The organism is Allobosea sp. 67-29 (assembly GCF_001898115.1).
Taxonomy (GTDB): Bacteria; Pseudomonadota; Alphaproteobacteria; order Rhizobiales; family Beijerinckiaceae; genus Allobosea.
In genome coordinates, this window is the sequence record NZ_MKSQ01000029.1 from 1 (window position 1) to 161,824 (window position 161,824).

At 67.6% G+C, this 161,824-nt stretch carries 162 protein-coding genes, 1 other RNA gene and 3 pseudogenes; 74 read left to right on the plus strand and 92 right to left on the minus strand.

The features are described from left to right. The 3 genes and pseudogenes from BGO20_RS22755 to phoB form a co-directional block, all read left to right on the plus strand. Positions 1–177 (plus strand): annotated as a pseudogene (locus tag BGO20_RS22755) (phosphate ABC transporter ATP-binding protein); the annotation flags it as partial. Positions 178–207: 30 nt separating this feature from the next. Continuing rightward, positions 208–927: a phosphate signaling complex protein PhoU gene (phoU, locus tag BGO20_RS22760; RefSeq protein ID WP_291664208.1), complete on the plus strand. Its 720-nt coding sequence runs from the start codon at positions 208–210 to the stop codon at positions 925–927. Between the two features lie 11 nt (positions 928–938). Next, positions 939–1,637 (plus strand): phosphate regulon transcriptional regulator PhoB, encoded by a 699-nt coding sequence (phoB, locus tag BGO20_RS22765; protein ID WP_291664209.1) that lies wholly within the window; start codon positions 939–941, stop codon positions 1,635–1,637. Positions 1,638–1,642: 5 nt separating this feature from the next. Here phoB and BGO20_RS22770 read toward each other — a convergent pair whose 3' ends face one another. The 3 genes from BGO20_RS22770 to BGO20_RS22780 are packed head-to-tail and all read right to left on the minus strand — an operon-like array spanning position 1,643 to position 3,292. Beyond that, entirely contained in the window at positions 1,643–1,924 is a 282-nt protein-coding gene (locus BGO20_RS22770; RefSeq protein ID WP_291664210.1) for a DUF3175 domain-containing protein, read from the minus strand. 16 nt (positions 1,925–1,940) lie between these two features. After that, positions 1,941–2,327 carry a SpoIIAA family protein gene (locus BGO20_RS22775; protein ID WP_291664211.1) on the minus strand — a complete coding sequence of 129 codons (387 nt, stop codon included), beginning with the start codon at positions 2,325–2,327 and terminating at the stop codon, positions 1,941–1,943. Between the two features lie 53 nt (positions 2,328–2,380). Continuing rightward, positions 2,381–3,292: a LysR family transcriptional regulator gene (locus BGO20_RS22780; RefSeq protein WP_291664212.1), complete on the minus strand. Its 912-nt coding sequence runs from the start codon at positions 3,290–3,292 to the stop codon at positions 2,381–2,383. A gap of 94 nt (positions 3,293–3,386) precedes the next feature. Between BGO20_RS22780 and argH the strand changes: the two genes are divergently transcribed. From argH to mdh, 7 genes are all read left to right on the plus strand, one after another. Then, positions 3,387–4,802, plus strand: coding sequence for an argininosuccinate lyase (gene argH / locus BGO20_RS22785; protein WP_291664213.1), 1,416 nt, complete (start codon positions 3,387–3,389; stop codon positions 4,800–4,802). Then, entirely contained in the window at positions 4,799–5,695 is an 897-nt protein-coding gene (locus BGO20_RS22790) for an amino acid ABC transporter permease (protein ID WP_291664214.1), read from the plus strand. The genes argH and BGO20_RS22790 overlap by 4 nt, the downstream gene beginning before the upstream one ends. Further along, the gene (locus BGO20_RS22795) at positions 5,692–6,486 is read left to right on the plus strand and encodes an amino acid ABC transporter ATP-binding protein (RefSeq protein ID WP_291664215.1); all 795 of its coding nucleotides are present in this window, start codon (positions 5,692–5,694) and stop codon (positions 6,484–6,486) included. The genes BGO20_RS22790 and BGO20_RS22795 overlap by 4 nt, the downstream gene beginning before the upstream one ends. A 37-nt stretch (positions 6,487–6,523) precedes the next feature. Beyond that, the gene (locus tag BGO20_RS22800; protein ID WP_291664216.1) at positions 6,524–7,354 is read left to right on the plus strand and encodes an ABC transporter substrate-binding protein; all 831 of its coding nucleotides are present in this window, start codon (positions 6,524–6,526) and stop codon (positions 7,352–7,354) included. Positions 7,355–7,527: 173 nt separating this feature from the next. Further along, positions 7,528–8,706 (plus strand): cell division protein ZapE, encoded by a 1,179-nt coding sequence (zapE, locus tag BGO20_RS22805; protein ID WP_291664217.1) that lies wholly within the window; start codon positions 7,528–7,530, stop codon positions 8,704–8,706. Positions 8,707–8,709: 3 nt separating this feature from the next. Continuing rightward, positions 8,710–9,309 carry a TetR family transcriptional regulator gene (locus BGO20_RS22810; protein WP_291664218.1) on the plus strand — a complete coding sequence of 200 codons (600 nt, stop codon included), beginning with the start codon at positions 8,710–8,712 and terminating at the stop codon, positions 9,307–9,309. A gap of 328 nt (positions 9,310–9,637) precedes the next feature. Next, positions 9,638–10,603 carry a malate dehydrogenase gene (gene mdh, locus BGO20_RS22815; RefSeq protein WP_291664219.1) on the plus strand — a complete coding sequence of 322 codons (966 nt, stop codon included), beginning with the start codon at positions 9,638–9,640 and terminating at the stop codon, positions 10,601–10,603. A 57-nt stretch (positions 10,604–10,660) separates the two neighbouring features. Here mdh and BGO20_RS22820 read toward each other — a convergent pair whose 3' ends face one another. Further along, on the minus strand, positions 10,661–11,299 hold the full coding sequence (locus tag BGO20_RS22820; protein WP_291664220.1) for a 2OG-Fe(II) oxygenase family protein: 639 nt from the start codon (positions 11,297–11,299) through the stop codon (positions 10,661–10,663). Positions 11,300–11,475: 176 nt separating this feature from the next. On the opposite strand from BGO20_RS22820, the gene sucC reads away from it, so the two are divergent. The 6 genes from sucC to lpdA all read left to right on the plus strand — a co-directional run bounded on the left by sucC (position 11,476) and on the right by lpdA (position 20,233). Next, complete coding sequence (gene sucC, locus BGO20_RS22825; protein WP_291664221.1) at positions 11,476–12,672, plus strand: ADP-forming succinate--CoA ligase subunit beta; 1,197 nt, start codon at positions 11,476–11,478, stop codon at positions 12,670–12,672. A 9-nt stretch (positions 12,673–12,681) separates the two neighbouring features. Next, positions 12,682–13,566: a succinate--CoA ligase subunit alpha gene (sucD, locus tag BGO20_RS22830; RefSeq protein ID WP_291664222.1), complete on the plus strand. Its 885-nt coding sequence runs from the start codon at positions 12,682–12,684 to the stop codon at positions 13,564–13,566. Positions 13,567–13,719: 153 nt separating this feature from the next. After that, the gene (locus BGO20_RS22835; protein WP_291664223.1) at positions 13,720–16,677 is read left to right on the plus strand and encodes a 2-oxoglutarate dehydrogenase E1 component; all 2,958 of its coding nucleotides are present in this window, start codon (positions 13,720–13,722) and stop codon (positions 16,675–16,677) included. A 124-nt stretch (positions 16,678–16,801) separates the two neighbouring features. Next, a complete protein-coding gene (gene odhB / locus BGO20_RS22840; RefSeq protein WP_291664224.1) occupies positions 16,802–18,028 on the plus strand; it encodes a 2-oxoglutarate dehydrogenase complex dihydrolipoyllysine-residue succinyltransferase in 1,227 nt (408 codons plus the stop codon). Positions 18,029–18,047: 19 nt separating this feature from the next. Next, complete coding sequence (locus BGO20_RS22845; RefSeq protein ID WP_291664225.1) at positions 18,048–18,791, plus strand: SDR family oxidoreductase; 744 nt, start codon at positions 18,048–18,050, stop codon at positions 18,789–18,791. Between the two features lie 38 nt (positions 18,792–18,829). Continuing rightward, positions 18,830–20,233: a dihydrolipoyl dehydrogenase gene (gene lpdA, locus BGO20_RS22850; protein WP_291664226.1), complete on the plus strand. Its 1,404-nt coding sequence runs from the start codon at positions 18,830–18,832 to the stop codon at positions 20,231–20,233. Between the two features lie 85 nt (positions 20,234–20,318). Here the strand turns inward: lpdA and folD are convergent, their stop codons facing one another. Then, on the minus strand, positions 20,319–21,179 hold the full coding sequence (gene folD, locus BGO20_RS22855; RefSeq protein WP_291664227.1) for a bifunctional methylenetetrahydrofolate dehydrogenase/methenyltetrahydrofolate cyclohydrolase FolD: 861 nt from the start codon (positions 21,177–21,179) through the stop codon (positions 20,319–20,321). A gap of 192 nt (positions 21,180–21,371) precedes the next feature. Here folD and BGO20_RS22860 point away from each other — a divergent pair, with 192 nt between their 5' ends. From BGO20_RS22860 to BGO20_RS22880, 5 genes are all read left to right on the plus strand, one after another. After that, a complete protein-coding gene (locus BGO20_RS22860) occupies positions 21,372–22,694 on the plus strand; it encodes a cytosine deaminase (RefSeq protein ID WP_291664228.1) in 1,323 nt (440 codons plus the stop codon). Further along, complete coding sequence (locus BGO20_RS22865) at positions 22,691–24,115, plus strand: FAD-binding oxidoreductase (protein WP_291664229.1); 1,425 nt, start codon at positions 22,691–22,693, stop codon at positions 24,113–24,115. Before BGO20_RS22860 ends, BGO20_RS22865 begins: the two co-directional genes overlap by 4 nt. Positions 24,116–24,120: 5 nt before the next feature. Continuing rightward, positions 24,121–24,702: an NAD(P)H-dependent oxidoreductase gene (locus tag BGO20_RS22870; RefSeq protein ID WP_291664230.1), complete on the plus strand. Its 582-nt coding sequence runs from the start codon at positions 24,121–24,123 to the stop codon at positions 24,700–24,702. A 103-nt stretch (positions 24,703–24,805) separates the two neighbouring features. Continuing rightward, entirely contained in the window at positions 24,806–25,288 is a 483-nt protein-coding gene (locus BGO20_RS22875; RefSeq protein ID WP_089174105.1) for a MarR family winged helix-turn-helix transcriptional regulator, read from the plus strand. A gap of 94 nt (positions 25,289–25,382) precedes the next feature. Beyond that, complete coding sequence (locus tag BGO20_RS22880; protein WP_291664231.1) at positions 25,383–26,309, plus strand: DMT family transporter; 927 nt, start codon at positions 25,383–25,385, stop codon at positions 26,307–26,309. Positions 26,310–26,488: 179 nt separating this feature from the next. Here BGO20_RS22880 and BGO20_RS22885 read toward each other — a convergent pair whose 3' ends face one another. The 3 genes from BGO20_RS22885 to BGO20_RS22895 all read right to left on the minus strand — a co-directional run bounded on the left by BGO20_RS22885 (position 26,489) and on the right by BGO20_RS22895 (position 30,368). Then, positions 26,489–28,453: a potassium transporter Kup gene (locus tag BGO20_RS22885; RefSeq protein WP_291664232.1), complete on the minus strand. Its 1,965-nt coding sequence runs from the start codon at positions 28,451–28,453 to the stop codon at positions 26,489–26,491. A 78-nt stretch (positions 28,454–28,531) separates the two neighbouring features. Further along, positions 28,532–29,806 (minus strand): flavodoxin-dependent (E)-4-hydroxy-3-methylbut-2-enyl-diphosphate synthase, encoded by a 1,275-nt coding sequence (gene ispG, locus BGO20_RS22890; RefSeq protein WP_291664233.1) that lies wholly within the window; start codon positions 29,804–29,806, stop codon positions 28,532–28,534. A 13-nt stretch (positions 29,807–29,819) separates the two neighbouring features. Continuing rightward, positions 29,820–30,368 carry a Fur family transcriptional regulator gene (locus BGO20_RS22895; protein WP_291664234.1) on the minus strand — a complete coding sequence of 183 codons (549 nt, stop codon included), beginning with the start codon at positions 30,366–30,368 and terminating at the stop codon, positions 29,820–29,822. Between the two features lie 113 nt (positions 30,369–30,481). Here BGO20_RS22895 and BGO20_RS22900 point away from each other — a divergent pair, with 113 nt between their 5' ends. From BGO20_RS22900 to BGO20_RS22910, 3 genes are all read left to right on the plus strand, one after another. Further along, a complete protein-coding gene (locus BGO20_RS22900; protein WP_291664235.1) occupies positions 30,482–31,267 on the plus strand; it encodes a 3-hydroxybutyrate dehydrogenase in 786 nt (261 codons plus the stop codon). Then, positions 31,264–32,337 (plus strand): patatin-like phospholipase family protein, encoded by a 1,074-nt coding sequence (locus BGO20_RS22905; protein ID WP_291664236.1) that lies wholly within the window; start codon positions 31,264–31,266, stop codon positions 32,335–32,337. The genes BGO20_RS22900 and BGO20_RS22905 overlap by 4 nt, the downstream gene beginning before the upstream one ends. A gap of 145 nt (positions 32,338–32,482) precedes the next feature. Next, positions 32,483–32,899, plus strand: a complete 417-nt coding sequence (locus BGO20_RS22910; protein WP_291664237.1) for a DUF3830 family protein — start codon at positions 32,483–32,485, stop codon at positions 32,897–32,899. Positions 32,900–32,939: 40 nt separating this feature from the next. Here the strand turns inward: BGO20_RS22910 and BGO20_RS22915 are convergent, their stop codons facing one another. The 3 genes from BGO20_RS22915 to BGO20_RS22925 all read right to left on the minus strand — a co-directional run bounded on the left by BGO20_RS22915 (position 32,940) and on the right by BGO20_RS22925 (position 35,642). Further along, a complete protein-coding gene (locus BGO20_RS22915) occupies positions 32,940–34,823 on the minus strand; it encodes a cation:proton antiporter domain-containing protein (RefSeq protein ID WP_291664238.1) in 1,884 nt (627 codons plus the stop codon). Between the two features lie 149 nt (positions 34,824–34,972). Then, on the minus strand, positions 34,973–35,293 hold the full coding sequence (locus BGO20_RS22920) for a polyhydroxyalkanoic acid system family protein (RefSeq protein WP_291664239.1): 321 nt from the start codon (positions 35,291–35,293) through the stop codon (positions 34,973–34,975). 139 nt (positions 35,294–35,432) lie between these two features. Further along, positions 35,433–35,642: a hypothetical protein gene (locus BGO20_RS22925; protein WP_291664240.1), complete on the minus strand. Its 210-nt coding sequence runs from the start codon at positions 35,640–35,642 to the stop codon at positions 35,433–35,435. A 189-nt stretch (positions 35,643–35,831) separates the two neighbouring features. Between BGO20_RS22925 and BGO20_RS22930 the strand changes: the two genes are divergently transcribed. After that, on the plus strand, positions 35,832–36,512 hold the full coding sequence (locus BGO20_RS22930) for a hypothetical protein (protein WP_291664241.1): 681 nt from the start codon (positions 35,832–35,834) through the stop codon (positions 36,510–36,512). An 84-nt stretch (positions 36,513–36,596) separates the two neighbouring features. On the opposite strand, the gene BGO20_RS22935 is transcribed toward BGO20_RS22930, so the two are convergent. Further along, complete coding sequence (locus tag BGO20_RS22935) at positions 36,597–36,899, minus strand: hypothetical protein (RefSeq protein ID WP_291664242.1); 303 nt, start codon at positions 36,897–36,899, stop codon at positions 36,597–36,599. Between the two features lie 272 nt (positions 36,900–37,171). Here BGO20_RS22935 and BGO20_RS22940 point away from each other — a divergent pair, with 272 nt between their 5' ends. Further along, positions 37,172–37,492 (plus strand): DUF4156 domain-containing protein, encoded by a 321-nt coding sequence (locus BGO20_RS22940; protein ID WP_465246071.1) that lies wholly within the window; start codon positions 37,172–37,174, stop codon positions 37,490–37,492. 119 nt (positions 37,493–37,611) lie between these two features. Here BGO20_RS22940 and iolB read toward each other — a convergent pair whose 3' ends face one another. The 8 genes from iolB to BGO20_RS22980 form a co-directional block, all read right to left on the minus strand. Further along, positions 37,612–38,409, minus strand: a complete 798-nt coding sequence (gene iolB, locus BGO20_RS22945; RefSeq protein ID WP_291664243.1) for a 5-deoxy-glucuronate isomerase — start codon at positions 38,407–38,409, stop codon at positions 37,612–37,614. A gap of 24 nt (positions 38,410–38,433) precedes the next feature. Continuing rightward, positions 38,434–39,318 (minus strand): myo-inosose-2 dehydratase, encoded by an 885-nt coding sequence (gene iolE / locus BGO20_RS22950; protein ID WP_291664244.1) that lies wholly within the window; start codon positions 39,316–39,318, stop codon positions 38,434–38,436. Between the two features lie 31 nt (positions 39,319–39,349). Continuing rightward, entirely contained in the window at positions 39,350–41,200 is a 1,851-nt protein-coding gene (iolD, locus tag BGO20_RS22955; RefSeq protein WP_291664245.1) for a 3D-(3,5/4)-trihydroxycyclohexane-1,2-dione acylhydrolase (decyclizing), read from the minus strand. Positions 41,201–41,221: 21 nt separating this feature from the next. Continuing rightward, complete coding sequence (locus BGO20_RS22960) at positions 41,222–43,156, minus strand: bifunctional 5-dehydro-2-deoxygluconokinase/5-dehydro-2-deoxyphosphogluconate aldolase (protein ID WP_291664246.1); 1,935 nt, start codon at positions 43,154–43,156, stop codon at positions 41,222–41,224. Positions 43,157–43,274: 118 nt separating this feature from the next. Beyond that, the gene (locus BGO20_RS22965; protein WP_291664247.1) at positions 43,275–44,144 is read right to left on the minus strand and encodes a MurR/RpiR family transcriptional regulator; all 870 of its coding nucleotides are present in this window, start codon (positions 44,142–44,144) and stop codon (positions 43,275–43,277) included. 99 nt (positions 44,145–44,243) lie between these two features. After that, positions 44,244–45,047, minus strand: a complete 804-nt coding sequence (locus tag BGO20_RS22970; RefSeq protein WP_291664248.1) for an SDR family NAD(P)-dependent oxidoreductase — start codon at positions 45,045–45,047, stop codon at positions 44,244–44,246. A 240-nt stretch (positions 45,048–45,287) separates the two neighbouring features. Beyond that, positions 45,288–46,307, minus strand: coding sequence for a TRAP transporter substrate-binding protein (locus BGO20_RS22975; protein WP_291664249.1), 1,020 nt, complete (start codon positions 46,305–46,307; stop codon positions 45,288–45,290). Positions 46,308–46,350: 43 nt separating this feature from the next. Further along, positions 46,351–48,219, minus strand: coding sequence for a TRAP transporter large permease (locus tag BGO20_RS22980; RefSeq protein WP_291664250.1), 1,869 nt, complete (start codon positions 48,217–48,219; stop codon positions 46,351–46,353). 254 nt (positions 48,220–48,473) lie between these two features. On the opposite strand from BGO20_RS22980, the gene BGO20_RS22985 reads away from it, so the two are divergent. Genes BGO20_RS22985 through BGO20_RS22995 form a run of 3 tightly spaced genes read left to right on the plus strand, consistent with a single transcriptional unit; the run spans position 48,474 to position 51,816 of the window. Next, positions 48,474–49,337: an IclR family transcriptional regulator gene (locus tag BGO20_RS22985; RefSeq protein WP_291664251.1), complete on the plus strand. Its 864-nt coding sequence runs from the start codon at positions 48,474–48,476 to the stop codon at positions 49,335–49,337. Then, positions 49,334–50,968, plus strand: coding sequence for an acyl-CoA synthetase (locus BGO20_RS22990; RefSeq protein WP_291664252.1), 1,635 nt, complete (start codon positions 49,334–49,336; stop codon positions 50,966–50,968). Before BGO20_RS22985 ends, BGO20_RS22990 begins: the two co-directional genes overlap by 4 nt. Beyond that, positions 50,965–51,816: a PCC domain-containing protein gene (locus BGO20_RS22995; RefSeq protein WP_291664253.1), complete on the plus strand. Its 852-nt coding sequence runs from the start codon at positions 50,965–50,967 to the stop codon at positions 51,814–51,816. Before BGO20_RS22990 ends, BGO20_RS22995 begins: the two co-directional genes overlap by 4 nt. Before the next feature lie 203 nt (positions 51,817–52,019). Here the strand turns inward: BGO20_RS22995 and BGO20_RS23000 are convergent, their stop codons facing one another. Continuing rightward, a complete protein-coding gene (locus BGO20_RS23000) occupies positions 52,020–53,645 on the minus strand; it encodes an acyl-CoA synthetase (protein ID WP_291664254.1) in 1,626 nt (541 codons plus the stop codon). A 152-nt stretch (positions 53,646–53,797) separates the two neighbouring features. Between BGO20_RS23000 and BGO20_RS23005 the strand changes: the two genes are divergently transcribed. The 5 genes and pseudogenes from BGO20_RS23005 (at position 53,798) to BGO20_RS23025 (ending at position 58,013) form a co-directional block, all read left to right on the plus strand. Continuing rightward, positions 53,798–54,070: an AbrB/MazE/SpoVT family DNA-binding domain-containing protein gene (locus tag BGO20_RS23005; protein WP_291664255.1), complete on the plus strand. Its 273-nt coding sequence runs from the start codon at positions 53,798–53,800 to the stop codon at positions 54,068–54,070. Continuing rightward, positions 54,067–54,462, plus strand: a complete 396-nt coding sequence (locus tag BGO20_RS23010; RefSeq protein WP_291664256.1) for a type II toxin-antitoxin system death-on-curing family toxin — start codon at positions 54,067–54,069, stop codon at positions 54,460–54,462. The genes BGO20_RS23005 and BGO20_RS23010 overlap by 4 nt, the downstream gene beginning before the upstream one ends. Continuing rightward, the gene (locus BGO20_RS23015; protein WP_291664257.1) at positions 54,459–55,355 is read left to right on the plus strand and encodes a beta-keto acid cleavage family enzyme; all 897 of its coding nucleotides are present in this window, start codon (positions 54,459–54,461) and stop codon (positions 55,353–55,355) included. The genes BGO20_RS23010 and BGO20_RS23015 overlap by 4 nt, the downstream gene beginning before the upstream one ends. Further along, the gene (gene pepT / locus BGO20_RS23020; RefSeq protein ID WP_291664258.1) at positions 55,352–56,581 is read left to right on the plus strand and encodes a peptidase T; all 1,230 of its coding nucleotides are present in this window, start codon (positions 55,352–55,354) and stop codon (positions 56,579–56,581) included. The genes BGO20_RS23015 and pepT overlap by 4 nt, the downstream gene beginning before the upstream one ends. Before the next feature lie 75 nt (positions 56,582–56,656). Continuing rightward, positions 56,657–58,013: pseudogene (locus tag BGO20_RS23025) on the plus strand (ABC1 kinase family protein). 46 nt (positions 58,014–58,059) lie between these two features. Here BGO20_RS23025 and BGO20_RS23030 read toward each other — a convergent pair. Next, positions 58,060–59,487, minus strand: a complete 1,428-nt coding sequence (locus BGO20_RS23030) for a YfcC family protein (protein WP_291664259.1) — start codon at positions 59,485–59,487, stop codon at positions 58,060–58,062. 282 nt (positions 59,488–59,769) lie between these two features. Between BGO20_RS23030 and BGO20_RS23035 the strand changes: the two genes are divergently transcribed. Then, on the plus strand, positions 59,770–60,054 hold the full coding sequence (locus BGO20_RS23035; protein WP_291664260.1) for an aa3-type cytochrome c oxidase subunit IV: 285 nt from the start codon (positions 59,770–59,772) through the stop codon (positions 60,052–60,054). Between the two features lie 106 nt (positions 60,055–60,160). On the opposite strand, the gene BGO20_RS23040 is transcribed toward BGO20_RS23035, so the two are convergent. The 5 genes from BGO20_RS23040 to BGO20_RS23060 all read right to left on the minus strand — a co-directional run bounded on the left by BGO20_RS23040 (position 60,161) and on the right by BGO20_RS23060 (position 63,584). Beyond that, positions 60,161–61,015, minus strand: coding sequence for a tetratricopeptide repeat protein (locus tag BGO20_RS23040; RefSeq protein WP_291664261.1), 855 nt, complete (start codon positions 61,013–61,015; stop codon positions 60,161–60,163). A gap of 259 nt (positions 61,016–61,274) precedes the next feature. After that, a complete protein-coding gene (gene rpsU / locus BGO20_RS23045) occupies positions 61,275–61,508 on the minus strand; it encodes a 30S ribosomal protein S21 (protein ID WP_089174137.1) in 234 nt (77 codons plus the stop codon). A 165-nt stretch (positions 61,509–61,673) separates the two neighbouring features. After that, complete coding sequence (locus BGO20_RS23050; RefSeq protein WP_291664262.1) at positions 61,674–62,774, minus strand: 5-(carboxyamino)imidazole ribonucleotide synthase; 1,101 nt, start codon at positions 62,772–62,774, stop codon at positions 61,674–61,676. Next, the gene (gene purE / locus BGO20_RS23055; protein WP_291664263.1) at positions 62,771–63,271 is read right to left on the minus strand and encodes a 5-(carboxyamino)imidazole ribonucleotide mutase; all 501 of its coding nucleotides are present in this window, start codon (positions 63,269–63,271) and stop codon (positions 62,771–62,773) included. Before purE ends, BGO20_RS23050 begins: the two co-directional genes overlap by 4 nt. 94 nt (positions 63,272–63,365) lie before the next feature. Beyond that, on the minus strand, positions 63,366–63,584 hold the full coding sequence (locus tag BGO20_RS23060; RefSeq protein WP_055728071.1) for a YdcH family protein: 219 nt from the start codon (positions 63,582–63,584) through the stop codon (positions 63,366–63,368). 228 nt (positions 63,585–63,812) lie between these two features. Between BGO20_RS23060 and BGO20_RS23065 the strand changes: the two genes are divergently transcribed. The 3 genes from BGO20_RS23065 (at position 63,813) to BGO20_RS23075 (ending at position 65,051) form a co-directional block, all read left to right on the plus strand. Then, positions 63,813–64,001, plus strand: a complete 189-nt coding sequence (locus BGO20_RS23065; protein ID WP_291664264.1) for a YdcH family protein — start codon at positions 63,813–63,815, stop codon at positions 63,999–64,001. A 154-nt stretch (positions 64,002–64,155) separates the two neighbouring features. After that, positions 64,156–64,416: a GlsB/YeaQ/YmgE family stress response membrane protein gene (locus BGO20_RS23070; RefSeq protein WP_291664265.1), complete on the plus strand. Its 261-nt coding sequence runs from the start codon at positions 64,156–64,158 to the stop codon at positions 64,414–64,416. Between the two features lie 164 nt (positions 64,417–64,580). Continuing rightward, positions 64,581–65,051, plus strand: a complete 471-nt coding sequence (locus BGO20_RS23075; protein WP_291664361.1) for a YidB family protein — start codon at positions 64,581–64,583, stop codon at positions 65,049–65,051. Between the two features lie 35 nt (positions 65,052–65,086). Here BGO20_RS23075 and BGO20_RS23080 read toward each other — a convergent pair whose 3' ends face one another. Next, positions 65,087–66,715 (minus strand): acyl-CoA synthetase, encoded by a 1,629-nt coding sequence (locus BGO20_RS23080; RefSeq protein WP_291664266.1) that lies wholly within the window; start codon positions 66,713–66,715, stop codon positions 65,087–65,089. 97 nt (positions 66,716–66,812) lie between these two features. Next, positions 66,813–67,577: a sulfite exporter TauE/SafE family protein gene (locus BGO20_RS23085; RefSeq protein ID WP_291664267.1), complete on the minus strand. Its 765-nt coding sequence runs from the start codon at positions 67,575–67,577 to the stop codon at positions 66,813–66,815. 161 nt (positions 67,578–67,738) lie between these two features. Between BGO20_RS23085 and BGO20_RS23090 the strand changes: the two genes are divergently transcribed. Beyond that, positions 67,739–69,673 (plus strand): propionyl-CoA synthetase, encoded by a 1,935-nt coding sequence (locus BGO20_RS23090; protein WP_291664268.1) that lies wholly within the window; start codon positions 67,739–67,741, stop codon positions 69,671–69,673. Positions 69,674–69,795: 122 nt separating this feature from the next. Here the strand turns inward: BGO20_RS23090 and BGO20_RS23095 are convergent, their stop codons facing one another. Together BGO20_RS23095 and BGO20_RS23100 are read right to left on the minus strand one after the other, a co-directional pair. Continuing rightward, positions 69,796–70,524: a DUF1013 domain-containing protein gene (locus BGO20_RS23095; RefSeq protein ID WP_291664269.1), complete on the minus strand. Its 729-nt coding sequence runs from the start codon at positions 70,522–70,524 to the stop codon at positions 69,796–69,798. A 185-nt stretch (positions 70,525–70,709) separates the two neighbouring features. Beyond that, positions 70,710–71,708: an NAD(P)H-quinone oxidoreductase gene (locus BGO20_RS23100; protein WP_291664270.1), complete on the minus strand. Its 999-nt coding sequence runs from the start codon at positions 71,706–71,708 to the stop codon at positions 70,710–70,712. Between the two features lie 92 nt (positions 71,709–71,800). On the opposite strand from BGO20_RS23100, the gene BGO20_RS23105 reads away from it, so the two are divergent. Beyond that, the gene (locus tag BGO20_RS23105; protein WP_291664271.1) at positions 71,801–72,001 is read left to right on the plus strand and encodes a DUF1192 domain-containing protein; all 201 of its coding nucleotides are present in this window, start codon (positions 71,801–71,803) and stop codon (positions 71,999–72,001) included. Positions 72,002–72,352: 351 nt separating this feature from the next. Beyond that, entirely contained in the window at positions 72,353–72,883 is a 531-nt protein-coding gene (rcdA, locus tag BGO20_RS23110; protein ID WP_291664272.1) for a protease adaptor protein RcdA, read from the plus strand. Between the two features lie 191 nt (positions 72,884–73,074). On the opposite strand, the gene rpmE is transcribed toward rcdA, so the two are convergent. Beyond that, positions 73,075–73,311: a 50S ribosomal protein L31 gene (gene rpmE, locus BGO20_RS23115; RefSeq protein WP_291664273.1), complete on the minus strand. Its 237-nt coding sequence runs from the start codon at positions 73,309–73,311 to the stop codon at positions 73,075–73,077. A gap of 160 nt (positions 73,312–73,471) precedes the next feature. On the opposite strand from rpmE, the gene BGO20_RS23120 reads away from it, so the two are divergent. Continuing rightward, positions 73,472–75,358, plus strand: coding sequence for an ABC transporter transmembrane domain-containing protein (locus BGO20_RS23120; protein WP_291664274.1), 1,887 nt, complete (start codon positions 73,472–73,474; stop codon positions 75,356–75,358). 74 nt (positions 75,359–75,432) lie between these two features. Here BGO20_RS23120 and BGO20_RS23125 read toward each other — a convergent pair whose 3' ends face one another. The 12 genes from BGO20_RS23125 to tkt all read right to left on the minus strand — a co-directional run bounded on the left by BGO20_RS23125 (position 75,433) and on the right by tkt (position 87,782). Continuing rightward, the gene (locus BGO20_RS23125) at positions 75,433–75,741 is read right to left on the minus strand and encodes a c-type cytochrome (protein ID WP_291664275.1); all 309 of its coding nucleotides are present in this window, start codon (positions 75,739–75,741) and stop codon (positions 75,433–75,435) included. A gap of 4 nt (positions 75,742–75,745) precedes the next feature. After that, positions 75,746–76,765 carry a peptidoglycan -binding protein gene (locus tag BGO20_RS23130; protein ID WP_291664276.1) on the minus strand — a complete coding sequence of 340 codons (1,020 nt, stop codon included), beginning with the start codon at positions 76,763–76,765 and terminating at the stop codon, positions 75,746–75,748. 37 nt (positions 76,766–76,802) lie between these two features. Continuing rightward, positions 76,803–77,810, minus strand: coding sequence for a flagellar motor protein MotA (locus tag BGO20_RS23135; protein ID WP_291664277.1), 1,008 nt, complete (start codon positions 77,808–77,810; stop codon positions 76,803–76,805). An 84-nt stretch (positions 77,811–77,894) separates the two neighbouring features. Continuing rightward, positions 77,895–78,686, minus strand: a complete 792-nt coding sequence (locus BGO20_RS23140) for an inositol monophosphatase family protein (protein ID WP_291664278.1) — start codon at positions 78,684–78,686, stop codon at positions 77,895–77,897. A gap of 86 nt (positions 78,687–78,772) precedes the next feature. Beyond that, the gene (locus tag BGO20_RS23145; protein ID WP_291664279.1) at positions 78,773–79,696 is read right to left on the minus strand and encodes a tetratricopeptide repeat protein; all 924 of its coding nucleotides are present in this window, start codon (positions 79,694–79,696) and stop codon (positions 78,773–78,775) included. Beyond that, positions 79,693–80,346 (minus strand): thiamine phosphate synthase, encoded by a 654-nt coding sequence (locus BGO20_RS23150; RefSeq protein ID WP_291664280.1) that lies wholly within the window; start codon positions 80,344–80,346, stop codon positions 79,693–79,695. Before BGO20_RS23150 ends, BGO20_RS23145 begins: the two co-directional genes overlap by 4 nt. Next, positions 80,343–81,494, minus strand: coding sequence for a benzoate/H(+) symporter BenE family transporter (locus tag BGO20_RS23155; RefSeq protein WP_291664281.1), 1,152 nt, complete (start codon positions 81,492–81,494; stop codon positions 80,343–80,345). The genes BGO20_RS23150 and BGO20_RS23155 overlap by 4 nt, the downstream gene beginning before the upstream one ends. A 173-nt stretch (positions 81,495–81,667) precedes the next feature. Next, positions 81,668–82,750 carry a class II fructose-bisphosphate aldolase gene (fba, locus tag BGO20_RS23160; RefSeq protein ID WP_291664282.1) on the minus strand — a complete coding sequence of 361 codons (1,083 nt, stop codon included), beginning with the start codon at positions 82,748–82,750 and terminating at the stop codon, positions 81,668–81,670. Positions 82,751–82,892: 142 nt separating this feature from the next. Next, positions 82,893–84,086, minus strand: coding sequence for a phosphoglycerate kinase (locus BGO20_RS23165; RefSeq protein ID WP_291664283.1), 1,194 nt, complete (start codon positions 84,084–84,086; stop codon positions 82,893–82,895). Then, on the minus strand, positions 84,083–84,586 hold the full coding sequence (locus BGO20_RS23170) for a hypothetical protein (protein ID WP_291664284.1): 504 nt from the start codon (positions 84,584–84,586) through the stop codon (positions 84,083–84,085). The genes BGO20_RS23165 and BGO20_RS23170 overlap by 4 nt, the downstream gene beginning before the upstream one ends. Positions 84,587–84,654: 68 nt before the next feature. Beyond that, positions 84,655–85,665 carry a type I glyceraldehyde-3-phosphate dehydrogenase gene (gene gap, locus BGO20_RS23175; protein WP_291664285.1) on the minus strand — a complete coding sequence of 337 codons (1,011 nt, stop codon included), beginning with the start codon at positions 85,663–85,665 and terminating at the stop codon, positions 84,655–84,657. A gap of 119 nt (positions 85,666–85,784) precedes the next feature. Next, positions 85,785–87,782, minus strand: a complete 1,998-nt coding sequence (gene tkt, locus BGO20_RS23180) for a transketolase (protein WP_291664286.1) — start codon at positions 87,780–87,782, stop codon at positions 85,785–85,787. 331 nt (positions 87,783–88,113) lie between these two features. On the opposite strand from tkt, the gene BGO20_RS23185 reads away from it, so the two are divergent. After that, complete coding sequence (locus BGO20_RS23185) at positions 88,114–88,428, plus strand: DUF4164 family protein (protein WP_291667061.1); 315 nt, start codon at positions 88,114–88,116, stop codon at positions 88,426–88,428. 37 nt (positions 88,429–88,465) lie between these two features. Beyond that, positions 88,466–88,834, plus strand: coding sequence for a cell division protein ZapA (locus tag BGO20_RS23190; protein WP_291664288.1), 369 nt, complete (start codon positions 88,466–88,468; stop codon positions 88,832–88,834). A 99-nt stretch (positions 88,835–88,933) separates the two neighbouring features. Here the strand turns inward: BGO20_RS23190 and pal are convergent, their stop codons facing one another. Next, positions 88,934–89,449 carry a peptidoglycan-associated lipoprotein Pal gene (gene pal / locus BGO20_RS23195; RefSeq protein WP_291664289.1) on the minus strand — a complete coding sequence of 172 codons (516 nt, stop codon included), beginning with the start codon at positions 89,447–89,449 and terminating at the stop codon, positions 88,934–88,936. A gap of 319 nt (positions 89,450–89,768) precedes the next feature. On the opposite strand from pal, the gene BGO20_RS23200 reads away from it, so the two are divergent. The 4 genes from BGO20_RS23200 to BGO20_RS23215 all read left to right on the plus strand — a co-directional run bounded on the left by BGO20_RS23200 (position 89,769) and on the right by BGO20_RS23215 (position 91,726). Continuing rightward, a complete protein-coding gene (locus tag BGO20_RS23200; RefSeq protein WP_291664290.1) occupies positions 89,769–90,092 on the plus strand; it encodes an ArsR/SmtB family transcription factor in 324 nt (107 codons plus the stop codon). Continuing rightward, entirely contained in the window at positions 90,089–90,508 is a 420-nt protein-coding gene (locus BGO20_RS23205) for an SRPBCC family protein (protein ID WP_291664291.1), read from the plus strand. The genes BGO20_RS23200 and BGO20_RS23205 overlap by 4 nt, the downstream gene beginning before the upstream one ends. A 42-nt stretch (positions 90,509–90,550) precedes the next feature. Next, on the plus strand, positions 90,551–90,781 hold the full coding sequence (locus tag BGO20_RS23210; RefSeq protein WP_291664292.1) for a hypothetical protein: 231 nt from the start codon (positions 90,551–90,553) through the stop codon (positions 90,779–90,781). Positions 90,782–90,925: 144 nt separating this feature from the next. Continuing rightward, a complete protein-coding gene (locus BGO20_RS23215) occupies positions 90,926–91,726 on the plus strand; it encodes an aldolase (protein ID WP_291664293.1) in 801 nt (266 codons plus the stop codon). Positions 91,727–91,765: 39 nt separating this feature from the next. Here BGO20_RS23215 and tolB read toward each other — a convergent pair whose 3' ends face one another. From tolB to BGO20_RS23240, 5 genes are all read right to left on the minus strand, one after another. After that, complete coding sequence (gene tolB / locus BGO20_RS23220) at positions 91,766–93,043, minus strand: Tol-Pal system beta propeller repeat protein TolB (RefSeq protein WP_291664362.1); 1,278 nt, start codon at positions 93,041–93,043, stop codon at positions 91,766–91,768. A 65-nt stretch (positions 93,044–93,108) separates the two neighbouring features. Then, positions 93,109–94,314, minus strand: a complete 1,206-nt coding sequence (gene tolA / locus BGO20_RS23225) for a cell envelope integrity protein TolA (RefSeq protein WP_291664294.1) — start codon at positions 94,312–94,314, stop codon at positions 93,109–93,111. A gap of 29 nt (positions 94,315–94,343) precedes the next feature. Next, positions 94,344–94,706 (minus strand): ExbD/TolR family protein, encoded by a 363-nt coding sequence (locus BGO20_RS23230; protein WP_299858909.1) that lies wholly within the window; start codon positions 94,704–94,706, stop codon positions 94,344–94,346. A gap of 76 nt (positions 94,707–94,782) precedes the next feature. After that, positions 94,783–95,493 carry a protein TolQ gene (gene tolQ, locus BGO20_RS23235; protein ID WP_291664296.1) on the minus strand — a complete coding sequence of 237 codons (711 nt, stop codon included), beginning with the start codon at positions 95,491–95,493 and terminating at the stop codon, positions 94,783–94,785. A 321-nt stretch (positions 95,494–95,814) separates the two neighbouring features. Further along, on the minus strand, positions 95,815–96,729 hold the full coding sequence (locus BGO20_RS23240; protein ID WP_291664297.1) for a LysR family transcriptional regulator: 915 nt from the start codon (positions 96,727–96,729) through the stop codon (positions 95,815–95,817). 212 nt (positions 96,730–96,941) lie between these two features. On the opposite strand from BGO20_RS23240, the gene BGO20_RS23245 reads away from it, so the two are divergent. Continuing rightward, positions 96,942–97,871, plus strand: a complete 930-nt coding sequence (locus BGO20_RS23245; RefSeq protein WP_291664298.1) for an AEC family transporter — start codon at positions 96,942–96,944, stop codon at positions 97,869–97,871. Between the two features lie 100 nt (positions 97,872–97,971). Here the strand turns inward: BGO20_RS23245 and BGO20_RS23250 are convergent, their stop codons facing one another. The 3 genes from BGO20_RS23250 to ybgC all read right to left on the minus strand — a co-directional run bounded on the left by BGO20_RS23250 (position 97,972) and on the right by ybgC (position 99,639). Continuing rightward, complete coding sequence (locus tag BGO20_RS23250) at positions 97,972–98,430, minus strand: DUF2852 domain-containing protein (protein WP_291664299.1); 459 nt, start codon at positions 98,428–98,430, stop codon at positions 97,972–97,974. A gap of 91 nt (positions 98,431–98,521) precedes the next feature. Further along, entirely contained in the window at positions 98,522–99,181 is a 660-nt protein-coding gene (locus BGO20_RS23255) for a TetR/AcrR family transcriptional regulator (protein WP_291664300.1), read from the minus strand. 53 nt (positions 99,182–99,234) lie between these two features. Then, positions 99,235–99,639 carry a tol-pal system-associated acyl-CoA thioesterase gene (gene ybgC / locus BGO20_RS23260; RefSeq protein ID WP_291664301.1) on the minus strand — a complete coding sequence of 135 codons (405 nt, stop codon included), beginning with the start codon at positions 99,637–99,639 and terminating at the stop codon, positions 99,235–99,237. A 104-nt stretch (positions 99,640–99,743) separates the two neighbouring features. Here ybgC and BGO20_RS23265 point away from each other — a divergent pair, with 104 nt between their 5' ends. Beyond that, the gene (locus BGO20_RS23265) at positions 99,744–100,253 is read left to right on the plus strand and encodes a hypothetical protein (protein WP_291664302.1); all 510 of its coding nucleotides are present in this window, start codon (positions 99,744–99,746) and stop codon (positions 100,251–100,253) included. A 40-nt stretch (positions 100,254–100,293) separates the two neighbouring features. On the opposite strand, the gene BGO20_RS23270 is transcribed toward BGO20_RS23265, so the two are convergent. The 5 genes from BGO20_RS23270 to ruvC are packed head-to-tail and all read right to left on the minus strand — an operon-like array spanning position 100,294 to position 103,534. Then, positions 100,294–100,839 carry a DUF3828 domain-containing protein gene (locus tag BGO20_RS23270; RefSeq protein WP_291664303.1) on the minus strand — a complete coding sequence of 182 codons (546 nt, stop codon included), beginning with the start codon at positions 100,837–100,839 and terminating at the stop codon, positions 100,294–100,296. Further along, positions 100,836–101,861 (minus strand): Holliday junction branch migration DNA helicase RuvB, encoded by a 1,026-nt coding sequence (gene ruvB / locus BGO20_RS23275; RefSeq protein ID WP_291664363.1) that lies wholly within the window; start codon positions 101,859–101,861, stop codon positions 100,836–100,838. The genes BGO20_RS23270 and ruvB overlap by 4 nt, the downstream gene beginning before the upstream one ends. A gap of 23 nt (positions 101,862–101,884) precedes the next feature. Further along, entirely contained in the window at positions 101,885–102,382 is a 498-nt protein-coding gene (locus BGO20_RS23280) for a GNAT family N-acetyltransferase (RefSeq protein ID WP_291664304.1), read from the minus strand. Beyond that, the gene (ruvA, locus tag BGO20_RS23285; RefSeq protein WP_291664305.1) at positions 102,379–102,996 is read right to left on the minus strand and encodes a Holliday junction branch migration protein RuvA; all 618 of its coding nucleotides are present in this window, start codon (positions 102,994–102,996) and stop codon (positions 102,379–102,381) included. Before ruvA ends, BGO20_RS23280 begins: the two co-directional genes overlap by 4 nt. A gap of 22 nt (positions 102,997–103,018) precedes the next feature. Then, complete coding sequence (ruvC, locus tag BGO20_RS23290; protein WP_291664306.1) at positions 103,019–103,534, minus strand: crossover junction endodeoxyribonuclease RuvC; 516 nt, start codon at positions 103,532–103,534, stop codon at positions 103,019–103,021. A 117-nt stretch (positions 103,535–103,651) separates the two neighbouring features. On the opposite strand from ruvC, the gene BGO20_RS23295 reads away from it, so the two are divergent. Next, positions 103,652–104,473 carry a sulfite exporter TauE/SafE family protein gene (locus BGO20_RS23295; RefSeq protein ID WP_291664307.1) on the plus strand — a complete coding sequence of 274 codons (822 nt, stop codon included), beginning with the start codon at positions 103,652–103,654 and terminating at the stop codon, positions 104,471–104,473. 55 nt (positions 104,474–104,528) lie between these two features. On the opposite strand, the gene BGO20_RS23300 is transcribed toward BGO20_RS23295, so the two are convergent. Continuing rightward, positions 104,529–105,275, minus strand: a complete 747-nt coding sequence (locus tag BGO20_RS23300) for a YebC/PmpR family DNA-binding transcriptional regulator (RefSeq protein ID WP_291664308.1) — start codon at positions 105,273–105,275, stop codon at positions 104,529–104,531. Positions 105,276–105,488: 213 nt separating this feature from the next. On the opposite strand from BGO20_RS23300, the gene BGO20_RS23305 reads away from it, so the two are divergent. Next, positions 105,489–106,844 (plus strand): globin-coupled sensor protein, encoded by a 1,356-nt coding sequence (locus BGO20_RS23305; protein ID WP_291664309.1) that lies wholly within the window; start codon positions 105,489–105,491, stop codon positions 106,842–106,844. Between the two features lie 6 nt (positions 106,845–106,850). On the opposite strand, the gene BGO20_RS23310 is transcribed toward BGO20_RS23305, so the two are convergent. From BGO20_RS23310 to ssrS, 3 genes are all read right to left on the minus strand, one after another. Then, positions 106,851–107,672, minus strand: coding sequence for a TIGR00282 family metallophosphoesterase (locus BGO20_RS23310; protein WP_291664310.1), 822 nt, complete (start codon positions 107,670–107,672; stop codon positions 106,851–106,853). Between the two features lie 54 nt (positions 107,673–107,726). Then, positions 107,727–108,314 carry a 5-formyltetrahydrofolate cyclo-ligase gene (locus BGO20_RS23315; protein ID WP_291664311.1) on the minus strand — a complete coding sequence of 196 codons (588 nt, stop codon included), beginning with the start codon at positions 108,312–108,314 and terminating at the stop codon, positions 107,727–107,729. A 6-nt stretch (positions 108,315–108,320) separates the two neighbouring features. Then, positions 108,321–108,478, minus strand: a non-coding RNA gene (gene ssrS / locus BGO20_RS23320) — 6S RNA. 166 nt (positions 108,479–108,644) lie between these two features. Between ssrS and ybgF the strand changes: the two genes are divergently transcribed. The 4 genes from ybgF (at position 108,645) to glmM (ending at position 114,193) form a co-directional block, all read left to right on the plus strand. Beyond that, a complete protein-coding gene (gene ybgF / locus BGO20_RS23325; protein ID WP_291664312.1) occupies positions 108,645–109,577 on the plus strand; it encodes a tol-pal system protein YbgF in 933 nt (310 codons plus the stop codon). Between the two features lie 29 nt (positions 109,578–109,606). After that, on the plus strand, positions 109,607–110,629 hold the full coding sequence (gene tilS, locus BGO20_RS23330; protein ID WP_291664313.1) for a tRNA lysidine(34) synthetase TilS: 1,023 nt from the start codon (positions 109,607–109,609) through the stop codon (positions 110,627–110,629). A gap of 124 nt (positions 110,630–110,753) precedes the next feature. Then, positions 110,754–112,679, plus strand: a complete 1,926-nt coding sequence (ftsH, locus tag BGO20_RS23335) for an ATP-dependent zinc metalloprotease FtsH (RefSeq protein WP_291664314.1) — start codon at positions 110,754–110,756, stop codon at positions 112,677–112,679. A 170-nt stretch (positions 112,680–112,849) separates the two neighbouring features. Further along, positions 112,850–114,193: a phosphoglucosamine mutase gene (gene glmM, locus BGO20_RS23340; protein WP_291664315.1), complete on the plus strand. Its 1,344-nt coding sequence runs from the start codon at positions 112,850–112,852 to the stop codon at positions 114,191–114,193. A gap of 33 nt (positions 114,194–114,226) precedes the next feature. Here glmM and BGO20_RS23345 read toward each other — a convergent pair whose 3' ends face one another. Beyond that, on the minus strand, positions 114,227–114,994 hold the full coding sequence (locus BGO20_RS23345) for an SDR family NAD(P)-dependent oxidoreductase (protein WP_291664316.1): 768 nt from the start codon (positions 114,992–114,994) through the stop codon (positions 114,227–114,229). A 133-nt stretch (positions 114,995–115,127) separates the two neighbouring features. On the opposite strand from BGO20_RS23345, the gene BGO20_RS23350 reads away from it, so the two are divergent. Then, entirely contained in the window at positions 115,128–116,165 is a 1,038-nt protein-coding gene (locus BGO20_RS23350) for an L-idonate 5-dehydrogenase (protein WP_291664317.1), read from the plus strand. Positions 116,166–116,273: 108 nt separating this feature from the next. On the opposite strand, the gene BGO20_RS23355 is transcribed toward BGO20_RS23350, so the two are convergent. Beyond that, entirely contained in the window at positions 116,274–117,947 is a 1,674-nt protein-coding gene (locus tag BGO20_RS23355; RefSeq protein ID WP_291664318.1) for a formate--tetrahydrofolate ligase, read from the minus strand. A gap of 285 nt (positions 117,948–118,232) precedes the next feature. Between BGO20_RS23355 and BGO20_RS23360 the strand changes: the two genes are divergently transcribed. After that, a complete protein-coding gene (locus BGO20_RS23360) occupies positions 118,233–119,717 on the plus strand; it encodes a sensor histidine kinase (protein ID WP_291664319.1) in 1,485 nt (494 codons plus the stop codon). Positions 119,718–119,732: 15 nt separating this feature from the next. On the opposite strand, the gene BGO20_RS23365 is transcribed toward BGO20_RS23360, so the two are convergent. Then, positions 119,733–120,419, minus strand: a complete 687-nt coding sequence (locus BGO20_RS23365) for a glutathione S-transferase family protein (protein ID WP_291664320.1) — start codon at positions 120,417–120,419, stop codon at positions 119,733–119,735. Beyond that, positions 120,416–121,186 (minus strand): haloacid dehalogenase type II, encoded by a 771-nt coding sequence (locus tag BGO20_RS23370; RefSeq protein WP_291664321.1) that lies wholly within the window; start codon positions 121,184–121,186, stop codon positions 120,416–120,418. Before BGO20_RS23370 ends, BGO20_RS23365 begins: the two co-directional genes overlap by 4 nt. 116 nt (positions 121,187–121,302) lie before the next feature. On the opposite strand from BGO20_RS23370, the gene gpmI reads away from it, so the two are divergent. After that, entirely contained in the window at positions 121,303–122,817 is a 1,515-nt protein-coding gene (gene gpmI / locus BGO20_RS23375; protein ID WP_291664364.1) for a 2,3-bisphosphoglycerate-independent phosphoglycerate mutase, read from the plus strand. A 72-nt stretch (positions 122,818–122,889) separates the two neighbouring features. Here gpmI and BGO20_RS23380 read toward each other — a convergent pair whose 3' ends face one another. The 8 genes from BGO20_RS23380 to BGO20_RS23415 all read right to left on the minus strand — a co-directional run bounded on the left by BGO20_RS23380 (position 122,890) and on the right by BGO20_RS23415 (position 129,700). Then, positions 122,890–123,750 carry an outer membrane protein gene (locus BGO20_RS23380; protein ID WP_291664322.1) on the minus strand — a complete coding sequence of 287 codons (861 nt, stop codon included), beginning with the start codon at positions 123,748–123,750 and terminating at the stop codon, positions 122,890–122,892. Between the two features lie 99 nt (positions 123,751–123,849). Then, entirely contained in the window at positions 123,850–124,296 is a 447-nt protein-coding gene (locus BGO20_RS23385; protein ID WP_291664323.1) for a low affinity iron permease family protein, read from the minus strand. A gap of 72 nt (positions 124,297–124,368) precedes the next feature. Beyond that, entirely contained in the window at positions 124,369–125,205 is an 837-nt protein-coding gene (fghA, locus tag BGO20_RS23390; RefSeq protein WP_291664324.1) for an S-formylglutathione hydrolase, read from the minus strand. A 210-nt stretch (positions 125,206–125,415) separates the two neighbouring features. After that, on the minus strand, positions 125,416–126,528 hold the full coding sequence (locus BGO20_RS23395) for an S-(hydroxymethyl)glutathione dehydrogenase/class III alcohol dehydrogenase (protein ID WP_291664325.1): 1,113 nt from the start codon (positions 126,526–126,528) through the stop codon (positions 125,416–125,418). A gap of 25 nt (positions 126,529–126,553) precedes the next feature. Further along, a complete protein-coding gene (locus tag BGO20_RS23400) occupies positions 126,554–126,838 on the minus strand; it encodes a metal-sensing transcriptional repressor (protein WP_291664326.1) in 285 nt (94 codons plus the stop codon). 139 nt (positions 126,839–126,977) lie between these two features. Next, positions 126,978–127,892, minus strand: a complete 915-nt coding sequence (locus tag BGO20_RS23405; protein WP_291664327.1) for a hypothetical protein — start codon at positions 127,890–127,892, stop codon at positions 126,978–126,980. A 192-nt stretch (positions 127,893–128,084) separates the two neighbouring features. Continuing rightward, positions 128,085–128,648: an NUDIX hydrolase gene (locus tag BGO20_RS23410; protein WP_291664328.1), complete on the minus strand. Its 564-nt coding sequence runs from the start codon at positions 128,646–128,648 to the stop codon at positions 128,085–128,087. A gap of 17 nt (positions 128,649–128,665) precedes the next feature. Further along, positions 128,666–129,700 (minus strand): DUF3616 domain-containing protein, encoded by a 1,035-nt coding sequence (locus tag BGO20_RS23415; RefSeq protein ID WP_291664329.1) that lies wholly within the window; start codon positions 129,698–129,700, stop codon positions 128,666–128,668. A 264-nt stretch (positions 129,701–129,964) separates the two neighbouring features. On the opposite strand from BGO20_RS23415, the gene BGO20_RS23420 reads away from it, so the two are divergent. Then, the gene (locus BGO20_RS23420) at positions 129,965–130,132 is read left to right on the plus strand and encodes a hypothetical protein (protein WP_291664330.1); all 168 of its coding nucleotides are present in this window, start codon (positions 129,965–129,967) and stop codon (positions 130,130–130,132) included. 65 nt (positions 130,133–130,197) lie between these two features. Here the strand turns inward: BGO20_RS23420 and aceB are convergent, their stop codons facing one another. Beyond that, a complete protein-coding gene (aceB, locus tag BGO20_RS23425) occupies positions 130,198–131,805 on the minus strand; it encodes a malate synthase A (protein WP_291664331.1) in 1,608 nt (535 codons plus the stop codon). Positions 131,806–132,173: 368 nt separating this feature from the next. Between aceB and BGO20_RS23430 the strand changes: the two genes are divergently transcribed. Next, on the plus strand, positions 132,174–133,397 hold the full coding sequence (locus BGO20_RS23430; protein ID WP_291664365.1) for a VWA domain-containing protein: 1,224 nt from the start codon (positions 132,174–132,176) through the stop codon (positions 133,395–133,397). On the opposite strand, the gene BGO20_RS23435 is transcribed toward BGO20_RS23430, so the two are convergent. From BGO20_RS23435 to ygfZ, 3 genes are read right to left on the minus strand one after another with little or no spacing between them, the layout of a single operon-like run. Then, complete coding sequence (locus BGO20_RS23435; protein WP_465246072.1) at positions 133,372–134,025, minus strand: YfbR-like 5'-deoxynucleotidase; 654 nt, start codon at positions 134,023–134,025, stop codon at positions 133,372–133,374. The genes BGO20_RS23430 and BGO20_RS23435 overlap by 26 nt on opposite strands. Next, positions 133,986–134,630 (minus strand): DNA-3-methyladenine glycosylase I, encoded by a 645-nt coding sequence (locus BGO20_RS23440; RefSeq protein WP_291664332.1) that lies wholly within the window; start codon positions 134,628–134,630, stop codon positions 133,986–133,988. The genes BGO20_RS23435 and BGO20_RS23440 overlap by 40 nt, the downstream gene beginning before the upstream one ends. After that, entirely contained in the window at positions 134,627–135,526 is a 900-nt protein-coding gene (ygfZ, locus tag BGO20_RS23445; RefSeq protein WP_291664333.1) for a CAF17-like 4Fe-4S cluster assembly/insertion protein YgfZ, read from the minus strand. The genes BGO20_RS23440 and ygfZ overlap by 4 nt, the downstream gene beginning before the upstream one ends. 150 nt (positions 135,527–135,676) lie before the next feature. Between ygfZ and BGO20_RS23450 the strand changes: the two genes are divergently transcribed. From BGO20_RS23450 to BGO20_RS23465, 4 genes are all read left to right on the plus strand, one after another. Next, positions 135,677–137,017, plus strand: coding sequence for a dihydroorotase (locus BGO20_RS23450; RefSeq protein ID WP_291664334.1), 1,341 nt, complete (start codon positions 135,677–135,679; stop codon positions 137,015–137,017). Between the two features lie 182 nt (positions 137,018–137,199). After that, complete coding sequence (locus tag BGO20_RS23455) at positions 137,200–137,622, plus strand: YciI family protein (RefSeq protein ID WP_291664335.1); 423 nt, start codon at positions 137,200–137,202, stop codon at positions 137,620–137,622. An 83-nt stretch (positions 137,623–137,705) separates the two neighbouring features. After that, complete coding sequence (locus BGO20_RS23460; RefSeq protein WP_291664336.1) at positions 137,706–138,131, plus strand: YciI family protein; 426 nt, start codon at positions 137,706–137,708, stop codon at positions 138,129–138,131. 60 nt (positions 138,132–138,191) lie between these two features. Continuing rightward, complete coding sequence (locus tag BGO20_RS23465) at positions 138,192–139,463, plus strand: RNA polymerase sigma factor (RefSeq protein WP_291664337.1); 1,272 nt, start codon at positions 138,192–138,194, stop codon at positions 139,461–139,463. Here BGO20_RS23465 and BGO20_RS23470 read toward each other — a convergent pair. The 5 genes from BGO20_RS23470 to pdxH all read right to left on the minus strand — a co-directional run bounded on the left by BGO20_RS23470 (position 139,460) and on the right by pdxH (position 142,243). Continuing rightward, the gene (locus BGO20_RS23470) at positions 139,460–139,729 is read right to left on the minus strand and encodes a hypothetical protein (RefSeq protein ID WP_440143708.1); all 270 of its coding nucleotides are present in this window, start codon (positions 139,727–139,729) and stop codon (positions 139,460–139,462) included. The genes BGO20_RS23465 and BGO20_RS23470 overlap by 4 nt on opposite strands. A 181-nt stretch (positions 139,730–139,910) precedes the next feature. Continuing rightward, the gene (locus tag BGO20_RS23475) at positions 139,911–140,351 is read right to left on the minus strand and encodes a TIGR02301 family protein (RefSeq protein ID WP_291664338.1); all 441 of its coding nucleotides are present in this window, start codon (positions 140,349–140,351) and stop codon (positions 139,911–139,913) included. Then, complete coding sequence (locus BGO20_RS23480) at positions 140,348–140,827, minus strand: NUDIX hydrolase (protein ID WP_291664339.1); 480 nt, start codon at positions 140,825–140,827, stop codon at positions 140,348–140,350. Before BGO20_RS23480 ends, BGO20_RS23475 begins: the two co-directional genes overlap by 4 nt. Before the next feature lie 13 nt (positions 140,828–140,840). After that, on the minus strand, positions 140,841–141,563 hold the full coding sequence (locus BGO20_RS23485; protein ID WP_291664367.1) for an SDR family NAD(P)-dependent oxidoreductase: 723 nt from the start codon (positions 141,561–141,563) through the stop codon (positions 140,841–140,843). A gap of 65 nt (positions 141,564–141,628) precedes the next feature. Next, a complete protein-coding gene (pdxH, locus tag BGO20_RS23490) occupies positions 141,629–142,243 on the minus strand; it encodes a pyridoxamine 5'-phosphate oxidase (RefSeq protein ID WP_291664340.1) in 615 nt (204 codons plus the stop codon). Between the two features lie 124 nt (positions 142,244–142,367). Here pdxH and BGO20_RS23495 point away from each other — a divergent pair, with 124 nt between their 5' ends. From BGO20_RS23495 to fabI, 3 genes are all read left to right on the plus strand, one after another. Beyond that, complete coding sequence (locus tag BGO20_RS23495) at positions 142,368–142,829, plus strand: RT0821/Lpp0805 family surface protein (protein WP_291664341.1); 462 nt, start codon at positions 142,368–142,370, stop codon at positions 142,827–142,829. A gap of 133 nt (positions 142,830–142,962) precedes the next feature. After that, positions 142,963–143,877, plus strand: a complete 915-nt coding sequence (locus BGO20_RS23500) for a DnaJ C-terminal domain-containing protein (protein WP_291664342.1) — start codon at positions 142,963–142,965, stop codon at positions 143,875–143,877. Between the two features lie 150 nt (positions 143,878–144,027). Continuing rightward, positions 144,028–144,867, plus strand: a complete 840-nt coding sequence (fabI, locus tag BGO20_RS23505; RefSeq protein WP_291664343.1) for an enoyl-ACP reductase FabI — start codon at positions 144,028–144,030, stop codon at positions 144,865–144,867. An 18-nt stretch (positions 144,868–144,885) separates the two neighbouring features. Here the strand turns inward: fabI and folK are convergent, their stop codons facing one another. From folK to folP, 3 genes are read right to left on the minus strand one after another with little or no spacing between them, the layout of a single operon-like run. Further along, positions 144,886–145,401: a 2-amino-4-hydroxy-6-hydroxymethyldihydropteridine diphosphokinase gene (gene folK, locus BGO20_RS23510; RefSeq protein WP_291664344.1), complete on the minus strand. Its 516-nt coding sequence runs from the start codon at positions 145,399–145,401 to the stop codon at positions 144,886–144,888. Then, on the minus strand, positions 145,391–145,765 hold the full coding sequence (gene folB, locus BGO20_RS23515; protein WP_291664345.1) for a dihydroneopterin aldolase: 375 nt from the start codon (positions 145,763–145,765) through the stop codon (positions 145,391–145,393). Before folB ends, folK begins: the two co-directional genes overlap by 11 nt. Further along, positions 145,762–146,604 carry a dihydropteroate synthase gene (gene folP, locus BGO20_RS23520; protein WP_291664346.1) on the minus strand — a complete coding sequence of 281 codons (843 nt, stop codon included), beginning with the start codon at positions 146,602–146,604 and terminating at the stop codon, positions 145,762–145,764. The genes folB and folP overlap by 4 nt, the downstream gene beginning before the upstream one ends. 153 nt (positions 146,605–146,757) lie before the next feature. On the opposite strand from folP, the gene BGO20_RS23525 reads away from it, so the two are divergent. The 3 genes from BGO20_RS23525 (at position 146,758) to aroC (ending at position 152,926) form a co-directional block, all read left to right on the plus strand. Next, complete coding sequence (locus BGO20_RS23525; RefSeq protein WP_291664347.1) at positions 146,758–147,354, plus strand: histidine phosphatase family protein; 597 nt, start codon at positions 146,758–146,760, stop codon at positions 147,352–147,354. Between the two features lie 366 nt (positions 147,355–147,720). Then, on the plus strand, positions 147,721–151,734 hold the full coding sequence (locus BGO20_RS23530; RefSeq protein WP_291664348.1) for a Pls/PosA family non-ribosomal peptide synthetase: 4,014 nt from the start codon (positions 147,721–147,723) through the stop codon (positions 151,732–151,734). A 73-nt stretch (positions 151,735–151,807) separates the two neighbouring features. Beyond that, on the plus strand, positions 151,808–152,926 hold the full coding sequence (gene aroC / locus BGO20_RS23535) for a chorismate synthase (RefSeq protein ID WP_291664349.1): 1,119 nt from the start codon (positions 151,808–151,810) through the stop codon (positions 152,924–152,926). On the opposite strand, the gene BGO20_RS23540 is transcribed toward aroC, so the two are convergent. Next, a complete protein-coding gene (locus BGO20_RS23540) occupies positions 152,917–153,573 on the minus strand; it encodes a TetR/AcrR family transcriptional regulator (RefSeq protein WP_291664350.1) in 657 nt (218 codons plus the stop codon). The two genes, aroC and BGO20_RS23540, sit on opposite strands and share 10 nt — an antisense overlap. 66 nt (positions 153,574–153,639) lie before the next feature. On the opposite strand from BGO20_RS23540, the gene BGO20_RS23545 reads away from it, so the two are divergent. Both BGO20_RS23545 and ribB read left to right on the plus strand, forming a co-directional pair. Continuing rightward, the gene (locus BGO20_RS23545; RefSeq protein ID WP_291664351.1) at positions 153,640–154,854 is read left to right on the plus strand and encodes a serine hydrolase domain-containing protein; all 1,215 of its coding nucleotides are present in this window, start codon (positions 153,640–153,642) and stop codon (positions 154,852–154,854) included. A gap of 69 nt (positions 154,855–154,923) precedes the next feature. After that, positions 154,924–156,204 (plus strand): 3,4-dihydroxy-2-butanone-4-phosphate synthase, encoded by a 1,281-nt coding sequence (gene ribB, locus BGO20_RS23550; RefSeq protein ID WP_291664368.1) that lies wholly within the window; start codon positions 154,924–154,926, stop codon positions 156,202–156,204. Between the two features lie 8 nt (positions 156,205–156,212). Here ribB and BGO20_RS23555 read toward each other — a convergent pair whose 3' ends face one another. Then, entirely contained in the window at positions 156,213–157,142 is a 930-nt protein-coding gene (locus tag BGO20_RS23555; RefSeq protein WP_291664352.1) for a histone deacetylase family protein, read from the minus strand. Between the two features lie 226 nt (positions 157,143–157,368). Between BGO20_RS23555 and BGO20_RS23560 the strand changes: the two genes are divergently transcribed. After that, a complete protein-coding gene (locus tag BGO20_RS23560; protein ID WP_291664353.1) occupies positions 157,369–157,965 on the plus strand; it encodes a L,D-transpeptidase in 597 nt (198 codons plus the stop codon). Between the two features lie 154 nt (positions 157,966–158,119). Here BGO20_RS23560 and BGO20_RS23565 read toward each other — a convergent pair whose 3' ends face one another. The 4 genes and pseudogenes from BGO20_RS23565 to BGO20_RS23580 form a co-directional block, all read right to left on the minus strand. After that, positions 158,120–158,329, minus strand: a complete 210-nt coding sequence (locus BGO20_RS23565) for a hypothetical protein (protein ID WP_291664354.1) — start codon at positions 158,327–158,329, stop codon at positions 158,120–158,122. Between the two features lie 203 nt (positions 158,330–158,532). Beyond that, positions 158,533–159,912: an aspartate aminotransferase family protein gene (locus tag BGO20_RS23570; RefSeq protein WP_291664355.1), complete on the minus strand. Its 1,380-nt coding sequence runs from the start codon at positions 159,910–159,912 to the stop codon at positions 158,533–158,535. Positions 159,913–160,137: 225 nt separating this feature from the next. Then, positions 160,138–161,598 (minus strand): amidase, encoded by a 1,461-nt coding sequence (locus BGO20_RS23575; RefSeq protein WP_291664356.1) that lies wholly within the window; start codon positions 161,596–161,598, stop codon positions 160,138–160,140. 7 nt (positions 161,599–161,605) lie between these two features. Next, a pseudogene (locus BGO20_RS23580) lies at positions 161,606–161,824 on the minus strand (MarR family transcriptional regulator); the annotation flags it as partial.

The window sequence follows — 161,824 nt, forward strand, 5'->3', positions numbered from 1 at the left end:
AAGAGCGACTTCACCATCGCCATCGTCACGCACAACATGCAGCAGGCGGCGCGCATCTCGCAGTACACCGCCTTCATGTATCTCGGCGAGGTCATCGAGTTCGCGCCGACCAACACCATCTTCATGAACCCGGCCAAGAAGCAGACGCAGGACTACGTCACCGGCCGGTTCGGCTGAACAGCGGGCCCCGGGCTTAAGGACAACGCCATGACCGACCACATCGTCCGCTCCTACGACGCCGATCTCGAAGGCCTTCGCCGCAGCCTCGCCGAAATGGGCGGCATGGCCGAGCGCATGCTCGGCGACTCGACCGTGGCGCTGGTGCGCCGCGACACCACGCTGGCCCAGAAGATCATCACCGCCGACCAGCGCCTCGACAACCTCCAGCGCGAGGTCGAGGAAAAGGCGGTGCTGACCATCGCCCGGCGCCAGCCGCTGGCCAACGATCTGCGCGAGCTGATCTCGGCGATCCGCATCGCGGCCGATATCGAGCGCGTCGGCGACCTCGCCAAGAACATCGCCAAGCGCGCTGTCGCCATCTCCGGGCAGTTCCAGCCGCCGCATCGCGCGGTCGTCGGGCTGGAGCACATCAGCCGCCTGGTGCAGGCGCAGCTCAAGGATGTGCTCGACGCCTATGCCGCCGGCAACGAGCAGCAGGCGCTCGAGGTCTGGCGCCGCGACGACGAGATCGACGCGCTCTACACCTCGCTGTTCCGCGAACTCCTGACCTACATGATGGAGGATCCGCGCAACATCACCTACTGCACGCACCTGCTGTTCTGCGCCAAGAACATCGAGCGCATCGGCGACCACACCACCAATATCGCCGAGACGATCCATTATCTCATCACGGGCGATTCGCTCGACGTGAACCGGCCCAAGCTCGATACGACCAATATCGAGGTCGAGGCCGTGACCGGTTCCTGAGACAGGCAATCATGGCCGCACGCATCCTGATCGTCGAAGACGAAGAGCCGTTGACTCTGCTGCTGCGCTACAACCTCGAGGCCGAGGGCTTCGAGGTCGACAGCGTGTCGCGCGGCGACGATGCGGAGCTGCACCTGCGCGACCACACGCCCGACCTCGTTCTGCTCGACTGGATGCTGCCGGGCCTGTCGGGCATCGAGCTCTGCCGGCGGCTGCGCTCGCGCCGCGACACCGAGCGCGTGCCGATCATCATGCTGACGGCGCGCGGCGAAGAGACCGAGCGGGTCCGCGGCCTCGCCACCGGCGCCGATGACTACGTCGTCAAACCCTTCTCGCTGCCGGAGCTGACGGCTCGCATCCAGGCGCTTCTGCGCCGGGCGAAGCCTGGCCATGTCGCCGGGCTGCTCTCGGCGGGCGATCTCGAACTCGACCGCACGACGCGCCGGGTGCGCCGCGCCGGCAGCGAACTGCATCTGGGACCGACGGAGTTCCGGCTACTGGAATTCCTGATGCAGGCGCCGGGCCGGGTCTATTCCCGCGCCCAGCTCCTCGATGCGGTCTGGGGCCGCGACGTCTATATCGACGAGCGCACCGTCGACGTGCATGTCGGGCGCCTGCGCAAGGCGATCACGCCGGCCAACGCCAAGGATCCGCTGCGGACCGTGCGCGGCGCCGGCTACGCCTTCGACGAGACATTCGCACGCAGCTGACGCGGTCAGGCGCGGTGAAAGAGCCGCCGGAGGCTGTGCTTGGCCGCTTCCAGCGTTCGTCGCCGCGCCTCCGGCAGGTTGCGGCCGGCCCGGTTGATGTAGAAGGTCAGCATCGACATCGCCGAGCGGTAGGAGTTCGACTTGCGGCGTCTGCTGCGTTCCGCCGAGCGCTTCAGCGAGCGCGCGATGCGGCGCGGGTCGTCCTGCGTGAAGACGTCGCCTTCGAGGTCCAGTGCGTCGCTCCTGCGGGTGACTTCGCCTGACCATTTGCGTTTCGCGTCGGGCATCGGCGCCTCCATGCCGTCAGGCGTTGGGCCCGCCTTCGATATCGGCCGCCCAGGCGAGGGCGGCCTCGCGTTCCGCCGGCGGGAAGGTGCGGATCTCGACGAAGGGGACGACCGGCGCGAAGAGTCGGGCCGTGCGATCGAGCCAGCCCTCGCCGACGACGATCGCCTCCTTCGGGAAGCGCCTGAGTTCCCATAGCTTGCCAAGGCCATGGCGTGCATCGGCCCAGGCGGCGGCGAAGGTCATCTCGTCGAAGGCCGTCAGGTCGGCGAAGATCGACACCTTCTCGTGGCGGCTCAGCCGCGCGTCGAGCTCGGCCGCGACGGACTCGACATCGGCCGTCTCGACCCTGCCGCCGAGCGCTATGGCCAGGACATGGTCGGGCGCGGGAAGAACGGTGATCATGGCAGCACCTCCTATATGGACCCAACGCATGGCAGGCGCCGAAGTTGCGGCGATCACGCCGTGCGGTTGGCGGTATCGAAGGCCGCCGCCTCCGTCTTCAGCCAGGCGATGAATTCATCCAGGCCCGGACGAGGCGGCAGGTCCAGGCGTCGCGTCAGCCAGCAGCCGGTGACGCTGGTGAAGCCGATCTCCAGTGGGTTGACCAACGCACCCGAGGCGAGCTCCTCGGCGACGTAGCAGCGCGGTGCCAGTGCGACACCAAGGCCGGCCACGGCGGCCCGAATGATCACCGAATAATAGCCGTAGCGCACGGTATGGGCCGGCACCGCGCCGCGCAGGTCATGCGCCTCGGTGAACTCGGCCCAGAAGGCCGGCATCTGGAAATGCTGCAGCAGGGTCATCTTCTGGATGTCGGCGGCGCGGCGGAAGCCGCCCATCCGCTCCAGCAGCTCCGGCGCCGCGACCAGGGCTACGTCGCGGCCGAAGAGGTAATGCGCCTCCCGGCCCGGCCAGGGCGGCGTGCCGTGGTTGATCTCGATGTCCGGCTCCTCCGTCTCGCTCTCGCTGACGTAGTTGGTGAACTGGACGTCGACCCCGGGATGCGCCTCGGCGAAGAGGTGGAAGCGCTCGATCAGCCAGCGTTCGCCGGCGATGGCGACCATGTGCAGGCGGATCGGCCTGGCGATGGCGGCGCGTTCGGCTAGGCGCATCGCCCCGCGCTCCATCTGCTCGAGCGCGGCCTCGGCATAGGGGAGGTAGATCGCGCCGGCTTCCGTCAGCTTCAAGCCGAGAGGGTGACGCTCGAACAGCGGGACGCCGAGATGGTGCTCGAGCGAGAGAATCTGCTTGGATACCGCGCTCTGGGTCAGATTGACCGCTCCCGCGGCGCGGGCGGTCGAGCCCAGCCTGGCCACGGTGACGAAGGCGCGCATGGCCGTCGAGGAGGGAGGAAGCCGCGAAGCCATGGGTATTCCAATTCGGACTATCTGGCCGGAGATCGTTTCGTTTGCTGGCTGGCCGGTCAAGAGGCCATTCTTACCTTCGGGGAGGACGACCCGGATGAACCAGACGACCCGCCTGTGGGGCGGCCGCTTCCGCAAGCCGCCGGATCCGCGATTGATGAAGCTTTCCAGCGCGGCCGGCGAGCATGCCCGGCTGGTGCCGCAGGATGTCGCCGGCGGCAAGGCCCATGCGGCTGCGCTCGCGCAGGCCGGCCTGCTGACCAGCGAGGAGCGCGACGTCATCCTGACGGCGCTGGACGGCATCGCCCGCGACGCCCAGGCGGGGACGATCGCGCCCACGCAGGCTGACGAGGACGTCCATACCTTCATCGAGCGTGTGTTGACCGAGCGCATCGGCCAGACCGGAGCCAAGCTCAGGGCCGGGCGCTCGCGCAACGACCAGGCTGCCAACAATCTCAAGCTCTATCTGCGGCAGAAGTCGCGCTCGATCGGCGCGATGCTGGCAGAGCTGCTCACCGCGATCGCCGGCCAGGCCGAGCAGCATGCGGCGTCCGTCTGCCCGGGTTTCACCCATCTGCAGAACGCCCAGCCGGCCACTTTCGGCCACTGGCTGATGGCGCATGGCCAGGTGCTGCTGCGCGACGCCTCGCGTCTGCAGGACTGGGAGAGGCGTTCCGGCCAGTCGCCGCTCGGCGCTGCGGCCTTCGCCGGCTCGGCGATCACACTTGACCCGGCCGCGAGCGCGGCGGCGCTCGGCTACGAGGCGCCGTTCGAGAACTCCGTCGATGCGGTCGCGGCGCGCGACCATGTCGCCGAATTCCTCTTCGTCGCGGCACTGATGCTGGCCGACCTGTCGCGGCTGGCGGAGGAGGTGACGCTGTGGACCTCGCGCCAGTTCGGCTGGGTGACGCTCGACGACGGCTTCGCCACCGGCTCCTCGATCATGCCGCAGAAGAAGAACCCCGACATCGCGGAAATCTCGCGCGGGCGGGCCTCGCGTCTCGCCGGCGACGTGGTGACGATGCTGGGGGCGTTGAAGGGGCTGCCGCTCTCCTACAACCGCGACCTTGCGGAGGACAAGCGCGCGGCCTTCGACGCCGTCGACGTGCTGGAAGAGGTCCTGCCCGCCTTCGCCGGGCTGATCGCCAGCATGGAGGTCCATCCCGCGCCGATGCGGGCGCAGGCGGGCCTCGGCTTCACCCTGGCGACGGAAGTTGCCGACTACCTCGCGCGGCGGGGCGTGCCTTTCGCCGAGGCGCATGAGATCACCGGCGCGCTGGTGCGCTATTGCGAGGAAATGGGGCGGGAGCTGGAGTCGCTCGACGCTGTCGATCTCAGGGCGGTCGATCCGCGGCTCGACGCCGGCGTGCTCGATTGCCTGACGCTCGACGCCGCCGTCGCCGCGCGCAGCGGCCATGGCGGCACCGCGCCGGAGCGGGTGCGCGAGCAGATCGCGCGCTTCCGGACCGCGCTGGCGGGCCTCGACGGCTGGACGCAGGAGAGGGGCCGATGAGCGACACCACCTCGCCGATCGCGAGCCGCGAACTCGCCGCCATCGCGCAGCTCAGGATCGTGCCGCGGCGCTTCTACGGCCGCTGGGTCGCGGCGGCGGCGATCATCGCCATCCTCGCCTGGCTGGTCATGGCCTTCGTCCAGGGTGACATCGCCTGGCCGGTGGTCGGGCAGTTCTTCACGGCCCCGGCGATCCTCGCAGGCCTCGGCAACACGCTGGTCATGACGGTCTGCGCCATGGCGCTCGGCATCGTGCTCGGCGTCATCTTCGCGATCATGTACATGTCGCCGAACCCGGTGCTGCGCAGCGTGGCGCTGTTCTACATCTGGTTCTTCCGCGGCACGCCGCTGCTGCTGCAGCTCCTGATCTGGTTCAACCTGGCGCTGGTCTTCCCGACCATCGGCATCCCCGGCCTGTTCTCGTGGCGCACCATCGACGTGATCGGGCCGTTCATGGCGACCTTGCTGGGGCTCGGCATGAACCAGGGCGCCTATACCGCGGAGGTGGTGCGCGGCGGCATCCTCTCGGTCGATACAGGCCAGACCGAAGCGGCCAAGGCGATCGGCATGACCCGGCTGACGACGCTGCGGCGGATCGTGCTGCCGCAGGCGATGCGCGTCATAATCCCGCCCGTCGGCAACGAGGTGATCAGCATGGTCAAGCTGACCTCGGTCGCCAGCGTGATCCAGTTCTCGGAAATCCTGCGCAACGCGCAGACGATCTATTATGCCAATGCCCGGGTCATCGAACTGCTGATCGTCGCCGCGGGCTGGTATCTCATCGTGGTCACGCTGCTGCAGATCGGGCAGTATTTTCTCGAGCGCCACTTCTCGAAGGGGCGCGGCGAGCGACGGGCGCAACGGGCCGCGACGACCGAGGAGGAGCCGGCATGAGCGCGGTGCAGAGCCAGGCTGGCAACGACAGCGCCATCGTCACCATCGCCCATGTCAGCAAGTTCTTCGGACCCTTCCAGGCGCTGAAGGACGTCTCGCTTTCGATCCAGCCCGGCATGGTCCAGTGCATCATCGGGCCTTCGGGTTCGGGCAAGTCGACGCTGCTGCGCTGCATCAACCAGCTCGAGAAGATCGACAAGGGCGCGATCCGGGTCGACGGCGAGCTGATCGGCTACCGCCGCGCGGGCGAGGAGCTGCACGAGCTGACTGACACCGAGATCGCACGCCAGCGGCTCGTCACCGGCATGGTCTTCCAGCGCTTCAACCTGTTCAACCACATGACGGCGCTGCAGAACATCATCGAGGGTCCGCTCACGGTCCTGAAGCAGCCGCGCAAGCAGATCGTCGCGGAGGCAATGGCGCTGCTCGAGCGCGTCGGCCTGGCCGACAAGCGCGATTCCTATCCCAGCGAATTGTCGGGCGGACAGCAGCAGCGCATCGCCATAGCACGCGCTCTGGCGATGAAGCCCAAGCTGATGCTGTTCGACGAGCCGACCTCGGCGCTCGACCCCGAGCTCGTCGGCGAGGTGCTCAACGTCATGCGCGACCTCGCCGCCACCGGCATGACGATGATCGTGGTCACGCATGAGCTCGGCTTCGCGCGCGAGGTCGCCAACGACGTCGTGTTCATGGACAGGGGCGAGATCGTCGAGCAAGGTCCGCCGCAAACCATCCTCGTCGCGCCGAAGCAGGCGCGCACCCGCGAGTTCATCGCCGCCGTGCTCAAGTGAGCGGCGCGATGCCGGCTTCAACCACAGGGAGAGACCCATGCTTCGTTTGACATTGACGGCGGCGCTGCTCGCCGCGACCGCTCTGGCCGCGCAGGCGCAGACGGTGCCGGACCGGATCAAGAGCGCCGGCAAGCTCGTCATCGCGACCCAGCCGAACTATCCGCCGATCGCCTCGAAGGACCCGGCGACCAACCAGCTCACCGGCTTCGACATCGAGCTGGGCGAGGCGATCGCCAAGGAGCTCGGCCTCAAGGCGGAGTGGCAGGAGACCGCCTTCGCCCAGATGCTGCCCTCGATCCAGACCGGGCGCGTCGACATGGCGATGGCCGGCATGAGCGACCTTCCGGCCCGGCGCGAGCAGGTCGATTTCGTCGACTACATGGAGTCCGGCGCGCAGTTCTACACCGTCACGGCCTTCAAGGACTCGATCAAGACGCCCGAGGATCTCTGCGGCAAGAGCGTCGGCGCGAGCCGCTCGACCAACTGGCCCAAGCAGATCGGCGAATGGAGCGAGGCCAACTGCGTCGCCAAGGGCAAACCGGCGATCACCGCGGTCGGCACCGAAGGCTCGGTCGACGCCCGCACGCAGCTCAAGACGCAGCGCCTGCAGGGCGGCGTGCAGGGCAGCGAGACGATGAGCTACTTCCAGAAGCTCGAGCCCAACACCTATATCCCGCTCGGCAAGCCGTTCACGACGACGCTGGTCGGCATCCCCTTCGCGAAGACGGCGGAAGGCACGCAGCTGCGCGACGCGGTGAAGGCGGCGCTGGACAAGCTGCAGGCCAACGGCAGCTATGATGCGCTGATCAAGAAATACGGCCTCAACGACAATCCGCTGAAGCCGATCTCGGTCAATCAGGGCAAGTAAGCCCTTCATGGCGCGGCTTCCGACGGGAAGCCGACGACCGTGCGTCGCCCTCGTCCCGGCCGGTTCGTCCGCGCCGGGATGATGCATTCCGGACGGCCGCGCGGGCTTGCGATGCCGGCCGGGCTGCCGTAACCCGGAAGCTCCTTTCTGCGAGCCGCCCCGCCACCGCCGCCATGCCAGCCTCGATCACCGACCGCTACGCCGCCCTCGTCGAGGCGGGCGCCATCGAGCGCGATCCGGCCCAGGTCGCAGTGGTGAAGAAGCTCGAGGCGCTGACCGCGACCCTCGCCGCGCGGCGGCTCGCACGCAAGGGCAGCGCGCTCGGCTGGCTCTTCGGCAAGAAGCCGGAGACGAGCGAGGCGCCGAAGGGCCTCTACATCTGGGGCTCCGTCGGCCGCGGCAAGACCATGCTGATGGACATGTTCTTCGAGGCCGCGCCGGTGAAGCGCAAGCTCCGGGTGCATTTCCACGAATTCCTGGCCGAGGTGCATGGCCGCATCAACGCCTATCGCCGCAAGATCAAGGCGGGCGAGGTCAAGGACGGGGACCCGATCGCGCCGGTCGCGGCCGAACTGGCGCACGAGGCCTATCTGCTCTGTTTCGACGAGTTCACCGTGACCGACATCGCCGACGCGATGATCCTCGGGCGGCTGTTCACGGCGCTGTTCGCCGCCGGCGTCGTCGTGGTGGCGACCTCCAATGTCGAGCCCTCGCGGCTCTATGAGGGCGGGCTCAACCGGGCGCTGTTCCTGCCCTTCATCCAGCTGCTGCAGACCAAGGTCGAGGTGCTGAAGCTCGATTCCCGCACCGATTTCCGGCTTGAGAAGCTCGGCGGCGCGCCGGTCTATCATGTCCCGGCCGATGAGAAGGCGAGGGCTGCGCTCGATGCCGCCTTCAAGGCCCTTTCCGGCGTGGCGCAGGGGCCGCGCGCGGCGCTCACGGTGCAGGGGCACGAGCTCGTGCTGCCGCAGGCGGCCGGCGGCGTGGCGCGTGCGAGCTTCGCCGATCTCTGCGCCCAGGCCTACGGCGCCTCGGACTACATCGCGCTGGCGCAGCGTTTCCACACGCTCGTGCTCGACGGCATCCCGATCCTGGATTTCGACCGGCGCAACGAGGCCAAGCGCTTCATCATCCTGATCGACACCCTTTACGAACACCATGTGAAGCTCGTCGCCTCGGCTGCGGGCGAGCCGCAGGAACTCTATCGCGCGAGCAAGGGGCGCGAGGCCTTCGAATTCGACCGCACGGTCTCGCGCCTGATCGAGATGCGCTCGGAGGAATATCTGGCGATGCCGCATGGCCGCCCGGATTCGACGGCGAGCGGCGACACGACGGGGCTGGTGGAGACCTGAGCGATGCCCCAGCGCGAACCGAGCGAGACACGGATTCTCACGGTCGCGGGCGAGCATCTGCGCCGGTTCGGGTTGAAGCGCTTCACCGTCGTCGCCGTGGCGGAAGAGGCCGGCATGACCCATGCCAATGTCTACCGCTACTTCCCCTCGCGCGTGGCGCTCGTCGACGCGGTGGTCGATGTCTGGCTCAAGGCGACGGAACGCAAGCTCGCCGACATCGCGGACGGGCCCGACCCCGCCGATGACAAGCTGGAGCGCCTGATCCTCGGTCTCGCCAAGGCCAATCGCGACCTGCTGGGCGAGGACCCGCATCTCTTCGCCGCGCTTTCGCTCGCCGTCGCCAAGCGCCATGCCGTCAGCCGGCGCAACCGGACGCGGGTCAGGGCGCTGTTCGAGCGCGTCGTCGACGAGGGAATCGCCACCGGCGTTTTCGAGCCGCGCGACCGCGACCGCGCGATCGCCTTCGTGATCGACGCCACGCACCGCTTCATCCACCCGGCCTCGCTGGCGCTGGAGGCAGACGTGCCCCAGGCCTCGGTCGACACACGGCTCTCGACCCTGATCCGGGTGATCCTGCGCGTGCTCGGCAGCGGCATCGTGTGAAAAATCCGGTGACCAATTACAATATCTGTAAATTGTAATTGTGCGATTTTGACGAGATGACGATGCGCAGGGCCGGCGTGCGTCTTTGCAAGTCATTGAAAAACCAGAGTCGGGTGGATTTGACTCCGGCGCCGTAGCGGGGTTGCCCCGTAAAAGCCGCTTTTTGGGCAAGGGTTGCGGCAAAAGGCCGGTTTGGGCCAAAGGAACCCACGGTTTGGCCGGGCTGCCGGCCTTTCGTCGCGCCACGATATCGTGGCCAAGGCATTCAGATGATCGAAGCCGGCGATGGCCGGTGTCGAGCGAAGCGCCAGAAGAGAAGGACTAGGCTATGGCCCGCAAGAAGATTGCCCTCATCGGTTCCGGCCAGATCGGCGGCACGCTCGCCCACCTCGCCGGCCTGAAGGAACTCGGGGACGTCGTCCTCTTCGACATCGCCGAGGGCATCCCGCAGGGCAAGGGCCTGGACATCGCCGAGTCCTCGCCGGTCGACGGCTTCGACGCCGGCTACAAGGGCACGAACTCCTACGAGGACATCAAGGGCGCCGACGTCATCATCGTCACCGCCGGCGTGCCGCGTAAGCCCGGCATGAGCCGCGACGACCTGATCGGCATCAACCTGAAGGTGATGAAGTCGGTCGGCGAGGGCATCAAGCAGTACGCCCCGAAGGCCTTCGTGATCTGCATCACCAACCCGCTCGACGCCATGGTCTGGGCGCTGCAGAAGTTCTCCGGCCTGAAGCCCAACATGATCTGCGGCATGGCCGGCGTGCTCGACTCGGCGCGCTTCCGCTACTTCCTGGCGGAGGAGTTCAACGTCTCGGTCAAGGACGTCTCGGCCTTCGTGCTCGGCGGCCATGGCGACGACATGGTGCCGCTGGTCCGCTATTCGGGCGTCGCCGGCATCCCGCTGCCGGACCTCGTCAAGATGAAGTGGACCACGCAGGAGAAGCTGGACGCCATCGTCGAGCGCACCCGCAAGGGCGGCGGCGAGATCGTCAACCTGCTCAAGACCGGCTCGGCCTTCTATGCGCCTGCCGCTTCGGCGATCGCGATGGCCGAGAGCTACCTCAAGGACCAGAAGCGCGTGCTGCCGGCGGCCGCCGCGCTCAAGGGCCAGTACGGTGTCAAGGACATGTTCGTCGGCGTGCCGGTCGTGATCGGCGCCAAGGGCGTCGAGCGCGTCGTCAAGATCCGCCTCAACGGCGCCGAGAAGGAGATGCTGGCGAAGTCGGTGGCTTCGGTGCAGGGCCTGATCGACGCCTGCAAGAGCATCGACTCGTCGCTGGCCAACTGAGCGATGCGCCTGGCACAGGCATATTCCGGGATGGCGTTCGGGGGGCGGCCAGGCCCGTCACCCGAACCGCAGCACCTTCTTGAAGAAGTGGGAGAGGCTGCCGCGGCTTTTCTTGCGGTCGACGTCGGCCTGGCTCCTCAGCCAGGTCATCTGGACGACGCGCCGCTCGCCGACGAAGGACGTATGCCCGTGCCAGGAGTTGTCGGCGCGGCGGAAGGCGAACAGCGAACCGGTGACGGGGCTGATCTCCTCGGCCATGGCCTCGAAGTCGGTGCCGTTGCGCAGGACGCGCAGGCGGCCGGCCTGAGAGTCCTGCCAAGCGTCGTTGAGGTAGACCAGCAGCGTCGCGATCTTCGCTTCACTGTCGGTATGGATGCGTCCGTCCTTGGCGGCGGAGAGCTTGCGGATGGTGATCATCTTCGGCTTGTCGACGAGGTCGATGTCGAGCTTGCCGGAAACGATCTCGGAGATTTCGCGGCCCTTCATCTCCTCGAGCAGGCTGGCGAAGGCGCCGTGCCGTTCGACATCCTCCTCCGGGAAGAAGCCGGTCTCGCGGATGTCGGGAAAGTCGCGACGCAACCCGCCGACCGCATCCGGCAGGATGACGTGGCTGGCGACCAGGTAATTGTAAGGCTCTCGTTCGGTTCGCGCGTTGCGGACGGAATCGATGTCGATGCAGGAGTACGCCGTGGGCATAGCCAAGCCCTCCCATCAGATGTTTCATCTGATTGTTCATTTTTATCATCGAAATCGGCTGCCGCACAATCGGCCGGCGGATCTCCCCGCGAAGAACCGTTTCACCTTTTGACCACATGGGGTGCCGTGCCCGGTTCCGGCCCCTTCTTCCCCAAAGCCCAGTCAGGAGCTACCGGATGAACATCCACGAATACCAGGGCAAAGCCATCCTCAAGGAATTCGGCGCGCCCGTTTCGGCCGGTTTTCCGGCTCTGTCGGTGGCCGAGGCGGTCGAGGCCGCCAGGAAGCTGCCGGGGCCGCTCTACGTCGTGAAGTCGCAGATCCACGCCGGCGGGCGCGGCAAGGGCAAGTTCAAGGAACTCGGCCCCGACGCCAAGGGCGGCGTGCGCCTCGCCAAGTCGGTCGAGGAGGTCGAGGCCTTCGCCAAGGAGATGCTCGGCAACACGCTCGTCACCGTGCAGACCGGCCCGGCCGGCAAGCAGGTCAACCGCCTCTATATCGAGGACGGCTCGGACATCGAGAAGGAGTTCTACCTCTCGGCGCTGGTCGACCGCGAGACCTCGCGCATCGCCTTCGTCGTCTCGACCGAGGGCGGCATGGACATCGAGGCCGTCGCCCATGACACGCCCGAGAAGATCAAGACGTTCTCGGTCGATCCCGCGACCGGCATCATGCCGCATCACGGCCGCACGGTCGCCCAGGCGCTGGGCCTGACCGGCGACCTCGCCAAGCAGGCCGAGAAGGTTCTGGCGCAGATCTACAACGCCTTCGTCGCCAAGGACATGGCGATGCTCGAGATCAACCCGCTGATCGTGACCACGCAGGGTCAGATCAAGTGCCTCGACGCCAAGGTCAATTTCGACTCCAACTCGCTCTACCGCCATCCGGACGTCGTCGCGCTGCGCGACGAGACCGAGGAGGACCCGAAGGAGATCGAGGCCTCGAAATACGACCTCGCCTATATCGCGCTCGACGGCACGATCGGCTGCATGGTCAATGGCGCCGGCCTCGCCATGGCGACGCTCGACATCATCCAGCTCTACGGCGAAAGCCCGGCCAACTTCCTCGATGTCGGCGGCGGCGCTTCCGAGGAGAAGGTCACCGCGGCGTTCAAGATCATCACCGCAGACCCGAAGGTGAAGGGCATCCTCGTCAACATCTTCGGCGGCATCATGAAGTGCGACGTCATCGCCCGCGGCGTGATCGCGGCGGTGAAGGCGGTCGGCCTCAAGGTTCCGCTGGTGGTGCGCCTCGAGGGCACCAATGTCGAGGAAGGCAAGCAGATCATCCGCGAGTCCGGCCTCAACGTCATTCCCGCCGACGACCTCGACGATGCGGCGCAGAAGATCGTCGCCGCGGTCAAGAAGGCCTGAGGAGCAGACATGTCCATCCTGATCGACAAGAACACCAAGGTCATCTGCCAGGGCTTCACCGGCAAGAACGGCACCTTCCACTCCGAGCAGGCGATCGCCTACGGCACGCAGATGGTCGGCGGCACTTCGCCGGGTAAGGGCGGCGCGGTCCATCTGGGCCTGCCCGTCTTCGACACGGTCGCCGAAGCCAGGGATAAGACCGGCGCCACCGCTTCGGTCGTCTATGTGCCGCCCCCGGGCGCCGCTGACGCGATCTGCGAGGCGATCGACGCCGAGATCCCGCTGGTGATCTGCATCACCGAGGGCATTCCGGTGCTCGACATGGTCAAGGTCAAGCGCTCGCTCTCCGGCTCCAAGACGCGCCTGATCGGGCCCAACTGCCCGGGCGTCGTCACGGCCGGCGAGTCGAAGATCGGCATCATGCCGGCCAATATCTTCAAGCCCGGCTCGGTCGGCATCGTCTCGCGCTCCGGCACGCTGACCTATGAGGCGGTGTTCCAGACCACCCGCGAGGGCCTCGGCCAGACCACGGCCGTCGGCATCGGCGGCGACCCGGTCAAGGGCACCGAGTTCATCGACATGCTCGAGATGTTCCTGGCGGATCCGAAGACCGAGTCGATCGTCATGATCGGCGAGATCGGCGGCTCGGCCGAGGAGGACGCGGCGCAGTTCATCAAGGACGAGGCGAAGCGCGGCCGCAAGAAGCCGATGGTCGGCTTCATCGCCGGCCGCACGGCCCCTCCCGGCCGCCGCATGGGCCATGCCGGCGCGATCATCTCGGGCGGCAAGGGCGGCGCCGAGGACAAGATCGCGGCGATGGAAGCGGCCGGCATCAAGGTTTCGCCCTCGCCGGCGCGCCTTGGAAAGACCTTGGTCGAGGTCTTGAAGGGCTGAGGCGGCGAACGACGGGAGCGGCCCCGGGCGCAGGCCCGAGGCACGCTCGCCTGACGACGATGCCCGGAGGCAGGCTCCGGGCATGACGAGTTGAGTAGGAGGTCCGGGCAGGGGTCCGGGCTATCGCAAGCGGCGAAGGAAGGCAGGAGCATCATGGCTCGCCAGGACATCAACGAGGCTCTCGCGCAGACCGGTTTCCTCTATGGCGGCAACGCGGCCTATATCGAGGACCTCTACGCGCGCTACGAGGCCGACCCGAAGTCGGTCGACGAGCAGTGGCAGACCTTCTTCGGCGCCCTGAAGGACGACCGGCAGTCGGTACTGCAGAACGCCAAGGGAGCGTCCTGGAAGAAGCCGAACTGGCCGCTGCCCGCCAGCGGCGAGCTGGTCTCGGCGCTCGACGGCAACTGGGCGCAGGTCGAGAAGGCCGTTTCCGACAAGCTCGGCGCCAAGGCCAAGGCCGCCGGTACCGCGCTTTCCGCCGCCGACGTGCAGCAGGCGACCCGGGATTCGGTGCGCGCCATCATGCTGATCCGCGCCTATCGCATGCGCGGCCATCTCTATGCCAAGCTCGACCCGCTGGGCATCGAGACGCGCACCGACGACGACGAATTGTCGCCGGCCGCCTTCGGCTTCGGCGAAGCCGATCTCGACCGCAAGATCTTCATCGACAACGTGCTCGGCATGGAGTTCGCCACCGTCCGCGAGATGGTCTCCATCCTGCAACGGACCTATTGCGGCACGGTCGGCATCGAGTTCATGCACATCTCGGACCCCGAGCAGAAGTCCTGGCTGCAGGAGCGCATCGAGGGGCCGGACAAGGAGATCGCCTTCACCCGCGAGGGCAAGCGCGCCATCCTGAACAAGCTGGTCGAGGCGGAGGGCTTCGAGAAGTTCCTCGACCTGAAGTTCACCGGCACCAAGCGCTTCGGCCTCGACGGCGGCGAGGCGCTCGTCCCGGCGCTGGAGCAGATCATCAAGCGCGGCGGCGCGCTCGGCGTGCGCGACATCGTCTTCGGCATGGCCCATCGCGGCCGCCTGAACGTGCTGACCCAGGTTCTGGGCAAGCCGCACCGCGCCCTGTTCCACGAGTTCAAGGGCGGGTCCTTCGCCCCCGACGACGTCGAGGGCTCGGGCGACGTGAAGTACCATCTCGGCGCCTCGTCGGACCGCGAGTTCGACGGCAACAACGTCCATATCTCGCTGACCGCCAACCCGTCGCATCTCGAGATCGTCGATCCCGTCGTGCTCGGCAAGGTGCGCGCCAAGCAGGACCAGTTCGGCGACATCGTCGAGCGCTCGAAGGTGCTGCCGCTGCTGATCCACGGCGACGCGGCCTTCGCCGGCCAGGGCGTGGTGGCGGAATGCCTCGGCCTCTCCGGCCTCAAGGGCCACCGCACCGGCGGCTCGGTGCATTTCATCATCAACAACCAGATCGGCTTCACCACCTATCCGCGCTATTCGCGCTCCTCGCCGTATCCGTCCGACGTGGCGAAGATGGTGGAGGCCCCGGTCTTCCACGTGAACGGCGACGATCCGGAAGCGGTGGTCTTCGCCGCCAAGGTGGCGATCGAGTTCCGGCAGAAGTTCCACAAGCCGGTCGTGATCGACATGTTCTGCTATCGCCGCTTCGGCCATAACGAGGGCGACGAGCCGGGCTTCACCCAGCCGCTGATGTACCGCAAGATCCGCGGCCACAAGTCGACGCTGGAGCTCTACGGCGCCAAGCTCGAGGCCGAGGGCGTGATCGCCGCCGGCGAGCTCGACGAGATGCGCGCCGCCTGGAAGGCCAAGCTCGAGGTCGAGTTCGACGCCGGGCAGAGCTTCAAGCCGAACAAGGCCGACTGGCTCGACGGCCGCTGGGCCGGGATGAAGGCGATCCGCGCCGACGAGGACGATCCGCGCCGCGGCGCCACCGGCGTGCCGGCGGCGACGCTCAAGGAGATCACCGAGAAGATCACCGCCGTGCCGGCCGGCTTCAACGTGCACAAGACGATCCAGCGCTTCCTCGACAACCGCCGCAAGGCGGTCGAGGCCGGCGAGGGCATCGACTGGGCGACCGCCGAGGCCCTGGCCTTCGGCTCGCTGCTGCTCGACGGCAACCCGGTCCGCCTTTCGGGCCAGGATTGCGAGCGCGGCACCTTCTCGCAGCGCCATTCGGTGCTGATCGACCAGGAGACTGAAGCGCGCCACACCTCGCTCAACCATATCAGCGAGGGCCAGTCCCGCTACGAGGTCATCAACTCGATGCTCTCCGAGGAGGCGGTGCTCGGCTTCGAATACGGCTATTCGCTGTCGGAGCCCAACGCGCTGACCTGCTGGGAAGCCCAGTTCGGCGACTTCGCCAACGGCGCGCAGGTGGTGTTCGACCAGTTCATCTCCTCGGGTGAGCGCAAGTGGCTGCGCATGTCGGGGCTCGTCTGCCTGCTGCCACATGGCTATGAGGGCCAGGGGCCGGAGCACTCCTCCGCCCGCCTCGAGCGCTTCCTGCAGATGTGCGCCGAGGACAACATGCAGGTGGCGAACTGCTCGACGCCGGCGAGCTACTTCCACATCCTGCGCCGGCAGCTGAAGCGCGACTTCCGCAAGCCGCTGATCCTGATGACGCCGAAGTCGCTCCTGCGCCACAAGCGCTGCGTCTCCGACCTCGGCGAGCTGGCCGAGGGCTCGACCTTCCACCGCGTGCTGGCGGATGATGCCGAGCGCGGCAAGTCGACCACCAAGCTGGTCAAGGACTCGAAGATCCGCCGTGTCGTGCTCTGCTCGGGCAAGGTCTATTACGATCTGCTCGACGAGCGCGAGAAGCGCGGCATCGACGATGTCTACCTGATGCGCGTCGAGCAGCTCTATCCGTTCCCGCTGAAGACGCTGGCGCAGGAGCTGGCGCGCTTCAAGGGCGCCGACGTGGTCTGGTGCCAGGAGGAGCCGAAGAACATGGGTTCCTGGACGTTCGTCGAACCCTATCTCGAATGGGTGCTGGGTCATGCTGGCTCGAAGTCGAAGCGGCCGCGCTATGTCGGCCGGCCCGCTTCGGCGGCAACCGCGACCGGCCTGATGTCCAAGCACGCGGCGCAGCTCAACGCCTTCCTCGACGAGGCCTTCGCGGCCTGACCATCTTCCGGCGGCGCCGTTCGGCGCTGCCGGCTCCCCATGCCGCATCGGTGCCCGGAAGGCCTCCCGGTTTTCTGCCCGATGCTCAACCGACCGCCAGAGAACGAGACAACAGAGGCCTGACATGGCGACCGAAATCCGCGTACCCACCCTCGGCGAATCCGTTTCCGAGGCCACGATCGGCAAGTGGTTCAAGAAGCCGGGCGAGGCCGTGAAAGCCGACGAGCCTCTCGTCGAGCTCGAGACCGACAAGGTGACGCTGGAGGTCAACGCGCCGGCCGCCGGCGTGCTCGGCGAGATCGTCGCCAAGGAAGGCGAGACGGTCGGCGTCAACGCGCTGCTCGGCTCGATCGCCGAAGGCGGCGCTGCCGCCGCTGCGCCCGCTCCCAAGAAGGAAGAGAAGGCTGCCGCGGCTCCGGCTCCTGCCGAGGCGCCGAAGGCGGCTGCGACCAAGGCGGCGGATTCCGGCCCGGCCGTGGCGCGGCTGGCCGCTGAGAGCGGCGTCGATCCGTCGAGCGTCCCGGCCTCCGGCAAGGACGGCCGCGTGACCAAGGGCGACATGCTGGCCGCGATCGCGACGGGCGGTGCGGCTGCTCCCGCCACGGCTCCCGCTCCGGTTCAGGTCCGCGCCCCCTCGGCGCCGGACGACGCATCGCGCGAAGAGCGCGTCAAGATGACGAAGCTGCGCCAGACGATCGCGCGCCGCCTGAAGGAGGCGCAGTCCTCGGCCGCGATGCTGACGACCTTCAACGAGGTCGACATGACAAACGTCATGGCGCTGCGCAACCAGTACAAGGATGCGTTCGAGAAGAAGCACGGCGTCAAGCTCGGCTTCATGGGCTTCTTCGTGAAGGCCTGCGTACAGGCGCTGAAGGAAATCCCGGCCGTCAACGCCGAGATCGACGGCACCGACATCATCTACAAGAACTACTACCACATCGGCGTCGCGGTCGGCACCGATAAGGGCCTGGTGGTTCCGGTGGTGCGCGATGCCGACGAACTTTCCATCGCCGGGGTCGAGAAGAAGATCGGCGAGTTCGGCCGCAAGGCCCGCGACGGCAAGCTCTCGATCGAAGAGATGCAGGGCGGCACCTTCACCATCTCGAACGGCGGCGTCTACGGCTCGCTGATGTCGACCCCGATCCTGAACGCGCCGCAATCGGCGATCCTGGGCATGCACAAGATCCAGGAGCGCCCGATGGCGATCGGCGGCAAGGTCGAGATCCGGCCGATGATGTATCTGGCGGTCAGCTACGACCATCGCATCATCGACGGCAAGGAGGCCGTGACCTTCCTCGTCCGCATCAAGGAGGGGCTGGAGGATCCGGCGCGCCTGGTCCTCGACCTCTGAGCCGTTGAAGGAGGACGTCGTGGCGGGCGTTGCGATCGTCACCGGCGGCAGCCGGGGTATCGGCCGGGCGGCCGCGATCCTGCTGGCGGAGCGCGGCTACGACGTCGTGGTGAACTACCAGTCCAACGCGCAGGCCGCGGCCGAGACGGTCGCGGCCGTCGAGGCGCGGGGCCGGCGCGGCCTGGCCGTCCAGGGGGATGTCGGCAGCGAGGCCGACGTCCTGGCGATCTTCGCCGCGGCCGACAGGCTCGGCCGCCTGACGGCGCTCGTCAACAACGCAGGCGTCGTCGACCGGCCGCAACGCATCGACGAGATCAGCGTCGAAAGGCTGGAGCGGATGTTCCGCATCAACCTCACCGGCAGCTTCCTGTGCGCCCGCGAGGCGGTGAAGCGCATGTCGACGCGCCATGGCGGGCAGGGTGGCGGCATCGTCAACCTGTCCTCTGCCGCGGCGGTGCTGACGGCGGCTGGCCAGTATGTCGATTATGCCGCCTCGAAGGCGGGCATCGATATCTTCACGCTCGGCCTCGCCCGCGAGGTGGCGGCCGAAGGCATCCGCGTGAACGCGGTCAGGCCGGGCATCATCGACACCGAGATCCACGCCAGCGGCGGCCTGCCGGACCGCGTCGCGCAGATGCGCGACCAGCTTCCGATGAAGCGCGAGGGCACGGCGCATGAGGTGGCGCTGGCGATCGCCTGGCTTCTCTCCGACGAAGCCTCCTACACCAATGGCAGCGTCCTGAACGTGACCGGAGGCCGCTGACGGCCACGCCGGACCCCACAACCCGAAAGGAAACCATCATGGCTGCGGCCTACGATCTCGTCGTCATCGGAACCGGCCCCGGCGGCTATGTCTGCGCCATCCGCGCCGCCCAGCTCGGCCTCAAGGTCGCCGTGGTCGAGAAGCGCAAGACCCATGGCGGCACCTGCCTGAACGTGGGCTGCATTCCGTCCAAGGCGCTGCTGCACGCCTCCGAGATGTTCGAGGAGGCCGGCCACACCTTCGACAAGCTCGGCATCGTCGTCGGCACGCCGAAGCTCGATCTCAAGGCGATGATGGCGCACAAGCAGGAGACGATCGACGCCAACGTCAACGGCGTCGCCTTCCTGTTCAAGAAGAACAAGATCGACGCCTTCCATGGCACGGCCTCGATTCCCGCCGCCGGCAAGGTCGTCGTCACCGGCGAGGACGGCAAGACGCAGGAGATCGAGGCGAAGAACATCGTCATCGCGACGGGCTCGGAATCGGCACCGCTGCCGGGCGTCGAGATCGACGAGAAGACCGTCGTGACCTCGACCGGCGCGCTCGAGATCGGCTCCGTGCCAAAGGAGCTCGTCGTCGTCGGCGCCGGGGTGATCGGCCTCGAGATCGGCTCGGTCTGGGCGCGGCTCGGCGCGAAGGTCACCGTGGTCGAGTTCCTCGACCGCATCCTGCCCGGCATGGACGGCGAGGTCGCCAAGCAGTTCCAGCGCATCCTGGAGAAGCAGGGCTTCAGCTTCCAGCTCGGTTCCAAGGTCACCAAGGTCGAGACGGCTAAGAAGGGCGCGACCGTCACCGTCGAGCCGGCGGCTGGGGGCGAGGCCAAGACTCTCAACGCCGATATCGTGCTGGTCGCGATCGGCCGCCGCCCGAACACGGACGGCCTCGGTCTCGACAAGGCCGGCGTCGCCACCGAGCGCGGCCGCGTCGTCATCGACGACCATTTCAAGACTAGTGTCGCCGGCATCTACGCCATCGGCGACGTGGTGCGCGGGCCGATGCTGGCGCACAAGGCCGAGGATGAGGGCGTCGCGGTTGCCGAGATCATCGCCGGCAAGGCCGGCCATGTGAACTATGACGCCATTCCCGGCATCGTCTACACCGCGCCGGAAGTCGCCGCGATCGGCAAGACCGAGGAGGAGCTGAAGGCGGCCGGCGTCGAATACAAGGTCGGCAAGTTCCCCTTCACCGCGAACGGCCGCGCCCGCGCGATCCGCCACACCGACGGCTTCGTGAAGTTCCTGGCCGACGCCAAGACCGACCGCGTGCTCGGCTGCCACATCATCGGCCCGCATGCCGGCGACCTGATCGCGGAAGTGACGGTGCTGATGGAGTTCGGCGGCTCGGCCGAGGACCTCGCCCGCACCTGCCATGCGCATCCGACGCTGGCCGAGGCGGTGAAGGAAGCCGCGCTCGCCGTCGACAAGCGCCCGATCCATATGTGATCGAGCTTGCTGACCGGGCTCCGAGCTCGGCCCGGATGTCCCTGATTTCGAAGGAGCTGCAGCCTTGCAGCTCCTTTTTCGTTGATTATCCCCGCCGGGCGTGGAAGGCCGTCAGCGTGTTCTTGAGCAGGCAGGCGATGGTCATCGGGCCGACGCCGCCGGGGACAGGGGTGATCGCGCCAGCGACCTTCACGGCCTCCGCGAAATCGACGTCGCCGGTCAACTTGCCGTCGGGCAGGCGGTTGATGCCGACATCGATCACCGTCGCGCCAGGCTTGATCCAGTCGCCCTTGACCATGCGCGGCCGGCCGACGGCGGCGACAACGATGTCGGCGCGGCGCACGACGCCGGGCAGATCGCGCGTGCGCGAATGGGCGATGGTGACGGTGCAGTCGGCCTGGAGCAGGAGCTGAGCGACCGGGCGGCCGACCAGTTCCGAGCGGCCGATCACCACGGCATCGAGGCCGGAGAGCGAAGGCAGCGCCTGCTTCAGCAGCAGCATGCAGCCGAGCGGCGTGCAGGGCACCAGCCCGTTCTTGCCGCCGGCGAGCAGGCCGGCATTGATCGGGTGCAAGCCGTCGACGTCCTTGGCGGGATCGATGGCATCGATGATACGGCCGGTGTCGATATGCTTCGGCAGCGGCAGCTGCACCAGGATGCCGTCGACGCTGTCGTCGGCGTTGAGCTCGGCCAGCTTGGCGAGGAGCTGCACCTCCGTCGTCTCGGCCGGCAGCCGGTGGGCGGCCGAGTTCATGCCGACTTCGACCGCGAGCTTCTCCTTGGAGGCGACATAGACCTTGCTCGCCGGATCCTCGCCGACGAGGACGACATGCAGGCCGGGCACGAGCCCGCGAGCCGCCTTGATCGCCGCGACCTCGCGGCCGATCTCGGCCCTGAGCGCCGCCGCGGTGGCCTTGCCGTCGATGATGCGGGCTTCGCCGGTCATGGGTCCGACCTCGTTCTTGCTGATGACGCCGCCCTCATGCGCGATCCGGCCGGCCCGGACAAGTCCGAATGCGACGCCCGCATGACCGCTGGCGCCATCGGCGGGGGAGGACCCGCCCGCGCGGCTTGCGGGCCTCGGGACCGCCCGGTATCGACGGAGCGAGGGGTGGCCTGGCAGGAAGGGAACGGACACGTGACGACCGGTTTCGCTCGCTTGCCCGATGCGCCCGCCTTCCGTCTCGCCGATCTGCGCGTTCCCGCCTGCCTGATCGACGGCGATATCGCGGCCGATCGCAACGGGCTGGCGCGCATCGATCTCACCATCGCGGATGGCCGGATCGAAACGATCGCGCCGATCGGCGTCATGGCTGCCGGAGCGGGACCGACACTCGATCTCGACGGTGGCATCGCGCTGCCGCGGCTGGTCGACTGCCACACCCATCTCGACAAGGGCCATATCTGGCCACGCAGCCCCAATCCGGACGGTACTTTTCCCGGCGCGCTGAAGACCGTCGGGGCCGATCGCGAGGCGAACTGGTCGGCTGAAGATGTGCGGGCTCGAATGGATTTCTCCCTGCGTACCGCCTTTGCCCATGGTACCGCGGCGATACGGACTCATCTCGACTCGCTGGGCAAGCAGATCGGGATTTCCTGGCCGGTCTATGCCGAGCTGCGCTCCGAATGGGCCGGGCGCATCGCGCTTCAGGCTTCGCCGCTGTTCGGGGCCGATGCTGCGCTCGATCCATCGCATATGCAGGCGATCGTCGCTGCTGTGAAGGCTCATGGCGACGGCCTGCTCGGCTGCGTCACCTACATGATCCCGGAGCTCGACCGGGCTCTCGACATTCTCTTCCGGGCGGCGATCGAGAACGGCTTCGACCTCGATTTCCATGTCGACGAGACCAACGACCCTGCGGCACGCTCGCTGGAGCACATCGCGGATGCGGCTCTGCGCCATCGCTTTGAGGGCAGAATCCTCTGCGGACATTGCTGTTCGCTCGCCCTGCAGGCGCCGGAGGACGAGGCGCGGATCATCGCCAAGGTGCGCGAGGCAGGCATCGCCGTGGTCTCGCTGCCGCTGTGCAACATGTACCTGCAAGACCGGCAGCAAGGCCGCACGCCGCGCTGGCGCGGCGTCGCGGCGCTGCATGAACTGAAGGCCGCCGGCGTGCCGGTGATGATCGCCTCCGACAATACGCGCGATCCGTTCTACGCTTATGGCGACCTCGATCTCGTCGAGGTGCTGCGCGAGGGCACGCGCATTCTCCAGCTCGACCATTCCGGGCTCGATTGGGCCAACGCGGTGGCCCGGACGCCGGCGCAGGCGATGGGTGTCAAGGCCGGCGTCATCGCGGTGGCCGCGCCGGCCGATCTCATCCTGACGCGGGCGCGCGGCTGGACCGAACTCTTCTCCCGGCCGCAGGCCGATCGCACGGTGCTGGTTTCGGGGCGGGCGGTCGACCGGACCTTGCCGGACTATCGCGAACTCGACCATCTGATGGGCCAAGCATCATGACGACCCGCTACGACATCGCCGCGCTGAAGACCCGTCTCGTGGGCATCCGCACGGAGGAGAACCCCGCGCTGGTGAAGCAGAAGAGCCGCGACTTTTTCTGGTATTCGCCGGTGCTCAAGCGCCAGCTCGACCATGTCGTCGCCGATATCGTGATCTCGCCGGTGAGCGAGACGGAGGTGGTTCAGGTGCTCGCCGCCTGCCACGAGCTCGGCATTCCCGTGACGCCACGCGGCACTGGCACCGGCAATTACGGTCAGGCCATGCCGTTGTCAGGCGGCGTGCTGCTCGACCTCTCGGGCTTCAACAAGGTCAAGGAGATCGCTGCCGGCCGTTATGTCGCCGAGCCCGGCGCGATCATGGCCCGGATCGACGACGAGACGCGCGCGCATTCGCGGCAGGAATTGCGTCTGCACCCCTCGACCTACCAGACGGCCTCGATCGGCGGCTTCATCGCCGGCGGTTCGGGCGGCGTCGGCTCGATCAAATGGGGTGGCCTGCGCGACTGGGGCAACATCATCCGGCTCAAGGTCGCGACGATGGAGGCAAACCCGCGCATCCTCGAATTCTCCGACGAGGATTTGCACAAGGTCGCCCATGCCTATGGCACCAACGGCATCATCACCGAGGTCGAGATGCCGCTCGGCCCGGCCTATGACTGGGTCGACGTCATCGTTGGCTTCGAGAATCTGCGCGCCGCGACCGAGTTCGCCAATGCGGTCGGCGAGCAGGACGGGCTCGCGCTCAAGAACCTCTGCGTCGTCGCTGCGCCCGCGCCGCATGACTACTTCCTGCGCCACCGCAAGTTCCTGCCGCGCGACAGCCATCTCGTCATCGTCATGGCCGCAGATTTCGCGGTCGACGCGCTCTGCGCCTATGCGCGGCGCTTCAAGGGCGCGGAGCTGCTGCTGCGCACCGACAAGCTCTCGCCGGAGGACGCCAAGGGCCTGCCGCCGGCCTACGAGCTCGGCTGGAACCACACGACGCTCAGGGCTTTGCGCGTCGACCCGGCGATCACCTATCTGCAGGTGCTCTATCCCTTCCCCAACCAGGTCGATCTGGTGGACAAGATCCATGCCCGCTTCGGCGACGAGGTGACCTGCCATCTCGAATTCGTGCGCTTCGACGGCAAGATCACCTGTTTCGGCCTGCCGCTGGTGCGCTTCACCACGGAGGAGCGGCTGGAGGAGATCATGACGATCCACGAGGAGATGGGCGCGCCGATCTTCAATCCGCATCGCTACACGCTGGAGGAGGGCGGCATGAAGCAGACCGACGAGACGCAGCTCGCCTTCAAGCGCGAGGCCGACCCGCAGGGTCTGCTCAACCCCGGCAAGATGATCGCCTGGGAGGATCCGAGCTACGATTACCGCTCCGGCAAGACCTTCCTGTTCCGCAGTCTCGCCGAAGCCGGCGTCGGCTAAACACCATGCGGGTCCTTGTCCTTTATGCTCATCCTGTGCCGGAAAGCTTCGGCGCCGCCGTCCATGCGACGGTGATCGCCAGCCTGAAGGCGGCAGGGCACGAGGTCGACGATTGCGATCTCTATGCCGAGGGCTTCGACCCGTTGCTGAGCCGGGAGGAAAGGCGCGGTTATCACGATACGGCCAGCAACACATTGCCGGTTGCCGGCTATGTCGAGCGTGTGAAGCGCGCCGAAGCGCTGGTGCTGTGCTTCCCGGTCTGGAATTTCGGCTACCCGGCCATGCTGAAGGGGTTTTTCGACCGCGTCTTCCTGCCCGGCGTCTCCTTCGATCTCGCCGGCGGCAAGGTCACGCCGGCGCTCGGCAACATCCGCAAGCTCGCTGCCGTGACGACTTACGGGGCCTCGCGCTGGACCGCTTTCCTGATGGGAGATCCGCCGCGACGGCTGGTTCGCCGGGCGCTGCGCGCGGTCTGCCATCCCCTGGCGCGGACGCTTTATCTGGCGCATTACGACATGAACCGCGCGACGCCGGAGAGCCGTGCCGCTTTCCTGCAAAAAGTCGCGGCCAAAGTCGCAGTCTTTTAGGACCGACATCGCATTGTCATCTGTCTGTCATGTTCGCAGGCGAATAGGCAGCCGGCGAAGCGTCTTCCTTATCCGCGCAAGGATTCGCCCGAAGGACGGCCCCATGACCAAGGCTCTCGAGAAAAGTGTCGGTCGCGCCCTGCTGGTCACGGCAAGGCTCCATCGCTCGCGGATGGGCGAACGGTTGAACGGGCTCGGCCTCTTCCCCGGCCAGGAACAGGCGCTGAAGGCGCTCCAGCCCGCCCCGATGACGATGGGCGAGCTCGCCTCGCTGCTCCGGGTCAAGCCGCCGACCGTCTCCAAGACCATCGGCAGACTCTCGTTGCAGGGGCTGGTGACCCGCGAAGGCGGCAACCGTGACGGCCGGCTGGTCCAGGTCGCGCTGACCGAGGCCGGGCAGAAGACCGCGGCGGAGCTCGATGCGGTCTGGAACGATGTCGAGGAGGAACTGCTCGACAAGCTCGACGGCAAGGAACGCAAGCAGTTGCGGAAGCTGCTGCGCAAGGCTGCCAAGGGGCTCTCCAAAGCCGGCGCCGACCATGACGACCCGGAGATCGACGGCGAAGAGGCCGATAGCGACGCCTGATTGACGCATGGAACGCATGCGTCTCCGTGCTGGCAGGGCCGGTCAAATCGGTTAAATCTGCTCGCATCATTCGCTCAGAGCATAGCGAGGCGGCTTGCCTGCGCCTTCCCCTTCTCTCGACGAGGCGCGCCGCGCGCGGCTGACGGCCATCGGGCTGATGTGCGCGGCCGTGCTCTGTTTCGCCCTGCTCGACACCAACGCCAAATGGCTCGGCCTCAACGGCATGGATCCGCTGATGGTGAGCTTCGGGCGCTACGGCGTCAGCGTGCTGCTGGTCTCCTTCCTGATCAATCCCTGGAGCCATCCCGGCGTCCTGAGGACGAAGCGGCCCTGGCTGCAGTTCTTCCGCTCGCTGATGCTGCTCGGCTCGACCGTGCTGAACTTCTTCGCCCTGCGCTATCTCCAGTTGGCCGAGACGATCTCGATCATGTTCGCGGGGCCGTTCCTGGTCGCACTCGCCTCCGGCCCGCTGCTGGGCGAGTGGCCGGGGCCGCGCCGCCTGGTCGCGATCGGCATCGGCTTCCTGGGCGTGCTGGTGGTGACGCGTCCCGGCATCGGCGGGATGCACCCGGCGGCGCTGCTCTCGGTGCTCGGCTGCTTCTGCTACGCCTTCTACGTGCTCTCGACGCGGATGCTGGCCGGGTCCGATTCCTCCGAGACAACGATGGTCTATTCGGGGCTCGCCGGCACGCTCGCGCTGCTGCCCGTCTTGCCTTTCGTCTGGTCGGCGCCACAGAACCCCGTTGCCTGGGCGTCGCTGTTCGCCACCGGGTTCTTCGGCGCGGTCGGCCACTGGATGCTGATCCTGGCGCACCGGCTGGCGCCGGCGACGGTGCTGGCGCCGTTCATGTACTCCCAGCTCGCCTGGATGGTGCTGATGGGCTGGCTCGTCTTCGGGCAGTGGCCCGACCGCTGGACCCTGGCCGGCGGCGGCATCGTCATCGCCTCCGGCCTGTATCTGCTCTATCGCGAGCGGGTGCGGCATGTGCCGGAAGAGGCGAGCTCGGTGCGGCTGGACTGAGAGATTCCTCGCCAGGTCTACCGCGGCGGCCGACTGACGGCGCTGTTCTGCGCTTCCGGTGCTCACATACGGCAGTACGCTCCGCTCCGGTTCTCGAAAAACTCCGCCATTCGGCTGACCACAGCGACTTGGCGAGCAGTCTCCGACGCGAGCTCATTCGCGACAACGATCGGAGTCTCTCAGACCGTGACCTGCGTTCCCACCTCGACGACGCGGCCGGTCGGGATCTGGAAGAAGTTGGTCGCGTCGGTCGCGCTCTTGGTCAGGCTGATGAACAGGTTGTCCTGCCAGACCGGCATGCCCGACTGCGGCGAAGGCTTGATCGAGCGGCGCGACAGGAAGAACGAGGTCGACATGATGTCAAACTTGAAGCCCTGCTTGCGCAGCATGGCGAGCCCCTTCGGCACGTTCGGGCTTTCCATGTAGCCATAGACGAGGTCGACCCGCCAGAAATCGTCGGTGATGCGGGAGAGGCGCACGCGCTCCTCCTCGGCAACGCGTGGCGTGTCGGCGGAGCGCACGGTCAGGATGACATTGCGCTCGTGCAGGACCTTGTTGTGCTTGAGGTTGTGCAGCAGCGAGGCCGGCGCCGTCTCCGGATCGCTGGTGAGGAAGACCGCCATGCCCTTGACGCGCGCGGGCGGGCTCTTGGAGAGCATCGCGACGAGCTCGAGCAGCGGCACGTCGGTCTTGCGGGTCTTGTCGAACAGGATCTTGGTGCCGCGCATCCAGGTCCACATCACCAGCACCAGCGCCATGGCCAAAAGCACCGGCACATAGCCGCCATGGAACAGCTTCAGCATGTTGGCCGAGAAGAAGGCGAGGTCGACCGCCAGGAACGGCAGGATGATCGCGACCGTGGCGGGCAGGCCCCAGCCCCAGTGGCGGCGGATCACGATCGCGGCGAGCAGCGAGGACACCACCATCGTGCCGAAGACCGAGATGCCGTAGGCGTGGGACAGGCTCGACGAATTGCGGAACGACCAGACCAGGATCAGCACGACGACGAGCAGCATGTGATTGACGCGCGGCACATAGATCTGGCCCGAGGTCTGCTCCGAGGTGTGGCGGATGTCCATGCGCGGCAGCAGGCCGAGCTGGATGGCCTGGCGCGTCAACGAGAAGGCGCCGGTGATCACGGCCTGGCTCGCGATGATGGTGGCGACCGTCGCGAGGATGACGAAGGGCAGCAGGAAGCCTTGCGGCGCGAGCTTGTAGAACGGGTTGTCGATGGCGCTCGGGTCAGACAGGATCAGCGCGCCCTGGCCGAGATAGTTGAGCCACAACGCCGGGAAGACGACATAGAGCCAGGCGCCGCGAATGGGGCCGCGGCCGAAATGGCCCATGTCGCCATAGAGCGCCTCGGCCCCGGTCACGGCGAGGCAGACCGAGCCGAGAACCGCCAGCGAGACGCCGGCATGATCATGGAAGAAGAGCAGGGCGTAATAGGGGTTGATCGAGCGGAAGACGCTGAGATCGTCGGCGATGTGGTAGATGCCGAGCCCAGCCAGCGTCGCGAACCAGATGAGCATGATCGGGCCGAAAAAGGCCGCGACCTTCTGCGTGCCGTGGCTCTGGACGAGGAAGAGACCGATCAGGATCGCCGAGGCGAGCCAGAGGATGTAGTCGTCGAGCACCGGGGTGACGAGCTTGACGCCCTCGACCGCCGAGAGGACGGAGATGGCCGGCGTGATGACCGTGTCGCCATAGAACAGCCCGGCGCCGATCATGCCGAGCAGCAGGGCGAGGCGGCTGCGATTGCGGCCGAGCGCGCGCTGGGCCAGGGCGACGAGCGTCAGGATGCCGCCTTCGCCGTTATTGTCGGCCCGCATCAAGAGAACGACATATTTCAGCGTCACCACGATGACGAGCGACCAGAGAATCAGCGAGAGGACGCCGATGACCACGGTCGGAGGCACAGAGGCGTTCTCGACGCCACCCGTCGCGGCGAGGATGGTCTCGCGCAGCGCGTAGAGCGGGCTCGTGCCGATGTCGCCATAGACGACGCCGAGCGCGCCGAGCGCCAGCGCGGCGAAGCCATGCTTGCCGTGGCCGTGCCCGCCGGCGCTGCCGTTGCCGTCGTCCAGACCGAAACGCGAATCTTCCGGCCTGACGGTCGAAAGACCCGTTTGTTCATGCCCCATTCGGGATCTCCGCGCGTGCTGCAGTGCAGCGCAAGGCCGGGGCCTCTAGCATAATGCGGACGACAGGCAAAGGGATGGTCAACTCGCCGCGCCGCGCCCGGCGCCGAAGCGGCGCGTCACATACTCGGCTACCATGCCCTTGAACTCCTCCGCGATTCCGGCGCCCCGCAGGGTCGCGACCTTCTTGCCGTCGACGAAGACGGGGGCCGTCGGGGCCTCGCCCGTGCCCGGCAGCGAGATGCCGATATCGGCATGCTTCGACTCGCCGGGACCGTTCACGATGCAGCCCATCACTGCGACGTTGAGCGTCTCGACGCCGGGATAGACTGTCTTCCATTCGGGCATGGAGCTGGAAATCCAGCTCTGGATATCCCGGGCCAGCTCCTGGAAAACGGTCGAGGTAGTGCGGCCGCAGCCGGGGCAGGCGGCGACGAGCGGCACGAAGGCGCGGAAGCCCATGGTCTGGAGCAGTTCCTGCGCCGTCTTGACCTCGAGCGTGCGGTCGCCGCCTGGCTCGGGGGTCAGCGAGAAGCGGATGGTGTCGCCGATGCCTTCCTGCAGGAGGATGCCGAGCGCGGCCGAGGAGGCGACGATGCCCTTCGAGCCCATGCCGGCCTCGGTCAGGCCGAGATGGATGGCGTAGTTCGCGCGGCTCGCCAGCATGCGGTAGACCGTGATCAGGTCCTGCACGCCGGAGACCTTGGCGGAGAGGATGATGTATTCGCGGCCGAGGCCGAGCTCCTCGGCGCGCTCGGCCGAGAGCAGGGCGGACTGGACCATGGCCTCCCGCATGATGGCGCGGGCGTCGAGCGGCCGGGCTGAGCGGGCGTTCTCGTCCATCAGCGCCGTCAGCAGCTCCTGGTCGAGCGAGCCCCAGTTGGCGCCGATACGCACCGGTTTGCCGTGCTTGATCGCCATCTCGACGATCTGGGCGAACTGCTTGTCCTTCTTGTCCTTGAAGCCGACATTGCCGGGGTTGATCCGGTACTTGGCCAGCGCCTCGGCGCAGGCCGGATGGTCGGCGAGCAGCTTGTGGCCGATATAGTGGAAGTCGCCGACCAGCGGCACGTCGATGCCGATGCGATCGAGGCGCTCACGGATCTTCGGCACCGCAGCGGCCGCCTCGTCGCGGTCGACGGTGATGCGGACGAGCTCGGAGCCCTGGCGGGCGAGCGCTGCGACCTGCGCGACCGTCGCGGCAATGTCGGCGGTGTCCGTGTTGGTCATCGACTGGACGACGATGGGCGCGCCGCCGCCGACGGTGACATGGCCGACCTTGACCGGGACGGTGAGCTGGCGCGCCAGCGGGCCGGCATGCTCGGGGGTGAGGCTGGAGAAGGCGCGCTCGTTCATGCGGATTGCTCTATCACGGAGCGACGCCGCGGCAATGCTCGCAGCGGCCGACGATCTCGACCATCTGGTGCGACGGCGCGAATTGCCGCGTCTCGGCGATCGCCGATACCGCTTTCTTCATCGCGGGCGAGGAATCCTCGTCGACGCCGCCGCAGACCTCGCAGATCAGGAAGGCGACGACCTCGTCGGCGCCATGGCCGTGCAGGCAGGCGACATAGGCGTTGCGCGACGACAGGCGGTGGACGAAGCCCTGCTCGACGAGGAAGTCGAGCGCCCGGTAGATCGAGATCGGCGCGAGCCGGCGCCCGCCCGCCGGTGAAATGCGGTCCGCGAGGTCATAGGCTCCCACGGGCCGATGATCGGCATGAAGCGCCTCCAGCGCCTTGCGCCGGATCGGCGTGAGGCGCAGGCCGCGCTCGCGGCAGATCCGCTCGGCGCGGGCAAGGGCCTGCGCCGCCTGCGCGCGATGATCCGTCGCATGGCGGCAGGGACCCTCGCCATGTCCGTGCGACGTATGGTCATGGTCGCCGTGATGGTGCGCGTTCGGCTGCATTTTCGTCATGTTGCGTTGCGAAGACTCATCGGGCAACGTGCGGCGATATCCTGTCGGTGCATTGCCTTGTTCGGACCCGAACCTAAGCATTTTCTCCCCGATTGTCAGGAGCCTTGACGCTCATGTTTCTCAAAGACCGTACCGCCGCCATAACCGGCTCGACCTCCGGCATCGGCCTCGCCTACGCCCGCGCACTGGCCAAGGAAGGCGCCAACCTCGTCATCAACGGCATCATGGCGCCGGCCGATGCCGAGAAGCTGCGCGCCGATCTCGAGCAGGAATTCGGGGTCAAGGTCGTGTTCTCGCCGGCCGACATGACCAAGCCCGCCGAGATCGCCGGCTTCATCGCCGAGGGCGAGAAGGCCTTCGGCGCCATCGACATCCTGATCAACAACGCCGGTATCCAGTTCGTCTCGCCGATCGACGAGTTCCCGATCGAGAAATGGGACCAGATCATCGCGATCAACCTGTCCTCCGCCTTCCACACCATCCGCGCGGCGCTGCCGAAGATGAAGGAGAAGGGCTGGGGCCGCATCATCAACACCGCATCCGCCCATGCCTTCGTCGCATCGCCGTTCAAGAGCGCCTACGTCGCCGCCAAGCACGGCATCGCAGGCCTGACCAAGACGGTGGCGCTGGAAGTCGCGACCAAGGGCATCACCGTCAACGCCATCGCGCCGGGCTATGTCTGGACGCCGCTGGTCGAGAAGCAGATTCCCGACACGATGAAGGCGCGCGGCCTGACCCGCGATCAGGTCATCAACGACGTGCTCCTCGACGCACAGCCGACCAAGGAGTTCGTCACGGTGGAGCAGGTCGCAGCGCTCGCCGTCTTCCTCTGCACCGACGGGGCGAAGTCGATCACCGGCGCGACGCTGCCGATGGATGGCGGCTGGACCGCGGCGTGAGCGGCCGCCAGAGCCGCCGCCCCGAGCCGGTCAGGGGGCTGGCGGGGCCGAAGGCGGAAAAGACGATCTCGCTCGCACTCCAGGGCGGGGGCGCTCACGGCGCCTTCACCTGGGGCGTGCTCGACGTCATCCTCGAGGACGGGCGCCTCGGCATCGAGGCGCTGACCGGCACCAGCGCCGGGGCGATGAATGCCGTCGTGGTCGCGGAGGGCTGGATCGACGGCGGGGCCGACGGCGCGCGCGCCAAGCTCGAGGCGTTCTGGCGCGCGATCAGCGTCGACGGCAAGTATGGCGGCTCGGAGCGCTCGCTGATCGACACGATGCTCGGCGCCTGGGGCAACACCAACGGCACGCCCCCGGGCATGCTCTTCTTCGAGATGTTCTCGAAGGTGGCGAGCCCCTACGACGTCAACCCGCTCAACATCAACCCGCTGCGCGGCGTCGTGGCCGACCTGATCGATTTCGCGAAGGTCCGGGCGCATGACGCGGTCAAGCTCTTCATCGCCGCCACGAACGTGCGGACGGGCAAGATCGCGGTGTTCGAGCGCAAGGACCTGACCGCCGACCACGTGATGGCGTCGGCCTGCCTGCCGATGGTGTTCCAGGCGGTCGAGATCGATGGCGAGGCTTATTGGGACGGCGGGTACATGGGCAATCCCGCCCTGTTTCCGCTGTTCTACGAGGCCCATTGCGACGATATCCTGCTCGTGCAGATCAACCCGATCCAGCGGCGGGAACTGCCGACCAAGGCACGCGAGATCCAGGACCGGCTGAACGAGATCACCTTCAACGCCTCGCTGCTGCGCGAATTGCGCGCCATCGATTTCGTCAACCGCCTGGTCGACGACGGTAAGCTGAAGCGCGAGGACTACAAGCGCGTGTTGATGCACCGCATCGATGGCGGGCCGCCGCTGGCCGAGCTGACCTCGTCTTCGCGCATGAACGCGGAATGGGATTTCCTGCTGCGGCTCAGGGATATGGGCCGCACCGCGGCGAAGCGCTGGCTGAAGCGCAACTACGACGCCATCGGCAAGACGGCGACGCTCGACCTGAAGGACGCGATAACCTGAGAGCTGCGGCGGGCGGGAACCATGGCCCGCCGCCGATTCTTCCCGTTTCAGCTTCGCACTTGTTCCGGCGGCGCCGCTTGCGCCAAGCTGGCGCGCGATGCATCACCGCGACCTCAGGCTTCCTTTTCAGAAAGACGATCATCCCATGCAGAAACTGGTCATCACCGCCGGCCCGTACAGCTTCGAGGGGAAGTTCGAGTTCGAGGCGGCTCCGAAGACCTGCGCCGCCTTCCTCCGGCACATGCCGTTCGTCAGCAAGATCGTCCATGTCCGCTGGAGCGGCGAGGGTGTCTGGATGCCGCTCGGCGACCTCGATTTCGGCGTCGGCTACGAGAACAACACCGCCTACCCGGCGCCTGGCCACATCATCCTCTATCCGGGCGGGGTCAGCGAGACCGAGATTCTGCTCGCCTATGGCGGCGTGCAGTTCGCCAGCAAGGCCGGCGTGCTCTCGGGCAATCACTTCATCACGCTCACCTCCGGGCTCGAGAACCTCTACACGCTGGGTCGCAAGACCCTGTGGGAAGGGGCTCAGGACATCCGCTTCGAGCTGGTCGGCTGATCGATCCCGGACTGGGCGCAAGGGCGGCTCGCCCGCGCCGCTATGCGGCTGTCGGGGTGTCAGCCGCCGGCGGCGGTTGCGTCCGAGGCTGCGTTTCGTCGGCGGTCTGCGTGCTCGGCCCCGGCCCGGATTGCGGCTCCGGCGCCTTCGCCGGCTCGCCGCCGGCTTCCGGCTGCGGCCTTGCGCCGAGCCCGCCGCAGAGCGACAGCATCGCCCGGGCGATCTCGGCCTCGCCCATGATCGTCAGCGTGGCTCCGCATCTGCTCAGGTGCTCGACCTCCGCGTCCGAATGGGCGCGGGCGACGATCGGCAGGGCCGGGTTCTCGGCGCGGGCCTGCTCGCAGACCTGGCCGGCCTCGAAGCTGCCGGGAATGGCGACGAAAAGCCGTGTCGCGCGGCCGACTGCGGCCGCGGCAAGCACTTCCGGATCGGCCGCGTTGCCAATGAGAAGCTCGGCGCCGTCGCGCTTCGCGGTCTCGACCGCTTCGGGGTTGTCCTCGATCACCAGCAATTTCGCGCCTTGCGCCAGCAGGCCGGCGCCGAGCAGGCTGCCCACGCGGCCATAGCCGACCACGACGATGTGGTTCGACAGGGTCGTCGCCTGGATATCGCGCTCCGGCTCGCCATGCGGCGGGGCGGCCGCTTCCGTGGCGACGGGTGCGGCTGCCGGCGCTTCGACCGTCGCGGCTCGCTCCGGCTTCGACCTGGTGGCGGCGGCGTCAGCCGGCTTGAGGCGTTCGGCGAGCGCGAACATCACGGGGTTGAACAGGATCGAGAGGATGGCGCCGGCCAGGATCAGGTCGCGCCCCTGAGCCGGGAGGATGCCCAGGCTCACACCCAGCCCGGCGAGGATGAAGGAGAACTCGCCGATCTGGGCCAGCGAGGCCGAGATGGTGAGCGCGACCGTGTTCGAGCGGCCGAAGGCTCGCACGATCAGCCAGGCGGCGACGGACTTGCCGATCAGGATGATGGCGAGCGTGCCGATGAGCGCGCCCGGCGCCCGCACCAGGATGCCCGGGTCGAACAGCATGCCCACGGAGACGAAGAACAGCACGGCGAAGGCGTCCCGCAGCGGCAAGGTCTCCTCGGCAGCGCGCTGCGAGAGCGGCGACTCCGAAAGGATCATGCCGGCGAAGAAGGCGCCGAGCGCGAAGGACACGCCGAACAGCGTCGCCGAGAGGAAGGCGACGCCGAGGGCGACCGCCAGCACCGCAAGGCGAAACAGCTCGCGCGAGCCGGTATGGGCGACCCAGTGCAGGGCCCAGGGAATGATCCGGCGCCCGACGATCAGCATGAAGGCGATGAAGGCGGCCACCTTGGCGACGGTGATGCCGAGGACACCCCAGAGCCCGAGGTCGAACTGCGCGGCGAGCGGGGAGGCGGCGCCGGGCTGGCCGCCGGAGATCGCGCTGGCGACGGCCGGGATCGCGACCAGGGCCAGCACCATGGCGAGATCCTCGACGATGAGCCAGCCGACGGCGATCTTGCCCTTGTCCGTCTGCACGAGCCGCCGTTCCTGCAGAGCGCGCAGCAGCACGACTGTGCTGGCCACCGACAGCGCGAGGCCGAAGACGATACCGGCAATCCAGCTCCAGCCCAGCAGCAGGGCGAGGCCGAGGCCAAGCCCCGTCGCGACCGCGATCTGGACGATGGCGCCGGGCACGGCGATGGCTTTGACCGACAGGAGTTCCTTGAGGGAGAAGTGCAGCCCGACGCCGAACATGAGCAGGATGACGCCGATCTCGGCCAGTTCATTGGCGAGATTCTGGTCGCCGACGAAACCCGGGGTGAAGGGGCCGGCGGCGACACCTGCGAGAAGATAGCCCACCAGCGGGGATATGCGCAGTTTCTGGGCGATGGCCCCGAAGATGAAAGCAAGGCCGAGGCCCGCGACGATGATGGCGATCAGCGGGCCGTGATGCATGGGTCTCCCGAAATCCGAGCGCTAAAAATCAAGCTGGTGGAATGGTTTGCAGGATGGGGGTTCGCCGCGGCGTTTTCAACCGAAAGGCGTAGATCTTTTGTGCAGGGGGCGCCGATTTTTCGCTCCCGGCCCGGCGGCGTGCCTGTGGGTCAGGGTTTCGGCTTCTCCAGCAGGACCTGGCCCTGCTTCTCGACGCCGACCTTCAGCTTCTCGGCGAAGACGGCGAGCATCCAGGGCAGCGTGACCTCGACGCGTACCAGCGCATCCTCGACATCGACCCGCCCACGCACGGTGTGGCCCAGTGCCGCGACGCCGAAATGCAGGCTGTCGCCCTCCCAGCGCTCCTCCACGAGCTGCATGCGGACCATTCCGAGCCGATCGCGGATGCGGTCGATGCCGCCGCGCAGACGGGCGAGCGCGGCATCGCGCCCGAGGTCGTGGGAAATGGTGATCGAGACAGGCTTGGCCATGGCGTTCCGCAGACGGGAGGGGCTTCGGGATTGCTGCCTGCCACATGGCAACGGCGCCGGAGGATTTCCAGCGCCGTTGCAAGGATCGGTCAGTTCGACGAAGCGCGCCTGCAAGAGGGACGCGGCCGAGGAGTGCGGATCAGCTCCGCTCGCTCAGCCGGCGCTGGCCGGTCTCGGTGACCCGCCAGATCGCGCCGTCGGATTCGACGAGGCCGCGATCCTTCAGCGCGTGAAGCATCGTCTCGTCGAAGATGAAATGCTGGGTTTCCTCCTCGATGCTCTCGAGCGCGATCCATTCGGGATCGGAGAGGATCGAGGGATGCGCGATCTGGAGGTGCTGAACCTGCATAAGCGTCTCCTTCTCGTTTGATGCCCCTGTTGATGCAGACCTCGCATCCAATCTTGTCGCGGTGATGGCCGAAACATTCCGCATCGATGACAAGGCGTTTCGGGCGGCCATTTTCGGGTGGCGATGGGAACCCGCGCCGCGATCGCCGGTTCACTGGCCAGGACCCTGTTCAGAAACGGAGTATCCCCGATGGCGATCAGCAACAGCTTCCCGCCCGACGTGCCAACGGATGCCGAAGAGGCGCGCGAGGAGGTCGGAGCGACGGTGCGCAGCCTGCGCGCCAAGGCGAGCGACATGGCCGACAAGGCCAGCGAGGCCGTGAAGGACCAGTATGCCCGCGCGAAAGAGGCCGTGAGCGAGGCCGACCCCCTCGAAACCGCGCGCCAGGGCGGACAGGCCGTCGCCAATGCCGTCGAACGGCATCCGCTCGCGGCCTTCGGTCTCGGCGCGATCAGCGTCGGCCTGATCGCCTGGGCGGCCATGCGCAGCAGCGCGCCCGCGTCGCGGTGGGAGCGGTACCAGCCCGATTACGGGCGCTGGCGCAGCTGGCTTCAGGACTATGGCTCGAGCGCTGCGGACACCGGCGACCGCGCGATGCGGGCCGGCAGTAAGTGGCTGCGCAGCCATCGCGGCGATGCCGAGGAGTATGCCGACCGCGCCAGCGACTATGCAGCCAACTACGCCGCACGGGCCCGCGACTATGCCGATCTCGGCGGGCGCATGCTGGTCAAGCGGGCCGAGCGCGAGCCGGTGGCAGCGCTGATCGGCGCGGGCATCGCCGTCTATCTCATCGGCTCGCTGCTGAGCGCCTCGTCGGGCCGCGCCGAGAATGCTTCGACGCCGTCCCGCCGCCGCACCGGCAAGCGCTGAGGCGGGGAACAAAAAAGCCCTGCGGCAGGCCGCAGGGCTGTTCTTGTCGAGAGGAAGGCCGCTTGCAAGAGAGCGGCGTTCAGCTCACCACCAGTAGCGGCGCGGGCCGTAATAGCCGTAGCCACGATAGTAGTGGCGGTCGGCGCTGGCGGCGATGGCGCCGCCGATGACACCGGCTGCCACTCCGGCGGCGACGGCGGAGCCGGCCTCGTTCGAGGCGCGACGGTTCTCGACATAGTTGGCCGAGCGGCACTGCTGATAAGCGCGGGTGCCGGGGCGGAAGCCCTGCGACTCGCACGTGACTTCGGCGTCGGCCATCGACTCCTGGGCGGTCTGGCAACCGGCGAGAAGAGCGGCCATGGCCCCTACGATCAGAATGCTACGCATATTCGTTCCTTTGCAGCCTCCCATTGGCCTGCCGGGACTTAAGAGCAGCCGTGTGGGCAGGTCAAGAATGAGTGTCGGGTTTGAGTTAAGTTCGCACGGCTGATTTACGGCAATTGTGTCGAGTCGCGGATCGCTGCAGACATTCGCAAGGTCTTAGCGCCGGGAGACTTGGCATTCCGGCCGACAATGCGTTTCCCGAATGACGCCGGGGTTGCTTTTGTGCGAAAGCGGCGGATCATGTGTTCGACACTTCCGCGAGAGACCGCCCGGCCGTGACGATGAAGCCGCGTTTCCTGATCCTCCTCCCCGCGCTCCTGCTCGGCGCCTGCGCCTACCAGACCTCGCGCAGCAGCGTCGTTGTGGTGACCAATACCCAGGGCGTCGTCGAGAACTGCCAGAAGCTCGGCGAGATCGACGGCGCCTCCGGATTCGGAGCGATCGTGCCGACGGACAAGAATCGCGAGATGGCACTGTCGCGGCTCAAGATCCGTGGCGCGGAGATGGGCGGCACGCATGTCTTCTCCGATATCGCCGACATCAAATGGGCCGGCGGCAAGACCACCGGCACCGTCTACAAGTGCAATCCGGGCTAGATCGCCGGACACGCGAGCACTCCCCTGGCTCGTTCGCGCGCGAGAGTCGCGCCGACCGATGGAGCCGGTAAAGCAGCGTCCGGGCATCCTTCGTTCGAAGGAGCGGCGGAGTCGCTTGCTCAGCTCTTCAACAGCCACTCGTGCTCGGCGGCATTGTGGAACTTCCAGGTCCGCTTCGGACCGGCCATGACATTGAGATAATAGAGATCGTAGCCGTGGCAGGTGGCGCAGGGGTGATAGCCCTTGGGAACCAGCACGACGTCGCCGTCCTCGATCGCCATCGCCTCGTCCAGGCTGCGGTCATCGGTGTAGACGCGCTGGAAGCCAAAACCCTGCGGCGGATTGAGACGGTGATAATAGGTCTCTTCCAGATGGGATTCGCGCGGCAGGTCGTCCCGGTCGTGCTTGTGCGGGGGGTAGCTCGAGGTGTTGCCGGCCGGGGTGATGACCTCAACGACGAGCAACGAATCCGCGGGCTCGTTCTCCGGCAGGATATTGGTGACGTGGCGGGTGTTGGAGCCCTTGCCGCGGATCTCCTGGCCGAGATCGTCCGGGCTGATGACCCGGACGGGCAGGCCGCCCTTGAGGCCGGGGGCCGTGCAGACCGCGAGTTCGAGATCGGTCGTCGCGGTGACCGACCAGTCCGAATCCTGCGGGACGTAGACTGACCAGGGCTTGCCCTCGAAGGGGCTCATGCGCTGGCCGAGTTCGCCGAGATCCGTGCCGGCGGCGGCTGCCTTGCCCTTGCCGGTGACGAAGACGAGGCAGGTCTCGCGGTCGCCGGTCCTGGCCGAGACGGTCTCGCCCGGCTTCAGCCGATGCAGGTCGAAGCCAACATAGGTCCAGCCGGCGCTTTCCGGCGTGACATGGGTGACGCGGCCGCTCGTGCCCTGCTGCTTGACCTTGAGATGGGACATCGGCTGTTTCCTACCCGTTGGCGATCAAGCGAGCCCGGCTTCCTTGATGAAGCGAGTGAGATTGGCGTGGCCGAGCCTTGCATAGGTCGCGGGCTCGGCCTTCTTCGGGTCCTGCTCTGCCTCGACCACGATCCAGCCGGAATAGCCCTGCAACTCCCGGAGCACGCGGACATAGTCGATCAGGCCGTCGCCCGGCACGGTGTAGACGCCGGCGAGCACGGATTCGAGGAAGGACCAGTCCTCGCGGTTCGAGCGCCACATCACGGCCTCGCGGATGTCCTTGCAGTGGACATGGTGGATGCGGGCCTTCCAGTGCCGGGCGATGCGGGCGGGATCGCCGCCGCCCCAGGTGGCATGGCCGGTATCGAGAAGCAGGCCCACGGCCGGGCCGGTGACACCCATGAAGCGGTCGATCTCTGCCTCGGTCTGCACCACCGTGCCCATATGGTGGTGGTAGACGAGCTGCAGGCCGTATTCCGCCTTCACCGCCTCGGCAAAATGAGTGTAGCGCGTGCCGAATTCGTCCCAGCGGTTCTTCGGCAGCACCGGCCGGGCCGAGAGCGGTTTGGTGATGTCGGAGTGGATCGCATTCGAGGTCTCGGCGGCGATCAGAACCGAGCAGCCCATGTCGCGCAGCAGCGTCGCATGCGCCTTCACGGCCTCCATCTCGGCGGCGACGTCGCGGACGAGCAGTTCCGTCGAATACCAGCCCGAGACCAGGGCATGGCCATGAGCGTCTAGGATCGGCTTCAGCTTGCCCGCCTCGCGCGGGAACTTGTTGCCGAGCTCCATACCGGTGAAGCCGGCTTCGCGGGCCTCCTTCAGGCAGGTTTCGAGCGGAATGTCGCCGCCGATCTCCAGCATGTCGTCATTCGACCAGCCGATGGGGTTCGCGCCGATGCGGATCATGTGTCGGGTCTTTCTCACCTATGGGAACGGCTTAGTTGCCGATGGTCTGACGCTTGCGTCGTTCGTCGTAATCGGCCCGCGCCGTGCGAACCTGCTCGCGCTCGCTGACTTCGGGCACCGCGACATCCCACCAGGCGCCGCCGGCGCCGGTCGAGATCAGCGGGTCGGTGTCGATGACGACGACGGTCGTGCGCGTGTTGGCCTTTGTCTGCGCCAGCGCAGCTTCAAGCTCCGCGATCGAGGCGGCCTTCGTCGCGATCGCGCCCATGCTGGCGGCGTGCTGGACGAAGTCGATCTCCGGCAGGGTCTCGTGCCGGGTGTCCTTGAGCAGGTTGTTGAAACTCTGGCCGCCGGTCGCGTTCTGCAGGCGGTTGATGCAGCCGAAGCCGCGATTGTCGAGCAGGACGATGGTGAGCTTGAGGCCCAGCATCACCGAGGTCGCGATCTCGGAATTCAGCATCAGGTAGGAGCCGTCGCCGACCATGACGACGACCTCCTTGTCCGGCCGCGCCATCTTGGCGCCGAGGCCGCCGGCGATCTCGTAGCCCATGCAGGAGAAGCCGTATTCGGCGTGGTAGGAGCCCGGCGCTCCAGCCTGCCACAGTTTGTGCAATTCGCCGGGCAGGCCGCCGGCGGCATGGAGCAGGATGACGTCCGAACCCAGCGCGCGCTGGACCGCGCCGATGACCTGCGCATCCGAGGGCAGGGCGGCGTTTGTCGCGGCGGTTGCCTTGCCGGCTTCCTTCTGCCAGTCGGCCTTGCCGGCCTTGGCATTGTCGGTCCAGCTCTCCGGCGCCTTCCAATTGCCGATGGCCTCGGTCAGTTCGGCCAGACCCTCGCGGGCATCGGCGACAACCGGCAAGGCGCGGTGCTTGCCGGCGTCGAAGGGCTGCACGTTGAGGCCGATGACGGTCTTCCGGGAAGCGCCGAAAAGCGCCCAGGAGCCGGTGGTGAAATCCTGCAGGCGGGTGCCGACGGCCAGGATGAGATCGGCTTCGGCGGCGAGCCGGTTGGCGGCTTCCGTGCCGGTGACGCCGACTGCGGCCATGTTGAGTGCGTCGTCGTCGGGCAGGGCGGATTTGCCGCCCTGCGTCTCGCAGACGGGAATGCCGGTCGCAGCCGAGAAGCGTGCGAGTTCGTCGCTGGCGCCGGAATAGAGCACGCCGCCGCCGGCGACGATCAACGGCTTCTTTGCCGCCTTCAATGCCTCGGCAGCAGCCTTGAGTTCGTCACGGTCGGAGCGGGGACGGCGCGGCGTCCAGATGCGTTCTGCGAAGAAGCTCTCGGGATAGTCATAGGCCTCGGCCTGCACGTCCTGGCAGAGCGCGAGCGTGACCGGGCCGCATTCGGCCGGGTCGGTCAGCACCTGCATCGCGCGGGTCAGCGCCGGGATGATCTGCTCGGGCCGGGTGATGCGGTCGAAATAGCGCGAGACGGGCTTGAAGCAGTCATTCGCGGAGACCGTACCATCGCCGAAAGCTTCGACCTGCTGGAGGACGGGGTCGGGGATGCGATTGGCGAAAACATCGCCCGGCAGCAGCAGCACCGGCAGGCGGTTGACATGGGCGAGCGCCGCGGCGGTGACGAGATTGGTCGCGCCGGGCCCGATCGAGGTCGTCGCGGCCATGAAGCGGCGGCGCATGTTCGCCTTGGCATAGGCGATGGCGGCATGAGCCATGGCCTGCTCGTTATGGGCGCGGAAGGTCGGCAGGCGCTCGCGCTCATGCCAGAGCGCTTCGCCGAGGCCCGCGACATTGCCATGGCCGAAGATCGCCCAGACGCCGCCGAAGATCGGCAGGCGCTGCCCGTCGATCTCGGTCATCTGCGCAGCGAGATAGCGCGTCAGCGCCTGCGCCATGGTGAGGCGGATCGTGCGGGTCATGATGGTCTCCAGGCCGGAAAGCTATGCCGCCTTCCGGCCGCGCGTGGCAAGCCAGAGGCCGGTCAGTGCTTCGAAGCGCCTGGCCATGTCGGCGATCGCCGTCTCGTCGTCGAGCTTGCCGGCAAGCCAGCCTTCGGCCGCGCTCATGAAGATGGTGCGGCCGACGGCGAAGCCCTTGACGATCGGCGAGCCGGCTGTCGCGGCAAATCCGGCCTCCAGTTCCTCGGCCGGGGCATCGAGCCCGAGCAGCAGCACGCCGCGGCACCAGGGATCGTGCTTGGCGATGGTGTTCTCGATCGCGGCCCAGGCGGCGGGGGAGGATTGCGGCTCCAGCTTCCACCAGTCGGGCTTGATGCCGAGCACGTAGATCTCTTCGAGAGCACGTGAGATCGTGTCGGCGCCGAGCGGTCCGTTCTTGCCGGCGATGATCTCGATCAGCAACTCGCGGCCGACCTTGCGCGCCGCCTCGAACAGGCCGCGCAGCTTCTCCTGCTGCTCGCGCTTCAATTCTTCCGGATCGTCGGGGTGGTAGAAGCAGAGCGCCTTGATGCAGTGATCGACCGGCCATTCCGGCAGCAGCGAGCCGATATCCTGGCTCGTTTCGAAGCGCAGCGGGCGCGAGCCCGGCAATTCGACCGGGCGGCCGAGCCAGGCGAAGGGATGGCGGGCGAATTCGAACATCGCCTCGCGGCCATGCTTCTCGTCGAGCAGCATGCCGTATCCCGGGCGGCCATCGGCGACGCGGGCGGCGGCCTTCACCGCCAGCACCTTGAACTCGCGGATGCGGGCGGGATCGGCGCCGGTCTTTGCGGCGAGTTCTTCCAGTTGCGAGCGATGATCGCAGGCCAGCGCCATCAGCGAAGGCACGTCGCGGCGGCGCGTCGTCGCCCAGTGGATGTGGTTGATCTCCGCATCCTTGCGCAGGGCGCGGTGCGGGCTGCCGTTCTTGAGGAAGAACTGCAGTTCCTCGAAGGTCGGGCTTTCCGGCGAACAGAGCAGGCGCGAGACGGCGAAGGCGCCGCAGGCATTGGCCCAGGTCGCGGCGGTCTGCAGGCTCTCGCCGCCGAGCCAGCCGCGCAGGAAGCCGGACATGAAGGCGTCGCCGGCGCCTAGGACGTTATAGACCTCGATCGGAAAGCCCTTGCCGACGATGCCATCCTCGAGATCGTCGGGAATCGCGCCCTCATAGACGATGCAGCCCATCGGGCCGCGCTTGAGCACGATGGTGGCCGGCGTCAGCGCGCGGATCGTCTTCAGCGCCGGCAGCAATTCGCTCTCGCCCGAGGCGATCAGGACCTCTTCCTCGGTGCCGATGATCAGGTCGCAGCCGGGCAGGACCGTCTTCATCCGCTCGGAGACGGCCTGCGAGGCGATATAGCGGTTGTCGCCGGCATCATGCCCGGCGAGGCCCCAGAGATTGGGGCGGTAGTCGATATCGAGCACGACCTTGCCGCCGTTGCCGCGCATCAGCTTCATCGCCTTGCGCTGCGCGGCTTCCGGGCCGGGGCGGGCGAAATGGGTGCCGGTGACGACGACGGCGCGGGCCTTGGCGATGAAGGCGGGGTCGATATCGCCTTCCTCCAGCGCCATGTCGGCGCAGTTCTCGCGGTAGAATAGCAGCGGGAAGGACTTGTCGCTCTCGACCGAGAGGATAGCGAGCGCGGTCAGGCGCTCGGGATCGGTCTTGAGCCCGTCGAGGTTCACGCCCTCGCGGGCAAGCTGCTCGCGCAGGAAGCGGCCGAACTGCTCGTGGCCGACGCGGGTCAGCAGGGCCGAGCGCAGGCCGAGCCGGGCCGTGCCGATCGCGATATTGGCCGGGCAGCCGCCGACCGACTTGGCGAAGGAGGTGACATCCTCCAGCCGCGAGCCGATCTGCTGGCCGTAGAGATCGACCGAGGCCCGGCCGATGGTGATGACGTCGAGCGCCTGCGTCGATCCGCTCAGCGGTCCCGTCATGTGATCCTCCCGGCTGCGATATGCTTCAGGCCGATCGGGCCTGCTTGCCGGCATGAAATGATAATTCCATTATTTCGTCAACGCGGAATATATATTCCTGAGCCTGCAATCGCCCGGCTCAGCTGCGGGTACGCCGCTTGCCGCGGCTGCCGCCGGCCCGGCGGGCTTCCCCGATACCGACGGCCAGGGCCATCGCCAGCGCCATCGTCGACGACAGCGTCCGGAACCCGCCGTAATCGGCCTCGGCGACCTCGAACCAGAGCTTGGCGACCGCGGCGAGCGGCGAGAAGGCGCTGTCGGTGATGGCCACGAGCGGCACGCCGCGCTCGGCGAGGCCGCGGGCGTCCTCGACGGTCGCCGGCGCGTAGGGCGAGAAGCTGACGACCAGCACGGCGTCCTTCGGCGTGGCGAAGGCGATCATCTCCGGGTCGAGCCCGGCTGCGGATTCGATCAGCTGGTAGCGGACCCCGAGCTTGCCGAGCGCGTAGGCGAGATAGCTCGCCACAGGATAGGAGCGGCGGCGCGCGAGGATGTAGAGCGTCTCGGCACCGGCCAGCATCTCGATGGCGCGGTCGAGCGTGGCTTCGTCAAGACTGCGGCTCATCACGTCGAGGGACTTGCGCGAGGCGGTGAGGAAGCCGTCGAGGATGCGATGGTTGCTGCCGGCGCCGCCCTCGTCGGCCCGCAAGGTGTTGAGCCGTTCCTCATAGCTCGAATTGCGCTCGCGCAACCGTTCGCGGAAGACCACCTGCAAGCTGGTGAAGCCGTCGAAGCCGAGGTGCTGGGCGAAGCGGATCAGAGTCGAAGGCTGCACGCCGGCGGAGACTGCGATGCTGGCGGCGGTGCCGAAGGCGATCTCGTCGGGATTGTCGAGCGCATAGGCCGCGATCTGGGCGATACGCTTGGGCAGGCTTTCGCGCTGGCCGAGGATGAGCGCACGCAGGCCATCGAAATCGCGCGGCAGGTCTGCGGTCGCCGTCTCGCTCATCCGAAGCCCGTTCCCGTTGCGGATTCCCGTTACCGGTTCTTTCTGGCAGCGAAGCCGGAATGGAGCAAGCGTTCCAGCAGGGGAACGAACGCTCGGTGCTCAGCCGAGCGGCGCCGTCGCGCAGCTCTGGCCGCCATCGACCGGCAGGCAGATTCCGGTGATGAACTTGGCCTCGTCGGAGGCGAGGAAGACGGCCGCGTTGGCGATGTCCCAGGCGGTACCCATCTGGCCCATCGGCACCAGCGCGTTGCGGGCGGCCACCATCTCCTCGACCGAGGCGTACTGCGTCGAGATCTGCTTGTAGATCAGCGGCGTGTCGATCAGGCCCGGCATGATGCAATTGGCGCGGATGCCCTGCCTTGCATATTGCATCGCGAGCGCGACCGTCGCCTGGTTCACCGCCGCCTTGGTGGCGTAATAGGCGAAGTACGGGTAGCCGGTCCAGCGGATGGCGGCGAGCGAGGAGATGTTGACGATGGCGCCGCCGCCGCCCTTCAGCATCGCGGGGATCGCCGCCTTGGCGCAGCGATAGACCGAGCCGAGATTGAGCTGAAGCGAGGCTTCGAACTGTTGTTCCGACAGCTCGACCGGCCCGCCCATGTGGGTGACGCCGACATTGTTGTGGAGGATGTCGAGCTGGCCGAAATGCCTCGCCGTCTCGGCAACGCAGGTCTCGACCGAAGCGAGATTCGTGACGTCGGCGGCAAGAGCCAGCGCCGCTCCGCCTTCGCCGGCGATGATCGCGGCGGTCTCCTCGGCAGCCTCGCGGTTGAGGTCGATGCAGGCGACGCCGGCCCCCTCGCGGGCATAGGCGACCGCGGCGGCCTTGCCGTTGCCCCAGCCGGGGCCGGACGAGCCGGCGCCGAAGACGATGGCGATCTTGCCCTTCAGCCGGTCGGCCATGGTGTTCAGTCTCTCGATGAGGGAAGTAGGCGCGGGGAACCCCTCTCCCGTAAGGAGAGGGGCAGGGGTTAGGTGTAGGCCCCTGGACCAGTAGCGCTTGCCCTCACCACAGCGGCGGTCAGGTCACGGCTAAAGTGTCCAACGGCCTACCCCTCCACCCTGCCCTCTCCCTCCGGGAGAGGGTTCCCCGTACATTTTATGGTCGCGCGCAACGCTGAATGACGCCGACGCTGGCGCCGATCAGCTCAGCGAGCTGCCGACGGCCTTCTCCAGGATGCCCCAGGCCTCGTCGCCGTACTTCTTCTTCCACTCGGCGTAGAAACCGGCCTTGCGCAGGGCATCGCGGAAGGCGTCGGCCTTGGTCTCGTTGATGACCATGCCCTTCGACTGAAGCTCGCCCTGCAGGCCGGCGTTCAGCTTGGCGACATCGGCGCGCTCGAGCAGGGCTGCCGCGTTGATGTTCTTGGCGACGATGGCGCGCAGGTCTTCCGGCAGCTTCTCCCAGGCGCGGCGGTTGGCCAGGAACCAGAATCCGTCCCACATGTGGTTGGTCAGCGAGAGGTATTTCTGCACCTCGAAGAGCTTGGCGGTCGAGATGATCGCGAGCGGGTTCTCCTGGCCGTCGACGATCTTGGTCTGCAGCGCGGTGTAGACCTCGGCGAAGTTGATCGAGGCGGGAGCCGACTGGAAGGCGGTGAACATCGAGGTCCAGAGCGGCGAGACCGGCACGCGGATCTTGAAGCCCTTCAGATCCTCCGGCGTGTTGACCGGGCCCTTGGACGAGGTGATCTGGCGGAAGCCGTTGTCCCAGATCTTGTCCATGACGACGAGATTGGCCTTGTTGATCTGGCCGCGGACATAGGTGCCGAGCTCGCCGTCCATCGCCTTCCAGACGGCATCGTAGTTCGGGAAGGCGAAGCCGATGCCCGAGACCGAGGCGTTGGCGACTAGCGTCGACAGGATCAGCGGCGAGAGCGTGAAGAACTCGACGCCGCCCGAGCGGACCTGGCTCAGCATGTCCGTATCGGAGCCGAGCTGGTTGTTCGGGAAGATCTGGATGTCGACCCGGCCCTTGGTCTCTTCCTTGATCTTGGCCATCGCCTCGGTGGCGCGCATGTTCATCGGGTGCGCGACTGGCAGGTTGTTGGCGTATTTGTAGGTGAACTCGGCGCTCTGGGCATTGGCGCGGCCGATATGGAAGGTGCCGATGGCGGAGGCGGCGGCCGTCGCCTTGAGCAGAGTGCGGCGCGAGATGGTCATGGGCGTTTTCTCCTGAGGATTGTGCGGTTTCTTGTTGTGAGCTTCACAGCACCCAGGTCGAGAGACCGGGCACGAGGGCGATGACGGCGAGGCCGACGAGCAGGGCGACGAGATAGGGCCAGATCGCGCCCATCGCGTCGTCGGGCGAGACGTTGCCGATCTTGCAGGCGATGTAGAAGCCGATGCCGATCGGCGGCGTCATCAGGCCGATATTCATCGCGGTGACGACGACCATCGAATAGTGAATGTCGTTGATGCCGAGATTTTTCGCGATCGGGAACATCAGCGGCGCCAGCAGGACGATCGCCGGCAGGCCCTCGAGCACGCAGCCGAGGATCATGAAGACGACGATGGTCACCGCCATGAAGCTGAGCCAGCCGCCGGGCAGATGGGCCATGAAGCTGGCGAGGTCGCGGGCAAAGCCCGTCTGGGTCAGGGCCCAGGCCATGGCGAGCGCCGTGCCGAGGATCATCAGGATCGCGCCGGAGAGCGCGGCCGTCTCGACCAGCATCCGGTAGAATCGGCCAAGGCCGATGCCGCCATAGAGCACGATGCCGATGATCAGCGCGTAGAGCACGGCGATGGTCGAGACCTCGGTCGCCGTGGCGACGCCGCCGCCGACCGCAGCGCGGATGATGAAGGGCAGGACGAGGGCGGGGCCGGCGATCAGTGCCGCCTTGCCGATGACGCGCAGAGGGGTGCGGCGCACATCCTTCATGTCCTCGGCCATCGCCTTCCAGCGGGCGAGGCCGGCGAGCGCCAGGAGCAGCACGCCGGCGATGACGAAGCCGGCATTGAACAGCCCGGCGATCGAGACGCCGGCGACGGAGCCGAGCACGATCAGCACGATCGAGGGCGGCACGGTGTCGGCCATCGCCGCGCCTGTCGAAAGCAGCGCGATCAGGTCCTTGGGCTTGTAGCCGCGGCGCTTCATCTCCGGAAAGAGCGCGGGCGCAACCGTCGCCATGTCCGAAACCTTGGAGCCGGAGATGCCCGAGACCAGGAACAGCGAGCCGAGCAGGACATAGGACATGCCGGCGCGAACATGGCCGAGCATAGAGGCGAGGAAGTCGACGATCGCCTTGCCCATGCCGGTGGCGTCGAGGATGCAGCCGAGCAGCACGAAGATCGGCACGGAGAGCAGGATGAGGCTCGACATGCCCTCGTCCATGCGGCCCACCATCACGATCACCGGGACGCTGGTCGAGAAGGCGAGAAAGCAGAGCGTGCCGAGCCCGAAGCAGAAGGCGATTGGCACGCCGGCGACAAGGCAGAGCGCGACCACGCCGATCAGGAAGATCAGGATGTTGTAGTAACCGAGCCCCTTCAGGGTCGGCCCGAGCAGCCAGAAGGCGAGGCCGGCACCGCCCACGAGCAAGCCCGCCAAAGCGAGATCGGAAAGGCGCGCCGTCTTGAAGAGATAGCGCAGCGTGAGCAGCCCCATCAGCACGATGCCGACGGCGATGGCCGAGACCCGCCAGCTGTTGGGGATGTTGAGCGCGGCCGAGGTGACGTAGCTCTCCTCGACCGCGTATTCGATCGCCGGGTCGATCATCGAGGCGAGAAAGGCGGCGACGGCGACGAGCGCGAGCGTTTCGACGAAGCCGCGCAGCCGCTCGGGCATCATCGCGACAAAGAGCGTCAGCCGCAGATGCTCGTTGCGGTCGATGGCGATGGCCGAGCCAAGCATCGCGAGCCAGATGAACGAGATCGAGGCGGCCTCGTCGACCCAGACGAAGGGCAGCGAGAAGACATAGCGCGAGGTGACACCGAGCAGCAGCACGCAGATGATGAAGGCGACGAGCGCGGCGGCGACGAACTCGACCGGGCGCATGATCGGCGAGCCCGGGCGCGCGCCCTCGTTCTCGCTCAGGTTCTCGGGGATCGTCAGCGTATCGACGACGTCGACCATGCCGCGACCTCAGATGCGGATAGCCGGGCGCGTCGCGCCCGCTGCGCAGATTGCCTCGGGGGCCATCGTTTCGTCCTCCCTCCGCGCCGATCTTGCCATGCCGTCAGCGTCGATTGTGGTCCACACTGTGAATAGTCGCGCAGTGGAACGCCGTGGAGATTACACGAGAGGAGCGGCATTGCAATCCGCAAAGCGGACATCTACGGTTAGACGATAAGAACAAGGTCCATATTATGGACTGTCGGGAGGAGCGCTTGCCGCACCAGAGTGCCGCGTTGGGCGCCGGATTGTCCGGCTCGCAAAGTGTCGACCGCGCGCTCGGTCTGCTCTCGCTGATCGGGCGGGAGCCGGCCGAGGGCCTGCCGCTCGGCGAGATCGTGGCCGGCAGCGGGCTGAACAAGCCTACGACGCGGCGCCTGCTGATGGCGCTGATGCGGGCGGGACTGGTCGAGCAGGAGCCGCAGACGCGGCGCTACTGCCTGGGCGAGGAGGCCTTCGTGCTCGGCGTGCTGGCCGCGCGCCGGCATGGCCTGCTCGAGATGGCGATGGACAGCCTGCGCCGGCTGGCGCGGGAGACACAGGATACGAGCTTCCTGACCGTCCGGCGCGAAACCTACGCGATCTGCCTGCATCGGGAGGAGGGGACCTATCCGGTCAGGACGCATGCGCTGCAGGGCGGGGACCAGCACCCGCTCGGTGTCGGAGCCGGTTCGCTCGCGATCCTGGCGGCGCTTCCGGACGGGGATGTGGACCGCATTGTCGCGGCCAACGAGGCCGCGCTGCTGGCGCGCTATCCGGGCTTCGCGCCCGAGGCGATCCGGGCCGATATCGTCGCGACGCGGGAGCGCGGCGTCTCGCTCAACCCCGGCCGGCTGGTCGCCAGCTCATGGGGGATCGGGCGGGCGTTCCGCTATCCGGATGGGCGCGTTGCCGGCGCCCTGTCGATCGCCGCGATCGACAGCCGCATGACGCCCGCCCGGCAATCCGAGCTGGCCGCCTTGCTGACGCGGGAAGCCGTCCGAATGGAGGCGCTGCTGGCGCCGATGTTCCTATCGAAACGGGGCGAAAAGCCCATGGCGGCCAAGCCGCAGCCGATCGAGACAGGGAGAGCCCGATGAGCTCCGTAACCGCAGCCCCGGTCGGGGGCGTCGTGCCGATGTCGCGCCGGGTGATGAACCTCGCCCATATCGTGACGCAGAATGCCAGGCGTCTGCCGGCGCATCCCGCCTTCATCCAGGGCGATCTGCGGCATGACTGGAAAGGGTTCGACGCGCAGGTCTCGGCGCTGGCGGCGGGCCTCAAGGCGCGCGGCATCGGCAAGGGCGACCGCCTGCTCGTCCATTCCAAGAACTGCGACGCGATGTTCGTCTCGATGTTCGCGACCTTCCGGCTCGGCGCCGTCTGGGTCCCGACGAATTTTCGGCTGCTGCCGGACGAGGTCGCCTATCTCGCCACGGCTTCCGGCGCCAAGGGCTTCCTCTGTCATGGCGACTTCCCGGAGCATGCGGCGGCGGTCGCGGCTACGAGCCCGGCGCCGGAGTTCACCTGGCGGATCGGGGAGGGCGCGTTCGGCGAGGACGAGGTCGGCGCCGTGATCGCACGCCATCGCGGCGAGCGCATCGAGAACGCCGCGGTCGAGCATGACGATCCCTGCTGGTTCTTCTTCACCTCCGGCACGACCGGGCGCTCCAAGGCCGCGGTGCTGACCCATGGCCAGATGGGCTTCGTGATCACCAACCATCTCTGCGACCTCGTGCCGAACTCGACCGAGAAGGACGCGTCGCTGGTGGTCGCGCCGCTTTCGCATGGCGCGGGCGTGCACCAGTTGATGATCTCGGCGCGCGGGGCGACCTCGATCCTGCTGCCGACCGAGCGCTTCGACATCGACGAGGCCTACCGGCTGATCGAGCGCTACCGCGTCAGCAACATCTTCACCGTGCCGACGATCCTGAAGATGCTGGTCGAGCATCCGGCCGTGGACCAGCATGATCATTCCAGCCTGCGCTACATCATCTATGCGGGCGCGCCGATGTATCGCGAGGACCAGAAGGCGGCGCTGAACAAGCTCGGCAAGGTGATCGTGCAGTATTTCGGGCTCGGCGAGGTCACCGGCAACATCACCGTGCTGCCGCCGGCCCTGCACGAGGCCGAGGACGGCCCGAATGCGCGGATCGGCACCTGCGGCTTCGAGCGCACCGGCATGCAGGTGCAGATCCAGGACGATGACGGCAAGGAGGTCGAGCCGGGCGTTCAGGGCGAGATCTGCGTGATCGGGCCGGCCGTCTTCGCCGGCTATTACGACAACCCGGAGGCTAATGCGAAATCCTTCCGCAATGGCTGGTTCCGCACCGGCGATCTCGGCCATATGGACGCGCAGGGCTTCGTCTACATCACCGGGCGGGCCTCGGACATGTACATCTCCGGCGGCTCCAACATCTATCCGCGCGAGATCGAGGAGAAGATCCTGACCCATCCGGCGATCGCCGAAGTCGCCGTGCTCGGCGTGCCCGACCCGGTCTGGGGTGAGATCGGCATCGCTGTCTGCGTCAACCGGCCCGGCCAGAACGCTACGGAAGGCGAGATCGCGGATTTCCTCGGGCCGAAGATCGCCCGCTACAAGATGCCGAAGCGCTTCCTGTTCTGGGATGCCTTGCCGAAATCGGGCTATGGCAAGGTGCCGAAGCGCCTCGTCAAGGACGAGCTGGAGAAGCGTGGCGAGCTCGATTTCCTGAAAGGAAAGGCGTCGTGAGGCGCATCCAGCAGCCCGGCACCGGCACGCCCGAGCGCATCCAATGGGTGGAATGCGGCGGGCGCGCCTTCTCGCTGACGCTGCCGGCCGGTGTGTCTTTGTTGGAGGCGGTGAGGAACGGTTTTGCGGCCGCGGGTTTCGCCTCGGGCGTGGTGAAGCTCGACGGGGTGAAGCTCTCGCCCTTCGCCTATGTGATGCCGGCTTTGTCGAAGACGCCCGAGCATGCCGCCTTCTACAGCGAGACCTTCCAGCCGGAGGGCGGGGCGCGGGTCGAGGTCGGCGCGATGACCTTCGGCCAGCGCGATGGCGCGCCGTTCTTCCATGCCCATGCGCTCTGGGTTGAGGGCGACGGCAAGCACAGCGGCGGACACATCCTGCCGGACGAGACGACGGTCGCCGAGACGATCAGGCTGCAGGCGGTCGGACTCGATGGTGCGGCTTTCACGGCCGAGCCCGATAGCGAGACGCATTTCAAGCTGTTCGGACCGGTCGCGGCGGCATCAGGCGGCGCCGGAGAAGGGCGGTTCTTCGCGTTGCGGGTGAAGCCGAATGTCGATTTTTGCGGAGCTCTGGAAGCTTTCTGTGCCGAGCACGACATCCGCGAGGCGGTCATCCATGGCGGGGTCGGTTCGACCATCGGGGCGCGGTTCGTCGATGGCGGCGTGGTCGAGAATTTCGCGACCGAGGTCGCGATCACCGAGGGGCGGATCGCGGCTGGTACTGGCGGATTTGAGGCGACGATCGATGTCGCGCTGGTCGACTATAGCGGCGCGTTGGCGAGTGGGCGGCTGGTCCGCGGCGACAACCCAGTGCTGATGACCTTCGAGCTGGTGCTGGAGGTGCGCTGACGCTGTTCCAGAAAGCGCGGGGAACCCTCTCGCACAGGGAGAGGGCAGGGTTAGGGGTTGGCCGTTCACCGCATTTTCTGTGAAGTGGTCGCTGTGCAGCGGTGAGGTAGAGTTTAGTTGGTCCAACGGCCGACACCTCACCCCTACCCCTCTCCTTACAGGAGAGGGGATCCCGCACTCTTCCACCGCCGTTGTCCTCCTTTTCAATCACCCCGCTGCTTCGCGGTCTCCCGGTTGCGCAGATCCTTGCGCATGATCTTGCCGGTCGCAGTCAGCGGCAGTTCCGTCACGAATTCGACCTCGCGCGGATATTGATAGGCGGCCAGCCGATCGCGCACGAAGGCCTGGATCTCTGTCGCAAGCTCCGCTGTCGGTGTCACGTCGGGCTTCGGCAGCACGAAGGCCTTGACGATCTCGGTGCGGACGGGATCGGGCACGCCGACGACCGCGACCATCAGCACGGCGGGATGGCGGATGATGCAATCCTCGATATCGCCCGGACCGATGCGATACGAGCCGGACGAGATAATGTCGTCGTCGCGGCCCTGGAACCAGAAATAGCCGTCATCGTCGCGCGCGCCGCTATCGCCGGTGACGAGCCAGTCGCCGATGAACTTCGCCGCCGTGGCCTCGGGCTGGTTCCAGTATTCCAGCATCATCACGGGATCGGGCCTGCTGACCGCGATCAGCCCCTGCTCGCCATCAGGCAGTTCACGGCCTTCCGGCGAGATCACCGCGACGCGGTGGCCGGGCACGGCGCGGCCCATCGAACCGGGCTTCACGGGATAGAGGCTCGCGCAGTTGGCGACGAGCAGGTTCGCCTCGGTCTGCCCGTAGAACTCGTTGACCGGGAAGCCGAAGGTTTCGCGGCTCCAGTCGAGCATGTCGGCGCCGAGCGTCTCGCCGCCCGTGCCGATCGAGCGCATCGCGTAGCCGAAGCGCCGGGGATCGCGGACCTGCCGCATCAGCTTCAACGCTGTCGGCGGCAGGAAGGCGTTGCGGACGTTGTGCCTGTTCATCAGAGCGAAGGCGGCCTCGGGATCGAATTTGCGGGCGCGGGATGCCAGCACCGGCACGCCGCAATAGAGGCTGGGCAGGAGCACATCGAGCAGGCCGCCGATCCAGGCCCAATCGGCCGGGGTCCAGAACAGGTCGCCCGGCTGCGGGAAGAATTCCTGCGGCAATTGCACGCCCGGCAGATGGCCGAGCAGGACGCGATGGGCATGCAGCGCGCCCTTCGGCTTACCCGTCGTGCCGGAGGTATAGATAATCACGGCCGGATCGTCGGCGCGCGTATCGGCGGCGGTGAAGCGGTCCGAGGCCTTCGCCATCTCTGCCTCGAAATCGAGATGGCCGGCGCCGCCGACGACGAAGATCTTGCGCAGTTTCGGCAGGGCGTCGCGGATCGCTTCGACCTTGCCGATATTCTCGGCGTCGGTGACGAGCACGCTGGCGCCGCTATGGCCGAGCCGGTGCTCCAGCGCCTCGGGGCCGAACAGGATGAAGAGCGGCAGCGCGATGGCGCCCAGCTTGTAGGCGCCGAGATGGGCGATCGCGGTCTGCGGCGATTGCGGCAGCAGGATGCCGACGCGTTCGCCCGGACCGATGCCGTGAGCGCTCAACAGGTTGGCGAAGCGGTTCGAGGCGCGGGATAGCTCGTCGAAGGAGATCGTCGCGACCTTGCCGCCGTCCTCCTCGAAGATCAGCGCCGTTTTGCCCGAACCGTCGGCATGGGCGTCCGAGCAGGCTGTGCCGATATTGAAGCGCTCGGGAATGCGCCAGGCGAAGCGGCGCAGCGTGTCGTCATAGGTAGTGCCGCGTTCGAGCATGTCGTGATCCACGTGCAGGGCCTGCGACACTAGACCCGCCATCACGGGTGGCTGGCAAGGCGGCGGTTGCGGTCTTTCGTGATAACTTTTGTTATAACAGAAACCGTGTTATACGGCTCGCACAACGCGATTGCCTTCGAAAGGATTCCGCCATGAACAAGCAGAACCTTCCCGCGACCGAGCGCGGCAGCGAGAACGCCAACGTGCTGCAGATCCGCAAGATCGGCAATTCGCTTGGGGTGATCCTGCCGCGGGATGTTCTCGCGCAGCTCAAGCTCGCCGAGGGCGACAAGGTCCATCTGGTCGAGCAGGCGGGGGGCGGCTTTCGCTTCGTCAAGCAGAGGCCGGATTTCGACAAGGCGATGGAAGCGGCGCGGCGCGGGATGAAGATCTATCATAACGCGCTGGCGGAACTCGCGAAGTGACCGAGCCGAGCTGGCTGTCGGACGAGATCATCATCGCGATCCACGACGAGCAGCTCGCCATTCATGGCGGAGGGGTCGGATTGCGCGATCAGGGGATGCTGGCTTCCGCGCTCGAGCGTCCGGTCAACAAGTGGTCCTATGAAAACGCCGGGCTGCCCGAACTCGCAGCGGCCTATGCGTTCGGGCTGGCGAAGAACCACCCCTTCATCGACGGCAACAAGCGAACCGCGCTGCTGGCGCTCTATACCTTCCTCTATATCAACGGCGTCGACTTCATCGTGCCGGAAGCCGATGCCGCCGCCGCCATCCTCGCGCTTGCGGCCGGCGAGGTCGACGAGGACGGGCTGACGCGCTGGATACGCGACAACTGGCCGAAGGATATGCCTGCATGACCAAACCGATCTGGGTCGAGGCGGCGATCAACGGCCCTTGGGGGCGGGAGCGCCAGCCCGGCATTCCGATCAGCATTCCCGATATCGTCGCTGATGGAATCGCCGCCGTGGAGGCGGGCGCCGCGATCGTGCATCTGCATGTCTACGACATGACGACCGGGCGTCAGCGGGACGACTGGGAGCTCTATGCGCAGGCGATCGAGGGCATCCGGGCCAGGGTCGATGCCATCGTCTATCCGACGATCCCGATCCTCGGCTCGGGCTATGCCGGCGACATGATCGGGTCGGGCCGCTACACCCATCTCGAGGAGCTGGCGAAGCGCGGGCTCGCCGAATGGGGCGTGCTGGATCCCGGCTCCTGCAACTGGACGACCTTCGCCGGCATCCCGCAGGGCGAGGCCGGTTTCATCTACCAGAATCCCGGCGAGCATATCCGCGAGGGGATGGAGGTGGCGCAGCGCCACAGGGTCCACCCGAGCTATGCGATCTATGAGCCCGGGTTCACGCGGCTCGGCGCGGCGCTGGCCAAGGCCTATCTCGGCATGCCGATGCCGATCTACCGGCTGATGTTCTCGGAGGCCTTCGCCTGGGGCTTTCCGCCGCGCGAATGGGCGCTGGAGGCCCATCTCAAGCTGCTGGCGGAGGACGCGCCGGATGCGCCGGTGATGATCGCCGGGCTCGGCGTCGATCTCCGCGACCTCATCGGCCCGGCCGTGGCGCGGGGCGTCCATGTCCGCGGCGGGCTGGAGGATGCGCCCTTCGGCTGCGACAAGACGAATCGAGACCTGATCGCGGACACTGTCCGCCTGGTCGAGGCGGCGGGCGGACAGCCCGCCAGCGCGGCCGAGGTGCGGGATTGGCTGGCGCGACAGGGGAAGGGAGAGGCGCTGTGAGCTTGCGCGACAAACTGCTCGAACGGTTCCTGCGCTATGTCGCGATCGAGAGCCAGAGCGACATGAAGGCGACGAGCCTGCCGAGCACGCCGGGCCAGCAGGTTCTGGCGGCGCTGCTCGCGGAGGAGCTGCGCGCGCTCGGGCTGGAGAATGTCGTCATCGACGACCATGCCACGGTGACGGCGCTGAAGCGCGGCACCAAGCCCGGCGCGCCGCGCATCGGCTTCATCGCCCATCTCGATACGGTCGATGTCGGCCTGTCGCCGGTGGTCAAGGCGCAGGTGCTGCGGTTCGCGGGCGAAGATCTCTGCCTCAATGCGGAGAAGGACATCTGGCTGCGCGTCGCTGAGCATCCGGAGATCGCCCGCTACAAAGGCAACGAGATCGTCTTCAGCGACGGCACCAGCGTGCTCGGCGCGGACAACAAGGCCGCGGTCGCGATCGTCATGACGCTTTTGGCTGAATTGCGCCACGAGGACGAACATGGCGACATCCTCGTCGCCTTCGTGCCTGACGAGGAGATCGGCCTGCGCGGCGCCAAGGCGCTCGATCTCGCCCGGTTCGACTGCGATTTCGCCTATACGATCGACAGCTGCGAGGTCGGCGAGGTCGTCTGGGAGAATTTCAACGCCGCCATGGCCGAGATCGTCTTCACCGGCGTCACCGCCCATCCGATGTCGGCGAAGGGCGTGCTGGTGAACCCGATCCTGATGGCGCAGGACTACATGGCCGCCTTCGATCGGTCGCAGACGCCGGAGAACACGGCCGGCCGCGAGGGCTATACCTGGTTCGTCGAGCTTACCGCCAATGCAGCCGAGGCGGTGCTCAGGGCCAATATCCGCGATTTCGACAAGGCGTCCTTCGAAGCGCGCAAACGCCGGATCGGCGAGGTCGCGGCGGAGATCGCCCGGCGCTATCCGACCGGGCGCGTGAAGTCCGAGGTGACTGACGTCTACGGCAATATCGCCGACAGCCTCGGCGAGGATCGGCGTTCCGTCGATCTGCTGATGGCGGCGCTGTCCGAATTGCAGATCGCGCCGAAGCGGATCCCGATGCGCGGCGGCACGGACGGCGCGGCGCTCTCGGCGCGCGGGCTGCCGACGCCGAATTTCTTCACCGGCGCGCATAATTTCCACTCGCGCTTCGAGTTCCTGCCGCTGCCGGCTTTCGAAACCTCCTATGAGGTTGCCCGGCGCATCTGCCTGCTGGCGGGGCAGTCGGCTTAGCGCGGCTTGTCGCATTGGCGACGGGCGAGCGGGCGCCTACATGACAGGGTCAGGAACAGCGAAAGCACGATCCGCATGTCCGAACGCGACGCCGAAGCCAACCGATTCTCCGCCCGCGCGGCGCGCTATGCCCGCGTCGGCGCCAATGTCGGCGGGGTCGCGGCCCGGATGGCGGGGGCGCGGCTCTTTGGCATGGAGGGGCGGGACGCCTCCAATGCCGAGGCGCTGGCCAGGGCGCTCGGCGGGCTGAAAGGCCCGATCATGAAGGTGGCGCAACTCGTCGCCACCATCCCCGACGTCGTGCCGCCGGAATACGCCGCCGAACTGCAGAAGCTGCAATCGCAGGCGCCGCCGATGGGCGCCGCCTTCGTCAAGCGCCGGATGATGGCGGAGCTCGGCACCAGCTGGCGCGAGCGCTTCGGCGAATTCGACCTGAAGCCGGCGGCTGCGGCCTCGCTCGGGCAGGTGCATCGCGCGACGACGCTGGGTGGCGCGCCGCTGGCCTGCAAGCTGCAATATCCCGACATGGAATCGGCGGTGGAAGCCGATATCGCCCAGCTCGAGGTGCTCTTCTCGCTGCACCGGCGCATGGGCGCGGTGATCGACACGACCGAGATCGCCAAGGAAATCGGCGCGCGCGTTCGCGAGGAGCTCGACTACCGGCGCGAGGCCAAGCATGCAGCGCTCTACCAGGCGATCCTGTCGGATACGCCGGAGGTACGCGTGCCGGCGCTGGAGCCGGCCCTGTCGACCCGGCGGCTCCTGACGATGCATTGGCTGGAGGGCAGCCCGATCCTCTCGCACAAGCAGGATGGGCAGGCGGTGCGCGACCGCATCTCGACCGCGATGTTCAAGGCGTGGTGGCGCCCGTTCAGCCATCACGGCGTCATCCACGGCGATCCGCATCTCGGGAACTACACGGTGTTCTCGGAAGGGGGCGAGCCGCAGGGCATCAACCTGCTCGACTATGGCTGCATCCGCATCTTCCCGGAGAGCTTCGTCGGCGGCGTGGTCGATCTCTACAAGGGCCTGCGCGACGGCGAGGAAGCCCGCGTCGTCCATGCCTACGAGACCTGGGGCTTCAAGGGGCTGACCAAGGACCTGGTCGATACCCTCAACATCTGGGCGCGCTTCATCTACGGGCCGCTCTTGGAGGACCGGGTCAGGCGCATCGCCGAGGATGTGAGCCCGGCCGAATACGGCCGCAAGCAGGCTTTCCAGGTGCATCAGGCGCTGAAGGCACGCGGGCCGGTGACGGTGCCGCGCGAGTTCGTGTTCATGGACCGCGCCGCGATCGGGCTCGGCGGCGTCTTCCTGCATCTCGACGCCGAACTGAATTTCCACCGGTTGTTCGAGGCGGAGATCGAGGGATTCTCGGTCGAGGGGCGTCGCGAAGCGGCAGGCGAAGGCCTTGGCCGGCGCGGGGCTTTAGCCCGCGCCGGCTGGCTGTGCTCATCGGCCGCGGAGAAGGCCGAGCCTCAGAGCGGCCCCCAGTGGATCCAGACGCCGACGATCAGCGAAGCCACCGAGATCACGAACCAGGCGCCGACCAGCGGCAGAACGAAGCGCACCCAGCGGCCATAGGCGATACCGGAGGTGGCGAGCACCGCCATCAGCACGCCCGAGGTCGGGTTGATGCAGTTCATGATGCCCTCGCCGAGCAGCACCGACTGGACCGTGACCTGACGGGTCAGGTGCAGCGCGTCGCCGAGCGGCGCGAAGATCGGGATCAGCGCGGCCGATTCGCCCGAGCCCGAGGAGATCGCGACATGCATCGCGGCGGCGCTGACGAACATGCCGACGGCGGCGACCATCGGCGAGAGCGGCTCGAGGAAGCTCGACAGCGTGTTGACGATCGGGTCGAGAATCTTGCCGTCGGCGAGCACGATCGAGATCGCGCGGGCGAGGCCGACGATGAAGGCGCCTGGCACCAGCTTGCCGCTGCCGCGCAGGAACTCGTCGGCGATCTCGCTCGGGCCCATCCGGCAGATCAGCCCGCCGCCGATGGCGATGATCAGGAACATCGCCGTCATTTCCGGCTCGCCCCATTTCCAGCGCAGCGTGCCGACGATGAAGACGACGAGCGAGACCGCGGCGAGCGCGAGCGCCAGCCACTGCGCACCCGACATCGCGCTCTGCGAGGCGGCGGCCTTCTCCGAGACGGCGCGCTGCTCCTGCGTCATCGTCGCGCCGATGTTCCGGGCGCGGCAGCGGCGGGCGTAGAAGGCGAGAAACAGGATCGTCGCCAGCAGGAAGCACAAGCCGACGACGGCGCGCAGCTCCATGCCGGAGAACAGCGGCAATTCGGCGAGGCGCTGCGACAGGCCGGTGGTGAGCGGGCTCAGCACCGCCGAATTGAAGCCGGAATAGGCGCCAAGATAGATCAGCCCGACGCCGAACTCGACCGGCAGGTTCATCGAGCTCGCGATCAGCAGCCCGAGCGGCACGAAGGCGACGACGGAGTTCGCGACGATGCCGAGCGTGCCGAGCAGCGAGAAGATGGCACAGACGATGACGATCACCGTCAGATCGCCGGAGCGCGAGGCGCCGCTCAGCCGGTGCAGCGCGCCGGCGACGGTGCCCGTCTTCTCCAGCACAGCGAGCGTGCCGCCGGTGAACAGGATCAGGAAGATGATCGAGGCCGAATTGACCACGCCGGTCGCGATCGCGGTGAAGATGCGGCCGGGCAGGACGCCGTGCTGCGGAACGGCGTGGAGGCTGCCAGGAACGACGAAGTTCACGCCGTCCTTCAGGACACGCTGGAACTCACCGGCAGGGATGATCCAGGTCGCGATCGCGGCGACGACGAGGATGCAGAACAGCAGGACGTAAGGGCTCGTCGGCTTTTTCCCGGGGGGCGTGCGGGCCGCGGCCGCGGATTGCGTCTGGATCTCTGCAACTGTCATGATGATGTCCTGCGCGCGGGCGGCTCTCCGGGAAGCGGCCGGGGCTGCTTGCCGCTGTCGCGCGTCGTGCTGTTGTCGATGTCGGATGCCGCGACGATGGCGGCGGTAGGGGCCAAGCCCGCTGGCGCCGAGGGGTAGACCTCGCAGGCATCGGTTTCAACGTTGCGAGGCTCATGGCCGGGGTGCAGCCCCGGCAGGGCGACGAATGGCGCCTCTCCGTTGCCGACCTCGCGCGCCTGCGCTACACGGCATTCGGAACCCGCTTCACGTCAGGATCAGACCATGGCCGACCACGCCCATCACGCCGATGTCCCTCCGATGGATTATCCCGAGCATGAGCGCACCTATACCGGCTTCGTGCACATGGCCGAGGTCGGCACGGCGGTCTGCCTGGCGATCGTAGGTGCGCTCGCGGTCGGCGGCGTGAAGCACGCCTGGGGCACTGCGCTGGTCGGCACGCTGCTGGCGGTGATCACGGCTGGGGTCGGCATCGCCTCCGAGAAGATTTCGTGGCGCGCCCCTGTAGCGGTGCTGGTGCTGATGCTGCTGGCGCTGCTGCTCTACTGATCCGCAGGCCGAAGGCCGCGCCGCGGCGCAGCCGACCGGGACAGCCAAAGAAAAGGCCGGCGTGAGCCGGCCTTTTTTGTGGTTCGCAGCGAAGAAGCGCGAGGCGTCAGCTCCTGAAGAAGCCGCCCCCGCCGCCGCTGACGCGGGACTGCCCGGCACGCGCCTGGGCGTTGTTGCCGTCGAGGCCGAGCGCGCGCTGATAGGATTGCTGGGCCTCGGATTTCTGGCCGAGCTTCTCCTGGGCGAAGCCGCGGCCGGCCCAGGCTTCGGCGTTGCGGTTGTCGACGTTCAGCGCCGCGGTGAAGTCCTCCAACGCCGCATCGTACTTGCCGAGGGCATTCAGGCTCTGGCCGCGCGCGATGTAGGGCGGGGCGGTATAGGGATTGCGGTCGATGACCGAGTCGAAATCTGTGACGGCCTGCTGGTTCAGCCCCTGCTTCTGGTAGACGAGGCCGCGCGCATGGAAGGCCTCGGCTGATTCCGGATTGAGCCGGATAGCCGCGTTGAGGTCAGCAAGCGCCTGCGGAAGGTTGTTCTGCTGGCGCTCCAGATTGGCGCGCGCGATATAGGCTGGCGCGTAGTTGGGGTTCGCGGTGGTGGCCTTGTTGAAATCGGCCATGGCGGCATCGTTGCGGCCTGTCTGGCGCAGCGCGAGGCCGCGATTGGTGTAGGCCGAGGCGAGGTTGGGGTCGAGCTGGACCGCCTTGGTGAAATCGCCGATCGCATCGGAGAAACGGCCGATTCGGGCATAGGCGGCGCCGCGGGTGTTGTAGGCGCCCGGATCGTTCGGGTTGCGGCTGATGACCTCGCTCAGCGAGCCGATGTTCACGCTCGCATCGGCGCCGGCGCTTGTGTCGAGCACGGCGACGGAGGGCTGGGAGGACAGGCCGGACATGCTGTCGCATCCCGCCAGTGCCAGCGCCATGCCGGCTGCCGCCAGCCAGTAACTGCCTCGGATCATGCTTCGCCTCATTGATCTGGGCCTCGTCGGTCCTGTGTTTCACCTGCCGCGGTGCCGCCCTCTGGAGGCAGCCGAGTGCGCCAAACTCGCCGCGGTGCGATCGCGTTCCCCGGCCGAGCGCTGCAGCGACCCGAGAAGACGCCCGAAACCCGCCAAAACTTGGTTAACGCCGCTGGAAAACAAGAACGCCCGGAGCGGACTCCAGGCGCCTGTCATTCTCGGACCCGTCAAGGGCCGCAGGGTCGCGGCCCGGCGAGGATCAGGGGCGCTTCGGCTTGGCCGGGGCGGGCAGCAGGCCTTCGCGCTGCAGCTTCTTGCGGACGAGCTTGCGGGCACGGCGGACGGCCTCGGCCTTCTCGCGCGCCTTCTTCTCGGAGGGCTTCTCGTAATGGCCGCGGAGCTTCATTTCGCGGAAAATGCCCTCGCGCTGCATCTTCTTCTTGAGAGCGCGGAGAGCCTGATCGACATTGTTGTCGCGAACGAGAACCTGCACGTGAGTGTCCGTCTTTAACGAGTTGATCCAATAATTCGGGCCGGCGACGCCTAAGCGGATCGCACGAAGGTCCGTGCCGATAACAGAATTCAGTTCGGCTGTCCACGGCACGGTATCGCGAAAATGCAGGTGCCGCGCGCTTTTCGGCGGGGCCGACGCGGGTGCTCAGCTGCGATCGGTCCATACGCGCGTGACATGCCCCATCTTGCGACCCGGGCGGGCATCGCGCTTGCCGTAGAGATGCAGGTGCGCGCCAGGCTCGCCGAGGATCTCGCGCCAGCGCAAGGCGGCCTCGCCGATCAGATTCTCCATCTCGATCCGGCCGCGCGAGCCGGGCGAGCCCAGCGGAAAGCCGCAGACGGCCCGAACGTGCTGGTGGAACTGCGAGGTTTCCGCGCCCTCGCTGGTCCAGTGGCCGGAATTGTGGACGCGGGGGGCGATCTCGTTGACGACCACGCGTTCGGCAGCGCCGTCCCCGAGCACGAACATCTCGACCGCGAAGACACCGACATAGCCCAGCGCCTCGCCGATCCGACGGGCGGCATCGATCGCCGTCGCCGCGGCGCCGCGCCCGAGATTCGCCGGTATGCGGGTGAAGGCCAGGATATGATCGCGGTGCTCGTTCTCGCAGACGTCGAAGGCGGCGAAGGCGCCGTCGAGCCCGCGGGCGGCGACGACCGAGACCTCGCGCTCGAACGGCACGTAGCCTTCGAGGATCGCCGGGAAACGGCCGATCGCCTCGTAGGCATCCGCGAGATCCGTGCCGGGGGCGATCTTGATCTGGCCCTTGCCGTCATAGCCGAAGCGGCGGGTCTTGAGGATCGAGGGTCTGCCGAGCGCCGCGACGGCGGCTTCGAGGTCAGCGAGCGAATCGACGGCGCGGAAGGGGGCGACGGCGAGACCCAGGCCGTCGACGAAGCTTTTTTCGCTGAGGCGGTCCTGCGTCACGGCGAGCGCCCGGGCTCCCGGATGCAGCGGTGCGCGCTGGCCGAGGAAGGCGGCGGTCGCCGCCGGCACGTTCTCGAACTCGTAGGTCACGACGTCGACGCCATCGGCGAAGCGCGCCAGCGCCGCTTCGTCCTCATATTCGGCCACCGTGTGGCGCGCGGCGACATCGAAGGCCGGGCTGTCCGGCTCGGGGGCGAAGACATGGCAGCGGATGCCGAGGTCGGCCGCGGCGAGGGCGAGCATGCGGGCGAGCTGGCCGCCGCCGAGAATGCCGAGGACGGCGCCGGGAGCGAGGCCGGTCGGGACGGGCACGCTCATGCTTCGTCCCGGTTCGGACGTTCGGCGATGCCGGCGCTCTGGCGGGCGCGGTACGCGTCGAGGCGCTCGGCCAGCGCCTGATCGGACAAGGCCAGCACGGCGGCCGCGAGCAGGGCGGCGTTGACGGCGCCTGCCCGCCCGATGGCGAGGGTGCCGACCGGGATGCCGGCCGGCATCTGCACGATCGAGAGCAGGCTGTCCTGCCCGGAGAGCGCCTTCGATTCGACGGGGACGCCGAAGACCGGCAGCGGCGTCAGCGAGGCGGTCATGCCCGGCAGGTGGGCGGCCCCGCCGGCGCCGGCGATCACCACCTTGAAGCCCTCGGCCCTGGCGCCCCTGGCGAAGGCGAAGAGCCGCTCCGGCGTGCGGTGGGCCGAGACGATGCGGGCGTCGTAGCGGACGGCCAGCGCGTCGAGCGCCTCGGCGGCGTGGCGCATCGTCGCCCAGTCGGACTGGCTGCCCATGATGATGGCGACGGGGGGGCTGGTCTCGGCCATGGATGCGCTCAGGGCTCCGCTGGGGGAAGCGCGCGATCTAGACCGCCCAATGCCCGATAAGCAAGGGCGAATCGGGGCGACGACGCGGCCGCGCTCAGGCGATGATGTCAGGAGTCAACGCATCTTCGATCTGGGCGATGCGGTCCTTCAGGTAGAGCTTGCGCTTCTTCAGCCGCTGCACCTGGATCTGGTTGATCGAGCCGACCCGCTCGAGCGCGTCGATGGCGCTGTCGAGATCGCGATGCTCCTCGCGCAGCCGCGCGAGCTCCGCGGTGAAGGTCTCGACCTCTTCCGGGCTGAGCTCGAATCCCATGGCCATCTCATCATCGCCGTACTTCGGCGCGACTATGCCTTTGCCGCGGCGCGCACCGCAAGAGAGAGCGTGGGCGCACGCGGCCATGGGAGCCTTCCATTCACGGCTTCCCGAGCATCGCACGGGCAGGATCACAGAATCTCATGAATGCCGTGTGACAGCGCGGGGAAGACGTGAAGCCGGCTTTCTGTCAGATTGAGGTGTCAACCGCTCATCAGGAGGATCCAGATGTCGTTGCAAACCCGTCTTGCCGAACTCGAGCGCAAGCATCGCCAACTCGAAGATGCGCTGGCTCAGGCCATGGCGAGCCCTTCTTCAAGCGATCTCAGCCTCGCCGAGCTGAAGCGGAAGAAGTTGCAACTGAAGGATGAGATCGAGCGAGTCCGGCAGACCATGCCGGCGCCGACCTTGCACTGAGACGAGACGAGCGCCGACCCGTGGCGCAGCATTGGATGCGGTATCGAGCCGGCCCCGAAGGGCCGGCTCTTTTTGTTCGGCGCCGGCCTGGGGTCATGGAACATTTGCGCGGCCATGCCGTTGTTGCGGGGCGCTTCAGCACGGGAGGGCGAACATGGGCATCATCTGGACGATCATCATCGGCTTCATCGCAGGGGTCATCGCCAAGTTCATCACGCCAGGGTCGAACGAGCCGTCCGGCTTCGTCCTGACGACGATCCTCGGCATCATCGGCGCCTTCGTGGCGACCTATCTCGGGCAATCGCTCGGGTGGTACGGACCCGGTCAGGGCGCAGGGCTGATCGGCGCGGTCGTCGGCGCGGTCATCGTGCTGCTGGTCTGGGCGATGATCAGCGGGCGTCGCAGCTCCGTCTGACGCGGGCGCACGTTGGCGATTTCCGACGCGATGGCCCCGGCATCGGGCCGTCGCATTTTTGACATGCGAACCGGTGTTGATTTCGTCCCAGCGGCATGTGGGCCGTCCACGAAAAAGGAGTGCCTGTCGTGAGCAACAATGACAACAGCAGCGGCTTTCCGTCGATGACCGCCCTGCTCGGCCTGCTCGCCGTCGCCGGCTATCAGCACCGCGACCAGATCGCGGACTGGTTCCGCAACAACCTCGGCGGTGGGCAGGGTGCGCCGGACGCCGGCCAGCCCGCGGCCGTCCCCGCCCAGCAGCAGCAGGCCGGAGGCGGGCTCCTCGGAAGCCTCGGCGGCCTGCTCGGCGCCGGCGGGGCGGGAGCGATCCTGAACAGCGGCCTCGGCGAGCTGGTGGACCGCTTCAACCAGTCGGGCCAGGGCGACAAGGCCAATTCCTGGGTGGGGAGCGGCCCCAATCAGGATGTCGCGCCCGGCGAACTGGAACAGGCACTCGGCCCCGAGGTTCTGGACGCCATCGCGCGCCAGACGGGGCTGTCCCGCGAGGACCTGCTGGCGCGGCTCTCCAAGGTGTTGCCCGATGCCGTCGACCGCTACACGCCGGGCGGCAACCTCAGCAGCGCGCGGGGCTGACCGCCTTCGCGGGTCGCTGTCCTCGATGGCACGAGCTAGAGAGCCCGCGCCATCTCGCGCAGGCGGAACTTCTGGATCTTGCCGGTCGAGGTCTTGGGAATCTCGGTGAAGATCACGGTTCGCGGGCATTTGAACGACGCCAGATGCTCCTTGCACCAGGCGATGAGCTCGGCCTCCGTCGCGGCCTTGCCGGGTTTCAGCTCGACGAAGGCGCAGGGCGTCTCGCCCCATTTCTCGTCCGGCCGCGCGACCACGGCGGCGGCCTGCACGGCCTGGTGCTTGTAGAGCGCGTCCTCGACCTCGATGGACGAGATGTTCTCGCCGCCGGAGATGATGATGTCCTTCGAGCGGTCCTTGAGCTGGATATAGCCGTCCGGATAACGCACGCCGAGGTCGCCGGTGTGGAACCAGCCGCCGGCGAAGGCAGCGCCCGTCGATTTCGGGTTCCTGAGATAGCCCTTCATCACGACATTGCCGCGCATCATCACCTCGCCGAGCGTCTGCCCATCGTTGGGAACGGGCTGCATCGTCTCGGGGTCGAGCACGTCGAGCCCCTCGAGCGCCGGGTAACGCACGCCCTGGCGCGCTTTCCTGGCAGCCTGCTCCGCAGGGGGGAGCGCGTCCCAGTCGTCGTTCCATTCATTGACCACGGCGGGGCCGTAGCATTCGGTCAGGCCATAGAGATGGGTGACCTCGAAGCCGGCCTGCTTCATCCCGGCGAGCACGGCTTCCGGAGGCGGGGCTGCGGCGGTGAAGAAGGAGACGGTCTGCGGGAATTCGCGACGCTCCCCGGCAGGGGCATTGAGGAGCGTCGACATCACGATCGGCGCGCCGCAGAGATGGGTGACGCCATGGTCGGCGAGCGCGTCGTACATCGCCTTGGCCCGGACCTGTCTCAGGCAGACATGGGTGCCGGCGACGATCGAGATCGTCCAGGGGAAGCACCAGCCGTTGCAGTGGAACATCGGCAGCGTCCAGAGATAGACCGGATGACGGCCGAGATGGCCGGTGATGACGTTGGAGGTGGCGAGCAGGTTCGCGCCGCGGTGGTGATAGACCACGCCCTTGGGATCGCCGGTGGTGCCGGAGGTATAGTTCAGCGCGATCGCGTCCCATTCGTCACCGGGCATCTGCCAGTCAAAGCCGGGATCGCCGCTCGCGACGAAGTCCTCGTACTCGATCGTGCCCAGCCGCTCGCCGGGCCCGTCATAGACCGGGTCGTCATAGTCGATCACCAGCGGCTTCGCCTTGCAAAGCGCTAGCGCCTCCGTGATCGTCTTCGAGAACTCCCGGTCGGTGATCAGCACCTTGGCGTCGCCATGGTCGAGCGAGAAGGCGATGATCGCGGCGTCGAGGCGCGTGTTCAGCGTGTTCAGGACTGCGCCGGCCATCGGCACGCCATAGTGGCATTCGAGCATTGCCGGGGTGTTCGGCAGCATCGCGGCGACGGTGTCGTTCTTGCCGATGCCATGCTTCGCCAATGCCGAGGCGAGGCGGCGGGCGCGGGCATAGAACTCGGCATAGGAGCGCCGCAGCGGGCCGTGGACGATCGCGGTGTGGTTCGGAAAGACGGCCGCGGCGCGCTCGAGGAAAGGCAGCGGTGTCAGCGGCTGATGGTTGGCCGGGTTGCGATCGAGGTCGGTATCGTAAGCCGAGCGGGTCATGGCTGCGCCTTCTGCCGGAACTCAGCGCAGCCTTAGCGGCCGGCGCCTCCGGCGGTAATCCATCCTTTTTTCCGATGCGGCGCAATCGCGCGGGGGCTCAGCCGAGGATGTGCAACCCGTGCAGGCCGTCGAGTACGAGCTTCGCCCCGACCAGCAGGAGCAACCAGTAGATATAGGTATAGAAGCGCTCGGCCGGGACGCGCCGGACGAGCCAGACGCCGGCGAAGGTCGCCGCGACGGCGACCGGCAGCAGCGCGGCGGAGGCGGTCAGGTTCTGGATGCTGAACTGGCCGAGCGCGACATAGGGGATGACCTTCACCAGGTTCATCGCGGCGAAGAAGATCGCGCCGGTGCCGACGAAGACGGCCGGCGGCAGCTTTTGCGGCATGACGTAGATCTGGAAGGGCGGTCCGCCGGCATGGGCGATCATGCTGGTGAAGCCGCAGACGACCCCCCAGACGCTGCCCGCGCCCCAGCGGGCCTTGGTGGCGACGGTCGCGCTCCTGTTGCCGCCCAGCATGCGGCGCAGCGCAAAGCCGATCGAGATGATGCCGACGGCAAGCCCGACCGCGGCATCCGAGACCTTCGCGGCCAGGAGGTAGCCCGCCAGCACGCCGACGAATGCGCCGGGCGCCAGCGTCGCGAGGTTGCGAAGGTCGAATTCGCGGCGATAGGACCAGACCGTCACCACATCCTGGGAGATGAGGAGCGGCAGCATGATCGCGGCCGCCGTCACCGGCGAGACGACCAGCGCCATCAACGGCAGCGAGAGCAGGCCCAGGCCCGCGAAGCCGCCCTTCGACAGCCCCATCAGGATGACGGCCGGCACCATGGCGGCGAAGAAGGCGGTGTCGAAGGTCATCGAGGACGGATCCTGCGAGCAGGGCGATGGGCGAAAGTCTGAGACGGCGATGCTTGCGCCAGGCGGGCGGAATGCGCAGGGTTCCCGGCAAAACCGCCACGCGAAACCGCCGGCCCGCCCGCGAGGCTTAGGGCGAAACCCGGCGAAGAGGAACACTTCCGATGAATGTCCCGCATGCGGCCTCCGCGCGCCCATCCTCGGCCTATCGCGAAACCTATGCGCGCTGGCAGGCCGATCCGGACGCCTACTGGCTCGATATCGCGAAGGGCATCGACTGGATCCGGCCGCCGGAGCGGGCCTTCGATCCGAAGGCCGGCGTCTATGGCCGCTGGTTCCCGGACGCGACCTGCAACACCTGCTTCAATGCGCTCGACCGGCATGTTCGCGACGGGCGCGGCGACCAGGTCGCGCTGATCTATGACAGCCCGGTCACGGGGGCGAAGGCGCGCTATACCTACGCCCAAATGCTCGACGAAGTCGCGACGCTGGCGGCCGTGCTGCAGGAGCTCGGCGTCGGCAAGGGCGATCGCGTCATCATCTACATGCCGATGGTGCCGGAGGCGGTCTTCGCCATGCTGGCCTGCGCGCGCATCGGCGCGGTGCATTCGGTGGTGTTCGGCGGCTTCGCGGCGAAGGAACTGGCGACCCGCATCGACGATGCCGAGCCGAAGGTGGTTCTGACCGCCACCTGCGGCATCGAGCCGACCCGCGTGGTCGAGTACAAGCCGCTGCTCGACGGCGCGATCGAGATGGCGAGGCACAAGCCCGAGACCTGCGTCGTGCTGCAGCGGCCGCAGGCCGAGGCCTCGATGCACGCCACGCGCGACAGGAACTGGCGCACGCTGGTGGCCGCCGCGAAGGCGGCCGGGCGCAGGGCGGATTGCGTCGAGGTCGCCGCGACCGATCCCCTCTACGTCCTCTATACCTCCGGCACGACGGGGCGCCCGAAAGGCGTGGTCCGCGACCATGGCGGGCACATGGTCGTGCTGAAAGCGACGATGGACCAGCTCTTCGGCGTCGGTCCCGGCGAGGTGATGTTCACCGCCTCCGACATCGGCTGGGTCGTCGGCCACAGCTATATCGTCTATGCGCCGCTGATCCAGGGCGCGACCAGCGTGCTCTATGAGGGCAAGCCGGTCGGCACGCCCGATCCGGGGGCGTTCTGGCGCGTCATCGCCGAGCATGGCGTCAAGGTGCTGTTCACGGCGCCGACCGCGTTCCGGGCGATCCGGAAGGAGGATCCCGAGGGCAGCCATCTCGCCGGCCACGATCTCTCGCGCTTCAAGGCCCTGTTCCTGGCCGGCGAGCGGGCCGATCCCGAAACCCTGAAATGGGCCGAAGCCCTGCTCGAGGTGCCGGTGATCGACCATTGGTGGCAGACCGAGAGCGGCTCGCCGATCGTCGGCAACCCGCTTGGCCTCGGGCTGCTGCCGATCAAGCACGGCTCGCCGACGGTGCCGCTGCCGGGGTGGGACGTGCAGTGCCTCGACGAGGGCGGGCAGCCGGTCGAGCCCGGCAAGATGGGCGCGATCGTTCTGAAGCTGCCGCTGCCACCCGGCGCGCTGCCGACGCTGTGGCAGGATGATGCGCGCTTCGAGGAAGCCTATCTCGCGACCTATCCGGGCTACTACAACACCTCGGATGCCGGCTTCATCGACGAGGACGGCTACGTCTTTATCATGGGCCGCACCGACGACATCATCAACGTCGCCGGGCATCGGCTCTCGACCGGCGGGATGGAAGAGGTTCTCGCCGCCCATCCGGCCGTGGCGGAGTGCGCGGTCGTCGGCATCCGGGACGCACTCAAGGGCGAACAGCCCTGCGGCTTCGTGGTGCTGAAGGCCGGCGTCAGCCAGCCGCCCGAGCAGGTCGAGCGCGAGCTCGTCGCACTGGTGCGCGATCGCATCGGACCGGTAGCCGCCTTCAAGCTGGCGGTGACGGTCGCGCGGCTGCCGAAGACGCGCTCCGGCAAGATCCTCCGGGCGACGATGAAGAAGATCGCCGACGGCGAGGACTACGCGATGCCGGCGACTATCGAGGACGCCGGCGTGCTGGGCGAGATCGGCAATGCGCTGAAGGGCAGGGGGATCGGGTAGCGCACCCTGCCTGTCCGGTCATGCCCGCCCTGTGGCGAGCATCCAGGTCCCGAGCAGGACCTTCGACCGGCGAAGACGCCGGAGAGGCGGGACGAGCCCGACGGTGACGATCCGAGCCGGGCTCAGCCCTCGTCGTCCTCGTCGGCCGGGCGCTTGAGCTGCTTCAGCTTGGCGAAGACGGAATCGACGTCGATCGCCGGCTCTTCCTCGCGCTTCGGCCGGCTCATGTCGGCGAAGGGCTGGGTCTCGCTGTGAGCGGGCGCCGGAGCGGTGGTCTCTTCCGCGGGAAGCAGGGTCGAACCAGCTTCGGCCAGAGCGGCCGGACGGTCCTTGGCGGCGCGGGCGACTTCGAAATCCAGGTCGATCTGCGAGCACAGGCCGAGGCTGACGGGGTCGATCGGCGTGAGCTGCTGGGCGTTCCAGTGGGTCCGGTCGCGGATCTGCGCGATGGTCGACTTGGTCGTGCCGATCAGGCGGATGATCTGCGCGTCCTTGAGCTCGGGATGGTTGCGCAGCAGCCAGAGGATCGCGTTCGGGCGGTCCTGGCGCTTGGAGACCGGGGTATAGCGCGGCCCCTTGGTGCGCTTGATCTCCGGAACCTTCACCTTGCGCTCGGCAAGGCGCAGGTGATGGTTCGGGTTGTTGGCGGCGCGCTCCAGCTCCTCACGGGTGAGCTGGCCCGAGGTGATCGGGTCGAGGCCCTTGATGCCGGCCGCCACCTCGCCATCGGCGATGCCGCGCACTTCGAGCGGGTGCAGCTTGCAGAACTCTGCGATCTGCTCGAAGGTCAGCGAGGTGTTCTCGACCAGCCAGACTGCGGTGGCCTTGGGCATCAGCGGGGTTTGTGACACGGGCGTCTCCTGAAATGCCCCGGCGCCTTCGCAAGGCTCGGCAGGGCTTCGATCGCGGACAATAGCTCTCATGCGCCGACCGGCCTCCCCGGCCGGCCATCCAAATCATCGACGATGAGCAGGATGGCGCGCCTTATAGGCGAGGGCGAGGCGGGTGTCCACGAAAAGCGTGAGGCCTGGACGGTCTAGACCGTCAGCACGATCTTGCCGATATGGCTGCTCGACTCCATCAGCCGGTGGGCCTCGGCTGCCTCCGCCAGCGGGAAGGTCGCGTTGATCAGCGGCTTGCAGCGCCCGGCCTCGAGCAGCGGCCAGACCCTTGCCTGCAGTTCCGCGGCGATGGCCGCCTTTTCCGCGACGGTGCGGGGGCGCAGCGTCGAGCCGGTGTGGACGAGGCGCTTCAGCATCAGCCGGCTGAAATTGACCGTCGCCTTGGGGCCGTTGAGGAAGGCGATCTGGACGATGCGGCCCTGGTCAGCGGCGGTCTCGTAATTGCGGTCGATATAGTCGCCTCCGACCATGTCGAGGATCAGGTCGACGCCCTTTCCATCCGTGGCCGCCTTCGCCGCCGCGACGAAGTCATCCGTGCGGTAGTTGATGGCATGGTCGGCGCCGAGGTCGCGGCAGGCCCGACATTTCTCATCCGAGCCGGCCGTGGCCAGCACGGTCGCGCCGAAAGCCTTGGCGAGCTGGATCGCGGTGGTGCCGATGCCGGAAGAGCCGCCATGAACCAGAAAGCTCTCGCCGGCCTGCAGCCGTCCGCGCTGGAAGACGTTGGTCCAGACGGTGAAGAAGGTCTCGGGGATGGCACCGGCCTCGGTCAGCGAAAGCCCGGCCGGCGCGGGCAAGGCATTGCTTTCGTGCACCACGGCATATTCGGCGTAGCCGCCCCCGGCGACGAGGCCGCAGACCCTGTCCCCCAGCGCGAAGCGGCCGGCGCCATCGCCTCGCGCAACCACGGTGCCGGCGATCTCGAGGCCGGGAATGTCCGAGGCGCCGGGCGGCGGGTTGTAGCCTCCCTGCCGCTGCAGCACGTCGGGCCGGTTGACCCCGGCGGCCGCGACCGCGACCAGGATCTCGCCCGCACCGGGTTGCGGCACCGGGCGAGTCTGCGGCTTCAGCACCTCCGGCCCGCCGGGAGTGGCGATGCCGATCGCGATCATCGTCTGGGGAATGTCGGTCATGATCTCTCCTGCGAGATGTTGCGGCGCAGCTTGGCTAGGCCGGTCGGAGATGTTTAGCCTGCCGCGCCGTGTTTGATGAGAGCGAGGCTGCGATGTCGCTATTCCCGGAGGATGACCGCCCGAAGCCGAAGACCGTCCACGAGATCGGGCAGGATCTGTCGATGCTGTCGCTGGAGGAGATCGAGGTACGGATCGCCGCGCTGAAGGCCGAGATCGAACGGCTCGTCGAGGCGCGGGCGGGAAAGAGTGCCTCGCGCGCCGCAGCAGATGCCTTTTTTCGGCGGCCGGCCTGAAAAGACGCGTGCGAGCGCGCCCCCGTTAAGAGGTCGTTAAAGATTCCAAAGTATGAATCTGACCATCCAGTTTGTCTGGATGTCGAGTGGCTCCTGCCTACTCTGTTTGACGCCTCCCTGTTGACCTTCACGAGCCGCCTTTGGCGGCTCTTTTTTTGTTCCGGGCTTCATGCCTCGGGAGAGAGCGTCGGCAGGCCGCCTTGTTCTCGCCACAGGGTTCGTAGCTCCGTTAAGGTTAACGACATGCTACCGGCGCCCGACATCGTTAACGGCGCTATCCTTGCGACGTCGGAGGCATAGTCAGCGTGGCGTTCCAGACGCGCACGCGATTGTGCCGATGGGAGACACCGCATGAACGATGCCCAGTTGCTCGAGCCGCCGTCGCAGGAGGGAGCCATCTCCTTCGCCCGCGGCTTCGTTCGCTCGGAGGCCTTCATGACGCTGTTCCGCGAAGGGATGGGGCTGGTCGAGGAGACGGCCGGATATCTCGACGGCGAGGGCCGCAAGGAATCGGCGGCGCTGCCCCGCGAGGTCGCGCTGACCTACGCCACGGAGAGCATGCGCCTGACGACGCGGCTGATGCAGATCGCTTCCTGGCTGCTGGTCCAGCGCGCCGTGGCCGAAGGGGAGATGACAGCCGAGCAGGCGCGCGCCGAGCATAGCAAGGTCAAGATCGGCGACCCGATGATCCCGCCGGCCGAGCACATCGTCGCCCGGCTGCCTGAGCGACTGCGCCGGCTGATGGAGCATTCGCAGCGGCTGCAGGCCCGCATCCGCCATCTCGAGGAGCAGATGTCGGGCAGCGCGCCGCTGCCGGCTAAGGCGAACCCGGTGCAGGACCAGCTTGCCAGCCTGCAGGCCCGGCTGGGATTGCGGAGCTAAGGCAGGGTCCGGGCCATCATGGCCGGGCCTGCCCCGAGCATCGCAGGCCGGAAAGGCGCGCTTTCAGGGCGCGCTTCTCGGATCTGCCCTTCGCTCCGCCCGCGCGTGACGGTGGCACCGAAACAAAAAACCCGGCCGCGAGGCCGGGTTCTTCGTTTCTCGGGAGGAAGCGGCCTGGCGGCCGCCTCGACTCACTTCTTGCCGATCGCACCCAGGCCGCCGAAGCGCGAGTTGAAGCGCGAGACGCGGCCGCCGCGGTCCAGCATATGCTGCGTGCCGCCGGTCCAGGCCGGATGGGTCTTGGGGTCGATGTCGAGGTTCAGCGTGTCGCCTTCCTTGCCGTAGGTCGAACGCGTCAGGTACTCGGTGCCATCGGTCATGACGACCTTGATGGTGTGGTAGTCGGGGTGGATGCCGGTCTTGGCCATGGCGAAATCCTCGAAACTCGAAAAAACGGGCGCATCGACAAGCAGGCGAGCCTGCCCGGCCCGTCGAAAGAATTCGGATGAGCCTGTCGTGAAGTCGCGTGCACATATCGCAGACGCGGGCGCAGCGCAAGTTCGGCTCGCAGCGGAGGTGCCTGCGGCGATGCGGCATTTGCCAAGCCTCGCCCGATCGGCTTTCACCGCTGCCGAAGATTGCTATCCTTCCAAAGACGCGCCTGCAGCGGCGCGGTCGCAGCAGGAGTTCCAGCGCGTGGCCGAAACCGAGGACAAAACCAGCAAGGCACGGCCCGATCTCCGTTCGCTCGCCACCTTCTGGCCGTATGCCCGGGCGCAGAAGCGGCGGATCGCCGCGGCGCTGGTCGCGCTCGTCGTCGCCTCCCTGTCGACGCTGGTGCTGCCGGTCGCGGTCCGTCGCGTGATCGATGTCGGCTTCGCGGGCGGCGAGCGGCAGCTTGCGAACAGCTATTTCATCCTGCTGATCGGGGTGGTCGCAGTGCTGGCGCTGGCAAGCTCGGCGCGGTTCTACCTGGTGATGACGGTCGGCGAGCGCATCGTGGCCTCGCTGCGCGCGGACGTCTTCCGGCACCTCACGCGGCTCGAGCCTGCCTTCTTCGATTCCAGCAAGGCAGGCGACCTGGTGTCGCGCCTCACTGCCGATACCACGCAGATCAAGTCGACCTTCGCCTCGACCGCCTCCATCGCGCTGCGCAATGCGATTATGGCATTGGGCGCTCTGGGCCTGATGGTGGCGACGAGCCCGCGGCTCTCCGCCATCGTCATCGGCGTGATCCCGCTGATCGTCATTCCGCTCGTGATGTCGGGCCGCTCGGTCAGGCGGCGGGCGCGGGCTGCCCAGGACCGCCTCGCCGAGGCTTCCGCCTTCGCCGCGGAGGCGGTCGGCGCCATCCGCACCATGCAGTCCTTCGGTGCCGCTCCGCAGACGGCTGCGCGGTTCGAGGCGGCGTCCGACGAGGCCTATGGCGCCTCACGGGAGGCGACGGCCTCGCGGGCGCTGCTTTCGGGCGTGGCGATCTTCCTCGTCTCGGCCAGCGTCGTCTGGGTGCTGTGGACGGGGGCGACGGAGGTCTTCGACGGCCGCATGACCGGTGGGCGGCTGTCGCAGTTCATCCTCTATGCGGTGCTGGCGGCAAGCTCGCTCGGCCAGCTCTCGGAGGTCTACGGCGATATCAGCGCCGCGGCCGGCGCCTCGGGCCGGCTTGGCGAAATCCTGGCGCTGAGGCCCGCCATCGCCGCCCCGCCGCATCCGAAGCCGATGCCGCAGCCTTCGCTGGGAGAGCTTGCTTTCGAGGACGTCTCCTTCAGCTATCCCGGGCGCGAGACCTCGGCGTTGCATCATCTGAGCTTCGCCGTCCGGCCCGGCGAGCGGATCGCCCTGGTCGGTCCCTCGGGAGCGGGCAAGAGCACCGTGCTGCAGCTGGCGCTACGCTTCTACGATCCGCAGGGCGGGCGGGTGATGGTCGATGGCGTCGCCGGGCCGGAGGCCGATCCGGCGGCGTGGCGGGAGCGCTTCGCGCTGGTGCCGCAGGAGCCGACGGTCTTCGGTGTCTCGGTTCGGGACAACATCGCCTATGGCCGGCCCGAGGCGACGCAGGCGGAGGTCGAGGACGCCGCGCGGCTTGCGGCGGCCGACACGTTCATCCGAGAGCTGCCGCAAGGCTACGACACCATCGTCGGAGAGCGCGGCGTCACGCTTTCCGGCGGCCAGCGCCAGCGGCTCGCCATCGCGCGCGCCGTGCTGAAGGACGCGCCGATCCTGTTGCTCGACGAGGCGACGAGCGCGCTCGATTCCGAAAGCGAGCGGGCGGTGCAGGACGCGCTCGACCGGCTGATGCAGGGGCGCACCACGCTGGTCGTCGCGCACCGGCTGGCGACCATCCTCTCTGCCGACCGCATCCTGGTCATGGAGGAGGGGCGCATCGTCGAGCAGGGGACCCATGCCGAGCTCAAGGCGCGCGGCGGGCTCTATGCGCGGCTGGCGGCGCTGCAGTTCGGGCTGGAAGCGGCGTAGGGCCTCGTCGGGGCCGCGACGTCGTTCGCAAGCGAAGCGCCGATCCAAGCGTGGCGGCGCCCGTTTCCGTCGCCTCAGCGCGGCGGCAGCGCGGCGTAGTAGGCGGCGAGCGCCGCGATCTCCTGCACCGACATCGCGCGCGCCATGTAGCGCATTTCCTTATGCTGGCGCTTGCCGGAGCGGAACGCCATCATCTGGTTGAAGAGGTAGCGCTCGTTCTGCCCGGCGAGGTGCGGCACCTCGGTATCGCGCGCAATGCCGTCGAGACCGTGGCAGGCGCCGCATTGCTCCACGCTGCTGCCGCGCGGCTCGGCCAGCGCCGGCTGCGTCGCGGCCAGCGCCCAGGCAGCGAGCAGAGGCGCGACGGCCAGCCGGCGAACCATGGCGTCAGCGCTCCGTGATCTTGAATTCGATGCGCCGGTTGCGCCGGTGCGCCTCGTCGGTGTTGGCGACGTCGAGCGGCTGGTATTCGCCGAAGCCCGTCGCGGCGACGCGGTCGGTCGGCAGGCCGCGCGAGATCAGGTATTCGACGACGGCGATCGCACGGGCCGAGGAGAGATACCAGTTCGATGGGAACTGCGCGGTCTTGATCGGGCGGTTGTCGGTGTGACCGTCGACGCGCAGGATCCAGGGCAGGTCCGGCGGCATTTCCTTGGCGAGATCGAGCAGGACGGTGGCGAACTTGTCGAGCTCGGCCTGGCCCTCGGGCTTCAGCACCGCCTGGCCGGCATCGAAGAAGATCTCGGACTGGAAGACGAAACGGTCACCGACCGTGCGAATGTCGGGCCGCGTGCCGAGCACCTGGCGCAGGCGCCCGAAGAAGTCGGAGCGGTAGCGCGCCAATTCCTGCACCCGCTGCGCCAGCGCGACGTTGAGGCGCGAGCCGAGATCGGCGATGCGGGCCTGGGACTCCTTGTCCTTGGCTTCGGAGGCGGCCAGCGCCTCCTCGAGCGCCGCGAGCTGCCGGCGCATCGCGGTGATCTGCTGGTTGACCAGGTCGACGGTCGCCTGGGCGCGCGCCGAAAGCTGCTTCTCGCTCTCCAGCGCCTTCTGCGTCTCGGCGAGCTGGGCGCCGGCATTGCCGCTTTGCTGGCCGTCGAGCAGGCCCTGAAGCCTGCTGCGCTCGCCCTGGGACTGGGCGAGCGTCGACTGCATGAGCTGCAGGCTTTCCTGCGCCTGCCGGTTGGAGGAGCGCTCCAGCGCGAGCAGGTCGGTCAGTTCCGAGATCTGCCTGTTCAGCCGTTCCAGCGCGGTATCCTTGCCGGTGATCTCCTGCGACAGGAAGAACTGGCCGAGCACGAAGACCGTCAGCAGGAAGACGATGCCGATCAGCATCGTCGAGAGCGCGTCGACGAAGCCGGGCCAGAAATTCACGTCCTCGCGGCGGTGGGCGCGGGAAAGGGCCATCGTCAGGTTCCTGCCGTCGGGGGCCTGCGGTCGGGCATCATGGCTCGGTGATCTGGTCGGCGGTGAGGCGCTCGATCAGTCGCTTCAACTCCTTCTCGCGGGAGGCCTGAGCCTCGACCCAGTCGCGGATCATCTGCTGCTCGGCCCGCATGTGCTGGACGAGACCCTGGATGCCCTCGGCGAGATTGGCCAGCGCCTGGGTCGCGGCGCGGTTGTTGGCGGTGCCGTCGACCATCGCCGCGCTCAGCGCGTCGAACCGCTCCGAGAGAGGGTTTCCGCCGGGCTGCAGCGGTGCCAGCCCGGGCAGGGCGGTGCGGCTGCCGAGCCAGCTTTCGACCTCGTTGCGGAAGCGGCGCTGCGCCTGCGCGACCTGCAGGTCGAGAAAGCCGAGAATCAGGGAGCCGGCGATGCCGAAGAGCGAGGACGAGAAGGACAGGCCCATGCCGGCGAGCGGCGCCGAGAGCCCGGCCTTGAGATCGTCGAACAGCACGCCGGCTTCCGCCCCGGTGCGCAGCGAGTTGATGACCCCGCCGACGGAGCCGACCGTTTCGAGCAGCCCCCAGAAGGTGCCGAGCAGGCCGAGGAAGACGAGCAGCCCGGCGAGGTAGCGCAGCACCTCGCGGCCGTCGTCGAGCCTGACCGCGATCGATTCGACGATCGTGCTGGCCTGGGACGGCGCCAGCGTGCCCTCATCGAGCGCCGGCAGGACCGAGCCGAGCGGCGCGATCACCTCGCCCCGGCGGATGTCGGCATGGCGCGGCGCGGCGGCCAGCCGGGTCGCGGCGCGCGCCTCGCTGGAGAGGCGCCAGAGCTCGCGCAGGGCGACGAGCACGCCGACGAGCAAAGCACCGGCGATGAGCCCGTTCAGCCCGGGATTGGTCATGAAGGCCTTGATCAGGCCCTGCTGCAGGATGAAGCCGAGGAAGCCGATCAGCGCCAGGAAGACCAGCGCGCGGACGACATAGCGGAGAGGCCGGGAGAAGCGGGTGTCCTCTCGCGGGGGGGCGGCCGCGATCTCGTCGGCCGCCAGATCCTCATTCGCCATGCTTCGTCTTCCGTTCGCCTCGGATCGCGCCGCAGACTGTCGCCTTCCCGAAGGCCGGGATCAAGGGCGAATGCGCGGGGCCGCTTATGCGGCCGCCGTCTTCAGCGCCGCGCGCAGGGCCTGCTCGCAAGCCTCGTTGCCGCAGATCACGTCCTTCGCGCCGGTGACGGGCTTGCCGTCGAGCGTGCCGAAGGTGCCGCCGGCTTCGCGGATCAGCACGCTGCCGGCGGCGAAGTCCCAGGTGTTGAGCCCGCGCTCCCAATAGCCGTCGAGGCGGCCGGCGGCGACATAGGCGATGTCGAGCGCGGCCGAGCCCATGCGGCGGACATTGGCGAAGCGCGGCATCACCGCGGCGAGCTCGCGCAGGAACAGGCCGTGCCCGCCCTTGCCGATATGGGGAATGCCGGTGCCGACCAGCATCTCGGCCGGCTCGCGGCGGCCGGAGACGCGCAGGCGCCGGTTGTTGACATAGGCGCCCTTGCCCTTCTCCGCCATGAACATCTCGTCCTTGGCGGCGTCGTAGACCACGCCGGCGATGAACTGGTTGTCGCGCTCCAGGGCGAGCGAGATGTTCCAGTGCGGAATGCCGCGCAGGAAGTTGTGGGTGCCGTCGAGCGGGTCGATATGCCAGCGGTTGCTCTCGTCGGTGCCGTGGACGACGCCGCTCTCCTCCATGACGAAGCCGTAGCCGGGGCGGGCCTTCTCCAGCGACTCGCGCAGGATCTGCTCGGCCTTGTGATCGGCCTTGGAGACGAAGTCGCCGGGCCCCTTGGCGAGGACCTGCAGGTTTTCGACCTCGCCGAAGTCGCGCTTCAGCGAGCGGGACGCCTTCATCACGGCGTCGGTCATCACGGTCATCAGCGGGGAGCGGATCATTCTTACCTCTTGCGCGCCCGCGGGCGCGGTGAGCCTGCGGCGGCGGAGCGCGCGGCGAAAATAGCGAGCCGTCACTTGCGCGGCTCTTAGGGCGCCGTCAAGACGAAGCTGTTGATGCGGGAGGCCGCCATGCGGGCGGCGCGGGCTTTCTGCTCGGGGTTGAGCCGGTCGAACAGCTCGTCCAGCGCCGCGTCCTTCAAGCCCTGGGAGCGTGCGGCGAGGTGCCAGGCGGCGGCCTCGATCGTATCCGGCGCGATGCCAAGGCCGAACTGGTAGAGCTTGGCGAGACGGTTCTGCGCGATGGCGTTGCCCTGATAGGCAGCGCGCAGGAACAGCTTTCCGGCGGCGACCTCGTCCTTCGCCACGCCGGTGCCGTTGAACAGCATGATCGCGTACTCGACTTCGGCCGGGACATTGCCGGCCGCCGCGGCCTTCCCCATCCAGCGCGCGGCCGCCTCGTCCGATTGCGGCATGCCGCGCCCCTGCTTGGCAAGGACGCCCAGCGCCTGCATGGCATCGGCGATCTGCGCCCTGGCAGCGATCTCCAGACAGGCGACGGCGCGCCTGTCATCGGCCTCCTTGCCGGTCGCGAGCAAGGCGAGCGCGAGATTGTAGTTGGCCAGCGGATGGCCGGCCGCGGCGGCCTTCTCCAGCAATTGCCCGGCCCGGACCGCGTCGGGCTTGCCGCTGCTCGGATCGAGGAGTTCGGTCGCCAGCGCGAAGGTGGCGTTGACGTCGCCGCGCGCATCCGCCTGCTCGTACCATTCGGTCGCGGCCTTCTGATCGGGCGCCACGCCCAGGCCCTGGCGATAGATCTCGCCGAGCAGGGTCATCGCTGCCGCGTCGCCGTGGTCCGCCTCCACGCGCTTCAGCGCCTCGACCTGGGCACGCTTGTAATGTCCCGCCTGATAGGCGCCGTAGGCGAGGTCCTCGAAGGTCTGCGCGGCGCCCGCCGGCAGGGCCGGGAGGAGCAACGCTGCCAGCAGGGCGCCGCGGCGCAGCCCCCTCATCGCGCCGCCTTCCGCGCCGCGCAGGCCGACATGGCCGCGTTCGCCGTCTCGACGAGGGTGCGGATGTCCTGCCCCTCGGCAAAGGCCCAGGGCCCGAGCGCGACGAATTCGGCGCCGGTTTCGACCAGCGGCTCGATCGCCTCGGCGTTCGGCGCATAGGCGACGCAGGGCGTCTCGAAGATCTCGGCCCACCAGCCGGCCCGCTCGATGACGGCCGGCAGGGGCGGCATGCTGCCGTCCGCCCGCGGCTCGCCGAACATCACGTAGTCGACGCCGGCTTCGCCGACATCCATCGCGTCATGCCGGGCCTTGAGGCCGCCGGCGCCGATGATCCGTTCGCTCTTCAGGCTGGAGCGGGCCTCCGCGACCGCCTGCGGGCCGCCGGTGAGGTGAACGCCGTCGGCGCCGCCACGGCTGGCGACCAATGCGTTGTCCTCGACGATGAGGGCGACGTTGTTGCCCTGAACGGGGCCGGCGAGGCGCTTCACGCGCTCGATCCGGCTGCGGTCGTCGCCGGGCGCGAGCCTGATCAGGATCGCCGCGACGTCGCCGCCAGCCATCGCCTGCATCAGGCGAAAGGCCATGGCATCGGCGTCATCGACCGGCGGGGTGACGAGCATCAGGCGGGTGGGGGAGGAGTGCGTGGTCATGATCGGCTGCGCAAACGGCCCGCAGCGAAGTCCAATGTCAAGACCGCAAGCCCGGCAATCAGGCTCCAGAAGGCCGAGCCGATGCCGAAAAGGGAAAGACTCGAGGCGGCGACCGCGAAGGCGACGGCCGCGGCGAGCTCCCGGTCGGAGGACATGGCCTGTCCGAGCGCGCCCGTGAAGGAGCCCGCGAGGCCGAGGCCCGCGACCGCCACGATCAGCGCCTTCGGCAGCGCCAGCAGCAGCGCGATGAGCAGGCCGGTGCAACCGGCGACGACGAGATAGGCGAAGCCGTAGATCACGCCGGCCTTCCAGCGCTGGCCGGGATCGGGATGGGTGTCGGGGCCGGTGCAGATCGAGGCGCTGATCGCCGCCAGATTGGACATGTGTGCGCCGAACGGAGCGGTGAGCAGGGAAACCAGGCCGGTGGCGAACAGGGCCGGCGCGGTCGGAGGGTTGTAGCCGGCAGCGCGCAGCACGGCGAAGCCGGGAAGGTTCTGTGCCGCCATGGTCACGAGGTAGAGGGGAATGCCGATGCCGAACATGGCGCCAATATCGAAGCGGGGCGTGACGATTTCGAGGCCGGTCAGCGCGAGCGGCCCGACGGGCCAATGGGCAAGTCCGCCGGCGAAGCTGATGGCGATGCCGGCGATCAGCACCGCCACTACTCCGAGAAACGGGTTGAGGAGCCGGGCCAGGAAGAAGATCGCCAGCAGGGGCAGCACCAGCAACGGTGACAGCCGCATCTCGTCGAAGACGGCGACGACGAAGCGGAAGATCACGCCCGCCAGCATTGCCGAGGCGATCGGCATCGGGATGCGCTCGATCAGCCGGCCGAGCGGGCGGAAGGCGGCGGTCAGCATCATCAGCAGGGCCGCGAGGAGGAAGGCGCCGACCGCCTGGGCCATGTCGAAGCCGCTGGCGGCGGCGATCAGGGCGGCGCCGGGCGTCGACCAGGCGCAGATCATCGGCATGCGATAGCGCCAGGACAGCCAGATGCTCGGCAGTGCGGTGCCGATCGCCAGCGCCGCGACCCAGGACACGGTCTGGCCCGGCGTGGCACCCAGCGCCTGTGCGGCCTGGAGAATGACGGCGACCGAGGCGGCGAAACCGACGAAGACCGCGACCAGGGCGGAGAAGACAATCGACATGGCGTTCCGCAGGTGATCGCAGGCGGGAGGGCCCCGCCGTTGAATCAGAAATCGCGCCGCTCGGAAAGACCGCCAGATGCATTTCCGAGCGGTGCGGCGCAGGGAGGGTAGCTCCAGAAAACAAAACGCCCGGCGCGGAGCCGGGCGTTCCATCGCAGACCTCCGCGGTGCGGTCAGGCGGCTTTCCTGGCGCCGAAGGTCGGGTCGAGCTCGCCCTTGGCGTAGCGCTTGGCCATCTCGGCCAGCGTGATGACGCGCTTGATCTTCGAAGCCTGACCGGCGGTGTTGAACTCCTCGAGACGCTGCTTGCAGAGCTTCGTCATCGCTTCCATGGCGGGCTTCAGATACTTGCGCGGATCGAACTCGCCGGGGTTCTCGGACAGGATCTTGCGGATCTGGCCGGTCATCGCCATGCGGTTGTCGGTGTCGATGTTGATCTTGCGCACGCCGTGCTTGATGCCGCGCTGGATCTCCTCGACCGGCACGCCCCAGGTCTGGGGCATCTTGCCGCCGTACTGGTTGATGACGTCTTGGAGGTCCTGCGGAACGCTGGACGAGCCGTGCATGACGAGGTGCGTGTTCGGCAGCAGCTTGTGGATCGCCTCGATGACATGCATCGCCAGGATCGCGCCGTCGGGCTTGCGGGTGAACTTGTAGGCGCCGTGCGAGGTCCCCATGGCGATGGCGAGCGCATCGACCTTGGTCTCGGCGACGAACTTCACGGCTTCATCGGGATTGGTCAGGAGCTGGTCGTGGGAGAGCTTGCCCTCGAAGCCGTGTCCGTCCTCCTTCTCGCCCTCGCCGGATTCGAGCGAGCCGAGCACGCCGAGCTCGCCCTCGACCGAGATGCCGCCGAGATGGGCCATGTCGGTGACGGTCCTGGTCACGCCGACATTGTAGTCCCAGTCGCCCGGCGTCTTGCCGTCGGCCTTGAGCGAACCGTCCATCATCACCGAGGTGAAGCCGGCCTGGATTGCGGTCATGCAGGTCGCCGGCTCGTTGCCGTGGTCGAGATGCACGCAGACCGGGATATGCGGATAGATCTCGGTGACGGCGTCCATCATGTGCTTGAGCATGATGTCGTTGGCGTAGGAGCGCGCGCCGCGCGAGGCCTGGATGATGACAGGGGCGTCGGTGGCGTCGGCCGCCGCCATGATCGCCAGCGCCTGCTCCATGTTGTTGATGTTGAAGGCGGGCACGCCGTAGTCGTTCTCGGCGGCATGGTCGAGCAACTGGCGAAGCGTGATACGGGCCACGATGGCACTCCCCTTTGGCAAAGCGTTCTGTCGGAGGATGTAGTGTGGAAGCGCCGCCTGCGCAAAGCCAAAGCGGCGAAAACCTTAAAATGCAAACGGCCGCCCCGTTGCCGGGACGGACGATGATAAACGCCTGGGAAGGCTATGCGTTCCGCAGGGCCTCGACGCCGGGAAGGGGCTTGCCTTCCATCCATTCGAGGAAGGCGCCGCCGGCCGTCGAGACATAGGTGAGATCGTCGGCGACGCCGGCATGGTTCATGGCCGAGACCGTGTCGCCGCCACCCGCCACAGCCACCAGTTCGCCTGCCTTGACGCGCTTCGCCGCCGCCTTGGCGACGGCGACCGTCGCGGTGTCGAAGGGCGGCAGTTCGAAGGCGCCGAAGGGGCCGTTCCAGACCAGAGTCCTGACCTTGTCGAGCCGCAGCACGACCTCGGCGATCGAGAGCGGGCCGGCATCGAGGATCATCTCGTCGGCCTCGACGCCGTCGATCGGCACGACGCGATAGCTCGGATGGGCCTTGAATTCGCGCGCGACCAGCGCATCGACGGGCAGCAGGATCTCGCAGCCGGCGGCCTTGGCCTTCTCCTCGATTTCGCGGGCGGTGCCGACGAGGTCATGCTCGCAGAGCGACTTGCCGACATCGACGCCACGCGCGGCGAGGAAGGTGTTGGCCATGCCGCCGCCGATGACGAGGACATCGACCTTCCTGACGAGGTTGCCGAGCAGGTCGAGCTTGGTCGAGACCTTGGCGCCGCCGACGATGGCCATCACCGGCCGGGCGGGATTATCGAGGCCGGCGGAGAGCGCTTCCAGCTCCGCCTGCATGGTGCGGCCGGCATAGGCCGGCAGGACATGGGCGAGGCCTTCGGTCGAAGCATGGGCGCGGTGGGCAGCCGAGAAGGCGTCGTTGACATAGATGTCGCCATTGGCGGCGAGCGCCTTGACGAATTCGGGATCGTTCTTCTCGTCGCCGGCGTGGAAGCGGGTGTTCTCGAGCAGCAGTACGTCGCCGTTCTTGGCCGCCGCGACGGCCTTGGCGACATCCTCGCCGATGCAGTCCTCGACGAAGGTCACCGGGCGTTCGAGCGCGTGCGCCAGCGCCGGCACGACCTGTTTCAGGCTGTTCTTGTCGTCGCGCCCCTTGGGACGACCGAAATGCGCGAGCAGCACAACCTTGCCGCCCTTGTCGGCGATCTCGCGGATCGTCGGCAGGATGCGGTCGATGCGGGTGGTGTCGCTGACCTTGCCGTCCTCCATCGGGACGTTGAGGTCGACGCGGACAAGGACGCGCTTGCCGGCGACGTCGGCGTCGTCGAGGGGACGGAAGGCGCTCATCGGACCAGCAGACTCCCGAACAGGCCCGGCACGCCGAAGCGCAGCACGAGGACCGTGAGGGCGACGGTGAGGATCGCGGTGACGATCGCGGTCATGAACAGGGTGCCGGCGCGCGGCGTCGCGTCGACGCGGCTGCGCAGAGCGGCAACCTCGCCGCGGATCGAGGCGAAGTCCATGGTGCCGGCGGCGGCGTCGACCTTGTGGGCACTGCGCTCCAGAGAGGCCTCCGCGCGCGTCAGAACCGCTTCGTAGCGGGCGAATTTTTCCTCGATGCGCGCAGCCTTCTCCTCGATGCGGGAGAGCTGGTCGAGCTTGCGCGGGTCCGAAGCCGAGGGGGCCTGTCCGGCCGCCGGAGCCGGCGAGGCTGCGGCCGGTGCGGGTGCCGGCGTTGCCGGAGCAGGGGCCGGCGCGACGGGGGCCGGGGCGGAGGCGGGGGGCGTCGTCACGGCGGGCGCCTCGGCAGGGGCCGGGGGCGTGACGGTCGGCTCGATCTTGGCCATGGGCTCTCCGTAGCGTGTTCGGAAACGGACGAGGCCGCGCCGGAGCGCAGCCTCGCTTCAGAGTTCGATCAGAGCAGGGCGCCCATGGCGACAGCGGTGTCGCTCATGCGGTTCGAGAAGCCCCACTCGTTGTCGTACCAGGACAGGATACGGACGAACTTGTCGTCCATCACTTTCGTCTGGTCGAGAGCGAAGGTCGAGGAATTGGCGTTGTGGTTGAAGTCGATCGAGACGTTCGGCTGATCGGTGACGCCGAGGATGCCCTTCAGCGGGCCGCGCTTGCTGGCCTTGATGATGGCGTCGTTGATCTTCTCGACCGAGGTCTTGCGCTTGGCCATGAACTTGAAGTCGACCACCGAGACGTTCGGCGTGGGCACGCGGATCGAGGTGCCGTCGAGTCGGCCCTTGAGCTCGGGGATGACGAGGCCGATCGCCTTGGCGGCGCCGGTCGAGGTCGGGATCATCGACATCGCCGCTGCCCGCGCCCGGTAGAGGTCCTTGTGCATCGTGTCCAGGGTCGGCTGGTCGCCGGTATAGGCGTGGATCGTGGTCATGAAGCCCTTGTCGATGCCGACGGCGTCATGGAGCACGCGGACGACCGGCGCGAGGCAATTGGTCGTGCAGGAGGCGTTCGAGACGACCAGATGGTCCTTTGTCAGCTCGTGCTGGTTGACGCCGAAGACGACCGTGAGGTCGGCACCGTCGCAGGGGGCGGAGACCAGCACGCGCTTGGCGCCGGCGGCCAGATGCGCCGAGGCCTTCTCCCTGGTCGTGAAGATGCCGGTGCATTCCAGCGCGATATCGACGCCCAGCGCCTTGTGCGGCAGATCCTTGGGATCGCGTACGGCGGTGACCTTGATCGGGCCGCGGCCGACATCGATCGTGTCGCCGGAGACCGTCACCGTGCCGGGGAAGCGGCCGTGGACGCTGTCGAAGCGGAAGAGGTGCGCGTTGGTCTCGACCGGGCCGAGATCGTTGATCGCCACGACCTCGATGTCCTTGCGCTTCGACTCGATGATCGCGCGCAGCACGTTGCGCCCGATGCGGCCGAAGCCGTTGATCGCCACCTTCACCGTCATGTCTTCCTCTCCTTAGCCGTGCGTCCGGCCTGAGCCGTCGCTATCCACGCGGGCAATTCGGCCAAAGCATGGCCGAACGCAAGACTTGTCTCGGGGATTTCGGCCCGGAGGCCCGAGAATCAGCCGTTATGCTTCTTCATCGCAGCGTCGGCGATCGCCTCCGCGGTGATGCCGAAATGCTTGTAGACGTCCTTGTAGGGGCCGCTGGCGCCGAAGGAGTGCATGCCGATGAAGGTGCCGTCATGGCCGATCACGGCATCCCAGCCGAAGCGGACGCCGGCTTCGACCGCGATCTTGATCGGAGCGGAGCCGATGATCGCGGCCTGGGTGGCCTCGTCCTGTTCGAGGAAGAGCTCGAGCGAGGGCACGGAGACGACGCGGGCGCGCACGCCCTTCTCGGCAAGCAGCTTGCGCGCCGCAACCGCAAGTTCGACCTCGGAGCCCGAAGCGAAGAGCGAGACCTGGGCCTTGCCGCCTTCGGCCGCGAGCAATTCATAGGCGCCGGTGGTCGAGCGGTTCTTGGCGGAGGCATCAGTGCGCAGCTGGGGCAGGTTCTGGCGCGAGAGGGCGAGAACGGTCGGTCCGTCGGTCCGTTCCAGCGCGGCCTGCCAGGCCTCGGCGGTCTCGATCGTGTCGGCCGGGCGGAAAACGCGCATGTTCGGCATGGCGCGCAAGCTGGCGATCTGCTCGACCGGCTGGTGGGTCGGGCCGTCCTCGCCGAGGCCGATCGAGTCATGGGTCATGACATAGACGACCGGCAGGCTCATCAGGGCGGCGAGACGCATCGAGGGGCGGGCATAGTCGGCGAAGACCAGGAAGGTGCCGCCGCCGGTGCGGAAGCCGCCATGCAGCGTGATGCCGTTCATCGCGGCGGCCATGCCATGCTCGCGGATGCCGTAGCGGACATAGCGGCCCTTCGGGGTCTTTGGGGTGAAGTCCTCGGCGGCTTTTGTCCGGGTGTTGTTCGACGGCGTCAGGTCGGCCGAGCCCATCACCAGCTCCGGCATGATCGGCGTGATGACTTCGAGCGCCAGTTCCGAGGCCTTGCGGGTGGCCACGGCCTGCGGCGCGGCGATCAAGGCCTTCTTGTGGGCGAGGATCGCCTTGTCGAGCTTGGCCGGGACGACGTGGCCGAGGCGGCGGTCGAACTCGCCGCGCTTGCGTTCGGAGAGGGTGGCGAAGCGACCGTTCCAGTCCTGGTGCGCGGCGGCGCCGGCCCTGCCGGCCTCGCGCCAGCTCTTGAGCACATCGGCGGGGACCTCGAAGGCGCCGCCGGTAATGCCCAGGTTCTTCTTGGCTGCGGCGAGTTCCTCGGCGCCGAGCGCCTCGCCATGGGCTTTGGAGGTACCCTGCTTCTTCGGGGCGCCGAAGCCGATCACGGTCTTGCAAGCGATCATGGTCGGCTTGCTCGACTTCTGGGCGCGGCGGATCGCGGCCTCGATCGCGTCGGGATCATGGCCGTCGACGCGCTCGGAGCGCCAGCCGCAGGCCTTGAAGCGGGCGACCTGGTCGACATTGTCGGTGATGGTCAGCGGGCCGTCGATCGAGATGCCGTTGTCGTCCCAGAGCACGATCAGCTTGTTCAGCTTCTGGTGGCCGGCAAGGGCGATCGCCTCCTGGCTGATGCCTTCCATCAGGTCGCCGTCGGAGGCGAGCACATAGGTGTGGTGGTCGACGACCTTCTTGCCGAACTCGGCGGCGAGCATGCGCTCGGCCATCGCCATGCCGACGGCGGTCGCGAAGCCCTGGCCGAGCGGGCCGGTGGTGGTCTCGACGCCGGGGGTCTCGAAATTCTCGGGGTGGCCGGGGGTCTTGGAGCCGAGCTGACGGAACTTCTCGAGATCGGCAAGCTCCATGCCGGGCACACCGGTGAGATAGAGCAGGGCGTAGAGCAGCATCGAGCCATGGCCGGCGGAGAGCACGAAGCGGTCGCGGTCCGGCCAGCGCGGATCGGCGGCGTCATACTTCATCACGCGGGTGAACAGCACGGTCGCGACGTCGGCGGCGCCCATCGGCAGGCCGGGATGACCGGACTTGGCCTTCTCGACGCCGTCCATCGCCAGGCCGCGGATGGCGTTGGCGAGCTTGTCGTGCTGGGCGCGGTCGATGCTGGTCATGGTGATCTCGTGGCTCCGTCTGGCGGGCGGGACGGACCGGTTCCCGTCCGGGGCGATGCGGGCGGGCCGTCCGACAAAGGCAGTCGCAGAAGACTTCGAAAGGACGGCTGGATTAGGCCCGGCTCTGGACCCGAGTCAATTCTCGCAGGCTCGTTTCGTCGCGCAAAACGGCCCTGCGGCCGGCGTTTGCGCAAGCATCGCTTCAGCGCATGTGGACAAACCCTTGGCAATCGTCGGTTTCAGGAGCGGCCGGATTCCCGCTTCCCGCGCTTCTGCTGTAAATTCGGGCACGAATCGTGTGAGCCGGCTTCGATCTGAAGGGAGAGCGATGGTGGCGAGCCTGATGCTGGACAATGCGCTGGCCCGCCTCGACACGGCGCTGGGACAGCTGGAGGCGGCGGCACGGCGCAGGGTCGAGGCCGAGCGCGGCCGGGCCAATCTCGAGACCGAACTGGCGCTGATGCAGGACGACCGGGCACGGCTTGCGGCCGAGCTCGACGGAACGATGGCGCGGCTCGGCCATGTCGAGACGGCGGCTGGCGACGTGGACCAGCGGCTGACGCGGGCGATGAACGTGATCAGCGCGGTCATCGCGCGCGTGCAGGCGCAGCAGCCGCCCGAGGTCGCGGCCGAAGACGAGGAGTGACGCCTCCGCCGGCGCCGGGTTTTGAAAGGGAAGGGCAATGCCGCAAGTCAACGTCACGATCGCCGGCAAGGCCTATCGCATGGCCTGCGGAGAGGGCGAGGAAGCCCATCTGGAAGAACTCGCACGCCTCTACGACGAGAAGATCGGCGAGATGCGGCAGGCTTTCGGCGAGATCGGCGACATGCGTCTGCATGTCATGGCGGCGTTGATGGTCGCCGACGAGGTCTCGGAGCTGAAGCGACGCGTCGCCCGGCTGGAGAACGAGCTTGCGGCGACGCAGGGCGATGCCGGGGCGGCCGACCAGCGGCTCAGCGAGATCGAGGACCGGGCGGCGGAGGCGCTCGTCGCGGCAGCCGAGCGGATCGAGGGCGTGGCGCGCAGCCTGATCCCGGCCCCGGTGGGGTGAGCGCCGGCGCAGCGCCGTCCTCGGGAAAGAGTTGATCCAGACATGAAAAGGCCCCGGACGGTGACGTCCGGGGCCTGATGCTTACCGGCCTTCCGCCGATCAGACGCCGCCGCCGGCGCCGTCGAGCACCGTCACGGCGCGGCGGTTCTGCGACCAGCAGGAGATGTCGTTGCACACGGCGACCGGCCGCTCCTTGCCATAGGAGATGGTGCGGATGCGGTTGGCCTGGATGCCGCGCGAGGCGAGGTAGTCGCGCACGGTCTGGGCGCGGCGGGCGCCGAGCGAATAGTTGTACTCGCGGGTGCCGCGCTCGTCGGCGTGACCCTCGACGACGAAGGTGTAGCGCGGATAGCGCTGCAGCCACTGGGCCTGCTTGTCGAGCGTCGCGGTCGCGGTCGGGGTGAGATCGGTCGAGTCGGTCTCGAAGAAGACGCGGTCGCCGACATTGACGACGAAGTCCTGTGCGCTGCCCGGCGTGGCGGCACCGCCGGCGCCGAAGCCGGAGCCGTTGGCGTCCGCGCTCTGGTTGTTGGCGCAGGCGCCGAGCGCGAGCGTGGCCGCGATGGCGGCGGCGAAGCGGACGGTACGGCCGCCGGCGAGGAGGGTGGTCAACATGGCTGAACTCCGGGCGATCTGAATCTGCTGTGTTTTCTCGGCGCCTGCTTCAGGGAGGGCCTCGCACTTGCCCCCATCAATGAAGCGTCAACCTAAACGAGACCTTGCCAGAACAAGGCGAAGTGGCGGCATTGCGGCATATGGTTAACCAAATATGGCGATGCGCTTTTTCAAGTCTTGGTTGTGGCGTCGGAGACACAGCAGGCGCGAGGACCGGCCCGCCGCAGCTCTGCCCAACCCAGCCATCGCGGTCGTCCTTGACGAACTCATAGCCAGGTAGTTATGGATTGATTCATAGCCGATGAGTTATGGATCTGAGATGCCGGATACGACCGAGGCCCTGTTCAGGACGCTTGCCGACCCGACCCGGCGCGGCCTCTTCGAGTGCCTGTGCGACCGGGGAGAACAGACCGTCGCGGCGCTGACGGCGCGCGCCGGCGTGTCGCAACCCGCGGTCTCGAAGCACCTTGCCGTGCTGAAGCAGGCGGGGCTGGTGCGGGACCGTCACCAGGGGCGCCAGACGCATTACAGCGCTCGGCCCGGCGCGCTTGCGCCTCTCGTCGACTGGACCAGCCGGATGGCCGGGTACTGGGAAGGCCGTTTCGACGATCTCGAAGACCTGCTGAAAAGGATGGATCAATGACTGAAACGCGCTCCGTCGTCGTCGAGCGAGAGATGCCGCATCCGCCGGAGAAGATCTGGCGAGCCCTCACCCAGCCCCATCTGATCGCCGAATGGCTGATGAAGAACGATTTCGCTCCGATCGTGGGGCACCGGTTCAAGCTGAACGGGGACTGGGGCGGCGTGCTCGATTGCGAGGTTCTCACGATCGAGCCGAACAGGTCGCTGTCCTATTCGTGGAATTTCGAGCATGAGGACGCGGCCTATGCCCTCCGGAGCGTGGTGACCTTCACCCTCACCCCGTCGCCAGGCGGTTCGCATCTGCGCGTGGAGCAGGTCGGCTTCCGGCCCGAGCAGAAGCAGGCCTTCGGCGGAGCCAGAGCGGGCTGGCAGCAATTCCTGGCGAAGCTCGACGAGGTGGTGGCGCGCGAGGGCTGAAACCCACGGCGCTACGGCAATTGCATTGGAAAGGAAGATTCCATGGCTTGGAATGCCTGGATCCGGCAGGGCCATCGCTGGCTGTCGATCGTCTTCACGGCCACCGTCATCGCGAATTTCATCGCCATGGCCCGCGGCGAACCGCCCGCCTGGGTGGTCTATGCGCCGCTGCCTCCGCTCTTCCTGCTGCTGTTCAGCGGGCTCTACATGTTCATCTTGCCCTATACGGGCAGGCGGCGGGCGGCGGCAGAAGCCGGGAGCCTCCCGCGGTAAGCGGCAGACGTTGTGATGCGCAAGAAATGCGTGAGGGGGATGCGCAATTGCAGCGCATCTTTCGTTGCCTCCGGCTTATCGTGACGGTTGCCCGGCGGCCCGGGGCTTGCTTCGGTCCGTCGCCTGCCCTGACTGGAGACCGCGATGGCCCATTCCCTCAAGCCCGGCGTTTCGAGCGCGGCACCTGCCCCCGGTCCCAACCAGCCCGATCTCGACTCCGAGATCGTCTGGGAAGCGCGCCGCGACCTTGCCGCGACCTTCCGGATGGCGGCGCGCTACGGCTTCGAGGAGGGGATCTGCAATCACTTTTCGGCGCTGGTGCCGGGCTATGACGACCTGTTCATCGTCAATCCCTATGGCTGGGCCTTCCGGGAGCTGACGGCGTCGAGGCTGCTGATCTGCGACTTCCACGGCAACGTCGTCTCGGGCGAGGGGCAGCCGGAGGCCACCGCCTTCTATATCCACGCGCGGATCCACAGGAACCTGCCGCGCGCGAAGGTCGCCTTCCACACCCACATGCCCTATGCGACGGCGCTGTCGATGACCGAGGGCGAGCCGCTGATCTTCGCCGGGCAGACGGCGCTGAAATTCTATGGCCGCACCGCGGTCGACCGCGATTACAACGGCCTCGCGCTCGACGAACGCGAGGGCGACCGCATCGCCGCGGCGGTCGGCGAGGCCGACATCGTCTTCATGAAGCACCACGGCGTGATGGTGCTCGGGCCGACCATCGCCGAGGCCTGGGACGACCTCTACTATCTGGAGCGCGCCTGCGAGGTGCAGGCGCTGGCGCTCTCGACGGGGCGCGAGGTTCTGCCGGTCAAGCCCGAGATCGCCGAGGCTGCCTATCGCCAGATGCGTGAGGGCGACGCGGAATCGGCCCGGCTGCACCTGGCGTCGATCCGACGCCAGCTCGACGCCGAGGAGCCGGCCTATCGCGATTGAGCGCCCGGTCCGGCGGGAAGGAAGCGGCCCGCCGGGGCTTCAGCGCGCCGCGCCGCTCAGCAGCGGCGACCAGGTCGGGTCGGAGGCGTAGGCGGGGGTCGGCACCGGCACCTCGACGCGGCCGGTGATGTCGACCATGTAGAGCTTGCCGCCGGTCTCGCCGCCGGGGTCGCGGAAGAACATCAGGTACTGGCCGTTCGGCGCCCAGTTCGGCGCCTCGTTGTGGAAGCCTTCCGTCAAGATGCGCTCCCCCGAGCCGTCCGGGCGCATGACGCCGATGGCGAAGCCGTTCGGGCTCTGGCGGGTGAAGGCGATCAGGTCGCCGCGCGGCGACCAGCTCGGCTGCGAGTAGCGGCCCTGACCGAAGGAGATGCGCTGGCCCTCGCCGCCCCCGGCGCCCATCACATAGAGCTGCTGCGAGCCGCCGCGGTCGCTCTCGAACACGATCCGCGAACCGTCCGGCGCGTAGGAGGGCGAGGTGTCGATTGCCGCCGTCGAGGTCAGGCGCTGGGTGGTGCGCGAGCCGATGTCGATGGCGTAGAGGTTCGCGTTGCCGCCCTGCTGCAGCGACAGCACGATGCGCTGGCCGTTGGGCGCGAAGCGCGGGCTCGAGGTCATGTCCGGGAAATTGCCGACGATCTGGCGCTGGCCGGTCTCGATGTTGAGCACCTGCACACGCGGCTGCTCGCCGTGGCGCTGGGACATGAAGGTCACGTCCTGTCCTACCGGCGAATAGCGCGGCGTCACCACCGAGACATCGCCATTGGTCAGGTAGCGGACATTGGCGCCGTCCTGGTCCATGATGGCGAGGCGCTTGCGCCGGTTCTCCTTGGTGCCGGATTCGTCGACGAAGACGACGCGGGTGTCGAAGAAGCCGCCGAGCCCGGTGATCTTGGAGAAGATCGCGTCAGAGATGATATGCCCGACGCGGCGGCTGTTGCTCGGATCGGTGAAATACTGCTGGCCGTCGGTCTGCGTGCCGGTGGCGACATCCCACAGCCGGAACTCGGCGCGGATGCGCCCGGCCTCGCGGGCGACGCGGCCGGTCACCAGCGCCTGCACGCCGGCCGCCTGCCAGGCCTGGAACTGCGGCGCGGCATCGAAGGGCGGGTTCTTCTCAGGGAAGCGGCTCTTGTCCACGGGCAGGAAATAGCCGCAGCGCTTCAGGTTGTTGGTGATGACGCCCGAGACGAGCACGCCGCCGTCGCCGCCGAAATCCGCGATCGCGATCGGCATCGGCTGGAAGGTGCCGCCGCTGAGGTTGATGACAAGCTCGGCCTTCGCAGCCGCCGGCACGAGCAGGCTGGCGCCGGCCATGGCGAGGAGGCCGCGCCGCGTCGGCCCGGCGGAGAGGAAGGGGAGGGGGTTGCGGTCGATCAGGGTCACAGCACGTCCCTTGCGTCGAAATTGACGACGACATCGCGCCAGTCGTCATAATAGGCGGCGAATTGAGCCGGAATGCGCAAAGGCGCGCAGCGGCGGGTGGCGGTCAGCGCCGAATCGGCGGCGACCCGGAAAAGCGGATCGGCGGAGGAGTTGATCACGCCGGGCTGCGCGGCAAGCGAGCCGTCCGTATTCAGCTTCATGCGCACCGAGGGCACGATGTTGGTGTTGCCATGCGCATTCGCGAGCGCGATCGGCACGTTCCAGCACTTCAGGAGCTGGTCCTGGATGATGCCGATGAGCTGGGCGCGCAGCGAGGGGCTGAGCTTCTGCGAGGAGCCGGTCCGGGTGCCGAGCGAGGCGGTGCGGTTGATCTGCGGCGCGGAGGCACCGGTCGATTGGGCCTTTTCCTTCGATTGCAGCAGGCGCTCGATGTCGCTGGCGTTGAAGTTCTTGGCGATCTGCGCCTCCTTCTTCGCCTTGGCCTCGGCCTCCTGCTTCGCCTTCGCCTCGGCGGCGAGCTTCGCCTTCTGATCGGCTTCAGCCTTGGCCTTGGCGATAGCCTCGGCCTTCTCCTTCGCGGCCTTTTCGGCCTCCGCCTTGGCGAGCGCCTCGGCCTTGGCCTTGGCTTCGGCCGCCTTCTTCGCCTGCGCGTCCGCCTCGGCCTTCGCCTTGGCGGCGGCCTTGGCCTCTTCCTCGGCCTGCTTCGCCTTGGAGGCGAGCTCGGCCTCGGCGGCGAGCTTGGCGAGTTCCTCGCGCTTCTGCTCGGCTTCGCGGGCGGCTGCGGCCTCGCTCTTCTGCGGGGGCTGCTTGGCCGGCTCCGGTGGCTTCACCTCGGGCTTCGGCTGCTCGACCGGGCGAGCCGGCGGCGTCGGAGCCGAGGCGTTGTCCTCGGCCGTCTTCAGCTCGGGCGGGCGGGATGGCGGCGCCGGGTTGTCGGCCTTGGCGTCGCCGGCCTCCTTGTGCTCGACCGTATCGGACTGGCGCTCGGCGCGCGGCGTCGGCTTGTCCTGCACCTTCGGGGCATTGCGCTCGCCGCGGGTGACCTGGTTCAGAGCACTGGGGTCGACGAGCTCGACGGCGATCGCCTCCTGATGGTCCGGCAGCGGCGACGGCGACGAGAACGCAACCAGCCCGATGACAAGCGCCATCACATGGCCGAGCGCCGACACCAGCATGCCAGGTTCGGAGGTCGAAAGCTTCACGCCCTTACGTACCCTTGCTTCCACCGTCCTCAGCGGGCGGCTGGTTCCGTCACCAGCGCAACCCGCTTGAAGCCGGCGGCGGTGATGGTGGACATGACCGACGCGACGCGGCCGTAGTCGACCACCCTGTCAGCGCGGACATAGATGCGTTCGTCGAAGCCCTGCTTGGCGAGGCTCTGCAGCTTGGAGACCAGGTCGGGCTCCAGCGTCGGCTCGTCCTGCAGGAAGATCTGGCCCTTGCCATCGATGGCGATCGTCACCGGCTTCTGGTCGACATTGATCGGCTTGGCGCCGGTCTGCGGCAGATCGAGCGGCACGCCGGTTGCGATCAGCGGCGCGGCGACCATGAAGATGATGAGCAACACCAGCATGACGTCGATGAACGGCGTCATGTTGATCTCGGCGATGGCGCCCGGCGGCCTCCGCCCTGCGCCCCTGCGGCTGCGGACATTCCCATCGCTCAGGCCCTCACGCCGCCATGCGCTCGTCGATCTGCCGCGACAGGATCGCGGAGAATTCGTCGGCGAAGGCTTCGAGCCGCCCCTGCGCCTTGGCGACCTCGGCCTGCAGCTTGTTGTAGGCCATCAGGGCGGGGATCGCAGCGAAAAGGCCGATGGCCGTGGCGAACAGCGCTTCCGCGATGCCGGGCGCGACCACGGCGAGCGAGGAGTTCTTCGAGACCGCGATCGCGGTGAACGAGGTCATGATGCCCCAGACCGTGCCGAACAGGCCGATGAAGGGAGCGGCGGAGGCGATGGTCGACAGGACGAGGAGCTTCGATTCGAGCCGCTCGGTCTCGCGCTGGATGGTGACGTCCAGCACCTTGTCGATGCGCTGGGAGAGGCTGGCGACGGAGCGGCCGCCATTCTCGAAGGAGCGCTTCCACTCGCGCATCGCCGCGACGAACACCGCCGCCATGTCGTTGACCGGACGGCTGGCGAGATCGCGATAGAGTTCCTCCAGCGAGCGGCCCGACCAGAACACCTCCTCGAAGGAGTCCATGTCCTTGCGCGTGCGCCGGTAGAGCAGAGTCTTGTCGATGATGATCGACCAGCACCAGACCGAGGCGCCGAGCAGGCCGAGCATGACCAGCTTGACGACGATATGGGCGTGCCAGAACAGCGTCCAGAACGACATGTCGATCTGTGGCGCGGCCTGCGCGACGTCGGCGGGGTTCATCCTGTCATCCTTCCAACCCAGGCGGTGCGACCAGCGGTCCGGCAACGAGCCGCAGCCCTGATCCAAGCCCCGCCGCTCGCGTCGCGGGAGACCCACGCCGCCGCCCGTTCTGCGATCCGGGGAAATGCCGTAACCTGTCTTTCGCGCGCGAATCCGGCGAAAGATGGGCCGAAACGGGGTTTCCCACGAAACGCATGCTCCGCTTGGAGTTAAGCCCTCGGCAAGGTTAATGTCGGGTATACGCGGCGAGATGACGCAACGACGACCGCGCGGTTCTCGCCGACGATCGGACCGGGCGAGGGCTTTTCCTGCCGTGCCTGGCTAGCGCCGTGGCACGCCCGCGCTCGTCTTCAGTCGGGCGCGCGTCGCCTGCTCGGCTGCGATCAGGGCCTGTGCCAGAGCGGCCGCCAGCCTTTCGGTCCGGCGGTCCTGCCGTTCGAGAAGGACGATGCGGCGCGTCAGTTGCGGCTCCCCGAACGGCAGGCACGGCAGAGCAAGGCCGAGCCGCGCCTCTTCCGAAAGCGGGGCGATCGCGACGCCGAGCCCCTTCTCGACCATGCGCAGGATGACCTCCTGGCTGTCCAGGATCATTTCCTCCCTGACGGTCAGTCGTTGCCGGCGCAGCTCGCGGTCGATGACCCGGCCCGCCCAGGCGCGGCTGTCGAACCTGATGAAGGGCAGGCCGGTCAGCAGCTCCCGTTGGTCCTTGCGCTCGTTTCCTTTCGGGGCGATCAGCCAGAAGCGGTCCCGATAGAGCGGTGTCCAGACCAGGCCGGGAGGATGAGGGCGGACCGGCTCGGTCGTGACCGCGGCGTCGATCTCTCCGGCCGCGACCTGCGCCGCCAGCTCGGCCGACATGCCGGCAACGAGGTGGACCCGGAGGCGCGGATGCGCGCGCTTCAGGGTCGTCAGGGCATCGGGCAGGGCGCCCGCCAGCGCGGTCTGGATCGCGCCTATCTTGAGGCGGCCGGCGAGCGACTGCTCGTCTCCCAACGCCTCGGGAATCCGGTCGAGGAGGGCCAGAACCTCCTCCGACTTGGCGAGGACGATCTTGCCGGCTTCCGTCAGGACCGGCAGCCGCCGCGAGCGGTCGAACAGTCGCACGCCGAATTCGTCCTCCAGCGATTTGACCTGCAGGCTGACGGCCGACTGCGTCAGCCCGACAGCGGCACCGGCGCGCGCGAAGGAGCCATGGCGCGCGATCGCCTGCAGGGTTCGGAGAGCGCGGAGCGACATGAGAAGATGCTTGCGCGCGGACTGCGTGCCAATCAACAAGTTTTCCTCATTGATTGGAACAGAATTCAGAATTTTGACTGACGATTGCAAGCTGGTAGGCAGCATCCGGTTTCGCAGCGCGAGTTCGACATGCCCGTCTCACCGAATGCAGAGCCCGTCGCGAGAGGCGACCGGCTTCCGCTTCCTGCGGAGCCGGTTCGGGAGCGATCCCGATGACGATGCCGGTGCTGATGGCGCTGCTGCCCGTCATCATTCTCATCGGCCTCGGCATGGCGCTGCGGCAGCGCCGCTTCCTGGCCGAGAGCTTCTGGCCCCAGGCCGAACGGCTGGGGTACTACGTGCTGCTGCCCAGCCTGTTCGTCCACGGGCTCGCGATGGCCCATCTCGAGGCGTTGCCGGTGCGCGACCTCGCCGTGACGCTGATCCTTTCGACTCTGGCCGTCGCGGCGCTGGTCATGGCGCTGCGGCCGCTGCTGGGGCTCGACGGCCCGGCCTTCACATCGGTTTTCCAGGGCAGCGTGCGCTTCAACAACTATGTCGGGGTGACGCTGGCCGCCGGGCTGTTCGGCACGCAGGGCATTGCGCTGGCCGCGATCTGCAACGCTGCGATCGTGCCGACGGTCAACGTGCTGTGCGTCCTCGTCTTCGCCCGGCACGGCTCCGCCCGGCTCGATGGTCGCGGCATCCTGAAACAGCTCGTCAGCAATCCGCTGGTCGTGGCATCGCTGGGAGGTATCGCCTTCCAGCTCGCGGGCTTGCGTATTCCGCCGGGCCTCGACTCCGCGATGCGGTCGCTCGGCGGCGCGTCGTTGCCGCTCGGCCTGCTCTGCGTCGGCGCCGCGCTCGACTTCGGCACGGCACGCCGATGGGCCGGCCCCGTCGCTTCCTCGTCGCTGATGAAGTTTCTGGCGATGCCGGCCGCGACCGTCCTCGTCGCGCTGGCGACGGGGCTCAATGGCCAGGCCCTGACCACGGCCCTGCTGTTCCAGGCCCTGCCGACGGCCTCCTCCGCCTACATCATGGCGCGGCAGCTCGGCGGCGACGCGCCGCTGATGGCCGGGATCACGGCGATCCAGACGGTGCTGGCGATCGTGGCGATTCCGCTGGTTCTGATCGGGCTGACCGGCTGGCTCGGAGCCTGATGGGGCCGTTCGCCGGGACGGAGACATAAAAAAAGACGCCCCAGCCTTTCGACCGGGGCGCTTCGAGCCATCGCGTCGCGGGTTGCGGCGCGCCGCCAGATCAGGCCGCGTCGGGCTGAGCGGGCGTATTGGCCGGCGGGTTGTTGCGGCGTTCGTTCATGAACTGATCGAATTCGGCCTTGTCTCGGGCCATGCGCAGGCGGCCGAGGAAATCGTGGAACTCGCGCTGCTCCTCCTCGAGCCGGCGCAGCGTCTCGCTGCGGTACTCGTCGAAGGCGCGGTTGCCGCTCGAAGGCTCGCGACCCCAGCCGCCGAACCCGCCGCCGAAGCCGCGGCCGTCACGGCCGGCCATGCGCTCGCGCATGCGGTCCATCTTGTCCTGAAGACGGCTCATCCGATGCTCGTAGCGGTCCCTTGCGTATCCACAGCCCATGCGTCCACTCCAGAAAAGAAAGGCCAGGGTCGCCAGACCCAGAGGCCAGAACACGATGAAGCCGAGAACCGCGAAGGCGATCCAGGCTCCCTTTCCATATTCGTCAAGCTTCTCGACGATCGGCATTGCTCCCTCACTGACCAGCGTGAATGTAAATCACATTTACATAGATGCGCGCGACCCCGGGATTTGTCAAGGATCGGCCTTGGCGATTTCGTCAACCGGCTTGCGGCGCGGCGGTTTCCGGGCCGATCCCGAGGCCCTGCAGGTAGATCAGCATGCCCGCCTCGAGCAGTTCGGCGGCCGACATCGGCAAGGGCCGGCGCCCGCCATCGGCGCGGCCGAACAGCGCGGCGATGCCGTGCGACATCGCCCAGATATGCAGTGCCATCATCAGAGCGGGCGGGCGCTTGCCCTGCGGCAGCCTGGCGATCAGCGCCTCCGCCGCCTGCCGCAGATTGGCGAAGGCGCGATCGGCCGCGGCGCGCAATTCGGGGCTGGCATCGAGCGGGACGCCGGCCTCGAACATGGCGGAATAATAGGCTGGCTCGTCATGGGCGAAGGCGAGATAGGCGCGGCCGAGCCGGTGGAAGGCCGTCTCGGGATCGGGGCGACCCTGGTCCCAGGCCCGCGACAGGGCTGCCTCGAAGGTCTGGAACCCGCGTGCCGCGACATCGGCGAGCAACTCGTCCCGGTCGCGGAAGTGGCGATAAGGCGCAGCCGGGCTGACGCCAGCCATGCGCGCGGCCTCGGCGAAGGTGAAGCCGTTCGGCCCCTTCTCGCCGATCAGCCCAAGCGCCGCCTTCACCAGCTCCTCCTTGAGGTTGCCGTGGTGATAGCCGCGGGGCGTTTCGGGGCGGTCGCGCTTCCAGCTCATGTTAACAGCGCTAACATGGCGCCGCGGCCGGCGTCGATGCCGATGTGCATGCCTCAGACATCGAGCATCAGCCGCTTGCGCAGGCCGTCGGGAATGCGGCGCGCCCGGCCGCCGCCGACGCAGGCGACCCTGACCGCGGCGGTGATCAGGACCTCCTCGCCGCGCAGCACGCGCTGCTCCAGGTCCATGGTGGCACCGCGCGCCTCGGTGCAGCGGGTCTCGACCGTGAGCAGGTCATCCATCACGGCGGGCTTGAGGAAGTCGATCGTCATCTTGCGCACGGCAAAGCCCAGCGCCGTGTCGCCGTCGAAGAGCTCGCGCTGCTCGACGCCGAGCGCGCGGATGAGTTCGGTGCGCCCGCGCTCCATGAAGCGCAGATAGGAGGCGTGATAGACGACGCCGGAGAAATCCGTGTCTTCATAATAGACGCGAACGGTGATCTGATGCGGGCTGGTCATGGCGGCCGGCATATAGGCGAGAACCCATTCCGGCAAATCGCCGCGGGAACAAAACGCCGCCGGATGCATCCTGGAGAGGTGGACAGCAGCAGGAGGAAACGGCGATGTCGCTATCGGCCAAGGCACTCGAACGGCTTCTCGACAAAGGCGAGTTCGATCTCGTCGCCCGCACGCGGCGCGGCAGGCTCGGCCGCGAAAGCGACGGCGATCTGCGCGACCTCGCCGGCACGCTGCGCGAAAAGCGCAACCGCGCCCGCGACATCGCCCGCCAGCAGCGGCGCGAGTTTCGCGGCAAGGCGCCGCCGCAGGGCACGCGGCCGGCCTCGGACAATCATGGCACCAAGGCCAAGGCCGATGCGCTGACGGTGGCGCTGAAGCGCGTCGGCGCCGAGCAGACGCGGCGGTCCGAAAAGCTGCGCGCGCCGAGCCAGCGCAGCCTGGCGCGCAAGGCACTGGCGCTGAAGCAGCGCCAGCAGCAGGGCGCGCGCCCCGCCAGCCGCACGGCCGGCAAGGGCATGCGCTCGGTCGAGAATGCGAAGGCGGCAAAGTCCGGCGCGCTGAAGGATGCGGGCGCCCGCCCGGCGATGATGCGCGCCAAGATCGCGCGGCAGTAGGAGCCCGGCGCCAGGATCGACCCGCGGTCCTGCAAGATGCTCAGCGCTTGCAGGGCTTGCCCATGAAGGAGCCGCAGTCATAGGGCTGCGACAGGGCCTCCCGGATCGAATAGCGCTGGCCTTCGAAGCTGTTGACGATGTCGTCGATGCGCCAGCCGCCGTTCTCGCGGAGCATCTGGAACTGGACGGCGACGGGCTTTCCGAAGCTGCGGAAATTCGCCACCACCGTCGCCTTGCCGGCGGCGACGGGTATCGTGTCGAAGCTCAGCTTCTTGATTTCGCCGTCCTGCCCGTTGAGGAAGGGGTCGGCGCCGATCTGGCCCATGTCGCCGCTCTCCTCCTGATAGAGGTCGTCGCGGGCGAAGAGCGCGGCCAGGCTCCTGCTCATCAGCTTGTCGCGATGCGGTGGGCGCCAGGCCGGCGGCGGGGCTTTGCCCTTGGCGGCGAGCGTCTTGATCGTGATCGCATAGGCGTCTTCGACGGGGCCGCGGGGCACGTCGTCGCCGGCGCGCGCCGAGACCGCCATGCAGGCGAAGAGACTCGTCAACGCAAGCGCGAGCGCAAGATTTCGCAGGAGCTGCTTCACGCTTCGTCCTCGTCGCTTCCGAACAATCCGAACTGAGCCGTCTCCCGCGAGGGCTCGGGCATGCCGAGATGGCGGAAGGCATGGGGTGTCAGCAGGCGCCCGCGCGGGGTGCGCTGGATGAAGCCCTGCTGCAGCAGGAAGGGCTCGATGATCTCCTCGATCGCGTCGCGCGGCTCGGAGAGCGAGGCGGCGATGGTCTCGATCCCGACCGGGCCGCCGCCGAAATTGACCGCGACCGTGGTGAGATAGCGCCGGTCCATCTGGTCGAGGCCGATGGCGTCGACATCGAGCAGCGAGAGGGCCTTGTCGGCGACCTTGCGGGTGACGATCGGGTCGCCGTCGACGATGGCGAAATCGCGCACGCGGCGCAGCAGGCGCCCGGCGATGCGCGGCGTTCCGCGCGAGCGCTTGGCGATCTCGTTGGCGCCGTCGTCCGACATCGGTACGCCGAGCACGCGGGCGCCGCGGGCGACGATGCCCTGCAACTCCTCGACCGTGTAGAACTGCAGCCGGATCGGAATGCCGAAGCGGTCCCGCAGCGGCGTGGTCAAGAGGCCGGCGCGGGTGGTGGCGCCGACGAGCGTGAACTTCGGGAGGTCGATCTTGACCGAACGCGCCGCCGGCCCCTCGCCGATGATCAGGTCGAGCTGGTAGTCCTCCATCGCCGGGTAGAGGATCTCCTCGACCGCCGGGTTGAGGCGATGGATCTCGTCGATGAAGAGGACGTCGCGCTCTTCGAGATTGGTGAGCTGCGCGGCGAGGTCGCCGGCCTTGGCGATGACCGGGCCCGAGGTCGAGCGGAAATTGACGCCGAGCTCGCGCGCGACGATCTGCGCCAGTGTCGTCTTGCCGAGACCGGGCGGGCCGACGAAGAGCACATGGTCGAGCGCGTCGCCACGGCTTTTGGCAGCGTTGATGAAAACTTGAAGATTCGCGCGCGCGGCCGCCTGGCCGGTGAAGTCGGCGAGCGAAAGCGGACGCAGCGAGGCTTCGCCGTCGTCGTCGCGGCGTTCGGCGGTCATCAATCCGGAGCGCTTCGGATCGCTCACAGCGCGATCTCCAGCTCGATGGCGTCGTGGATTGGAATGTCCTTGTATCCCGTCTTGATGATGCTCGGCACCACCGAGCGATAGGCGTCGATCGCCTCGAGATAAAGTCCCGAGAGGCGGAAGCCACGGCGCTGGTAGAAGATCAGGCCCGGCATGTTGTCGTTGGTCAGCATCGCCTTGAGGCGCACCGCGCCGGCGGAGCGCGCCGCGGCGATCACCGCATCGAGCATGCGGATCGCGACACCTTCGCCCGGACGCAGCGAATGCAGCGCGCAGAGATAAGCCGTCTCGCTGCGGATGGTCCAGCTCGCCAGCGCCGCCGTGCGGCCGCCCGGCTCGTAGAGGCCGAGCGCATCGATCTCCGCCACGTCGTAGACGTGAAGGTCGATCATCATGCGGTGGGAGCCCCAGCTCGCCATCATGATCTTGAGAAGTTCGCCCTTGTCGGTGACGACGCGAAGTTCGAGATCGTCCGGATCGATCCCCGGGCTCACTTCGCCAGTTCCTTCAGTCCGAGCTTGATGAGCTGGGCCGTCCCGGCGCCGTCGCCCGCGGCCTTGGCCGCGGCCGCGACCGCCGCGACGGCCTGCGCCTGCGGATAGCCGAGATTGGCGAGTGCCGATACGGCGTCGGCGACCGGCTGCGGCAACGTCCTGTCCTCCAGCGCGCCGGAGAGCTGGGCGAGGCTCGGATCGACATGGCCGAAGGCCGGCGCCTTGTCCTTCAGCTCGGCGCAGAGGCGCTGGGCGAGCTTGGGGCCGACGCCGGGGGCGCGCGCGATCGCCGCCTTGTCGTTGGTGGCGATCGCGGTGGCGAGGCCGCCCGGGTCGAGCGTCGAGAGAATGGCGAGCGCGACCTTGGCGCCGACGCCCTGGACGACCTGCATCAACCGGAACCAGTCGCGCTCCGTATCGGACATGAAGCCGTAGAGGCGGATCGCATCCTCGCGGACATGGGTCTCGATCGAGAGTACCGCGGCCTCGCCGGGCTTCGGCAGGCGCTGCAGCGTGCGCGCCGAGCATTGCACGACATAGCCGACGCCCTGCACGTCGATGATGACGTGGTCCTCGCCATAGGAGTCGATCAGGCCCTTGAGCTTGCCGATCATCGTGCCTGTTCCCCGCCCTTGTTCAGCCGGCCGCGCGCATCTGTGCGACCAGCGCCTTCATGCCGCGATGCTGGGCGTGGCAGATCGCGACCGCGAGCGCGTCCGCGGCGTCGGCGGAACTGGTCTCGGCCTTCGGCAGCAGCACGCGGATCATCGCCTGGACCTGCTTCTTGTCGGCATGGCCGACGCCGACCACGGTCTTCTTGACAAGATTGGCGGCATATTCCGCGACATCGAGCCCGGCGAGCGCCGGCACGACCAGCGCGATGCCCCGCGCCTGGCCGAGCTTCAGCGCCGATTGCGGATCGCGGTTGATGAAGGTCTCCTCGACGGCGGCCTCATGCGGGCGATGGGTCGCGAGCACCTTGTTCAGCCCTTCGTGCAATTGCCGCAGGCGCTGGCCGAGCGGCAGCGCACCGTCGCTCTCGACGCAGCCGCAAGCGACGAAGGAAAGCTTGCTGCCTTCCGAGACGACGACGCCCCAGCCGGTCTTGCGGAGGCCGGGATCGATGCCGAGGATGCGAATCGCGGGTGCCATGGAGCGCCAGCCTAGACCATGTTTCGGGTTTGTCCCCGCCCGGAACGAGGGCCTGGATGAATTCTCCTCATCGATCGGATCAGAAACGACGATTTCTCTCGCTGGCCGTGCTGGGCCATGGTGCGATCCGCCCTTCTCCCGCTCTCCCGTCTTGCCGTGATGCTGCCCTACCAGGACTTCTTCTTTCCTTCCCTGACCGGCGACGGCCTCGCGGTTCTCTTCGGCGCGACGCTGCTCGGCGGGCTGGTGCGAGGCTTCACCGGCTTCGGCTTCGCGATGGTGTTCATGCCGCTCGCATCGATCGTGCTCGGCCCGGTCGCGGCGCTGGGGCTGATCTGGTTCATCGACCTGCCAGTGGCGCTGCCGGTCGCGGCGCGGAGCGCCAAGCATGCCGAATGGCGCGAGATCGTGCCGTTGCTGGCCACCGCGACCCTGGCTCTCCCGATCGGCGTCTCGCTGCTGACCTGGCTCGACCGCGACACGATGCGCTGGGTGCTAGCGCTGCTCGTGCTCACGGCCGTAGGGCTGATGGCCTCGGGCTGGCGCTATCACGGCCGGCCGACGGTCTCGCTGTCGCTCGGCGTCGGCGCGCTCTCCGGGCTGTGCAACGGCATGGCCTCGATCGGCGGTATGCCGCTGGCGGTCTTCTGGCTCGGCGCGCAGCGCAACGACCGGCACAAGACGCGCGCCAATCTGCAAACCTATTTCGGCATCTCGACCTTCATCAGCGGCGCCGTGCTCTGGTGGAAGGGCATCCTCACCCTGCAGTCGGTCGTGAGCGCGATACCGCTCTTCGCGATCTACGTCGTCGCATTCTGGATCGGCTCGCACGGCTTCCGACTGGCTTCGGAGACGAGCTTCCGGCGCGGCGCCTACCTGCTGATCTTCCTGAGCGCGCTGATCAGTCTGCCGCTGCTGGACGGCCTGCTCGGCCGTTAGAAAGTGAAAAAGGGGGCGTCGCGGTGCCGCCCCCTGGACCTGGCGCCGGGGCGGTTCAGGCGCCGAGCTTGGCCATGATCTCGTCGGCGATCTCGAAATTCGCGAAGACGTTCTGGACGTCGTCGTCGTTGTCGAGCGCCTCCATCAGCCGCATCATCGAGGCGGCCTTCTCCTCGTCGAGCGGGGCCGAAGTCGTCGGACGCCAGACGGGCTTGGCCGAAGCCGGCGCGCCGAGCGTGGCTTCGAGCGCTTTCGAGACCTCGTTCAGGCTGTCGAAGGCACACAGGATGGTGTGGCCGTTCTCGTCCGAGATCACGTCGTCGGCGCCGGCCTCGATCGCCGCTTCCATCACCTTGTCTGGGTCGCCGGCCTCAGTCGGATAGGTGACCTCGCCGACGCGGTTGAACATGAAGGAAACCGAGTTGCTCTCGCCCAGCGCGCCGCCCGACTTGGTGAAATAGGAGCGCACGGCAGAGGCGGTGCGGTTGCGGTTGTCGGTCAGGGCCTCGACGATGACGGCGGCGCCGCCCGGGCCGTAGCCCTCATAGCGGACCTCGTCATAGTTGTCGCCTTCGCCGCCGGCCGCCTTGTTGATGGCGCGCTGGATATTGTCCTTCGGCATGTTCTCGGCGCGCGCGGCGAGCACGGCCATGCGCAGGCGCGGGTTCATGTTCGGGTCGGGCATGCCCATCTTGGCGGCGACGGTGATTTCGCGGGCCAGTTTCGAGAACAGCTTGGAGCGCACCGCATCCTGCTTGCCCTTGCGGTGCATGATGTTCTTGAACTGGGAATGGCCGGCCATGACGTCGCGCTGCCTTCTGCGAATGATCCGTAACATGCCGGGGCCGGGCGGCGATCCTGCCCGGAATTCCGGCGAAGCGGCCTTATAGGCGTCGGCTTTGCCCGCAGGCAAGCGTCGCCCGGCGCGGCTTGGCCCGGCATTAGGCAATTCTTTACCACGCCAAGGCAGCGTCGAACGTCGCGAACTTCGTACTCCGCTATCCCGAGTGATAACTTGACCACCAGAACGATCGCCGGGCAGGAGCAGCGTTTTCGCGCGTTCCAGATTTCCGAGCGCGACCTCGCGCTGCTGGCGCCGCAGGCCATGTTCGTGCGCGAGCGGCTGCCCTCGCTCCTGCCGCAGCTTCACGAGCAGTTCGCGCCCTGGCCGGAAATCGCCCAGGCGCTGCGGCAGCCGCAGGTGCACGAGCGACGGCTGGCGCATTGGATCCGTCTCGCCTCGGGCGATCTGGGCGAGGGCTTCATGGAGTCGGCGCGCAGCCTGGCCACCGCCTTCCACGACCATGGCGTACCGATCTATGCGGTGGTGATCTGCCACGCGATCGTCGTGAATGCGCTGATCGCCGAGCTCGGCCTCGATCAGCGCCGGCTGACGAGCGTGGCCGGCCGCTGGCGCAGAGGCCGCCTCGACGACGGCATCGTCACGCGCGCAGCGTTGTCGAAGGCGGCCCAGCTCGATCTCGAGCTCATTCTCGAGACTTATGCGCTCGTCCAGGAGGACAGCCGCAACGCCACGCGCCGGCAGATCGAAGCGTTCGAGGGAACCGTCCGCGACGTGGTGAGCGCCGTCGGCGCGGGCGCGGTGAAGGTGGAGAGCCTTGCCACGACGATGGACGTCATTGTCGGCGAGACCAGTGCTCAGGCCTTCGTGGCAGTGCGAAGCGCCGACGACGCCTCGAGGAATGTCGGCAATGTCGCCGCGGCCACCAACGAACTGTCGATCTCGCTCGACCACGTGGCGGCCGAGGTGACGCGGGCCTCGGAACTGGCCCATCAGGCCAACGCGGCCGTGCAGCAGACCGACGCCGTTGTTCAGAGCCTGTCACGCTCGGCCGACACCATCGGCTCCGTCGTCGAGTTGATCCAGATGATCGCGAGCCAGACCAATCTGCTCGCGCTCAATGCGACGATCGAGGCCGCGCGTGCCGGGGAGGCCGGACGCGGTTTCGCCGTCGTCGCGACCGAGGTGAAGCAACTATCGGCCCGTACGGCGCAAGCCACAGGCGAGATCGCCGCCCAGGTTCCGGCGATGCAGGCGGCGACCCGCGAGGCCGTCTCGGCGCTCGAGCGCATCGTCGGTTTCGTCAGCCAGGTCAACGGGATCGCAGGGGCCGTCGCCGCCAGCATCGACGAGCAGCGCGCCGCCACACAGGAGATTGCCCGCAGCGCGAACCAGGCGGCGGTCGATACCCAGGCGAATGCCGAGGCGATCGGTCAGCTCAGCTCGCGGGCGCAGGGCGCGGGAGACGCGGTATCCGAGGTGCTCGGCGTCGCCGGGGCGTTGTCCCGGCACGCCGCCAGCATGAGCGAGGCCTTCGAGACGCTGTCCCGGCAATCGCGCCAGGCCTGATCCGCTTCAGGCCGCCCAGCCGGGCAGCGCCTCGCTCAGATGCGGGCCGACGCGGACGGCCCAGACCGCTCTCGCGAGGCCTGTCGCATCGTCGATCTCGACGGCGACGCCCGAGAGCGTGCCCTCTCCGGTCGCCGGTTCCAGCCTCGCGCCAGGCACCTTCTGCAGGAAGCGGCGCACCGGCTCGTCCTTCTGCATGCCGAGCACGGAGTCGTAGTCGCCGCACATGCCGGCATCGGACTGGTAGGCCGTGCCGCCAGGAAGGATGCGCGTGTCCGAGGTCGGCGCGTGAGTATGCGTGCCCACGACCAGGCTGGCGCGGCCGTCGAGGAAATAGGCCATGGCCTGCTTCTCGCTCGTCGCCTCGGCATGGACATCGACGAGGACGGCATCGGCGACTTCGCCGAGCGGGCAGGCCGAGAGCTCGCGCTCGACCGCGGCGAAGGGGTCGTCGAGCGGGTCCATGAACAGCCGGCCCATGACGTTGACGACGAGGACGCGGGCGCCGTTGCGGGCCTCGATCACGGCCGCGCCGCGGCCGGGCGTGCCCGGCGGATAATTCGCCGGGCGGATCAGCCGGTCCTGCCGGGTGATGAAGACGAGGGCCTCGCGCTGGTCCCAGGAATGGTTGCCGAGCGTGACGACATCGGCGCCGGCGGCGAGGATCTCGTCGCAGATCGCCTCGGTGATGCCGAAGCCGCCGGCCGAGTTCTCGCCGTTGATGACGACGCAGTCGAGCTTCCAGGCCTCGCGCAGGGCAGGCAGGCGCTCCTGAACCGCTATCCGGCCGGGGCGGCCGACGATGTCACCGAGAAACAGAAGACGCATGAGCTGACCCGAAAACCGCGAAGGCTTTCTCCCTCGCGCGAAGGCGCTCGGGAATCAACCGCGGCGAATGGCTTCGCGCTCGGTCACGATCCAGTCGAGGCGCCGGTCATGCGGCTCGTCCGGCACCGCATCGATCTCCTGGGCGGCATAGCCGATGCCGATGCTGATCGTCGGGCCAAGCTCGGTCAGCGCCCGGTCGTAATAGCCCTTGCCGTAGCCGATCCGGTAGCCGCGCCGGTCGAAGGCGGCGAGCGGCACGAGCAGGATCGCAGGCCTCACCTCCGGCTCGCTCGGCGCCGGGACGAGCGTGCCGAAGCCGCCCGGAACGATCGGGTCATAGGGCGCCCAGCGGCGGAAGATCATGCGCTTGTCGACGATCGCGGGCAGGCAGAGGAGCAGGCCGCGGTCGTGAAGGGCTTCGAGGATCGGGCGGGGATCGGCCTCCGAGCGCATCGGCCAATAGGCCGAGACCGGGCCGGTGCTCGCTTTCCAGATTGGAAGGGCGAGCGCATTGGCAGCGATCTCCGCGTCCCATTCCAGCCGGTTGTCGAGATCCAGCGCGTCGCGACGGGAAAGCGCCTCGGCGCGGAGGATCGCCTTGCGCGGGGAGGGCGTGACCTGCGTGTCGGACGTCGTCGTCATAAGGGCTGCGGAGCCACCTCGGCCGTGGAGTTTTGAATCCCGGGACACCTACTAAAGTAGGTGGGCGCCGTGTGTCCGGTTCCGATGGATCCGGTCAGGGACAGCTCCCTAGGGAGTCGTATGGGCCCGGGGAATGCTGTCTCTCACGCACTAGGCAGCCCCGCTTCGCCAATGTAGGCAAGCCGCCGGCAAAGCGCCAGAGGGGTTTCGCCCGCGTCCCTCGGATTTCGCAGCCGGCGCATGAGATCGTTCATATTTTGGCCGCGGTGCGCCGGTGTTATAAGCGCGTGCGCGACCATGTCAGCTTCAGTCGAGGACCGCTTGCTTCAGATGCCCGGCTTTTCCCTTGCCCGCCTTCTCGCTCGCCCGGCCTGGCCCGCGCTCGCGCTCGCCGCGGGGCTGAGCGGCGCCACCGCCCCGGCCTTCGCGCAGGATGCCGCCGACCTGCTGGTGCGCACGACCCGGCTCGAAAACCAGATGCGGCAAATGGCCGGGCAGATCGAGCAGTTGCAGTTCGAGAACAAGCGGTTGACCGAGCAGCTCAGCCGATTCCAGCAGGACGTCGATTTCCGGCTGAACGAAAAAGGCGGCGGCGGGCGGCCGTCCGCGGGGTCCGCGCCGCCGGCCACTCCGCCCGCGGGCGGCACACCGCAACGGCAACGCCGCGGCGATGCCTTCGATCCGAGCACGCAGCAAGGCGCCGCCGGGGCCCCCCAGCCGCTCGGCGGCGGCATTTCCGGCATCATCGAGGATGAATACGCCAACGGCCCGGCGAGCGGGCAGCCTCTCGACCTGCAGGGTGTCGGACGTCCGGTTCAGCAGGGTGCGGTCGCGGGTGGCCCGCGTGGGCAAAGCGTTGCGGCCGCGAGTGGCCCGGCGACCGCCAAGGAAGCCTATGATTCCGCCTATGCGGCGCTCAAGCGCCGGGCCTACGAACAGGCCGAAATGGGCTTCCGGCAATTTCTGCAGAGCTATCCGCGGGACCGGCTGGCGGTGGACGCCACCTATTGGCTGGGCGAGAGCTACATGCAACGCCAGCGCTATCGCGAGGCCGCCGAGCAGTTCCTGAAGATTTCGAAGGAGACGCCGCGTGCGGCGAAGGCGCCCGACAGCCTGCTCCGGCTCGGTATGGCCCTGAGCGGGCTCGGCGCCAAGGAGCAGGCGTGCGCGACCTATGCCAAGGTCGGAGTCGACTATCCGCAGGCGTCCAGCGCACTGCGCAATGCCGTCGCGCGGGAGCGGCGCCGTTCCGGCTGCGCTTGAGCGCGGTTTCCTCTCGCGAGCCAGCGGTGATGCCGGTCTCGCCGGCGGAGGCCGGCGCCTGCTTCGGCGATCTGGCCTCGGAGGCCGGGCTGCTCGTGGCTGTCTCGGGCGGACCGGATTCGGTTGCGCTGCTGGCCCTGCTGGCGGATTGGGCCAGGGGACCGGGCCGGCCCGTGCTGCGCGCTGCTACGGTCGATCATGGATTGCGGGCCGAGGCGGCTGCCGAGGCGGAGGAGGTCGCGGCACTCTGCGCCGGGCTCGGCGTGGCGCATGAAACGCTTCGATGGCTTTCCAGCAAGCCCGCCAGCGGCATTCAGGACGCGGCGCGGCGTGCCCGCTACGACCTGCTCACGGCCGCCGCGCTTCGTCACGGCTGTACGGCGATCGTCACGGCCCATACGCTCGACGACCAAGCCGAAACCCTGTTGATGCGGCTTGCCCATGGCTCTGGCCCGGGCGGGCTCGCCGGCATGCAGCCGCGCAGCCGTCGCGGGGCGGTCGATCTCGTCAGGCCTTTGCTGGGCATCGAAAAGGCGCGGCTCGTCGCCACCGCCGAGCGGCGCGGGCTGCCCTTCACGCGCGATCCGAGCAATGCCGATCCGCGCTTCGAGCGCGTGCGCTGGCGCAGCTTGCTGCCGCTGCTGGCGGAGGAGGGGCTCGGTCCGGCGCGGCTCGGCCTCTTCGCGGCGCGCATGGCGCGGCAGGAGGAGGCCCTGTCGCAGCGGGCGGCAGAGGTGCTGAGCCAGCGTCGCTGCTGCTCTCAAGATGCGGACGAACTGCGGCTCGATTTCCGGCGGCTGGCGGAAGAGCCGGAGGAGATCGTCCTGCGCGTGCTCGCGCTCGCCCTGTCGGACGTCGCGCCGGCCGGGGACGGCTATGGCCGGCTGGAGCGGCTGGAGGCCTGCGGCGCAAGCCTGCTCGAGGCGCTGCGGGGCGGCTCGACCAGCCGGAGAACGCTCGCGGGCTGCGTGCTCTCGCTCGGCGCAAACGGGGTGCTCGTCCTGCGGCGCGAAGGGCCGCGCCGGCGCGGCGTTCACCCTGCGACATCATAATCCCGCGACGGCACGCGTTTCGCTTGCGTTTCCCTTGGCAAGGAGGCGCGCCGCACCTAAATTGCTTGTTGAATGAAATCCAGGCCTCATCCGGTTGGTCCCGGCAGGCCCGATCGGACTGGTGATGAATCCGAACTTCCGCAATTTCGCCCTCTGGGTGGTGATCTTCCTGCTGGTCCTGGCGCTAGTGACGCTGTTCCAGAGCCCGAGCCAGCGCTCGAGCACCAATGAAATCCCCTACAGCCAGCTGATCAACGAGGCTGATTCCGGGAAGATCTCCAGCGTCGTGGTCTCGGGGCAGGAGATTTCCGGGAGCTTCTCGGATGGTCGCAACTTCGTGACCTATGCGCCCTATGGCGATCCTGGCCTGCTGAAGACGCTGGCGCAGAAGGGCGTGACGGTCTCGGCTCGCGCTCCTTCGGAAGGCACGCCCTGGTTCATGGCGCTGCTGGTCAACTCGCTGCCCTTCGTCATCTTCATCGGCCTGTGGATCTTCATGTCCCGCCAGATGCAGAACGGCGCCGGCCGGGCGATGGGCTTCGGCAAGTCCAAAGCCAAGCTCCTGACCGAGGCCCATGGCCGCGTCACCTTCGAGGATGTCGCCGGCATCGACGAGGCCAAGGAGGACCTGCAGGAGATCGTCGAGTTCCTGCGCGATCCGCAGAAATTCCAGCGGTTGGGCGGGCGCATCCCGCGCGGCGTGCTGCTCGTCGGCCCGCCCGGCACGGGTAAGACCCTGACGGCGCGCGCCGTCGCGGGCGAGGCCAATGTGCCGTTCTTCACGATCTCGGGCTCGGACTTCGTCGAGATGTTCGTCGGCGTCGGCGCCAGCCGCGTGCGCGACATGTTCGAGCAGGCCAAGAAGAACGCGCCCTGCATCATCTTCATCGACGAGATCGACGCGGTCGGCCGCCATCGCGGTGCCGGCTTGGGCGGCGGCAATGACGAGCGCGAGCAGACGCTTAACCAGCTCCTCGTCGAGATGGACGGCTTCGAGCCGAACGAGGGCGTGATCATCATCGCCGCGACCAATCGCCCGGACGTGCTCGATCCCGCGCTGCTGCGCCCGGGCCGCTTCGACCGCCAGATCGTCGTTCCGAACCCGGATGTCGCCGGCCGCGAGAAGATCCTGCGCGTCCATGTCCGCAAGGTGCCGATGGCGCCGGATGTCGACCTCAAGATCCTGGCGCGCGGTACACCCGGCTTCTCCGGCGCCGACCTGATGAACCTCGTCAACGAGGCGGCGCTGCTCGCAGCCCGTCGCGGCAAGCGCATGGTCACCCATGCCGAGTTCGAGGACGCCAAGGACAAGGTCATGATGGGCGCCGAGCGCAAGTCGATGGCCATGTCCGAGGAGGAGAAGAAGCTCACCGCCTATCACGAGGCGGGCCATGCGATCGTTGGCCTCTATGTCCCGGCGGGCGTGCCGGTCCACAAGGCGACGATCATCCCGCGCGGCCGTGCGCTGGGCATGGTGAAGTTCCTGCCGGAAGGCGATCGCTACTCGATGAAATACAAGGAGTTCACCTCGCAGCTCGCGGTCGCCATGGGCGGGCGCGTGGCGGAGGAGATCACTTTCGGCAAGGAGAACATCACCTCCGGCGCGACGGGCGACATTCAGCAGGCGACCAAGATGGCCAAGGCCATGGTCACCCAGATGGGCTATTCGGACGAACTCGGCATGGTCGCCTATGGCGACAATCAGGAAGAGGTCTTCCTGGGCATGTCGATGGGCCGCAGCCAGTCGCTCTCCGAATCGACCGCGCAGAAGATCGACGCCGAGGTGAAGCGCCTCGTCGACGAAGGCTATCGCGACGCCAAGGAGATCCTGACGAAGCATCACGACGAATTCGTGCAGGTGGCCGAGGCGCTGCTCGAGTTCGAGACGCTGACCGGCGAGGAAATCCGCGACCTGATCGCCGGCAAGCGCCCCTCGCGGGATCTCGACGACACGCCGCATGCCCCGCGCGGCTCGGCCGTGCCGAGCGCCGGAAAGGGCCGCAAGCGCGGCGAGCCGGATGCCGGCATGGAGCCGCAACCTCAGGTCTGAGGCCGATTGCATGAACCGAAAAGGGCGGCTCCGGGCCGCCCTTTTTTGTGCGCCGCTTCTTGTGCGCATCGGGATGTCACGCTCCGTCACAATTTGTGAGAAGGCGGAAAGGTTTTTTGGCTATAGAAACGCGCGAAATCAGGCGCTGATCGCCTTCGGATCGGAACGACATGGCACGCAAGTACTTTGGAACGGACGGCATTCGCGGGCGGGCGAACGGCGTCATCACGCCGGACCTCGCCCTGAAGGTCGGCCAGGCCACGGGCCTCGCCTTCCATCGCGGCGACCATCGTCACCGCGTCGTGATCGGCAAGGATACCCGGCTTTCCGGCTACATGATCGAATACGCCATGGTCGCGGGTTTCACCGCGGTCGGCATGGACGTCATGCTGCTCGGCCCGATGCCGACGCCGGCGGTGGCGATGCTGACCCGCTCGATGCGGGCCGATCTCGGGGTGATGATCTCGGCTTCGCACAATCCCTACGAGGACAATGGCATCAAGCTGTTCGGGCCCGACGGCTACAAGCTCAACGACGAGGTCGAGCACGAGATCGAAACGTTGATCGACGCGGATCTCGGGCCGCGCCTGTCGGGCTCCGCGCGGCTCGGCCGGGCCAAGCGCATCGACAGCGCCGATGCCCGCTATGTCGAGTTCGCCAAGCGCACGCTGCCGCGCAATCTGAGCCTGGAGGGTCTGCGCATCGTGCTCGATTGCGCCAACGGCGCGGCCTACAAGGTGGCTCCGCAGGCGCTATGGGAACTGGGCGCCGAGGTGATCACCATCGGCGTGGAGCCGGACGGCTTCAACATCAACCGCGAGATCGGCTCGACCCATCCTTCGACCCTGGTCGAGAAGGTCAGGGAATTGCGCGCCGATGTCGGCATCGCGCTCGACGGCGACGCCGACCGCGTCCTGGTGGTGGACGAGCACGGCCAGATCGTCGATGGAGACCAGCTGATGGCGGTGATCGCGCGCTCCTGGCTGGAAGACGGCCGCCTCTCGGCACCGGGCATCGTCGCGACGGTGATGTCAAATCTCGGTCTGGAGCGCTATCTGGCCGGCCTCGGCCTCTCGCTCGCGCGCACGGCGGTGGGTGACCGTTACGTGCTCGAACATATGCGCAGCCATGGCTTCAACCTGGGCGGAGAGCAGTCCGGCCACATCATCCTGTCGGATTTCGGCACGACGGGCGACGGACTGGTTGCGGCGCTGCAATTGCTGGCGGTGGTGAAGCGGATGGACCGGCCGGTCTCGGAAGTCTGCCACTGCTTCGAGCCGCTGCCGCAGATCCTCAAGAACGTGCGCTACAAGACGGGCAAGCCGCTGGAGGAGCAGGCCGTGATGAGTGCGATCGAGGCGGCGAAGCAGCTTCTCGGCGAGAGCGGCCGGCTCGTCATCCGCCCCTCGGGGACCGAACCCGTCATCCGCGTGATGGCCGAGGGCGACGACCGGGATCTGGTCGAGCGCGTCGTCGACGACGTCGTCGAGGCGGTGACGAAGGTCGCGGCCTGATCAAAGGCGCCCGGGGGCAGGCACTGCCGCCCTTCAGACCACCGCGGTCAGCCCGCCATCGACCATCAGCAGATGACCGTTGACGTAATCGCTCGCCGCCGAAGACAGGAAGATCGCTGCGCCGACCAGTTCCTTCGTCTCGCCCCAGCGCCCGGCCGGGGTGCGGCTGCAGACCCAGCTCGTGAAGGCCTCGTCCGCGAGCAGGGCCTTGTTGATCTCGGTGGTGAAATAGCCGGGCCCTATGGCGTTGGCCTGGATGTTGTGCTTGCCGAGCTCGGCGGCCAGCCCCCGCGTCATCATCTTCACCGCGCCCTTCGAGGCCGTATAGGGAATGATGGTGGCCCGGCCGAGCTCGCTCATCACCGAGCCGATGCTGATGATCTTGCCGCGCTTGCGCGGCACCATCCGCTTCGTGACCGCCTGGGTGACGTAGAACACCGAGTGCAGATTGGTGTTCATCACCTCGTGCCAGCCCTCGACCGGGAATTCGGTGATCGGCGCGCGCTTCTGCATCCCGGCGTTGTTGACGAGGATGTCGATGGGCCCCGTGCCGGCCTCGATCGCCGCGACGCCGGCCTCGACCGCCTTCTGGTCGGTGACGTCGAAGGCCGCGATCGAGGCCTTGCGGCCGGCGGCGGCCAGGGCCTTGTGCGCTCGCTCGAGCTTGCTCCGGTCGCGGCCGTTCAATACGACATGAGCGCCGGCTTCGGAGAGGCCTTCAGCCAGTGCGAGCCCGATGCCCTGGCCGGAGCCGGTGACCAGTGCGACCTTGCCTTCCAGGCTGAACAGCGACAGCGACATGGCGTATCCTCATTAAAGGCCGGGGTGCGGCGTTGGTTTTGTTTGCGCCGGGAGCACAGCTTTCGGTAAGCAGCTTTCAAACGATTAGACAACGGCGCGGCCTGCTTGTCCCGCGCCAATCCGGAGAAACGTCATGCGCGCCGTCGTGATCCATGCCGAGAAGGACCTGCGGGTCGAACAGACCACGGCTCCGGAGCTGGGCCCGCATGACGTGCGGGTCCGAATGGAAGCCGGCGGCATCTGCGGCTCCGATCTGCATTATTATCTGCATGGCGGCTTCGGCACGATCCGCGTGCGCGAGCCGATGATCCTCGGCCATGAGATCGCCGGCAGGGTCGAGGCGGTCGGCGGCGAGGTCTCGCGGGTCAGGCCGGGCGATCGCGTCGCGGTCAATCCGAGCCGGGCCTGCGGCCATTGCCGCTATTGCCAGATGGGTTTGCAGCAGCACTGCACCGACATGCTGTTCTACGGCTCGGCGATGCGCTTTCCGCATGTGCAGGGCGGCTTCCGCGACGTGCTCGTCGTCGAGGAGCGGCAGGCCGTGAAGGTGGCTCCCGGCGTCACGGCGGCGCAGGCCGCCTTCGCCGAGCCGCTCTCGGTCTGCCTTCATGCGGCCAAGCGCGCCGGACCGCTGCTCGGCAAGCGTGTGCTGGTGACGGGAGCGGGTCCGATCGGCGCGCTCACCATCGTCGCGGCAAAGGCTGCCGGCGCTTCGGAGATCGTGGCGACGGACGTGGTCGACGGGCCGCTGCCGGTGGCGCTCAAGATGGGCGCGACGGCGGCGATCAACGTCGCCGCCGAGCCTGATCGGCTGAAGGAGGAATACGGAGCGGAGAAGGGCGCCTTCGACGTGATGTTCGAGGCGTCGGGCAACCAGCACGCGCTGACCGGCGCCTTCGACGTCGTGCGCTCGGGCGGCACCATCGTGCAGATCGGGGTCGGCGGTCAGTTTACCTTGCCGATGAACGTCGTCGTCGCCAAGGAATTCGACCTGCGCGGCTCCTTCCGCTTCCACGAGGAATTCGGCTGGGCGGTGGCGATGATCGGTTCCGGCTCGATCGACCTCTCGCCGCTGCTGACGGCGACGATCCCGGTCGAGCGAGCCGTCGAGGCCTTCGACCTCGCCGCGGACAAGGCGAAGGCGATCAAGGTCCAGCTCGACTTCGCGTGAAGGCGGGGCCGTTATTCTCCGCGAAGCGGCGCTTCGACCGGAGATGCCCTTGCCGGTCAGGGTTCTTCCCGGGGCGCGATGCTCGGGCCATGCCCGAGCAGACGGGCGTCAGAACAGCCCCTCGATATGGCCTTTCGCGTCGATATGGATGCGTTCGGCGGCTGGTTCGCGCGGGAGGCCGGGCATGGTCATGATATCCCCGCAGATGGCTACGACGAAGCCCGCGCCGGCCGAAAGCCGCAATTCCCGCAAGGGAACGGTGTGGCCGGAGGGGGCGCCGCGGAGCGTCGGATCGGCCGAGAAGGAATACTGGGTCTTGGCCACGCAGACCGGCAGGTCGCGGAAGCCGGCCGCCTCCAGCTCGGCGAAGCGCGCCGCGAGCCTGGCGTCGACGCTGACGCCACTGGCGCCGTAGATCTCGCGCGCCACGGTGTCGAGCTTCTCGCGCAGCGGCATGCTGTCGGGATAGAGCGGGGCGAAATCGGCCTCGCCCTCGTCGGCCAGCGCGGCGACCTTGCGGGCCAGTTCCTCGGTGCCGGCACCGCCTTCGGCCCAATGCCGGCAGATCACCGCCTCGACGCCGAGATGGTTGCGGCAGAAGTTGCGGATCAGCTCGTGCTCGGCGGCCGTGTCGGTGGCGAAATGGTTGATCGCGACGATCGGCGGTACGCCGAACTTGCGGATATTCTCGACATGGCGGGCGAGGTTGGCCATGCCCGCTTCCAGCGCCTTCAGGTTTTCCTGGCCGAGGGCGTCCTTGGCGACGCCGCCATGCATCTTCAGCGCACGGACGGTGGCGACGACGACGGCGACCGAGGGCTCGAGGCCGGCCTTGCGGCATTTGATGTCGAAGAACTTCTCCGCGCCGAGATCCGCGCCGAAGCCCGCCTCCGTGACGACATAGTCGCCGAGCTTCAGCGCGGCGCGGGTTGCGATCACCGAATTGCAGCCATGGGCGATATTGGCGAACGGCCCGCCATGGACGAAGGCGGGCGTGCCCTCCAGCGTCTGCACCAGGTTCGGCATCAGCGCGTCCTTGAGCAGCACGCTCATCGCGCCGGTCGCCTTGAGATCGGCCGCGGTGATCAGGCGCTTGTCGCGGGTGCGGCCGACGACGATGCGGCCGAGGCGCTCCTCCAGATCGGCGGAATCACGGGCCAGGCAGAAGATCGCCATCACCTCCGAGGCGACGGTGATGTCGAAGCCGTCCTCGCGCGGGAAGCCGTTGCCGTTGCCGCCGAGCGAGGAGACGATCGAACGCAAGGCGCGGTCGTTCATGTCGAGCACGCGGCGCCAGCTGATCGTGCGGGTATCGAAGCCGAGCCCGTTGCCCCAATAGACATGGTTGTCGACCATCGCGGCCAGCAGGTTGTGCGCGCTGGTGATGGCATGGAAGTCGCCGGTGAAATGCAGGTTGATCTGCTCCATCGGAACGACCTGCGCGTGGCCGCCGCCGGCCGCTCCGCCCTTCATCCCGAAGCTCGGGCCGAGGGAGGGCTCACGCAAGGCGATCATCGCGCGCTTGCCGATCCGCGACAGGCCGTCGCCGAGGCCGACCGTCGTCGTGGTCTTGCCTTCTCCAGCCGGCGTCGGGCTGATCGCGGTGACCAGGATCAGCTTGCCGTCCGGCTTGTCGTGGAAGCCGGGGATCGCGCCCGTATCGACCTTGGCGATGAACTTGCCGTAGGGGTGGAGCGCTTCGACCGGAATGCCGGCGCGCTCGGCAATGGCGGCAACGGGCTGAAGCGTCGCGGCGCGCGCGATCTCGATATCGGTCGGCATCCGTCCTCTCGGAAACTGTGCGGCCATCGCGCCTCCCGGGGCGAAGCCGCCGCGACACTGGCCCGAACCGCGCGCCGCGCCAAGCGCTTTTCCGGCCGGCCCCTGGATGATGCACAGGCGCCCATGTCTTTTGACATGCGCCCGGCCGCACCTGCCTGTTACCGGTGACAGGAGCGGCAGCCCGTCCGACGGACGATGCCGCTTGCTGTCCATGGCTGGAGCCGGATACGAAGAGCGCGGCGTGCGATCGGCCCTTCGATGATCGGCCGGCATTGGGGGAGGACGATGGATCAAGGCGTCTGGCCTGCCGGCAAAAGCGGCGTCGCCGAGCTGCTGCGCGGCTGGACCGGCGGCGAGACCGTGCTCGGGGCGCCGGCAGACTGGCCCGCAGCCCTGCGCAGCGCCTTTCAGCTCATCCTGCTTGCGCCGTCGCCGATGACGCTGCTCTGGGGAGAGGCGGGCCTGATGTTCTACAACGACGCCTATGCCGTCATCTGCGGTGCACGGCATCCGCGGATCCTGGGGCAGAGCGTCTACGATGCCTGGCCGGAAGTCGCCGCGTTCAATCGCGGGGTCATGGCGAGCGTCCTGGCCGGCGAGTCGTCGTCTTATCGCGACGTTCCCTTCGTCTTCTACCGCAACGGCGCCGCCGAAGAGGTCTGGCTCAATCTCGACTACAGCCCGGTGCCGGACGAGGCGGGGGCCGTCGGCGGCGTTCTGGCACTGGTGACGGAGACGACCGAGCGTTTGCGTGCGGAAGAGCTCCTGCGGCGCCGCGAACGCGAACTGGCGCAGGTCCAGAAGATCGGGCGCGTGGGCGGGCTCGAGGTCGACCTGCGCTCCGGCTTCCAGAACCGCCGCTCGCCGGAATACCTGGCGATCCATGGCCTGCCGCCGGAGGCGGCGCAGGAGACCCATGAGGATTGGGTGGCACGGCTCCATCCCGAGGACAGGGCCCGTGTCGAGGGGCATTTCCGGGCGGCCGTCGCGAGCGCTGCGACCGACTACCACGCCGAATACAGGATCGTTCGGCCCGCGGACGGAAAGATCCGCTGGATATCGGCGACGGCCCTGATCGAACGCGATGACGAGGGTCATCCAGTCCGGCTCGTGGGCGCGCATCTCGATATCACCGAGCGCAAGGAGGCGGAAAGCGAGCAGCGGCTCCTGATGCAGGAACTGGCGCATCGGGTGAAGAACACGCTCGCCATGATCCAGGCCATCGCTTCGCAGACCCTGCGCAGCGCGACCACGCTGGAAGCCGCCAACGAAGCGTTCACGGCGCGGCTGGGAGCGTTGGCGCGGGCGCATGACCTGCTGGTGGCGGGCCAGCAGGCCAACGCCAACATCGCCGAGATCGTCCGCAGCATCATCGGCATCCAGGGCGACCCAGGCCGCTTCGACGTTCAGGGGCCCGACATCGTGCTCGGCCCGAAGGCTGCCCTGGCGTTGACCCTCATCCTGCACGAACTGACGACCAACGCGGTCAAATACGGGGCACTGTCCAACGAGAAGGGGCGGGTGAGCCTGCGCTGGGGCGCCGATGAAATCGAAGGAGTCCGGCAGTTCCGCCTGCGCTGGCAGGAAAGCGGCGGCCCGCCGGTCAAGCCTCCTGCCCGGGCCGGCTTCGGGTCTCGCCTGATCGAGCGTTCGTTTCCCGGCGCGCGCAACGGCACCGAGAGCGCCTATCTGCCCGGCGGGCTCGTCTTCACGCTCGATGCGCCCTTCGAGGCATTGGGCGGCACGCGGGACGAGACCGGCTCGTCCTGAGTGCCGTCGGCCGGCTCAGGCCCGCAAATGCGTGTTCTGTGGAAAGAGGAACCGACGCGCGTCGTCGTCGACCTCGGTCTTGAACGCGAACTGGTCCTTCAGCGCCATGGCGCGCTGCGCCGCCGGCCGGGCCGAGATCTCGTCGGTGTGGCGCTTCACGTTCGGAAACAGCGTCGCCCAGTTCTCGCCGACGGCGAAGGAAAGCCGGGTCGCCCAGCCCCAGACCGACATGTCGACCAGCGTATAGCCATCGCCGAGCATGTAGCGCCGTGTCGCGAGCCGCTCGTCGACGATGCCCCAGTGCCGCTCGGCCTCGCGGGCGTAGCGATTGATGGCGTAGGGGATCTTCTCGGGGGCGAAGCGGCTGAAATGCACCGCCTGGCCACAATAGGGGCCGATGCCGGTCGCCACGAACATCAGCCAGGAGAGCATCTCGCCGCGCGCCTTCGGCGTGTCCTGCGGCAGGAACTTGCCGGTTTTCTCGGCGAGATAGAGCAGGATCGCGTTGGAATCGAAGACGGTGACGTCGCCGTCGGTCAGGGCCGGGGTCTTGGCGTTGGGGTTGATGGCGAGGAATTCCGGCTTGAACTGGTCGCCCTTGCGGGTGTCGACCGGCACCATCTCGTAGGGCAGGCCGGCCTCCTCCAGGAAGAGCGCGACCTTCGCCGGGTTCGGCGAAGGGTGGTAGTAGAGCTTGATCATGGAAGGCTCCCGCTGGGTCCGAGCTGGTTGCGGCTCGCGGCATAGGAGACGAGATCGGTCAGCGCCGCAATCGTCGTGTCCGCATGGAAGCCCAACTGTTCCGGCTGCATGCGCAGCGCCTTGAACATCAGCTTCGGGTCGATCGTGCCGGCGGCGGCAATCTCGTTGCGCAGGTCTGCGGCCGCCACGCGCTCGATGCGTGCCACGGCAAAGCCGTGGGCCTTGGCGCCGGCGATGTCGAAACCATTCGACGAGACGAAGAGGATTTCGTCGCGAGCGAGGCCGAGGCGCTTCTCGACATGAGCGTAACCGCGCGGATCGGGCTTGTAGATGCCGATCTCGTCGACGCTGATCACGGTTTCCAGAAGCTCGCCGATGCCGGCATGGGCGACGAGCCGCTTCAGCATGGCCGGGCTGCCGTTGGAGTAGATGGCAAGCCGGTAGGAAGCGAGGCCCTCCAGAGCGGCGCGGGCCTCGGGATAGAGCGCCAGCGCGTCATAGGCTCCGGCGATCTCGGCCAGGAATTCGGGCGTCGCGGCGAGGCCGAGCGTCTTCAGGGTGAAGTCGAGGGATTCGGTGGTGACCGTCCAGAAGTCCTCGTAGCGGTCCATCAGAGCGCGCAGCCAGGTGTATTCGAGCTGCTTCAGCCGCCAGATCTGGGTGATGGTCGTGCCATGGCCGGGAAAGGCGGCCTCGGTCGCGGCAGCGACCGACTGGACGTCGAACAATGTTCCGTATGCGTCGAAAACCAGGGCCTTGATCGGCATGGATCTCCTCCGTTGGGGCGTGGCTTCGGGGCGTGCGCCTTCTTAGCACTCGCATCGGCAGCATGGCGCATGGTATCCGCACACACACCTTTTCCGACATGTGCAAGGTCAAGCCGATGCCGCCCCGTCCCGTGATGCTGATGATCCTCGATGGCTGGGGCTGGCGCGAGGATGCTCAGAGCAACGCGATCAAGCTGGCGAAGACGCCGCATTTCGATCGCTTCTGGGCGAGCTGCCCCCACAGTTTCCTGCGCACCTCGGGCCTCGACGTCGGCCTGCCGGCGGGGCAGATGGGCAATTCCGAGGTCGGCCATCTCAATCTCGGCGCGGGCCGCGTGGTGATGCAGGATCTGCCGCGCATCAACCAGGCGATCAGCGACGGCTCGATCGAGCAGGCGCTGGAGGCAAGCGGCCTTCTGGCGGCCCTCAAGACCAGCGGCGGCGCGTGCCATCTTCTCGGGCTCGTCTCGCCGGGCGGCGTCCATGCCCATCAGGACCATGCCGTGGCGCTGGCGACGATCGTGGCCGGACAGGGCATCCCGGTGAAGGTCCATGTCTTCACCGACGGGCGCGACACGCCGCCGCAATCGGCCGCCGACTATGTCGGGGCTTTCGCACGGGCGCTGCCCGCGGGCGCGAGCATCACCAGCGTCTCCGGCCGCTACTATGCGATGGATCGCGACAATCGCTGGGAACGTGTCGAGAAGGCCTGGAAGGCGATGGTGCTGGGCGAGGGGGACAGCTTTCCCGACGCGCAGGCGGCGATCGCGGCGGCCTATGCCGGCAAGGTCAGCGACGAGTTCATCGTCCCGGCCGTGATCGGCGGCTATGCGGGGATGCAGGACGGGGATGGGCTGCTCAGCTTCAACTTCCGTTCCGACCGCATCCGCGAGATCCTCGACGCCGTGCTGGAACAGGATTTCCAGGGTTTCGCACGTCCGCGCGTGCCGAGGCTGGTCAGGGCCGTCAGCATGACCTCCTACAGTGCCGGGCTCGACAGGCTGATGCCCGCGCTGTTTCCGCCGCAAACGCTGGCGAACGGGCTCGGAGAGACGGTGTCGAAGGCGGGCCTCAAGCAGGTCCGCATGGCGGAGACGGAAAAATACCCCCACGTCACCTATTTCTTCAATGGCGGCGAGGAGACGCCTTATCCGGGCGAGGACCGGGTCATGGTGCCCTCGCCGAAGGTGGCGACCTATGACCTGCAGCCGGAAATGTCGGCGCCCGAACTCACGGCGAAGGCGGTCGAGGCGATCGATTCAGGCCGCTACGATCTCGTCATCCTCAACTTCGCCAATACCGACATGGTCGGCCATACCGGCGTGCTGGCGGCTGCGATCAAGGCGGCGGAGACGGTGGATGCGGGGCTCGGCGCCATTGCGGACGCCGTGCAGCGCCAGGGCGGCGCCCTGCTCGTCACGGCCGATCACGGCAATGCCGAGCTGATGGTCGATCCGGTGACCGGCAAGCCGCATACGGCCCACACCACAAACCCCGTGCCGCTGATGCTGATCGGGGGGCAGGCCCGCGCCCTGGCGGATGGCCGCCTCGCCGATATCGCGCCGACGCTGCTCGCGCTGATGGGCCTAGGCCAGCCCGACGAGATGACCGGCAGGTCGCTGCTGCGCTGAGGCGGCGCCGGCCCAAAAGGAAACGGCGCGGAGATGATCCGCGCCGTGGGTTCTTTCGGGGGAGGGGCTGCCTCAGTATTTGCGCACCACCGGCGGCGGGGCGTAGGCCACCGGCTCCGGCGTGCCGCAGCAGTTCGGGTCGCCGAAGTTCCAGCGCATGCCGATGCGGAAGTCGTGGCTGTCGATGTCCTTGGCCTTGAGCGGGCCCTGGATCTGGCCGGTGAAGGCGTTGACAAGGCGGCCGGACTGGGCGTCGCCGAGATTGAGGTAGCGATAGCCGACCTCGAGGGTCAGGTTCTTGTTCACCTCGTAGCCGACGCCCGCCATCAGCGCCCAGGCGACGTTGGTCTTGGTCCCGGTGTTGGCGTAACCGAGCGTGGGGCCGACATAGTTACCGAGCAGGACGCCCTGATCGGTCAGGCCCGAGATGCGGTTCTGGGTGAAGCCGATGCCGGCGCCGATATACGGCGTCAGGCAGTTCCAGGTGCCGAGATCGAAGTAGCCGTTGAACAGGGTGACCAGCGAGGTCAGGTTGCCCTTGTAGGTGTTGGTCTGGTTGCCGTTGTTGAAGGGGTTGTAGACGATGTCGTTCACCCCGATCGACGAGGCGCCGCGATATTCGCCGGTGACATCGAAACGCAGCCAGTTGTTGAAGCGATAGCCGATGCCGAGCCCGGCGAAATAGGCGGCGTTGTCGCTTTTGCCGAAGAAGCTGCCGCCGAAACCGACGACGTCCTCCTGGTCATATTTGCTGATGCTCTGGACGCCCACGCCGATGTCGCCGCGCAGGTAGATGCCGCTCGAGATCGTGCCCTTGAGCATGGGGGGCGGCGGAGGCGGCGGCGGATAGCCGGCCAGATCCGCGGCCTGTGCCGCCATGGTGGCGCCGAGGGCCAGGGCGCCCCCCAGCGCGATGGATTTCAGGCTGCCCATGGCAGGGTCCTTCGCGTTGCGCGCAGGACCAAGGACGCAGGCCCGCGCAGTTACCGATGGGAAGGACCATGCCAGCGATTTCTTAAACGAGGCTTAACCTTAACCGCTAACCTTGTTTTTCGCTGAATCGGCGCGTTTCCCGGTCTCGATGGCCTTGCGGGCCTTGGCTGCCATCTCCTCGAACTCGGTACGGATCTTCTCGATCTTCTCCTCGTCGAGTTCCTCCAGATCGAGCAGCTCCTCGCGCGCGCCCTCAAGTTTCAGGATCAGCTCGTCGAGCTTGATCTGCATGGCGGCGGTGTCGCGGTTCTGGCTGTTCTGGATGATGAAGACCATCAGGAAGGTGACGATGGTCGTCGAGGTGTTGATGACGAGCTGCCAGGTATCGTTATAGCCGAAGAACGGGCCCGAGACGGCCCAGATCACGATGACCGCCGCCGCCCCGAAGAAGGTCTGCGGCTTGCCCGCCCACTGGGCGACGGCCTGGGAGAGGCGGGTGAAGAGCGAGCGGTCGCTCTGCGGCAGGCGGCGTTTCGGTCTGGCCATGGCATGTCCCCAACCGGCTGATGCTGTGACGCCTCAACGCGGCCGATGAAATGCCGTTCCCTGCGATTCCGCTCAGGCGAACAGGCGCTCCGCGTGCCAGGCGATGTGCTGGGCCATGAAGGTCGAGACGAAGTTGTAGGAATGGTCGTAGCCGTCCCGCAGGGTGAGCTGCAGCGGGATGCCGGCCGCGGCGCAGGCGACCTCCAGCAGCTGCGGGCGCAGGCCTTCCTCGAGGAAGCCGTCGGCGCTGCCCTGGTCCACGAGAAGTTCGCTGACGCGGTGGCCGTCGGCGATCAGCAGCGTCGAGTCGTAGATCCGCCAGGAGGCCTCGTCGGGGCCGAGGTATTTCTCGAAAGCCGGTCGCGACCAGCCGGCGGTCGAGGGCTGGGTGATCGGGGCAAAGGCCGACACGGAGCGGTAGCGCCCCGGGTTCTTGAGCGCCAGTGTGATCGCGCCATGACCACCCATGGAGTGGCCGAAGATGCCTTGGCGCGACATGTCGAGGGGGAAGTTCCTGGCGACCAGCTGCGGAAGCTCGTCGCGGATATAGCTCTCCATGCGGTAGTTGCGGGCATAGGGCTCCTGCGTCGCATCGAGATAGAAGCTCGCGCCCGCGCCGAACTGCCAGTTGTCCGGCTCATCGGGCACGTCCGCGCCACGCGGGCTGGTGTCCGGACAGATGATGGCGATGCCGTTGGCGGCGGCCGCGGCCCGGTATTCGCCCTTGTCCATGACGTTCTGGTGGGTGCAGGTCAGGCCCGAAAGGTACCACAGCACGGGCACAGGCCCTTCTTCCGCCTGATGCGGGAGGTAGATCGCAAAGGTCATCGGGCAGGCGCAGGCCTCGCTCTCATGGCGATAGACGCGCTGCGAGCCGCCGAAGGCCTTCGAGGCGGAGAGGAGTTCCATGCGGCGGGTCCTTCAACGGTTTGGCATGACGCTTGTCATTCCGGGGCGGCCAGGGCCGAACCCGGAACCTGCGACCGGACGAGCCCTTTTCCGATCGGCTTGTGCAAGCGTCGTACCCGGTCGCGGGTTCCGGGTTCTGCGAGTTGCGTTGCCCCGGATTGAGAAAGGTGGTGCTTCAGTGCCTGCCGAATAAGGCAGTGGAACGGCGCCTCAGTAGACCACGACGCTCCTGATCGACTTGCCCTCGTGCATCAGGTCGAAGCCGTGGTTGATCTCCTCCAGCTTGAGCTTGTGGGTGATCAGGTCGTCGATGTTGATCTTCCCTTCCATGTACCAGTCGACGATCTTCGGCACGTCGGTGCGCCCGCGGGCACCGCCGAAGGCCGTGCCCTTCCAGACGCGGCCGGTGACGAGCTGGAACGGACGCGTCGCGATCTCCTTGCCGGCCTCGGCGACGCCGATGATGATCGACTCGCCCCAGCCGCGATGGCAGCATTCCAGCGCCTGGCGCATCACGCTGGTGTTGCCGGTGGCGTCGAAGGAGAAGTCGGCGCCGCCGCCGGTCAGGTCGACGATCGCCTGCACGACCTTGTCGTTGCCGATCTCGCTGGGGTTGATGAAGTCGGTCATGCCGAACTTGCGCGCCATCTCCTGCTTGGCCGGATTGATGTCGACGCCGATGATCTTGTCGGCGCCGACCATGCGGGCGCCCTGGATGACGTTGAGGCCGATGCCGCCGAGGCCGAAGACCACGACATTGGCGCCCGGCCAGACCTTGGCCGTGTAGATCACCGCTCCGATGCCGGTCGTCACGCCGCAGCCGATGTAGCAGATCTTGTCGAAGGGCGCGTCCTCGCGGACCTTGGCGAGCGCGATCTCGGGCAGGACGGTGAAGTTCGCGAAGGTCGAGCAGCCCATATAGTGGAAGATCTCGCCGCTATCGCAGGAGAAGCGGCTCGTGCCATCGGGCATGACGCCTTGCCCCTGCGTGGCGCGGATCGAGGTGCATAGATTGGTCCGGCGCGACAGGCAGGACTTACAGTTGCGACATTCCGGCGTGTAGAGCGGGATGACATGGTCGCCGGGTTTCAGCGTGGTGACGCCGGCGCCGACCTCGCGCACGATGCCGGCGCCCTCATGGCCGAGGATAGCCGGGAACTTGCCCTCCGAATCCAGCCCCGAGAGCGTGTAGGCGTCGGTGTGGCAGATGCCGGTCGCCATCACCTCGACGAGGACCTCGCCGGCCTTGGGGCCGCCGATCTCGATGGTTTCGATGGTGAGCGGCTTGCCGGCTTCCCAGGCGACGGCGGCGCGGGTCTTCATCGGGCGTTTCCTTCTTCGTGGGCGTTCATTTCAGATAGGGGCGGATCACGCGCATGATCGCGGCGATCTCGTCTTCGTTCGCATCTTCGGCAATGCCGGTGGCCGCACCGGCCTGCATCGTCTCGCGCAGATGGCTTTCGAGCACCTCCGCCATCAGACCGGTCGCCGCGCCACGCAGCGCGGCAAGCTGCTGCAGCAGCGCGCCACATTCCTCGCCGCGTTCGACGGCGCCGATCAGCGCGTCGGCCTGCCCTCTGATGCGGCGCAGCCGTGTGACGGCGCGCTTCTTCTCTTCCGGTGTGTGAGGCATGGCGCCGAGGCTCGACCCGCGATCCACCGCGACGCTATGGTACTGAGGGGGAGTATGTCAACGCGAATTGGCGCGCGCAAGCAAAAGGGCGGCAGCGTTGCCGCTGCCGCCCCCCGCACGGATCGTCGTCGTCGATGCGTCAGAAGCTGTAACCCAGCTTCACCTTGACGACATGCCGGCTGAAATTGGTCAGGTCGAGATCGCCGGGCTCGCCCTTGGCCTTGCCGGCGACCTGGATGTTGTAGGCGGCGGACAGCGCGAGCTGCTTCGTCGCCTGCCAGAAGACGCCCGGGCCGACATAGGTGGCGTAGCCCGCCTCCTTGCCGAAGCCGAGCTCGTTGTGGGTGCGCAGGTGGCGCACCTCGCCGCTGAGGTAGAGCCCATCCTGAACCTGCCAGGCGAGCGAGCCGGCGACGGTGAAGGTCGAGGAGCGCTGATAGGGGGAGGGGCCGGTCCAGGTCAGGTCGTGCGAGACGTTGACCGCGGCATAGAGCGTGTTGGGGATCAGCGTCTTGTCGGCGAAGAGGCGGATGCCGGTGTTGTAGGTGGTGAAGCGGCCGGCGCCGTCCGGGTCGGTGCGGGTGATGCTCGGATCGATCACGAGGGTCAGGCCGATGCCATGCATGTCGCGGCCGAGCAAGCGGTACTTCATCTCGACCCCGGCGCCATAGCCGCGCTCGTCGGCGCTGACGCCGCCGGCCGAGGCGCTGGTGACGCTGCCGAGCAGATAGGGGCCGATCTCGAAGCAGGGGAACAGGCCGTAGGAGCCCTGCAGCGTCAGGCCGTGGCTGCTCGAGGTGCCGATGCGGGTACCGAACGCGCCGCCATAGGTCAGGCTGGGGCCAAAGGAGCCGACATCTGCCACGTCCGAGCCGGTGGTGAAGCCGAAGGCATCGGTCGGGATCGCCTCGCTGTCGGCACAGGCCGAGACGAGCGGTGCGGGGGCGGCGGGCGCGCCCTTGCGGGAAGGCAGGTCGGCTGCCATCGCCGTACAGGTGCAGACGGCAACGAAGCTCAGAGCAAGGTATTTCGTGAAGGCTGAAGCGAGCGACATGGGCGCCATTCCGTCTGGGTGGCGACCCATCGCGCCCGGCTCAAATCATTCGAGCCGGGCGGGCCGCACGAACCGCAGCTTGCCGCAGCCGGCGAGCGCGCGGGAGAGGCCGGCTCTGAACACAGATGAAATAACGTTACATGTTGCACCGCCACAACAGACTGGAATGCAACAAAAAAACCAACGGGGCTTTCAGCCCAGTGGCGCCAGCATGGCGATCCGTGCCAGCGCGCGCGGCGCGATCGCCGCCAACTCCTCCACCGGCTTCCAGGCAGCGGCATGGACCTCCTCGACCTGCGCGACCAGCGGCCGGGCCGGGTCGGCCAGGAAAAGATATTGCAGGTCGTGATGGACATGGGCCGGCTCGCCGCGCGCCGGCTTGCCCGGGACGTCGTGGCTGTCGATCGCGAAGGGAACATCGCCGCCGCCATGCCAGGGGTGGAGCGCGAGGTCCTGCACGCCAGTTTCCTCGACCGCCTCGCGCGCCGCCGAATCGTGAAACCGGTCCGCCTCCTCCCAATGCCCGCCGGGCTGGAGCCAGCGGCCGATGACGACATGGTCGATCAGCAGGATCTGGGCATGGTCCGGCGAGAGGACGAAGGCGCTGGTGGTGACATGGCCAGGAAAGGTCTCGCGCCGGTCGAGCGCATGGCCCTGCTCGATCTGCCAGCGCAGCAACGACAGATGCTCGCGGGAGCCGGCGACCTCCGACCGGTAACGTGCGACGGCTTCGGTCAGACGGGGCATGAAAGTCATGGCTTGGCTTCGATCTCTCAGGGCAGTTGCAGGCGATAGGATTCGAAATGGCCGTTGCGGGGGCCGTCATAGCCGACGAGAACGTCGAGCTGGCCGCCCTGCTGGGCGAGGACGGTCAGCGACTCGGCCTTGGCATTGCGGCGCCCGGGCAACTCGCCCAGATCGGTCGCCGCATCGGGGTGCGCGAGATCGACCAGCAGCAGCGAATAGGGCCGCTCCTGCTCCTGCGCTGGCCCGAGAAGCGCAAGCAGCCGGTTACCGGGCAGGGGAGCGAGATCGCGGACGCCGCGATCCGGCCCCGCCGGCAGCGCGATCACGCGCGGGGTCTCCGTGGCCGGCGCATGTCCCGGTGCGAACAGCGCCTGCAGGGAGGCGCCGACCAGGAAGGCCCGTCCGCCGAGTGAAGGTGCGCGCAGCCCGATCCAGAGCGTGTCGCCGACCGCGGCGATGCCTTCGACGTTGAGGCCGCCGTCATCCATCAGGCTTTTGCCGAAGTACGCTCCGATTTCGCCTGCGCGGCGCAGGATGTCGCTGAGGCGATAGGTCAGTTCGGTCTGGCCGGTGGGCGTGCCGGTCGCGTCGACCCGGATGCGGGCGAGGTGAAAGGCCGAGAGCCTGAACTCGCCGCGCTTGCGCGAGCAGCCATGCGAGCCCGCGACGTAGAAGGCGCCGTCGGCATAGGCGACGGCCTCGCCATCGAGTTCGGCGAAGCGCCCGGCCATCTTGCAGACGTTCTGCGGTGCCGTGCCCAGCACGGAGGGGAAAGCTTCCGTCCCGATCAGGGGCAGGGTGGTTCCCGGCGCAATCCGGTTCTCCGCGATCTCGGCGAACTGCGCGAAGGCGCTCTCGTCGTTGATCAGCAGGCAACGCCGCGCGCCGTTGGCGACCGGCATGCAGGCAAGGCCGCTGACGTCGTGCGCGGCCTTGCCGGGCTTCTTGCCGGTGAAATCGTCCGTTGCCTTGAAGCGCTGTTCCGGCGCGAGCGTCGCGGCCTGGGCGAGCGTGGCGGCCAGCAAGGTGGCAGCGACAAGAGACAGAAGGCGATACCGCATAGGGCGAATCCGGCGAGTCGGGGGGCGGGATTGAGCGCACAGAGCGGCGCGGTGTCAAAGCGGGTTTTCAGCGCCGGTCCGCTTGGGGCGATCCCTATGCGATCTTGATGTTCGGGCCTTGCGCTTCGTCTCGAACGGCTATGGCGGGGCTCCTATCCTCCTCCGTGCGGTTCGAAAGATCGCTCAGAAACCAGGACGATGAACGAGGGCGAGGGGCCGCGCCTACGGCAGCGCAGCCGTCTCCCTGATACGCCGGAGGTTCCTATGCCTGTGATCGGCAGCTATCGTCGCCGGCGCGCAGCGGTCTACCAAAGCACCCGGCGCGTTTCCGCCGGTGGCTGGAAGGCCGACCTGCTGCATCTATGCGGTTCGAGCGTGCTGATGGTCGCGGTCGTCGGCGTCCTCGTCTGGTGGCATCTGCACCGGGGCTGATGCAGCCAGACAAAAGGGCGCCGTCCGAGGACGACGCCCTTGTCGAATGCACGCGGACCCGCCGGTCAGCCGAGCTTGGCGTAGGCGGGAACGGTGAGGAAATCCTCGAAGTTCGGCGCGAGCGAGAGCTGCTCGAACAGCGCGATCGCCTCGGGGAAGCGACCCTTGGCATAGTTGTCGGCGCCAAGCTCGCCCTTAACGCGCTCCATCTCTTCAGGCAGGCAGCGCTTGAACAGCGCCGCGTCGGCCTTGATCCCGCCTTCGAGTTCGACGCCGTACTGGACGAACTGCCAGATCTGGGCGCGGCTGATCTCGGCGGTCGCGGCGTCCTCCATCATGTTGTAGATCGGCACCGCGCCGCGGCCGCGCAGCCAGGCCTCGATATACTGGACGCCGACGCGGATGTTCTCGCGGAAGCCTTCCTCGGTGCGGGTGCCCTGGTGGACTTCCAGCAGGTCCTTGGCGCCGACTTGCACGTCCTCGCGCTTCTTGCCGAGCTGGTTCGGCTGCGGCATCAGCCGGTCGAAGACCTCCATCGCGACCGGCACGAGGTCCGGGTGGGCGACCCAGGTGCCGTCATGGCCGTCGCCCGCCTCGCGCTCCTTGTCGGCCTTGACCTTGGCGAAGGCGGCGGCATTGGCCTCGGGGTTGTTCTTGACCGGGATCTGCGCCGCCATGCCGCCCATGGCGAAGGCGCCGCGGCGATGGCAGGTCTTGATCAGCAGCAGCGAATAGGCGCGCAGGAAGGCCTTGGACATCACGACCTGCGAGCGGTCAGGCAGGACATAGGCCTTGTTGCGGGCGAGCTTCTTGATGAAGGAGAAGATGTAGTCCCAGCGGCCGCAATTCAGGCCGGCCATGTGCTCGCGCAGTTCATAGAGGATCTCGTCCATCTCGAAGGCGGCGGGCAGGGTCTCGATCAGGACGGTCGCCTTGATCGTGCCGTTCTTCAGGCCGAGCGCGGACTGGGCGGCGACGAAGACGTCGTTCCAGAGCCGCGCCTCGAGGTGGCTCTCCAGCTTCGGCAGGTAGAAATACGGGCCGGAGCCGGCGGCCAGCGCCGCCTTGGCGTTGTGGAAGACATAGAGGCCGAAATCGACCAGCGAGCCCGAGGCCTCCTCGCCGTCGATCTCGATATGGCGCTCCGGCAGATGCCAGCCGCGCGGGCGGATGATGAGGACGGCCGGCTTGTCCTTGAGCTTGTAGTCCTTGCCGTTCGTCGGATCGGTGAAGTCGATCTTGTTGGCCCAGCGGTCGCGAAGATTGATCTGGCCTTCGATCATGTTGGCCCAAACCGGCGAGGAGGCGTCCTCGAAATCGGCCATGAAGACCTTGGCGCCCGAGTTCAGCGCGTTGACGATCATCTTGCGATCGACCGGGCCGGTGATCTCGACGCGGCGGTCCTGCAGGTCGGCCGGGATCGGCGCGACGCTCCAGTCGCCTTCGCGGATGTGCCGGGTCTCGGCGAGGAAATCGGGCGTCTCGCCGGCGTCGAAACGCTTCTGACGCTCGGCGCGCAGCGCGAGCAGGCGCTTGCGGGTCTCGTTGAAGCGTCGGTGCAGATCGGCGACGAAGGCGAGGGCGTCATGAGAGAGGATTTCGTCGAAGCGGGGTGCGAGCGCCCCCTTGACGACGACGCCGCGCGGCAGATCGAGCGAAGGAGTGTCGGACATGGGCTTCCTCCTGAAAAAGGTCGCGGTGATCCTCGCGCGGGTGGCAATTTTTCGAAATGGAAAATAATGACGATCACTTTTTCCAATATCGAACAAATCTCCTTTTCGCGTCGCGTCGATGTTTTATGCTCGCATAAGTTGTTCTGATCGCGCTATGTAACTTGCATGACGTAAGGGAATTCCATTTCGTCTGAAAATGCGCAGATAGGCCTGATTTCCTGAAATCGACTTTAGCAATTTGTAAGTTCCCGCCGCCAACGCTCACCCCGTCGAATGCGCCAATTCGGCCCGGGAAAGAAGCAATGAGCAAGGTCGGTTTCCTCCGCGATACGTTGAACCGGTTCCGTCGGGATCGGAGCGGCAACGTGATGATGATATTCGGGCTCGCTCTGGTGCCGCTGATGGGTGTGGTTGGCGTGGCCGTCGACTATTCCCGCGCCAGCAACGCGCGTCAGGCGCTGAACGCGGCGATCGACTCCGCCGCGCTGATGGCGGCGCGCGATGCGCAGAAGCTGACCGACGCGCAACTGACCGCCCGGGTCAACGCCTGGCTGAAGGACAGCCTGCCCGCGGATGTGAAGAGCGAATTCTCGACGGCGACCGTCACGATCGATCGCACTGCGCGGACGGTGAAGATCGTCGCCAATGCGAATGTGCCGGCCACTGTCGCCCGCGTCATCGGCACACAACAGATCGCGGTTTCCAGCTCGGGCCAGTCGACCTGGGGCTTGAACACCATCGAGCTCGCCCTGGTGCTCGACAATACCGGTTCGATGTCCTCGAGCGGCAAGATGACGGCGCTGAAGCAGGCGTCGCTCGATCTGATCCAGATCATGAAGGACGCCACCCAGGAGACGGACCAGATCAGGATCTCGATCGTGCCGTTCTCGACGCGCGTGCTGCTCGATACCAGCCTGAAGAACTCCTCCTGGCTGCGCTGGGACCAGACTCAGACGACCTGCAGCAACTACTGGCCCTACTCCTGCACCACGAAGACGATCACCAAGAACACCTGGCAAGGTTGCGTCACCGACCGGGACAAGTCCTACGACGTGAGCGACGGAGACGGCGCGTCGACCAATGCGACGATGTACCCCGCCGATTTCTGCGATACCTATTCGCCATCGAGCCAGGCCAAGATCCTGCCGCTGACCAGCGACTGGACGGCGCTCACCAGCCGCGTGAACGCGATGCAGCCGACCGGGGCGACCAACATCACGATCGGCGCGATCTGGGGCATGGCGACGCTGAGCCCGAGCGATCCTTTCACCGGGGCCAAGCCGGCTTCGACGCCGCGTCTCAAGAAGTACATGATCCTGCTGACGGACGGCGACAACACCAAGAACCGCTGGGACGGGAACGGATCGAGCTCCAGCTCCGCCGTCGACGGCCGCACCACGCTGGCCTGCACCAACATCAAGTCCGCCGGCGTGACCGTCTATACGATCCGCGTCATGGACGGCAACGCGACGCTGCTGCGCAACTGCGCCTCCGATCCAAGCATGTATTACGAAGTCACGTCGGCCTCGCAGCTCAGCCCGATCTTCAAGGCGATCGCGAGCGAGATCAGCCAGGTCCGGCTGACGCAGTAAGCTCCGCAAAGCGCATCAGGAAGCGCGACTGGGCCGTCTCGGTGTCGAGCGGCTCCAGCCAGGCGAGCACGACGGCCGGCAACGCCTGCGGCCGGCCGAAGAACCTCAAGGCTTCCTCGCGGCCGAAGCCTGCAAGCCGCGTCGCCTCGAAGAACGCGGCGATGGTGTCTGCTTCCTTGGTCTTGCGCTTCTGCGCCGCCGGCGTCACGGCCGGCAGACCGAAGCGCAGATGGATGGCCGTCAGCAGACGCAGCTCCACGCTCTTGTAGGCGTCGCCCATCACCACTTTGAACGGCGAGATCATGTCGCCGATGACGTATTCCGGTGCGTCGTGCAGCAGCGCCATGAGCCGCCAGGCGTCGCTCCAGTCCGGGTTGAGGTGATCGGCGATGGCTTCGACCAGCAGACAGTGCTGAGCCACCGAGAAGGAATGGGCGCCGCGCGTCTGCCCGTTCCAGCGGGCGACGCGGGCGAGGCCATGGGCGATGTCCTCGATCTCGATATCGAGCGGCGAGGGGTCGAGCAGATCGAGCCGGCGCCCTGAAAGCATGCGCTGCCAGGCGCGCGGCGGTTCCGGCTTGCGGGCCATCAGGCGGTGGGGCGCGAGTCGCGCGCCAGCGCGGCGCATTCGCTCCAGCGGAAGCAGCCGGTCAGGTGGTCGTTGACCAGTCCGCAAGCCTCCATGAAGGCGTAGACGATGGTCGGGCCGCAGAAGGTGAAGCCGGCCTTCTTCAGCTCCTTGGAGATCGTCTCCGACAGCTTGGTCTGGGTCGGCACCTCGCCCTGCGTCCGGTAGCTGTTCTGCAGCACGCGGCCGTCGAGATGCTTCCAGAGGAAATCCGCGAAGGGCTCGCGCTCGCTCAGCCTGAGATAGGCCTGCGCGCTCTTGATCGTGCCCTCGATCTTTCCGCGATGGCGGATGATGCCGGGATCGGCGAGCAGGCGCTGGACATCGGCCTCGGTGAAGCGAGCGACCGCCTCCGGCTCGAAACCGGCGAAACCGGCGCGGAAAGCGTCGCGCTTCCTGAGGATGGTGATCCAGGAGAGGCCGGCCTGGAAGCCGTCCAGGATCAGCTTCTCCCAGAGCGCGCGGGAATCATATTCCGGCACGCCCCATTCGGTGTCGTGATAGGTGATGTAGAGCGGATCGGTGCCCGGCCAGCGGCAGCGGAACTTCCCGTCCGCGCCCTGGATCGCGATGCGTTCTTCGCTGACGAGGACAGCGTCGCTCATAGGGCGGCTCCTGCGGCGGCGCCGAAGCCCGCCTCGCCGGGGAAGGGGAAGCGGATAAAGCTGGGCTTCTCGGCGAGATGGAAGGCGAGCCCGCCGCCGAGCGGCACCGTGCCGGCGGCGAGCGCGTCGGCCAGCCGGTCGAGCCGGAGCAGGGCGAGTGCCCGGCCGTTGGCGCCCGAGCCGATGGTGCCGAGCGTCTTGCCGCCGGCCGTGGCCTCCGCGCCGGTCTCGGTCGCGATGCCCTGATCGAAGACGATCGGCACGACGCGGGTGCGGGCCGTGCCGCGATGCTGCATGCGGGAGACGACCTCTTGCCCGATATAGCAGCCCTTCTTGAAGGAGACGCCGCCGAGCTGGTCGAGCAGCGCCTCATGCGGGAAGGTGTCGCCATAGGCGAAGTCACGGCCGCCTGCGGGCACGCCGAGCGTGATGCGGCGGGCGTGATAGGCGTCGGGCTCGGCCGTCACCAATGCCTCGATGCCCTCGCGGTCGGCGATAGCGCGCTGGCCGAGCGCCGGGAGACGCGGGTCGTCATAGACGAAGCCGGCGTCAGTGGGCAGCGGTGCGCCATCGGCCGAGGCGAGCACGGCGCTCTTCTCGGTGAGGTCCTCCAGCGCGACCTTGGCGCGCAGCTTGTAGAGCTTCAGGCGTTTCATCAGGTCGGCGGTCTGGAGCAGGGGCGTGTCGAGGAGGAAGCCGCCGCCATCCTCCGGCGCCAGCGCGAGGATGAAGAAATCGCAGATCATCTTGCCTTGCGGCGTCAGCAGTGCGCCGTAGCCGGCCTGTCCGGGCACGACCGGATCGAGATCGTTGGTCACGAGGTTCTGCAGGAAGTCGCGCGCGTCGTCGCCGCTGACGCGGATGACGCCGCGATCGATCAATCGTGTGGCGGACATGGGCTGCCGTTCCAGTTCTGATGTCGGGCCGAGGCTCGTCAGCCGAATGGGGATGAGGGCGCCACCCGAAAACTGTTTGGGCTTCCGGGACGGCGCGTTGGCCGATAGGTAGGCTGCATCCCGTCTTTGCTCAACCTCCGGAGACCCGCCATGCCCCAGACCTATGACGTCATTCTCAAGGGCGGCACGGTGGTGAACCAGGATGGCCGCATCGCGCGCGATCTCGGCGTCACCGGCGGCAAGATCATGGCGCTGGGCGATCTCTCGCAGGCTTCGGCTGGGGAAGTCGTCGATTGCACCGGCTTGCACATTCTGCCCGGCGTGATCGATTCGCAGGTGCATTTCCGCGAACCCGGTCTCGACCACAAGGAAGACCTGGAGAGCGGCTCGCGCTCGGCCGCGCTCGGCGGCGTGACCTGCGTCTTCGAGATGCCGAACACCATTCCTCAGACGACGACGCCGGAGGCTTTGGCCGACAAGATCCGGCGCGGGCGCCATCGCATGCATTGCGACTTCGCCTTCTGGGTCGGCGGCACGCATGAGAACGCCAACGACGTGCCGGAGCTGGAGCGGCTACCGGGCGCGGCCGGCATCAAGGTCTTCATGGGCTCCTCGACCGGCGACCTGCTGGTCGAGGACGACAGGGGCGTCGCCGAGATCCTGAAGCGCACGCGCAGGCGCGCCGCCTTCCATTCCGAAGACGAGATGATGCTGCGCGAGCGCATGCCGCTGCGCGTCGAAGGCGATCCGTCGAGCCATCCGGTCTGGCGCTCGCCCGAGGTGGCGCTGACCTGCACGAAGCGATTGGTGCGGATCGCGCGCGAGACCGGGGCGCGCGTCCATATCCTGCACATCTCCACCGGCGAGGAGATGGTCTTCCTGAAGGACCACAAGGATGTCGCGACCGTCGAGGTGCTGCCGAACCATCTGACGCTGGTCGCGCCGGATTGCTACGAGCGGCTCGGCACCTATGCCCAGATGAATCCGCCGATCCGCGACGACAGCCATCGCCAGCGCATCTGGTGGGGCGTGGAGCAGGGCATCGTCGATGTCCTCGGTTCCGACCACGCGCCGCATACCCATGAGGAGAAGCATCATCCCTATCCGGCGAGCCATTCCGGCATGCCGGGCGTGCAGACTCTGGTGCCGATCATGCTCGACCATGTGAATGCCGGCCGGCTGACGCTGGAGCGCTTCGTCGATCTCAGCAGCGCCGGGCCGCAGCGCATCTTCGGGCTGGAGGGCAAGGGCCGAATCGCGGTCGGCTACGATGCCGATTTCACCATCGTCGATCTCAAGCGCCGCGAGACGATCACCAAGGAGTGGAGTGCCTCGAAATGCGGCTGGACGCCTTATGACGGCGTCACCGTCACCGGCTGGCCGGTCGGCACCTTCGTGCGCGGCCTCAAGGTGATGTGGGAGGGCGAATTGACGACCCCGTCACAAGGTGAGCCCGCGCGCTTCCTGGAGGCGCTGCCGCGCAGCGCCTGAAACGGATCGGCGCCCCCCGCGTTCAGCTCTGGATGAGCGCGCGGGCGGCTCCGCAAAAAAATCGAAAAAAGATTCCCGGCGTTGTCGATTTCGGCCGCGCCCGTTCGACGTGCAGTCAGAGAACGGGTTTCGGCGGCTATCGCCGGAGCCGCCCGGTTCTCCCAAACCCAAGGAGAAGACCGATGCGTGTGATGGTTCTGGTCAAGGCAAGCAAGGACAGCGAAGCCGGCGTGATGCCGGACCCCGAGGTCTTCGCGAAGATGGGTGTCTACAACGAGGAACTGATCAAGGCCGGCATCCTGCTCGCCGCGGAAGGCCTGCAACCGACCTCCAAGGGGCTGCGCATGCGCTTCTCGGGCAGCGAGCGGGCGATCACCGACGGCCCCTTCGCCGAGACCAAGGAGCTGCTGGCCGGCTTCTGGCTCTGGCAGGTGAAGTCGTTCGACGAGGCGGTCGAGTGGCTGAGGCGCGCGCCCTTCGACGGCAATACCGAGATCGAGCTGAGGCCCGTCTTCGAGATGGAGGATTTCGGCGACCTGGTGACGCCGGAGCGGCGCGACCGGAAGGACAGCCTGCGCGCCGAATTCGAGAAGCGCCCCGGCTGAGCCTGTCCGATACCTCAAATCCAGTTCAACGGACGGTGCAGAGGATGCGCCCGTCCCTCTCGATCTCTCAAAGGAGAAAACCGATGCGTTTCATGGTGATGGTGAAGGCGACGAAGGACAGCGAAGCCGGCGCTCCGCCGACCCAGGAGCTGCTCGAGGCGATGATGGCCTATAACGAAGAGCTGGTGAAAGCCGGCATCATGAAGGGCGGCGACGGCCTGCAGCCGAGCTCGAAGGGGGCGCGCGTCCAGTTCGACGGCGCCAAGCGCGCTGTCGTCGACGGCCCCTTCGCCGAGACCAAGGAGCTCGTCGCCGGCTACTGGCTGTGGGAATGCGCCTCGCTCGACGAGGCGATCGCCTGGGTCAAGCGCTGCCCCAACCCGATGCCCGGCCCGTCGGAGATCGAGATCCGGCCGCTGTTCGAGCTGGCCGATTTCGGCGAGATCGTAACGCCGGAGACCGCGGCTCAGTGGGACCGGCTCAAGAACGAGGCGGAAGGCAAGGACTGAGCAGTCCTCGGCCTTGCGTCGCTTGCCAGCGAAGGCTGCTGATGGTGTGTATCGCTTCCGATGTCGGCAAGCGATACACACCGCACCATCGAGACGGTCTGGCGCATGGAGTCGCCGAAGCTGATCGCGGGGCTCGCGCGGCTGACGCGCGACGTCGGCCGGGCCGAGGAACTGGCGCAGGACGCTCTGGTGGCGGCGCTGAAGCAGTGGCCGGAAGAGGGTGTGCCGCGCAATCCGGCGGCCTGGCTGATGCAGGTCGCCAAGCACCGCGCGCTGGACGCGGTCCGCCACGAGGCGATGGCGCGGCGCAAACAGGAGGAGTTCGGTCGCGACCTCGACAACGATCCTGCCGCCATGCCGGACGTCGATGCCGCGCTCGACGATGAAGTCGGCGACGACCTGCTGAGGCTGATCTTCACCGCCTGCCATCCTGTTCTGCCGCAGGAGGCGCGGCTGGCACTGACGCTGAGGCTGCTCGGCGGGTTGACGACGGAAGAGATCGCGCGGGCCTTCCTTGTGCCGGAGCCGACCATGGCGCAGCGGCTCGTGCGCGCGAAGAAGACGTTGAGCGACGCAAAGGTGCCCTATGAGGTGCCCGAGGGCCCCGAGCTTGATGCGCGTCTCGCCTCGGTGCTGGAGGTCGTCTACCTCATCTTCAACGAGGGTTATGCCGCGACGGCGGGTGAAGACTGGATTCGTCCTGCCCTGTGCGACGAGGCGCTGCGGCTCGGGCGCATCCTGGCGGCTCGGGCGCCGCAGGAGCCGGAGGTCCATGGGCTCGCGGCACTGATGGAGCTGCAGGCCTCGCGGCTGCGCGCCCGGACCGGGGCAGATGGCGAGCCGATTCTCCTGCTCGACCAGAATCGCGCGCGCTGGGATCGGCTGCTGATCGGCCGCGGGCTCGCGGCGCTCGAGCGGGCGCAGCAACTCGCCGGCTCTTCGCCCGGCCCCTTTCTGTTGCAGGCGGCGCTGGCGGCCTGCCATGCCCGGGCTCGCACGGCCGATGAAACGGACTGGCAGCGAATCGTCGCGCTGTACGGCATTCTGGCGCGCGTCACTCCATCGCCGATTGTGGAACTGAACCGGGCCGTCGCCGTCTCGATGGCGGAAGGGCCGGCGGCCGGGCTCGTCCTGGTCGAGGCGCTCGCCGCTGAGCCGGCGCTCAGGCGCTATCACCTGCTGCCCAGCGTGCGCGGCGACCTTCTGTCCAAGCTCGGCCGGCATGCCGAGGCGGCGGTGGCCTTCGAACAGGCCGTCGCACTGACGCGCAACGCCAAGGAGCAGGCATTGATGCGAAGGCGCGCCGAGGCGGCGCGTGCCGCCGCCGGCTAGTGACGCGTGCCGCTGGTGAAGGCGCCGCAGCGGACCTTCTCGGGCAAGGCCTCGGCGAAGACCGCGGTCGCTTCCTCGCCATAGGTCTCCACCAGCGTGCGTAGCGCCGCGAAAAGGGCGGCGTGGGCCATGGCGTCGGAATCGAGCCCATCCTGCTGGCCTTCGGCGAAGGCGTCCTCGACGTAACCATAGGCGACGCGGCGCGCGTCGCCATGGTCCTCGGGGAGGTTCGGGTCGAGCATCGGGTCGTCTGAAAGGATCGACATCGAGACGGGACTCTGCGGCCTCTGGCTGGTGCGAATCGCGCCGGTTGTGCCCCGGATCGCGACGTTTGATGACGCTCCAGTCATAAGCCGTGCCAGAGCGGGACGCTACCGCGGCGTTTAAGAAAGGTTAACGCGACCACAAGAATTCCACCGAAGACAGCATTCGGGCAACAGCTGTTGCCTATCCGCCATAGCGTCCCGCGAGGGCCCGGGAGAGCTGTCCGCCCTGGTCGGCGAGGCGGGAGGCGGCTTCCTGGCTGGCGTCGGTGCAGGCCCGGTGGGTTAGAGAATAGGCCCTGAAGCCACGGTTGAACGCCGCCGTCAACCTGTCCCGGCGCTGCGGCGTTCGCCCTTCCGCCTCGATCAGCGCCGCCATGCGGTCGCGCCAGTCCTGCGCTTCCTTGCCGCCGCAAAGCGTACGCAGATAGGCGAGCGAACCCATGATCTCGGCGAGTTGCAGCAACTGAGGCTCATAGGGTGGGCCGTCCGGCTCCGGCGGTGCGGGTTCCGGTGGCTTGGCGCTCTGGGCCGGCTTCGCCGGTGAGGCGGGACGCTGCTGGGCGAGAGCTGCCGCAGGCGAGAGGGCGAGCAGCGCGACGAGAGCGGCGGCCGGCACCCTCACGCAGGAGATCCGTCGCGGTAGAGGCTGGAGGCGCGGCGCAGCACCTCGCCAAGTTCGCGCGTCGTGGCGAGGCCGCCGAGCCTCAGCGGGTCGGCCCACATCACCGCACCGGCCTCGGGGCCGCTGCGTGGTTCACCCGCCAGCCATTCGCCGATGAAGGAGGCGACGACAAAATGATGCGTCACCGCGCCCTTCGCGTCACGGCCGAAGATCTCGACATGGCGGTTGAAGCCGAGGATGCGGGCGGTGACGCCGACCTCCTCCGCGAGTTCGCGCAAGGCGGCTTCCTCCAGCGTCTCTCCGGCCTCGACCTTGCCGCCCGGCAGCGACCAGAGCTGGTCGGCCGGCGGCTTCGTGCGTGTCGCCAGCAGCACCTTGCCGTCCCGGAAGACGGCGACGGAGGCCGCCAGCACCGGCCGTGCCGGTGCCTTGCCCGCGGCAGGGAAGCGGATGACCTGTCCGTCGCCGGCGTTCATCGGCGGCTCCCGCTCAAACGTGCTGCCCGCCATTGATGTGGAGCTCCGAGCCGGTGACGTAGCTCGATGCGTCGGTGCAGAGGAAATAGATCGCTCGCGCCACCTCGTCCGGCTTGCCCAGCCGCTGCATCGGCAGGGTTGCGACGATCTTCTCGGTCCCCGGCGAGAGGATCGAGGTGTCGATCTCTCCCGGCGAGATCGCATTGACCCGGATGCCGAGCGGGCCGAAATCGGCGGCCATCTCGCGGGTCAGGCTGGCGAGCGCGGCCTTCGAGGTCGCATAGGCCGCCCCGGCGAAGGGGTGGACGCGCGAGCCGGCGATCGAGGAGACGTTGACGATCGCACCCCGGGCAGCGGTCAATTCGTCGAGCAGGCCGCGCGCCAGCATGATCGGCGCGAAGAAATTGACCTGGAAGACCTTGTGCCAATCGTTGAACGAGGTCGTCGCGGCGCCCAGCCGCTCGCCCTTGGGGCCCTTCGGCGAGATGCCTGCGTTGTTGACGAGAGCATGCAGCTTGCCGCCCTCGGCGACGAGCCGCTTCTTGATCTCGGCGATGCCGCGCATCGTGTCCTCGGGGTCGCCGAGATCGATCTGGACGTGGTCGTCGGCGCCCGACGGCCAAGGGCACTTGTCGGAGAAGGCCTGGCGCGAGCAGGACAGGATGCGCCAGCCCGCCATGGCGAACTGCATCACCGTGGCGTGGCCGATGCCGCGGCTCGCGCCGGTCAGCAGCATGACGGGCCGCTTGCCCGCTTCGGTCTTGGGAAAATCGAACTTCGGCATCGCCATGGGGAGTGTCCTCAGGGGTAGAGGCGCGTCTTCGTCCAGGGCTCGGCGGCCGAGGCGCGGCGGAAGACGATGCGGTCGTGCAGACGGAAAGCGCCGTCGCGCCAGAACTCGATATAGACGGGGGCGATGCGGAAGCCGCGCCAATACGGCGGGCGCGGGATTTCGCCAATACCGAACTTCACCGTGTAGCTCGCCACCGCCTTTTCCAGGGCGAAACGGCTCTCCAGCGGGCGCGACTGTTGCGAGGCCCAGGCGCCGATCCGGCTGTCGCGCGGGCGCGACTGGAAATAGGCGTCCGATTCGGCATCGCTCACCAGCTCGACCGTGCCGCGGATGCGGACCTGCCGGCGCAGGCTCTTCCAGTGGAACAGCGCGGCCGCCTTGGGCTGACCCAGCAACTCCCGGCCCTTCTGGCTTTCGCTGTTGGTGTAGAAAGCGAACCCCTCCGGCCCGTGTCCCTTGAGCAGCACCATGCGACTGTTGGGCAGGCCGTCGGCATCGACGGTCGACAGCGCCATGCCGTTCGGGTCGTTCGGCTCGGATTTGGTTGCCTCGTCCAACCAGCTCTGGAACAGCGCGAAGGGCTCGTTTTCCTGGGTGAAGTCACCGCTCGTTAACGGTTGCACGGTCTAATCCTCGACAGGTGGGCGACAGGCGTTGGGCGAGCGCGAAGTGATCCGGTTACGGACGGCTGGTTTATATAGGGCAGGGGCACAGACCTTCCAAAGCCTTCCTCGGCGCGCAGCGTCCATGCGCCTATGCGTCGCTGCCACAGCCATCGCCCTCGGATTGCTCTGCGCCGGTTGCTCGGTTTCCTTCCCGATCCTCGGACTGTCGAGCAAAGGCGAGGACGAGGTCGCTACGACATCGGCCATCCTGCCGGCGCGCGGGCCGGACAAGACCGCCGGCCTCGGCGCGCTGGCCAGCGAGCTGGGCCCCGAGGACCTGCGCCGCGCCGATGGGGCGATGTCGGTCGCGCTCGATCCGCAGGGCAACGGCGCCGCCGTCTCGTGGGACAATCCGCAAACCGGCATCAAGGGCTCCTACGTGCCCGTGGGCGGCCCGTTCCTGCGTTCGGACGAGATCTGCCGAGCCTTCATCGCCAGCGTCCAGACGCAGACCCGGCCGCTCAAGCTGCAGGGCACGGCCTGCCGCCCCTCGGGCGGCGACTGGGCGGTGAAGGACATGGAGCCCTGGAAGGGGCTGAGCTAGCGGTCCGGCCAGCGCGACGCGGCGTATCCTGCGGGATGTTGCATGCCAGCCACACCATCCCCAGATAAGGGGTAGCGGCCGCCCTGCCGATCGAGAGGGCCGCCCCTGTCTTGCGTGGAACGAGGTTTTTTGGATGCGCGATCCGTATCAGGTTCTGGGCGTCGCCCGAGGCGCGAGCGATGCGGAGATCAAGAAGGCTTTCCGCCGCCGCGCCAAGGAACTGCACCCCGACAGCAACCGGGACGACCCCAAGGCCAAGGACAAGTTCGCCGAGCTCAACGCCGCCTACGAGATCGTCGGCGACGAGACCAAGCGCAAGCAGTTCGACCGCGGCGAGATCGACGCCGAGGGTAAGCCGCGCTTCCACGGCTTCGACGGCACGGGCGCCGGAATGGGTGGACGCGGCGGCCGGGCCGGCGGCTTCGAGTTCAATTTCGGCCAGGGCGGCTCGCCGTTCGGCCGCGGCGGCGATGCCGGCTTCGACGCCTCCGACATCTTTTCGTCGCTGTTCGGCGAGGCGGGGCGGCGCGCGCGCGGCAAGGCCGAGCCGCAGAAGCCGCCCGAACAGAGCTTCACCCTCGAGGTCACGCTCGCCCAGGCCGCCAGCGGCGCCTCGCGGCGCGTCAAGCTGCCGGGCGGGCGCGAGGTCGAGATCACCATCCCGGAGGGGGTCAGCGACGGCAAGGTCATGCGGCTGCGCGGGCTGGGACAGACCGATCCCTTCTCCGGCGAGAGCGGCGACGTGCTGATGACCATCAAGGTCAAGTCCGATCCGCGTTTCTCCGTCGACGGCAACGACCTGCGCACGCGCGTCGCGGTGCCGCTCGCCAGGGCGGTGCTGGGCGGGCCGCTGCATGTGCCGACGCTGACCGGCGCGGTCGAGATGACGATTCCGCCGATGACCGGCACTACCAAGCAATTCCGCCTGCGCGGCAAGGGGCTGAAGGGCGAGAAAGGCGCCGTCGGCGATCTCTTCGTCGCGATCGACATCGAGATGCCGGCAAGCGATGCCGAACTCACCGCACTGATGAAGGTACGAGCAGACTGAGCGCTGCCGCCACGACGCCAGAAGCCGGTACCGGACCGGTCTGGCGCCAAGGCAGGTGTTTTCTCGCGTGGGGACAGCCTTCAAAAGCGGTTCCCACTTCCCTGCGACTGTTCTAAGAGACCTGCTCAATCGTTCATCTGCGGGTTTCCCATGCCTGATTCCAACGCCGCTTCACCGACCGCCAATCTCCTCAAGGGCAAGCGCGGGCTCGTGATGGGCGTCGCGAACAACCGGTCGATCGCCTGGGGTATCGCCAAGGCGGCTGCGGATGCGGGTGCGGAACTCGCCTTCACCTATCAGGGCGACGCGCTGAAGAAGCGGGTGGAGCCGCTCGCGAAGGAACTCGGCGGCCATGTCGTCGGCCATTGCGACGTCACCGACGGCGCCACGATCGATGCGGTCTTCGCCGAGATCGAGAAGCTCTGGGGCAAGCTCGACTTCGTCGTCCACTGCATCGCCTTCTCCGACAAGGACGAGCTGACCGACCGTTATGTCGAGACCAGCGAGGCGAATTTCTCGAAGTCGCTGCTGATCTCCTGCTACTCCTTCACCGCGATCACCCAGCGCGCCGAGAAGCTTATGCCGGATGGCGGCTCGCTGCTGACCCTGACCTATTACGGCGCCGAGAAGTGGATGCCGCATTACAATGTCATGGGCGTCGCCAAGGCTGCTCTGGAATCGAGCGTGCAGTATCTCGCCGCCGATCTCGGCCCCTCGAAGATCCGCGTCAACGCGATCTCGGCCGGCCCGATCAAGACGCTCGCGGCCTCGGGCATCGGCGATTTCCGCTACATCCTGCGCTGGAACGAGTACAACTCGCCGCTGCGCCGCACGGTGACCATCGAGGAGGTCGGCGAGACGGCGGTGTTCCTCGTCTCCGATATGTCGCGCGGCATCACCGGCGAGATCATGCATGTCGATGCCGGCTACCATGTCGTCGGCATGAAGGTGCCGACCGCGCCGGACATCTCGCTCGACAAGGGCGAGTGAGGCTGAGGCCGCCGGCCCCTATTCCGCCAGCAGTTCTCCCAAGCGGTCCGTCGCGACATCGTCGCGGCGGACCGTTTCGTCTGCGACGGCGGCCAGCAAGGTCGCGACCGTCCGGCCGTCGATGACCCGATCCGGCATGATCTGCGCCAACGGTGCCAGCACGAAGGCGCGCTCGGCGATGCGCGGATGCGGGACCTGGAGGCCAGGCCGGTCGATCGCTTCGGCGCCATAGGTCAGGATGTCGATGTCGAGCGTCCGTGGCCCCCAGCGCTCGCGGCGCTCTCGTCCGCCGGCCCGTTCGAGATCGAGGCAGAGAACCAGCAGTTCCTCTGCCGTCAGCGTCGTTTCGATAAGCGCGGCCATGTTCAGGAATTCCGGCTGGTCGGTCTTGCCCCAGGGCGCGGTGCGATAGACCGGAGACAGCCGTCCGAGCTGGACGGCCGGGTGGCGGCGCAGGCCTATCAGTGCGGCAGCGAAGGCGGCGACGGGATCGCCGAGATTGCCGCCGAAGGCGAGGGCGGCTTCAGTCGCCACGCCGGAAGCTCAGCCTGATGCCGACCGCGCCCAGGGTCGCCGGAATCGGCGGGGCCGGTTTGCGCAGCGTGACCTCGACGCCGGAGATCGGCGCGAAGGCGTCGAATAGCGCGAGTGCGACGGCCCGGGCGGCGCCCTCGAGCAGGTGATAGCGCCGGGCGGTGAAGACCTCGCCGATCAGGGTGACGGCGCGGCCGTAGTCGACGGTGTCGGCGAGACGGTCGCTTTTGGCGGCGGCGCGCAGATCGACGTCGAGCACGAGGTCGAGAATGAAGCGCTGGCCGAGCCGCTCCTCCTCCGAGAAGAAGCCGTGATAGGCGTAGATGTCGAGCTTCTCGATCAGGATGCTGCCGGTTTCGCTCAAGGGATCACCTTCGTTTCGTCCGCGATCGCGGCCCAGACCTTGAGCGCGTCGACATGCGGCGCGACGTCGTGGACGCGCAGGATGGCGGCGCCGCGGCTGGCGCCGTAGAGATGGGCGGAAAGAGTGGCGGCCAGCCGCTCGGCCGGGATCTTGCGGCCGGTGATGCGCCCCAGCGTCGACTTGCGCGAGGCGCCGAGCAGGATCGGGCAGCCCAGCACGCTGAGCCGGTCGAGGTCGCGGATCAGGTCGAGATTCTGGCGCGGCGTCTTGCCGAAGCCGATGCCGGGGTCGACCACGATCTGCCCGCGCGGAACGCCGGCGGCGGTCGCGATGGCGATGGAGCGTTCGAGGAAGCGGCGGACATCGTCGAAGATGTCGAGGGAGGCGTCGATGGCGTCGCGGTTGTGCATCAGCACCATCGGGGCGCCGGCCCGGGCCGCGACCGCGGCGATGCGCGGGTCGCGCTGGGCGCCCCAGACGTCGTTGACGATCGATGCTCCTGCAGCGAGAGCGACCTCCGCGACCTCCGCCTTGTAGCTGTCGATCGAGATCGGCGCGTCGCTTCGTGTCTTCAGCCCGGCGATGACGGGAAGCACGCGGGCAAGCTCCGTCGCGGCATCGACGGTTTCGTGGCCGGGCCTGGTCGACTCGCCGCCGATATCGACGATCGCCGCGCCTTCGGCGACTAGCCTCAGGCCATGCGCCACCGCCGCCTCGGCGCTGCCGAGCAACCCGCCATCCGAGAAGGAATCGGGCGTGACGTTGACGATGCCCATCAGCAGCGGCGCCTCGTCGAGGGAGAGGCTGCGGCCATCGGGAAGGGTGAGGGCAGGGGGCATGGCGATCCGCAACTGCAAGCGCGTCCGCGCGCTATACACAGCCCGTGTGCTTTCCACCACAGCAAGCGACGGATCGTCGCGATCGGGCGGATGCATGGCGGCAGGGCGCAGAAGGCTTTTGACCTCCCCGGACGAGGCGTGCAGAAGCCCCGCATGGTTCCGCTCTCGCTTCCGCACCGGCTCATCCTCGTCCGCCATGGCGAGACCGACTGGAATCGCGAGGGGCGTCTGCAGGGCGGACAGGATATCCCGCTCAACCTGCTGGGACGGGACCAGGCGGCGGAGGCTGCCGCGCGGCTGAAGGCGCTGGAGCCGGGCTTCGCCGACCTGGACTACATCTGCTCGCCGATGCAGCGGGCGCGCGAAACCATGGACATCCTGCGGCGCGACCTCGCGCTGCCGCCCGGTAGCTATGACGTCGACGACCGGCTCAGGGAACTGACCTTCGGGGCGTGGGAAGGCTTCACCTGGCGCGATATCCGCAAGGCCGAGCGCGAGCAGGCGCATCTGCGCGAGCGCGACAAATGGGGTTTCGTCCCGCCGGGCGGCGAGAGCTACCGGATGCTGGCGGAACGGGTCCGCCCGGTCCTCCAAGGGCTGAAACGCGAGACGGTCATCGTCAGCCATGGCGGCGTCGCGCGCGCCGTGCTCGCGCTGGTCGGCGCTGTCGCCCCCCAAAAGGCCGCGATGGTCGAGATCTGGCAGGGCAAGCTGCTGGTCGTCTCCGGGGAGCGAGCCGACTGGCTCTGAGCGCGCGCATGCCGCTCCGGCCTTGATCCGCCGGAGCGTCGTCGGGCGCGTCTCGAGGGATGTTCCAGAAGGCTCCGGCCGCATCGGGAACGCCTTTCGGGAAAGCCTTGCAAAGCTTCTCCGATGAGAGGGCACGGAGGGCGTGCCGCCGCATTCATCGCCGGTTCACGGGTGATTTGGCAGGGGGAATGTGCTAGCAGGGCCGCGTGGAGCGGCGGCTTGCCCGGCCGGGGGGCTCGACCGGATACTGTGGTCATCAGGACGACGATTCCGGGTTTCTTTAAAGGTGCGCGACAAGGTGCGAATGAAGGATGCGGAGGTCGAAACCTCCCGCCATCGGTCGGCCGTCGAGCGCAGCGGGGCGCCATGAACGATATGAGCAAGCTGTCGGTGGCGACGGACGCGGCGGCGAATCCGCTGGCCATGCTGGCCGGTGAGAAGCGCCCGGATCTGCTGCGCGACGAGGTGCTGGCCGAGATCTTCGCCGCGACCGTCGCGGAACGGCCGGACCATGCCGCCCTGACCGACGGCACCCGCCGGCTGAGCTATGCCGAGGTCTGGGCCGCCGCCGGGCGGCAGGCACGGGGCCTGCACCTCGCCGGCGTCGGGCCGGGCGACCTGGTCGGCCTGTGGATGCCGCGCGGCATCGACCTGCTCATCGCCCAGATCGCGATCACGCGCGCGGGCGCGGCCTGGGTCCCGTTCGATGCGGAAGCGCCGGTCGAACGCATCTCCACCTGCCTGAACGACGCCGCCGCCAAGGGCATCGTCACCTGCGCCGGCTGGACCGCGCGTGCCGAGGACACGGAGCGGACGGTGTGGACGCCCGAGGCGCTGGCCGCCGCCGCCGACGATGTCGAGCCGCCGGCCCGCGCGGCCGGGCTGACCAAGGACCACCCCGCCTATCTCATCTACACCTCGGGCTCGACGGGCACGCCGAAGGCGATCGTCATCAGCCACCGCAACATCTGCCATTTCCTGCGCTCCGGAAACGCCTTCTACGGCTTCGGGCCGGACGACATCGCCTTCCAGGGCGCCTCGGTCGCCTTCGACCTGTCGATGGAGGAGATCTGGACGCCTTATCTCGTCGGCGCGACGCTGTTCGTCGCCTCGCCCGAGATGATGGGCGATGCGGAGAAGCTGCCGACGATCCTGAACGAGGCCGGCGTCACCATCATCGACACCGTGCCGACACTGCTCGGCATCCTGCCCTCCGACGTGCCGTCGCTGCGCCTCATCCTGCTCGGTGGCGAGGCGCTGCCGCCGGCGATCGTGCAGAAATGGTCTAGGCCGGGCCGGCGAATCCTGAACACCTACGGGCCAACCGAAGCGACGGTCGTCGCGACCGCAGCCGAAGTCGTGCCGGGCGAGACGGTGACGATCGGCAGGCCGATCCCGAATTACACCGCCTACGTCGTCAACGAGGAGCTGCGCCTGGTCCATCCGGGCGAACAGGGGGAACTGCTGATCGGCGGTCCCGGCGTTGCCAAGGGCTATCACGGCCGCCCGGAGCTCACGGCCGAGAAGTTCATCGCCAATCCCTTCGGCGTCGCCGATGCCGACGATCCGATCCTCTACCGCTCGGGCGATGCGGTCAGCCTCGACGGCGACGGCAACATCGTCTTCCACGGCCGCATCGACGACCAGATCAAGATCCGCGGCTTCCGCGTCGAGCTGGGCGAGATCGAATCGAAGCTCGCCGACGAGCCGGGCGTGGCGCAGGCGGCCGTCGTTCTGCGCTCGGATGACGGCATCGAGCGGCTGGTCGCCTTCGTGGTGCCGGAGCCGGGCGTCGGCGTCGACGGGCCGGCGCTGAAGGCGGCGCTGCGCGAGAAGCTGCCGCCCTATATGGTGCCGGCGCATTTCGAGGCGGTCGGCTCGCTGCCGCGCATGGTCTCGGGCAAGGTCGACCGCAAGATGCTGAAGGCGGCGCCGCTGACGGCGCCGAGCGCCGATGGCGAGCAGGAGCCGCCGCGCAATGCCACGGAAGCGGCGCTGCTCGAAGCCGCCAAGCGCGTGCTCGGTGCGGCAAGCCTGCCGCTCGAGGCCGACTTCTTCGTCGATCTCGGCGGGCATTCGCTGCTCGCGGCGCGCTTCATTTCGATCGTGCGCGAGACGCCGACCTATGCCGGCATCACCCTGCAGGACGTCTACGGGGCCCGTACCCTGCGCGCCATGGCGGAACTGCTCGACGAGCGGGGCGCTGCCGCCAGCGAGGATTTGTCCTTCACGCCGCCGCCCTTCCTGCGTCGCTTCCTCTGCGGGCTGGCGCAGGCGGCGGTGCTGCCGGTCATCATCGGGCTCTCGACCGCGCAATGGCTCGGCGTCTTCGTCACCTACATGATCGTATCGGGCGAGGATCTCTCGCTCGCCGGGCAGATCGGCGCATTGCTCGGCATCTATGTCGCGATCATCGCCGTGACCGGACTCATCGCCATCGCGCTGAAATGGATCGTGCTGGGGCGGACCAAGCCCGGGGTCTATCCGCTCTGGGGCGTCTACTATTTCCGCTGGTGGTTCGCCGCCCGCGTCGCCAGCCTCGTGCACATCAAATGGCTGCAGGGCACGCCGGTGATGCGCTTCTACTGGCGCCTGCTCGGCGCGAAGGTCGGGCGCGACGTCATCCTCTCCGACTACGAGGCCGGCGCCATCGACCTGATCGAGATCGGCGAGGGCGCGAGCTTCGGCACCAAGACGACCTTCGCCAATGGCGAGGCCATCGGCGACAAGCTCGTCATCGGCCGCATCCGGATCGGCAAGGACGTTTCGGCCGGTGCCTCCGTCGTCTTCGGCCATGGCTGCATCGTCGGTGACCATGCCGAGATCGGCGACCTGACCTCGATTGCGCCGGGCACCCAGGTCGGCGAGGCCGAGATCTGGGACGGCTCGCCCGGCCGCAAGGTCGGCACGGTCGATCTCGCCGCACTGCCGCCGCAGGCCGAGGCCTCGCCGGCGCGGCGCGCGCTGATGACCGCCTTCTACGTGCTCATGCTGATCGTGCTGCCGCCGGTCAGCCTGCTGCCGATCTTTCCGGCCTTCTGGCTGTTCGACAGGATCGACTACTGGATCGCCGGCTGGACCGACATCAGCTATCTCTGGTTCCTGCCGATCCTGACCTGGCCGACCGCGATCGGGCTGATCGCCTTCACCGTGCTGCTGATGGCGGCGCTGCGCTGGGCGATCCTGCCGCGCGTCACCACCGGCTCCTATTCGATCCATTCCGGCTTCTACGCCCGCAAATGGACTGTGGCGCTGGCGACGGAAGTGACGCTGGAGACGCTCTCTTCGCTGTTCGCCACCATCTACATGCGCGCCTGGTACCGGCTGATGGGCGCGCGCATCGGCAAGGGCGCGGAGATCTCGACCAATCTCTCCGGCCGCTACGACGTCACCGGCATCGGTGCGGGCAACTTCATCGCCGACGAGGTCGTCTTCGGCGACGAGGAGATGCGCCGCGGCTATATGCGCCTGGCCGAGACGCGCACCGGCGAGCAGGTCTTCGTCGGCAACGACGCCGTCGTCCCGCCCGGCACCGTCATCCCGGACCGGGTGCTGATCGGCATCAAGTCGAAGCCGCCGGCGAACGACCGGATGCAAGCCGGCGATACCTGGTTCGGCTCGCCGCCGATCAAGCTGCCGACGCGGCAGAAAGTCGATCTCGGCGCCGACTGGACCTACAAGCCCTCCTTCGCCAAGCAATTCGGGCGCGGCGTCTTCGAGGCGCTGCACACCTCCTTCCCGTCCATGCTGTTCATCACCTTCGGCACGATCGCCGTCGACATGGTGCTGCAGCAGAAGATCAACGAAGGCGACTGGCTCGGCCTCGTCACCTCCTTCATGGGCGTCGCCGTCCTCATCGCCCTGGTGCAGGCGGTGATCTGCGCTGCCGTGAAATGGCTGATGATGGGCGTCTACAAGCCGGTGATGAAGCCGATGTGGTCATGGTGGGCGATGCGCACCGAGGCGGTCGCGGTGATGTACTGGGGCCTCGGCGGCAAGGTGCTGTTCGACTATCTGCGCGGCACGCCGTTCCTGCCCTGGTTCCTGATGCTGTTCGGCGCGAAATACGGCAAGGGCGTCTGGCTCGACTCGACGGACATCACCGAGTTCGACTGCATCAAGGTCGGCGATTTCTGCACGGTCAACGCCCATTCGGCGCTGCAGACCCATCTCTACGAGGACCGGGTGATGAAGGTCGGCCGGGTCAGGCTCGGCAAGGGCGTCTGCGTCGGGGCGGGCGCGACCGTGCTCTACGACACCCATGTCGGCGACTACGCCCAGATCGGCCAGCTTACGGTGATCATGAAGGGCGAGAACCTCCCGGCGCATACGCGCTGGGAAGGTGCGCCGGCCGTGCCGGCGAAAGCGGCCGCGCATTGAGGGGACGCGGTGGTCGTTTGACCGCCGGTCCCGGCACGGACTAAGACCTGCCCAGATTTTCGCGCAGGCTCCCATGTCGCACAACAGCTTCGGCCATCTCTTCCGCGTCACCACCTTCGGTGAGAGCCATGGCCCGGCCATCGGCTGCGTCATCGATGGCTGCCCGCCGCTGATCCCGCTGACCGAGGCCGACATCCAGGGCGATCTCGACCGCCGCCGGCCGGGCCAGTCGCGCTTCACCACGCAGCGCCAGGAGCCGGACCAGGTCCGCATCGTCTCCGGCGTCTTCGCCCGCGAGAGCGACGGCGTGCAGGTGACGACCGGCACCTCGATCGGGCTGATGATCGACAATGTCGACCAGCGCTCGAAGGATTATTCCGACATCAAGGACAAGTACCGGCCCGGCCACGCCGACTACACCTATGACGTCAAATACGGCATCCGCGACTATCGCGGCGGCGGCCGCTCCTCGGCGCGCGAGACGGCGATGCGCGTCGCGGCCGGCGCCATCGCCCGTAAGGTCGTCCCGGGCATGGTGGTGCGCGGCGCGCTGGTGCAGATGGGGCCGCACAAGATCGACCGCGCGAATTGGGACTGGGAGGAGGTTGGTCGCAACCCGTTCTTCTGCCCGGACGCCAAGGCCGCCGCCTTCTTCGAGAGCTATCTCGACGGCATCCGCAAATCCGGTTCCTCGATCGGCGCGGTGCTGGAGATCGTCGCCGAGGGCGTGCCGGCGGGCTTGGGCGCGCCGATCTACGCCAAGCTCGATGCCGAGATCGCCGCCGCGCTGATGAGCATCAATGCGGTGAAGGGCGTCGAGATCGGCGAAGGGTTCGGCGCGGCCGAGCTCTCCGGCGAAGAGAATGCCGACGAGATGCGCGCCGGCAATGACGGGCACCCGCTCTTTCTCTCCAACCATGCCGGCGGCATTCTCGGCGGCATCTCGACCGGCCAGCCGATCGTGGCGCGCTTCGCGGTGAAGCCGACCTCCTCGATCCTGGCGACGCGCGCGACGGTCACGCGTACCGGCGGAGAGGCGGAGATGTTCACCAAGGGCCGTCATGACCCTTGTGTCGGCATCCGCGCCGTGCCGGTGGGCGAGGCGATGGTCGCCTGCGTGCTGGCGGACCACTATCTGCGCCATCGCGGGCAGGTCGGCGTGATCGAGCCGCGCTGGCCGTTTCAGGAGTGAGCTGAAGCCCGGTATCGGGCAAGCTCCGCACCGGCGAGCCGGGCTATCGGGAGCAGATCTGCTTCGCTTGCACCGTCGCGCGCCTGCACCGTGAACCCCTGAATGAGGGCGCCATAGTAGCGGGCGAGGGCGTCGGCATCGATGTCGGGCAGAATCTGCCCCTCTGCGACCCCTCGCAACAGGCGCTCCTTGAACAGCGCGATGGTCGCGGCGCGATAATCCGCGACATGGTCGGCTTCGGCCCGGTTCTCCCGTGCACAGACCAGCAGCGCGGCGGAGATCATGCAGCCCGCCGGCCGGCCGGGTAGCGTGAATTCATGGGCTGACACGGCGAGAACCCGCTCAAAGGCGCGGATCACGTCCGGATCGGCCAGCGCTTCCTGCGTCAGATGGCCGATCTCGTCGCGGTACCAGAGAATGGCTTCGCGATAGAGCTCGGCCTTCGAACCGAACGCCGCGTAGAGGCTCTGGGGCGTGATGCCCATCGCCCCGGTGAGATCCACGATCGAAGCGCCTTCGTAGCCGAGATGCCAGAAGGCTTTTGCCGCCGCGGCAAGCGCCTCTTTGCGATCGAAAGAGCGCGGCCTGCCGCGAGGGCGCGAAACGCGAGGATCAGCATCCGGCATCGAATTTTTCACAATGATCACTCTAGAAATTCAGGCCGCTCTCGGGTATTCAGGAGCGATCGCTCTTTATATAGGAAGACCCCTCTCATGCGCAGCCTCCTTCTGGCGCTTTTCGGGCTTGTCTCAGGGTCCGCGCTGGCCGAACCATCATGCGATGTGGCTCTGCCCGCCCGGCTGGATGCGGTGATCGAGCGGGCGATCACGGAAAAGAGGCTTGTCGGCACGGTGGTGCTCGTCGCCCGCGACGGCCAGATCATTTATCGCCGCGCGGCCGGGCTCGCCGACCGCGAGGCGGGAAAGGCGATGAGCGAGAACGCGATCTTCCGCTTCGCCTCGGTGTCGAAGCCGATCGTCATGGCGGCGTTCATGCGCATGGTCGAGCAAGGCCGCTTCTCACTGAGCGACTCGGTCACGCGCTACCTGCCGAATTTCCGCCCACGCCTTGCCGATGGCAGCATCCCGACGATCACCCTGCACCAGTTGGCGACGCATAGTTCCGGCTTGAGCTATCGCCTGCTCGAGCCCGTCGGTAGCCCCTATCACGACCTCGATATTTCGGATGGGCTGGACCAGCCGGGCCTCACTCTCGCTGAGAACCTGCGAAGATTGGGGCGGGCGCCACTGGCTTTCCCGCCGGGGCAGGGCTGGCGCTATTCGCTTGGCATCGACGTGATCGGCGGCGTCATGGAGGCGGCAACCGGGGAGACGCTGCCGGCATTGATCGAGCGTCTCGTCACCGGCCCGCTGGGGATGGCGGATACCGGCTTCGGTGTCAGCGACACGGCGCGGCTGGCCGTTCCCTATGCGGATGGCAGTCCCGAGCCGGTGCGGATCAAGGATGGCGATGTCATCCCGCTCTTTGGAGGCGCGGTCCGTTTCTCGCCGAGCCGCGTCTTCGATCCCGGTTCTTATGCGTCGGGCGGGGCTGGCATGACCGGAAGCGCACCGGACTTCCTGCGCTTGCTCGAAGCTCTGCGCACCGGGGGAGCGTCAATATTGAGCCGCGGTACCGTCGAGAGGATGGCGGCACCGCAGATCGCGGCCGACGCGGCTACGCAGGGACCCGGCTGGGGTTTCGGCTATGGCTGGGCCGTGCTGGTCGATCCGAAGGCCTCCGGCACACCGCAATCCTCCGGTACGCTGCAATGGGGCGGCGTCTATGGCCATAACTGGTTCGTCGATCCCGCAGCGCGGCTCAGCGTGGTGGCTTTGACCAACACCGCCTTCGAGGGCATGTCCGGGCGATTTACGGTCGAGCTTCGCGACGCCATCTATGGCCCCGAGGCATGCCGACGGAACTGAATTTCAGTTGTACTGAAAGTTGTCGGCAGCTTCATTGTCATTGAAATGGGGCTGCCCTATATCTCGGGCATGAAGCTCGACGCCTGGCTCCGGCAGAACAAGATCGCGCGCAGCGCCTTCGCCAAGCAGGTCGGCCTGTCGCCGGCCAGCGTGACGGCACTGTGCAACGATCCGGCTGCCTGGATCTCGCGGGAAAGCGCCGAGCGTATCGCCGCCGTCACGGGCGGTTCCGTTACCCCGAATGATTTCCTCGGCCTGTCCGGGCCGCGCGAGGCTGCCATGTTCAACAATGTCACCGAGACCATCGAAGCCTTCGCCCGCGGCGAGATCGTCATCGTCACCGATGACGACGATCGCGAGAACGAGGGCGACCTCATCGTCGCAGCCTCGCTCTGCACGCCGGAGAAGATGGCCTTCATCATCCGCAACACCTGCGGCATCGTCTGTGCGCCGCTGACGGCGAGCGAGGCGCGGCGCCTGCGGCTCGATCCGATGGTGTCCTCGAACGACGCGCCGCTCGGCACCGCCTTCACCATCACGGTCGACGTCAAGCACGGGCTGACCACCGGCATCTCGGCCGAGCAGCGCACCAACACCGTGCGCGCGCTTGCCAACGGCAATATGGGCGCGACTGATTTCGTCCGGCCTGGCCATGTCTTCCCGCTGATCGCCAAGGATGGCGGCGTGCTGATGCGCTCGGGCCATACCGAAGCGGCCGTCGACCTGTGCAAGCTCGCCGATCTTCCGCCCGTCGGCGTGATCTGCGAACTCGCCAATGACGACGGCACGGTGATGAAGGGCGCGCAGATCAGCGCCTTCGCCGAAAAACACGGGCTGAAGCAGATCACCGTGGCGGACTTGATCGCCTATCGGCAGCTGCGCGAGAAGCTGGTCGAGCGGGTGCATTCCTTCCCGGTGAAGACGGCCTATGGCGAGATGACCGGGCATGTCTACGTCACCCCCTTCGACGACACGCAGCATTTCGCCTTCGTGATGGGCAAGCTCGGCGATGGCGAAAAGGTGCCGGCGCGGCTGCATCGTGCCGATGTCGTCGCCGACGTGCTCGGCGGGGCGGGCTCGATCCAGTGCGCGCTCCGGCGCTTCCAGCAGGACGGGCGGGGCGTGCTGATCTATCTGCGCGACGGCACGGCCGGCGTGCCGATCAAGAGCGTCGAGGACGCGGGTTCCGACGCGCTGCGCAGCCAGCAATGGCGGGAGGTCGGGCTCGGCGCGCAGATCCTGCGCGATCTCGGCGTCGCGTCGATCGTCAACCTGGCGTCGTCGCCGCGCTCCTTCGTGGGCTTGAGCGGCTTCGGCATCGAGATCGCCGAGACGCAGCCTCTGGAGTGACGCGGCGCTCAGGCGCCCATCAGCGCAGCGACATGGGCGGCGGCCGATTTCGCCAGCCCGTCGAGGTCATAGCCGCCTTCGAGAACCGAGACGATGCGGTTGCCGGCGTGGCGCTCGGCGATCTCCATGAGCTTCCTGGTGGCCCAGGCGAAATCGGCCTCGCGGAGGTTGATGTCCGCGAGGGGGTCGCGCCAATGCGCGTCGAAGCCGGCCGAGACGATCACAAGCTCGGGCTGGAACGCTGCGAGGCGCGGCAGGATGCCGATCTCGAAGGCGTCGCGGAATTCGTCGGAGCCGTCGCCGGGCGCAAGCGCGACATTGACGATGTTCCCATGAATGCCACGCTCGGAGGGGGCGCCCGTGCCGGGATACAGCGGCATCTCATGCGTCGAGGCATAGAGGACGCTGGCGTCGTCCCAGAAGATGTCCTGCGTGCCGTTGCCGTGGTGAACATCCCAGTCGACGATCGCAACCCGCTCCGCCCCGTGGATCTGGCGGGCATGGCGCGCGGCGATGGCAGCATGATTGAAGAAGCAGAAGCCCATGGCGCGCTCGCGCTCGGCATGGTGTCCGGGCGGGCGGGTCGCGACGAAGGCGGAACGCGCCCTGCCGCTCATCACCTCGTCGACCGCCAGAACCGCACCTCCGACCCCGCGCAGCGCCGCCTCCAGAGTGCCGGGAGACATGGTCGTGTCGGCATCGAGATGCGCGAGACCTTCCTTGGGGGCCGCGGAAAGGACCGCTTGCAGATGAGCGGGCGAATGGCAAAGCGCGGCCTGCTCGAAGGTGCCGAGCGGCGCCTCCAGCCGAATCAGCGACGCGAAACGCTCGTCCTCGAGGGCGCGCTCGACGGCACGGAGACGGTCAGGGCGTTCCGGATGGCCCGCCGGCGTGAGGTGGAGCAGGCTGGCTGGGTGGGTGATCAGCAGGGTCGTCAAGGGCAGTTATCCGATCGCAGGGGCATTCCACAGTAAAACCGTGTCCACTTTGCCACGCTTGTGGCGAGAGCGTCTGCAGGCGGCGGAACAAGATTGCGCCATGGCGGTTTGGAGCCTAGTCCTGCCGACCATCGCCTCCCGAGCCTTGCGGCCGCCTGCCGGCGATACGAAGCGTTAACGATCGATTCATCATATTGGCTGCCTTAGGGTCGCGCGGGTGGAGGCTATGAAGAAGACCGTTTTCGTCGCTCTGGCCGTGTCGGCGCTGCTCGGTGCCTGCCAGTACAAGAGCGTGAGCGCGCCGGCGCTGTCGGCCCGCGATGCCGAATATATCGCGCTGGTTCCGAAGTTCGACACCTATCTGCCCTATCTCCCCTACGAGATCGCCGATCCGACCGGCGAGCCTCCCGGTACGATCTATATCGATACCAAGCAGAAGTTCCTCTACCTCGTCCTGCCGAACAAGAAGGCGATCCGCTACGGCGTCGCGACCGGCGACGAAGCCTATGGCTGGACCGGCGAGGCCGTGGTTCAGCGCAAGGCGGAGTGGCCGCGGTGGACGCCGCCGGCCGAGATGGTGAAGCGCTGGCCGCATCTGAAGCCGGTCGCCGGCGGCATGAATGGCGGGCCGGAGAACCCGCTCGGCGCCCGGGCGCTCTATCTCTATCAGAACGGCCACGACACGCTCTATCGCATCCATGGCACCAACGAGCCCGAGACGATCGGCCGCTCGGCGTCGTCTGGCTGCATCCGGATGCGCAATATCGATGTGATCGATCTGTTCAACCGCGTGCCGGTCGGCGCGAAGGTGGTCGTCGTCTGAAGCCCCCACGCCCTCGCGAACTCGCGCGGCGGGTGCCATCGGCATCCGCCGTTTCTGTTCGAAGCCTGCAAATGCGCAGAAAAAGACCGGCGGGAGAAGCTCCGCGCCGGTCAGGTATTGGGTCTAGAAAGCGGGTCTCGAATAAGAGGAGGTTTCAGTCGTCGAAACCGTGTCGGAGTACGCCCGGCAAAGCCGTCTTGCGTGCCCCTTCCGTATCCTTCAACGCCTGAGGGCTGCGCCTGGTTCCGGCCGCGACCGCCTGAATCGCGATAGGGCGAAAGTGCGATGCGTAGGTCTCACGCGCCGTGGCATCGTGAAAACCTCTCCGGGCCTGCGTCTGCGAACGCGCGTCGAGATGGATCATGGCTCCTGACTTCGCTGATTGTCCCGTGCCGGCCGGGTCTCTCCTGCCGACAGTTGCGAGGTTGACGGGCAATCGGGTCTGCCACAGGGCGCGATCGTGATTTGTTCGTGGCGGCGGCGCAGCGCCTCGCCACATTGCTGAACGAAACGAAAAGAGCCGGATGCGCAGCATCCGGCCCGTCTCTTGCCGTTGCAGCCAGGATGTCAGGCGGCGAGCAGCCCTTCGGCCTTGGCCCAGGCCAGGGTCTTGTCGAGTGCACGCTCGGCGCGGTCGAACATCTCCTCGATTTCGGCCTCGTTGATGACCAGCGGCGGGCAGAAGGCGAGGCGATCGCCCATGGCACGGGTGATCAGGCCTTCCTGCAGCGCAAAGGAGACCGCCTTCGCGCCGACACCCCTCTTGGTCTCGAAGGAGGCCTTGGTCCGCTTGTCCTTGACCAGTTCGGCGCCACCGATCAGGCCGATGCCGCGGGCCTCGCCGACGAGCGGATGCTCGGCGAGCTTGTTCAGGCGCCTGAGGAAGGTCGGCTCGACCTTGGCGACGTGATCGACGATCTTCTCGCGCTGGTAGATTTCCAGCGTCTTGACCGCGATGGCGCAGCCGACCGGGTGGCCGGCATAGGTGTTGCCATGGCCGAAGGTGCCGATCTTGCGGCTCTGGTCGACGAGAACGTCATAGATCTTGTCGTTCATCATCACGGCGCTGAGCGGGAAATAGGCCGAGGTGATCTGCTTGGCGCAGGAGATCGAGTCCGCCGCCATGCCGTAGGTCTCGGTGCCGAACATCTTGCCGGTGCGGCCGAAGCCGGTGATGACCTCGTCCGAGATGAACAGGATGTCGTATTTCGCCAGGACGGCGTTGATCTTCTCGAAATAGCCGTCGGGCGGGGTGATCGCGCCGCCGGCGCCCATCACCGGCTCGGCGATAAAGGCGGCGACCGTGTCCGGCCCCTCGCGCAGGATCATCTCCTCCAGCTCGGCCGCCAGCCGCGACGAGAAATCCTGCTCGCTCTCGCCCGGCTCGGCAAAGCGGTAGTGATGCGGGCAGGAGGTGTGCAGGATGCCCGGCAGCGGCAGGTCGAAATCGATATGGTTGTTGGGCAGGCCGGTCAGCGAGGCCGAGGCGACGGTGACGCCGTGATAGCCCTTGAGCCTCGAGATGATCTTCTTCTTCTGCGGGCGGCCGAGCGCATTGTTGAGATACCAGACGATCTTGACCTGGGTGTCGTTGGCGTCGGAGCCGGAGGCCCCGTAGAAGACCTTGGAGATCGGAACCGGGGCGATCTCCTTCAGCTTCTCGGCGAGCTCGATCGCCGGGTCGTGGCTGCGTCCGCCGAAGATGTGGGTGAAGGGCAGTTTCTTCATCTGCTCGGTGGCGGTCTCGATCAGCTCCTGGTTGGAGTAGCCGAGGCCGGTGCACCAGAGACCCGCCATGCCTTCGATATATTCCTTGCCGGCGGTGTCGTAGACATAGATGCCTTTGCCGCTCTCCAGCACCAGCGGGCCGGTTTCGCGATGAGTGGCGAGGTTGGTGTAGGGATGAACGAGAGTCTCGATATCCCTGACGGCCAGATTCGACAGCATGTTGGGCTCCCGGTCCCTGTTTAAGATATTGACCACTCTAAGCCGACGTGCCCGCAAATGTTGAGCGATTTTGACGCGGGGGGCGGCAGACTCTGCTGCAGGGCGCCCGGAATTGTAAGAGCCATCTTCGCCGGGCTTCAGGCGCGGCGGGAGACACCGTCCGCGCATGAATTTCGCGCGGTCGGCCGACGATGGGCTGCGTGCGTCCGGTCTTGCTCCCGCGCGTCAGCCTAGCGGCGGCGGCACGAAGCCGCCGCCGCGCTCCTCGATCATGGCGCCGACGGCGATTGCCGTGCGGTCCTCACCGAAGGGCGCGATGATCTGGACGCCGAGCGGCAGGCCGTCGCGCGAGCGCATCACCGGGGCGCAGAGCGCCGGCAGATCCGCGCCGGTCGCGGGCGCGGCCCAGAGCAGGAAATCGAGATAGGGCCGCTCCTCGCCGTTCACGATCAGCCGACGAGCATGGATGTCCGGCCCGTGGTCGTGCGGGATCGCCGCGACCGGCGCGGGCGGGCAGAGCACGACGTCGTAGCGGGAGAAGAAGCGTGCCCATTGCCGCTTCTGCGCCAGCCGACGCTGGGCGAGCTGATGATAGAAGCCCGGCGTCATCCGGGCGCCGCGGGCCTGCAGCGCCTGATGTGAGAGATCGTTTGGGCTGTAGCGCGCGGCCTGCGCCTGGATGCGAGCGCGGATCTTCGGCGGCAGGCCATAGGCGACGACGGCATGGTTCAGCAGCGCATAGACCTCAAAGGCTTCGGCGAAGCCGACCGAGGGCCGGGCCGTTTCGTCGATGACGGCACCCGCCTCCGCGAGTTTGCGGGCCGCTTCGCGCACTGCCGCCGAGACCTCGCGGTCGACCGGGGCGAAAGGGTCGTCGGCCCAGAGTGCGACGCGCAGGCCCCGTGCGCCCGTGCTGCGCGGCGGCGGCAAGGAGGGGGCAGGGCGGACCGCATCGCGCGGCCCGGCGATCACCGGAAGGATCAGGTCGAGATCCTCGGCCGCGCGGGTGATCGGACCGGCGACCATCAGGTCGACATTGCGCGCCGTGCGCCGCTCGGGCGGCGGCGGGATCGCGCCCCATGTCGAAACCAGTCCCCAGCTCGTCTTCAGGCCGAAGACGCCGCAGGCATGGGCGGGCCAGCGGATCGAGCTGCCGAGGTCGGAGCCGAGTTCGAAGGCGCTCATCCCGGTCGCGACGGCGACGGCCGCGCCGCCCGAGGAGCCGCCGGATGAGCGCGCCTCGTCCCAGGGATTGTTGGTCACGCCATGGGCCGGGTTGTAGCTCTGGAAATCGCCGGAGAAGACCGGGACATTGGTCTTGCCGAGGATGACCGCGCCAGCGGCGCGCAGTCGCGCGACGGCCGCCGCATCCTCGTTCGGAATGCGCTCGCGATAGGCGGGCAGCCCGCCCGAGGAGGGCAGGCCGGCGACGTCGAAGGCGTCCTTGATCGTGATCGGCAGCCCTTCGAGGGGGCGGGGGCTGCCATTGGCGATGCGTTCGTCCGCTGCCTTCGCCGTGACGCGCGCCGCTTCGCGGTCCTGCGCGACGACGGCATTCAGGCGCGGGTTCAGCGCGTCGATGCGCTCGAACGTAGCTTCCAGAAACTCGGCGGCACTGAAGCGGCGGGCGAGAAGCGCCGCGCGCAACGCGGTGGCCGAGGCCGTCAGGTCGATGGGTTCGGGCATGGCGACCTCACTCGGGCTCCTGTCCGGCATCGGCGGCGCGAGCGAGATCGCGCCACTGCACCACGAGCCGGTCGAGCTCCGACAGGTCGGTGGGCGCGAGCTTGCCCAGCGTCTTCGAGACGAAGTCGCGCTGGATGGCGATGCCGGCTTCGGCGAGCCGGCGCCCCTCGGCGGTGAGATGCATGGCGTAGGAGCGCCGGTCGCCGGCAATCGCGCGGCGCTCGAC

Excerpts from the sequence above, each read along its gene's own strand:
- BGO20_RS23380 (WP_291664322.1), bottom strand. The coding sequence starts at position 123,750 with ATGGGCAGCCTGAAATCCATCGCGCTGGGGGGCGCCCTGGCCCTCGGC.
- phoB (WP_291664209.1), top strand. The coding sequence starts at position 939 with ATGGCCGCACGCATCCTGATCGTCGAAGACGAAGAGCCGTTGACTCTG.
- ruvA (WP_291664305.1), bottom strand. The coding sequence starts at position 102,996 with ATGATCGGCAAGCTCAAGGGCCTGATCGACTCCTATGGCGAGGACCAC.
- BGO20_RS23035 (WP_291664260.1), top strand. The coding sequence starts at position 59,770 with ATGGCCGACCACGCCCATCACGCCGATGTCCCTCCGATGGATTATCCC.
- BGO20_RS23080 (WP_291664266.1), bottom strand. The coding sequence starts at position 66,715 with ATGACCCGCTCGGCTTACGATACCGACCTCGATCGCAACCCGGCCAAC.
- BGO20_RS23450 (WP_291664334.1), top strand. The coding sequence starts at position 135,677 with ATGCCCCAGACCTATGACGTCATTCTCAAGGGCGGCACGGTGGTGAAC.
- sucC (WP_291664221.1), top strand. The coding sequence starts at position 11,476 with ATGAACATCCACGAATACCAGGGCAAAGCCATCCTCAAGGAATTCGGC.
- BGO20_RS23560 (WP_291664353.1), top strand. The coding sequence starts at position 157,369 with ATGAAGAAGACCGTTTTCGTCGCTCTGGCCGTGTCGGCGCTGCTCGGT.
- ybgC (WP_291664301.1), bottom strand. The coding sequence starts at position 99,639 with ATGACCAGCCCGCATCAGATCACCGTTCGCGTCTATTATGAAGACACG.
- BGO20_RS22835 (WP_291664223.1), top strand. The coding sequence starts at position 13,720 with ATGGCTCGCCAGGACATCAACGAGGCTCTCGCGCAGACCGGTTTCCTC.
- BGO20_RS23245 (WP_291664298.1), top strand. The coding sequence starts at position 96,942 with ATGACGATGCCGGTGCTGATGGCGCTGCTGCCCGTCATCATTCTCATC.
- BGO20_RS23365 (WP_291664320.1), bottom strand. The coding sequence starts at position 120,419 with ATGATCAAGCTCTACTACCACCCTTCGCCGAACCCGGCGAAGGTCGCG.
- BGO20_RS22870 (WP_291664230.1), top strand. The coding sequence starts at position 24,121 with ATGCGGGTCCTTGTCCTTTATGCTCATCCTGTGCCGGAAAGCTTCGGC.
- BGO20_RS22990 (WP_291664252.1), top strand. The coding sequence starts at position 49,334 with ATGAGCTCCGTAACCGCAGCCCCGGTCGGGGGCGTCGTGCCGATGTCG.
- BGO20_RS22780 (WP_291664212.1), bottom strand. The coding sequence starts at position 3,292 with ATGGCTTCGCGGCTTCCTCCCTCCTCGACGGCCATGCGCGCCTTCGTC.
- aceB (WP_291664331.1), bottom strand. The coding sequence starts at position 131,805 with ATGTCCGACACTCCTTCGCTCGATCTGCCGCGCGGCGTCGTCGTCAAG.
- BGO20_RS23310 (WP_291664310.1), bottom strand. The coding sequence starts at position 107,672 with ATGCGTCTTCTGTTTCTCGGTGACATCGTCGGCCGCCCCGGCCGGATA.
- tolQ (WP_291664296.1), bottom strand. The coding sequence starts at position 95,493 with ATGAACCCCGCCGACGTCGCGCAGGCCGCGCCACAGATCGACATGTCG.
- BGO20_RS22875 (WP_089174105.1), top strand. The coding sequence starts at position 24,806 with ATGACCAAGGCTCTCGAGAAAAGTGTCGGTCGCGCCCTGCTGGTCACG.
- sucD (WP_291664222.1), top strand. The coding sequence starts at position 12,682 with ATGTCCATCCTGATCGACAAGAACACCAAGGTCATCTGCCAGGGCTTC.
- BGO20_RS22900 (WP_291664235.1), top strand. The coding sequence starts at position 30,482 with ATGTTTCTCAAAGACCGTACCGCCGCCATAACCGGCTCGACCTCCGGC.
- BGO20_RS23500 (WP_291664342.1), top strand. The coding sequence starts at position 142,963 with ATGCGCGATCCGTATCAGGTTCTGGGCGTCGCCCGAGGCGCGAGCGAT.
- BGO20_RS23250 (WP_291664299.1), bottom strand. The coding sequence starts at position 98,430 with ATGCCGATCGTCGAGAAGCTTGACGAATATGGAAAGGGAGCCTGGATC.
- ruvC (WP_291664306.1), bottom strand. The coding sequence starts at position 103,534 with ATGGCACCCGCGATTCGCATCCTCGGCATCGATCCCGGCCTCCGCAAG.
- BGO20_RS23075 (WP_291664361.1), top strand. The coding sequence starts at position 64,581 with ATGACCGCCCTGCTCGGCCTGCTCGCCGTCGCCGGCTATCAGCACCGC.
- BGO20_RS23005 (WP_291664255.1), top strand. The coding sequence starts at position 53,798 with ATGAACAAGCAGAACCTTCCCGCGACCGAGCGCGGCAGCGAGAACGCC.
- BGO20_RS23470 (WP_440143708.1), bottom strand. The coding sequence starts at position 139,729 with ATGTCGATCCTTTCAGACGACCCGATGCTCGACCCGAACCTCCCCGAG.
- phoU (WP_291664208.1), top strand. The coding sequence starts at position 208 with ATGACCGACCACATCGTCCGCTCCTACGACGCCGATCTCGAAGGCCTT.
- purE (WP_291664263.1), bottom strand. The coding sequence starts at position 63,271 with ATGGCCGAGACCAGCCCCCCCGTCGCCATCATCATGGGCAGCCAGTCC.
- BGO20_RS23015 (WP_291664257.1), top strand. The coding sequence starts at position 54,459 with ATGACCAAACCGATCTGGGTCGAGGCGGCGATCAACGGCCCTTGGGGG.
- BGO20_RS22795 (WP_291664215.1), top strand. The coding sequence starts at position 5,692 with ATGAGCGCGGTGCAGAGCCAGGCTGGCAACGACAGCGCCATCGTCACC.
- BGO20_RS22960 (WP_291664246.1), bottom strand. The coding sequence starts at position 43,156 with ATGACGGGACCGCTGAGCGGATCGACGCAGGCGCTCGACGTCATCACC.
- BGO20_RS23190 (WP_291664288.1), top strand. The coding sequence starts at position 88,466 with ATGCCGCAAGTCAACGTCACGATCGCCGGCAAGGCCTATCGCATGGCC.
- BGO20_RS23150 (WP_291664280.1), bottom strand. The coding sequence starts at position 80,346 with ATGACCACGCACTCCTCCCCCACCCGCCTGATGCTCGTCACCCCGCCG.
- BGO20_RS23205 (WP_291664291.1), top strand. The coding sequence starts at position 90,089 with ATGACTGAAACGCGCTCCGTCGTCGTCGAGCGAGAGATGCCGCATCCG.
- BGO20_RS23125 (WP_291664275.1), bottom strand. The coding sequence starts at position 75,741 with ATGGTTCGCCGGCTGGCCGTCGCGCCTCTGCTCGCTGCCTGGGCGCTG.
- ybgF (WP_291664312.1), top strand. The coding sequence starts at position 108,645 with ATGCCCGGCTTTTCCCTTGCCCGCCTTCTCGCTCGCCCGGCCTGGCCC.
- BGO20_RS23405 (WP_291664327.1), bottom strand. The coding sequence starts at position 127,892 with ATGTCGCTCGCTTCAGCCTTCACGAAATACCTTGCTCTGAGCTTCGTT.
- BGO20_RS23400 (WP_291664326.1), bottom strand. The coding sequence starts at position 126,838 with ATGCCTCACACACCGGAAGAGAAGAAGCGCGCCGTCACACGGCTGCGC.
- BGO20_RS22980 (WP_291664250.1), bottom strand. The coding sequence starts at position 48,219 with ATGGTCGACGTCGTCGATACGCTGACGATCCCCGAGAACCTGAGCGAG.
- argH (WP_291664213.1), top strand. The coding sequence starts at position 3,387 with ATGAACCAGACGACCCGCCTGTGGGGCGGCCGCTTCCGCAAGCCGCCG.
- ygfZ (WP_291664333.1), bottom strand. The coding sequence starts at position 135,526 with ATGTCCGCCACACGATTGATCGATCGCGGCGTCATCCGCGTCAGCGGC.
- BGO20_RS23410 (WP_291664328.1), bottom strand. The coding sequence starts at position 128,648 with ATGACTTTCATGCCCCGTCTGACCGAAGCCGTCGCACGTTACCGGTCG.
- BGO20_RS23420 (WP_291664330.1), top strand. The coding sequence starts at position 129,965 with ATGCCTGTGATCGGCAGCTATCGTCGCCGGCGCGCAGCGGTCTACCAA.
- BGO20_RS23230 (WP_299858909.1), bottom strand. The coding sequence starts at position 94,706 with ATGACGCCGTTCATCGACGTCATGCTGGTGTTGCTCATCATCTTCATG.
- BGO20_RS23165 (WP_291664283.1), bottom strand. The coding sequence starts at position 84,086 with ATGAGCGCCTTCCGTCCCCTCGACGACGCCGACGTCGCCGGCAAGCGC.
- BGO20_RS23575 (WP_291664356.1), bottom strand. The coding sequence starts at position 161,598 with ATGCCCGAACCCATCGACCTGACGGCCTCGGCCACCGCGTTGCGCGCG.
- ruvB (WP_291664363.1), bottom strand. The coding sequence starts at position 101,861 with ATGACCGCCGAACGCCGCGACGACGACGGCGAAGCCTCGCTGCGTCCG.
- BGO20_RS23455 (WP_291664335.1), top strand. The coding sequence starts at position 137,200 with ATGCGTGTGATGGTTCTGGTCAAGGCAAGCAAGGACAGCGAAGCCGGC.
- BGO20_RS23345 (WP_291664316.1), bottom strand. The coding sequence starts at position 114,994 with ATGTCGCTGTCGCTGTTCAGCCTGGAAGGCAAGGTCGCACTGGTCACC.
- rcdA (WP_291664272.1), top strand. The coding sequence starts at position 72,353 with ATGAACGATGCCCAGTTGCTCGAGCCGCCGTCGCAGGAGGGAGCCATC.
- BGO20_RS23465 (WP_291664337.1), top strand. The coding sequence starts at position 138,192 with ATGTCGGCAAGCGATACACACCGCACCATCGAGACGGTCTGGCGCATG.
- BGO20_RS22975 (WP_291664249.1), bottom strand. The coding sequence starts at position 46,307 with ATGACCATCTCGCGCCGCACTCTGCTCAAGGCGACGGCCGCCGCCTCC.
- BGO20_RS23315 (WP_291664311.1), bottom strand. The coding sequence starts at position 108,314 with ATGACGACGACGTCCGACACGCAGGTCACGCCCTCCCCGCGCAAGGCG.
- BGO20_RS23545 (WP_291664351.1), top strand. The coding sequence starts at position 153,640 with ATGCGCAGCCTCCTTCTGGCGCTTTTCGGGCTTGTCTCAGGGTCCGCG.
- BGO20_RS23140 (WP_291664278.1), bottom strand. The coding sequence starts at position 78,686 with ATGATCCGCTCCCCGCTGATGACCGTGATGACCGACGCCGTGATGAAG.
- BGO20_RS23415 (WP_291664329.1), bottom strand. The coding sequence starts at position 129,700 with ATGCGGTATCGCCTTCTGTCTCTTGTCGCTGCCACCTTGCTGGCCGCC.
- tolB (WP_291664362.1), bottom strand. The coding sequence starts at position 93,043 with ATGGCCGGCGCCAGCCTGCTCGTGCCGGCGGCTGCGAAGGCCGAGCTT.
- BGO20_RS23070 (WP_291664265.1), top strand. The coding sequence starts at position 64,156 with ATGGGCATCATCTGGACGATCATCATCGGCTTCATCGCAGGGGTCATC.
- BGO20_RS23090 (WP_291664268.1), top strand. The coding sequence starts at position 67,739 with ATGAATGTCCCGCATGCGGCCTCCGCGCGCCCATCCTCGGCCTATCGC.
- glmM (WP_291664315.1), top strand. The coding sequence starts at position 112,850 with ATGGCACGCAAGTACTTTGGAACGGACGGCATTCGCGGGCGGGCGAAC.
- BGO20_RS23200 (WP_291664290.1), top strand. The coding sequence starts at position 89,769 with ATGCCGGATACGACCGAGGCCCTGTTCAGGACGCTTGCCGACCCGACC.
- BGO20_RS23530 (WP_291664348.1), top strand. The coding sequence starts at position 147,721 with ATGAACGATATGAGCAAGCTGTCGGTGGCGACGGACGCGGCGGCGAAT.
- BGO20_RS22885 (WP_291664232.1), bottom strand. The coding sequence starts at position 28,453 with ATGGGGCATGAACAAACGGGTCTTTCGACCGTCAGGCCGGAAGATTCG.
- BGO20_RS23295 (WP_291664307.1), top strand. The coding sequence starts at position 103,652 with ATGGTGCGATCCGCCCTTCTCCCGCTCTCCCGTCTTGCCGTGATGCTG.
- BGO20_RS23105 (WP_291664271.1), top strand. The coding sequence starts at position 71,801 with ATGTCGCTATTCCCGGAGGATGACCGCCCGAAGCCGAAGACCGTCCAC.
- BGO20_RS23060 (WP_055728071.1), bottom strand. The coding sequence starts at position 63,584 with ATGGGATTCGAGCTCAGCCCGGAAGAGGTCGAGACCTTCACCGCGGAG.
- BGO20_RS23255 (WP_291664300.1), bottom strand. The coding sequence starts at position 99,181 with ATGAGCTGGAAGCGCGACCGCCCCGAAACGCCCCGCGGCTATCACCAC.
- BGO20_RS23240 (WP_291664297.1), bottom strand. The coding sequence starts at position 96,729 with ATGTCGCTCCGCGCTCTCCGAACCCTGCAGGCGATCGCGCGCCATGGC.
- BGO20_RS23565 (WP_291664354.1), bottom strand. The coding sequence starts at position 158,329 with ATGATCCATCTCGACGCGCGTTCGCAGACGCAGGCCCGGAGAGGTTTT.
- folP (WP_291664346.1), bottom strand. The coding sequence starts at position 146,604 with ATGCCCCCTGCCCTCACCCTTCCCGATGGCCGCAGCCTCTCCCTCGAC.
- BGO20_RS23085 (WP_291664267.1), bottom strand. The coding sequence starts at position 67,577 with ATGACCTTCGACACCGCCTTCTTCGCCGCCATGGTGCCGGCCGTCATC.
- BGO20_RS23435 (WP_465246072.1), bottom strand. The coding sequence starts at position 134,025 with ATGCGCCGCGCTGGCGCGCGACTCGCGCCCCACCGCCTGATGGCCCGC.
- fghA (WP_291664324.1), bottom strand. The coding sequence starts at position 125,205 with ATGGAACTCCTCTCCGCCTCGAAGGCCTTCGGCGGCTCGCAGCGCGTC.
- rpmE (WP_291664273.1), bottom strand. The coding sequence starts at position 73,311 with ATGGCCAAGACCGGCATCCACCCCGACTACCACACCATCAAGGTCGTC.
- iolD (WP_291664245.1), bottom strand. The coding sequence starts at position 41,200 with ATGACCCGCACGATCCGCCTCACCATGGCGCAGGCGCTGACGCGCTAT.
- BGO20_RS23100 (WP_291664270.1), bottom strand. The coding sequence starts at position 71,708 with ATGACCGACATTCCCCAGACGATGATCGCGATCGGCATCGCCACTCCC.
- ribB (WP_291664368.1), top strand. The coding sequence starts at position 154,924 with ATGAAGCTCGACGCCTGGCTCCGGCAGAACAAGATCGCGCGCAGCGCC.
- BGO20_RS23395 (WP_291664325.1), bottom strand. The coding sequence starts at position 126,528 with ATGAAGACCCGCGCCGCCGTCGCCTGGGAAGCCGGCAAGCCGCTCACC.
- folD (WP_291664227.1), bottom strand. The coding sequence starts at position 21,179 with ATGACCGGCGAAGCCCGCATCATCGACGGCAAGGCCACCGCGGCGGCG.
- BGO20_RS23480 (WP_291664339.1), bottom strand. The coding sequence starts at position 140,827 with ATGAACGCCGGCGACGGACAGGTCATCCGCTTCCCTGCCGCGGGCAAG.
- BGO20_RS23210 (WP_291664292.1), top strand. The coding sequence starts at position 90,551 with ATGGCTTGGAATGCCTGGATCCGGCAGGGCCATCGCTGGCTGTCGATC.
- ftsH (WP_291664314.1), top strand. The coding sequence starts at position 110,754 with ATGAATCCGAACTTCCGCAATTTCGCCCTCTGGGTGGTGATCTTCCTG.
- BGO20_RS22800 (WP_291664216.1), top strand. The coding sequence starts at position 6,524 with ATGCTTCGTTTGACATTGACGGCGGCGCTGCTCGCCGCGACCGCTCTG.
- BGO20_RS23350 (WP_291664317.1), top strand. The coding sequence starts at position 115,128 with ATGCGCGCCGTCGTGATCCATGCCGAGAAGGACCTGCGGGTCGAACAG.
- gpmI (WP_291664364.1), top strand. The coding sequence starts at position 121,303 with ATGCCGCCCCGTCCCGTGATGCTGATGATCCTCGATGGCTGGGGCTGG.
- mdh (WP_291664219.1), top strand. The coding sequence starts at position 9,638 with ATGGCCCGCAAGAAGATTGCCCTCATCGGTTCCGGCCAGATCGGCGGC.
- zapE (WP_291664217.1), top strand. The coding sequence starts at position 7,528 with ATGCCAGCCTCGATCACCGACCGCTACGCCGCCCTCGTCGAGGCGGGC.
- BGO20_RS22810 (WP_291664218.1), top strand. The coding sequence starts at position 8,710 with ATGCCCCAGCGCGAACCGAGCGAGACACGGATTCTCACGGTCGCGGGC.
- BGO20_RS23265 (WP_291664302.1), top strand. The coding sequence starts at position 99,744 with ATGTCGCTATCGGCCAAGGCACTCGAACGGCTTCTCGACAAAGGCGAG.
- aroC (WP_291664349.1), top strand. The coding sequence starts at position 151,808 with ATGTCGCACAACAGCTTCGGCCATCTCTTCCGCGTCACCACCTTCGGT.
- BGO20_RS22925 (WP_291664240.1), bottom strand. The coding sequence starts at position 35,642 with ATGCAGGTTCAGCACCTCCAGATCGCGCATCCCTCGATCCTCTCCGAT.
- BGO20_RS23525 (WP_291664347.1), top strand. The coding sequence starts at position 146,758 with ATGGTTCCGCTCTCGCTTCCGCACCGGCTCATCCTCGTCCGCCATGGC.
- gap (WP_291664285.1), bottom strand. The coding sequence starts at position 85,665 with ATGACGGTGAAGGTGGCGATCAACGGCTTCGGCCGCATCGGGCGCAAC.
- BGO20_RS23215 (WP_291664293.1), top strand. The coding sequence starts at position 90,926 with ATGGCCCATTCCCTCAAGCCCGGCGTTTCGAGCGCGGCACCTGCCCCC.
- BGO20_RS23130 (WP_291664276.1), bottom strand. The coding sequence starts at position 76,765 with ATGGCCCTTTCCCGCGCCCACCGCCGCGAGGACGTGAATTTCTGGCCC.
- BGO20_RS23300 (WP_291664308.1), bottom strand. The coding sequence starts at position 105,275 with ATGGCCGGCCATTCCCAGTTCAAGAACATCATGCACCGCAAGGGCAAG.
- BGO20_RS22910 (WP_291664237.1), top strand. The coding sequence starts at position 32,483 with ATGCAGAAACTGGTCATCACCGCCGGCCCGTACAGCTTCGAGGGGAAG.
- BGO20_RS23355 (WP_291664318.1), bottom strand. The coding sequence starts at position 117,947 with ATGCCGACCGATATCGAGATCGCGCGCGCCGCGACGCTTCAGCCCGTT.
- BGO20_RS22895 (WP_291664234.1), bottom strand. The coding sequence starts at position 30,368 with ATGACGAAAATGCAGCCGAACGCGCACCATCACGGCGACCATGACCAT.
- pal (WP_291664289.1), bottom strand. The coding sequence starts at position 89,449 with ATGTTGACCACCCTCCTCGCCGGCGGCCGTACCGTCCGCTTCGCCGCC.
- BGO20_RS23135 (WP_291664277.1), bottom strand. The coding sequence starts at position 77,810 with ATGGCGAATGAGGATCTGGCGGCCGACGAGATCGCGGCCGCCCCCCCG.
- BGO20_RS22930 (WP_291664241.1), top strand. The coding sequence starts at position 35,832 with ATGGCGATCAGCAACAGCTTCCCGCCCGACGTGCCAACGGATGCCGAA.
- BGO20_RS22820 (WP_291664220.1), bottom strand. The coding sequence starts at position 11,299 with ATGCCCACGGCGTACTCCTGCATCGACATCGATTCCGTCCGCAACGCG.
- BGO20_RS23360 (WP_291664319.1), top strand. The coding sequence starts at position 118,233 with ATGGATCAAGGCGTCTGGCCTGCCGGCAAAAGCGGCGTCGCCGAGCTG.
- BGO20_RS22935 (WP_291664242.1), bottom strand. The coding sequence starts at position 36,899 with ATGCGTAGCATTCTGATCGTAGGGGCCATGGCCGCTCTTCTCGCCGGT.
- odhB (WP_291664224.1), top strand. The coding sequence starts at position 16,802 with ATGGCGACCGAAATCCGCGTACCCACCCTCGGCGAATCCGTTTCCGAG.
- BGO20_RS22790 (WP_291664214.1), top strand. The coding sequence starts at position 4,799 with ATGAGCGACACCACCTCGCCGATCGCGAGCCGCGAACTCGCCGCCATC.
- iolE (WP_291664244.1), bottom strand. The coding sequence starts at position 39,318 with ATGATCCGCATCGGCGCGAACCCCATCGGCTGGTCGAATGACGACATG.
- tilS (WP_291664313.1), top strand. The coding sequence starts at position 109,607 with ATGCCGGTCTCGCCGGCGGAGGCCGGCGCCTGCTTCGGCGATCTGGCC.
- BGO20_RS22920 (WP_291664239.1), bottom strand. The coding sequence starts at position 35,293 with ATGGCCAAGCCTGTCTCGATCACCATTTCCCACGACCTCGGGCGCGAT.
- BGO20_RS23460 (WP_291664336.1), top strand. The coding sequence starts at position 137,706 with ATGCGTTTCATGGTGATGGTGAAGGCGACGAAGGACAGCGAAGCCGGC.
- BGO20_RS23440 (WP_291664332.1), bottom strand. The coding sequence starts at position 134,630 with ATGAGCGACGCTGTCCTCGTCAGCGAAGAACGCATCGCGATCCAGGGC.
- BGO20_RS22915 (WP_291664238.1), bottom strand. The coding sequence starts at position 34,823 with ATGCATCACGGCCCGCTGATCGCCATCATCGTCGCGGGCCTCGGCCTT.
- BGO20_RS23030 (WP_291664259.1), bottom strand. The coding sequence starts at position 59,487 with ATGACAGTTGCAGAGATCCAGACGCAATCCGCGGCCGCGGCCCGCACG.
- BGO20_RS23050 (WP_291664262.1), bottom strand. The coding sequence starts at position 62,774 with ATGAGCGTGCCCGTCCCGACCGGCCTCGCTCCCGGCGCCGTCCTCGGC.
- BGO20_RS23570 (WP_291664355.1), bottom strand. The coding sequence starts at position 159,912 with ATGCTGTCGAATCTGGCCGTCAGGGATATCGAGACTCTCGTTCATCCC.
- lpdA (WP_291664226.1), top strand. The coding sequence starts at position 18,830 with ATGGCTGCGGCCTACGATCTCGTCGTCATCGGAACCGGCCCCGGCGGC.
- BGO20_RS23120 (WP_291664274.1), top strand. The coding sequence starts at position 73,472 with ATGCGGCATTTGCCAAGCCTCGCCCGATCGGCTTTCACCGCTGCCGAA.
- BGO20_RS23495 (WP_291664341.1), top strand. The coding sequence starts at position 142,368 with ATGCGCCTATGCGTCGCTGCCACAGCCATCGCCCTCGGATTGCTCTGC.
- BGO20_RS23385 (WP_291664323.1), bottom strand. The coding sequence starts at position 124,296 with ATGGCCAGACCGAAACGCCGCCTGCCGCAGAGCGACCGCTCGCTCTTC.
- BGO20_RS23370 (WP_291664321.1), bottom strand. The coding sequence starts at position 121,186 with ATGCCGATCAAGGCCCTGGTTTTCGACGCATACGGAACATTGTTCGAC.
- BGO20_RS23485 (WP_291664367.1), bottom strand. The coding sequence starts at position 141,563 with ATGCTGCTGACCGGCGCGAGCCGCGGCATCGGCCACGCCACGGTGATG.
- BGO20_RS22965 (WP_291664247.1), bottom strand. The coding sequence starts at position 44,144 with ATGAGCGAGACGGCGACCGCAGACCTGCCGCGCGATTTCGATGGCCTG.
- BGO20_RS23065 (WP_291664264.1), top strand. The coding sequence starts at position 63,813 with ATGTCGTTGCAAACCCGTCTTGCCGAACTCGAGCGCAAGCATCGCCAA.
- BGO20_RS22970 (WP_291664248.1), bottom strand. The coding sequence starts at position 45,047 with ATGGCCGACCGGCTGAAGGGCAAGATCGCCATCGTCTTCGGCGCCGGC.
- BGO20_RS22775 (WP_291664211.1), bottom strand. The coding sequence starts at position 2,327 with ATGATCACCGTTCTTCCCGCGCCCGACCATGTCCTGGCCATAGCGCTC.
- ispG (WP_291664233.1), bottom strand. The coding sequence starts at position 29,806 with ATGAACGAGCGCGCCTTCTCCAGCCTCACCCCCGAGCATGCCGGCCCG.
- BGO20_RS23145 (WP_291664279.1), bottom strand. The coding sequence starts at position 79,696 with ATGAGGGGGCTGCGCCGCGGCGCCCTGCTGGCAGCGTTGCTCCTCCCG.
- iolB (WP_291664243.1), bottom strand. The coding sequence starts at position 38,409 with ATGTCCCATCTCAAGGTCAAGCAGCAGGGCACGAGCGGCCGCGTCACC.
- BGO20_RS23000 (WP_291664254.1), bottom strand. The coding sequence starts at position 53,645 with ATGCTCGAACGCGGCACTACCTATGACGACACGCTGCGCCGCTTCGCC.
- fabI (WP_291664343.1), top strand. The coding sequence starts at position 144,028 with ATGCCTGATTCCAACGCCGCTTCACCGACCGCCAATCTCCTCAAGGGC.
- BGO20_RS23155 (WP_291664281.1), bottom strand. The coding sequence starts at position 81,494 with ATGTCGATTGTCTTCTCCGCCCTGGTCGCGGTCTTCGTCGGTTTCGCC.
- BGO20_RS23170 (WP_291664284.1), bottom strand. The coding sequence starts at position 84,586 with ATGGCCAAGATCGAGCCGACCGTCACGCCCCCGGCCCCTGCCGAGGCG.
- BGO20_RS22770 (WP_291664210.1), bottom strand. The coding sequence starts at position 1,924 with ATGCCCGACGCGAAACGCAAATGGTCAGGCGAAGTCACCCGCAGGAGC.
- BGO20_RS23040 (WP_291664261.1), bottom strand. The coding sequence starts at position 61,015 with ATGATCCGAGGCAGTTACTGGCTGGCGGCAGCCGGCATGGCGCTGGCA.
- BGO20_RS23430 (WP_291664365.1), top strand. The coding sequence starts at position 132,174 with ATGATGATATTCGGGCTCGCTCTGGTGCCGCTGATGGGTGTGGTTGGC.
- tkt (WP_291664286.1), bottom strand. The coding sequence starts at position 87,782 with ATGACCAGCATCGACCGCGCCCAGCACGACAAGCTCGCCAACGCCATC.
- BGO20_RS22865 (WP_291664229.1), top strand. The coding sequence starts at position 22,691 with ATGACGACCCGCTACGACATCGCCGCGCTGAAGACCCGTCTCGTGGGC.